The 230686-nt window shown below is 38.3% G+C and carries 206 protein-coding genes, 9 pseudogenes and 2 riboswitches (2 of these 217 only partly in view); of the genes and pseudogenes, 85 read left to right on the top strand and 130 right to left on the bottom strand.

The genetic code is table 11. The features are described from left to right. Nucleotides 1–273, bottom strand: the beginning of a protein-coding gene (gene queE, locus FGD67_RS02180) for a 7-carboxy-7-deazaguanine synthase QueE (protein ID WP_257173493.1). 402 nt of this gene lie to the left of the window's left edge; 273 of the gene's 675 nt are visible here — the first part of the coding sequence; the start codon lies at nt 271–273; its stop codon lies beyond the left edge, outside the window. A gap of 69 nt (nt 274–342) precedes the next feature. On the opposite strand from queE, the gene queC reads away from it, so the two are divergent. Beyond that, on the top strand, nt 343–999 hold the full coding sequence (gene queC / locus FGD67_RS02175; RefSeq protein WP_257173492.1) for a 7-cyano-7-deazaguanine synthase QueC: 657 nt from the start codon (nt 343–345) through the stop codon (nt 997–999). Nucleotides 1000–1083: 84 nt separating this feature from the next. On the opposite strand, the gene lysC is transcribed toward queC, so the two are convergent. Then, complete coding sequence (lysC, locus tag FGD67_RS02170) at nt 1084–2460, bottom strand: lysine-sensitive aspartokinase 3 (protein ID WP_257173491.1); 1377 nt, start codon at nt 2458–2460, stop codon at nt 1084–1086. A 255-nt stretch (nt 2461–2715) separates the two neighbouring features. Beyond that, a riboswitch (Lysine riboswitch) is annotated at nt 2716–2907 on the bottom strand. Between the two features lie 228 nt (nt 2908–3135). Here lysC and FGD67_RS02165 point away from each other — a divergent pair. Further along, nucleotides 3136–3888, top strand: a complete 753-nt coding sequence (locus tag FGD67_RS02165; RefSeq protein ID WP_257173490.1) for an ElyC/SanA/YdcF family protein — start codon at nt 3136–3138, stop codon at nt 3886–3888. Nucleotides 3889–3913: 25 nt separating this feature from the next. Here FGD67_RS02165 and FGD67_RS02160 read toward each other — a convergent pair whose 3' ends face one another. Together FGD67_RS02160 and FGD67_RS02155 are read right to left on the bottom strand one after the other, a co-directional pair. Continuing rightward, entirely contained in the window at nt 3914–4672 is a 759-nt protein-coding gene (locus FGD67_RS02160) for a Nif3-like dinuclear metal center hexameric protein (RefSeq protein WP_257173489.1), read from the bottom strand. A 57-nt stretch (nt 4673–4729) separates the two neighbouring features. Then, the gene (locus FGD67_RS02155; RefSeq protein WP_257173488.1) at nt 4730–5488 is read right to left on the bottom strand and encodes a class I SAM-dependent methyltransferase; all 759 of its coding nucleotides are present in this window, start codon (nt 5486–5488) and stop codon (nt 4730–4732) included. A gap of 60 nt (nt 5489–5548) precedes the next feature. Between FGD67_RS02155 and gloB the strand changes: the two genes are divergently transcribed. Together gloB and FGD67_RS02145 are read left to right on the top strand one after the other, a co-directional pair. After that, nucleotides 5549–6358, top strand: coding sequence for a hydroxyacylglutathione hydrolase (gloB, locus tag FGD67_RS02150; protein WP_257173487.1), 810 nt, complete (start codon nt 5549–5551; stop codon nt 6356–6358). A gap of 78 nt (nt 6359–6436) precedes the next feature. After that, entirely contained in the window at nt 6437–8089 is a 1653-nt protein-coding gene (locus FGD67_RS02145) for a LysM peptidoglycan-binding domain-containing protein (RefSeq protein ID WP_257173486.1), read from the top strand. Between the two features lie 160 nt (nt 8090–8249). Here FGD67_RS02145 and FGD67_RS02140 read toward each other — a convergent pair whose 3' ends face one another. The 4 genes from FGD67_RS02140 to FGD67_RS02125 form a co-directional block, all read right to left on the bottom strand. Beyond that, nucleotides 8250–10430, bottom strand: coding sequence for a TonB-dependent receptor (locus tag FGD67_RS02140; RefSeq protein WP_257173485.1), 2181 nt, complete (start codon nt 10428–10430; stop codon nt 8250–8252). 659 nt (nt 10431–11089) lie between these two features. After that, on the bottom strand, nt 11090–11944 hold the full coding sequence (locus FGD67_RS02135; protein WP_257173484.1) for a hypothetical protein: 855 nt from the start codon (nt 11942–11944) through the stop codon (nt 11090–11092). 134 nt (nt 11945–12078) lie between these two features. After that, nucleotides 12079–12279 (bottom strand): hypothetical protein, encoded by a 201-nt coding sequence (locus FGD67_RS02130; protein ID WP_257173483.1) that lies wholly within the window; start codon nt 12277–12279, stop codon nt 12079–12081. Nucleotides 12280–12518: 239 nt separating this feature from the next. Further along, nucleotides 12519–13970: an LPP20 family lipoprotein gene (locus tag FGD67_RS02125; protein ID WP_257173482.1), complete on the bottom strand. Its 1452-nt coding sequence runs from the start codon at nt 13968–13970 to the stop codon at nt 12519–12521. 567 nt (nt 13971–14537) lie between these two features. Here FGD67_RS02125 and asnB point away from each other — a divergent pair. Both asnB and FGD67_RS02115 read left to right on the top strand, forming a co-directional pair. After that, the gene (gene asnB, locus FGD67_RS02120) at nt 14538–16202 is read left to right on the top strand and encodes an asparagine synthase B (RefSeq protein ID WP_257173481.1); all 1665 of its coding nucleotides are present in this window, start codon (nt 14538–14540) and stop codon (nt 16200–16202) included. A gap of 170 nt (nt 16203–16372) precedes the next feature. Then, nucleotides 16373–17143, top strand: coding sequence for a hypothetical protein (locus FGD67_RS02115; protein ID WP_257173480.1), 771 nt, complete (start codon nt 16373–16375; stop codon nt 17141–17143). Nucleotides 17144–17246: 103 nt separating this feature from the next. On the opposite strand, the gene FGD67_RS02110 is transcribed toward FGD67_RS02115, so the two are convergent. Then, complete coding sequence (locus tag FGD67_RS02110; RefSeq protein ID WP_257173479.1) at nt 17247–18686, bottom strand: NCS2 family permease; 1440 nt, start codon at nt 18684–18686, stop codon at nt 17247–17249. Nucleotides 18687–19020: 334 nt separating this feature from the next. Here FGD67_RS02110 and FGD67_RS02105 point away from each other — a divergent pair, with 334 nt between their 5' ends. Then, entirely contained in the window at nt 19021–20631 is a 1611-nt protein-coding gene (locus FGD67_RS02105; RefSeq protein ID WP_257173478.1) for a SulP family inorganic anion transporter, read from the top strand. A 284-nt stretch (nt 20632–20915) separates the two neighbouring features. On the opposite strand, the gene FGD67_RS02100 is transcribed toward FGD67_RS02105, so the two are convergent. From FGD67_RS02100 to FGD67_RS02010, 19 genes and pseudogenes are all read right to left on the bottom strand, one after another. Further along, nucleotides 20916–22187 carry an O-acetylhomoserine aminocarboxypropyltransferase/cysteine synthase family protein gene (locus FGD67_RS02100; protein WP_257173477.1) on the bottom strand — a complete coding sequence of 424 codons (1272 nt, stop codon included), beginning with the start codon at nt 22185–22187 and terminating at the stop codon, nt 20916–20918. 518 nt (nt 22188–22705) lie between these two features. Further along, nucleotides 22706–23014: pseudogene (locus FGD67_RS02095) on the bottom strand (DUF3465 domain-containing protein). Nucleotides 23015–23182: 168 nt separating this feature from the next. Continuing rightward, on the bottom strand, nt 23183–23782 hold the full coding sequence (locus FGD67_RS02090; RefSeq protein ID WP_257173476.1) for a nucleotidyltransferase family protein: 600 nt from the start codon (nt 23780–23782) through the stop codon (nt 23183–23185). Nucleotides 23783–23956: 174 nt separating this feature from the next. Further along, a complete protein-coding gene (locus FGD67_RS02085) occupies nt 23957–24163 on the bottom strand; it encodes an antitermination protein NusB (protein ID WP_257173475.1) in 207 nt (68 codons plus the stop codon). A 217-nt stretch (nt 24164–24380) separates the two neighbouring features. Beyond that, entirely contained in the window at nt 24381–24689 is a 309-nt protein-coding gene (locus FGD67_RS02080) for a hypothetical protein (RefSeq protein WP_257173474.1), read from the bottom strand. Between the two features lie 48 nt (nt 24690–24737). Further along, the gene (locus FGD67_RS02075; protein WP_257173473.1) at nt 24738–25007 is read right to left on the bottom strand and encodes a hypothetical protein; all 270 of its coding nucleotides are present in this window, start codon (nt 25005–25007) and stop codon (nt 24738–24740) included. Nucleotides 25008–25090: 83 nt separating this feature from the next. Beyond that, on the bottom strand, nt 25091–25717 hold the full coding sequence (locus FGD67_RS02070) for a TetR/AcrR family transcriptional regulator (protein WP_257173472.1): 627 nt from the start codon (nt 25715–25717) through the stop codon (nt 25091–25093). A 133-nt stretch (nt 25718–25850) separates the two neighbouring features. Then, a complete protein-coding gene (locus FGD67_RS02065; RefSeq protein WP_257173471.1) occupies nt 25851–27047 on the bottom strand; it encodes a urate hydroxylase PuuD in 1197 nt (398 codons plus the stop codon). 116 nt (nt 27048–27163) lie between these two features. Then, complete coding sequence (gene guaD, locus FGD67_RS02060; protein WP_257173470.1) at nt 27164–28465, bottom strand: guanine deaminase; 1302 nt, start codon at nt 28463–28465, stop codon at nt 27164–27166. 96 nt (nt 28466–28561) lie between these two features. Then, nucleotides 28562–29068, bottom strand: a complete 507-nt coding sequence (locus FGD67_RS02055) for an ureidoglycolate lyase (RefSeq protein ID WP_257173469.1) — start codon at nt 29066–29068, stop codon at nt 28562–28564. 21 nt (nt 29069–29089) lie between these two features. Next, nucleotides 29090–29431, bottom strand: a complete 342-nt coding sequence (gene uraH, locus FGD67_RS02050; protein ID WP_257173468.1) for a hydroxyisourate hydrolase — start codon at nt 29429–29431, stop codon at nt 29090–29092. Beyond that, nucleotides 29428–29928 (bottom strand): 2-oxo-4-hydroxy-4-carboxy-5-ureidoimidazoline decarboxylase, encoded by a 501-nt coding sequence (gene uraD / locus FGD67_RS02045; RefSeq protein WP_257173467.1) that lies wholly within the window; start codon nt 29926–29928, stop codon nt 29428–29430. Before uraD ends, uraH begins: the two co-directional genes overlap by 4 nt. A gap of 97 nt (nt 29929–30025) precedes the next feature. Further along, nucleotides 30026–31393 (bottom strand): allantoinase AllB, encoded by a 1368-nt coding sequence (gene allB, locus FGD67_RS02040; protein ID WP_257173466.1) that lies wholly within the window; start codon nt 31391–31393, stop codon nt 30026–30028. Nucleotides 31394–31493: 100 nt separating this feature from the next. Continuing rightward, a complete protein-coding gene (xdhC, locus tag FGD67_RS02035) occupies nt 31494–32426 on the bottom strand; it encodes a xanthine dehydrogenase accessory protein XdhC (RefSeq protein WP_257173465.1) in 933 nt (310 codons plus the stop codon). Nucleotides 32427–32435: 9 nt separating this feature from the next. Next, a complete protein-coding gene (xdhB, locus tag FGD67_RS02030; protein WP_257173464.1) occupies nt 32436–34814 on the bottom strand; it encodes a xanthine dehydrogenase molybdopterin binding subunit in 2379 nt (792 codons plus the stop codon). Then, complete coding sequence (gene xdhA / locus FGD67_RS02025; RefSeq protein ID WP_257173463.1) at nt 34807–36264, bottom strand: xanthine dehydrogenase small subunit; 1458 nt, start codon at nt 36262–36264, stop codon at nt 34807–34809. Before xdhA ends, xdhB begins: the two co-directional genes overlap by 8 nt. A gap of 380 nt (nt 36265–36644) precedes the next feature. After that, nucleotides 36645–37481, bottom strand: coding sequence for a bifunctional allantoicase/(S)-ureidoglycine aminohydrolase (locus FGD67_RS02020; RefSeq protein ID WP_257173462.1), 837 nt, complete (start codon nt 37479–37481; stop codon nt 36645–36647). 629 nt (nt 37482–38110) lie between these two features. Then, nucleotides 38111–38947, bottom strand: a complete 837-nt coding sequence (fghA, locus tag FGD67_RS02015; RefSeq protein ID WP_257173461.1) for an S-formylglutathione hydrolase — start codon at nt 38945–38947, stop codon at nt 38111–38113. A gap of 143 nt (nt 38948–39090) precedes the next feature. Then, nucleotides 39091–40221, bottom strand: coding sequence for an S-(hydroxymethyl)glutathione dehydrogenase/class III alcohol dehydrogenase (locus tag FGD67_RS02010; protein WP_306556783.1), 1131 nt, complete (start codon nt 40219–40221; stop codon nt 39091–39093). A 401-nt stretch (nt 40222–40622) separates the two neighbouring features. Between FGD67_RS02010 and FGD67_RS02005 the strand changes: the two genes are divergently transcribed. After that, a complete protein-coding gene (locus FGD67_RS02005) occupies nt 40623–41489 on the top strand; it encodes a LysR family transcriptional regulator (protein WP_257175200.1) in 867 nt (288 codons plus the stop codon). Nucleotides 41490–41617: 128 nt separating this feature from the next. Next, a complete protein-coding gene (locus tag FGD67_RS02000; RefSeq protein ID WP_257173460.1) occupies nt 41618–42013 on the top strand; it encodes a DUF2391 family protein in 396 nt (131 codons plus the stop codon). 320 nt (nt 42014–42333) lie between these two features. On the opposite strand, the gene FGD67_RS01995 is transcribed toward FGD67_RS02000, so the two are convergent. Next, nucleotides 42334–43179: a LysR family transcriptional regulator gene (locus FGD67_RS01995; RefSeq protein ID WP_257173459.1), complete on the bottom strand. Its 846-nt coding sequence runs from the start codon at nt 43177–43179 to the stop codon at nt 42334–42336. A gap of 136 nt (nt 43180–43315) precedes the next feature. On the opposite strand from FGD67_RS01995, the gene rimK reads away from it, so the two are divergent. The 4 genes from rimK to FGD67_RS01975 are packed head-to-tail and all read left to right on the top strand — an operon-like array spanning nt 43316 to nt 46600. Then, nucleotides 43316–44221 carry a 30S ribosomal protein S6--L-glutamate ligase gene (gene rimK / locus FGD67_RS01990; protein WP_257173458.1) on the top strand — a complete coding sequence of 302 codons (906 nt, stop codon included), beginning with the start codon at nt 43316–43318 and terminating at the stop codon, nt 44219–44221. 14 nt (nt 44222–44235) lie between these two features. Further along, entirely contained in the window at nt 44236–45255 is a 1020-nt protein-coding gene (locus tag FGD67_RS01985) for a succinylglutamate desuccinylase/aspartoacylase family protein (protein WP_257173457.1), read from the top strand. 16 nt (nt 45256–45271) lie between these two features. Next, a complete protein-coding gene (locus FGD67_RS01980) occupies nt 45272–45703 on the top strand; it encodes an ATP-dependent zinc protease (RefSeq protein WP_257173456.1) in 432 nt (143 codons plus the stop codon). Nucleotides 45704–45727: 24 nt separating this feature from the next. Continuing rightward, the gene (locus FGD67_RS01975) at nt 45728–46600 is read left to right on the top strand and encodes a mechanosensitive ion channel family protein (RefSeq protein WP_257173455.1); all 873 of its coding nucleotides are present in this window, start codon (nt 45728–45730) and stop codon (nt 46598–46600) included. Nucleotides 46601–47149: 549 nt separating this feature from the next. Here FGD67_RS01975 and FGD67_RS01970 read toward each other — a convergent pair. Next, a complete protein-coding gene (locus FGD67_RS01970) occupies nt 47150–48178 on the bottom strand; it encodes an EAL and HDOD domain-containing protein (protein WP_257173454.1) in 1029 nt (342 codons plus the stop codon). A gap of 188 nt (nt 48179–48366) precedes the next feature. Then, nucleotides 48367–48534 (bottom strand): hypothetical protein, encoded by a 168-nt coding sequence (locus tag FGD67_RS01965; RefSeq protein WP_257173453.1) that lies wholly within the window; start codon nt 48532–48534, stop codon nt 48367–48369. Nucleotides 48535–48651: 117 nt separating this feature from the next. Beyond that, nucleotides 48652–48741: riboswitch (cyclic di-GMP riboswitch) on the bottom strand. 624 nt (nt 48742–49365) lie between these two features. Here FGD67_RS01965 and FGD67_RS01960 point away from each other — a divergent pair. Further along, a complete protein-coding gene (locus FGD67_RS01960) occupies nt 49366–50340 on the top strand; it encodes a transposase (RefSeq protein ID WP_257173452.1) in 975 nt (324 codons plus the stop codon). A 1333-nt stretch (nt 50341–51673) separates the two neighbouring features. Here the strand turns inward: FGD67_RS01960 and FGD67_RS01955 are convergent. Further along, entirely contained in the window at nt 51674–52486 is an 813-nt protein-coding gene (locus FGD67_RS01955; protein WP_257173451.1) for a mechanosensitive ion channel family protein, read from the bottom strand. 90 nt (nt 52487–52576) lie between these two features. After that, nucleotides 52577–53212: a phospholipid-binding protein MlaC gene (locus FGD67_RS01950; RefSeq protein WP_257173450.1), complete on the bottom strand. Its 636-nt coding sequence runs from the start codon at nt 53210–53212 to the stop codon at nt 52577–52579. A 652-nt stretch (nt 53213–53864) separates the two neighbouring features. Here FGD67_RS01950 and FGD67_RS01945 point away from each other — a divergent pair. The 7 genes from FGD67_RS01945 to FGD67_RS01915 all read left to right on the top strand — a co-directional run bounded on the left by FGD67_RS01945 (nt 53865) and on the right by FGD67_RS01915 (nt 62275). Then, complete coding sequence (locus FGD67_RS01945) at nt 53865–55634, top strand: CHASE domain-containing protein (protein WP_257173449.1); 1770 nt, start codon at nt 53865–53867, stop codon at nt 55632–55634. Between the two features lie 32 nt (nt 55635–55666). Further along, nucleotides 55667–56092 carry a response regulator gene (locus FGD67_RS01940; RefSeq protein WP_257173448.1) on the top strand — a complete coding sequence of 142 codons (426 nt, stop codon included), beginning with the start codon at nt 55667–55669 and terminating at the stop codon, nt 56090–56092. A gap of 44 nt (nt 56093–56136) precedes the next feature. Beyond that, nucleotides 56137–57825: a bifunctional diguanylate cyclase/phosphodiesterase gene (locus FGD67_RS01935; RefSeq protein WP_257173447.1), complete on the top strand. Its 1689-nt coding sequence runs from the start codon at nt 56137–56139 to the stop codon at nt 57823–57825. A gap of 195 nt (nt 57826–58020) precedes the next feature. Continuing rightward, nucleotides 58021–58689: a methylamine utilization protein gene (locus FGD67_RS01930; protein ID WP_257173446.1), complete on the top strand. Its 669-nt coding sequence runs from the start codon at nt 58021–58023 to the stop codon at nt 58687–58689. Beyond that, the gene (locus tag FGD67_RS01925; RefSeq protein ID WP_257173445.1) at nt 58679–60997 is read left to right on the top strand and encodes a bifunctional diguanylate cyclase/phosphodiesterase; all 2319 of its coding nucleotides are present in this window, start codon (nt 58679–58681) and stop codon (nt 60995–60997) included. Before FGD67_RS01930 ends, FGD67_RS01925 begins: the two co-directional genes overlap by 11 nt. Beyond that, nucleotides 60990–61817 carry a DUF3034 family protein gene (locus FGD67_RS01920; protein WP_257173444.1) on the top strand — a complete coding sequence of 276 codons (828 nt, stop codon included), beginning with the start codon at nt 60990–60992 and terminating at the stop codon, nt 61815–61817. The genes FGD67_RS01925 and FGD67_RS01920 overlap by 8 nt, the downstream gene beginning before the upstream one ends. Continuing rightward, a complete protein-coding gene (locus tag FGD67_RS01915; RefSeq protein WP_257173443.1) occupies nt 61817–62275 on the top strand; it encodes a group 1 truncated hemoglobin in 459 nt (152 codons plus the stop codon). Before FGD67_RS01920 ends, FGD67_RS01915 begins: the two co-directional genes overlap by 1 nt. Nucleotides 62276–62409: 134 nt before the next feature. Here FGD67_RS01915 and FGD67_RS01910 read toward each other — a convergent pair whose 3' ends face one another. Together FGD67_RS01910 and FGD67_RS01905 are read right to left on the bottom strand one after the other, a co-directional pair. Beyond that, the gene (locus FGD67_RS01910; RefSeq protein ID WP_257173442.1) at nt 62410–63267 is read right to left on the bottom strand and encodes a mechanosensitive ion channel family protein; all 858 of its coding nucleotides are present in this window, start codon (nt 63265–63267) and stop codon (nt 62410–62412) included. Between the two features lie 13 nt (nt 63268–63280). Then, nucleotides 63281–64069, bottom strand: coding sequence for a hypothetical protein (locus tag FGD67_RS01905; protein WP_257173441.1), 789 nt, complete (start codon nt 64067–64069; stop codon nt 63281–63283). Nucleotides 64070–64314: 245 nt separating this feature from the next. On the opposite strand from FGD67_RS01905, the gene FGD67_RS01900 reads away from it, so the two are divergent. Continuing rightward, entirely contained in the window at nt 64315–65154 is an 840-nt protein-coding gene (locus tag FGD67_RS01900; RefSeq protein WP_257173440.1) for a universal stress protein, read from the top strand. Nucleotides 65155–65565: 411 nt separating this feature from the next. Here FGD67_RS01900 and FGD67_RS01895 read toward each other — a convergent pair whose 3' ends face one another. The 4 genes from FGD67_RS01895 to FGD67_RS01880 form a co-directional block, all read right to left on the bottom strand. Then, a complete protein-coding gene (locus tag FGD67_RS01895) occupies nt 65566–66030 on the bottom strand; it encodes a hypothetical protein (RefSeq protein ID WP_257173439.1) in 465 nt (154 codons plus the stop codon). A gap of 223 nt (nt 66031–66253) precedes the next feature. After that, the gene (locus FGD67_RS01890; RefSeq protein ID WP_257173438.1) at nt 66254–69991 is read right to left on the bottom strand and encodes a translocation/assembly module TamB domain-containing protein; all 3738 of its coding nucleotides are present in this window, start codon (nt 69989–69991) and stop codon (nt 66254–66256) included. Further along, on the bottom strand, nt 69988–71712 hold the full coding sequence (locus FGD67_RS01885) for an autotransporter assembly complex family protein (protein ID WP_257173437.1): 1725 nt from the start codon (nt 71710–71712) through the stop codon (nt 69988–69990). The genes FGD67_RS01890 and FGD67_RS01885 overlap by 4 nt, the downstream gene beginning before the upstream one ends. A gap of 242 nt (nt 71713–71954) precedes the next feature. Beyond that, nucleotides 71955–72914 (bottom strand): magnesium transporter CorA family protein, encoded by a 960-nt coding sequence (locus tag FGD67_RS01880; protein WP_257173436.1) that lies wholly within the window; start codon nt 72912–72914, stop codon nt 71955–71957. A 430-nt stretch (nt 72915–73344) separates the two neighbouring features. Between FGD67_RS01880 and FGD67_RS01875 the strand changes: the two genes are divergently transcribed. After that, nucleotides 73345–74697: a magnesium transporter gene (locus tag FGD67_RS01875; RefSeq protein WP_257173435.1), complete on the top strand. Its 1353-nt coding sequence runs from the start codon at nt 73345–73347 to the stop codon at nt 74695–74697. Between the two features lie 62 nt (nt 74698–74759). Next, nucleotides 74760–75806 carry a DUF21 domain-containing protein gene (locus tag FGD67_RS01870; RefSeq protein ID WP_257173434.1) on the top strand — a complete coding sequence of 349 codons (1047 nt, stop codon included), beginning with the start codon at nt 74760–74762 and terminating at the stop codon, nt 75804–75806. Between the two features lie 126 nt (nt 75807–75932). Here FGD67_RS01870 and FGD67_RS01865 read toward each other — a convergent pair whose 3' ends face one another. Continuing rightward, nucleotides 75933–77729 carry an acyl-CoA dehydrogenase C-terminal domain-containing protein gene (locus FGD67_RS01865; RefSeq protein WP_257173433.1) on the bottom strand — a complete coding sequence of 599 codons (1797 nt, stop codon included), beginning with the start codon at nt 77727–77729 and terminating at the stop codon, nt 75933–75935. A 712-nt stretch (nt 77730–78441) separates the two neighbouring features. Between FGD67_RS01865 and FGD67_RS01860 the strand changes: the two genes are divergently transcribed. The 5 genes from FGD67_RS01860 to FGD67_RS01840 all read left to right on the top strand — a co-directional run bounded on the left by FGD67_RS01860 (nt 78442) and on the right by FGD67_RS01840 (nt 81886). Continuing rightward, a complete protein-coding gene (locus tag FGD67_RS01860) occupies nt 78442–78717 on the top strand; it encodes a Plug domain-containing protein (protein WP_257173432.1) in 276 nt (91 codons plus the stop codon). Between the two features lie 238 nt (nt 78718–78955). Further along, the gene (locus FGD67_RS01855) at nt 78956–79564 is read left to right on the top strand and encodes a glutathione S-transferase family protein (RefSeq protein ID WP_257173431.1); all 609 of its coding nucleotides are present in this window, start codon (nt 78956–78958) and stop codon (nt 79562–79564) included. Nucleotides 79565–79671: 107 nt separating this feature from the next. Beyond that, a complete protein-coding gene (locus FGD67_RS01850; protein ID WP_257173430.1) occupies nt 79672–80364 on the top strand; it encodes a crotonase/enoyl-CoA hydratase family protein in 693 nt (230 codons plus the stop codon). A gap of 118 nt (nt 80365–80482) precedes the next feature. Then, nucleotides 80483–81373, top strand: coding sequence for an alpha/beta hydrolase (locus FGD67_RS01845; protein WP_257173429.1), 891 nt, complete (start codon nt 80483–80485; stop codon nt 81371–81373). A gap of 111 nt (nt 81374–81484) precedes the next feature. Further along, the gene (locus tag FGD67_RS01840; protein ID WP_257173428.1) at nt 81485–81886 is read left to right on the top strand and encodes a YkgJ family cysteine cluster protein; all 402 of its coding nucleotides are present in this window, start codon (nt 81485–81487) and stop codon (nt 81884–81886) included. 172 nt (nt 81887–82058) lie between these two features. Here the strand turns inward: FGD67_RS01840 and minE are convergent, their stop codons facing one another. The 10 genes and pseudogenes from minE to FGD67_RS01790 form a co-directional block, all read right to left on the bottom strand. Beyond that, complete coding sequence (gene minE / locus FGD67_RS01835; RefSeq protein ID WP_257173427.1) at nt 82059–82337, bottom strand: cell division topological specificity factor MinE; 279 nt, start codon at nt 82335–82337, stop codon at nt 82059–82061. A gap of 1 nt (nt 82338) precedes the next feature. Continuing rightward, entirely contained in the window at nt 82339–83148 is an 810-nt protein-coding gene (gene minD, locus FGD67_RS01830) for a septum site-determining protein MinD (RefSeq protein ID WP_257173426.1), read from the bottom strand. Nucleotides 83149–83176: 28 nt separating this feature from the next. Next, complete coding sequence (minC, locus tag FGD67_RS01825; RefSeq protein ID WP_257173425.1) at nt 83177–83911, bottom strand: septum site-determining protein MinC; 735 nt, start codon at nt 83909–83911, stop codon at nt 83177–83179. Between the two features lie 331 nt (nt 83912–84242). Beyond that, nucleotides 84243–84524: a cell division protein ZapA gene (locus FGD67_RS01820; protein WP_257173424.1), complete on the bottom strand. Its 282-nt coding sequence runs from the start codon at nt 84522–84524 to the stop codon at nt 84243–84245. Next, complete coding sequence (locus FGD67_RS01815; protein WP_257173423.1) at nt 84524–84754, bottom strand: cell division protein ZapB; 231 nt, start codon at nt 84752–84754, stop codon at nt 84524–84526. Before FGD67_RS01815 ends, FGD67_RS01820 begins: the two co-directional genes overlap by 1 nt. 222 nt (nt 84755–84976) lie before the next feature. Next, the gene (locus FGD67_RS01810) at nt 84977–85399 is read right to left on the bottom strand and encodes a BLUF domain-containing protein (RefSeq protein ID WP_257173422.1); all 423 of its coding nucleotides are present in this window, start codon (nt 85397–85399) and stop codon (nt 84977–84979) included. Nucleotides 85400–85478: 79 nt separating this feature from the next. Next, nucleotides 85479–85796, bottom strand: coding sequence for a hypothetical protein (locus FGD67_RS01805; protein ID WP_257173421.1), 318 nt, complete (start codon nt 85794–85796; stop codon nt 85479–85481). A 615-nt stretch (nt 85797–86411) separates the two neighbouring features. Next, a complete protein-coding gene (locus FGD67_RS01800) occupies nt 86412–87392 on the bottom strand; it encodes a transposase (protein ID WP_257173420.1) in 981 nt (326 codons plus the stop codon). A 666-nt stretch (nt 87393–88058) separates the two neighbouring features. Continuing rightward, complete coding sequence (locus FGD67_RS01795) at nt 88059–89231, bottom strand: VWA domain-containing protein (RefSeq protein WP_257173419.1); 1173 nt, start codon at nt 89229–89231, stop codon at nt 88059–88061. A gap of 7 nt (nt 89232–89238) precedes the next feature. After that, a pseudogene (locus tag FGD67_RS01790) lies at nt 89239–89682 on the bottom strand (AAA family ATPase); the annotation flags it as partial. A 149-nt stretch (nt 89683–89831) separates the two neighbouring features. Here FGD67_RS01790 and gmtY point away from each other — a divergent pair. The 9 genes and pseudogenes from gmtY (at nt 89832) to istB (ending at nt 104069) form a co-directional block, all read left to right on the top strand. After that, nucleotides 89832–91265, top strand: coding sequence for a gamma-mobile-trio recombinase GmtY (gene gmtY / locus FGD67_RS01785; RefSeq protein ID WP_257173418.1), 1434 nt, complete (start codon nt 89832–89834; stop codon nt 91263–91265). After that, on the top strand, nt 91258–95787 hold the full coding sequence (locus tag FGD67_RS01780; protein WP_257173417.1) for a VPA1269 family protein: 4530 nt from the start codon (nt 91258–91260) through the stop codon (nt 95785–95787). Before gmtY ends, FGD67_RS01780 begins: the two co-directional genes overlap by 8 nt. A 2-nt stretch (nt 95788–95789) precedes the next feature. Then, nucleotides 95790–96428 (top strand): gamma-mobile-trio protein GmtX, encoded by a 639-nt coding sequence (gene gmtX, locus FGD67_RS01775; protein ID WP_257173416.1) that lies wholly within the window; start codon nt 95790–95792, stop codon nt 96426–96428. 1 nt (nt 96429) lies between these two features. Beyond that, nucleotides 96430–96855: a VPA1267 family protein gene (locus FGD67_RS01770; RefSeq protein WP_257173415.1), complete on the top strand. Its 426-nt coding sequence runs from the start codon at nt 96430–96432 to the stop codon at nt 96853–96855. After that, entirely contained in the window at nt 96852–99107 is a 2256-nt protein-coding gene (locus FGD67_RS01765) for an ATP-dependent RecD-like DNA helicase (RefSeq protein WP_257173414.1), read from the top strand. Before FGD67_RS01770 ends, FGD67_RS01765 begins: the two co-directional genes overlap by 4 nt. Nucleotides 99108–99122: 15 nt before the next feature. Beyond that, complete coding sequence (locus tag FGD67_RS01760) at nt 99123–99965, top strand: MoxR family ATPase (RefSeq protein ID WP_257173413.1); 843 nt, start codon at nt 99123–99125, stop codon at nt 99963–99965. 3 nt (nt 99966–99968) lie between these two features. After that, nucleotides 99969–101141: a VWA domain-containing protein gene (locus FGD67_RS01755; RefSeq protein ID WP_257173412.1), complete on the top strand. Its 1173-nt coding sequence runs from the start codon at nt 99969–99971 to the stop codon at nt 101139–101141. Between the two features lie 609 nt (nt 101142–101750). Further along, the gene (gene istA / locus FGD67_RS01750) at nt 101751–103301 is read left to right on the top strand and encodes an IS21 family transposase (protein ID WP_257172047.1); all 1551 of its coding nucleotides are present in this window, start codon (nt 101751–101753) and stop codon (nt 103299–103301) included. Nucleotides 103302–103312: 11 nt separating this feature from the next. After that, nucleotides 103313–104069, top strand: a pseudogene (gene istB, locus FGD67_RS01745) (IS21-like element helper ATPase IstB). Between the two features lie 121 nt (nt 104070–104190). On the opposite strand, the gene FGD67_RS01740 reads toward istB, so the two are convergent. The 9 genes from FGD67_RS01740 to FGD67_RS01700 form a co-directional block, all read right to left on the bottom strand. Further along, a complete protein-coding gene (locus FGD67_RS01740; RefSeq protein ID WP_257173411.1) occupies nt 104191–105246 on the bottom strand; it encodes an SAVED domain-containing protein in 1056 nt (351 codons plus the stop codon). Continuing rightward, nucleotides 105236–105733 carry a Mov34/MPN/PAD-1 family protein gene (locus tag FGD67_RS01735; RefSeq protein ID WP_257173410.1) on the bottom strand — a complete coding sequence of 166 codons (498 nt, stop codon included), beginning with the start codon at nt 105731–105733 and terminating at the stop codon, nt 105236–105238. The genes FGD67_RS01740 and FGD67_RS01735 overlap by 11 nt, the downstream gene beginning before the upstream one ends. After that, nucleotides 105726–107393, bottom strand: coding sequence for a ThiF family adenylyltransferase (locus FGD67_RS01730; RefSeq protein WP_257173409.1), 1668 nt, complete (start codon nt 107391–107393; stop codon nt 105726–105728). Before FGD67_RS01730 ends, FGD67_RS01735 begins: the two co-directional genes overlap by 8 nt. A 32-nt stretch (nt 107394–107425) precedes the next feature. Next, nucleotides 107426–108430, bottom strand: a complete 1005-nt coding sequence (locus tag FGD67_RS01725; protein WP_257173408.1) for a nucleotidyltransferase — start codon at nt 108428–108430, stop codon at nt 107426–107428. A 28-nt stretch (nt 108431–108458) separates the two neighbouring features. Continuing rightward, a complete protein-coding gene (locus FGD67_RS01720; protein ID WP_257173407.1) occupies nt 108459–109733 on the bottom strand; it encodes a GIY-YIG nuclease family protein in 1275 nt (424 codons plus the stop codon). Further along, nucleotides 109733–111661, bottom strand: a complete 1929-nt coding sequence (locus FGD67_RS01715; protein WP_257173406.1) for a DEAD/DEAH box helicase — start codon at nt 111659–111661, stop codon at nt 109733–109735. Before FGD67_RS01715 ends, FGD67_RS01720 begins: the two co-directional genes overlap by 1 nt. Beyond that, the gene (locus tag FGD67_RS01710) at nt 111654–114392 is read right to left on the bottom strand and encodes a DNA methyltransferase (protein WP_257173405.1); all 2739 of its coding nucleotides are present in this window, start codon (nt 114390–114392) and stop codon (nt 111654–111656) included. The genes FGD67_RS01715 and FGD67_RS01710 overlap by 8 nt, the downstream gene beginning before the upstream one ends. A gap of 17 nt (nt 114393–114409) precedes the next feature. After that, a complete protein-coding gene (locus tag FGD67_RS01705) occupies nt 114410–115279 on the bottom strand; it encodes a WYL domain-containing protein (RefSeq protein WP_257173404.1) in 870 nt (289 codons plus the stop codon). A gap of 85 nt (nt 115280–115364) precedes the next feature. Then, nucleotides 115365–115592, bottom strand: a complete 228-nt coding sequence (locus FGD67_RS01700) for a helix-turn-helix domain-containing protein (protein ID WP_257173403.1) — start codon at nt 115590–115592, stop codon at nt 115365–115367. Nucleotides 115593–115690: 98 nt separating this feature from the next. Between FGD67_RS01700 and FGD67_RS01695 the strand changes: the two genes are divergently transcribed. The 10 genes and pseudogenes from FGD67_RS01695 (at nt 115691) to FGD67_RS01650 (ending at nt 124928) form a co-directional block, all read left to right on the top strand. Then, nucleotides 115691–116212 carry a hypothetical protein gene (locus tag FGD67_RS01695; RefSeq protein WP_257173402.1) on the top strand — a complete coding sequence of 174 codons (522 nt, stop codon included), beginning with the start codon at nt 115691–115693 and terminating at the stop codon, nt 116210–116212. Next, on the top strand, nt 116209–117642 hold the full coding sequence (locus FGD67_RS01690; RefSeq protein ID WP_257173401.1) for a DEAD/DEAH box helicase: 1434 nt from the start codon (nt 116209–116211) through the stop codon (nt 117640–117642). Before FGD67_RS01695 ends, FGD67_RS01690 begins: the two co-directional genes overlap by 4 nt. 2 nt (nt 117643–117644) lie before the next feature. After that, nucleotides 117645–117926, top strand: a complete 282-nt coding sequence (locus FGD67_RS01685; protein ID WP_257173399.1) for a hypothetical protein — start codon at nt 117645–117647, stop codon at nt 117924–117926. A 41-nt stretch (nt 117927–117967) separates the two neighbouring features. Next, nucleotides 117968–118255 carry a hypothetical protein gene (locus FGD67_RS01680; protein ID WP_257173398.1) on the top strand — a complete coding sequence of 96 codons (288 nt, stop codon included), beginning with the start codon at nt 117968–117970 and terminating at the stop codon, nt 118253–118255. A gap of 4 nt (nt 118256–118259) precedes the next feature. Next, nucleotides 118260–119165: a hypothetical protein gene (locus FGD67_RS01675; RefSeq protein WP_257173397.1), complete on the top strand. Its 906-nt coding sequence runs from the start codon at nt 118260–118262 to the stop codon at nt 119163–119165. Then, nucleotides 119162–119473, top strand: a complete 312-nt coding sequence (locus tag FGD67_RS01670) for a hypothetical protein (protein ID WP_257173396.1) — start codon at nt 119162–119164, stop codon at nt 119471–119473. Before FGD67_RS01675 ends, FGD67_RS01670 begins: the two co-directional genes overlap by 4 nt. A gap of 609 nt (nt 119474–120082) precedes the next feature. Further along, nucleotides 120083–122800 (top strand): XrtA/PEP-CTERM system TPR-repeat protein PrsT, encoded by a 2718-nt coding sequence (prsT, locus tag FGD67_RS01665; protein ID WP_257173395.1) that lies wholly within the window; start codon nt 120083–120085, stop codon nt 122798–122800. Between the two features lie 99 nt (nt 122801–122899). After that, nucleotides 122900–123786: pseudogene (locus tag FGD67_RS01660) on the top strand (IS982 family transposase). 385 nt (nt 123787–124171) lie between these two features. Further along, nucleotides 124172–124600: a hypothetical protein gene (locus FGD67_RS01655; RefSeq protein ID WP_257173394.1), complete on the top strand. Its 429-nt coding sequence runs from the start codon at nt 124172–124174 to the stop codon at nt 124598–124600. Then, nucleotides 124569–124928 (top strand): PEP-CTERM sorting domain-containing protein, encoded by a 360-nt coding sequence (locus FGD67_RS01650; protein WP_306556782.1) that lies wholly within the window; start codon nt 124569–124571, stop codon nt 124926–124928. The genes FGD67_RS01655 and FGD67_RS01650 overlap by 32 nt, the downstream gene beginning before the upstream one ends. Here the strand turns inward: FGD67_RS01650 and FGD67_RS01645 are convergent. From FGD67_RS01645 to FGD67_RS01570, 16 genes and pseudogenes are all read right to left on the bottom strand, one after another. Beyond that, nucleotides 124902–125933 (bottom strand): reverse transcriptase/maturase family protein, encoded by a 1032-nt coding sequence (locus FGD67_RS01645; protein ID WP_257173393.1) that lies wholly within the window; start codon nt 125931–125933, stop codon nt 124902–124904. The two genes, FGD67_RS01650 and FGD67_RS01645, sit on opposite strands and share 27 nt — an antisense overlap. Before the next feature lie 669 nt (nt 125934–126602). After that, nucleotides 126603–127001: pseudogene (locus FGD67_RS01640) on the bottom strand (AAA family ATPase); the annotation flags it as partial. A 55-nt stretch (nt 127002–127056) separates the two neighbouring features. Then, complete coding sequence (locus tag FGD67_RS01635) at nt 127057–127971, bottom strand: molybdopterin-dependent oxidoreductase (protein ID WP_257173392.1); 915 nt, start codon at nt 127969–127971, stop codon at nt 127057–127059. Nucleotides 127972–128208: 237 nt separating this feature from the next. Then, complete coding sequence (locus FGD67_RS01630; RefSeq protein ID WP_257173391.1) at nt 128209–129207, bottom strand: NADP-dependent oxidoreductase; 999 nt, start codon at nt 129205–129207, stop codon at nt 128209–128211. Between the two features lie 69 nt (nt 129208–129276). Then, complete coding sequence (locus FGD67_RS01625; RefSeq protein WP_257173390.1) at nt 129277–130329, bottom strand: patatin-like phospholipase family protein; 1053 nt, start codon at nt 130327–130329, stop codon at nt 129277–129279. Nucleotides 130330–130550: 221 nt separating this feature from the next. Continuing rightward, on the bottom strand, nt 130551–132206 hold the full coding sequence (locus FGD67_RS01620) for an AMP-binding protein (protein WP_257175198.1): 1656 nt from the start codon (nt 132204–132206) through the stop codon (nt 130551–130553). Between the two features lie 136 nt (nt 132207–132342). After that, nucleotides 132343–133524 carry an acetyl-CoA C-acyltransferase gene (locus FGD67_RS01615; RefSeq protein WP_257173389.1) on the bottom strand — a complete coding sequence of 394 codons (1182 nt, stop codon included), beginning with the start codon at nt 133522–133524 and terminating at the stop codon, nt 132343–132345. 113 nt (nt 133525–133637) lie between these two features. Beyond that, nucleotides 133638–134558, bottom strand: coding sequence for an SDR family NAD(P)-dependent oxidoreductase (locus FGD67_RS01610; protein WP_257173388.1), 921 nt, complete (start codon nt 134556–134558; stop codon nt 133638–133640). A gap of 62 nt (nt 134559–134620) precedes the next feature. After that, nucleotides 134621–135082, bottom strand: a complete 462-nt coding sequence (locus FGD67_RS01605) for a MaoC family dehydratase (RefSeq protein WP_257173387.1) — start codon at nt 135080–135082, stop codon at nt 134621–134623. Between the two features lie 284 nt (nt 135083–135366). Then, the gene (locus tag FGD67_RS01600; protein ID WP_257173386.1) at nt 135367–137172 is read right to left on the bottom strand and encodes an acyl-CoA dehydrogenase; all 1806 of its coding nucleotides are present in this window, start codon (nt 137170–137172) and stop codon (nt 135367–135369) included. A gap of 135 nt (nt 137173–137307) precedes the next feature. Continuing rightward, nucleotides 137308–138069 (bottom strand): SDR family NAD(P)-dependent oxidoreductase, encoded by a 762-nt coding sequence (locus FGD67_RS01595; RefSeq protein ID WP_257173385.1) that lies wholly within the window; start codon nt 138067–138069, stop codon nt 137308–137310. Between the two features lie 116 nt (nt 138070–138185). Beyond that, nucleotides 138186–139226: a phosphotransferase family protein gene (locus FGD67_RS01590; protein ID WP_257173384.1), complete on the bottom strand. Its 1041-nt coding sequence runs from the start codon at nt 139224–139226 to the stop codon at nt 138186–138188. A 93-nt stretch (nt 139227–139319) separates the two neighbouring features. After that, on the bottom strand, nt 139320–140531 hold the full coding sequence (locus FGD67_RS01585; RefSeq protein ID WP_257173383.1) for an acyl-CoA dehydrogenase family protein: 1212 nt from the start codon (nt 140529–140531) through the stop codon (nt 139320–139322). Between the two features lie 27 nt (nt 140532–140558). After that, nucleotides 140559–141683 (bottom strand): NADH:flavin oxidoreductase, encoded by a 1125-nt coding sequence (locus tag FGD67_RS01580; protein ID WP_257173382.1) that lies wholly within the window; start codon nt 141681–141683, stop codon nt 140559–140561. A 96-nt stretch (nt 141684–141779) separates the two neighbouring features. Then, complete coding sequence (locus tag FGD67_RS01575) at nt 141780–142550, bottom strand: SDR family oxidoreductase (protein ID WP_257173381.1); 771 nt, start codon at nt 142548–142550, stop codon at nt 141780–141782. A gap of 43 nt (nt 142551–142593) precedes the next feature. After that, on the bottom strand, nt 142594–143328 hold the full coding sequence (locus FGD67_RS01570) for a histidine phosphatase family protein (RefSeq protein WP_257173380.1): 735 nt from the start codon (nt 143326–143328) through the stop codon (nt 142594–142596). A 316-nt stretch (nt 143329–143644) separates the two neighbouring features. On the opposite strand from FGD67_RS01570, the gene FGD67_RS01565 reads away from it, so the two are divergent. After that, the gene (locus FGD67_RS01565; RefSeq protein WP_257173379.1) at nt 143645–144556 is read left to right on the top strand and encodes a LysR family transcriptional regulator; all 912 of its coding nucleotides are present in this window, start codon (nt 143645–143647) and stop codon (nt 144554–144556) included. Between the two features lie 133 nt (nt 144557–144689). Here the strand turns inward: FGD67_RS01565 and FGD67_RS01560 are convergent, their stop codons facing one another. The 5 genes from FGD67_RS01560 to FGD67_RS01540 all read right to left on the bottom strand — a co-directional run bounded on the left by FGD67_RS01560 (nt 144690) and on the right by FGD67_RS01540 (nt 148827). After that, nucleotides 144690–145097: a hypothetical protein gene (locus tag FGD67_RS01560; RefSeq protein ID WP_257173378.1), complete on the bottom strand. Its 408-nt coding sequence runs from the start codon at nt 145095–145097 to the stop codon at nt 144690–144692. A 97-nt stretch (nt 145098–145194) separates the two neighbouring features. Continuing rightward, a complete protein-coding gene (locus FGD67_RS01555; protein ID WP_257173377.1) occupies nt 145195–145563 on the bottom strand; it encodes an MliC family protein in 369 nt (122 codons plus the stop codon). A gap of 379 nt (nt 145564–145942) precedes the next feature. Then, the gene (locus tag FGD67_RS01550; RefSeq protein ID WP_257173376.1) at nt 145943–146365 is read right to left on the bottom strand and encodes a hypothetical protein; all 423 of its coding nucleotides are present in this window, start codon (nt 146363–146365) and stop codon (nt 145943–145945) included. 93 nt (nt 146366–146458) lie between these two features. Next, nucleotides 146459–147334, bottom strand: a complete 876-nt coding sequence (locus FGD67_RS01545; protein WP_257173375.1) for an alpha/beta hydrolase — start codon at nt 147332–147334, stop codon at nt 146459–146461. 278 nt (nt 147335–147612) lie between these two features. Beyond that, a complete protein-coding gene (locus tag FGD67_RS01540; RefSeq protein ID WP_257173374.1) occupies nt 147613–148827 on the bottom strand; it encodes a CaiB/BaiF CoA-transferase family protein in 1215 nt (404 codons plus the stop codon). Nucleotides 148828–149012: 185 nt separating this feature from the next. Here FGD67_RS01540 and FGD67_RS01535 point away from each other — a divergent pair, with 185 nt between their 5' ends. Further along, nucleotides 149013–150470: an NAD-dependent succinate-semialdehyde dehydrogenase gene (locus tag FGD67_RS01535; RefSeq protein ID WP_257173373.1), complete on the top strand. Its 1458-nt coding sequence runs from the start codon at nt 149013–149015 to the stop codon at nt 150468–150470. A 129-nt stretch (nt 150471–150599) separates the two neighbouring features. Here the strand turns inward: FGD67_RS01535 and FGD67_RS01530 are convergent, their stop codons facing one another. Then, the gene (locus FGD67_RS01530) at nt 150600–151838 is read right to left on the bottom strand and encodes a bifunctional alpha/beta hydrolase/OsmC family protein (RefSeq protein WP_257173372.1); all 1239 of its coding nucleotides are present in this window, start codon (nt 151836–151838) and stop codon (nt 150600–150602) included. A 166-nt stretch (nt 151839–152004) separates the two neighbouring features. Here FGD67_RS01530 and FGD67_RS01525 point away from each other — a divergent pair, with 166 nt between their 5' ends. From FGD67_RS01525 to FGD67_RS01510, 4 genes are all read left to right on the top strand, one after another. Then, a complete protein-coding gene (locus FGD67_RS01525; RefSeq protein WP_257173371.1) occupies nt 152005–153225 on the top strand; it encodes a Xaa-Pro peptidase family protein in 1221 nt (406 codons plus the stop codon). Nucleotides 153226–153374: 149 nt separating this feature from the next. After that, nucleotides 153375–153926 (top strand): septation protein A, encoded by a 552-nt coding sequence (locus FGD67_RS01520; protein WP_257173370.1) that lies wholly within the window; start codon nt 153375–153377, stop codon nt 153924–153926. Between the two features lie 45 nt (nt 153927–153971). Then, the gene (locus FGD67_RS01515) at nt 153972–154274 is read left to right on the top strand and encodes a YciI family protein (RefSeq protein WP_257173369.1); all 303 of its coding nucleotides are present in this window, start codon (nt 153972–153974) and stop codon (nt 154272–154274) included. Nucleotides 154275–154291: 17 nt separating this feature from the next. Beyond that, nucleotides 154292–154696, top strand: coding sequence for a lysozyme inhibitor LprI family protein (locus FGD67_RS01510; RefSeq protein ID WP_257173368.1), 405 nt, complete (start codon nt 154292–154294; stop codon nt 154694–154696). A 48-nt stretch (nt 154697–154744) separates the two neighbouring features. On the opposite strand, the gene FGD67_RS01505 is transcribed toward FGD67_RS01510, so the two are convergent. From FGD67_RS01505 to FGD67_RS01475, 7 genes and pseudogenes are all read right to left on the bottom strand, one after another. Beyond that, nucleotides 154745–155539: a DUF1461 domain-containing protein gene (locus FGD67_RS01505; RefSeq protein ID WP_257173367.1), complete on the bottom strand. Its 795-nt coding sequence runs from the start codon at nt 155537–155539 to the stop codon at nt 154745–154747. 4 nt (nt 155540–155543) lie between these two features. Next, on the bottom strand, nt 155544–156263 hold the full coding sequence (locus FGD67_RS01500) for a hypothetical protein (protein ID WP_257173366.1): 720 nt from the start codon (nt 156261–156263) through the stop codon (nt 155544–155546). After that, a complete protein-coding gene (locus FGD67_RS01495; RefSeq protein ID WP_257173365.1) occupies nt 156263–157075 on the bottom strand; it encodes a hypothetical protein in 813 nt (270 codons plus the stop codon). The genes FGD67_RS01500 and FGD67_RS01495 overlap by 1 nt, the downstream gene beginning before the upstream one ends. Before the next feature lie 115 nt (nt 157076–157190). Then, nucleotides 157191–157529 (bottom strand): annotated as a pseudogene (locus FGD67_RS01490) (cupredoxin domain-containing protein); the annotation flags it as partial. Continuing rightward, entirely contained in the window at nt 157529–158968 is a 1440-nt protein-coding gene (locus FGD67_RS01485; protein ID WP_257173364.1) for an ATP-binding protein, read from the bottom strand. The gene FGD67_RS01485 and the pseudogene FGD67_RS01490, both read right to left, overlap by 1 nt. 8 nt (nt 158969–158976) lie before the next feature. Next, entirely contained in the window at nt 158977–159636 is a 660-nt protein-coding gene (locus FGD67_RS01480; protein ID WP_257173363.1) for a response regulator transcription factor, read from the bottom strand. 442 nt (nt 159637–160078) lie between these two features. Next, nucleotides 160079–160795 carry a hypothetical protein gene (locus FGD67_RS01475; RefSeq protein WP_257173362.1) on the bottom strand — a complete coding sequence of 239 codons (717 nt, stop codon included), beginning with the start codon at nt 160793–160795 and terminating at the stop codon, nt 160079–160081. A 407-nt stretch (nt 160796–161202) separates the two neighbouring features. On the opposite strand from FGD67_RS01475, the gene FGD67_RS01470 reads away from it, so the two are divergent. Together FGD67_RS01470 and FGD67_RS01465 are read left to right on the top strand one after the other, a co-directional pair. Then, nucleotides 161203–161670: a hypothetical protein gene (locus FGD67_RS01470; protein ID WP_257173361.1), complete on the top strand. Its 468-nt coding sequence runs from the start codon at nt 161203–161205 to the stop codon at nt 161668–161670. A 142-nt stretch (nt 161671–161812) separates the two neighbouring features. After that, the gene (locus tag FGD67_RS01465; protein WP_373567821.1) at nt 161813–162301 is read left to right on the top strand and encodes a YchJ family protein; all 489 of its coding nucleotides are present in this window, start codon (nt 161813–161815) and stop codon (nt 162299–162301) included. On the opposite strand, the gene FGD67_RS01460 is transcribed toward FGD67_RS01465, so the two are convergent. From FGD67_RS01460 to FGD67_RS01450, 3 genes are all read right to left on the bottom strand, one after another. Then, a complete protein-coding gene (locus tag FGD67_RS01460) occupies nt 162298–162831 on the bottom strand; it encodes a VC2046/SO_2500 family protein (RefSeq protein WP_257173359.1) in 534 nt (177 codons plus the stop codon). The genes FGD67_RS01465 and FGD67_RS01460 overlap by 4 nt on opposite strands. 267 nt (nt 162832–163098) lie before the next feature. Further along, complete coding sequence (locus tag FGD67_RS01455; RefSeq protein WP_257173358.1) at nt 163099–164391, bottom strand: ATP-binding protein; 1293 nt, start codon at nt 164389–164391, stop codon at nt 163099–163101. Between the two features lie 76 nt (nt 164392–164467). Further along, the gene (locus FGD67_RS01450) at nt 164468–165184 is read right to left on the bottom strand and encodes a response regulator (protein ID WP_257173357.1); all 717 of its coding nucleotides are present in this window, start codon (nt 165182–165184) and stop codon (nt 164468–164470) included. Between the two features lie 383 nt (nt 165185–165567). On the opposite strand from FGD67_RS01450, the gene FGD67_RS01445 reads away from it, so the two are divergent. Further along, the gene (locus tag FGD67_RS01445; RefSeq protein WP_257173356.1) at nt 165568–166806 is read left to right on the top strand and encodes an MFS transporter; all 1239 of its coding nucleotides are present in this window, start codon (nt 165568–165570) and stop codon (nt 166804–166806) included. 42 nt (nt 166807–166848) lie between these two features. Here the strand turns inward: FGD67_RS01445 and FGD67_RS01440 are convergent, their stop codons facing one another. Both FGD67_RS01440 and FGD67_RS21770 read right to left on the bottom strand, forming a co-directional pair. Then, on the bottom strand, nt 166849–167256 hold the full coding sequence (locus tag FGD67_RS01440) for a MoxR family ATPase (RefSeq protein ID WP_306556781.1): 408 nt from the start codon (nt 167254–167256) through the stop codon (nt 166849–166851). Nucleotides 167257–167265: 9 nt separating this feature from the next. Continuing rightward, nucleotides 167266–167349, bottom strand: a pseudogene (locus tag FGD67_RS21770) (AAA family ATPase); the annotation flags it as partial. Nucleotides 167350–167505: 156 nt separating this feature from the next. Here FGD67_RS21770 and xthA point away from each other — a divergent pair. Further along, on the top strand, nt 167506–168315 hold the full coding sequence (xthA, locus tag FGD67_RS01435; RefSeq protein ID WP_257173355.1) for an exodeoxyribonuclease III: 810 nt from the start codon (nt 167506–167508) through the stop codon (nt 168313–168315). A 71-nt stretch (nt 168316–168386) separates the two neighbouring features. Further along, complete coding sequence (gene rlmA / locus FGD67_RS01430; protein ID WP_257173354.1) at nt 168387–169211, top strand: 23S rRNA (guanine(745)-N(1))-methyltransferase; 825 nt, start codon at nt 168387–168389, stop codon at nt 169209–169211. Nucleotides 169212–169302: 91 nt separating this feature from the next. Here rlmA and yfbV read toward each other — a convergent pair whose 3' ends face one another. Next, complete coding sequence (yfbV, locus tag FGD67_RS01425) at nt 169303–169734, bottom strand: terminus macrodomain insulation protein YfbV (RefSeq protein WP_257173353.1); 432 nt, start codon at nt 169732–169734, stop codon at nt 169303–169305. A 170-nt stretch (nt 169735–169904) separates the two neighbouring features. On the opposite strand from yfbV, the gene FGD67_RS01420 reads away from it, so the two are divergent. The 7 genes from FGD67_RS01420 to FGD67_RS01390 all read left to right on the top strand — a co-directional run bounded on the left by FGD67_RS01420 (nt 169905) and on the right by FGD67_RS01390 (nt 176539). Next, a complete protein-coding gene (locus FGD67_RS01420) occupies nt 169905–171107 on the top strand; it encodes an acetate kinase (protein ID WP_257173351.1) in 1203 nt (400 codons plus the stop codon). 2 nt (nt 171108–171109) lie between these two features. Then, nucleotides 171110–173221: a phosphate acetyltransferase gene (pta, locus tag FGD67_RS01415; RefSeq protein ID WP_257173350.1), complete on the top strand. Its 2112-nt coding sequence runs from the start codon at nt 171110–171112 to the stop codon at nt 173219–173221. A gap of 457 nt (nt 173222–173678) precedes the next feature. Next, on the top strand, nt 173679–174059 hold the full coding sequence (locus tag FGD67_RS01410) for an ACT domain-containing protein (protein ID WP_257173349.1): 381 nt from the start codon (nt 173679–173681) through the stop codon (nt 174057–174059). Nucleotides 174060–174072: 13 nt separating this feature from the next. Beyond that, nucleotides 174073–174417, top strand: a complete 345-nt coding sequence (locus tag FGD67_RS01405) for an ArsC family reductase (protein WP_257173347.1) — start codon at nt 174073–174075, stop codon at nt 174415–174417. A gap of 14 nt (nt 174418–174431) precedes the next feature. Further along, nucleotides 174432–175580 carry a succinyl-diaminopimelate desuccinylase gene (gene dapE / locus FGD67_RS01400; RefSeq protein WP_257173346.1) on the top strand — a complete coding sequence of 383 codons (1149 nt, stop codon included), beginning with the start codon at nt 174432–174434 and terminating at the stop codon, nt 175578–175580. Nucleotide 175581: 1 nt separating this feature from the next. Next, on the top strand, nt 175582–176259 hold the full coding sequence (locus FGD67_RS01395) for a M15 family metallopeptidase (protein WP_257173345.1): 678 nt from the start codon (nt 175582–175584) through the stop codon (nt 176257–176259). A 49-nt stretch (nt 176260–176308) separates the two neighbouring features. Continuing rightward, complete coding sequence (locus FGD67_RS01390; RefSeq protein WP_257173344.1) at nt 176309–176539, top strand: hypothetical protein; 231 nt, start codon at nt 176309–176311, stop codon at nt 176537–176539. 34 nt (nt 176540–176573) lie between these two features. Here FGD67_RS01390 and bamC read toward each other — a convergent pair whose 3' ends face one another. From bamC to FGD67_RS01365, 5 genes are all read right to left on the bottom strand, one after another. Continuing rightward, nucleotides 176574–177626, bottom strand: a complete 1053-nt coding sequence (gene bamC / locus FGD67_RS01385; protein ID WP_257173343.1) for an outer membrane protein assembly factor BamC — start codon at nt 177624–177626, stop codon at nt 176574–176576. Between the two features lie 414 nt (nt 177627–178040). Then, a complete protein-coding gene (locus FGD67_RS01380) occupies nt 178041–179249 on the bottom strand; it encodes a diguanylate cyclase (protein WP_257173342.1) in 1209 nt (402 codons plus the stop codon). Between the two features lie 157 nt (nt 179250–179406). Beyond that, nucleotides 179407–180573 (bottom strand): methyl-accepting chemotaxis protein, encoded by a 1167-nt coding sequence (locus FGD67_RS01375; protein WP_257173341.1) that lies wholly within the window; start codon nt 180571–180573, stop codon nt 179407–179409. Between the two features lie 50 nt (nt 180574–180623). After that, nucleotides 180624–181352 carry an EAL domain-containing protein gene (locus tag FGD67_RS01370; protein WP_257173340.1) on the bottom strand — a complete coding sequence of 243 codons (729 nt, stop codon included), beginning with the start codon at nt 181350–181352 and terminating at the stop codon, nt 180624–180626. Continuing rightward, nucleotides 181345–181830 (bottom strand): hypothetical protein, encoded by a 486-nt coding sequence (locus FGD67_RS01365; RefSeq protein WP_257173339.1) that lies wholly within the window; start codon nt 181828–181830, stop codon nt 181345–181347. Before FGD67_RS01365 ends, FGD67_RS01370 begins: the two co-directional genes overlap by 8 nt. 239 nt (nt 181831–182069) lie before the next feature. Between FGD67_RS01365 and FGD67_RS01360 the strand changes: the two genes are divergently transcribed. Further along, entirely contained in the window at nt 182070–182597 is a 528-nt protein-coding gene (locus FGD67_RS01360; protein WP_257173338.1) for a glycine cleavage system protein R, read from the top strand. A gap of 191 nt (nt 182598–182788) precedes the next feature. Further along, entirely contained in the window at nt 182789–183253 is a 465-nt protein-coding gene (gene bcp / locus FGD67_RS01355) for a thioredoxin-dependent thiol peroxidase (RefSeq protein ID WP_257173337.1), read from the top strand. A gap of 144 nt (nt 183254–183397) precedes the next feature. Here the strand turns inward: bcp and FGD67_RS01350 are convergent, their stop codons facing one another. The 11 genes from FGD67_RS01350 to FGD67_RS01300 all read right to left on the bottom strand — a co-directional run bounded on the left by FGD67_RS01350 (nt 183398) and on the right by FGD67_RS01300 (nt 192734). Then, entirely contained in the window at nt 183398–185020 is a 1623-nt protein-coding gene (locus tag FGD67_RS01350; RefSeq protein ID WP_306556780.1) for a nitrite reductase, read from the bottom strand. Nucleotides 185021–185072: 52 nt separating this feature from the next. Beyond that, a complete protein-coding gene (cobA, locus tag FGD67_RS01345; RefSeq protein WP_257173336.1) occupies nt 185073–185945 on the bottom strand; it encodes a uroporphyrinogen-III C-methyltransferase in 873 nt (290 codons plus the stop codon). Between the two features lie 111 nt (nt 185946–186056). Then, nucleotides 186057–187253, bottom strand: coding sequence for a heme d1 biosynthesis radical SAM protein NirJ (nirJ, locus tag FGD67_RS01340; RefSeq protein WP_257173335.1), 1197 nt, complete (start codon nt 187251–187253; stop codon nt 186057–186059). Between the two features lie 76 nt (nt 187254–187329). Next, nucleotides 187330–187875, bottom strand: coding sequence for an Lrp/AsnC family transcriptional regulator (locus FGD67_RS01335; RefSeq protein ID WP_257173334.1), 546 nt, complete (start codon nt 187873–187875; stop codon nt 187330–187332). Further along, nucleotides 187850–188335 carry an Lrp/AsnC family transcriptional regulator gene (locus FGD67_RS01330; RefSeq protein WP_257173333.1) on the bottom strand — a complete coding sequence of 162 codons (486 nt, stop codon included), beginning with the start codon at nt 188333–188335 and terminating at the stop codon, nt 187850–187852. The genes FGD67_RS01335 and FGD67_RS01330 overlap by 26 nt, the downstream gene beginning before the upstream one ends. Further along, a complete protein-coding gene (locus FGD67_RS01325) occupies nt 188328–188921 on the bottom strand; it encodes a hypothetical protein (RefSeq protein ID WP_257173332.1) in 594 nt (197 codons plus the stop codon). Before FGD67_RS01325 ends, FGD67_RS01330 begins: the two co-directional genes overlap by 8 nt. A gap of 1 nt (nt 188922) precedes the next feature. Continuing rightward, nucleotides 188923–189405, bottom strand: a complete 483-nt coding sequence (locus tag FGD67_RS01320; protein ID WP_257173331.1) for an Lrp/AsnC family transcriptional regulator — start codon at nt 189403–189405, stop codon at nt 188923–188925. A 2-nt stretch (nt 189406–189407) separates the two neighbouring features. Further along, nucleotides 189408–190652: a cytochrome D1 domain-containing protein gene (locus FGD67_RS01315; protein WP_306556779.1), complete on the bottom strand. Its 1245-nt coding sequence runs from the start codon at nt 190650–190652 to the stop codon at nt 189408–189410. Continuing rightward, nucleotides 190645–190989 (bottom strand): cytochrome c, encoded by a 345-nt coding sequence (locus tag FGD67_RS01310; protein WP_257173330.1) that lies wholly within the window; start codon nt 190987–190989, stop codon nt 190645–190647. The genes FGD67_RS01315 and FGD67_RS01310 overlap by 8 nt, the downstream gene beginning before the upstream one ends. A gap of 444 nt (nt 190990–191433) precedes the next feature. Then, nucleotides 191434–192504 carry an AI-2E family transporter gene (locus FGD67_RS01305; RefSeq protein WP_257173329.1) on the bottom strand — a complete coding sequence of 357 codons (1071 nt, stop codon included), beginning with the start codon at nt 192502–192504 and terminating at the stop codon, nt 191434–191436. Between the two features lie 5 nt (nt 192505–192509). Continuing rightward, nucleotides 192510–192734, bottom strand: coding sequence for a sulfurtransferase TusA family protein (locus FGD67_RS01300; protein ID WP_257173328.1), 225 nt, complete (start codon nt 192732–192734; stop codon nt 192510–192512). Between the two features lie 111 nt (nt 192735–192845). On the opposite strand from FGD67_RS01300, the gene FGD67_RS01295 reads away from it, so the two are divergent. The 5 genes from FGD67_RS01295 to FGD67_RS01275 all read left to right on the top strand — a co-directional run bounded on the left by FGD67_RS01295 (nt 192846) and on the right by FGD67_RS01275 (nt 198032). Further along, nucleotides 192846–193481 carry a hypothetical protein gene (locus tag FGD67_RS01295; protein WP_257173327.1) on the top strand — a complete coding sequence of 212 codons (636 nt, stop codon included), beginning with the start codon at nt 192846–192848 and terminating at the stop codon, nt 193479–193481. A gap of 2 nt (nt 193482–193483) precedes the next feature. Further along, a complete protein-coding gene (locus tag FGD67_RS01290) occupies nt 193484–194941 on the top strand; it encodes a M48 family metalloprotease (protein ID WP_257173326.1) in 1458 nt (485 codons plus the stop codon). Nucleotides 194942–194992: 51 nt separating this feature from the next. Beyond that, entirely contained in the window at nt 194993–195343 is a 351-nt protein-coding gene (gene arsC / locus FGD67_RS01285; protein WP_257173325.1) for an arsenate reductase (glutaredoxin), read from the top strand. A 5-nt stretch (nt 195344–195348) separates the two neighbouring features. Next, entirely contained in the window at nt 195349–195744 is a 396-nt protein-coding gene (locus FGD67_RS01280) for a DUF2069 domain-containing protein (protein WP_257173324.1), read from the top strand. Nucleotides 195745–196082: 338 nt separating this feature from the next. Further along, nucleotides 196083–198032, top strand: a complete 1950-nt coding sequence (locus FGD67_RS01275) for a hypothetical protein (protein ID WP_257173323.1) — start codon at nt 196083–196085, stop codon at nt 198030–198032. A 313-nt stretch (nt 198033–198345) separates the two neighbouring features. Here the strand turns inward: FGD67_RS01275 and FGD67_RS01270 are convergent, their stop codons facing one another. After that, complete coding sequence (locus FGD67_RS01270; RefSeq protein WP_257173322.1) at nt 198346–198693, bottom strand: RNA-binding S4 domain-containing protein; 348 nt, start codon at nt 198691–198693, stop codon at nt 198346–198348. A 697-nt stretch (nt 198694–199390) separates the two neighbouring features. On the opposite strand from FGD67_RS01270, the gene FGD67_RS01265 reads away from it, so the two are divergent. Then, nucleotides 199391–200041 carry a hypothetical protein gene (locus tag FGD67_RS01265; protein ID WP_257173321.1) on the top strand — a complete coding sequence of 217 codons (651 nt, stop codon included), beginning with the start codon at nt 199391–199393 and terminating at the stop codon, nt 200039–200041. A gap of 285 nt (nt 200042–200326) precedes the next feature. On the opposite strand, the gene FGD67_RS01260 is transcribed toward FGD67_RS01265, so the two are convergent. After that, nucleotides 200327–200557, bottom strand: a complete 231-nt coding sequence (locus FGD67_RS01260) for a hypothetical protein (protein ID WP_257173320.1) — start codon at nt 200555–200557, stop codon at nt 200327–200329. Nucleotides 200558–201367: 810 nt separating this feature from the next. On the opposite strand from FGD67_RS01260, the gene FGD67_RS01255 reads away from it, so the two are divergent. Both FGD67_RS01255 and FGD67_RS01250 read left to right on the top strand, forming a co-directional pair. Continuing rightward, the gene (locus FGD67_RS01255; RefSeq protein WP_257173319.1) at nt 201368–201577 is read left to right on the top strand and encodes a transposase; all 210 of its coding nucleotides are present in this window, start codon (nt 201368–201370) and stop codon (nt 201575–201577) included. 79 nt (nt 201578–201656) lie between these two features. Then, nucleotides 201657–203450 (top strand): annotated as a pseudogene (locus tag FGD67_RS01250) (FTR1 family protein); the annotation flags it as partial. Between the two features lie 642 nt (nt 203451–204092). On the opposite strand, the gene FGD67_RS01245 reads toward FGD67_RS01250, so the two are convergent. The 9 genes from FGD67_RS01245 to FGD67_RS01205 all read right to left on the bottom strand — a co-directional run bounded on the left by FGD67_RS01245 (nt 204093) and on the right by FGD67_RS01205 (nt 212150). After that, entirely contained in the window at nt 204093–206135 is a 2043-nt protein-coding gene (locus tag FGD67_RS01245; protein WP_257175195.1) for a MacB family efflux pump subunit, read from the bottom strand. A gap of 3 nt (nt 206136–206138) precedes the next feature. Next, nucleotides 206139–207380, bottom strand: a complete 1242-nt coding sequence (locus FGD67_RS01240; protein ID WP_257173317.1) for an efflux RND transporter periplasmic adaptor subunit — start codon at nt 207378–207380, stop codon at nt 206139–206141. A gap of 65 nt (nt 207381–207445) precedes the next feature. Next, nucleotides 207446–208231 carry a YbhB/YbcL family Raf kinase inhibitor-like protein gene (locus FGD67_RS01235; protein WP_257173316.1) on the bottom strand — a complete coding sequence of 262 codons (786 nt, stop codon included), beginning with the start codon at nt 208229–208231 and terminating at the stop codon, nt 207446–207448. 125 nt (nt 208232–208356) lie between these two features. Continuing rightward, complete coding sequence (locus FGD67_RS01230) at nt 208357–209799, bottom strand: ATP-binding protein (RefSeq protein WP_257173315.1); 1443 nt, start codon at nt 209797–209799, stop codon at nt 208357–208359. A 9-nt stretch (nt 209800–209808) separates the two neighbouring features. Then, nucleotides 209809–210492, bottom strand: a complete 684-nt coding sequence (locus FGD67_RS01225) for a response regulator transcription factor (RefSeq protein WP_257173314.1) — start codon at nt 210490–210492, stop codon at nt 209809–209811. 112 nt (nt 210493–210604) lie between these two features. Then, nucleotides 210605–210865 (bottom strand): hypothetical protein, encoded by a 261-nt coding sequence (locus FGD67_RS01220; RefSeq protein WP_257173313.1) that lies wholly within the window; start codon nt 210863–210865, stop codon nt 210605–210607. Between the two features lie 16 nt (nt 210866–210881). Further along, the gene (locus FGD67_RS01215) at nt 210882–211568 is read right to left on the bottom strand and encodes a hypothetical protein (protein ID WP_257173312.1); all 687 of its coding nucleotides are present in this window, start codon (nt 211566–211568) and stop codon (nt 210882–210884) included. Between the two features lie 247 nt (nt 211569–211815). Beyond that, nucleotides 211816–212007, bottom strand: coding sequence for a hypothetical protein (locus tag FGD67_RS01210; RefSeq protein WP_257173311.1), 192 nt, complete (start codon nt 212005–212007; stop codon nt 211816–211818). Further along, nucleotides 212004–212150 carry a hypothetical protein gene (locus tag FGD67_RS01205; protein ID WP_257173310.1) on the bottom strand — a complete coding sequence of 49 codons (147 nt, stop codon included), beginning with the start codon at nt 212148–212150 and terminating at the stop codon, nt 212004–212006. Before FGD67_RS01205 ends, FGD67_RS01210 begins: the two co-directional genes overlap by 4 nt. Nucleotides 212151–213070: 920 nt before the next feature. On the opposite strand from FGD67_RS01205, the pseudogene FGD67_RS21870 reads away from it, so the two are divergent. After that, nucleotides 213071–213595: pseudogene (locus tag FGD67_RS21870) on the top strand (glycine betaine ABC transporter substrate-binding protein). An 89-nt stretch (nt 213596–213684) separates the two neighbouring features. Beyond that, nucleotides 213685–214353, top strand: a complete 669-nt coding sequence (locus FGD67_RS01190) for a nitroreductase family protein (RefSeq protein ID WP_257173308.1) — start codon at nt 213685–213687, stop codon at nt 214351–214353. A gap of 610 nt (nt 214354–214963) precedes the next feature. On the opposite strand, the gene FGD67_RS01185 is transcribed toward FGD67_RS01190, so the two are convergent. Continuing rightward, nucleotides 214964–215137, bottom strand: coding sequence for a hypothetical protein (locus FGD67_RS01185; protein WP_257173307.1), 174 nt, complete (start codon nt 215135–215137; stop codon nt 214964–214966). Between the two features lie 102 nt (nt 215138–215239). Next, nucleotides 215240–215380 (bottom strand): hypothetical protein, encoded by a 141-nt coding sequence (locus tag FGD67_RS01180; RefSeq protein WP_257173306.1) that lies wholly within the window; start codon nt 215378–215380, stop codon nt 215240–215242. Between the two features lie 327 nt (nt 215381–215707). Between FGD67_RS01180 and FGD67_RS01175 the strand changes: the two genes are divergently transcribed. Then, the gene (locus FGD67_RS01175) at nt 215708–216151 is read left to right on the top strand and encodes a hypothetical protein (RefSeq protein WP_257173305.1); all 444 of its coding nucleotides are present in this window, start codon (nt 215708–215710) and stop codon (nt 216149–216151) included. A 486-nt stretch (nt 216152–216637) separates the two neighbouring features. Here FGD67_RS01175 and FGD67_RS01170 read toward each other — a convergent pair whose 3' ends face one another. The 6 genes from FGD67_RS01170 to FGD67_RS01145 form a co-directional block, all read right to left on the bottom strand. Further along, nucleotides 216638–217852, bottom strand: a complete 1215-nt coding sequence (locus FGD67_RS01170) for a DEAD/DEAH box helicase (RefSeq protein ID WP_257173304.1) — start codon at nt 217850–217852, stop codon at nt 216638–216640. 165 nt (nt 217853–218017) lie between these two features. Then, complete coding sequence (locus FGD67_RS01165) at nt 218018–219067, bottom strand: alcohol dehydrogenase family protein (RefSeq protein WP_257173303.1); 1050 nt, start codon at nt 219065–219067, stop codon at nt 218018–218020. After that, the gene (locus tag FGD67_RS01160) at nt 219060–219584 is read right to left on the bottom strand and encodes a TetR/AcrR family transcriptional regulator (RefSeq protein ID WP_257173302.1); all 525 of its coding nucleotides are present in this window, start codon (nt 219582–219584) and stop codon (nt 219060–219062) included. Before FGD67_RS01160 ends, FGD67_RS01165 begins: the two co-directional genes overlap by 8 nt. A gap of 480 nt (nt 219585–220064) precedes the next feature. Further along, nucleotides 220065–220919 carry a multiheme c-type cytochrome gene (locus FGD67_RS01155; RefSeq protein WP_257173301.1) on the bottom strand — a complete coding sequence of 285 codons (855 nt, stop codon included), beginning with the start codon at nt 220917–220919 and terminating at the stop codon, nt 220065–220067. A gap of 184 nt (nt 220920–221103) precedes the next feature. Next, entirely contained in the window at nt 221104–221814 is a 711-nt protein-coding gene (gene hda, locus FGD67_RS01150; RefSeq protein WP_257173300.1) for a DnaA regulatory inactivator Hda, read from the bottom strand. After that, nucleotides 221811–222905: a DUF2066 domain-containing protein gene (locus FGD67_RS01145; RefSeq protein ID WP_257175194.1), complete on the bottom strand. Its 1095-nt coding sequence runs from the start codon at nt 222903–222905 to the stop codon at nt 221811–221813. The genes hda and FGD67_RS01145 overlap by 4 nt, the downstream gene beginning before the upstream one ends. 163 nt (nt 222906–223068) lie before the next feature. Here FGD67_RS01145 and purM point away from each other — a divergent pair, with 163 nt between their 5' ends. Genes purM through FGD67_RS01130 form a run of 3 tightly spaced genes read left to right on the top strand, consistent with a single transcriptional unit; the run spans nt 223069 to nt 225568 of the window. After that, nucleotides 223069–224115, top strand: coding sequence for a phosphoribosylformylglycinamidine cyclo-ligase (purM, locus tag FGD67_RS01140; RefSeq protein WP_257173299.1), 1047 nt, complete (start codon nt 223069–223071; stop codon nt 224113–224115). A 3-nt stretch (nt 224116–224118) separates the two neighbouring features. Continuing rightward, nucleotides 224119–224766 (top strand): phosphoribosylglycinamide formyltransferase, encoded by a 648-nt coding sequence (gene purN, locus FGD67_RS01135; protein ID WP_257173298.1) that lies wholly within the window; start codon nt 224119–224121, stop codon nt 224764–224766. A 22-nt stretch (nt 224767–224788) separates the two neighbouring features. Beyond that, the gene (locus FGD67_RS01130) at nt 224789–225568 is read left to right on the top strand and encodes a DUF3108 domain-containing protein (protein WP_257173296.1); all 780 of its coding nucleotides are present in this window, start codon (nt 224789–224791) and stop codon (nt 225566–225568) included. A 54-nt stretch (nt 225569–225622) separates the two neighbouring features. On the opposite strand, the gene FGD67_RS01125 is transcribed toward FGD67_RS01130, so the two are convergent. Further along, a complete protein-coding gene (locus tag FGD67_RS01125) occupies nt 225623–226411 on the bottom strand; it encodes a class II glutamine amidotransferase (RefSeq protein ID WP_257173295.1) in 789 nt (262 codons plus the stop codon). Between the two features lie 497 nt (nt 226412–226908). Here FGD67_RS01125 and fadE point away from each other — a divergent pair, with 497 nt between their 5' ends. The 3 genes from fadE to FGD67_RS01110 form a co-directional block, all read left to right on the top strand. Next, the gene (gene fadE, locus FGD67_RS01120; protein ID WP_373567819.1) at nt 226909–229326 is read left to right on the top strand and encodes an acyl-CoA dehydrogenase FadE; all 2418 of its coding nucleotides are present in this window, start codon (nt 226909–226911) and stop codon (nt 229324–229326) included. 493 nt (nt 229327–229819) lie between these two features. After that, entirely contained in the window at nt 229820–230491 is a 672-nt protein-coding gene (locus tag FGD67_RS01115; RefSeq protein ID WP_257173294.1) for a TetR/AcrR family transcriptional regulator, read from the top strand. Between the two features lie 81 nt (nt 230492–230572). Then, nucleotides 230573–230686 carry the start of an aldehyde dehydrogenase family protein gene (locus FGD67_RS01110; RefSeq protein WP_257173293.1) on the top strand. It continues 1254 nt past the right edge of the window, so 114 of the gene's 1368 nt are visible here — the first part of the coding sequence; the start codon lies at nt 230573–230575; its stop codon lies off the right edge, out of view.

Genomic DNA, 230686 nt, shown 5'->3' with positions numbered 1-230686 from the left:
AATATGTTTCGCTTTAAAACCTTGCTGAGCAAAGATTGTGGCAATATCATCAAGTGATAAGTTCGACCATTGCTCGGTTTCTTGCGATTTACTTAATAGTTGCTTACTACTAATTTCTAATTCAGGATGAATATCCCAAGTATGTTTAGTATCGCACCATGAGCAACCGACAGGGCAGCCTTGTAAACGGAGAAAGATTGACGGTTGGCCAGTAAAAGAGCCCTCGCCTTGCAGAGTTTCAAACAGTTCATTTATTTTATAACGTGTGGTCATTACTTTAATGCTTAGATAATTTCGAGTAGAATGCGCAAGTTTTCATTATACCTCAAGAGACCTGTAAATATGAGTAATAAAGTCGTAGTAATTTTTTCCGGTGGCATGGATTCATTCACGGTACTTAACCGCGCATTAAAAGACGGAAAAGAAGTCTATGCTTTAACCTTTGATTATGGCCAAAAGCACGTGAAAGAAATTGCCTGTGCAAGTAAAGTATGCGAACAGTTAGGTGTTGCTCATAAAGTTATTGATATTTCGGCAATTAACCAGTTATTAGCCGGTTCATCTTTAACCGATGATATCGACATTCCTGAGGGGCATTACGAAGCCGAAAGTATGAAATCAACGGTAGTGCCTAATCGTAATATGATTTTATTGTCATTAGCGGTGGGTTATGCCGTGTCGGTAAAAGCGTCACAAGTTTATTATGGCGCTCATTCGGGCGATCATGCTATTTATCCCGATTGTCGACCTGAGTTCGTGATGAAAATGAACGATGTTTGTCAAATTGCCAACTATGAAGCCGTTGAGATTTTCAGCCCATATTTAACCGATACTAAATCTGACATATTAACTGATGGCTTAAAAATGGGCCTGAGTTATGAAAATACTTGGACTTGTTACAATGGTCGAGAAAAGGCCTGTGGAAGATGTGGTGCCTGCCAAGAGCGTTTAGAAGCCTTTGCTGATAACAAAACTACCGATCCTTTAGCTTACGAATAAAGCTAATCACACAATAAAATAACTAGTGAAAAGGCCATCAATATGGCCCTTTTTGCTTTCATTATTTATCTCATAGCCTAGCAGTTATTGCATAAATAGTGTCTCGTGCAAGCGCTCAACAACCTGATTCGCATCAGCCTCTGGTACCAGAAAACACAGGTTATGGTTACTCGCGCCATGACAGATCATACGGATATTAAAGTCATTCACCTTGTCGAAAATACTGCTACCCACACCTTTCGTACCGTGAATTTTATTCCCGATCACCGCAATTAGACTTAAGCCATGTTCGACACTGACTTCACAAAGTTGTTCTAACTCTTCCACAACCGCTTGAGTTAATAAGGCTTGCGTTGAACCGTGTGGATTATCAAAAGTTAGCGCGACACTGATCTCACTAGTGGTAATTAAATCAACACTGAGTTGATGTTTTGCCAAGACAGTAAATACTTTCGCTAAAAAACCACTGGCATGTAGCATTTGTGGACTTTTTACCGTCACTAGCGTCTGCTCACGCCGCAGGGCAATTGAACGATATGTTGGACTAGACTCTACATGACGTTGAATGCGTGTACCACCGGCTTCTGGCTCTTTACTTGAACCAACGAATACCGGAATATCTTGGCGCATAGCAGGAATAAGCGTAGCAGGATGGAGGATTTTAGCGCCAAATGTTGCCATTTCAGCGGCTTCACCAAAGCTTATTTCGTTAATTGAGCGTGCTTGTTCAGTAATACGCGGATCAGTGGTAAAAATACCGACTACATCAGTCCAAATACTTAAGTTGCTGGCTTGCAATGCTTCAGCTAAAAGTGCTGCACTATAATCAGAGCCACCTCGACCTAGCGTGGTGGTGTTGCCCTGTTGATCACTACCAATAAAACCTTGAGTAACGATAATTTGGTCTGCTAATTGTGGTAAAAGCAACGCCTGAGCATTGCTCGCTAGTTGTGTTAAATCAACTTGTGCTTTGCCATAAAGATCATCAGTTTTCATCACTTGACGAACATCAAAATAATGACCATTAACACCAACGGTTTGTAATACTTGTGCAAAGATGCGCGAACTTAATTGTTCGCCAAAACTTAGAATTTGATCACTATTTTGCAAGCTAAAGGCTGTTGCTTGTTTTTCTGCGCAAATTGTTAAAGCCTTTAAAAGTTCGGCAATTTCTAGATCTAAATTTGCTTGGCAAGTTAAATGCTGTGTGATAGCAAACTGAATGTTACCAATAGCGCTAATGATTTCTTCCCGTTCAGTTTCGGCTACATTTTCTTGGCTCAATCGTACTAATTTATTGGTTACACCGGCACTTGCTGAAACAACAACGACACGATTACAGGCATCGTTTTTAATAATATGCGCGCAACGCATCATGGCTTGGTAGTCAGCGACACTGGTGCCACCAAATTTTGCAACGGTTATTTCACCAGTCCTTGCTTTACTAACGACTACTGACATGCAAGTTCTCCATGCGATTGAACATTTGAATAACAGAAATTAGCCAAAAGTATGTGGCTAGATAGATATATCACTAAAGACCGACTAATACGGCTTGTAAGATGAGATGTTAACATAAAAATTCTCCCTAATAGCGAGCTAATACTTGATAGTTGTAAAATAAATCAAATATAAAAAGCTAATAATAAACAGGAAGAGCATGACTGAGTGTAGAGCGAATAAGGTTAAAAAAACCGGAAATTCAGGCGGTACTATTCAGCCAGAAGCTCTCCACCCAAACCTAGAAAAACACTTGTGTTTCTAGCGGTGACAGCCCTAAGGATTCAGCCTTAGTGACCGAATGCGATATGCCCCATATCAACATTCTCGGCAATTGTCCCCCTCAATAACAGTCCAAGGATGGGGTCCTCATGTTACTTACCTGGCAATTGCACCTCTTCTGGTGTGAAAGTTAGTATAATTACTCATAAACATTAGATTTATAATGTTATTATAAAATAGTCGAGTAAAAATTCTAATTTTCAACTCAGCTATTAAACCCTATCTAAATTAAAATATCAACAGACTTTTAGACGTCCAAAGATTAAGTTAATTAGCTGCTGATACCGCCTCACATAATTGCTATGCTTGAACAGAAAACAACTTAAAATCAATTATTGCTTTGGAATGAATAACATGGATTTATTTTTACTGAAAAAGATTATCAGTTTTATGCTGATGCCATTGAGCATTATTTTATTACTTTTATTTATCGCTATAGTTTTTTATCGTCTGAAACCTAAACTCAGTTTTTGGTCATTATTGCTCGCCACCACACTACTATTTTTCAGTAGTTTTCCACCGTTGTCAGACACCTTAATGACACCATTAGAAGATAACTACCCTGCTTTTACTAAAAGCGTAAAGCCGGTTGATTATATTATTATTTTAGGCGGAGCTCATAGCTCTGCAGAAGGTTTACCTGCAACAAGTCAATTAAAGTCTAGTTCGCTTGAAAGATTAGTTGAGGCGGTGCGTATTTATCACTTACACCCTGAGGCACAAATAATAACCTCAGGTTATGCTAGCGATGATGAGAGTTCAAATGCAGAAAAAGTTAAACAAGCTGCCATTATATTAGGTATACCTAAACATAAAATACTGACAGAAAATTTTCCACAAGATACCGAAGAGGAAGCGCAACTTATCGCACCAAGAGTATTAAATAGAAATGTTGTGCTAGTCACTAGTGCCAGTCATTTACCTCGCGCTATGGCGTATTTCAAAAAGTATGGCGTTAACGCAATACCAGCTCCTGCAAGCCCTTCGGTGAAAAACAACGGGCAAGTAGCTTGGCCATATTACCTGCCTCATGTGAAAACACTACAACAAACCACTGGCGCTTGGTATGAAACACTAGGCCGGATCGTGCAATGGTTTAAAAGCTAACCGATATTAAATAACCGATAGCTATCTATGCGGGATTATCAATATCGATAAATTTAGCATCTACTGGCAGATGTTGATTAAAGTAATCTGCCAGTGCTTTTGCCCCGTAACGCTCGGTGGCATGATGACCCGCACAATAAAAATGAATGTCCATTTCGCGGGCAATATGCGTTGTTTGTTCAGACACTTCGCCACTTATAAAGGCATCTATGCCCTGTTCAGCAGCTAATTCAATATAGTTTTGACCACCGCCACTACACCAAGCAACCGTTTTAATTATTTTGTTTGATGGCGGTGCAATGTGCAGACAAGTACGATTAAGCTTGGTGTTAATCCGTTGCTCCAATGCTTGGGCGCTTAGCGCTTGTGAAAACTCTCCGCGCACAGCTACACTGAAGTCGTTACCTGCTTCTAGTGGTTTAACGTTTTCGATAGCAAACAATTTAGCTAATTGTGCGTTGTTACCTAGCGTTGGATGAATATCTAACGGCAAGTGATAGGCAAATAAATTAATATCATGATCTAACAAGGCCTTAATACGCTTATGTTTCATGCCTCGAATGACATAACTTTCATTCTTCCAAAAAAAGCCATGATGTACGACTAACGCATCAGCTTCTTCCACAATCGCTTGTTCAATTAACGCTTGGGTTGCGGTTACACCGGTAATAACTTTGGTTATTTTTTCACGGCCTTGGATCTGTAAGCCATTTGGACAGAAATCTTTGATCTGTTCAGGCTTTAATAAAGTGTTTAAATATTTTTCGAATTCATGAAGATGCATGGCTTAATTTTGACCTTAAATGACACGTTATTATTGAGTAATGCGTAAATATGCTCATTACTTAGTTAATTTGTTTATTTTTCTTGATGAGTTCATCGTTGGTACTTTTACCGGCTCAAAGCGCGGCCTTAGCTGCCATTTCGCTTTAATAGGCGTTAAAGGTAATACCCGCTTTTTCGCAACAATGACATAAACAGAGCCTAAGCTTGGGAAATAACGGTCAGCTAACTTACGCCAATGTTCACTGATAAGCCCAGAGCTGGTTTGTCCGGATAACGATGAGTGTAAGAATCGTCGATCGAGTTGGATTTCAAAGCCCATTAAATGTAGCCAATCTTTCACTCGCATCGGCGAGAAAAACCTTTCATTCCAAGGGCTTTGTTTACGTCGATAAGGCACAAACTTATTTAGCCCAACGAGACTAAAAGGGTTGAAGCCGGTGATCACTAAATAACCATTTGGGATCAATACTCGATTAGCTTCACGCACAACATGATGTGGATCTAATGAAAACTCTAACGCATGTGCCAGTAAACACACATCAACGCTATGCTCTTGTAGTGGTAAGTCATCTATCTCTGCAACAATATCACTGTTTTCATGCTGACTCGTTAACGTTAACTGGTGCTTGATCAGACTTTTCTCACTATCAATACCACCACTTAAGGCGCCAATTTTTAGCATATGATAGCCAAAAAATTTCGGCCACCAAGGCGCTAAGGTTTGATTTATATTAGCAACAATCAATTCACCATTAGGCAAATGTTGCCATGATATAGGATGATAGGGATGCCTAAACGCAAGTGCTGGCTTCATTATATTAAACGTAAGAAAAAATGAGTATAATCATAACTTCAGTATACTCAGGAGCCGCACATGCTGCAAAGTCAAAGCACCACTAATATGAAAGTTTCTATGATAAAGGCCTTTTCAGATAATTATATTTGGGCCATTTCATCAAATTTAGCTAACAGTATGGCCTTAGTGGATCCCGGCGATGCTGATGCTTGCATCGAGTTTATTGAGCAACAACAGCTGCAATTATCGACTATTTTAATCACCCATCATCATGCTGATCACGTTGGCGGCATTAATAAATTAGTCGCTTATTGCCAGAGTAAGCAATGGCCATTAACCATTTATGGCCCTGAAAGTGAAAATATCCCACATTGTGATATTGCGCTCAATGAAAGTCATACCGTGAAATTAGCTGATTTAGACTTTGAATTTGAGGTAATTGATCTTCCAGGGCACACCAGTGGTCATATTGCTTATTTATCACAGGATAATTTATTTTGCGGCGACACTTTGTTTTCTGGCGGTTGTGGTCGACTGTTCGAAGGCACCCCGAACCAAATGCTAAGCTCTTTGGAAAAGCTCAGCGCGCTACCTGAACGTACACACGTTTATTGCGCACATGAATACACTCTAGCCAACTTAAACTTTGCCCTCACCGTCGAGCCTTGTAATAGTGAATTAGTGCATTATTACAACCAAGTGCTGCAAAAACGTGAGCAAGACATTGCCACTATTCCAAGCTCTATTATGCTGGAAAAGAAAATCAATCCATTTTTACGCTGCGATAAAGACAGTTTAATGACCAGCGCCAGTGAATTTAGTGGTGATGAGGTTAATGATAAATTAAAAACCTTTAGCATTATTCGTGCTTGGAAAGATAATTTCTGATGCTTTTTATCGTGCAATTCTTGAATAAGCACACTAAATAAGTGACACTGACGGCAAGTAAATTTAAAAAGACACTGCATGAAGTACCTAACATTATCTATCGCAACCGTTCTACTATTGTCCGGTTGCCAATCAATTTTAAATCAAACTGACTCGAATAACCTTGAAACTAATGCAGAAAATCAAGCACTAGTGGATGTAGCCTCAGCAGCAGAAATCAATCAGGCCTTACTGATGGATGAAGCCATAGATGTTATTCACCCGATTGCTGATGGCAATATTGACCTAGGCAATGATGTTCAAGAAGACTATTTGTCTAATGATGTTTGGCAACGTATTAGAAGTAAACTTGAGTTCAGCATACCTGAAAACCCACGTGTTGCTAGTCAACGAGCCTGGTTTATAAAGCATCCCAGTTATTTAAATCGTGTCGCAAAACGTGCAGAGCCTTTTTTATATTATATAGTAGAAGCATTAGAAGCTAACGATATCCCTGTCGAAATTGCCTTACTGCCTATTGTTGAAAGTGCTTTTGATCCCTTCGCCTACTCGCATGGTCGTGCATCAGGTATGTGGCAGTTTGTACCAGACACAGGCAAACGTTTTGGTATGAAACAGAATTGGTGGTATGACGGACGACGCGATGTTGTTGCCTCAACTCAAGGTGCGATTAAGTATCTAAAGTATTTACATAAATTTTTTGACGGTGATTGGATGCTCGCCCTTGCAGCCTATAATTCTGGTGAAGGCCGTGTACAACGTGCAGTTAGAAGTAACAAAAAGAAAAATCGCCCTACTGACTTTTGGTCTTTAGACTTACCAAAAGAAACCCGTGCCTATGTGCCTAAATTATTAGCCCTAGCCGATATCGTCAAGCGTAGTGATGAATTTAAAATAAAACTGCATAAAATTGATAATAACGCAGTGCTCAGTCAAGTAGATATTGGCTCACAACTGGATTTAGCAAAAGCAGCACAATTAGCACAATTATCATTAACCGAATTGCAACGTCTTAATCCCGGCTTTAATCGTTGGGCGACAGATCCTGACGGGCCACATTACTTACTACTACCAAATCATAAAGTGGCAGCATTTCAACAAGGCTTAGCAAAACTTGCGAAAAAAGACCGTTTAGCTTGGCAACGTTACAAAATAAAAAATGGTGATAGTTTAGGCAAAATAGCACAAAAATTTAATACCGAGATTGCCTTAATAAAACAAGTTAACAATGTTAAAGGTAATCAAATTAGAGCAGGAAAATTTTTATTAATTCCTGTAGCAACAGCTTCTTTAGATAGTTATTTGTTATCACAAGACCAACGTTTAGCAAAAACACAAAATAAAGTACTTGCTGGTGAAAAACGTATTCATATTGTTAAATCCGGCGATACACTGTGGGACATTAGCCGTGCCTATAAGGTTTCAACGCGTAGCATAGCAAAGTGGAATGGTATGGCGCCAAGAGATACCATTAAGCCAGGACAAAAACTGGTTATTTGGCAAAAAGCAAGCGTGAAAAAGTTAGCTTCAAACAGTCAAAGGCCCAGCGAGCAAGCGATAATGCGTAACATTAATTATCGGGTTCGCAAAGGCGACTCTTTTGCCCGTATCGCCGATAAGTTTAATGTTTCCATTACTGATATTGAGCGCTGGAATAGTCTGAATCGTAAGAAGTATTTACAACCGGGACAAATGTTAAAGCTATCGGTAGATGTTACTAATAACATTTAACGCACTAATTATATATTTAATGCTTACCAAATCTTTGTACATTGAGTAATCATTACAAAATTAGAAATGAAAAACGCTAACTTTGTTAGCGTTTTTTTTGTCCTGAATTTGAAATTGCCTACTATTTTGAGGAGTTACCTCATAGCTTTTATTTTCTAGACTAGAACTCCATACGCATACCTAACGTTAAAGAGCGTCCCGCTTGTGGAGCGATATCTTTAATAAAGGAGGTATGATTGATAACTTCATCATCAAGTAAATTAGTTGCTCTTATGAAAAAAGTATAATCGTTGTTTTCTGTCGAAAGTTGATAATTAAAATCGACGTTCACGAGAGTATAACCATCTGTACTGGTTTCAAAATCTGCAATGTCATCTTGTTTCATATATCGAATGATATCGAGATCAATAAACCAATCATTCATTTCATACAGTATGCCTGCGCCAATTCTTAGTGGTGATATTCGCGGTAAGTCGCCTCCATTTGAAAGCTGCCCTTTTACATAATCAGCTTGGCTATGAAAGGTTATCGTCCTTGAAGCAGAATTCGATAATACCCAGTCCAATTCAAATTCCAACCCACTAAAAGTGGCATCCTCTTGAGTGAATTGGAATACTGGCAAGCCGTCTTCTACATTGCCTGTCGATTTTTCATAAATAAATTGATCAAAGCTATTATAAAAAGCGTTCAATGTGAACTTGATATCCCCTTGATGTTTACGTAGAGAAAGGTCAATGTTATTAGCACTTTCTTTTTTAAGATCAATATTTCCCAGCTCAAAAGATTGTGTTGCTAAGTGTGGACCATACGAAAGTAATTCTTCAGCATTAGGTATGCGCTGTGCGCGTGCTAAAGCTAATGAGAGAGAATATGAGGGATGGAATTTCCATAAGCCACCGATTGAAGCACTGAAGGCATTATCTGTTAATGAATTACGTAGATTGTCAGAGTTCAAGGTTTGCTTGTCGCTACGGATCCCAACTTCAACATTTACATTATTGAACGACTTTTCTTCAACTATAAATACACCTAGTGATTCCGTTGTTGATGGTGGTACAAATGCTTCTTCTCCAATCGCTGAAAAATCACGATTATTTACTTGTACCCCTAAAGCGCCCTGCCAGCCATCAAGAGGAATATGCAGCAATTCCAAACGAGCTTCGTCAGCTTTATTGGTAAAAGTTGTACCAATTTCTTCGCCTTCAAGCTCGACATGCTTATAATTATTACGACCATATCTGAACTTGATTTTTTTCACACCAGTAAAAGGTTCGAACAGAGCCCCCTTTATGTCAAATCGATCTTGTTCTACATCTAAGCGCACCAATTCATCAGCATTTTCTTCTGCTGGTAGTCCATAATTATTGTTATATTGCCCAAAAGAAACACCAATAAAGCTTTGATCTTCATTTATCCATGACAACCCTGCTGTTGCACCATCAGCGGAAATATCGCTATTACTTAGCTCATCACCTAAAGCCGAAGGTAAAGTAATATCTTCGGTTTCGCGTTTATAGCCGTCTACATGCCAAGCCCATTGACCAAAACCGCCATCAAGGCGAGCCACTGCTGCTTTTTCCTCTGAGGCAGAAGCATAACGAACTTCAGCTGCCCCCTCTAATCCATTTTCGGGTAATTTTTCTGGGATCCTATTGTCGACAACATTGATCACTCCACCGATGGCTCCACCACCATAAAGTAACGTTACAGGCCCCTTTAATATTTCAATTTGTTCAGCTAAAAGCGGTTCGCTAGATACGGCATGATCAGGGCTGGTAGATGATGCATCCAAAGTACCAAGACCATTTTGCAAAATACTAATCCGGCTTCCACTGATGCCTCGTATCACTGGTCGCCCTGCACCTGAGCCATAAGACGACACTGAAACCCCAGGCTCTTGTGCTAATGTTTCCCCTAAATTAGTACTTCTTTTATTGATTAATTCTTCCCCACTTAAAACAATGACTGGAATAGCCATGTCTAATACGTCTCTGTCACGAACGCTTGCGGTCACTTTTATAGTCTCAATATCTGAACGTTTGACTATAATAAGTGTTGTTTTATCCGAGGCAAAAGAAATATTTTTATGATTAGTGATGTAAGAATCTACTTCAACTTCAGTAGTATAATTAGTTTTATTAACAACATTAAACTGAAAGAATCCACGTTCATCGGTGGTTTTAATAATGTCATCTCCAACAATACGGACTTTTGCATTCGTTACTAGGCTGGCATTTTGAAGGACAATTTGACCTGAAAAAGTATTTACTTGGCCTGATATATTGTTACTGTTTGCTATAAAAGTAGCAAAAAGCATTAAAATAGTGATTATTTTACGCATTTTATGTTTCTCAAATTTTTCTAATTACCGTTAACCACTAAAAATTAAAATGGCATCAACTGACAGACGACTAAATAAAATTATTCTTTCGAATAAAAATAATCAGCTATCGATAAATAAGTACTGCTTTATGGTATTTAGCTGAAACTTTGAGGTGGGCCGCGTAAATAAATAAGGCGATGAGTTATTAACTCATGCAATGAAATGTTGGTAAAGCGGTAGATAAAACTCGCAGTCGTTGAGAAACTGAAGGAATTATCTGGTGCTGTATGTAAATTACTCAGAGAGGAAAGTTTATTACAGACTTTACAAACATGGACTGATTGATGTTCATCGCCATCATACTGATGGCTTAGGTAAGCAAATTGCATAAAAAGAAAACAAATCAATGCAAGCGATAGCACTAAATTTAGGTTCTTTCGAAAGTTAAAAATTTGCTTCATTTAAGTAATAAAATAATAGATATATAAAAAATGCGATATTATCACACCGACAAAAAGTGAGCAATAATCTGATCAGGGTAAAAGTATATAGCATTGCATTTAATAAGTGTTACTGTATGCAATCGTCTTGATTAAACTTCCATAAGACTAGTTAAATGGCCATTAGCTTATACTAATGGCCATACATTACAAAGCCGTGGCGTTCCTATTACTTCATTATAGCTCTGTAACACCTTGAGTTATAATGCTTTTGGTTTGTTTAACAATATCGCTTAATGCTTGTTTATCAAAGGCACTAATTTTAGGGGTATGAATATGACCAACAGGTAAACCAGCATTAAATTTATTTCTGAGCAAGATACTTCTATAGCTGATCTCATTCGACAAATAACCTCCACCAGAGCCACTGACCGAGGTTTGCTTAGTAATATCAGCTAATGCTTGCGCGTTAAAGGCGCCACCCGACAGCGTCGATACGTTGCGGTTATCGTTGACAATATAGTTACCCTCAGCCTTTTGCATTACCATTATAGGTAGGCTAAATTCGACAAATTCTGGCCCAAGTAATGGCATTGACTTTAATTTTGGCACTAACGGATTAGTTTTTGTCGCACCGGTGTGGACATTAAGGTTATCCGGTGCATTAGCGCTGCGTCTTAACGCAGGATAGCGCTCTAAATCAAAATTCTCTCTACCCATGCTAACCGTTAACACCATATCAACCAATTTATCTTGAATATAAGGGGTAAGAAGTTCTTCTATCATGCCTTGAGCAAAGTCGCGAAAGCGTACAGGTACAATTAGTACCTCAATTTCTGCCGTTTGCCCTTCAATGCTCACCACTAAGTCATCCAAAGATAACGCTATCACGCCCGACGGATTACTTTGATCTATATGGCGATCAAGAAAAAATGGGTCAAAATCGGTTAATAATATTTTCTTATTGGCTTTTTTATCGAATTTAATATCCATTTGACCTCGAGACTGTAATTCGAGTGTCCAGAGGAGTTTCTGTTGTTGGCTAGCAAATAATTTGGCAAATGCTGTTGACGAGCGTAATGCTTTACTCATTTGTCAACGCGCCCAATATAACGGCCTGTCGTCATAATCCATTGATTGATTAAAAGATTGTTTTGCATCACGCCATAACCCTGAGGCATGACGGATGGTTAATTGTGTTAACACGGTATAATTATTTGCTTTATTTAGCTGGCTTGAGAATTTTCAACCCTTGTGGTTAATCGCAATGTAACTTTGGGCATTGATTTCTGCGTTTTATCAATACGCGATTCCTCAGCTGTTAATGCCGAAAGCAAAACATCTTGTGCATGAGTAAAGAAACTCAAGCCAAGCGATACAGCGGCCATAAGCATAGTAAGTTTTTTAATTTTAAAGGTCGTTAACATAGCGGACTCTTATCAAGGTAAACGTTGGAGTTATAAAGACATTGTATCTAGTTAGATGGCTGCTAAAAGCAACTGCTCTAAACTATTAATAAATACTTTAATACGCGTATAATGCCATATTAATGTATTCAGTTTTTAAAACTAGCGCTTTATATCGGCGCAACTGGCGTTATATCAATTTACCTAAGTTGCGATAATAAAGCACAACATCCTGATATAACGCGCAGAGAAAGGGTAAATTAACAAAATAAATAATCATTTTGTTCTGCTTGCCCACAAAGTTTTTGTTTATAACTAGCACAAGTGTTGTTTAACTTATTTCGTAATGCAGAGAGAAATCCGCCATTTTGCGTAAACTTATCACTAATAATATCCGGAAGAAGTGCGATGTAAGCAGCTTCAAATACCGATTTCGGCTCTTGAAACATACCTACGTTAACATTACTCAAAGCATTATATAAACTCGTACCTGATTGCTTAGCGAAGAAATTTTGGCATGTGCTGGCACGTTGATTGACGATATTTGTTTTCTTAACTTCAGCTATTTGATCACATTGGTAGGTGTCATAAGCAACAATGGTTTTAGCAAACTTTATTTTTCCCTCTGAGGAGGCGTTAAAAGCGGATAGTCGTTTACTAATAGCTTGCCAGTTAGCAGGATCTAGATTGTTTTTTTGGGTTTTTCCGATCATCATATCGGCAACACATTGAGCTGAAGCTGCTGTAAGTGTAAAAGCATCACTTTGCAAGGCGCCAATATCAATTGTCCCGGAATATAAGGTTTGCGGATTTACGCCATATTCAAGTAATAAATTAACCTTATCTAGGCTGCCAATATAAGCCGCGTGTTGCAAGTAGCGTTGCTCAAAATTAGCACCACTGCTCGGGTGTTGCTTGAAAAAATCGAGTATTTTTTCTAATTTATCTAGTGATAAATAGATTATTCTGTGCTCTAAACGTACGACAAAGTCATCATCGTAAGCATCATTGAAGGTCATTCCACCTTTAACAAACAACGCCATCACCGCGATATCAGCACGCATAATCGCCTTACCAAACTCTTTACCGTTAAATGGTACACCTCGGTTCATTAGCTCTTTACGAGGGTTGAGACTTGTTTCTTGCTTAACATTACCCAGCATCATATTAGTCGTTGCAAGTTTTTCATTCATTGCCGTTAATTGCTTGGCAATGTCTGTATTAATACTTTTTTCAACAACCATTTTAGATTTTTCGTAATCATCTTTGTGTAGACGAACTTTGCTCCAAATAATACAATATTCTAAATCATTCCAAGACTGCTCTATAAAAGCGTTGGCGAGAAAAAGATCGGTTTGACTGTGCATATTGCTGGTAACGGTTTCATTAAGTAAATTTGCTCCTGCTTTACGTGCTAACTCACTATTTTGCAAAAAACTGTATTTTATTTTGGTACTTAACGATGTTGCCAACTCACTTCTTGCATTGATATGACTGGCCTTTCTCGCTTGTATATAGGAGAGGTTTTTAGCTTCAGCAACTCCATAAGCATAATAATATTCCTCTGATTCTGGCACTGGCGTTTGTATCCACGCTGGCGCTATTCCGCTATCCGACAAACTACAGCTTGCTGTTATTGAACTTTTATTACTCTCAGTAGATACACAGCCCAAAGTGATTAATGCTGCAAATAAAATAATTAATTTTTTCATAACTTCCTAATTAGAAATGGTAGACCACACAATAAAACAGCTATCGATATTGGATATTGCGCTATTTAGATAGATAAAATGTTATTGTCAAAACACTAGAATATTGAATTATTTATGGTTTTTATCATTAAAAAAGGTTTATGTCTGCTTTTTAATAATAAATAAATATTTCAATTCTTATCGAATCAAGCGATATAAAAATAATTATCAAGTTATTTTATATTAATAACCTACAGCCTTATTGTAGGTGTAAGGATATATTTAAACTGTCTTATGCTTTGCTGTATCCCCTACCATTTAGCAATGCATAAAACCAAACAATAAAAATTTTTTTCATTTTAAATCAATAACTAATATAACGGTATCAATTTACTTAAAATTTAGAGTAAAAATTCTATTGATTTTTTATCAAATGCTGTCAAAGTGTCTAGACAGCAATTTTGCTGAGCGATACTTTCAAGAAGCCTATTTTCCTGAGATCAGCGCGCATATTTCTCTTGGGTATAACACCTCGGCGTAATAACCACACAATTTGTCATTTTTTAAATATAAAGGGGTAGCACTTCAATGTGTTCGATATTTTGTATATTAGATATTAAAACGGGTGCTGACGCACTACGTCCAAAAGCTTTAGAATATTCACGCTTACTTCGTCATCGTGGTCCAGATTGGTCTGGCATCTACAACAATGAACATGCAATTTTAGTCCATGAACGTCTATCAATCGTCGACACTGAACATGGTGCTCAACCACTATATAGCAGCGATAGAAAACTCGTTTTAGCCGTTAATGGCGAAATATATAATCACAAAATATTGTCGAGCCAACACACACCTGACTATGACTTTCAAACGGCATCAGATTGCGAAATCATTATTCCGATGTATGAAAAATTTGGTCGTGATTTTGTCGATAAACTCCAAGGCATGTTTGCTTTTTGTTTATACAACGAACGCGATAATAGCTACCTAATTGCTCGTGATCACATGGGGATTATTCCGCTATATACCGGTTATGATGATGAAGGTAACTTTTATGTTGCCTCAGAAATGAAAGCCTTAATGCCAATATGCAAAACCGTGGCAGAATTTCCTCCTGGCCATATATTGGATAGTCGAGTTGGCAAGCTTGAAAAGTATTATCAGCGTAACTGGCAAAAATATTCAGCAATTAAAGATAACAACACCAGCAAAGAAAAACTACGTGAAGCATTAGAAGATTCAGTGAAAAGCCATTTAATGACTGACGTGCCTTATGGTGTGTTACTTTCAGGTGGTTTGGACTCTTCATTAATTTCCGCTATCACCCAGAAATTCGCGGCTAGACGTATTGAAGAGAACGATTTGTCTGAAGCGTGGTGGCCAAAAGTGCATTCTTTTGCTTGTGGCTTAGCGGGTTCACCGGATTTAATCGCCGCGCAAACCGTTGCTGATAGCATAGGAACCATACATCACAGTGTCGTATTTACTGAGCAAGAAGGTATTGATGCCTTAAGAGAAGTGATTTATCACTTAGAGACTTATGATGTAACCACCATTCGTGCCTCTACCCCGATGTATTTAATGGCGCGTAAAATTAAAGCCATGGGGATTAAAATGGTGCTTTCTGGTGAAGGTGCGGATGAAATATTCGGCGGATATTTATATTTTCATAAAGCACCAAACTCTCAAGAATTTCATGAAGAGCTACTGCGTAAACTTGAGCGTTTACATAAGTTTGATTGCCTTCGTGCAAACAAATCTATGTCCGCTTGGGGCATTGAAGCACGCGTCCCCTTTTTAGATAAAAACTTTATGGATGTTGCTATGCGCATCAACCCAGAAGATAAAATGTGCGGCAACGGCAAAATGGAAAAAGCCATTTTACGTGAGTCATTTGAAGGTTATTTACCTAAAGAAATATTATGGCGTCAAAAAGAGCAATTTTCTGATGGTGTAGGTTACTCTTGGATTGATGGGTTAAAAAGCTATGTAGAATCACAAGTGAGTGATCAACAACTTGCCAGTGCCAGTTTCAAATTTCCGGTGAATACACCAGATAGTAAAGAAGCTTATTTTTATCGCTGTATTTTTGAAGAGAAGTTCCCATTAGCCACTGCAGCTGATTGTGTTATCGGCGGAAAATCTGTTGCTTGTAGTACGCAGGAAGCATTAGCTTGGGATGAAAGCTTTCAAAACAATGCCGATCCTTCTGGGCGAGCGGTATTAAGTGTTCATAATGAGAGTTACTAGCAGTAGGTAGATAACGTTTGTTAGTAACACAAATAAAAACCGACGAATATGTCGGTTTTTTTGTACATATTTTACTAAATATTATACAGTTACTGGTAACTGTTATTTATACATATTTACTTAGATTAGTTACGGAAATATGTATTCGCCATTGTTAGTAGGACACGCTCTTGTCAAACCGTGAAGAACCTGAAATTCCAACCATTACCATAGATCGAGATCAAGTTAAAACAACTCGAGAATCTTCGATCAAAATACAGAAAAAAGCGGCTCCTCAAGCAGCTGATAATGAAGCGAAGCCGACTTCTTTATTGCGATCACTACTAATACTTATGCCATACCTTGCGTTAGCGGGTACTGGTTGGTATTTTTATCAACAGCAGCAAACGGTCAATCAAGCACTGAGCCACAGTGTTGAAAGAATTCAGCAACTAGAAAACCAGTTGTCTGCTACCGGTGAAGAAATGGGTGAGTCAACCGTAGCGTTAAAAGTGAAACTAGAAGCAGTAAGTGAGAAAACTGAATTATTACTATCAGAAATGGATAAGCTATGGGCTTCAGCATGGCGTAGAAATCAAACTGAAATTAAAGCACTAAATTCACAAAGTCAAAAAATAGTACAGCAACAAACTAAAAACACTGCTGCTGTTAATCAGCAAAGTAACGAAATTAATTTATTGGCAGATAAAGTAACCGCGACAGAGTTTTCAATTAACGCGGTTACTGAACAAATGATTGCGGCAAATAGCTTAAAAGACGATATTAAAAAGCTCTCATCTGCGCTTAACACCTTAGACGCTGATGCCAAAAGTCGCGATAAACAACAAATGTTTACCGCAACTAGCATTAATGAGTTTGATACCAGTTTACGCTTATTGATAGAGCGTATTGAACGTATAGAAGCTAGAATACCTAAGCAACAGGCTTCATCGAGTCCTTAAGTTATATTTAATTCAAGCACTATAATAACCTCGACATTAGCCCATACAAGCTAAACAAGAAGTCACTCTTAGTAGAGTGACTTTTTTATAGCTAAAATAACCATCAGGTTAAAAAGATAAATTTCGCTATAAATAACACCGTCAGAGCCCAGACACCTTTGGATACTTGCTGAGATTTACCCGCGCCAAGCTTAAGTACCGTATAAGTAATAAAACCAAAGGCGATGCCATTAGCAATAGAGAAAGTGAACGCCATCATCACCGTCGTACAAACGGCTGGAGCATATTCCGTTAAATCTTCCCAATCTAAGCCTTTTAAAGAGCTCATCATCAGCATGGCAACATAAATCAGTGCGCCATCAACAGCAAAGCCAGGTAGCATTTGCGCTAACGGCAGAAAAAACATCCCAACAACGAATAGCAAGCCTATAGTAACAGCTGTTAAACCAGTGCGGCCACCAACAGCAACCCCTGCGGCGGACTCAACATATGAAGTTACTGGTGGACAACCAAAGCCGGTGCCAATAACAGAAGCAATAGAGTCTGCTTTCAATGACTTACTTAAGCCTTGAATTTTACCATTTTTATCTTGCAAGTTAGCGCGTTCTGCAACGCCCATTAAGGTGCCTGCGGTATCAAAAATATTCACAAATAAGAAAGTGACAATAACGGGGATCAAAGCGACTTGGAATGCACCGGCAATATCAGCTTGCCATAAAATAGGCGTCAATGCGGAAAAATCTGGTACAGCTAACATGCCATTGTAACTAACAAAGCCAGAAGCAGGTGCAAAAGATTTAGCGGCTTCAGCAACCACAAAAAAGTCAGCCGGTAATAGCCAAGTCATTATAAAAGCAATTAAAGTTGTGATTGCAATACCAATGATAACTGCACCAAAAACTTTCCGATAACTTAAAATAGTGATCAATAAGAAACTCAAAAAGCCCAAGGCTGGCGCTTCTGGGCCAAATGCACCAAAGCCAAAATGGGTTAAATCCGCAATAGCAACAACATTATCAGCATCAGGTATAACAATGCCGGTAAAACGTAAACCAATAAAGCCCAAAAATAACCCCACTCCAGCTGTCATAGCAAGCCTTAGGCTCATGGGTATACTATCAAGCATCCATTCTCTTAGCCGAGTAACGCTCATTAAAACAAAAATAACACCGGACAGAAAAACAGCGCCTAAGGCAATTTCCCAACTATAGCCCATTGCACCGACGACAGAGAAAGTAAAAAATGCATTTAACCCCATACCAGGAGCCAGTCCGACAGGCCAATTAGCATAAAGCCCCATCAGAATAGTAGCGACAGCCGCACCTAAACAAGTCGCCAAAAATAAGCCATCAAACGGCATACCTGTTTTCGACATAATGATAGGATTCAAAAACATAATATAAGACATGGTGACAAAGGTTGTCAGGCCAGCCATAAGCTCGATTTTTATCGTTGTATTATGTGCAGATAATTTAAAGAAACGCTCTAAAAATCCTAAACCCATGATGTTTTCACCTTGATTTTTGCTCGCTTTTTCATCCATTACGGCAGCTCTCTTGTTGTTGATAAATAATATTAATTTATGTTATTTTTGTATTTAACAATTTACTAGTTTAGCACTATAAATGTATAAATATTATCATGCACTTTATTCATTCATTTAATTGCATCTGCTTTATTTTTTGTTCGTTTTTTAAGTTTTTACTTGCTCATATACTTATACTAAACACAGAAAACCTGACAAAAGTGTCAAGTAATTAGTTTTTATTATATAATTACACCTTAGTTCTGTAGCCTGCTATACCGTAGACATGCTAGTAATTTTCTTTTGGCATTTACATAAAAAATGCCCTTAATCAGGTTTCACTTAGGTCGTTATGCTTTCCTTATCACATTTTAATCAACAAACCATTAAGGGCGACATTTTTGGTGCCCTAACATCCACTATTGTTGCTCTGCCTTTTGCTTTAGCTTTCGGTGTAACTTCAGGTGCTGGTGCTAGCGCCGGTATATATTGTGCGATTATAACCGGCTTATTTGCCTCGATATTCGGTGGTACGAATCAACAAATATCAGGTCCTAACACCGGCTTAACTATCGCCATGGTGGCAATATTAACCAGCTTTGTTTCACAAACACCTGAGCATGGCGTAGCACTCGCCTTTACCGTTGTTAGCCTAGCGGGGGTGTTTCAAATGCTGTTTGGTTTTTTTAAGCTAGGTAAATATTTTACGTTAATATCATACCCTGTGATATCGGGCTTTACCTCCGGCATTGGCGTGCTGATCATTTTATCTCAAATTGAGCCATTGTTTGGCGCGACATTGGCCGATTTATCCTTATCGTTTAGCGTAATGAACACAGCAAACACATTCGTTGGGCTAGCCTGTTTACTGGTGCTATTTTTATGGCCACAAAAATATAGCCGAATAGTACCTGCCAGTATTATTGTTGTGCTAGGTGCAACCTTCTTTTATCTATTTTCTGGCGCTGAGATGCCTGTTGTTGGAGCTATTTCGAACGAACTGCCCTCTTTCACGCTTCCAACATGGGATAACAACTTAGCCGGAGAAATAATTCAATCAGCTTTACTTATTGCCACATTAAGTACATTAGATTCCCTGATGACCTCACTTACGGTAGATAGTATTAGCAATGATTTACACGATTCTGATCAAGAGCTTGTTGGTCAAGGTATAGGAAATATCATCGCGGGCTTATTTGGCGCTTTACCGGGTGGTGGTGCAACCATGCGTACTGTGACCAATTTACGGGCCGGGGGCACAACACCTTTATCGGGTATTTTGCATGCCCTTTTTATTCTCGCCATTGTTTTATGGGCAGGCGAATATACTGCCTATATCCCTGTTGCTGTGCTAGCCGCAATACTAACCCATGTAGGACTTAATATTATTGACTGGAATTTTCTTAAACGCGTACATCAAATCCCACTATTTAGTGTCAGCTTAATGCTCACAACAATGGTGATGGCGATTGTGTTTGATTTAATTACCGCTGTATTAGTCGGTACTTTTGTCGCTAATTTAGTCACAATACGACGCCTATCAGAAATTCAATTAGACAATATTAAATGGTTTACCGCCCAAGATGAGCAACATTTATCAAGCATAGAAAGAGACTTACTAACAACGTTGGATGACAAAGTACTGTTACTGAGTATTTCAGGGCCTATCGGATTTGGAGTAGCGCGAGGTTTAAAGCAAAGTGTCTCAAAGGTCGATGAAAACAAAACCCTGTTGATAGATTTAACTGATGCTCGTTTTGTGGGTATTACCAGTACCATCGTCATTGAAGAAATTATCATGAACTATCAAAACCAAGGAAAAAAAGTTCTCTTATCCTGTATTTGTAAACGTGTACGTGATGACTTTAATAAACTTAATTTATTTAACAAAATATCAAGTGAACACGTTTTTGCAACCAGAATTGCAGCGCTAAATTACTTAAAACAAACCTTAGTAAAATAAAATGATAACCAGATAAATTTAATCCGGATTATGCCCAATACGAAGGTCACTAAAAAATATTTAGTGACCTGGTCATGACAAGCAGAGCAGTTGAATAAACCTTAACTAAGTTATTTATGAAAACCTTCATTTTATTAATTTGATAAAACATCGTTAATATCAAAACCTCCCTTCTAACTTATTTAACACGCATAGTTTTCAAACCTGCTAAGGGTATTTTTAGGTAAGCTTTAATTAATCCCCTGTTCTTAAAATAACTGAAGTCAAAATTTACTTGTCATATTTTATGCTTTATCTAGAGCTTGGCTAACATCCGCAATAATATCGTCGATATGTTCGATACCTACCGATATTCTGATCAAATCAGCGCTAACCCCAGCAGAAGCCAATTCTTTAGCATTCAATTGTCGATGTGTGGTCGATGCTGGGTGACAGGCTAATGATTTAGCATCGCCTATATTCACTAAGCGTAAAATCATCTCCAGTGCATCTATAAACTTTGCACAAGCTTCAATGCCACCATCAACACCGAAACTAATAATGCCAGAGGCTTTACCGCTGGTTATTTTTTTACAATTGTTAAAATAAGGACTGTCAGGTAAAGCGGCATAGTTTACCCATTTTACTTTTTCATGTTGTTGCAGATAGGTGGCAAGCTTTTCTGCATTTTCGCAATGGCGGTCCATACGTAAGCCTAGTGTTTCAAGACCTTGTAGAATTTGAAAAGCATTCATTGGCGATAATGCTGCACCGGTATTACGCAAGGGTACAACACGACAGCGGCCTATATAAGCTGCGGCACCTAAAGCTTGTGTATAAATTACATTATGGTATGAAGGGTCTGGTTCATTTAAAACAGCAAAACGTGCTTTATTAGCTATCCAATCAAATTTTCCAGAATCGATAATCACCCCACCAATCGACGTACCATGACCTCCAATATATTTGGTCAACGAATGCACAACAATATCAGCGCCTAATTCAAATGGTCGGCATAAATAAGGCGTTGCAACGGTATTATCAACAATTAACGGTACACCATGTTTATGAGCAATCTCTGCTAAGCGCGCAATATCAACAACATTACCCGCGGGATTACCAATAGACTCACAAAAAACTGCTTTCGTTTTATCATCAATCGCTTGCTCAAAACCTTGATAATCATCATACGAGACCATTCGGGCTTCAACACCTTGCCTTGGTAACGTGTGAGCAAACAAATTATAAGTGCCTCCATATAATTCACTGGTACTCACAATATTATCTCCCACTTCACAGAGGCATTGAATAGCATACGTGATCGCCGCCATACCGGAAGCGACACATAACGCGCCAATGCCCCCTTCCATCGCTGCTAACCGCTTTTCCAATACATCAGTGGTAGGGTTCATAATACGGGTATAAATATTACCTGGGACTTTAAGATCAAATAAATCAGCACCATGCTGAGTATTATCAAAGGTATAGGATGTTGTTTGATAAATTGGCACTGCGGCAGATTTAGTGGTCTCTTCCGACTTGTAACCTTCATGTAAAGCAATTGATTCTAGTTTCATCCGACTTCTCTTCTCAGTAGTAACTTAATGGCAGCCCCCGCAAAAGCGGGTAGCAATCGTTGGCGTAAACAGTTTAAGTTAAAGATAAGCTAATGATGACATTAGAAATAACTCGCTATTTATAACCTAGGGTTAATATATAACTGAAAATTAAATTTTTATAGTGCTTTTTTTTGTTCACTCGTAATTTCGAATGCAAAAAAGATAATAGTGCCTATCAAAAACTGAAAAACAAAAGTTAAAAATGCGATTAAATGTTATCTATCTTTGCACAAATTTCTCTCGTCACAGCTGAAAGAAGCCATGGCTATAAATTAACAGCGATCACTGGCGATTTTGTTTCGACAATAAAACGTTGAGATTATTGTGGTGATGGTTCGGGTATATCGAAGATAAATACTTAGTATTACGAGGTTGAATATAGCGTTGAATAACATGATTTGTTATAAACTGTCGGATAAAATCAACACAAGTGCAGCCAGCTAATATTATTGATAAAACTGGCCATTATGCTTTAACTAGCCTCCAATATGACGACCTTGAGGATCATGGTGAGTCCAATGCACTACACCACCTTTATTATTCCATTCATACTCACCATAAAACTCAATAATATCGCCGGTTGAAATTGAATTAATTTTTGATGCTAAATCAATATGATAAGCGATTAAAATAGTGTTGTTTGAGGCGAGTCTAAGAATGAACTTCTGGTGACGTGAACCTTAATTATCATCTATTAATAGGCGAATAACCCTACCCGAACCTTTAACTTGTACATTGCTTGTGCGACTTTCAATTGCTTGCTTTAGGGATATCGCATTGGCAATGGATGGTCATTGTCATAAAACAGCACCGACGAGCAACATGAAAAATAATTGTTTTTTCATCAGACGAACCTTAGTCCGTTTCGGTTCTCAACAAGACAAATAAGTAGACTAAAAAATGGTTAGTCGACTTATCAAAGGTAAAGTCATGCCATGATTTAAGTTATAAAATCACCAAGACTCAATGGATAACATTGGCCATTTTGCTTGCCAGTCCATCGATTTTTTTTCATAAATCACTCGATTTACCAGGACTTTATTTGGCCTAACCCGTAGCGAAAACATATCTTGAAAGCCATAAGGTGCAATAAATTCTAATCGGCCATTTTTAATTCTCATCGCCATACAAGCACCAATCACTGGCCATGTGGATACCGACTCCTGAACACTAAAGTATTCAGCTTTAGGGATGCCAAAACGCTTTTCATACCATAAGTGTATTCTAGCTATATTCTTGACATCAAATGGAATTTTAGTCGTTGTAAAGGTTTTATTAAGCGCCGTTATGTAGTGGTTTTCAGCTTGCCAAGTTAAATTTTGATCATCCCAATACAAAATATCAATATCTTTTATATAAGTATTTAGCGCAAAGCCATGCATCACATTCCAGACATTTTGAAATATAACACCTGCTCCAAGCCATGCATCAGGTAGCTTACTGATCTCATTTAATATTTGAGGAATATGATCTATTGTCATCACAAACTCTGATAACAATTCAATTTGTTCATTAAGGGATAAGTGTTGCCCCTGTAATAATCGTGTTTGCATACTCAGGTTTACCTACTAATTTAAATCATCATGAGCAGTAAACCTAACAACATATACACTCACTCTTGACCGAATAAGGTAATGATGCACGGCCTTTAACACATTTGCTCTCACGAATGAGCGTTGCTCAGATGAGCTAATGTAATAGCCAAGCATATTCTATAATTTAACGCCTTAAAGGTCATTATGCTCAACAAATTCAGGTTGCTTTGCCAATAAAACTAAAAGCAAAGTCGCTATAGGTCCCATAAACAGAGACAATACAAACCACAGCAAGCCTCTGCGATTTTTACTTTGCGCTAAACCTGCATTAAGTAAAGCCAGCGTTCCGACCCCAACAAAGAATTGTCCGCCTTGAACAATCAACTCACTTCCTGTCATATTTTTTCCTTAATGTCTGCTTTATGTAAATTATTAACTGCTCTATTAAAGCTGTACTATTAAGCAATGAAAGAATAAATCCCCAACATTAATAGCTTAAGGGCTAAGTACGATTGATAGACCAGTATTTTGGTATTAGGTAGATATTAACTTGCCTTTATAATGTGACTAAAATGCGATAAAAAATAGAGAACTCATAAAAATTCAATTACTTACTCTATTTCTTACGCAAAGAAGCATTTAACATCATTGAATTTTGTTCGCTAAAACCAGGTTCTACAAATCTCTCAGGACAAGTACATAACTCTGTTGCCAATGCTGCATTACCTAATGCGGCTAGCACACAAGCTATGGCAAATTGTTCGTCCGGGCATGTTGAAATATTATTCATCGAAGTGTTTAAGGTGTATGAGTCGCCAGACTTAACAAAAATGCTTTTCATACGCCGCGCATCATAACCATATTGCGTTAATATAAGCGCTAGTTCAGCCCATGATTTTTTGCCAAAACCGTAAAAAAAACTCATCATATATCCTAAAATAAAACAGCATAATCAATCGCTAAGCAAAAGCTCTTAAGCACGTGTGCGACGGGAAAGTGCTTTTTTGTATCGATATTCACATAAATACCACATTGACACGCCAAACAGTAACCCTGCTAACAACCAAGTAATAACATGAATGATAGCGGCGGTTAGCGTAAAGCCCGCTGAAAATGGCTTACTGATAAATGCCATAATAATTAGCATAGGTAAGCCATACGACAAAATACCATTGACGAGAAAGAAACGATATTTACCTTTTTCTCGTAGCGCTTTCCAAGCATTAAATTGCTTTGTATTCATCTAAAAATTTCCAACATTGAATATTAATTTAAAGGATTAGTCATAGTTTAATAAAATTTTTACTCAACGCGACTAGATAAAAATTATTGAATACCACAACCTTTGAGAATAATTTTTGTCAGTGAACTCACCACAGCGTCGAAATCATCATCACTCATTGCCTCTTTATCCAATGCAGCGACAACTTGTACGTTAAAGTCAGCATAATGCTGCGTTGAGCTCCAGATTAAAAATAGTAAATGATGAGGGTTAACATCGTCTATCAAACCTTGCTTTATCCAAGTTTCGATAACATTAACTTTACTTTGCAACCAAATTTTAAAATCACTGTGTAGATATTCATTTAATACGGGGGCACCATGAATCAACTCGCTGGCAAATATTCTGGAAGCATCAGGATCGTCTTTAGCATGCATCACTTTTGCCCTAATATAGTCGCTAAGTACTTGTTTAGGTTCTTTATCAGCGGTTAGCGTATCATAATCATCATTCCATACCGCAATGATGCTACTGAGTAATTGCTGATACAAGTCTGTTTTATCTTTAAAATAATAATGAATATTAGCGCGAGCAATATTGGCCCGTTCAGCAATACGTTTAATTGACGCACCTTTGAAGCCATAAGTAACAAACTCTTTCTTTGCCGCATTGAAGATAATTGCTTTATTCTTTTGTCGAATACTCCCTTCAGATACTTTTTCTTTCGCCACAAAAACTCCGATTAAAAGATAAAAATCAAGAAATTAGAATAAAAATTCAAATACCTTTAATTAAATAGATTATTAAATAGCAAAATAGTCATATTTTCAACCATCGACGCTAAGTAAACGACATTTAACTTAACTATTTTTGATCTACTTTCGCTAACCAGCGAGCTAATTGGCCACGCTCTTGTGACGTCATGCCGGTTTTATTCATGAAAGGCATATCTTTAGCGTCAATTACTCGTGCTTTAATGCGTGGAGCCCATTGCTTTATCGTCGCTATATTTGAAAAAACAAGCCCTGTCGGTGCTATGGTGAAAACAGCATCGCTAGGCTTTTCTGAGTGGCAAGAGTTGCAACGTTGTTCAATAATTTGGCTCACCTGTTTATCTGTGACCACTTGCTGTTGCTGTTCTGTCGTTAAGTCAATCGAGCGTGGCGCAATAGCACAGGCCAACACTATGGTGGCTAACACAGAGGCCACTAATATTAACGGTTTTTGTTTACCAAAGTGACGTAAGACAAAGTATTGTCGGACGGCAGCAGTAATTAAAACAATCGCCATTAACACCAACCAATTAGCACTATGATTAAAGGTCATTGGATAATGATTTGAAATCATAATAAACAAAATAGGCAAGGTAGTATAAGTGTTATGCGTTGAGCGTACTTTCGCGTTTAAACCATAGGCAGGATCTGGGGCAGTACCCGCTTCAACAGCTTTAACTAAAGCTCGTTGTGATGGCATAATACCAAAAAAAACATTACCAGCCATTATGGTGCCAATAATCGCGCCCATATGCATGTAAGCGCCACGCGCGCTGAATATTTGCGTTAAACCATAAGATAACGCCGTACCAACTAGCAGTAAAATAATGCCTAAAATAATGCCATGACTTCTCAGTTTAGTGCGCACTAATACTTCATATATACCCACACCAATAACGATTGAACCAATGCCCAATAAAACAGCTTGTAATTGGGTTAAATCAGCAACACGCTTATCAATCAGATAAGTTTCAGCGCCAAGATAAAACATTAACGATAATAATAAAAATCCGGTGATCCACGTTGTATAAGCTTCCCACTTAAACCAGTGTAAAGTGCTAGGTATTTTCGGTGGTGCAAGCTTATATTTTGCCACTTCATAAAAGCCGCCCCCGTGAATCGCCCAAAGATCGCCACCAATCCCCTTTTCGGCTTTTTCTTGTGGTGGCGTTTGTAAATGATTATCTAACCAAACAAAATAGAAAGATGCTCCTATCCATGCAATACCCGTAATAAGGTGAGCAAAGCGAATTACCAAATTTAGCCATTCATTAAGATACGGATCCATAATTTCCCTTAGTATAAAAAATCATTATTTTTATTATGTTTTTTCGTGTTATTGGGTTCAATATTAACTAATCGCACTACCTTTGATTACCCAGTGAGTTTAGAAATGCTGGCTATTCATTTTGCTTCACCAGTGACTCTTTCACCCATAATATGCGTCGCTTTTACATGACGCTCATCACCTAGCATACTTAAAATAAATAATTTTTCTGATAACGTTGTACAGTGCTGCATGCGTCTGGCCATCAAGGGCGTAGCATGATAATCAAGTAAAACAAAATCGGCTTCTGCGCCTCGAACAAAATTACCTATCGTGCCTTCAAGGTCTAACGCACGTGCGCCACCTAATGTTGCTAAATAAAGTGATTGAAATGGGCTGAGTTTTTCTTGGCGTAGTTGTTGTGTTTTATAGCCTTCGTTAATGGTACTTAACATTGAGAATGTTGTACCAGCACCAATGTCGCTACCTAAACCAACATTAACATCGAACTTTTGTGCTTGTTGTAAATTAAATAAGCCACTGCCTAAAAATAAATTAGAGCTTGGGCAAAAAGCAATGGCAGAATTAGTTTCACCTAAACGCTGACATTCTTCATCATGTAAATGCACACCATGAGCAAAAACACTACGGCGACCCAGCAATTTACTCTTATCATAGACATCTAAATAACCAGTGCTGTCAGGAAAAAGCGCTTTTACCCAAGCAATTTCAGCTTTGTTTTCACTTAAATGCGTATGCAAATAGACGCTTGGATGTTCAGCCAGCAATTGCCCTGCTTTATTAAGTTGTTCTGTTGAACAAGTTGGCGCAAATCGCGGCGTAATCGCATATTGTAAACGATCAGTATTATGCCACTTTTCTATTAACGCTTTGCTGTCGTCATAACCTGTTTGCGCAGTATCTGATAAATAGTCAGGGCAGTTTTGATCCATTAACACTTTACCGCAAATCATGCGTAATTTTTTCTGTTGGGCAACGGTAAAAAACGCATCAACTGATGCTTTATGAACCGTACCAAAAACTAAAGCCGTTGTGGTACCTGCTTCGAGTAGTTGACTTAAAAAGAATTCAGCAACATTTTTACCGTGTTCTAGATCAGAGAATTGACGTTCAAATGGGAAAGTATAGTTCTCCAACCATTCTAGTAACTGCTCACCATAAGAGGCGATCATTTCTGTTTGCGGATAATGCACATGGGTATCAATAAAGCCAGGCATCATTAAGCCACTTTTATAGTGGGTAACGTCAATACTTTCATCAAGTGTTGGAAGCAGTTCATTTGCCTCGCCAATGCTTTCAATCAGGCCATCTTTGATGATCATAAGCCCATCTTCGAAATACTGATAACTTTCTTGTAGTGCAACTTTTGCTGGATCGGCTAAAAAATGAAGCAGCTCACCACGATATACTCTTAACATGCTTTTTACCTTATTTACCTATCGACAATACTTTATAATTTGCCAACGATAGTCATTATTTAATTGTCAGTGTTAACTGACCTACATTGATTTGTCTTAACTTGTCGCGATCACTAACGAACCATCCAACGTAACAACATCACAATTATCACCTTCGCCGCCTCGATCAATGACTAAAAAATCACTTTCACCGCCTAGCGCCAAACAAAAGTGATGCCAAGTGCCTTTATGGTAATTCACACCTTGGTTAGATTGAGCAATAAACACTTGCAACTGACTAACATCAAAGTCGCCCTTCGGCGCAACCACCACTAAATAAGGCTTAGCACCCATTGGAATAAATGCTTGGCTCCCCTTAGGATGGCGCTCCATCATTTTAATCGCAATCGGTTGTGGCAGCGGTGTCGAACGAAAGATATTAATTAACGCGCGGCCACCTTGATCATTAACGTCTACCTCAGCTAAATCATGATAACGTTGGGTATAGCCGTCATTAATGGCAATTTTATGATTATCGTCATGCGCTTCTATCACATCGCCAAAAGCACTAAAAGCTTGACTTGTTAATGCTTTTGGGGTGATCGTCTTTATCTTATTATTCATCACTACTTCCAAGTACTAACGTTAACTGCCACGATAAGTCGAATAGCCAAACGCAGTTAATAACAATGGAATATGATAATGCTTGCCACTGCCATCTAATTCAAAAACGATATCAACATAAGGGTAAAAACCTTGTTCATTATTGGCAGCAAAATAAGTCTTAGTGGCAAAGTGCATACGATAAATTCCCGCAGCGAGTACAATATCATCTGCGAGTAAACCGGCAATGCGACCATCGGTATTTGTTATACCTGACGCCAATTTATGCCAACCGTTGCTAGTTTGAGCAAATAAGGTAATTGGCAAGTTTGGTGCAGGTAAACCGCGAGTGGTATCAAGTACATGGGTGGTTATTTGGCTCATAGTAACTTCTCTAATCGTAGGTGAAATATTTTCTGCTGCTCTTGCGCTGCAATAATCAACTCTGTCGCCCTATCATTGGGTAATCGTGCTTGTAATAGCGCTAACATTTGCTCAGCGCTTTTACCGGTTGCACAAACAATAAAAATAAAGCCAAATTTTGCCAAATAATCGGCATTACCTTGTGCTAACGCTGTAATGACTTGTTCTGTCGCATTATTGACCGAGCGTTGTTCACCACTAGCAAGGGCTTTAGTATTGGCATATTTAGCTCTTAACGTATCGACATTACCAATTTGCGGATGGCCTTCAAAGGCTTCTAGGTAGTCGTGCTCAGTCAAGTCTTGCCAAGCTGAGTCTGCTTGTTCAGCTAAGGCTTGTATATCAGCAAAAGGCCGTGCCTTTACCATGGCATCAACCCAAACGCTTGATGTACAACATTGCATAAAGCATTCTTGTGCTTCATTAATAGCTAAACTATTCAACTGTGTTAAATTCATTTTATCTCCAGTAACACTGAGCGTTACTTACTTTAACCGCGACTAAATCGCACGGCTCTATTGACTCGTAGGCAGACAACTTAGTTTGATTTAATACTTAAAATTGACCTTTTAGTAATGGTCGACCTACGGGTGAATCAAGAAATTCATCTTGTTGGTAGACATGATGACCACGTACATAAGTATGCAAAATTTGTCCAGTCACACGGCGACCCGCATAGGGCGTAATATGATGACGATGCTTGATCATATCATTGGTAATGGTGTAGCTTTTATTGGCATCAAAGACCAAAAAGTCAGCATGAAAGCCAACACTTATTTGCCCCTTAATGGTGTTTAAACCCGCAAACTTTGCGGTTTCACTCGACATTAAACGTGCCAAGTCAACTAAACTGAAGCCGCGCTCTTTTGCTTGAGTCCAAATAAGTGGTAAACCAAACTGTAGTGCTGAAATGCCGCCCCAAGCTTTTTCAATATCGCCGGTATCAATGTGCTTTAGTTCCGGCGTACAAGGCGAATGGTCCGACACGATAAAATCTATTCGACCGTCTTTTACTGCCTGCCACAAATGTTCACGATTATTTTCTTCCCTAATGGGCGGACAGCACTTAAAAAGTGTTTTACCATCAGGAATATGCTCTGCAGCAAGGGTTAAATAATGCGGACACGTTTCAGCACTAAAACGTAAGCCTTCGCGCTTAGCATCAGCAATCGTCGCTAGCGCTTCATCAGACGATAAATGGACAATGTGGACCTTACAATCATCACCTTTAGCTTTTGATTCACGCGCCATCTCAACCATCAATGCGATGGCATCGTTTTCCCATTTTTTCGGCCGTGACGCTAAAAAACTGTTATATTTTTCGTTGATCACAGCGTTATTAAAACCACCACAATCAAGCTCAGCATGAATTAAATAGGGTACATCATGCTTGGCTAAGATCGGCATAGCTGCGCGAATATCTTGCGCTGCTACATTAGGAAACTCAGCAATACCAGAATCAATTAAAAAAGACTTAACACCCAATACGCCAGCATTGAGTAAGTCGTCTAAATCTGCAATGTTTTGTGGGATGACTCCGCCCCAAAAACCACAATCTACCCATAATTTATCATCAACAGCAGCAAGTTTTTCTGCGAATGCCGCTTTAGTCGTGGTCACTGGAATACAGTTTAACGGCATGTCTACCAAAGCCGTAATACCCCCAGCGGCTGCGGCTTGTGTCGCGGTATTAAAACCTTCCCATTCAGTACGACCGGGTTCATTGATGTGAACATGTGAATCAACCAGGCCAGGCATAATCACATGCTCGGCGTAATCAATCACCTGACACGACAATTTACTACCATAGGGATGAATCGCATGAATAAGCTGATCTTTGATTTCAACACATGCAGCAACCATTTCACTGTTACCGTTATGATTAACGATGACATTTTTACTTTGCAGGGCAAAATGCGACACCTTGCTACTCCTCTTATTTAATTCCATGTTTACTCATGTTAACTCTAGCCGATATTTCATACCGCTAACCTTTCATGCAACCAAGGCGTTTGCCAAAATCCTAATCAGCAGTAATTAACGGTTTAAGCGCTTGCCAATGAATGCCCTGCTGCGATTTAGCTCTCATCTTAACATCGGGTTTTACTGCCGCATGTTGTTGATTATTTGGCGCAAACGCTAAACTGGCACTTGCTTGTTCTTGCTTAGCAAATTTCGCTTGCTGTGCTTGATAAGTATGAATAATTTCGGCTGAAACCGACACGGCAACCTCAATAGGTAACTTACCGCCAACTTGGCTTAAACCTATTGGACAATTCATTCTCGCTACTTGCTCTGCAGCTATATCTCGATGTTTATAGCGTTGCTGAAAGCGGCGCCATTTTGTCTCAGAAGCAATTAAGCCTAAGTAGTGAAAGTCAGCTCGTTTTAGCACCGCTTGTGTAATATCAAAGTCCATTTGATGATTATGCGTCATGACAATAAAGTAGCTGTTAGCGGGCATGCTCTCGACTTCAAACTCAGGTGAATCACTAATGAGCATTGCAACATTTTCATAACCGCCAATATTGGCTGGAAATTGCTCGGCTCGGCTATCAACCCAAGTTACCTGACAAGGTAGTTGCGCTAATATCGGTATTAAAGCTTTGCCAACATGACCTGCGCCAAATAACATAATATTAACCCCAGTAGCAGCAAAGCATTCAAATAACACGCTAGCATTGCCACCACAGCATTGACCTAATTGGCTGCCTAATTGAAAGTGCTCAATATGTTGAGCATTTTTACCGTCAGTGAGCATATTATTAGCGTGTTTAATCGCTTTGTGTTCAAGATGGCCGCCACCGATAGTGTCAAAAACACCGTCTTTGCTGATCACCATTTTTGTACCACTATTTCTAGGTGTTGAGCCCGCAACACCGACCAGGGTCACTAACACATAGGCTTGACCTTGTTTAGTTAATTTATAGCTAGCACTGCTCCAATTATTGTTCATGATATTCGCCTAAGCTGATGCTTTTTTCTTCGTCGTTTTTTCTTTCATCGCCTCTACAGCCCAAAGCACGCGTTCAGGTGTCGCTGGGGTATCAAGCGCGGGGCTAAATTGGTGCTCTGCCACACTTGCTATGGCGTCTTTAAGCGCTGACCACACTGAAATTCCGAGCATAAGCGGTGGCTCACCAACCGCTTTTGAGTTGTAAATGGTATGCTCGCGATTAGGATCATCAGGCACTAAATCTACTCTAAAATCACTGGGTGTATCACTGATGGCTGGAATTTTATAAGTCGCAGGATTATTTGATAGTAAACGCCCTTGCTCATTCCACATTAATTCTTCAGTGGTTAGCCAACCCATGCCCTGAATAAATGCCCCTTCAATTTGGCCAATATCAATAGCAGGATTAAGTGAGTGACCCACATCATGTAATATATCTGCACGTAATAATTTATACTCACCTGTTAAGGTATCAATTAACACTTCAGATACCGCAGCCCCAGTCGAGTAATAAAAGAACGGTCGACCTTTGCCTGTTGCGCGATCAAAATGAATTTTCGGTGTTTTATAAAAGCCAGTCGAAGATAATGATACTCGCCCCATATAGGCTTGCTGAACAAACTCAGCAAAAGAAAAGCTTTCACCACCAACAACCACTTGGTTATGACTAAATTTTACTGCGCTGTCATCTACCTGATATTTTTCACAAGCAAAAGCAATTAACCGTGCTTTTATGGTTTGCGCAGCCGCTTGTGCCGCTTTACCATTTAAATCGGTGCCCGACGATGCTGCAGTAGGTGAAGTGTTAGGCACTTTATCGGTTCGTGTTGCTGACACGCCAACAGTATCAACATCAACTTGAAATTCTTCTGCGACAATTTGCGCAACTTTAGTATATAAACCTTGGCCCATTTCAGTGCCACCATGATTTAAATGTATGGTGCCGTCTGTATATACGTGCACTAACGCACCCGCTTGATTAAGATGCTGAACGGTAAATGAGATACCAAATTTAACTGGCGTTAACGCCAAGCCTTTTTTCAATAGGGTATTTTCATTATTGAACGTTGTGATCTTTGCTCGACGCGCTTGATAGTCTGAACTTGCTTCTAATGACGAAATTAATTCAGCCATTTTATTATGTTCAACGGTTTGATGATAATGGGTAACGTTACGATCGTCTGTACCGTACAAGTTTATTTTACGGACAGCTAATGGGTCTTTACCCAAATAGCGCGCGATATCATCCATCACCATCTCAATGGTCATCATGCCTTGTGGTCCACCAAAGCCGCGATAAGCTGTATGCGATACGGTATTAAGTTTACAACGGTTACCCGTTACCGTTGCTTGATCTAAAAAGTAAGCGTTATCAGAGTGAAACATCGCTCTATCAACAATGGCATCAGACAAGTCCGGTGAATAACCACAGTTACCATTAACTTCGATATTAATGCCTTTTATTTGGCCGTTGCTGTCAAAACCCACCTGATAATTATTTTCAAAAGGATGACGCTTGCCTGTCATGCACATATCATCTGTGCGGCTGAGTTTACATTTAACCGGTTGTTTAGTTACATTGGACAACAATGCTGCGATACAAGCCCAAGGGGCCGCTTGTGTTTCTTTACCGCCGAAACCGCCGCCCATTCTGCGGGTATCAACAATCACTTTATTAAGCGGAATGTCTAAGACTTCAGCAACAAGTTTTTGCACTTCACTTGGGTGCTGTGACGAAGAAAATATCGTCATACCACCATCTTCTGTCGGCTCAGCCGTTGACACTTGCCCTTCAAGATAAAAGTGCTCTTGGCCACCCACTGATATTTCGCCCGATAATTGATGTTCAGCTTGAGCAATAGCAGTAGCTGAGTCACCACGGCGCATGGTAAATGGCGGACGAACAAAGCTTTGCTTTGCTAACGCATCTTTTACGCTTAATACCGCGTCAAGTTCTTGATATTCTATTTTTGCTAATTTGACTGCTTTTCTCGCCAAATCATAGCTAGTAGCCGCAACAGCAAATATCGGCTGGCCAATATATTCAACTTTACCAAGCGCTAACACCGGGTCGCCAGGAAATACCGGCCCGATATCAGTATGCCCTGGTACATCATCGACGGTGATCACACCAACCACACCTTCTGCTGTTTTAACTGCAGATAAATCTAAATGTTTAATTATGCCGTGGGCAATAGTACTTTGACCAACAGCGGCATGTAATTGCCCGCGTAAACTGGGTCTGTCATCAATATAAAGCGCTTCACCACTGACATGTTTATCAGCACTCTCGTGTTTTTTTGAACGGCCTACACCACCCAAGCCAACAGTGCTTAACGCCTTGTTTATAGTTTGGTTAGAATGATCAGTATCGATAAGGCTACGCATAATTAACTACCCGAGTTTCAATGGTTTTATTTTGCAATTCTAAGTAACATTTTTGCAGTAAGTTTTGTGCCACTTTCATACGATATTTATCACTCGCACGCACATCTGACATCGGTTGAAAATCTTGTGCTAAGGCTGATTGGGCCGCAGCTATGCTATCGCTGCTGAGCTGATTATTTAACAAGGCAGCTTCACACTGTTTTGCTCGTATCGGAATTCCTGCCATACCGCCAAATGCAATGCGTACTTCGGTAATAATATTGTCTTTAATTTCTAAGAAAAATGCCGCTAAAACTGCTGATATATCATCGTCAATGCGCTTTGAAACTTTATACAGCTTAAACATTTGACTCTCCTTCGCTTTCGGAATGTAAATATGTTTAATAAACTCAGCGTCTTTTAACACGGTTTTCTTATAACTAATAAAAAAGTCTTCTAGTGCTATTCTTCGTTCAACATCACCACGTTGTAAGCTAATTTCAGCACCTAAGGCAATCAAGGCCGGTGGCATATCACCAATTGGGGAAGCATTACCAATATTGCCGCCTAAAGTACCATTATTGCGAATTTGTCTAGAGCCGATACGTTCAATCATTTCACCAAGCTCATGATATTCATTATCTAGCATCGAGGTAAATTCACTATAAGGGACGGCGGAGCCAATAATAAATTCGTTATCATTTGCCTCTAAGCGGTGCAACTCAGCAACATCTCCTAAATAAACCAGATCGTCTATGGTCGCTAAGTTTTGTGTTACTGACAGCGCTAAATCGGTGCCACCGGCAACCAATGTTGCATTAGGACTGGCTAATAACTTATCGGCTAATTCAGCAATCGTTTTTGGCGCAAAATAATGATGTTGGCTATTAGAGAGCTGCGCTGATGGTAAGCTTTTAAAGTCAATTAATTGCTGCAAGGTTTGCTGATAATGTAGCGCAAAAGAATCGGCCTCTGCGTGTTCGCTTGAGGTTAATGCCGCATCGATTATCGAGCGATAACCTGTACAGCGACATAAATTTCCGGCTAGTGCTTCAAGCACTTGTGCGCGATCGGGCGTGCTGTTTTGCTTATGTAAGGCAAATGACGACATAACAAAACCTGGTGTGCAAAAACCACATTGCGAGCCATGATTATCAACCATTGCTTGCTGAACATGATGTAATTTAGCGCCTTGCTTTAAGTCCTCTACCGTGATGAGTTGCTTACCGTGCAAACTGCCAACGAAACTAATACAGGCATTGATTGATTTATAATTCAGCGCTTGGTTATCTTTGCTAAGCTCGGCAAGTACCACAGTACAAGCACCACAGTCACCCGAAGCACAACCTTCTTTGGTACCGCTTTTAAAGCGCTCATCACGTAAATACTGCAAAACAGTTAAATTAGGGTCAATGTTTTCTATTACCACAACATCGTTGTTTAATAGAAAACGTACTGCACTTAGGCTCATAATGGTATCCGCTGTTAGATTATCAATTTATTGCATGAACAATGGCCGAATAAGCAAATATATCAGAATAAAAACCTGACACAAGTGTCAAATTATAAATAACACCTTTTTAACATTTACAAAGTATTGCTGGATGGTGCTTTGATAATGCCAAACTAGCCGAAAAAGGAGTTTTACGCTTAGCTAAATTATAATAGACCTTAATGAAGTTGCGAGATTAGTTTTATAAAACTAACCAGTGCTTATTATTGATTTAACCGTGATAATAACGAAAGAAGTTAGATATATCTGGCAGATAGTTGAGATAACGTCAGGTTTACAAAGATAAGGTTAATAGCGTGTGCGCGGCATTGAAAACACTCGCGACACAGGTCAAGTTTTTAGTTTTTTGGACGAATGAATGGCATATGTCGATTGACGTCTTTGTAGAGTAAATATCTAAACGGCCCTGGGCCACCGGCATAGCAAGATTGCGGACAAAAAGCGCGTAACCACATAAAGTCACCTGCTTCTACTTCAACCCATTCACCATTAAGGTGGTATACCGCCTTACCTTCTAGCACATATAAGCCATGTTCCATAACATGCGTTTCATCAAAAGGAATGACGCCACCGGGCTGAAAAGTGACAATATTAACGTGCATGTCATGGCGCATATCTGATTGTTCAGTAAAACGGGTTGTTTGCCAAACGCCATCAGTATTTGGCATGGCAATCGCTTCAACATCATTATCACTGGTCACAAATGGCTCCGGTGCATCGATGCCGTCAACGGCTTGATAAGCCTTGCGGATCCAATGAAATTTTACCTTCTCGTTGCTGTTATTTTTGACTGTCCATTTACAGCCTGCGGGTAGATATGCGTAACCTCCGGTTTGCATCTGATGTTTAACGCCTTCAATGCTAACCTCCATTTCACCTTCAACTACAAACAGTACCGCTTCAGCACTTTCATCAAGTTCAGGTTTATCTGAGCCACCATTGGCGCCAACTTCAACAATATATTGAGAAAAGGTCTCGGAAAAACCACTTAATGGTCGAGCAATGACCCACATGCGCATATTTTCCCAGAAAGGTAGATAGCTGATAACAATATCGGTTAACACGCGTTTCGGGATAATGGCATAAGACTCAGTAAAAATTGCACGATCCGATATTAATTGCGTTTGCGGTGGTAAACCGCCTGTTGGGGCATAGTAAGTATGTTTCGTTGACATGTTTGATAATTCCTTGGTCTGTACTGGAAATTTTTATTGATATATTAACCTGAACTCTGGATAAGCAGCACTTGCTCAATTCTCCCTTTTAACCCATTATCTGCGTTAAAACGTCGATAAATAGCTCGCTATTCATAAACGTTTTGCCTTGGAAATGGCATAAAATGAAGCATTGATGATGTCTATTAGTGATGTTCACCTTGCTATAGCATTTACTTTGCCACCTAAGCTTTTGATTCACTTGAATATCAAGCACTCATTATCCAGAGTTCAGGTTATATTAAAATGATATATACTATTTTCAGCCGGCTAAGGTGAGCATTACGTTCACTCTCGAAAGCTATTTTCTTTTTAGCATATATCAGTTATGACTCGATAAACATACAATGTTTACCTCAATTTAGCATTTATTAGCTGCAAACAACTGAAATCGATAGCTTCAGCACTAGCTGACAATAACGAGCTTTTGGGGTGATAAATAATGAAAAAAACCGCCGAATAACTCGACGGTAACAATAAAGCCAAAGCGCTAAGTTAACGCTTTCTCAGCGCTTAATTAGCTTGCCAAAAAAGTTATTAGCTTGGCTATTGCATAGCTTCTACATGGCTTCTACATGACTATGAGAAAGCTATTTTAAATACTGAGCATGAAAAGCTAAATGCTCAGCTATAAACGATGATATAAAGTAATAGCTGTGATCGTAACCTTGATGAATATTCAATGTTAAAGGATAACCACTAGTTTCTGCTGCTGCCACCAATACCTCTGGTGTTAGTTGCTCGGCAAGGAAATCATCCGCTCCCCCTTGATCAACTTTCGCAGGTACAAACTGGCTCGCTTGACGCATCAGTTCACTGGCATCATGATCACGCCAAGTTGTTTGGTCTTTCCCCAAATAAGCAGTAAAAGCCTTTTTGCCCCAAGGTACATTAATAGGGTTACAAATAGGACTAAATGCCGATACTGAACAGTAACGCTCAGGGTTTAACATTGCGATAGTCAGCGCACCGTGACCGCCCATAGAATGGCCACTAATAGCGCGTTTTTGTGTGACTGGAAATGCCGCTTCAATGATTTCAGGCAACTCATTAACGACATAATCATACATTTGGTAATGACGATTCCAAGGCGCTTGCGTCGCATTGACATAAAAGCCCGCCCCTTTGCCTAAATCATAACCCCCATCATCAGCAACATCATCACCACGAGGGCTAGTATCAGGTGCTACAATCGCGATACCTAATTCAGCTGCCATTTGTTGTGCGCCTGCTTTCTGCATAAAGTTTTCATCGCTGCAAGTCAGTCCAGAAAGCCAATACAACACCGGCACTTTTTCACCATTTGATACTTGTGGTGGCAGATAAATGGCAAAGCGCATAGCACAATTTAATACTTTTGATTGATGACTATATTGCTTATGCCAGCCACCAAAACTTTTATTAACACTTACGTTTTCAATTGTCATAGTAAAACCTTAATAGCTATCCCCTTTTACGCTCGTTGATAAAAGAGCAAACAAAACACGGAACAATATTTATACCCATAAAACGTCAAGAAAACTTAAATAAAAATTTCAGCTTGAAGTATTATGGGTACTTAAAAGTCGTATTACTTGTCAAAGTGAATAACAGTTCGAATGCTTTCACCTTTATGCATTAAATCGAATGACTCATTAATATCTTCAAGTGCCATGGTATGAGTAATAAAGTCACTTAATTTAAATTCACCCGCTAAATAACGCTCCACGTAATCAGGTAATTCAGTACGGCCTTTTACGCCGCCAAAAGCAGAGCCACGCCATACACGACCGGTAACAAGTTGGAAAGGACGAGTTGAAATTTCTTGGCCTGCACCGGCAACACCAATCACCACTGACTCACCCCAACCTTTATGACAACACTCTAACGCAGAGCGCATCAAATTAACGTTACCGACACATTCAAATGAATAGTCAACACCGCCATCGGTAAGCTCAACAATGACATCTTGAATGGGTTTATCGAAATCTTTAGGATTAATACAATCAGTAGCACCCAATTTTCTCGCTAATTCGAATTTACTTTCGTTAATATCAATCGCAATAATACGACTTGCTTTTGCCATCGTAGCGCCAATAACTGCCGATAAACCTATGCCACCTAAGCCAAAAATAGCGACCGTTGCGCCCTCTTCAACTTTCGCGGTATTCATCACCGCCCCCATACCTGTAGTTACACCACAGCCTAACAAACAAACTTCTTCTAATGGCGCTTCTTTATTCACCTTAGCTAATGATATTTCTGGTAACACGGTATATTCAGAAAATGTTGAACAGCCCATATAATGGAAAATCGGTTGGCCGTCTTTATAAAAACGTGTCGTGCCATCAGGCATAAGCCCTTGACCTTGAGTTTCACGAATTTTTTGACAAAGATTGGTTTTACCAGAAAGACAGAATTTACATTCACGACACTCAGGCGTATACAGTGGAATAACATGATCGCCAACAGCTACGCTAGTAACACCTTCACCAATTTGTTCAACAATACCACCACCTTCATGGCCTAAGATAACTGGGAAAATTCCTTCTGGATCTTCTCCCGATAAGGTAAATGCATCGGTATGACAAACTCCAGAGGCGACTACTTTGATTAACACTTCACCTTTACGCGGTAACATCACATCGACCTCTTCGATCGATAATGGTTGTTTTGGTCCCCAAGCAATAGCGGCTTTTGATTTGATAAATTTATCTGACATATTTATTCTCACTTACAATAGGTAAATACATTAATGGTGTAGTCCAGCGACAACGCTGTAATCATTGAGTGCAGTGTAGTCTATTAAATTAATTATGATAATACCCTAATAATGCAATTCACTTTTACTCACTGGTAATAAAAGCATCATATTAAGTACAATAGTTACCAATAAGTGAGAGGTTAAAATTATATACTAACGTTATGACTAGCTATATTGCTTCACTCACAACACTACCTTTATGCTATTAATATAAACTATGAGGATCGTCAATTTACACCAGCTCGGATGTTCGTACATAGCTAAATCGTAGTAAACACCTTAATGCGCTATCAACTTTTATTTCCTAAACAGTGGTAATGTGGTATTTTTCTAAATACTTGTACAACTGGGCAACAATCATGCAATGGGAAGGTATTAGCGAGTTTGTTTATGTCGCTGAAAATGAAAGCTTTACATTAGCTTCAAAAAAAATGGCCATTTCCACAGCACAAGTGAGTCGTCAAATAAGTGCTTTAGAAAAACGTCTTAATATTAAATTATTTTACCGCACCACCCGTAAAGTTTCTTTAACCGAAGAAGGCCGTATTTTTTATCAACATTGTCGTAGCGTGCTTGATGGGCTAGATGCTGCTGAACGCGCCATTACAAATTTACAGTCAAAACCTCAAGGTAAAATTAAATTAACCGCACCGGTGACTTATGGTGAACAACAGATATTGCCGCTGGTGAATAATTTTATGCAGCAATATCGAGATGTTGAAGTATCCGCTTATTTGAGTAATAGAAAAATTGATTTAGTGGAAGACGGTTATGATTTAGCTATTCGTCTTGGTAAGTTAAGCGACTCGTCATTAATGGCAAAACAATTAGGTAAACGTACAAACTATGTTTGCGCCTCAAAACAATATTTAGACACTCACGGCACCCCTCACTCTATATCAGAGCTAAATCAGCACAGTTGTTTATTAGGTACCTTAGATTATTGGCACTTTCAAGAATTAGACCGAGAAAAAAGCATCAGAGTAACAGGTCGCTTACGCTACAACAGTGGTTACAGCCTAACCGATGCGGCACTGAAAGGTTTAGGGATAGTGCAACTGCCTGATTATTATGTTCAACAACATTTAGCCAGTGGCAAGCTCGTTAGTTTACTCGATAATTATCGCGCACCTGACGAAGGCATCTGGGCTATATACCCTCAAAATCGTCATTTATCACCTAGAATAAGATTATTGGTGGATTATTTAGCTGCGCAATTACTTTAAGACACAACCTTTAAGTAACTGTTTTTTTTAATGCCTAATCTCAGCAGAGCACAATACTAAACAATGACTAAACAATGACTAAACAATGACTAAAACATATAAGTCATCATTGACAGAAAAGGGTTGATATGAAGTTTTATTTTAATGGTGAAGACGCAAGCCAAATTGCCATCGGTGCTTTTGCTATGGCTCTGCCGGTTAGTTTTTCTGAAGAGGTCTGGCTTTTAGGTGAAAGCTTACCATTAACTAACTTACTATTAATCACTCTCTTATCACTGTTCTTTTTAGTTTATTTCGCTTACTTCAGCATCTTTCAAGCGAATGTTAAAAACCGCATACCGATGTTTATTTTTCGTATTATCATCGCCTATTTGATCACGTTAATGGTGGTTGCTTTAGTGCTCACTTCTTTAAATCAATTTCCCATTACTACTCTGCCAGATATTGCCATAAAACGTATGATAATAGTGACTATGCCGGCTTCTTTAGGCGCGATAATTGTCGATAGTTTAGATAAGGAATAATCATTATCACCTGTTATAAACATTACCGTACAAATATTGTTTGAAAAAATGACGACGTTATTTTTATTGATTTTTTCTTTGAACATCAAAGCATCTTTATCTTCACCTTTAAGAAGTTGCGCGACCTTTGTATGCTTTCAGCATCAAATAAAACAATACCATGTGATTGTCGTTTATAGCTTTATAAAAATAAACTAAACAACTCATCTCTTTCTGGCTAACTTTTTTGGAGATTAGCTGATTGAATTTACATCATAAGAATTTAACCTTATACCAATTCTACTAAGCTCTGAGTGGGAATAAACTTAAAAGACTTGCTATTACATAGATAAATACGGGAACAAATCGATAGCTTGCTTGATAACGTCAGTTTTCTGACTTTTAGCCAAGTAAACCGCAAATATCTCACGGTGATAAATAGGTGCGCTTTCAACCACAAATAAATTGTTTGCTTCAACATGTTCGAAGGTCATCTGCCGAGGAAGATGCGCACTACCCCCGGCATGTAAAATATAATTTAAGGCAATACGAGGTTGACTCATATAGTGTTTAGCGGGAGGAGCATCTTGAAATTCTCGCATATGTTTTGAGTTCACCGACTCGCCGTAATCCACCATAATATAATTATCTAAGTCTGCCCCTTCTTGATATTCTGGATCGGTTGTCACTAAATGCAAGGGTACCGTTGCCACTTTTTCAGTGACAAGGTCTTCAACAAATGGCGGTTCAAATAAAAACGCAATATCAATCCCCCGACTCAGTACATTCTTTCGCAGCTCTACCGGCGAATATGTATTGGTAAATAAGCTAACACCATCTAAATTACGATGAATTTTTTGTAGCCACCCTTGTAAAACAATATCCCAAATAGACATCATTGAGCCAATGGCTAGTTGTTGGGTATTGTGCTCAGCTATACCCACATCATGCTTGGTTTTTTGCCACATAAAAAGTAGCTCATTAGCATGCTTGATTAAACGATGACCTTCTCTGGTTAACTTTAAATGTTTATGCGTTCGATCAAAAAGCAAAACACCGAGATCATCTTCTAATAACTTAATTCGTGCACTGACCGCAGATTGTGTAATAAAAAGGTTTTCAGATGCTATCCTAAAGTGCAAGGTTTGACTAACTTCTAAAAACGTTGTTAAAAGTTCAAATTTCATTAAATACCCCTGTAATCAATTTTTTTGATTAAACACAGTAAAATTTAGCGTTTTATAATTCTTTGGCTAGACTATACACTTTAGCCATACATTTACATCACTTTTTTTATAAAAGTGAATCAATTAGGTAATTCCTATGAAAGTTGCAATTTTATCAAGAAACAAAAACCTTTATTCAACCAAGCGCTTAAAAGAAGCGGGCGAAGCTATGGGCCATGAAGTCGATGTTATCGATACATTACACTGCTATATGGATATCACCAGTAGTCATTCTACCGTGCGTTATCATGGTAAAGAACTCCCTAGATACGATGCGATTATTCCACGTATCGGTGCTTCTGTAACCTTTTATGGTACGGCAGTAGCACGACAATTTGAAATGATGGGCACCTTTAATATCAACGAATCTGTTGCGATCAGTCGTTCACGCGATAAATTACGTTCATTACAATTACTATCACGTAAAGGTATTGGCTTACCTCGTACAGGTTTTGCTAACAAGCCTGATAACGCAAAAGATTTAATTAAAAATGTTGGTGGTGCGCCCGTTGTTATTAAACTATTAGAAGGCACACAAGGCATCGGTGTGGTACTTGCCGATACCGCTAAAGCTGCCGAAGCAATTATTGAAGCCTTCATGGGCTTAAAAGCTAACATCTTGGTACAAGAATTTGTTAAAGAAGCCGGTGGTGCTGATATTCGTTGTTTAGTGATCGGTGGTAAAGTTGTTGCTGCGATGAAACGTCAAGGTGCAGAAGGTGAATTTCGTTCTAATTTACATCGTGGAGGCTCTGCCGAAGTGGTTAAATTATCGAAAGAAGAGCGTGAAACAGCGATAAAAGCGGCAAAAGCTATGGGCTTAAATATGTGTGGTGTTGATTTACTGCGCTCACAAAATGGTCCTATGGTGATGGAAGTAAATTCATCTCCAGGTTTAGAAGGTATTGAAAAAGCTACGGGTAAAAATGTTGCCGGTATGATTTTTGAATTTTTAGAAAAAAATGCTAAACCACACAATACTAAAACCCGTGGTCGTGGATAATTAAGGTGAAGTCTATGGATGTATTACGTATAGGTGAATTTGATATATTGCCCGGTGAACAACGTAAAATAGAATTACCGGTCGCTAAACTCTATACCGATGCCGATGTTTCGTTGCCTGTGCATATCATTCGAGCGAAAAAACCTGGGCCAACAATTTTTATTAGTGCTGCAGTGCATGGTGATGAGCTTAATGGTATTGAAATTATTCGACGTTTGATTAGCCAGAAAAACTTTAAATTGATCCGGGGAACCTTGATCGCCGTACCTATGGTCAATGTTTATGGTGTGGTAAACCAAAGTCGCTATATGCCAGACCGACGCGATCTTAATCGTTGTTTTCCAGGCTCATCGAAAGGTTCGTTAGCTGGACGTGTAGCACATATTTTTCTCAATGAAATAGTTAAACATTGTGATTATGGTATCGATTTGCATACAGGGGCGATTCATCGCTCAAATTTCCCGCAAATTCGTGCCAATTTATCGGATGAAGAAACTAAAAAATTGGCCCTAGTGTTTGGCGTACCTGTGGTACTTAACTCTAACATTATTGATGGTTCTCTAAGAGAAGCCGCTGTTAAGCATAAAACTAAAGTGCTGCTCTATGAAGCCGGTGAAGCACTGCGTTTTGATGATTTTTCAATTCTTGCCGGCATGCGCGGCATTACTAATGTGCTAAAACATTTAGGTATGGTGCGAAAATCTACGACACGCAAAAAGGTGGTTCCACCTTTCGTTGCCAATAGTAGTCAGTGGTTGCGCGCTAATGCCAGTGGCATAGTAAATCATCGGGTAAAATTGGGTGATCAAATTAAAAAAGGCGATATATTAGCTGATATTGGTAGTCCATACGGTGACATTATCGATGTTGTAACAGCAAGCAGAGCTGGCATATTAATTGGTCAACAGAATATTCCTTTGGTACAAGAAGGCGAAGCTATGTTTCATATTGCCTACTTTGAAGAAGATGATGCAGATATTGTCGTGCAAATAGAAAATGCTCAAGACACACTATTGCCTGATAACAACGTTTAACGAAGGGTAACGTAATATGACAACAAAGCAAAAAGCAATCATTGGTCGCTTAGAATCTATTGCGCTACCTGAGTTAGCCATAGCTGACTTACAGGTGCGTGTAGATACCGGGGCTAAAACTTCCTCACTACATGTTGATAACATTGTGAAATTCACAAAAAATGGCAAGGTCATGGTGAAGTTTAATCTACACCCTGACGTCCATAATGTTGAAAATACCGTCTCTTGTGAAGCGCCTATTCATGACATTAGAAGAGTTAAGTCTTCAAATGGTACATCAGAGCAACGTTACGTTATCGCAACACCTGTACAACTGGGCGATGAACATTGGACCATAGAAATAACCTTAACTGACCGTTCTGATATGAGTTATTTAATGTTATTTGGTCGTGAGGCGATCGGTGATAAATTTCTTGTCGATCCCTCAAAAGTGTTTGTCAGCTCATAACATTTAAATTTACTAGGCTTTAATATGACATTAGAACAGATAATAGAACAAGTAACAGGAACGCTTGCTTTTACCGTTGTTACAGTATCAGAACAGCCGATCACACTTGGCGATATACTGTTTATTCCGCTGCTAATTTGTCTGGGCTTATTGTTAACCAAATGGCTAACAAGGTTTGTTAGTAAACGTTTAACCACGAAGAAAACCGATCCTAATATAATTCATTTAGTGCAACGGGTTTTATATGTTTTATCGATAACCGTACTTATCATCAGCATATTAGACTTTATGAATGTGCCGATTGCCGCCTTTGCTTTCTTATCGGGAGCAATTGCTATCGGCTTTGGTTTTGGTGCACAAAATATTATTAATAACTTTATTAGTGGTTGGATCTTAATGTGGGAGCGCCCTATTCGTATTGGTGACTTTTTAGAAGTTGAAAATACTAAAGGAATAGTAGAAGAAATTAACACCCGTTCTACTCGTATTAAGCGGGTAGATGGTGTTCATTTATTAATACCTAACAGTAAATTACTTGAAAACACAGTGGTTAACTGGACCTTAGTAGATCAATTAGTCAGGTGCTCGGTTAACGTCGGTGTTGCCTATGGCTCACCAGCTAGAAAAGTTGCTGATTTAATTATGCAAGCTACCACGGAACAAGCAGAGACGTTAACAGAGCCTAAGCCTTTAGTTACTTTTGATGATTTTGGTGATAATGCCTTAATGTTTGAAGTTACTTTTTGGATCAGCTCACGTGTCGAAGGCGGTTTAAGGTTAGCTAGAAGTAATGTACGATTTCGTTTGGAAGAACTATTTGAGCAAGAAAACATTGTTGTTGCTTACCCACAACGTGATATACATCTTGATGGTTCATTAACCTTAATAAAGCCATAATATCATCGGCTTATTTACGCTATTATTTAACTAACTATTAAGCAATAACGTGAATAAGCTGATTAAATCTTTAATAGTACAACATTACCTGACACTACCTCTCATCTACCTCAATGACAAATTAGCTGCTTCTAAAAGTAAGTGCCTGACTTCAAAAATCACCAGAAAATAAAGACAATTAAGTACGCTTAGCGAAAGCTAGCAACTCGTTAATCCTAACGAGACTGTAGAATAACTCGTTTATTATGAATTCCCCCATAAAATAGGGTTACTAAATGCATTACCTATATCGAGTTAATTCTCTACAGTGCGATTTAGGAGCACAAAAAAACAGCTGTTTTGGCTGAATTAGTTATTCTACAGCCTCAACGCCAGTTTCAGGCTCATTATAGCGGCCTTTCTAAGCGCTAACTTTGTCACTTCTCCGACATTAGCACTTGAGAATTGTCACTAAAATTTATTGTATGTTTTGCTCTACAGCAGACATTGATATCTCAATGAATAATTCTCTTTGGAAAAACGGAAAACAGGTCTGATATTTCCATCAGCTTATGAACAATCATTATATTTATTCGCCCACACTAAGGCATTTTGGTAATAATCCGTTAGCTCTTCATAGGTCACATTGACCATTTCAGCATTTCGTTTGGTGTTATACCAACTCCCTTTCTCGTAGTAAATAACAGCATTGAGAATATATTTTAACCTAGATGGTTTGTCACTGGTCAATGCAGCATGTACTTCAGGAGCCAATGGTAAATCGTCAAGTAAATTATCAAGCGGTTTGTCAAGCATAGCATCTAAAAGCGAAAATAATCCTACCATAAAGCCTGCCTCTGCATGTTCAGGCATCGCTTTAGCTGCCATTAATTCGCAAAATCTGGCCCGTATAATTGCCAGTCGTGTTAATTCCTTTGGCTTATTTGTTGCTAAAATTCCAGAGGTTAAAAGTAAAATTAATTTTTTAGTTTGTGTATCTCCTAAATAAATTAAAGCATTTTTAATCGACGTTACATTTTGTGTGAGCGGAAAGATGCCAGAATTGATAAACTTAAACAGCTTAAAACACAGCCCTACATCTCGCTCAAAATAACTGGTGATATTGTTAATATTTAGCTCAGTCTTTAAGCATTCTTGCATCAGACCTAACATAATGGCTTGACTGTTATCTATTTCATGATGCCCTGACATTTCAGGTTTGCAAAAATAATAACCTTGAAAATAATGGAAACCTAATTTTTTTGCCTGCAAAAATTCATCTTTAGTTTCAACTTTTTCAGCCAAGATTTTTAAATTCTTTTTTTTCTTCAATTTATTAATGAGAACGGCAAGTTCACTAAGCGGGGTAGCTTGAATATCAAACTTTATCAATTTGACCAGCTTGAAAAATCGAGCCCATTCCGCTTTATAAACAAAATCATCTAAGGCTAGATGGTACCCCTGATGATAGAGCTTTTGACAAGCCTCATAAACCTCATCAGAAGGAGTAACCGTTTCAAGTATTTCTATCATCACTTGCTTTGTGGGTAAAATCTCAGGTAAACCGCTTAAAATTGACTCTTCAGGAAAGTTGATCAACGCGGGTTTTCCGTCAGTGATTAATGCTAACCCATGGTTTAAGTGCGTTCTCATAATTAGTTTCGACGTTGCCCTGTGCGGATCTATTTGTGGGAATATATTTTCCGGGCCGCCACGGTACAATAGCTCGTACGCTACAACGTGTTCCTTGCGGTTAAATATAGCTTGTCGAGCGGTATATATTTTCATTATTTACCTGTACCATCTAATTCTTTAATAACACCGAGCAGTAATAATGGCAAGGCTTGTTCCAGTGTTAAATAAAGTGCTTTTCCGCTGACACTAGGTATATAACTTTGCTTTTTTTGCTTGACTATCCAATTGGCTGAATAAGCTTTTATTTGTTCATCACTCATAATTTACTCTATCATAATAAATAGTTAATTAAGGATGCATGCTGAAACGAAGATAATAATGTAAAACATTATTTAAGGGGGATATTGACGTGTTCATTAATTGCTCAACACCCCAGTGCCGGTAGCTACACTATCATAGGAACTTAAAGCTCCCTTAGACCGCTGGCTTTGCGTCCTAGACTTTCATCTAGTTTGCCTTTTTCAACTGGTGCATTTTGGATAATAACTGACTTTAAAATCAATGTACAGAAAGTAGCTAATTGAAAACACTGATTTTTTTATAATAATTTGCAATGAAATTTTTCCTAATAAAAATTAAGAGAAATTAAGAAAAGAGAATTAAGAAAAGAATTAAGAGAATTAAGAAGACACTAGAATTAAGAAGACACTCACCCAAAGAATTAAGAAGACACTACCCCTAAATAAGAGAATTAAGAAGACACTACCCCTAAATAAGAGAATTAAGAAGAATTAAGAAGACACTCATCCTAAATTGAAGAAATATGGCTTAGAATTAAGAAGACACTCACCCTAAATTGAAGAAATATGGCTTATGCACTATAGAATTAAGAAGACACTCACCCAAAGAATTAAGAAGACACTACCCCTAAATAAGAGAATTAAGAAGAAGAGAATTAAGAAGACACTCATCCTAAATTGAAGAAGAGAATTAAGAAGACACTCATCCTAAATTGAAGAAAAGAATTAAGAAGACACTCATCCTAAATTGAAGAAATATGGCTTAGAATTAAGAAGACACTCACCCTAAATTGAAGAAATATGGCTTATGCACTACGCTCAACTAACCAAGCGACTTATTTCAGGTGAGTTATGGCCACGCCAAGGAAACAACAAATCAGTTTAGCCGATACGCCTTATTATCATTGCGTTGCACGTTGTGTTCGACGGGCTTTTTTATGTGGTGAAGATAAATTATCAGGTCAAAGCTATGAGCACCGTCGCGGCTGGGTAGAAGATAAGCTGCACTTTCTCACACAAGTCTTTGCCATTGATGTTTGCGCCTATGCGGTGATGAGTAATCATTATCATGTAGTGGTTTTTATTGATGAAGAAAAAGCGCAGCAATGGAGCATGGCGGAAGTACTTGAGCGCTGGCATCGTTTATACAAAGGGACGTTACTGACAAAACAATATTGTCATGGTGATACCTTAGCAAAACCGTTACTTGATATCGTTAAAGCGACTGCCGAGGTTTATCGAAAACGCTTGATGAAAATCAGCTGGTTTATGGGCTACATCAATGAAGGTATTGCTAGAAAGGCTAATCAAGAAGATAACTGCACAGGCCGATTCTGGGAAGGACGATTTAAATCTCAAGCATTATTAGATGAAGCAGCACTGGCGGCTTGTATGGCCTATGTAGATTTAAACCCTATTAGAGCAAAGATAGCCAAAACGCCGGAGAACTCCGCTCACACTAGCGTAAAGCTACGCGGTGAACAGGCAAAGAAAAACCAACAACCCAATACCCTGTTACCTTTTATCGGTAATCCAAGAAAAGATATGCCAAAAGGTTTACCCTTTGAACTTGCCGACTATCTGCAATTAATCGAATTGACCGGTCGCTGTATTAGAGCAGATAAACCTGGCTATATCGACGATAACCAACCCCCTATACTGAGTCGCTTAAATATCAGCGCTGAAAACTGGTTAATCATCACCACAGAATTTAGAACACAGTTTCATGGCGCTATTGGTCATGAAGGTGCCCTCAGTGATTATTGCGCGCATCAACAGTTAAAACGACGACAGAATTTGAGTCATTGCAACAAACTCTTTGGCTGAAGTTCCCCTCAACCATTAATAAAACAGCTTAAACTTTTAATCAGACGCTATCTGAGAATAACTAGGGCCAAAGTATCAGTGCTAGAGGCTAAATAGAGTAAAAATCGGTTTTATTGGTCCTTACTGGTATCAAACAGCAATATTGCGCGTGACTCTAGATAAGTTGTTATTAAATAGCTATATCGGCATCAGCGCTAATTTAGAGTGAATTTTTATCCGTTTAATTTTTAATTTCGTTTAATTTTCGTTTAATTTTTGTTTAATTTTGACTGTCCGTTTAATTTCTTTGCAACAAACTCTTTGGCTGAAGTTCCCCTCAACCATTAATAAAACAGCTTAAACTTTTAATCAGACGCTATCTGAGAATAACTAGGGCCAAAGTATCAGTGCTAGAGGCTAAATAGAGTAAAAATCGGTTTTATTGGTCCTTACTGGTATCAAACAGCAATATTGCGCGTGACTCTAGATAAGTTGTTATTAAATAGCGATATCGGCATCAGCGCTAATTTAGAGTGAGTGTCCGTTTAATTCTTAATTTCGCTGGATAGACAAAAATGAGTATAAATTGAACGATACCATTCAAGCCGATCACTCAATACCATTTTGACCAAAAAGTGATCTGCATCGATGGTATTGAGTGATCGCGATGGATAGTATTAAGTGATCGGCTTAGATGGTATTAGGTGATCGCGATGCATGAGAATATGCATTCATGAAGCCACGAGAAAACATGCTATAAATAATCATTATGGGTAAAGTTATAAGAAATACTTTCCAAGACCATTCCATTTTTTAAATCCCCAATGTTCAATATTACGGATGCAACTAACAACTTTATCAGAGGCCACTTTCCTCTTTTCCTACCAGAAAGTTTCCACCTTATTTATTTAACCTATTAATAACAAATCTTTGCAGCTATTACCACTCATTGCCTACAGATAAAGCGCATGATCTGTTCTTTGGACGAAATGAGGAAAGTTTCCTCATTTCGTGACTTGGTAGGAAAATCCACAACTCTATATAAGCAGTCGACTCAGTTTTGTAAAATAAGGCATTAGAAAATACAGGACAAATGTTTTAAGACTAAAGTCAGCGCACAAAGTGATGATTAGTAATTCAAAACTGACAGTAATGGTGACAAAGCTGATGGCTATTTATGGTGATATATTCACGATTAAATTAGGTTTTATATATGTGGTCTTAGTGAGCATGCCGAAGGTTGATTTCAAAAAGTAAAGACAGTCACAAAACCTAACTAGTATGTTGGATTTTCTGATTCGGTGATGCGTTTCTCGTCTTATGAGGATACACATAAGACAATAATTAATAAGACTTATTTCTTTTCAAACCACAATTGCATAAAATCAGCGGTTAGTTTTTGCTCTATCTCAAGTGCTTTTTCAGTCGGGCAAAAAATAGAAAAAATCACTTGTGTATCACCCAATTCAGAAGTTGATACTTGAATATGCGGCTCCGGACCAGAGATACTGATATCTAAGCGGTTTTCTATCAGATGATTATAACGAATGGCAACTTCTTTAAACTCGGCACAATATAAATTGGCTTTTTCATGCAGTATAGCGATAAAAGTAAAAGGATTTACACTATCATCACGAACAATAGTAAAATGATGCATAGCATAACGCTTTAAAAAGTTTAGGTTTTTTATAACCGATGTTATCAGCTGGCTATTAGGCACATAGAGTGTTTTACCGGTATATTGATAGTCGTGCTTATTCACCTCTAAAAGCGTCAATTTTGCCCAGTCGCTTGAGTGTACTTCACCATAATATTTACCGACCTGTATCCAATCACCGATACGAAAAGGTCGACTGGTTAGAATATAAATAAAGCCGATAAAACATTGAATAAATTCTCTTGTTGCTAGTACGATGGCAACAATAAAAGCCGCAATTGAAAATGCAAACTGTTGAATTTCACTCGACCAAATATTAATAATCAAAACAATAACAAGTAAGCTAAATATATTATTTACCAGATTGATCTTTAACCTTTTACTTTGTTTAGATTTTCGTTTTATAACTTTGATTATTAATGCTTTAAAGCAGAAAAAACTAATGATAAACGATGTGGTAAGTAAAAATTTATGTTGAAGAAAAAATTCAACAATTGTTTCAATATTCAAATTAACCTTGTTCCCATAATGCTTGTAGTTATTACTTAATGCATTTTAAACGTGGATTAAAAGCGCTCAAAATACAGTTGTCATCGTTGATTATTCTTCAATAACTCTTTGATTAATATTTTTTAAATGTAATAACGTGCCATCAACACCTAAGCGATTAAAACTGGCATTTATTTCGCCTTGTTTAGTCTGTAATAAACTAATGCCTTCAACTTCGATATCAAAAAAAAGCCAATCATTAGCATTAGATTGCATCAGTTTAACTAGCGCTTTATTACTTTTAGTTTTACCAACAATCGTAATATCTACCATTGCCATTTTCCCGCTTGGCGATAAAGAGCTCTGACCAATATAGAGTTGTTCATTATTATATTTATTTAATAAACTACTATAAGTGTTAATAAGCTGTAAAGATAACTCAGTAACAAATGACTCTCTCAGCGCTTCAGGCACTTTAGTTAGATTTTTATTAAGGACTTTATAAGTAAAGTATCGTGTTTCAACTTCAGGTAATAAGTATTCAGTTAAAACCGCTCTAATGTTAACTTTCGTCAAACGCTGAGTTTGCTTTAAAGTAACTAGCGATGCTTCAATCTGACCAAATACGGCCTTAACTTTGTTTTTAGCAGCATCAGCTGACGCAAAAGCGCTGGTAGAAATTAACAGTACCATGGTAATAACCACGACAAAGGTTAAGTTTGTATAGGTTGCTTGTTTGATTTTCATATTATTGCTCAACTGGTGGTAAATAACGGCGATTATAGTGATTAGTTTTAAGCTAGCAAACGTATTAATTAACTCAGTTTAATCAAATAAATTTATCAATCTCATAACCCTAATAAAAAGATTAATGTTTATATTTTAAACTGCCACTGATTAAAGCTAAAGCCATGCTATGAGTGTAGCTAGTAAAGCACGATTAAGTCATATATTTGTTAAAGCTATTAGGGGTTGTTGATCTAACGATTGTTTAGCTATATATTTTAAAATATGCTTTGTTTATCTTAGCATTAGCAACTTTTCCTGTTAATCATCAATAGTTGAACTATGCTAGTAACGCGGTTCTATAAACTAATAACCCTTTCAATATTGCATTAGTAATCATCGGTTACTGAGTTAGCATCAATCGACTAGCAATAGCTGAATGTTTATATTATCTTAATGATGTAATGAGCTTTATTGTTATATTTTATGAGTAGTTAAATTCATTCCCTGTCTTTTCAAGTGTAATGCATTACACTTTAGGGAGCTTAAGTTAAACTAATAGACTCTGATATCTATTGTAGGTGAATTTAATTTTCTAGCAAAATTGAAGCTTATATTCCCCCCTTTAGTAGCAAGTTCTAAATATATGTAAGGTACTAAGGAATATGACGCTATGGAAATAAGCGATACTCAAGATGAACGGCAGAAGTTGATTTATTCTAGTCATCTGCGTGGCTTTCACTGGTTAATACTAGGTCTTTCAGCAATATTAACCTCTGCTGCATGGTACATTACCACCGAACAAGTTAATGAGAGAGCCGCTGAACGTTTTGAACGAGAGTCATTACAGGTTATAGAGCTGGTAAAAGAGCGTATGCAACTGTATGAACATGCTTTATGGGGCGCTGTTGCCCACCTTGATGCCAATGAAACTGAGCTCACTAATCAACAATGGAGAAATTATAGTAATAGCCTACAAATAGATAGAACTTACCCTGGTATCAATGGTTTAGGTGTGATTTTAAATATCAAACCTGAGCAACGTGATAACTTTATTCAAACACAGCAAAAAAGCCGACCAAACTTTACCATACACCCAATACATGAAGAGCATGAACTGTGGCCTATTACCTATATTGAACCGGCATTATCTAACGAACAAGCAGTAGGATTAGATGTTGCCTTTGAACACAACCGCTACACAGGTATAAAAAAAGCAAGAGATAGCGGTTTAGCACAATTAACGGGGCCAATAACCTTAGTGCAAGATGCCAAACAAACTCCAGGTTTTCTTTTTTATGCACCTTTTTATAATAAAGAGATGGCACATAACTCAGTAAGTACCCGCCAAACTTCGATCAAGGGCGTGGCATACGCACCATTTATTATGTACAAGCTTATTTCTGGAACATTAGCCATTGATAAACGTCACGTTACCTTAGAAATCAACGATAACGGTCAAGTACTGTATAATGACCTTGATAATATTGAGGCTGCTGAAATAGATGCTAAGCCATTATTTACCGATAAAGTAAATGTTCAACTTTATGGTCGAGAATGGCAATTTGTCATTAGCTCTAATTTAACCTTTCGTGCTGACTCTCGTTCAAATCAACCTTATTTTATCCTGGCTAGCGGTATCATCCTTAATCTCTTATTATTAGCATTATTTGTTGTTCTTTCTCGCGCCAGCAAACAAGCATTAGAATATGCCGATAACATTACTCGAGAGCTAAAGATCAACACTCAACGCTTAAAAAAATCAAACCAAGATTTAGAGCAATTTGCCTATGTAGCCTCACATGACTTAAAGTCACCGCTCAACGCCATACAAAAACTAGTTAATTGGATCACTGAAGATTGTCAAAATATCTTACCTGATAGCTCCAAAGAACATTTAAGTTTACTTAAAAATCGTACTATTCGCATGAATAGGTTACTTGATGATTTACTCGATTATGCACGTATTGGTCGCCATGATTATGCTCCTGAAGAGTTAGACTTAAAGGCAACAGTCGAAGAAATTTTCAGTTTATTAGACCATCCAAAAAACTTCAAACTTTCAGTTACTAAGCAGTTATTATTAATCCCAAAAACCCCGTTAGAAATTGTTTTACGTAACCTAATATCAAACGCGATAAAACATCATGATAAAGCAAGTGGCCATATTGAAATACTTTATAAACAAGAACAAGGAATGCATTACATTAGTGTCCAAGACGATGGTCCTGGTATCCCACAAGAGCTATTCGATAAAGCGTTAGAAATGTTCCAAACATTAAGGCCTAGGGATAAAGTTGAAGGTAGTGGCATGGGGCTTTCTTTATCTAAGAAAACAATTGAGCACTACGGTGGCAGTTTAGCGATAGAATCTGATGGTCTAAATGGCACTAAAGTAATCGTTATCTGGCCCATCACAGCTAAAAAAAACACTACAATTTGATTGAAACGACATAACTTACAACGGATTGCTACATGAGCCTATTTACCAGTGAAATAACACTATTATTACTCGAAGATGACGACATTGACGCTATGGCAATAACACGGGCATTTAATAAGATAGATATCGGCAATACTATCATTAGAGCAGCTGATGGCTTAGAGGGATTAGAGTTGTTACGCTCTGGGGCTGTGCCTTCTCCTTATATTATTCTGTTAGATTTGCAAATGCCGCGTTTAAGTGGTTTAGAGTTTTTAGAGGAAATTCGTCAAGATCCACAATTAGATAAAAGTATTGTTTTTGTCTTAACTACCTCTAAATCAGATGAAGATATTACGGCTAGCTACAAAAAAAATATTGCCGGTTATTTTGCTAAAGAAAATGCTGGCGAAGAATTTTTAGATATAGTAAAAATGCTCAAGCACTATCGGAAAATTGTGCATTTTCCTGAAGCGTAAACCAAGAAAGTGCTTTTTTCATGTAATCTCAAGGAGCCTAACTGTTGAATATTTTGATTGTTGATGACGATATTGTCGATAGAGAACATATTAAACGAACGTTAAATAAAACCAGTATTAACTGGAGTTTTACTGAAACAGAATCTGTAGATGAGGGATTAGCAGTCTTTGCAGTAAATAAATTTGATGTGATTCTATTAGATTACCGTATGCCAAAACGCGATGGTATTGAGTTATTACTGGAGTTACGCAATACATCTTTAGAAAAAAATGTCGCGATTATCATGCTAAGTAATTCAGAACAACCTGAATTAGCTTTAGAATGTATCAAGGCTGGTGCACAAGATTTTTTATTAAAATCAGAAGTCAGCTCCTCGAAATTGGAACGGGTTATACTGCAATCACAGGCTCGCTTTGAGCTAGAGCAAAAACTGTATGTGAGCTACCAAAACGCAAAAACACTCGCTGAACACGATTCATTAACGGGCTTGGCTAATCGCTATTCATTTGAAGAAGCATTACGTTTGAGTGTCAGCCAAAAACCTCGCGCTAAGTCTATCTTAGCATTAGCTATATTTGATCTTGATAATTTTAAGTTTATTAATGATAGTCATGGCCATGATGTCGGTGATGAACTATTAAAGCAGGTATCAAATCGAATTGGTCATTGTTTACGTGAAAATGAATTATTTGCGCGCTTAGGAGGCGACGAATTCGCCATTATACTGGCTAACCTCCACACCATAGATAATGCCACAAGAGTCACTAAACGCATCTTAAGTTGCTTAGAGGTACCGTTTTTTATTTCGGAAATAGAAATAAAAATGACCGCAAGCATTGGCATTGCCATTTATCCCAACAACAGTATTGAAGCCAATGAACTGCTTAAGTACGCCGATATCGCCATGTACCGCGCAAAAAAACTTGGCCGGAATCAAATCTGTTTTTTTGAAGAACAAATGCAAGCACAGTTTTTACAACGTTACCAATTAGAAGCTAATTTGATTGGTGCGGCAGAACGAAATGAATTTGTTTTGCACTACCAACCCATCCTTGAAACAGCGACAAGAGAAATATCAGGTTTTGAGGCATTAATACGTTGGAACTTTCAAGGCACACTGCATTTTCCTGATAATTTTATTGGTATTGCTGAATGCTCACATGTCATTATTGACATCGGCCGATGGGTTATAGAAGAAGCTATACGGCAAATTGCAACATGGAATAAAAAGTACAAAAAAAGCTGGTCTATCTCAATTAATTTGTCAGTTATACAACTAACCGATAAAGCCTTGGTGAGTTTCATTGAAAGTACCATAGCAAAGTATGGCTTAGCGCCAGAACTTGTCGAACTTGAATTAACTGAAACGGCCTTACTCGAAAATAGTGAACAAGCCATTAAAGTCATGGAGTCACTAAGCAATATTGGCTGTCACATTGCTTTAGATGATTTTGGTACTGGTTTTTCATCCGTGTCGCATTTACAAAATTTTCCAATTAATACTGTTAAAATCGATAAGTCATTAATGCTAGCGTCTAATAAGCCTAAAACTCGCGCCTTAATACAAGGGCTTTCAGCAATGCTGCACTCTTTAGGTTTAGAGATTGTTGCTGAAGGTATTGAAGACCAAGATAGTTTTAGCTTGTGTCAGCAACTTAATATTCAACGCACACAAGGCTACTATTTTTCTAAACCTGTTGATGTTAACACCGTAGAAAAAAAGTTTATGTAATTGATGTCCTTACATGCCATTGTGTGTTAAAAATTATTAGCGACGGTAGTGGTTGTGTTACTCTTCGCGTTAACATGTCATTGCACGCAATGATATGTTTGTATAATCGCAAATTATAATTACATTGAATATTAGCAAATATGCTTAATGGCCAAACTTGTGATTATCTTAAAGCATAATATTATTTTGGAGTTTATGAAAAGTTATCTTTTAAATGCCTCATACCAATTTTTTGTACTCTTGATGCTTGTTGGACAAGTCAATGCCGATCAATTTATCGTACAAGATCAACATGGCCTACCCATTGAGAATGCCATATTAGAATTTTCAGTTACCTCCCCCATTACAACAAATATAACACCAGCAAATACTTTGATTATGGACCAAATCAATAAGCGTTTTGAACCTGAAGTTTTAGTGATTAAGCAACACGATTTTGTCAGTTTCCCCAATAGCGACAACATTAGGCACCATGTTTATTCTTTCTCAGCAGTTAAACCTTTTGAATTAAAACTATATTCAGGTAAATCTAAAGCGCCGCTACAGTTCAATAATGCAGGCATCTCGGTATTAGGCTGTAATATACATGATTCAATGGTCGGTTATATTTACATTGCAAACTCAACACAGGTGCTGATAACAGACAAGCAAGGTATTGCAACATTAGACCGCACTATTAAATACCAAAGTATTAAACTTTGGCATGCCAATCTATCAGGTTCTGTCGGCCAGACTAAACAAATTAACTATGCTGATTTAGTGACTAATTCGACGGATAAATCCTTATTTATAATTAAATTAGCATTGGACTCTCCAGAGCCAAGAAATACCTTTCAGAGTATATTCAAAAAGCATGGCTCATAAAGTTAGTTTACGCCGACAGGTCACTTTACTGGCTGTATCGCTGGTTATTCTGACGGTGACATGTTTATTAGCAGTGTCTTTATGGAAAACCATTACCTCACACAATCAGCAAATAAATCAAAGAATTATTAGCGCAGAAAATGTCTTAATAGAATATTTAACAGCCAAAGAAGCCTTATTGCTGACGGCATCAAAAGTACTCACAGCAGACTTTGGCTTTAAACAAGCCGTTGCCTCACGTGATAATGGCACCATAGCCAGCGTATTAGAAAATCATGGTTCTCGCATTAATGCCAGCTTAATGCTGTTGAGCGATTTAAACGGTGAAATTATTTCTTCAAACAATGACCGCTTTACCTCGGATCCAGCTTTGGCAAAAAATTTAAATACCATAAAACTTAATTTGAACAAAACTCAGTTAATGCTGATCGATGGTAATCTATATCAGCTTATTGTTCTGCCGGTGAACGCGCCAAGAACGATCGCTTATTCGGTTATTGGCTTTCAAATAGATCTAGCCTTTATTAATGAACTCAAGAGGTTGATGGCCGTTGAAGTTAGTTTTTTCTACAACGATGCCTTGATTATCACCAGCCTACAACATCTTGATGACCTCCATAACAACTATTTCAATAAAATGGATAACTCATGGTTGTTATTTCAAAGAAAACTCTATGAAAACAAAAGAATAACATTTACTAATTCACAAAATCATGACTACATTGCACAGGTCTCAGTTGATTTATCACCCAGTTATATCGAACTGGATAAACTTGTTTCAATCACCCTGCTCATCTCGTTTTTTATTATTGGCTTTACCGCTGTCGCTAGTAGCATAATTGCCAAAAACTTGACAAAACCATTGCAACAATTAACACAATTAAGCAATGACTTTGCTCAAGGAAAATATGAACATGATAAGAATATGTCAAACGGTAGTATGGAAGTGAATCACGTTTATGACAGCTTTATTAAAATGGGACAAAAGATCCAACAACGCGAACGTAAAATAAATTATCAAGCCAAACACGACTCATTAACCAATATTTATAATCGTTCAACATTTATTGACATGCTCTCAAAGCATATTGCCTCGCATGATCACCATAGCCATTGTACCTTATTAGTTTTGGCGATTAATATCCGCAACTTTAAACGTATCAACGACAGCTTAGGCTCTGATATAGGTGATTTGACCCTTAAATCTGTTGCTCAACGTATCAAAGATATTTATCAAGAAGAGATGGTGATGATCGGTCGTTTTTCTGGTGATGAATTTTTCATCGTCATCAACTTAGCTAATGGAGAATGCCAGCAAGATATTATTGAAAATTACTTAATTCACTTAAAAGCTCCCATGCAAGTTAACAAGTTATGGCTAAATTTAAACTTTCGTCTTGGTGCCTGCCTTTTCCCAGAACAAAGTAGCAATGCGAAGGAATTAGTGAGAAGAACCACCATAGCCTTGGAAGCGGCAAGAAATGAAAGTAAAACGATAAGAACTTACCAAGATGGTGAAGATGAGGCCTATTTAGAAAGGTTAAACTTACTGGAAGAGCTAAGAGCCGTAATCGCTCATAATGCTGGTGAGTTATTTATGGTTTATCAACCTAAGCTCAATTTAGACACAGGTAAAATAGAAAAAGTTGAATCATTAATTCGTTGGATAAAGCCTGACGGCCAGTTTATTTCACCTGAACTATTTATTCACTTGGCAGAACAATCAGGGTTAATTATTAAATTAACCCACTGGGTGATCGATACCGTGCTCAAACAACAACAAGCTTGGCGCGAAAATAATATCGAACTTAAAGTGGCTATTAATATTTCAGCGCAAGATATTACCCATATAGATTTTGTCGACTTTATCTTTGATACTCTAGCAAAGTACAATGCCGATCCAAACCTGATCACCTTAGAAATTACTGAGCGTGATATCATGACCAATGAAGATCTCGTCATTAGTCGTTTATGCCAGTTAAAGCAATCTGGTATTCAAATCTCTGTTGATGACTATGGTATTGGTCAATCATCGTTAGGAAAATTAAAACAACTGCCTATCGATGAGCTAAAAATAGATAAAGCTTTTATCCTTGAGCTAGATAAATCTGCGAAAGACCAATACATAGTGCAATCTACCATAGAGCTGAGCCACCAACTGGGTTTTAGCGTTGTTGCTGAAGGCGTTGAAAACAAAGCTTCACTTGATATGCTCAAAGCGATGAAATGTAATCATGTCCAAGGCTACTACATTTCACGTCCAATTAATTCAGCACAATTACTTACATGGTTAAAAACTTATGAATAAAGTTTTCGTCACTTTTGCCTTACTTATGGTTTTTTCAGTTAATTGTTTAGCGCAAGGCAAGATTTTAGCCACACCTGGCGTTTCTCAAATTGAGGGGGCTGGTGGTGGTGGCATTGTTCCTTGGGCACAATTAGCGGGGTATGCAACACAAGAAAGTGTTGCTATCAGTGGCTCATGCGCGCGCGTAACGGTAAAAGATTTCGCGCTAAATACTTGTGGTTTACAGGCAAATTTTTATGACCGTATAGAGTTATCATTTGCCAAACAAAGCTTTCAAGTAAAACCGCTTAAGCTAGACTTAAAGCAAACCATTGTAGGCGCAAAAATTAAGTTATTCGGTGATCTTGTCTACTCGGATTTGCCACAGGTGAGTTTAGGTATTCAAGCAAAAAAGTTAAAAACCAATGATGTCGCGTTTGCCTTAGGGGCAGAAAAAGACTCAGGCAGCGATATTTATATCGCTGCTAGTAAACTTCATCTCGGCTTTATTAACGGCTATAACTGGTTGTGGAATATCACTGCAAGACATACGAAAAGCAATCAAATTGGGCTGCTTGGTTTTGGTGGTGCAGATCAGAAACAAAAAATTCAATTTGAAGCCTCAACCGCTATCTTGTTAAATCGACATTTAGCCGTTGGCGTAGAGTATAGGCAAAAACCAGATAATTTGAATTTAGGTGAAAATCATTGGAAAGATATTTTTGTTGCGTGGTTTCCAAATAAAAATATCAGTCTTACATTAGCTTATGTTGATTTGGGAAGCATTGCAGCCATTAACAATCAAACCGGCTGGTATTTATCAACTATGTGGTATTTATAATGAATATAGTAAAATTTTCTCTGCTGTGTCTGGTTCTAGCTTCATGCATCGCTTGTTCTACTTCGAACACCGCTTTGGGTAATAATACCAATTCAGCGCCGACAGAAAGTCTTTATGTTGAAATGGGACAACAAGCTGCACTGGATAAAATTGTTGATAATTTAATTAATATTATTGGACAAGATGAGATAATATTTAGTCATTTTGCTGATAGTAATGTCTCACACTTTAGAAAAAAGCTAACGCTATTTTTATGCCAAATTTCAGATGGCCCATGCCAATACAACGGTGATAGCATGCAAGATATTCATCGAGGTATGCAAATAAATACCAATCAGTTCAATCATTTTGTTGAGTTATTTATTGCCGCTATGGATGCTTCTGGTATTGCCTACCCAACGCAAAATAAGTTATTAGCACGACTTGCACCCCTGAGAAAAAACATCATCAAAATATAAGCCTACAATCAGCATATTGTCATCGTCCTTACTAAGGCTCCGATCAAGCTATCTCGTCACTGAAGCTACTTAACTAAACTATATAACTAAACTATATAACTAAACTATAAATACTACTTTTAGTAGGATGAACATTATTTATCGCTTTGCTCTGCTTTATTCGGCACTGATGACATTGGAAATGGCGTAGTTGCTGAACCGGCATATAAGCTGACATGAGGGAATGGAATTTCTATACCTTGTTGGTCAAAGGTTTTCTTTATCTCCATATACATTTCATTTTTCATGGCAAGAAAGTTTTCCCGTCTTGACCAGACCGAAAATTGAATATCCACCGACGAGCTGCCAAAGCCCGTTAAAATGAATATCGGGGCTGGCTCTTCTAAGCAAATCAAATTTTTCGTGGCAATAGCCATCAATATACTGCGCACTTGTTCAATATCTTCTTTATAAGCAATCCCTATTTTTAAATCTGCCCGTCGGATCGGATATTTAGTTAAGGTGGTTACTGCACTTTTTATCATGCTTTCATTCGGAATACGGACAAACAAATTATCAAAAGTGCGTAATTTAACTGACAGTAAATCTATAGAAATCACTTCACCGGTAATATCGTTCACTCGAATGACATCGGTGATAGAAAATGGCCGCTCAATCATTAAAAACAAACCACTAATTAAATTTGATGCCGAAGTTTGTGAAGCAAAACCTAATGCAACAGTAAAAATTCCTGCCGCACCAACCAGAATGCTTAAATCGATACCAATATTATCTAATGCTGAAATGGAAACTAAGATTAAAATACCGTAAAAAATAGTTCTTTTTAAAAATAACTGCCCGTGCGCAGTCATTTTATGTTTAACCAGATTAACGATGGCGCTGCTGAGCAAACGAGCGATGATAAAGCCGATAATGAATAACAAAGTCGCTTGGATCAAAGCATATAAATGTGAAGCTTTAAGTAGGTCAATAAACGCAATAAATTCTGTCACAGTCGCTCTCTTTCTATGCAAATAAACTACTAATACTGCGAATGAGCCTGCCATGTTCGGTATTAGTTCTTGGGCTGTTAATTAACACCGCAGCTAACGCTTCAGCTGGGGCATGTTTAGCTAAATTCAATTCAACATTATCGCTATCACGTTCTCTATGTACTGATATTTCTGTCGTCCAAAGTTGATGTTCAGCATCAGCAAATAAGTGCAACAACGTCACAGGGACATTAATACGCTCTATCGTTAAAGGCTTATCATGGTTATTGATGACAGTAATAGGCGTAATGGCACGGTGCGGACGTTTTTCAATATTATTTAATTGAATACGAGCAGCGGTATATTTGGCATAACAGATTTGCCCTACCCGTGTTGAAGGACCAAACCAAGAGTCTGATGGGCGCCAAAAAGGTAAATCAAGTAAACGCTCACCTTTCGGTAATAATTGCGCCGAAAACCAAATAGGCGTACTCACGTATAGCCGCGATTTTTCGCCAGCAAGTAGTGTTAAGGGAGTATCGGGCCGCGCAACGACCGAGCGATCAGCAAGTAACGGTAACACTTGCACTTTATCAGCAGTATACTGCTGTAAATAGCGACCAAACTTTGCCTCATCAAGTGCCGAGTATTGTTCGATATCATCGACAATAATAGCATCATTGTTCTCATTAGGCGTTTCTAAATTCCAGCTATTCCATTCATTTTCTAAACGTTTAAGAATAATAGCGCGCTCACCTATTCGCCAACAACGTTGTTGTTGAAGCTCAAAAGTAAACACTCCCCACCAGGCATTATCAGCCATTTTTTAATCTCTTTTTAAGTTCAACGCAATGTTAGGCAATTAAGTAACAAAATCATTATTAGTCAGCATAAGCTTGAAGGAATTGGCTTGTTTTTCAACTAACAATAGCTTTTTATATTGCTAGATTATGCTATCTTAAAAGCCCTATGTATACAGCCAAATAAAGCAACTTACTGTGCCTTGTCTCTGTAGCTTGTTACTTTAGCTTTACCTGTTTAAAGATTAATCATCCAAGGGGATGTTTCATGACAACCTTACACATAGTTATGTCAGATTTAGAAGTCACTCATGCGACTTTCACCAAAGTAAGCTTGTTACAAAAGCGCCTGTCAGCAAATATTGTCTGGTATTTACATCATCATCAACGTTTCTTTGACCGTTACTATTTTTCTCATGAACTAGCCGATATTTCAAACAGCTTACAAGCAAACCACGCAGATAAAATTGCACAAGTAAAATCTAAAATCAACAAGCACTTTCCTGCAAGTAAGGTAGAAATCTGTCAAGATAAATACTGGTCGAAAAATGTCAATGATAATGCTGAAACTGAAGATCCTAGAGTCATCATCAGATCAACGTCTGGACTAACCTCAGCAGATCATCAATACATTAGCCACAATAAGCACACGCTATTTATCTTAAGTCAGCAGAAGTGGTTAGCTGATGGTAAAGCTATCGGGGCAATCGACCCGTTTCATGAAGATGACAGTGAAAATAAATCGGATGTTCAAGTATTTAATTTTATCCGTCAGTGGTGCTCTGTTAGTGAGAAAAAAGAGCCATTTTTATTGCATGTTATCCACATTCCGCCATTAGCCATTGAATATGAAAAGCAAATTGAAACATTACATAAAGAACAAGTGTATGGTTTTGCTAAAAAAGTAAAATGTCCCAGAGATATGATAAATTTTACCCGTGGTACACCGGAGCATGCTTTATTAACATACGTTGATGATAATAAAATAGATTTGATCGCGCTTGGCTGCAGAGAACACAGCGTGTTTGATAAGTGGCTCAATGGTTCGACAATATCAGCACTGATAACACATCAAAACGCTGATCTTGTTTTGCTTAAGACCCCTTAGCGTGATTAGCGCTTAACTCATCAAGGATGTCTGATAGATAACAGTTTCTTCGCGCCAATTATAATCATAAGAGGAGTAATACCAAATTGATTAAGTTCTTTCGCACTCAGCGAGAATTTAAAGGCTTAGCGGCACAGGTTCATAGTTCCAGACTGAACCTAAGTACCTACATGCAGGCGAGGCATTGATTGAAGATAATGGTTATTCTCGACAACTGCTCCTGCGTTGTTCTAATGACTCACATCCCTGTGAGCACCTTGTCAAAATCAATAACGCAGCAGGTAAACCTTTTAAACTCGAGCTCTGGGAGTTTTCTCAATATCCACTAACATCGAGAAGCGCTCTGAATTGGGAAGAAATTTAATCAAATTGGTATTATGCAGCAGAGCGAAAAAGTGAAGTACAACGTCTCTAAGCTAACTTAAAAAATAAATCACCAAAACCCCATAATAAGGTACCGGTAATAAGCAACGAAACTTCAAGTATACCAAGCTGTAATCGAACCGCTTGTAAAATGCTTTCAGTTTTATCGTCAAAATCATCAGCTATTAATTGTAACTCACTGTCTCTATGCGCTTCTGTTACCCTTAAAAGCCGTAGTTTTCTTTTCGTACGAGCAATATTGATACGGTGTTGAAAATTAAGTCGGCTAATTAACAGTCTCTCTTGTATTATGCCACCCAAGCTTGACCACACACCTAGGACGACAATTAGACAGCCACTACGAGAAAGCCATTCAATACCGGCAAACTCTATAACTGATAAATAAAGGCCTGACACCATTAGCAGTATCGCTAATAACCAATTGAGTAATGGATGACGTTTCGATATAGCTAAAGGCTTTATAAATGCTGGTTTGCTGGACTCATCTGCCATAAATATACTCTGTTACTTGTAGTTTATAATTTGGTTTAACATCAGGTTTAGCCGTTAACCGCTACATTAACAACAATCTAAACAACGAATAATTAACAAATAAATGGCGAAAAATAAAAACTCAATAGCTAAGACCATACACATAACACTAATAAAGATAAAAATTATACTGAAATTTTATGCTAGAGCGCTATAACTTATTCCGAGCTCAGTGACATTACAGTTATTTTTTGTCTTCGCTGTTATCACTTTCTTTATCATCTGTTTTATCACTGTCTTTAGTGTTGTTTTTACTCGGTGAATACTGTTTTTTATAATTGATATTGGCACTTATCTCTTCACCGCTCGTGGCTTCAAATGATATATTAGGTGATAGCTTATATTCAATAACCCAGCCGGCTTGTAGGCTGTTATCAGAATCAATACTTGTACCGTAGCCAACATTTAATCGTTCATTTATTTTTGCCGCTATATCTACACGCGTGCTATTACCATTAGTGCCGTTTTTACTGGTAAACGCTACGTCTTTTAGGCCCAACTGCTCACCTATTTTTTGCACTAACTTATTAGCACTATCAACGCCTAAACTAATTGCGGCACTGGTTAATGCATTGCCCTCTTGCTTAGTCAATGAGTCTAAATTACGGCCAGTGATCAATAAGGATAATATATTTTCATCAGCCATTACCGGCTCAGAGAATAAAGTGAGACGAGGACTGTGTATAGTACCATCAGCAATAATACCGACCTTGATATCATCAACAACACGAACGGCTCGAAATTGAATACTAGGGTTTTCTGGCGCGCCAAGAAACATTAATTGCCCTTGTTCAATGGTCAGGGTTTGTTTATATGCCTGAAATTGACCATTTTTTAATTCTAATCGGCCATTAAGGCTTAATTGTTGACCAGAAATGACACTTGAGGCTAAGCTTCCTTGTATTTCACTTGATAAGCCAAAACCACTGATCTTGACGTTATCTCCTGCGGTAATCGTCAGTGATACATTGTAATCCAATAGTGAATCATTCAGCTTTATATCTTGCCCACCGACGATCACTTGATCTGGGGATACACTCACCGCCGATTTAGGTAAAGAGGCTATCTTTATATCCGCTTGATCAACCAGTACATTGCCATCAACCTTGAGATGTCTATCTTGATAGTTTGCTTGTAAACTTGGCGAAACAATCAGTTTATTATCATTATTATTAACCAACGTCACTTGCTGGCCTTCAATAGTTAAATCTGCTGTTATCGGGGCAGAAAGCTTAGCTTGTCCTGTAATACTGAGTTCACCTTGCGGGTTTTGTAATTTACCTAAAAGTTCAATACGGTCTTGATGGCTGGTTAATTTAATTTTACTGTTACGAATATCTAAGCCATATTCATCAATAGCTAAATGCTCAATGTCTAGCGCGCCGTTACCTTCAAACTGTGGCTGTCGCCATGTGCCAGCTAAGGTAAAGTCTTGTACTAAGCCCATGTCAATTTTATCGATACGCTTTTGCCATTTTTTCAGCCAATCAAATTGCTGTAAATTCAACCATAGCTCACCAGAAATCTTAGCGTTATCCGTTAGCGGCCAAGCACTGGATAATTGTGCTGTTATTTTATCTTTTATCGGTAATAGTATCGTCAAGTCAGTGCTTATTTTATCCTGTTGCCATTGACCCGCAAGTGATACTGATGGAATGGTCAATAAACGTTGAAAACTCTTCTTATTATCTGAGCTCGGTTCAGTCGCGATATCAACAACAGTATCGGTTTGGTGTAGATTGAAAGCTATTTTTTTATCCACGCTATATGAGAGTAGAACTTCCCCCATAGGCATGATAATTTCTGATGTGAATTCAGGTGATTGCACACTAGTGTTAATACTGTCCCATTGTGTTGTTATGACAAAGGTTTGCTCTTGTTGCTCGCTATTAAGCGTAAAGTTTTCACCCTGCACTTGAACATCAGCGGCTTGCCATTTAAAGCGAGGTATCGATAAATTTGCACTGACAGTTTGCAGTTGTTCCGCCTGACCCAATGCACTTAGCTTACCGGTTAATGTACCCGCTATTTGTTGTGGGTATTGCTCAGAAAAGCTTGGCAACCAAGCTCTTATATTTTCTACGGTTGGTAATATTGACCATTGCTCAAAAGTTACATTTACTCCCCATTGGCCATTTTTATTTTCACCATTAACACATAAACTACCATGCCCCGTTAGACATAAATTATTGATCGTCTGCTGTGTTTTGCTAAGTTGCAATTGTTCGGCCATTAACGCTAAAGTTTGTTGTTGTGTTTTCGCGCTAAAAGCTAACTGATTAATCTGCCAGATAGCCGACATTAAATCACTATTAAGCGTGAACGGTTCCTGTCCTGGAGAACGCAATTGACCATCAAAAGTTAAATTGATCGCGGTACTATTACCAATTTTAGCCTTAACTATTGCTTGATGCTTTGTCGGCAGACCGGTAACTTTTAATGATGCTAATGCCACTTCAACATCATTAACATTAAGCGAGTCGGCCATAATATCAGCCTGCCAGCGTTCATTAAAATCTAGCGCCCAGTGTAATTTCTTACCACTAAAATCTGATAAAGCCAATTCCGCTATATTGCCTTTGCTGATAACCAGCCATTGCGCTTGTTGTTTTTTTATCAGCCAATTAACATTAACATCCTTAAACTTAACGCTGTCACTGAGTATTAATTTATCACCATTAATCTGCCCTTTTAATAACAAACTTTCTGTTGTAGGCTCATTTACATCAAACTCACCTTGCACTTCAGCCGTTAGCTCACCTAATTTTATCTCGTTACTGATCAGGGTGAAAACACCTTGATTAATGGCCATATCTAGGTCTGCTAATACTGGCCAAGCTGAGGTGATATGTTCGGTTTTATTAGTCGTAGTAGGTAAACCTTGCGGCAAAGCAGCCGTTATCGCTTGTTCATTTAAAGTACTTTTTAACTGTAATGAACTTTCGATATGAGCTTGCCAATCCAGCACATTCGCAAGCTCAGTGTTAATGTCTAATTGAATATCTTCAAACGCCTGCCACGTTGCTTGCGCTTGTATATTGGAGGTCAATCTCGGCCAATTAAGCGCAAAGGTTGCTTTAGCCTGTTTTAGAAAAACCGACTCTGTGCCTAAATCCACTTGCTGCTTGGCAGCAATTAATAAACCACGTTCTAAAAACAGTCCTCGTTGCAAAAACCAGTCAGTTGTCAATGTCAGTTGATTAGGCGATTGCAGCTGTAACGTTAATTGTGAGCCTTCGTTGATGCTACCTTTGGACTTGGCATGGGCAGAAAGCTTTGCTCCTAACACGTTAAGGTCAAGTAGATGTTGCCAGCGCTTACGCATATCAATATAGCCAGACGCTTTAATATCATGTTCATCAAAGGTCAAGGCTAAGCTAGCGACACTGACTTTGCTACCAACCAAGGCTAATTTTTTGACGCTCAATTCGCTAACATGATGCTGGATGTTAGCCGTAGACGATAACTGGTTATACTGTAGATTAGCGACATTAATTTTTTTAACCTTAACGGCAATAGGCAGTTTGACCGTACCCAGTTCAGGCCAACTATTATCCTTAGGCTGACTTGCTGTATCATCGCTACTCGACACCGTTAACGTATCCAACGCTAGGCTTTGACACGAGATTAAACCATCAATTAAATGCCACCATTGGCAGTTGATTTCCAGCGCTGTTGCTTTTACTTCTTGCTGATCTTGTTGCCAAGATAAATCAGCTAAGTGAATACCCGACTCTATTGTACCACTGACTTTGCCAATAGTTAGCTCTACTGGTTGAAATGGGGTCAGTCGTGCCATTAACCATTGCAAGCCAGATTCAGAGCTATAAAGCCAAGACAACATTAGCAATATGATAGCCATTAACACGGTAACAATTAAACTCGTCTCCTTAAGCAGCATGCTTTTATTCACTCGCGTCATAAATCTGGTCCTATAGTGATATGAACACGCCAATCTTTATTGCCATCAAGGGCTTTTGCAACATCAAAACGAATAGCGCCAACCGGTGTTACCCATCGCAAACCTGTACCGACTGATTTCTGTAATTTCCAATCCCGCCAGTTATTAAAAGCATTACCTTGATCAGTAAATATTGCCCAACGAAAGTCTTCCTTAAATAAGTAGTCGACTTCAATACTCGAGGCTAAGAGGTGCTTACCACCGAGCAAAACACTATCTGCAATCGGTGACAAGCTTTGATGTTTATAACCTCTAACTGAGACATCACCACCGGCAAAAAAACGATAATTGGATGGCATAGAGCGATTAAAATCATCGGTATCCATCCAGGTAGTACCTACACGTGCTCGCAATAATAAGCGCCAATCATCATTGATTGACCAGATACGCTTTATCCGTTGATCCGTTTGTAAAAAGGTAATGTTGGGATCACTCAACTGCTCGCCACTAAAACGAAAGACACTTTGCCAACGCCAGCCTTGCTTAGCCGAAAAAGGATCGGTAACACTGTAATAATTCAGTTGCCATGACGGCACAATATACTCAAGGCTACTACTGACATCAGCGTCGGATTGTAACTGCTCTTGTGCCATAACAATGGACCATTGGCTAGTCCAATGATCATTAATTTTATTAGCTAACATCGACTCAAAAGTGAAAATTTCACTGCGGCCAATTTCTTCATTTTTAATCTGATAACTGATCAGGTTTATCCACTGACTAGAGGCTTTTTCTAACGGTATTTGGTACTGAAAGGTGGCATGGATATCTGCTCGGTCTAATTTTACTTCATTTAAATCTAAGGCAGCTATGTATTGGTGTGCTTTGTCATTTACCCGTCTATTTTTCCAACTAACACCTAATTTACCACCACTGTCGGTGCCATAACCCAACAATGTTTTTAACTCATATTTTTCGGTGTCCGCTATAGAAAGACTAATATCTACAGTTTCAGTAGTATGATCGATGGCTTGTTCAACAACCACTGATTTAAAAAAACCAGAACGATTAAGTGCTTGTTGGCTCGAGATAATATCGCGTTGATTATAATTTTGTCCTGAACGTATGTTTGAGTAACTATTGACTAAATCATGTGATAGCTCGGTACCATCAATATTTACCTTGTTAATTGTGTAGCGAGTACCACAATCAAAAGTCCAAGCAACATTGGCAACAAGTTGTGTAACATCAACGTTAAGTACACTGCGACTGAAGCTAGCATTTAGTAAACCTAATTCTTGTGCTTGGCGCTGTAATGTAGACTTAAACTGGCTGTAATCACCGTGATTGACAACTTTCCCTTGACTAAAAGGATGTTTCGCAACGAGTTGTGATAATTCACTCAATTCATTCTGACAATTGAGGCTAATATCAACCTTATTCCAACGTACTGGTGCTTTTAAATCGATTGTCAATATTTTGGTATTTTTATCACTTTGTAGCTCATCTGATAATGCTAATATCGGCTGATAATAACCCAAGGCTTGTAGTGCACTACGAGTTTTACTCAGAATATAATTATCTGATTGAGGGAAGCCTAGCACTGACAACGGAATGATATTGTCAGTGCTGTTTAAGTTTCTCAAGATATTGGTTTTTAGTGCCGCATCGACACCATTTATCGTGATAGCTGTACCCGCTTTTTCGTCATTTTGAGCTGACTGAACTTTAAAAGCGCTCACGAACATCAAAATAATAATAAATGTGTAGATTTGTCGAATTTGATATCTGTAATTCAGCTGTTTCAATAGTTATCCATGGCTGCTTGGCCGTTTAAATTGCACGGTCTGTCACAATTATGACGACTTTATTAGCAAAAATAATTAAATAAGCTAAGCGCGGTATATTATTGAGCACGAAATCTGACCAATAGGCAGATCACCAACAGCAACGAGAATAAACCTCATCAACTGCTGCAGCTCATTTATAACCAGCGTTTCTTCTTAAATACTACCAGTAATGCAACTGAGATCACCACCATTACAGTTAAAAGAATAAAATAGCCATTCTCAGCTTTAAGTTCAGGAATATATTCAAAGTTCATTCCATAGATACCCGCAAGAAAGGTTAAAGGGACAAACAATGCTGTGATCACTGTTAACACCCGCATGGTGGCATTAAGTTGATGTGAAGTCACTGACATATAACCATTAATTAAATCACCACAAATATCATAATACATTTGTGAAAGACTCAAAAGTCGATCTAAACGCTCGCGTAAATCATTAACGGTATGTATTTCTTTATCTGTGATCAAATCAGTATCATCATCATCAACATAAGCTTTTAACGTATCTCCCATACTGACATGATAGTTGAAAGTACGTCTTATTTTCACCAGTTGTGAGCGGTGTGAGGTAATTTGCTTCATCATGCGATCATTACCACTTAACTGAAATTTGTCTTCAATTTTTTCCAGTTCAGCTTCAAAGGTAAAAAGCTCTTTAAGATAGTAACCACAACTGCAATGAAAAAGTCTTAATGCCATATGAATAGGGCTACGTTTAAGATACTTCTCACTATTTTGATTAAATAGTTCGTTAATGGCCAATGAGCTCTGCGGATGACGAGTTATTAACAAGCGTTTACCAATAAACAAACTGATTTGTAAATGACCAAAGCGTAAGCCATCATCATTCGCCACTATGCCGCGATACAACATAAAGATGTAATCTTTGAATAATTCTATTTTAGGCGGATGGCGTTCTCGCTGAGCATCACTAATAGCCAGAGGATGGCAATTAAAATCCATTAGTAACTTTTTTTCATCCTCCAATTCAACATTATCAAGATCTACCCAAAGCGTTGTTTGCTCATCTTTTTGCCATTGCTCTATTAATTCGCGGCCACCAAATAAAGTTTTTTCCGTTGGTGATATCAACATACATTTTATCATTTTACACTCTCAATATCCCCAGCTTGCTAGGGATGATTTGTGATCTTAGTTTTTGACCCTAATGTCAAAAAAATTAATAACTACTCGCTAAATATTTATCAAGGTTCTACATTACTCATTATTTTCAATTACTCACATTATATCGTTCATCTAATAAACAATAACATGGCCGAATCATTAGCCGCCTTATGGAGGTTAACTCTCGCTGAGTGGGCAATAACTCAATCAACTTGGTATAAAGTTAACTTAATTTCTCTTGATTGTAATACACTTAACTGTAAATACGAATAAAATCGATTAAGCAATAACGTTAAACTATATAACAACAATAACAGCTAAAAAAAAGACAAATGACGACTAAACAATTACTTAAAATAAAATACCAGAGTGTTTTAATAACGCTTTTAAGGATAATTCAATGTTAGAAAATGCCATAGACAAATTATCCTTGGTCATTAACGACATATTAATTGCCGAACACACGCCACAAATTGCTGAAATCATGACCAGCGCTATTGACACCTTGGCACCAGAGCAATTTTCTTTACTTATAGAAGCGCTACCACAAGATAAACGCTTAAGTGTTTGGGCAACTTATCCTGAAGAAATACAAAGAGCCGCTTTTGTTGATATGGGGCAAGCAACCAGAACAAGTTTAATTGAGGCGCTAACTGATGACGAATGTTTCGAGTTGCTAGCACAGCTTGATGTTGATGATGTTATTGAAATTGCGGAAGAAATTCCTAGTCGGCTATTAAAGTATGCCATAAAGCAATTAGATGACTCACAACGAAAGTTGTACCAACAAGCACAGCAATTTAGTGTCGACAGTGTCGGCCATTGGTTAGATTATAATTATGTCCGCATTTCAGAAAAACTGAAAATTATTAGTGCTCAATTACTTTTACATAAAGGACTTGCGCCCTATACCGAAGACTTCTATGCAGTAAATAAGGAAGGTATTTTAACCGGTACTGTTGCCATTAATACCCTGTTACCTAATAACGCAGAAGGCACATTAAAAGAACTTTTTTGCCCGGAAATAGTGCGACTAAACGCTAACGAAGAACTAACGCTCGCGGCAGAAGCCGTCATACTGTCTGGAAAAATGTCACTTCCTGTCGTTGATGACAATGAACGCTTTCTTGGTCGTTTTACAATAGAAACAGCTTACCAAGTTAAACAAGAGTCACAAACAGAACAAATCACGACAGCTGCGGGTTTAAGTAATGACGAGGATTTATTTTCTAGCGTACGAACCAGTGCGAAAAACCGTGGCATTTGGTTAGGCATTAATTTATTAACAGCATTTTTAGCCTCATGGTTTATTGGCTTTTTCGAAGCTACATTGCAACAAGTCGTGGCATTAGCAGTATTAATGCCGGTAGTTGCATCTATGGGGGGTGTTTCTGGCAGTCAAACCTTAACGGTTATTGTCCGCGGCCTCGCCTTAGGTCAAATAACCGATTTAAACCGTAAAGTATTACTGCGAAAAGAACTCAAAGTTGGTGCGCTAAATGGTTTAATTTGGTCACTGGTGATCGGGTTAATCACTTACCTTTGGTTTGATAGCTTAGTACTCAGTTTAGTGATCGCTTTGGCCATATTATTAAATTTATTGACCGCCGCCGCATCTGGCGTCATGATCCCGGCATTATTAAATCGATTGAATATTGACCCTGCCTTATCAGGTGCGGTTATTTTAACCACGGTAACCGATATTGTTGGTTTCGTTGTATTTTTAGGATTAGGCAGCTTATTGCTGCTTTAAGAAAGTAATACCTATCCAGCGAAAGTAGCCACTGGATTGGTAACAATAACAGGAATTAAGTAATGCCCGTAGAAACAATCACTTGGATTGCCATTGCATTTTGTATTTCGCAATCTGCCATTTTTTCTGGTTTAAATTTAGCCTTTTTCTCACTCAGCCGACTACAACTAGAAGTTGAAGCCAATAAAGGTAATAAAGCGGCTAAAAAAGTCCTCGCGCTAAGAAATGACTCTAATTTTTTATTAGCCACTATTTTATGGGGTAACGTCGGCATAAATGTATTACTGACTATGTTGTCGGATTCAGTGCTCGCTGGTGTTGGCGCTTTTCTTTTCTCCACTATCGTAATTACTGTCGTGGGTGAGATCACCCCACAAGCCTATTTTTCTCGTAATGCATTAAAAATGGGCAGTATGCTTTCACCTATTATTCGTTTTTACCAGTTTTTGCTTTATCCCGTCACTAAGCCAAGTGCATTAATACTTGATGCTTGGTTAGGTAAAGAAGGTATTACCTATTTAGGTGAGAGTGAATTAGGCAATATTATTAAAGAACATATTCGCGCCGAAGAAGCCGACTTGAATCATGTTGAAGGTATTGGGGCACTGAATTTTTTCGCCTTAGATGAAATTAAAGTAACAGAAGAAGGTGAAATTATTGATCCTAATTCTATTATCGCCTTACCAACAAAACTAGATTTACCCATTTTACCCGATAGTTATTCTGGTGCTGATGATCCATTCCTCACCATGCTGAACCACTCAGGCTATAGTTGGGTGGTATTAACCAATCTTGAAGGTGAACCTTTGCTGGTGATTGATGCTGATGGTTTTTTACGCAGTGCCTTATTTCAATCGGAGAATTTTGACCCATACAATTACTGTCATCGCCCGGTAGTGATCACAGATGAAAACACCTCATTAAATGAAGCCATTTTAAAAATGAAAGTAAATACCTCTGTTGATCAAAACTTTGATGGCGTTATAGAACACGATGTTCTACTGATATGGGGTGACACTAAGCGTATTATCACCGGTGCAGATATTTTTGGCCGCTTACTTAAAGGTATGCTGCCACCGATGGAAAGTAACGCTAAAACTAGCATTTAAAGATATTTTATCTAAATATTTCAGTGCTTTATTAGCATTACAAATAAAGCCCGTTACTTGCGTAACGGACTTTTTTTAACTGCTTATTTATGCGATTTTAGCGTTCAGCCAATGTCCGAGGTTAGCTTAAAAAACAAAGTCTTCACTGTCTAATGCCATCATCGAATCGACACCATTACTAATGCAAGCTGCATGACCTTTTGCTCGCGGTAACATACGTTGAATGAAAAACTGTGCTGTTTTAATTTTCGCTTGATAGAAGGCTTTATCTTCTGTGCCTTGTGCTAGCTTAGTTTGGGCAACTTTCGCCATTTTTGCCCAGAAATACGCTAAGGTGACATAACCAGAGAACATTAAGTAATCCACCGATGCACCACCGATTTCATCTGGGTTTTTCATCGCTTTGGCGCCGATAGAGGCCGTAAGTTCATGCCACTCTTTCGCGTAAGCCATAATAGGTTGAATAAACTCTGCCATTTCGGCATTGTCCATATTCTCTTGGCAAAACACCCTCACGTCTTTAGCAAAAGGCTTTAATACTTCACCTTGAGTACCAATAATTTTACGCGCAAGTAAGTCTAATGCCTGAATACCGGTAGTGCCTTCATATAAACAACTAATTTTGGTATCACGCATTAATTGTTCCATGCCCCACTCTTTGATAAAACCATGACCACCGAAAATTTGTACGCCATGACTGGTACATTCAAAACCTAGCTCAGAAAGAAAGGCTTTTGCGATGGGTGTTAGAAGCGCTAACTTAGTTTCAGCATCAGCTTTAACCGATTCATCTTTTTCAGCATGACCAATATCAACCAGCTGTGCTAAATATGAAACAAGCGCACGGCCACCTTCAGCTATAGATTTTTGCGTTAACAACATTCTACGTACATCAGGGTGGACAATAATGGCATCTGCTGGGCCATCAGGGTTTTTTACACCACTAATTGAACGCATTTGTAAGCGATCTTTAGCATAGGCTAGTGCCCCTTGAAATGAGGCTTCAGCCGCAGCAACACCTTCACTTGCTACCCCAATACGAGCAGCGTTCATAAAGGTAAACATACATTTAAGGCCACGGTTAGGTTCACCAATTAAATGACCTTTCGCGCTATCAAAATTGATCACACAAGTCGCATTACCATTGATACCCATTTTATGTTCAATAGAGCCACAGCTTACGCCATTTCTATCTGCGATAGTGCCATCATCATTAACATTAAACTTCGGTACAATAAATAACGAAATACCTTTATTACCTTCTGGCGCACCAGGAATACGGGCAATAACAATATGCACAATATTGTCAGACAAATCGTGCTCACCAGCCGAAATGAAGATTTTCGTACCGGTTAATGAGTAACTGCCATCCTCATTCAATTCTGCTTTAGTGCGCAACATGCCTAAATCAGTACCACAATGCGGCTCTGTTAAACACATAGTGCCAGTCCAATTACCTTCAACAAGCTTTGGCATAAACTGTTGTTTTTGTGTTGCTGTACCATGCGCTTCAATAGTAGCTAATGCACCATGGCTTAAACCGGGATACATAGCAAAACTATGGTTTGCACTTGAGAATAGCTCAGCAATACTGATATTAAGTGAGTGTGGTAAACCTTGGCCACCAAACTCTTCTGATTGAGATAATGTTGGCCAACCACCTTCAACATATTGTTGATACGCTTCTTTAAAGCCATCTGGTGTAGTCACAACGCCATCGGTCCATGTACAACCTTGTTGATCACCGATTTGATTTAACGGAGCGACAACTTGTTCAGTTAATTTTGCGGCTTCACCGATAATGGCATCAACCATATCTGTACTTGCATCTTCATAACCTAAATGTTGATAGTGACTTTCACAATCAAGCAACTCTTGCATAACAAACTTAACATCACGAATGGGTGCTTTATATTCAAGCATGTGGTTCTCCAAATAATTATTTCTGGCTAATATGGTCAATTGACTATTTGGATGATTTCTTCACACAAATAACATCGTCTAATACTGCATGCTAAATCACTCACAAGTATTATCCAAATGAATAATACTTATGACCATATATTCAGTTTAATTATAAACAACTATTTTAGTTCTCAAAACTATTTTTTAAATAATCAGTAAATAATCATTTTTATTCATTTAATCAAGCGATTAATGCCCCTATTAGCGGCTAAAGTGATTTATGTCACAGTATTATTCATTTTAAGAATAGTACCCCATCAAAACAATCGATTGGTTTAATTTAATCATTAGACTTAGCATGAATTGGTAATTAAATGTTCAGTTAAGTACCAGAAGGTTATGAATAAGTAAGGCTTAGTGAATTTACTGCTCCATGCCCTATTGGTAATAAAGCCGCTTTAATTACGCAACATTACATACTTACAGGTTAGCAATAAGAACGCTTAAGCGTTATACATATTCTATAAAAAAACAATATGTTAAATAACAGAGTAACTATCAGTTAGTATTGGGGAAAGAAATGAATAATACAGCAAAAACTTTTAAGCACTCACTGCTAGCGTTTGCCATGATCGGTGCACAGCAACAGCAAGTGCTCAAGAAGCAGAGTTATAGGTAGTATAAAGCAGACAAAGATATAGAAAGAATTTTTGTTATCGCATCTAAACGCTTGAAAGGCTTACAAGAGTCACCCGTTACCGTTACCGTGGTAAATAGTAAAGCGATAGAACAAACTAAAGTTATGGACATGAATGATCTGCAAACACTTGTGCCAACTTTACGAGTAACACCATTACAACGCTCAGTAAATACTAATTTCGCCATTCGTGCTTTTGGTAACGGTACTAATAATACCGGTATTGAACCATCCGTTGGGGTGTTTGTTGATAGCGTATATCGTTCACGCGCAGCTGCTCAAATTGGTGATTTACCGCGGGTTTATTAGTCAAAATATTACATCTTAAGCTGCATTTAGCAGCCAATAACGTTAATGACATTGCTTTAACTGCTGAACAAACAAAGGAGTAATACGCAATCGAGTAGCGATAGAAGCAATAAAGACAATGAATGGATTGTAGAAAATAGCATGCATTACAATCCATTCATGTGATACTAAAGGCTACAATGCTCGAAACAGCTCAATCAAAGCACTCGATTGATATAATCACAGGAAATATTATTTTATGATCACCGTTCACCATTTAAATAAATCTCGTTCCAAGCGCGTTATCTGGTTGCTTGAAGAACTTGATATGCCTTACACATTAGTAAAACATCAGCGTGACCCAAACACTAACTTAGCGCCTGAAAGTTTAAGAGCAATTCATCCTCTAGCGAAAGCACCAATCATTGTAGACGATAATGTAACCCTGTGTGAATCTGGCGCTATTATGGAATATATTCTCAATCAAAGTCCTCATGAGCAATTAAGGCCAACACAAAATACCCAAGAATATTATCAATATTTAGAGTGGTTACACTTTGCAGAAGGTTCACTAGCCTTACCTGTTATTTCTACTTTATTGATGGGCATGGAAAAGCGTTCAGGTGCATCACCTCTCGATCATTACATCGCAAAAGAAATAGCTTTAGACTTTACTTATATTGATAACACGTTAAGTAAGCAAACTTATTTCGCCGGTGACAATTTTACCGCTGCTGATATTATGATGACCATTATTTTAGAAATCGCCGGTACTTTGCAGCTAATCGACAATAAAGCGCACATTAAACGTTATCTTGAAACGGTTCAGCAAAGACCTGCCTATCAATTAGCCACCAGCCAAGGATAAAAACATTTTATATGATACCAAGCACAGCAAATGCGTGATCTGTTTGGTATTATGGTTGAATCCCTGTATAAACAACAATAAATATTGAATGACTCAAAGGTAAGAAAATGGAAATGATCAACGTAGCAATTGAAAATAACGTGCATGTAATTACGCTAAATAACGGCAAAGTCAACGCCATATCGCCGCAAGTTATCAGCGAAATACATACTGCTTTAGATCACGCTGAACAAGAAAAAGCGATTGTAATTTTAACCGGCCAAGCGGGAATATTCTCTGGCGGATTCGATTTAAAAACCATGAAATCAAGCCCAGAAGCCGCTATAGGTTTAGTAACGCTTGGCTCACAACTTGCGCGTAGAATGTTAGCTTTTCCAACCCCCATTATTGGTGTTTGTACTGGTCATGCTATCGCTAAAGGTGCATTTTTAATGCTCAGTTGTGATTACCGCATTGGTTGTGCAGGTAACTTTAAAATCGGCTTAAATGAAGTTGCTATTGGTATGACAATGCATAATGCCGGTATTGAAATCGCCCGTAACCGCCTACCTATTAATTACTTAACACGTGCAGTGATCAACGCTGAACTTTTCTCTCCAGAAGCGGCTACTGTTGCAGGTTTTCTTGATGTAGTGGTTGAAGAAGAGCAATTAATGGCTACAGCACAAGCGGTTGCCAAACAAATGCAAACGCTAAATATGACCGCACATCACGGTACAAAATTAAAAGAGCGAGCTGAAATATTAGCCTCGTTAGATGCCGCTATTGAAATCGATAAGAAAAGTATCATCGCTTTATAGCTGTGTTTTATTGTCGCTGCCATACATGGGCCAACGGCAATTACTATACGAGTGTAGAGTAAAATATCAATAATGACTTTGCTCTGCACTCGCTTTTTCTCACCTTGAAGGTCTCATAATGATCAAAAAAATAATAATATCAATCATTGTGCTCACCACCCTTGCCTATGTTGGCAGTGCGTGGTTTTTTTCCTCTAAAATATTACACTTAGGACTCACCGAGTGCAGTGTTGAACACTTTGTATTTTGCGGCGATCCAAGTACACAAGACATTCCCTTTGAAGACGTCAGCTTTAAAACCATTGACGATTTCACTATTCCCGCCTGGTTTATGCCTGTTGAAAATGCTAAGCAGGCAATACTATTAGTGCACGGCAGAACAGCCAATCGTCACGAGGGCATGCGCTATGCAAAAAGCCTTATTGATGCCGGTTACAGCGTTTTAGCCATCGATTTACGTCATCCTCGCCAAGATCCTAATATTTTGTCGACTATGGGCTATCACGAACAGAAAGATGTTATTGCCGCACTCGACTATTTAACATCCGTAAAAGGTTTCGACTCGATTGGTGTTATAGGATTTTCAATGGGCGCTGCAACTAGCATAATCGTTATGGCTAAAGACCCTCGGATAAAAGTTGGTGTTTTTAGTGGTGGTTATGCAAACTCGATGGACGTACTCGCTGAACAAGCCGCCATTATTTATGGCCTACCTCGATATCCATTAATGCCATTGGTGGAGTTATTGTTTCAATGGCGCGGTGATTTAAATACCGACGAAACTCATCCAGAAAACTATATTGCTGACATATCGCCGCGACCTATTTATATTATGCACGGTACTGCTGATACGACAGTTGATTTTCACCATGGCGAGCGTTTATTTGCTGCAGCAAAGCAACCAAAACAGTTTTGGCAAGCGCAAGGCGGCGCCCATACCCGACTTTGGCAATTAGACAAAGAAAAAGCAGAAACCAGCGTGGTCGCCTTCTTTAAGCAATACCTTTGATAAAATAACCATAGCTTTGACAGATAGGCTTGAGATTGCTTATGTCTCTGGCTTGCTATTAGCCCCAAGCGTATGTGAGTATAGCGATACTTTCATCAAAATAGGCAAACCATGAAAGATTGTAATCAATGTGGAAAATGCTGCATAAAATATGGTGATGGTGATCTTTCTGCTACGCAAGAAGAAATTGATCTTTGGGAAATATTTAATCCTGATATTTTCGAATACGTTAAACACAATGAAATTTGGTTCGATCCTAAATCGGGTATTAGACTCAAGCGTTGTCCTTTTCTCGGCATAGCAGCGAAAACAAGCCCTAATGAAGCAGATAAATATACCTGTAGTATTTATTTAGATCGACCTGAAGATTGTCGCCATTATCCTAGCTTGATCAGTGAAATGGTGCGAGATGGATGCGAAATGATTGAAATAACTGACCTACAGCAGCCTAAAAAAGCGCAAGTTCGGCTTGATTTTTTAATGCAAGATAGCCGCCCGCCTAGCTTTTCATAATAATACCAATTCCATTATATAGAATAACTATATTCACAAAATAATCGTTGTTCTCAAAACGCAGCTAAGTACTGAGTGCGAACAAACTCAATAGGCTTGATATAATAAAATTAATTCGGTTTAATGAATAAAAAATAGCGCCTAAAACGACGCTATTTTTCATCAATAACGTTTAATCGGTTGTTGGTTCATCATGTAATTCAATATTAAGCTCTAATACGTTCAAATCGCCATCTTTATTATCAAGGTTGATGGAAAAGCTTTCATCGGAAACATGAATATATTTACGGAGTACCACTAAAATATCTTCGGTAAGTTGTGGTAAATAATCTGGCTGTTTATTTCTACTGTTACGCTCATGAGCCACAATAATTTGTAGGCGCTCTTTTGCCTTAGAGGCCGTAGTTACTTGCTTTTCTTTTTTCCGTAAAAAATAATCCAATAGTGCCATGTTATCCTCCAAACATACGACTGAAAATGCCTTTTTTCTCGGCAGTTAAAAATCTAAATTCAACAGTTTCACCTAACAGGCGATCAACAACATCTTGATACGCTTTGCCGGCATCACTTTCAGTATCTAAAATGACTGGCTCTCCGGCATTAGATGCCTTAAGCACCGCTTGTGACTCTGGGATCACACCTAACAGAGGAATCGAAAGAATATCTTTAACATCTTCAACACTAAGCATTTCGCCTTCTTCCACACGTTTAGGCGAATAGCGTGTTAATAATAAATGCTCTTTTATTGGCTCTAAGCCCTGTTCAGCTCTGCGTGAACGGCTTGCCAACATACCTAAAATGCGATCTGAATCTCGAACTGACGATACCTCTGGGTTAGTCGTCACTATAGCTTCATCCGCATAATACAATGCCATCATGGCACCGGCTTCAATACCGGCAGGAGAGTCGCAAATGATATAATCATAAGTTTTACCAAGCTCTTCTAATACCTTGCCGACATTTTCTTTATTTAATGCATCTTTATCACGTGTTTGTGACGCAGGTAAAATAGACAAACTGCTCACGCGCTTGTCTTTAATTAACGCTTGATTTAACGTTGCTTCACCATTAATAACATTAACAAAATCATAAACAACACGGCGTTCACAACCCATAATTAAGTCAAGATTTCGTAAACCTATATCAAAATCAATTAAGACCACTTTATGGCCTTTTAATGCTAAACCAAGACCGATGGCAGCACTTGATGTGGTTTTACCAACACCACCCTTGCCAGATGTAACAACTATTATCCGTGCCATAGACCGAATATCCTTTATAAGTTAAGTATTAAATAAGTTTTGACGATGTTAATTCGCTATCTGTCAAATGTATATATGCCGGTGAACCCCAATCTTTTTCCATTGATTCACTAAGCCAATAATTACCGTTAATAGACACTAATTCCGCCTCAAGGCTTTGGCAATATATTTGTGCCTTATGATGCCCTTTTGCGCCGGCTATTGCACGCCCGCGTAAGGAACCATAAACATGAATATTACCATCGGCAATCACTTCGGCACCCGCTGACACTGAACCAATAATCACTAAGTTTTGTTCTTTAGCATATACTTGTTGACCCGAGCGTATTTGGCCACGGTGTATTTTATCGGTGTATAGTTGCATCGGCGCTGCAGCAACTACGGCGTCAATCTTTTCTACTAACGGCTCTTCGACTGTCGATTGTGCTACTGTAACAGTTTTTTCAATAACTTTTGCTTTGGCGGTATTAACAAATGAAAAACCAAGCTCACGTACCAAGTTGCGCTGCTCTTTTGTAATTGAGCCGGTAAAGCCAACAAAGGTAAAATTAAATTCTGTAATTAGTGTTTTTATCGCTTGATAGTCTATATCAGTAGCGAGCTTCTCAATATTAACAACAACGGGCACGAGGGAGAAAAAATCGGGGGCTTGAGCTACTTTTTTTGCTAAATCAGCGCGTATATCGGCTAAAACTGAGGTTTTCAAATGTAAAACAGATAGGGTGAAACTTGTACCTTTAAATTCAATACTGGCATCAGCCATAATAAAGTTTTTCCTAAATAAAACAATTTAATATCAGTATTACCACTCTACCAATAGTGGTGGCAATACTGAAAATGAAAATATTTAACCTGAGTTCGAGATAAGAATTGTTTTATAAAAATTAATTACAATTCAAAACAATGAGTTAAATTTCTAGTTTGATAGTTTTCTTAGTTCAAGCTTAACTCACGCGTCGATAACGAGTCTCGGCTTTAGCATCCTGCCTCGCACTACCGTCTCCAGCCATGGAGGCATATTGCAAGTGAGTTAAGCGTAGAAATTAGGAAAAACAGTCGCTAGAGAAACATTGATGATTCCGAATTCAAGTTATTTATAAAGCGCTTTTTAACGTTGAAATCAACGTATTTTGCTTATGCTGATAACGCTCTATCTTATTGTTTGCCATTAACAATGAATAACTTAAATTAATTGACGCTACGAGTAAAGCACGTTCGCTACTAACAACACCGGTATTTTTTTTAATCTCGTCACACATGGCAGCGAGTTTGTTAGCTGCTTGCTTTAAATCCTCTACATCTTCACTTGAACAAGTAAACTGATGTTGTTTACCCATAATTTGAATGTTGATGCTTTTAGAGTCTTCAGCAAACATTAATTTACCTCATCTACACTTTGTAATTTACCTAGCAGGTTAGTTAAAGTTTCATTGGTTTGGCTACGCTTTTCTTCACCTTCAAGGATTTCAAGTTGCAGCATTTCATTTTCATCAGCAAGCGTAGACTTTTCTTGTTCTAGCTCGACTACTTTACTTTTTAGTTGATTGTTTTTTTCAATAATGTCTTCGATCAGTTGTTCGAGTTGTGGGAGAGTATTTTCTAACATAAGGCGCTCTGGTTAACTGTAAATTTAAGGCGGCAAATTTAATCTAAAGTGAGGAAGAATGCTACTGTTAACCACTAATATCCGCTTAAATTATGTAACAAATAGCTACCTTAGCTAAAATCAGACAAATATGCTCAATAAACATACACTAATTAATTATATTAACCAAAAAACCTGAGCGCTTAACTCCGTACTGATGACGAGTTATTTATTCTGGATCGCTTAAAAAGTGTCCCGTAAATCAATAAATGTTTTCTTGCCTCTATTTGGGCTATTTTTAATCATGTGTATAGGCGATATATTTTTATCATAGCCCTCATAACCTGCGGTGATATCCTTAATCATCTTTTCGTCGAGTAATTTAAATGCCATTGACCAGTCGGTGAATGACCTATGTTCAATTTCTCCCTGATAAAACACATCTAAACTTGTATGGCGATCATCTTCAAAAATAGTTTGATATAAAGCATCAACCTTGCTCTTATCTCCTTCTAGAATCTGCATGACTTCTCGGTCATAATAAATCAACATGCCGGTTATACCGAGCTTTTGGTTTTTCATGCGAGATTTTTCCAGTAAATCAATTAACTCTGCCTCTGTTAAGCCTGCAGGTACAACGCTGGTATAGAGTAATTCGAACATCATGAGTAACTTCCTTTTATTGTTATTGCTCTAACGCTATCAATAACACTTATTGCAACTAATTATATTATTTTAATCACTGTCATAATAATTGATTTTTAGGTTGGTATTTTTCAATCCAATCCATTGCTAATGCTTTTGCTACTTTTTGATTTTCAGTGATAAACCAACGATACGACACCACATTATCAGCAGAAGTTTTCCCGACTAGCGCTGCTAAAGTAAGCTGAAAATCATTGCCAATAGCACATCCCACGTATAATACGTCACTTGTCTCATTCAATAACACGAAAACACCTTGTCCTAAAGGAGCTTGCTCTAGCTTTTCGGGAAAATCAAAAGCGTAGGTAGATTGCCTAGACACGCGGTCGTCTTTTTTATCTTTATGACTAAATCTCATGGTAACTTCTCCAAAAAATAGTCAGAGATTAACATATAGCACCTTGCAAGCAAGAAACAAAAATTATCTAAAAATTATCTAATTATCTTAATTATCTTAATTATCTTAATTATCTAATTATAATTATCTAGCCACCCATAATAACTCTACTCAATATCCATTGTATTGCTTGTTGCCCTTCAGCTTAAATTGATGACTTATTTATCAAGTATATTGCGGGTTTGCTCGTTATTGTATATTACTAATGAGCAAAATATTGAGTTTTGCTCATATGTTAAGCAAGCTTAGCCCTACGACACAGCGTAAGCTCAGTTTTTGACTGTTATTTCAGATCGGTTATGCACTATTTAAATAAGCTTGCGCATTGGTCATACCGTGCGTACGCTTCAAGCCAATTATCAATTATCTAGCCACCCATAATAACTCTACTCAATATCCATTGTATTGCTTGTTGCCCTTCAGCTTAAATTGATGACTTATTTATCAAGTATATTGCGGGTTTGCTCGTTATTGTATATTACTAATGAGCAAAATATTGAGTTTTGCTCATATGTTAAGCAAGCTTAGCCCTACGACACAGCGTAAGCTCAGTTTTTGACTGTTATTTCAGATCGGTTATGCACTATTTAAATAAGCTTGCGCATTGGTCATACCGTGCGTACGCTTCAAGCCTACATGTTCACTAAATTCACATAAGTGCTCTGCTGTACCTACCGCGCCGGTAAAAATACCTTCAAAGTTAGTGGTCAACTTTAACCAACCTTTATCACTGATCTGTAGTCTTACCAGTATCTTAGTTACCTTAGGATTAATAGCGCCACGCTTATCATCTCTGAGTATGCGGCCGGTTTCATCCACAAGGGTGAAGTAATCTTGTAAGTTGAATCGAATACCTGTGGTTTTACTTTTTTGTTCATTTCCGCTAAAAGACAGTAACACGGCTGGTTGTCTGCCTTTTATTGCTGCTTTAATACGTAATTGGATACTGGTGAAGTCGGACTGCTCCGGTGTCGATGCAATACCCGCACGGACGGGGTTTAAGTCAACATAAGCCATGCACGACAGCAGTGCGCCTTCATCCAATAAGGCTTGTGATTTAAAGCGTCCCTCCCAAAAATGTCCTGTACATTTATCTTCTCGGTTGGCTTGACGGGCGATAGGCTCATTTAACGAGCGCATAAACCAGCTGATATCGATTAACCGTTGTTTATAGATGTTCACGGTTTCTTCAACTATTGCCAGTTGAAACTTATCGAGAGGATGTTTACTTGTGTATTGCTGAGTCAGCAATGTGCCTTTAAATAAACGATGCCAACGTGTTAATACGTCCTCAGTCGTCCAATCCTTAGCTTGTTCACTATCTACATGTAATACCAGATGTAAATGATTATGCATGACAGCATAAGCACAAATATCAATGGAAAACACTTGTGCTAATTGGAATATACGCTGTTCAATCCATTTACGCCGATGTTCAAAACTAACACCTGATTCTTTATCTACACCACATAAAAATGCCTTTCGTACCGTGCGGCTACAAATATGATAATAAGGCGTATCGAGTAAACTAATTTGTTGTGAACGGGGCTTAGGCATGACAATCACCGAACTTAGTAAGGGTAAATTAAGTGTAGTTTATTAGATGAAATGTAGACGTTCTATTATGGGTGGCCTGTTAACTTTTTTGTAGACGTTCTATTATGGGTGACCTGTTAACTTTATTACAATCACCGAACTTAGTAAGGGTAAATTAAGTGTAGTTTATTAGATGAAATGTAGACGTTCTATTATGGGTGGCCTGTTAACTTTTGCCTGATAACTTTTGTTATGGGTGGCCTGATAACTTGATACCGAACTTAGTAAGGGTAAATTAAGTGTAGTTTATTAGATGAAATGTAGACGTTCTATTATGGGTGGCCTGATAACTTATAGCCTGATAACTTATATTATGGGTGGCCTGATAACTTTTTGATGGGTGGCCTGATAACTTGCCATAACTTATATTATGGGTGGCCTGATAACTTTTAGCCTGATAACTTTGGGTGGCCTGATAACTTTTTATAACTTTCCTGATAACTAATAACTTAACTAATAGCTATCATCTGTACGTAAATATTCCATCGTTACTCTCTCTATTTTTATTATTGTCTATGCTTATCACTCACTGAGTGGCTGCCGCAACTTATAGCTAAGATTGCCATTAGAATAATAGCTAAAGCGTAGTGCATACTTTTTAGCTATTGCTCACCAGTAATGGGGTAACTAACTGATTTCTTTTATCGCACGTCCGATACCATCAACCGTTAACGGAAACATTCTGTCGTTAACTATCTGCTGTATAACAGATATCGAGTGATGATAAGGCCAGTGCGTTTCCGGCTGCGGGTTTAACCACGCCACTTTATTGAAATGTGATAAAAGGCGGTTCATGTAGTCTATGCCGGGCTTTTCATTCCAGTGTTCAACACTGCCGCCACGTGCCATAATTTCGTATGGCCCCATGGTGGCATCACCAACAAAGATCACTTTATAATCACTACCAAAAGTTCTAATAACTTCTTCAAGATCAACTGTTTCTCGATAGCGACGCTGATTATCTTGCCAAACTTTATCGTACAAACAGTTATGAAAGTAGAAAAACTTTAAGTGTTTAAATTCGCTGTGCGCTGCGGAAAACAATTCTTCACAGGTGTGAATATACTCATCCATCGAGCCACCGATATCAAAAAACATCAGTACTTTTACCGCGTTATGGCGCTCAGGCTCCATATGAACATCAAGCAAGCCACCGTTTTGTGCGGTAGAGCGAATAGTGGTATTAATATCAAGTCTTTCACTAGCGCCAGTACGGGCAAATTTACGCAGTTTTTTTAACGCTAATTTGATATTTCGCGTGCCCAGTTCACGGTCTTGATCAAAGTTTTTAAACTCTCGTTTGTCCCAAACCTTCACCGCACTATTATTACGGTTTTTGTCTTGACCAACGCGAATGCCTTCCGGATTATAACCATAAGCACCAAATGGCGAAGTGCCTCCAGTGCCTACCCATTTACTACCACCTGCATGACGTTTTTTTTGTTCTTCAAGCCGTTCTTTTAAAGTTTTCATTAAGGCTTCAAGACCACCTAAGGCTTTAAGCTGTGCTTTTTCTTCTGGCGATAAATTTTTCTCAAACTCTTTTCTTAGCCAATCTTCTGGCAGAATTTGATCAAAAATATCTATACTTTCAATGCCTTTAAAATATTCAGCGAAGGCATTGTCGTACTTGTCATAATGAATTTCATCTTTAACCATGACAATTTTGGCCAGATTATAAAATTCTTCTACATTGGCAAATACCACGCCTTTTTTTAATAGCGCGATAAGATCGAGTAGTTCACGCAAGCTACAAGGAACTTTGTGTTTTTTTAGCGTGAGAAAAAAGTCGATAAACACTGTTATATCACCCGTTTCGTCTGCTCATAAAGGCTAATTTTTCCAGCAAAGAGACATCTTGCTCATTTTTCAGTAAGGCGCCAAATAAAGGAATTATGTCTGATTTTTTATTCAATAAGACATCTTGTGCAAGATCATCCGAAATCAGCAATTTTAACCAATCAATTAACTCGGAAGTTGACGGTTTTTTCTTGATGCCATTGACTTCTCTTAAGTCAAAAAATACCTCTAAGGTTTGCTTTAATAAGTCTTGCTTAACGTTAGGGTGGTGAACATCTATAATTTTTGCCATTTCATCTTTGGTTGGAAACTTAATGTAATGGAAAAAACAACGTCTTAAAAAAGCATCGGGTAATTCTTTTTCATTGTTCGAGGTAATGATAATAATAGGTCGTTGTTTAGCTTTAATGACTTGTTGTGTTTCATAAACATAAAACTCCATCTTATCAAGGTATTAGGGGGTACTTAGGTGTACCAAAACAACCTAATTGTTTGTATTAATCGAACTGAAACCTTTCTTTCTGTAAACTTTTGCCCTTTATTTATTACGTATTAGGGTGTAACATGTACCAATAATACCAATTCATTAAAATCAACCAAATGAACAATAATTATCTTTTCTCCACCACAGCGAAGGTGAGTATAAAAGTTGACAACCTTAATCGTAAACTTGTCTTTAAAGCTATTTTTGTAGAAAACGGTCTACTACATAGTCACCTTGAGTATTTAAAAAATAAAACGCTAACAGCAGGCATAAGCGAGTCATGGCGAACACAATCGATTCAGGCTATCAGGCTTCTATTGGATTACGCCACTGTAAATAAAGATTCGTTTGCTAATCCCAAAGAGATGTTTGTTGCGTTCAGCAATCGGGTTTACGAGGGAACAATTGATGAAAAAGGCAATGACCCTACGGCCTTGCGTTGGAAGCCGCAAAGTAATGCGTATGGCAATAAAATAATTTACCATATCACTCAATTTTCTGATTGGCTGTATGATTCCACTGATGGTGAAAGTGAGTTGTTGAACCCAAAGAGACCAGCAACAAAATCTGAACGAATTCTAAATCTTGCGGCTTACAACCATCGTATAAACAAATCGTTCCTCGGTCACACTTACTCAAGGGAGCACAAAGAGCAAAGCATCAAAGAAGCCCGTAACATCGGAAACCGTAAGACTCACTCAACTCCTGATTTCGATCCATCCAAAGCATTTCGAGAAGATAAAATCTGGGGGTTGCTATCGAATGGGTTTGCTAAAAAAGGCGTGCCTGTCTCACACCCTCCTCATGAAAGATTCAATCTAGCTAACGTACTAATAACTATGCTGCTTCATTTCGGTGGTCTTCGAACATCTGAGGTGTTTCACATATATGTAGACGATATTATCCCCAATGAAGGGCTAGAGCAGATCCGCATTTATCACCCAAGAGAAGGGCTTGCACCCGAATGGTATAGAAATAAAACAAAACAACCAAATGCAAACAGGCAAACATTTTTGCGAGAGCGCTACGGGCTTGAGCCAAGATGGAAGCACCCAAACAGCACATATAATGCTGGATGGAAAAACTCTACGATAAATCCTGAAGGCAAGTATTTTAATGTATTTATGTTTGGCTCCAACGGAGTTAAAGAGCTATTTTTTGAATTGTTCTTAGCTTATATACAAACAAGAACTGCCCCTCTGTCTGGTAGAGAGCATCCCTTCCTATTCACCAATAAAAATGGCGACCCGCTAAGTATGGATTCATACCAAGATGCTCATAAGGTAGCGATTGAAAAAATAGGTATGACAGCTCTACTTGAATACGGTGGTACGCCACACTGCCATCGACATGCCTATGGCACTAGGCTTAAAGACGCAGGCATTGATCCATATATGATCAAAACATGTATGCACCACGCAAGCCTTGAAAGCCAAGAAACCTACAAGCACGATAATCCAAAAGAAATTTCACATGCTCTTTCAAAAGCATCAACTTTACTAGAGAAACAAAATAGTGAACTATTAATCAAAGGATATGAAGATGTCTAAGAAATCTCACCAATATGAAACTCTTCAAGAAGCGTCAGATGCCGCCATTGCGCTTAACGTTACAGGGAAGAGAATGTACAAAAAACGCTACAAAGAAGACTCAAAGCTACCTTCAGATCCGGATGTAAAATATAAAGACCTAGGGTGGGAAGGCTGGGATGCTTTTTTAGGTAAAGAAAAAAAGAATCTTTATGAAACCCATCAAGAGGCGTCAGATGCCGCCATTGCACTAAATATTATTGGTAAAAATGAGTACAAAGAACGCTACAAAGAAGACCCTAAATTAACTTCAACTCCCGAATCAAAATATAAGGATCTAGGCTGGGAAGGCTTTGCTGTTTTTTTAGGTAAAGAAAAAAAGGATTTTTATGAAACCCTTCAAGAGGCGTCAGATGCCGCCATTGCGCTTAATATTAGTAACAGTGGTGAGTACGAAAGGCGCTACAAAGAAGACCCTAAATTACCTTCAAACCCTGATAAGAAATATTCTGACCAAGGCTGGGAAGGCTTTGATGTTTTTTTAGGTAAAGAAAAAAAGGATCATTATGTAACCCATCAAGAAGCGTCAGATTCCGCCATTGCACTTAATATTAGTAGTGGAACCGAGTACCGAAGACGTTACAAAGAAGACCCTAAATTACCTTCAAACCCTCATAGAACATATGAAAATCTAGGCTGGGATAATTGGAATCTTTTTCTAGGTAAGGAAATAAAGGAGTATTATGAAACCCTTCAAGAAGCGTCAGATGCCGCCATTACACTTTACATTAGAGGGCAAGCCGAGTACCAAAAACGCTACAAAGAAGACCCTAAATTACCTTCATCTCCGGATGAAAAATATAAGGTTCTAGGTTGGGAAGGCTTTGATGTTTTTTTAGGTAAAGAAAAAAAGAGTCTTTATGAAACCCTCTCTGAAGCGTCAGATGCCACCATTGCGCTTAATATTAGTAGTCCTTCCGAGTACAAAAGACGTTACAAAGAAGACCCTAAATTACCTGCAACTCCCGATAAAAAATATGCCGCCCTAGGTTGGGAAAGCTTCGATACGTTTTTAGGTAAGGAAAAAACTAATTTTTATGAAACCCTTCAAGAGGCGTCAGATGCCGCCCTTGCGCTTAATATTAGTAGTGGAATCGAGTACGGAAGACGTTACAAAGAAGACCCTAAATTACCTGCATATCCCGATACCAAATATAAAGATCAAGGTTGGGAAGGCTGGAGAGCTTTTTTAGGTAAAGAAAAAAAGGAGCATTATGAAACCCTTCAAGAAGCGTCAGATGCTGCCCTTGCGCTTAATATTAGTAGTGGAATCGAGTACGGAAGACGTTACAAAGAAGACCCTAAATTACCTGCATATCCCGATACCAAATATAAAGATCAAGGTTGGGAAGGCTGGAGAGCTTTTTTAGGTAAAGAAAAAAAGGAGCATTATGAAACCCTTCAAGAAGCGTCAGATGCTGCCCTTGCGCTTAATATTAGTAGTGGAATCGAGTACGGAAGACGTTACAAAGAAGACCCTAAATTACCTTCAGTTCCCGAAGTGAAATATGCAGAGCTAGGTTGGATAAATTGGGATTTATTTTTAAGTAAAAATGCTTCCTACATAGAAACCGTACGATATATTGATTCTGCTGATGTGAAAGTCCGTACTATTTCAGACTACGTTGGACTTATAAAAAAGGATCGTAGATTCCCAAACCAACCATCAAAAAAACATTGGCCTGAATATTATGACTGGGCTAGCTTTGTAGGTATAGAATATAAAGACCCATTAGATGCTATAGCGTTAATCAAAGACCAATCTGTTTTTGATAAAAAAAGCTATGAATCGGCAAGGAAGCTGTATCGTGCACTACCTGAGAGCCCAGAAAACACATACGGCTTTTATTCATTTGAAGAGTTTCTTGCGTTTAACAAAGATAAGCTTTGGCACGTTGACCAAGTGCGTAACTTTTGTCATGAAAATAAAATCACTACTAACAATCAATACCGAAAAGCTACTACAACCACCCCTTACCTTGCCATCAACAAAGAACAAATCGTCGGATTTTCTTCATTTTCAAATATCACTTATTCTACCGACTTCGATATGCTTGACAACGAAGATTTGGCAGAGTGGCACGATATGGCAAACAAGTGGGTTAGTTCGTTAAAAAGAATAGGTAACAAAATACAAACCTTAAGAAATTACTTTTTGTTTAATATCAACAACATGCCATCTTCTCCCGCAAAATACTGTGACATTAACTATGATAGCAAACCAGACATTAATGCTTGGTTAAATGCACTGTCAGCGTCTAGTAAGACTATGGCCGCAGTCAATGCTGTGAATGAGTTCTTTGATTTTGTGCTTACAGAATGTTGCGCTCATACCTGCGAAGAAACGGGAGAGGTCACCTATTTAGAGGGCTATTCAAATCCAATTAAACAGAAAGATATTCAGGTTGAATTAGATGGAAATCCACGGTTGAGTGAGTCGAGGAAGCCAGCGCTCCCCTTTCGCTACATCGACCGCGCCAGAAAATACATTGTGCCTGCTGACTCTAAAGTAACCAATATTAGAGAATTGTTTGATTCAATTGATACTAAAACTGAAATGTATTCCTATTTCTCTGAGTGGTTTCATGTGGATGAAAGTGTTATTGATAAAAATGATCCTAATTGTGTTTGGAGGTATTCTAAGGGACAATTCCAAATGTGGTCTCCAGTACGTTTAATTGCTTTATATACCCAGCTTTTTATGCCGTTTCGCGGTAGTCAAACATGTTGGTTAGACAGTGGAGAGGCTGACTCACACATACTAACAACAAAAGACGGCAAACATCAATGGGAAGAAAATTTACTATTAGATGAACATCGAGTACCTGAAAAAAATTGGCAAGGTTTTCTAAAGCCAACTGAATCACTAACACTTATTGATAAAAACAATACAATCGGCGTAAGTTGTCATGTAAACACAAACAAAACAGCTAAGAACGCATATATTGGCTACGATGTGCCTTGGGTAGATGAAAGGATTGTTCCTTGGATAATAATGCTCAGAGATTGGCAGACAAAATACAACCCGTTAGTAAAACCAACTAAATGGACTAACGAATATAAAAGTAGCGGAAAAGCTTCAGAGTACCAATTAAAGAAGTATGGTTATAATTCACGGTCTTGTTTTTTGTTTAGAGACCCAACTAAAGGGGGGATTCGCCCTTTAACCCAAGCCAAACTTAGTGCAGCTTTTTGCGGTCTTTTATATTTAATTCAAGATGAAGAACTGCCCTTAGCTTATTTGAGTAAAGGATTAAAATCGAATAGATTAACCTCCTTCAAAGCACATTTCACCCTGCACTCCATGCGCGTATCACTGATTACTGCTTTTGTTCGGGATGCACAGATATCACCTGAAATAGTTCAAAAACTTGTAGGTCACTCTTCGTTGGTTATGACTATTTATTACACGAAAGTTTCAGCAGTCGATATCCAAGAACAATTGCAAAACGCTGATAACCGAATCATTAAAAACCAAGTTAAGCGTGTTGAACAGCTTATTAAACAAAAAAAAATGGAACAAGCGAAGTCTGAACTTATTGGCTCCGACGGAGAGTTGGTTAAGAATAATTGGGAGATACCTGCCGCAGCATTTAGCTTTATGGATTATGGGATTTGCCCTAATGGTCGAACGTTATGTAATAGCGGTGGGAAACCACTAGATAAGGATAGGAATTTATACGCACCAGCCTCGCCTGGATACCTTGGGACTAGTAATTGCATTCAATGTCGTCACTTTGTTACAGGCCCAGCATTTTTAGGTGGATTGCAGATGATTGCAAATGAAATATCACTGGAATGCAAGGCGGGATCGATTCAGGTTGAATCGTTAAGAAATGAAATTGAGATAATGGAAGATGAAGAATATCAAGCAATAAAGAAAGGAAAACCCTTTTTAAAGCAATATGAGCTATCACTTGCTGAATCACACTATGAGCAAGAGGTTACAAGGTTTGATGCGCTTACATGCGACCTAGTTAGCATTATCAGACTTTCAATGAATTCTGTTCAACTTCTAAACAGAAAAATAAATGGTGATGATGAAAATAGTAGCCTAAGCCTTGTTGCTACTAATCAAGGTGAGGTTGAATTCCAATTATCTGAAACATCAGACTTTATACAATTGGATATGGTCTGCCATTCAGCTTCATATTATCAATCTTCACATCCAAAAAACGCAAACATTGCTCGAACTCAATTTCTAGACCTGTTTGCACGAAAAAACGGCTTATCTCCAGGTATGTTTATGCTTGATGAACGTCAGCAATTAGAAGTCGGTAATGAACTAACAAAGTTTATCTTTGCCCGAACAGGTAGCTGGGATAAAGTTAGTACGTTGATGGATAAAGATGAAAAAATAACTCTGAAAGAATTAGGCTTTGATGATGATGAAACTCAACAAGGATTAACACTTCTGCTTGAAGGTAAATCTCTAAAAAATAATATTCTTTCGAATGAAGAATCAAAACTTAAAGTGGTGTGAAAATGACTGACGTAATTGAAGAGATATACCAAGGCTTAATTGAAGGATCGTCAGATTCAGTTAAGGCTAAGCTAAAAATATTAAAGAAAGCCTGCGAAAGCCAAGTAACAGGTAAGTCAACTGATTTCAGTTTTGGGGTAATCGGGAAAATATCGAAAGAAATGGGTGGTCCCGCAGAATCGACTATCAAAAATAAAAGTAAGTTAAGCCCTCTGTATCAAAGCCTCGTAATGGTTTACAGAGCTCGCTACTCCAAACCTGTACCAAAGAAAGCAAGAAATTCAGAGCCTCTTCGTCTTGCTAATTGCATTGAAGACACCGTTACACGACTTATGGTTCTTGATTTGATTTCTACAAACAGAAAGTTACAAAATGAACTAAATCTGCAAAAAAGCAAAGGATTGATTGAATTAGATCATCGCAAAAATACACCTCAAGAAGATTTTGTAGCGCTTGAAAACAAGCTTACTTCAGGAGAAGTCAACGCTCTTACTAGTTTCATATCAGAGAACAAGTTAAAGGATTTGGGCTGGAAACTAGGAGAACATGGGCGAATAGTAGACGTTAAAGGTAAACCTGTAACTAAGCCTTTTTTCATTGACGCTATCAATAAGCTTTCATTCATACCCGAGGAGGATTAGCATGTCCTCAGTATCTGGAGATAATAGCGTTAAGTTGTTTGAGACATGGAGAGATTCTATGTCCGATCAGGATTATGTTGATATCATTTTTAGGGGTAAATTAAATCGAAAAAACATTGCTGAACAATGTGGCTTTGCCAAGTCTGTACTAGGCTCCAACCAAACAATTAAAGATGATTTAAAAAAGCTTGAGGATGGACTCAGAGAGCGATTGGTATTGCCAGCCTTAACAACAAAAGGCGAAAAAGAAGAACGAGCACCTAAAACACTGCAAAGAGAGTCGTTAAAGGCTGCTAGAGAGCAATCTCGCGTACCTGACCTTGAACAGCGCATTGTTGAGTTAGAGGCTGAAAATAAGGTTCTCAGAGCCAACAAAGGCCGTTTAAGTGAATTTGCTGAAGTTTACGAGGAACTATCAAAACTATGAGCCAGCGAACAGCTTACAAAGCAGATATCACCGTTCGTATAACTAAAGTCTTTACAAGCTTTAAGCAAAACGATTCAACAATGGCCTTTAGCGCAGTTTCTGTTGATAATGTACATCACACCATACTCAATAAGATTAATTACTACACAATAAAACTATCAGACACTATATTCCCTGAGCCATCTGAAGGTGAAATATGGTCAATCACCGGAGAAGCAAGCTATGAAGAAGCAGCTAGCTTTGATGGTAATTACTTTATTAAAAAGCATCATATTAATGCTGATGCGATCACCGCTAAACTAATTTTATCTAACAACCCTGTAGGGTTTAAATCATTTATTGCTGATACGCCTCACTTCAAAGGTGTTGGTGTTTCAACTGCTGAACGCCTATGGAAAGCCTTTGGTGAAGGTGTTTATAAAGTTCTAGAAGATAAAGACTTAGCTAAACTATTAACGGTAAATCACCTTGGTAAAGAGTCAGCAATCAGTCTTATAACTGGCTATGAAAAATTCTCTTTCTTGAAACACTCAAAGTTCTTTACTGAGCATGGAATTCCATCACAAATTCAAAAGCGAATTTATAAGTTTAAAGGGGGTAATAATAGAACATTAGAGTTTGATGATATTGAAGTAGATGCTGATCCTACAAAATTAATTAAAGAGAACCCCTACTCGCTCAGCTTGTTTGGTATGACATTTCAAGCCAATGACAAGCTTGCTAAAACACATTTTAACGTAAATGATAATGATGATAGGCGCTTAGTTGCGGCGGTTACTCAATGCCTCAGAAAGCATGCAACCAAGGGACATACTGTCGCGAGCAATAAGGACATAAGAAAACGCTTAAAAGAATTACTACATTGTGATGAACTCGTCAATCAAGCACTGAACGGAGCTTATGATAAAAACGCATTTATCATCTACCCTGACAGTGGAAAGTATCAATTCACTCCTACTTTCATAATGGAGAATGTTGTCGCTAAGCGCTTCTTAAATTTACATGCTCAAGGTGAAAAATACGAAGAAGCTGAAAATACGGCTTGTGTTAACGCTTTTTCAGCAAACCCCTTTGAATTAGAGTATCAACAGAAAGAGTCTGTAATGACATCTGTGAGCTATGCTATTTCTTGTATCACAGGAGGGGCTGGAACCGGCAAGACAACGGTACTAAATACGGTTTTAAATTCCTATCAGGAACTTGGATATAATATTAAAGCTGTCGCATTGAGTGGTCGAGCAGCCATGAGAATGCGCCAAAGCATTAAGCGTCCGTGCTCTACTATCGCCAAATTTTTAAGAGAAGAACCTCTTGACGATTTAGGTGACAACAAATTTTTACTTGTAATCGATGAAAGCTCAATGGTTGATTTATCAACCATATTTAAAATCATCATACATATAGATCCATCTATAAGACTCCTGTTTGTTGGAGATCCAAATCAACTCCCGCCAATTGGTGCTGGAAACATCTTAGCCGACATTGTTGGATCTGGTGTTATACGAAACACCCACTTGGATATTGTTAAACGTCAAGGAGCAAGTTCGGGGATCCCAGAGTATTCAAAATTGATTAATGAAGGGCAGATACCTAGTTCGCTAACAACAGGGGCAATCACATTCCACGATGTTGAATTTGATCACGTTGCTGATGCGTGTGTAGAGCTATACAAGCAATCACCATCCCAAAGTCGCGTAGTAGCCCCTACCAACGCTTTAGTAGACAAGATTAATACACAATGCCAACGAGAGTTGAATCCTGATGGTAAACGTCTTGTATTTGATATAGATGGGCAACATTTCCAAGATGATTTATATCAAAACGACCCTGTATTATTCACACAAAATAATTACGATGCGGGTGTACAGAATGGTTCTCTTGGTAAATTGATTAACGTTGAACAGACCGATGGACATCTGGGTATGGTAAAAATGGCTGATTTTGAAGATGAGAATCAAGAATTCATTCCCTTGACACAAGCTCTGCTTCTTTCGTTAAAAGCAGGCTACGCTATCACATTACATAAGGCGCAAGGCTCGCAATTCCCGCGTGTTATTGTTGCGCTCTCTAGAGGTAGTAACTTAGATCGCGCATGGTTATATACTGCCATAACAAGGGCTGAAACTGAAATTCATATCGTCGGGCCAAAGGAAAAACTGTTTAGCGCTATAAAAAACCAAAGCAATGCAAGCCAGCGGAAAACATACTTGCAAGAACTTTTGAAAGCCAATAGCATAACCCCAAAGAATTAATAACAGAGGTAATGAATGTCATTTAACGGCACAGAAAACTATATAACAAGTCATGGGCTTAAGCTTGCAGTTAATGCAGCTATTACCCTCGAAAAACCTTTATTGATTAAAGGCGAGCCTGGTACAGGAAAAACCATGTTAGCAGAAGAAATTGCAGATAACTTAGGCTTGGAGTTAATACAGTGGAATATCAAATCAACGACCAAAGCACAGCAAGGCTTGTACGATTATGATGCTGTATCAAGACTGCGAGACTCTCAGCTTGGTGAAGATAAAGTTCATGACATTGCTAATTATATTGTAAAAGGGAAACTTTGGCATGCATTTGAAAGTGACAAGCGCTGCGTTTTATTGATCGATGAAATAGATAAGGCCGATATAGAATTTCCGAATGATTTGCTTCAGGAATTAGATCGTATGGAGTTTTACGTATATGAAACAAGTCAATTAATAACGGCTAAAAATAGACCAATCATTATTATCACAAGCAACAATGAAAAAGAGCTTCCTGACGCTTTTCTCAGAAGGTGCTTCTTTCACTATATACAATTTCCAGATGCTGACGAAATGGGGAAAATTGTTGATGTGCATTTTCCAAATATTAAAAAGTCATTACTCGATCAAGCGCTTGGATCTTTTTTTAACTTGAGAGATATCCCAGGATTGAAAAAGAAACCTTCTACATCGGAGCTGCTCGATTGGATCAAGTTGCTTTTGGCTGACGATATTTCACCTGAAACTATACAGAACAAAGACAGAGAGAAGTCTATCCCACCATTACATGGGGCATTATTGAAAAACGAACAAGACGTACACTTGTTTGAAAAGTTAGCCTTTATCAATCGCTCTGGTCGATAACTTATGTTAATTGGTTTTTTTAGTAAAGTTCGAGAATATAAAGTCCCATGCACTATGCGTGAATTACTTGATTTAATTCGTGCATTAGAGCAGCAGGTAGTATTCGCCAAAATTGATGACTTTTACGTTATTAGCCGAGCTATTTTAGTTAAAGACGAGAGCTATTTTGACAAGTTTGACCGTGCTTTTGCCGACTATTTTAAAGGCGTAGAATCATTAGAACTTGATTTAGATGGTATCCCTGAGGATTGGTTGAGAAAGCAACTTGAAAAGTCGTTAACTGAAGAAGATAAAGCACAGTTAGAGGCTGTGGGTGGCTTTGACAAGTTAATGGAAACATTGGCTGAGCGTTTAAAAGAGCAAGAGAAACGTCATCAAGGGGGCAATAAGTGGATTGGTACAGGTGGCACATCTCCTTTTGGTGCTTATGGCTACAACCCAGAAGGCATAAGAATAGGCCAAGACAATTCTCGTCATCGTAAAGCAGCTAAAGTATGGGATAAGCGTCAATATCGAAATTTGGATAATCAAGTTGAAATTGGTACGCGAAATATTAAAGTTGCGCTTCGTAAGCTTAGACAGTTTGCTCGTACCGGTGCTAGTGAAGAATTGGATTTAGACGATACGATTGCCGCAACCGCGAATAATGCAGGTTATCTAGACATCAAAATGAAACCCGAGCGCCATAATGCGATTAAAGTATTAATGTTTTTCGATGTTGGTGGTTCGATGGATGATCATATCAAAATTTGCGAGCAGATTTTCTCTGCCGTGCATGCTGAATTTAAACATCTTGAATTTTTCTATTTTCATAATTGTGTTTATGAAACTGTTTGGAAAGATAATACTCGCAGGCAAAGTGAAAAAATAGAGTTATTGCAAGTGCTGCATACTTACAGTCGAGATTATAAAGTGATTTTTGTTGGTGATGCCACCATGGGGCCATACGAAATAACTTACCCCGGCGGCAGTGTTGAACACTGGAATGAAGAGCCTGGTAGTGTTTGGATGCAAAGAATAACAGATCATTTTGATAATGTTATTTGGCTAAACCCTCAAGGGCAACCGCAATGGCCATACTATGCTTCAATTAATATTATGTCGCAACTTGTTGAAAATAAAATGTATCCCCTAACGTTAAGTGGTTTAACTGATGGTATAAAAGCCTTATTGTGATGACTTAAACTGTAGTAGCTCTGCTGGCCCTCTGCATATACGTTCTGACCTAATCGTACTGTCGATAAGGTCAGTAATGTAATGGCAGATTACTATTAAGCAATTCATCTCTGTTTACTTGATGAGTTAAAACAACTAATCTCGATTCTAAGAGTTTGACGTGTGTTTTGTTAAATTTTCATTTTTATTCGTTAGCAGATCTCTTCATTCCAAAAACCTTTGCCAAAGTGCTGATATACTCGACTTGAAACCTGCTCAGCCTCACCAATATAAACAGTATCACTCCCGGTTTGTGGCTTTCTTCCCTGTCGCTAAGCTCTTTAACCTTGCTTCTTGGAGCAGTTAAAGCTTGCCCTGTACATCCAATTATTTCAGCATGACGTATGCCAGTTGCATATTCTCTCCAGCTTTGATCACCCAATGGCATTAACTTTGATCGCTTATTCTCATTAAGCTTTGATCACTAAAATCACTTGTAAATGATCACTTTTGTGCTCTTAATGATTTTGCCGATCAAAGCTTAATACCACTCGTCACTGAGTTCATGTTTTATCAATTTTTGTAGGTATGTTAAACCGTTATCTAAATCGTTTGGTGAGGATAACAATAATGGCAACAAAACCTATATCTATGAGTAAATTACATTCTATTTTACGGCTGAAGTACTCAGCAAAGTTATCTCATCGAGAGATCGCAAGAAGCTTAAATATTTCGCCTGGCACCGTCGCAAATTATGTTAAAAAGGCGAATGAATTAGGCTTTAATCAATGGCCAATTCCAGAGGAGCAGCAACAAAATTCGTTTCTCAATACCAAACTAAGGCGCTTCTCAACACGTAAGAAAAGATACCCAACGCCTGATTGGTTAAGTATCAATAAGGATTTAAAACAACATAAACTCTTAACATTGCAGCTCGTGTTTGATGAGTTACTTGAAAAAGTGGGCGAGCCTTATTACAGCTACAGTCACTTCTGCCGTGCTTATAAGCAGTGGTTAGGTACGCAGCGGCTATCCATGCGTCAGCAGCATAAAGGCGGTGAAAAACTGTTTGTCGATTATTGTGGTCCCACAATTGCCATCACTTGCCCTACGACACAGGAAAAACGTACCGCTCAGGTATTTGTTGCTGTACTAGGCGCATCAAATTATACCTATGCTGAGGCAACCTATAGTCAACAACTTGAAGATTGGGTGATGAGTCATGCCCGTTGCTTTGAGTTTTTAGGTGGTGTTCCTGACGTTGTTATTCCCGACAACCTCAGAAGTGCGGTGAGTAAAACTTGTCGCTACGAGCCTGACCTAAACCCGACATACCACCAGCTAGCAGAGTACTTTAATGTCGCTGTCATACCCGCTAGACCTTATAAACCCAAAGATAAATCCAAAGCTGAGGTCGGTGTACAAATTGTAGAGCGTTGGATCATGGCGCGTTTGCGTCACCAAACCTTTTATAGTTTAGCGCAATTAAATCATGAAATAGCAAAGTTACTTGACGTGATGAACAATAAGGTGATGAAGCAATACCAACAATCACGCAAGCAGCTATTTGATTTAGTCGATAAAAATGCATTAAAACCATTGCCTGAGAACCCTTATCAATACACACAAATCAAAACGGTGCGTGTACACATTGATTATCATGTTGACATAGAAAAACACTACTACAGCGTGCCACATCAATGGGTTAAGAAACAATTGCGTGCACACATCACCAATCAACTCGTACAGCTTTATCATCACGATACCTTGATTGCGCAACATCCAAGGTCGAACCGTTTAGGCGGACATACAACACAGGCACATCATATGCCAAAGGCGCATCAAAAACAGCATGAGCAGTCACCAATAAACTTACGCTCATGGGCATTGAGTATCGGTGATTATACCCATCAGGTTGTTGAATTACTGCTTAATAGAAAACGCCATCCTGAGCAAGCTTACCGCAGCTGTTTAGGCGTGTTGAGTTTAGCTAAAACCTACTCAAAACCACGCCTCGAACAAGCATGTTATCGGGCAATCAGTATGAATACGACCACGCTTAGATCAATTAAACAGATATTAAAAAAAGGGTTAGATCAGCAACCCTTACCCACACAGCAAACAGAGCCAGAAAAATCAGTCAAACATAGCAACATACGTGGCACAGATTACTACCATTAAGGAATACCAACATGATAGACACCATTAATCAGCAACTTCAACTGCTCAAGTTATCGGGTATAAAGCAAGCACTCAAGCAACAGCTTGAACAGCCAAACCTATATCAAGAGCAAAGCTTTATAGAGCGCATCAGTTTATTGCTCACACATGAAATTGATACACGTGATGAAAGAAAAATCGATCGACTTGTACGACAAGCTAAATTCAGGTTACCGGGTCAATTAAACCAACTCATTTACTCGCCGAAGCGCAACCTAGATAAAACGCAAATACGTAGTCTCAGCCAAAGTACCTGGCTGAGTTTACATCAGAATATATTAATCACGGGCGCAACAGGTTGTGGCAAAACATACCTAGCGTGTGCCTTAGGCCATGAACATTGCCTACAAGGTAAAAGCGTTTTTTATATTCGGCTAAAAGAATTACTTGAAAGTCTATTCCTAGCACAGGCCGATGGCAGTTATCGAAAGTTACTGAGTAAACTCATTAAAGTCGACTTACTTATTTTTAGATGATTGGGGGCTTGAGCCACTCAGTGCTCAACAGAGAAGTGACTTACTTGAATTAATTGATGCGAGGTATGGTTATAAATCACACATCATTATTAGTCAGTTACCACAGGAAAACTGGCATGAAATGATCGGAGAATCAACGCACGCTGATGCTATTTTAGACAGGCTTATTCATGGTGCAATCAAGGTGAATTTAAAAGGAGAATCGATACGAAAACAGTTAAATAAATTGACTGATGATGATCAGTTAAGTTAGTTTAAGAATGGCTCTACAAAATGATAAATCAAGTGATCAAAGCTGATGAGAATCGGTGATCAAAGTCATGAGAATACGCACCAGTAACAGAGCCACCAGCTAGGTTTTTATTTGACGGCCTTTAATCATAAATTTTCACCCCTTTTCCAGACAGTTCTAAAGCCCATTCATAATGTCCTTTGTTACCATTGAAGTTATGAATTACCCACGTTTTATGTATCCCTTCTTGAAACTTCCGGCCTATTTCAATTGCTAACGAAGACTGCACAGATAGAAACAGATGTATTCTCCTAACTTTGGGGTCTCTAGATAATGCATCGATTGTTGCCAACAATGAACTAGATAATCTTTGCAGATTTTCTTGATTGAGTACTAAATTACGTTCAACTAGAGTCGTTGAACTTAAGATAGCCGTATTGTTTTGAAATTCAATAGAAAGTTGTTCTTGCAGTATAGGGGTTGATAAACCAACGGCTAGACCCACATTTCCATTTTCATCTGCTTTAGGAAGTGGTTCAGTGTTACTCAATTGGATGTTGACATCTTCGTTATCTAAAATACGCCAGTTTGTGGAGCCGTGCATTTTATCGAAATAAGTAATATTGCTAACGTTCCTTAGAAATACACCGTAAGCCACTAAGAATGGAATTCTAGCTAAACCACCTATATAGAGTTTTTCACATTGGTGGTGAAGTACAAATCTTTTGAACAGGTCAACGCACACTTCAGCATTATAGCGTTCAACTTGTTTTTCAATATTATCATCTTGAATACTTAGCTCTATAGGCTCTCTAGCAAGCCTTTGCTCAGACTTGCTTAATATTTCCGAGGGGAAATGAGTAGGCATACTAGGTAGTCCAGAGATTATGACTCTTGCAACTTTTCGAGCTTGGTTTAGTTCTGCTCTAATATCCAAGAGTATGAGTCCACTTCCCAATAAAAATCCCATAACGCCTAATGTTGATGTTAAAAATGATACGCCACCGTTTGTTATTTCTATACTCCCTAAATAGTAGCTTGGAGGTAGAATTAAGTTTATTGCAACCCCAAGTGCCGGACTAGCTATAGCTGCGATAATAATCCTTGTACCTGCAATTGTTTTTGGTAATGAGTTTTTTTTCAAATCGCGATAGACGCTAATCAACCACTTAATTTTGCTCCACCAATTAGTTTCCAATTTTATATTCTCCAATTAATGATATTTGGGTTCGTAAAGTAGGTTTTGTGCCCATCCACATCCGAATATGCGTTTGTCCTACAATTGCAAAAAACAACTTATTGCTTTCGTATTTTGATTGAATAAGTGCGTTCTGCCAGTCTTGTTTATCAACCAAAGAATAGTTTGGAGTAGGCTCAGGGTGACTATGCCAAAGCCCTACATAAGTTGAATGTTTATTACTTTTTTGCCATATATCATTCACCAACTTATTGTGTTCAGTAGATCGATAAAATTCACAGCGCCCCTGCTTATCTGATTTTTGAGGCGGGGTAAGTTGATCTATAAGTAATACACCCGCTGAATTAAGGTGCTTACCAATTAATACACCGCCAGATTCAGGTGATTGCTTAGGTAATTGCCGAAAATCACATAATTTTGCCAATAGTTCTTTTGATACTCTAATCAAGCCGTATCCTTTTACATCCATTTGCCATTCTTCAGTCATTGCAAACCCTACAATCATGATGCTGTTTTAAAGGCAATTGCTCTTTCAATGGCATAGTGGCGTATCTATCAGTTGTTTTTAGATTTGTTGAGTTATTACCCTTCCAGCTGATTGCTAGCTCAGTTGTAAAAGACTGCAATATTTCGATTGTCTGAGTTGCGGCCAACTCAGCGGTTCTGCTTGAATCTAAAAAAGAAAATGGAGTAAACACACCAGCACAACCGGTAAGATTTTTAGAAATAGACTGCCCTACACAAACAAGCGATAATTCACTTTCAGCTTTCAACTGGTTGCCATCAGTATGAAGGCATTGATAGCAGCTAACCTGCAGGTTTAAAGCAATGGAATGGCCACCTAAACCAGCCGCTTCATTCCAACAAAAAACAACATTATTGAAGTTTCTGTCTTTTAACACTTGGTTAATTTGTAAGTTTACTGACGGTGCGCCCACAGCAACCACAATAACGTCGCAATTCACTAAATCCTTGTCATTGATGACTTCAGCAAAATTGAGAGGTTTGGTGTTAACTTTTATGTATGGTAAATCATTCTGTAATTGACGGGCTAATGAGTTAACCTTACTCCGTGTATAAACGCGACCTGTCTTTTTATCAGCTTCAAAATTTAATTCACGGCCTCCCAAATGATGTCGGTATATATTGTCGGCACTTAATATATCGGGGTCGACTAATACCAATTCCCCTACACCAGCTTTAGCTAACATGTTTGCCACTTGGCCCCCTACAGATCCACAGCCAACAACAGCAACTTTTTTATTACTCAATAAAATGTCACCGCCTCCACGTTCTACGAGATACTCTTTTGAGTTCCGCGTAATTGAAAACATTTCAATCTGCCAGTCGTTTGAATGTTCGACAATAGGGTGAGGTAAATGATGGTTAGCGCTAAACCTCAATAAAAACTGTGTTCTTTCACCATTAGTTCTCGGCATAGATAGTAATACGTAAAAGATATTAAATGAGCGGCATTTCTGAACGAGTTTATTTAATATTTTTTTGTTTTGTTCACTTACATAATCAAGCAAAGTTGAAAAATACTGAGAGCTAAAATTTTTGCCTCCTACTGGAGGTAATACCGCGCTATCTAGAGGTAAATGCAATATTTTAGTAGCGCGATACTGCCCTAACTGTTTTACGTTACTAAATTGATACGGCAAAGCCTTATTACGACTAAACATCACAACGGGTATAGAATTTTTGGGGCCTTTTTTCTTTTCTCTTTCAATAACTCTCAGGTAAACCATTTCAGCTTTATCTTTAGCATGGTAAAAACTAGCAACACTATCATTAGGTTGGTAATAACCTTCTAACTCATCTAGTAATTCGTCTTGGTATATTTTGAGGCTTATCCTGTTTAAGAGTTTAACTATATCTTCAATATATTGACAAATAATGTCATGTGCTCTCGTATAATCAGCAAAAACAGTATCGCTTTCTTCAATGCAAATAGTGCCAAATTGATTGATATGCGCCAGTGTTCCAATAAGATCTTGATTAAGCAACTTAGACTTGGGTAGGCAGTAAGGAAAGCTCTCGGGGAAATATATAGCAACTTCCCACTTACGTTTTTTTCCGACTAAAACAAAATTAAAATGCCGTTCTTTTTCTTCCTGAAAAGATTCAACATAGGATGATTTCAATTCTGAAATCATCCTTGAAAGTTCAACTTGGTTCAAGCGCTTGTACCCGTGGGGACATATGGTGCAGTATGAGTTTGTTTACTGTCTTCGACTAAAGGGAAGTCATTACCAAAGACTTTGCGTAGAATTTTGCTACATTCATGCTCAGATGATTCATCTCTAGCAGCTTCTATAGCTTCAAGTAAATTTACAACTTGATTATAAAAGGTATCTTGCTGATTTTCTGTCATTTTATAATAAACATTTTTGTATGGCTGAACAGGCAACTCTATGTCGATAATCGATTTTTGTGAGCTACTATCGAGGTCCCAAGTCTGATTGAAACTGTTTTTAATACTTTGAACTACAGCAATCAGAACATCTAAATCACTACCTTCTTGGTATCTGAAAGCTTTTCGTGCTTGAATGGTCAAACCAATGGAAGGTGGTGCATTATTGCCATTGTCGCTGAAAGCTTTGGCTTTCCATTTTTTCAAGAAACGTGCAATACGGCGAAACTGTTTTTTGTGTTCAGCTTCGGTCGCAACATCACTAACCCATTGTTTTAATCCTTTGGGATCTGCAATCCACCACTTTCGGTTTACTATTGAGTGCTCTTTGCCCCAGGCAATGTGATGATTTTCGCTATTTTTAGAATAAATTGCCAAATCCACATGGTAGCCTCTCGTATAATTAACAGTAATACATGGTTTGTTGAACTCAACGGTTCGGTTGTGGTTTTTATTAAGCTTATCGAACACCAATTTTTTTAGTTTGTTTGAATCATATTCATCGTTTGTTATATCAAAAATAATCCCAACGTCTATGTCATAGTCACCACTGGCAGGCTTAACACCTGTGTTCATAGCATATGAGCCAAGATCAATTTTTGAAAACGTCAATGACTTATTTGTATCAGGAATTTTTTCGTCCGTTAACGAATTGCGCAGCTCATTGATAAGAAGATCGCGTTTGTCTTTAAGAATTGCATTTTCTTCATAGGTACCCATTTTTATAATGTCGTTAAACGACATAAATTGTGCTTGTAACTTGGCCATGTTTAATCCTTTTTACTGGTTATTATTATTATCTCAACTCAATTTTCTGTGATGTTGAGTTATATCGGTAATTAACAATCTGCCCATTAACAATAAGCTCAATAGCAGTATTTATTTGTTCGATTGGTACACTGAACCATTCTCTCGGTTTGCACATGCTGCCCTGTAAATCAGCTATCTCTACTTCGATACACACGTTTTTAAAAACGGTATGAATTAAGTTCTCAAACTTTTGGGTATTCATGTTGTAGCACTCGTATTCAGCAACAACATTTACGGGGGCCATTAAGTATGTTGGTTCATTTACGGCATTGGCAATACGTTTTGCAACGGGTGTTGTTGCGTAACCAATTTTAAATAAATTTGAAATTGAATTAATGCGAGGGTCTTGGCTTTGACTTGATAAAATATAAATAAATCCTGCCGACTCATCATCTTCACCAACATTTTTAATGTCAGAAAAGTGCTCGCCTTTTGGTGAAACCATTTTGCCATCAGCATATAGTGACTTAGCAATAGAGCGATAAAGCATATTTGATTCAGTACCGTTCTCAAATATACACCGAGTTCTTCCATCCTTTCTGAAACGCTTTCCATCAACAGTTTTTGCTTCACTGGTGATATCTATGTGTTCGAGGTACATCAGTACCCCACTTAACACATAATATTCACCAGCTTGAAGTTTTTCGCCTTTATCATCAAACTCAATGATTTTACGCTGGCCGCTGTTAAGCTCTTGCTGAACAACCGGGAAAAGGTCTTTATATTTAGCAAAATCTTTACATGACTTACGCCTTGCAACCAAATCGCTTTCAGCACGTTTATCTGCTTTAACATGTTTTATATTAAAAATGCTATCGTCAGAATCACCCAGTAAACCAAAATCATCATCAGCGAATATATCTTCCACTGAGTTAATTTCTTTTACCACTGGCTTTGGTTCAGGTTTAGGTTCTGGTTTATATTCTGCCGCAGGCTCTGCTACTTCATGCGTTAAAGGCAATAAATTAAATTCATCAAAATCAACCAGCGCATGACACTGGGTATCATTACCTCTAATAGAATCTAAACGTTTAAATAACATTAGCTCACTAATGTTTGCCATATTATTTTCAGGTAAACGGCCATTGGCTTTATAGAAATCATTTACTTCTTGAAACTTAGCAACTAAGTGCTCATCTGCCGTTGGCGCTTTAGATTTAACTTTAACGGTTGTAAGCCCTAATTCGTCATCATCATTAATGAAGCTTAACCAGTCGTCCATCTCCATCGACTTTAACTTTTGCCATTCTTCATTTTTCATTACGCTTGCATCCTTTTGCGCTTTTCTTGTTTAATGTAAATTAAACACTCAGCCAAACGCTTTTCAGTAAAGTCAGACGTGTTTAAATCAGGTTCACGGCCATTTTCATGAACAAACAGCTTAACTTTAGGCCATAGCAATTTAGCTTCATCAAAGTCCATTTGAATACGGGTGGTTTGAATCGATTCTTGAATAAGCTTAAGTACGTCAGTTGTTACTGATTTTGACAATATCTCAAAGGCTTTTTGGAACGGATTAATTTGATCGATTAGATCAATACTCAATTCATCAATGTTGATAAATTTATCAGCTAAGCGAACAAACTTTTTACCGCCTTGTTCACTCACTTCTGCTGTACTTACTGCTGAATCAACGACTACTTGTTGGCGAACTTCTTCAACTTCAGCTTCAGTTAAATCAGGATATTTACGTTGGATTATTTTAGGGATAAGTATTTTATTAACGACTTCTGGGTCAACTTTACCTGCTGAAGCAGCAATTACTTTATCATCTTGCAAAATAGCCGCTTTTAAATCAGCTAAGTCAGATTCAATAATGTCTTTAGTACGCTTAGTGCTTGGCTCTTTAAACCCACCAATTTTCATTGTACCCGGTGGTGCTGGCTCAAAGTCATCATCTTTTTTGGCTTTAAACTTAAAGTTTGGTGCCAATACTTGCTCCATAAGTAATGAACAAGTGATCGCTTTAAGCATGTTATTCACGGCAATAGTTACTTGGTCATTTTCAGCATCAGGCTGGGCTATGAGGTTAGTGAATTGCGCATGTGTTTTATTTGAACTATCACGAGTACAGCGACCAATAATCTGAATGATTTCAGTTAACGAGCTTCTATAACCCACGGTTAATGCATGCTCACAGTATTCCCAGTCAAAGCCCTCTTTGGCCATGCCTAATGCGATGATGATATCAATATCATCTACATGTTTAATCTTTCGTAAGTAATTTTGAATCACATCACGATCATTCTCTTCAACTAGGTCAGCTACTTTTATTACCGTACCGTCATTTCGGGTAACAGGAATAACGCCAGTTTCAGGATCACGTTTACCTGCTTCACCAAGCACTTCCAGAATGGCATCTACTTCATCGTATTTTTCTTTGGTTGATTCACCAGAATTAACGTTAGGAATATGAATGATGGTTTTCTTACCATAGTTTTCTTCTGAATTAAGTACTTCATGAATAACTTCAGTGTACTTACCTTGGTAGAAGTGATAACCAATGCCAAGCGATTTTAAGTAGTTATAACCATTAAGTTGTTCGTAATAGTTAAATGATACTTTGTCGAACTGAGCCTCCAGTTCAGGTGTTAATACAGGAACACTATCACCACGAAAATACGAACCTGTCATAGCAACAATATGAGCACTACTGTTAGCCATAATCGAGCGTAAAACATCACCTAATACGTTTTCACCATCAGCAGACACATGATGAAATTCATCAATAGCTATCAAGCAATCATTGAAATCGGTATCTTCTACTTCTTGAAAGGCAAAACGTAACGTTGCATGTGTACAAATAAGTACTTTATCGTTACCTGCCATAAAACGCTTAAACGCTTTAGTTCTACTAGCTTCACCACCAGGAGTACAAAGGTTATTATCTTCTTCAACTTCCCAATCACAGAAAAAACCGTATTTGCTAAGCTCAGTGGTACTAAATGAACCTCCTATAGAGCGTTCTGGCACAGCTACAATCGCTTTTTTAACGCCTTGGTTATGTAGTTTATCTAACGCCAAAAACATTAATGCTCTTGATTTACCTGATGCTGGAGGAGCTTTTAATAAAAGGTACTGGCTGTTTCTTCCTTCGTAAGCACGAGACTGCATAGCCCGCATGCCCATGTCATTAGTATTTGAACTAGCACCACTTTGGGCATATTTGAATTCCATTAAATTACGCATTTTGACCTCCTGTCATTTCTGAATATAAGTCAAATAAATGATCTAACCGATGAGAATCATCTTTGAATGGTTCATTTTGATAACATTGTTCTACAGCTTTATCTAAATTTTTATGGGCTTGTAATAAATCTTTAGGCATTTTAAGTGGGTCATATAACTCTGCAATTGTTTTTCCTACATAACTTTCTTGTAAAGAAAAAATATCTAACAATAATTCAACTAACCTAGTCTTAGTTGCCTCAGTAATTTTTGGAAACGGGAAGGTGTTATAGCAAAGTACCGAAGAATATCTGTAATCAGTTTTCAATCTCCCTGCAACAGTTCGTACCCAAGTCATGTGCATCCTTGATGAAATAACAGCTATAACATCCAATGACGGATCATAAAGGGCGTTATTAGGTGCAACAATAACTGTATCAACGTTCAATATACCCAAAGGTATATAATCTCGCCTTTCTGATGTCACCGTTGGTATAATCACCGAGTGACTTTTTGCTACATGTTGTTCACGAAATTTATGTGCTGTTAATGCCATTTTGTTAGCCGATTTATCTGTACTATCAGCCCTAAACTTTCTTACTGCCTCAACTCTTTTTACTATTTCTGGTATTTGCAAAGCTTCTTCTAGAAATTCATCTTCAATCCAGATACACCACCTTTCTGAGCCTCTTATGAATTCGAGAGCACCTATCAGTTTTTTGATAAACTTCTTTATTTTAGGAGTGCTTGCAATAAGGGTATCCTTTTCATCTTTGCTTAATATAAAATTGCCATCATCTTTGGGCATATTACCAAGCGACATTTTGGGGAAATTTGAAATTGGACTACTTAACTTATTAACTACTATATTTTCGCCTGAACTTAAATACGGGTTGATGTTCGAAACCTTTCTTTTTACGTATCCTTCGTAAAGGTATTTGGGTTTTTCTTGTTGATTTTGTAATCCCAAAATAATACAAATAACTCCTGCATTATCTTTCGCACTATTTTTCCACTTAAAAGACTTGTGAGCGAATGATATTTCAATGTTTTGATTCAACATTTCAGGCCAAAGTAAACCTACATGCTCTCCTTGACATATTGAGTTAGTTGATACAAATGAAGCTTTTCCTCTTATTCCTCTGATATATTTGGCAGCTAAAAACCACCAGCATGATATATAATCTAACTTTTTATAATTTTTAATTCCCTGAAAAACATATTCTATATCTAACTTATGCTCTGCATTTTGCATTTTAAAGCCTAAATACGGTGGATTACCGATAATAAATATTTCAGGGTTATTGATTTTAGTGCACACTTCATCCCAGTTTAACCTAGTTGCATTTCCACAAATAATATGGCCTCCATTTTGAAGCGGCAACGTAGGTTCACACTCACCAAACTCAGCTTTGAATTCAACATTCATTTGATGTTCAGCAAGCCATAATGAAAGAATGGCGACCTCGTGAGCAAAATCATCTAGCTCAATCCCGTAAAATTGAGAAAGCTTGATTCGTGAAAAAGATGAATCTAGTCCTACATCACCAAAAAGATCATCTTGATTGTCGTTTTGATCTAATTCTTGTAAGCGCTTGATAATTTCCATTTCAAGCTTGCGTAACTCTTTAAAGGCAATGATCAGAAAGTTGCCAGATCCACAGGCTGGGTCAAACAATTTAATTTCCGCAATACGTTCATGAAGTTTACGTAAACGACTTGGTTTCAACTTAGCATCAATGTTGTCTTCAATATTTTCAAATTCAGCATAAAGCTCATCTAAAAATAATGGTTCAATAACCTTCATGATGTTAGTCACTGACGTATAGTGCATACCCATACCACCACGCTGGTCAGGGTGGACAACAGCTTGGATCATCGAACCAAAAATATCAGGGTTAATATCAGACCAATCTAGTTCACTGCCACATTCGATGAGCATTTTTCGTGATTTAGTCGCAAACCTTGGTGAGGCTATTGTGCTCGCAAATAAGCCACCATTGACAAATTCAAAGTTAGCTAAGTAATCAGGTAAGTCACCACGGTTTTCTTTACTGGTATTTAAAACTTCAAATAAACGATTTAAGTAACTATTAACATCAGAGCCATCAACCTTGGTATGTGATTCAAGCTCACCGCTAAATTGGTTTTGTTTGAATATGCCCGTATCTTCGGCAAAGAAGCAGAAGAGCAAACGGGTTAAGAATACATTTAAGTTATGAAGTGCAGTGGTATCGTCTTTGTTCTCTTCGCTAAAGTTATCGGCTTTAATTAAGTCGAACAACTTAGCCATTTTTTCTGCGGCTTTAACATCAGCAGGGTTTTCACCTTGGTAAACTGCTTTTTCCATTCCCGCCCAAGGTAAGAAGAAGTCAAAATGTTTACCCAGCTCATTAAACTCAATATCTAAGGTATCATGGGTACGAGTATCTATGGCAACAAACTGATTAAAGTCGGTAGCTATAACAAAGCGAATTTTATCGCGAGTAACTGATGGTTCTTTTTTCATGTTATCAATATCTAATAACACACAATCATTTTGGCTTTGCTTAAAGTAAATGTGTCGCTTGGCTCTTACTTCACCTTCTACCTTAGCTAAGTTACGTTCACCTGATTTAATACGGCCAATGGTTGTTTTACGATGTCCGTAAGCCGCCATTAGTTGGTATATAAACTCATCCTTGTTAACTTGGCTATTATTAATGTCTACAGCTAATTTTTTAACGATTTCTTCTATTTGGGTAATGTTCATTTAATAATCCATCATTTTTATAATACTTTATAGCCCGGTGCTATTGCTAAATTTTCAGCACCGTATAGTGTTTGTAAATTCTGTAAATAAAGTTGATATTCTGGGCCTGAAAGTGAGCCACTTTCAGAGCAATCTACGTTCCAACGTCTTAATAAATAACCTGCCATCGCTGCTCGTACATTGACTTCTAACATGCCGTTTTCCATTCCAAAATCAAGCTTAATAGCTGTTGGGTGCTCAACGTTGTTTGGATGAGGAATAATTTGTAATGGCACCATTCGCATCCATTGGTGATCTTCTAATTTATCTTCTTGATGGGATGGTGTCTGTGCAATAATTGTAACTTTAGTAATACGCGTTAAAACAAAGTCTCGGAACGACTTAGATTTTCGGTCATACGCTCTTAAATGCCAACGTAAGCCATTATCTACGATTGAGTGAGGCACTAACTCTCTTGCACCAGAACCACTGCTTAAAGAGGTGTATATTACGTTGATAGGCTTATTATTAATTATTGCTTGGGATAACTTAGCGATAATATCAATGCAGGGAACGTTTAAGGGGATTGGTGATTCAATAGGGAATGAAGTATCGCCAATACCATCAAATCCATCACTGATGTTATTAGCTAGCTTGATGAGCGTACGACGAGCATCATGCTTAAGAATAGGTTTGAACTGACTTGTGATAAAATATTTTTTTTCTACATTGTCATACGCCATATTTTCAGGCGCATTTTCTTTATAGATTTTTAAATCTCTGGTTGCTGCCGCAAGACCTAATTCAAAATGACTGACTATTTCACTACGGGTTACCATCCCAGTAAAATAGAGCTTAAAATCGATATAAGCTAAGCGCTGCTTTTGTGCAAAACTGAATTGGTCCATTGTAAATTTATCATTAATAATAATCAGATACATACAATATGTATCATTTTGATTCGTACTACAAGTGATTTAGAACAACACTTTGTTATTGGTAATTCTGCTCTTCAATAAATAGCTCATTAATTGAAACTTTAAGAACTTGGGAAAATAACTTCACTTCTATGTCTGTCACTCTTCTAACATTGGATTCTATTTTAGCCAATGTGCTACGAGTGATCTTCCATTGAGATAGCTGGCATTTAGCGACAAGAATCTCTTGTGTCCATGCTTTGTCTTCTCTAATACGTTTAATATTTGTTCCAATAATATTCATAACATCACTTGCTCCGCTATCGGAGCTTGATTGTCACAAATAAAAAGCCTAGAATTGCTCCGCCAACGGAGCAGGAAGAAATTAAGTTAGGAGTTATCTTGAAAATAGACGTTTTTGTGGCGCAAATTATTAAAGCGACAAACTTTGATAATTTCACAACCAGTGATGTTCGTTCATCCTACATTACCTTAAAAAATGACCCTTCCTTAGATCCTACAGTGGTAAGAAGGAAGCTTTATGCTGAGCTGCTCAAACTGGTAAATAAAGGTTGGTTAATTAAGAAAAATACGAATAAAAAAGGTTCGACACGTTTTAGTAAAACTGGGTTATTTGATCCTAAGTACCTTGATGATCTACAAGCCACTAAACCTAAAACAAAGGTGTTTAAAGAAGAGAAACAGAAAAACCTGATTACTAAATTAAACCACTATAGAGCGGAGTTATTATTAAATATTGGTGAGTCTGAAGCTTACAAAGAGCTGTATTCGGAATTTCCCGAATTAGTTGACGAAATACAACCACAATTTAATAAAGCTAGAGACAATAATACTAGAATACTAGGGAAGATAAGAGCTATTGAAGGCTTACTTGAGCAAGATAAACCTGTAGAGAATATATGAAATTAAGACAATGGCAAGCTGAGTGTATTGATTTAGCTTCAACAAAATACAGAAGTGGCTTTAGCCATTTTTTAGCTTTAGCTACACCTGGTGCAGGTAAAACGTTAATGGCTTCCGAATTAGCTAATCAGCTATTAACAAAGGACATGGTTGATTTAGTTATTTGTTTTTCACCCTCATCCATTGTTTCTCAAGACTTTAGTGAAAGCTTGAAGTTAAAAACCCAAGAGCGCTTTGATGGCTTGATCGGCTCTAAAGGAAGATCGTTAACTTATCAAAGTCTTCAATTCCTTAATGATGACTTTTGGCGTTTATTTACACGATATCGTGTGTTTGTGATATTTGATGAAATCCACCATTGTGCTGGATCTACTATTGATAATGCGAATTCATGGGGCGAACAAATAATACTGAACATTCAAGATAAAGCTAAATATACATTGGCGTTGACAGGAACACCTTGGCGCTCAGATACTGCTCCTATCGTTCTTTCCAACTATATGCACCCTAGCAACAAAATATCATGTGATTACGTTTATGGGCTTGCTGAAGCTATTCAAGATGATGTTTGTCGTATACCGCAGATAATCGCAGTTGATAACAATAATATTTCTGTTGTTGATGACGATGAGACTAAAACGTTTACTAGCTTTAAATGCTTATTATCGCAATCAATCATTCCTTATCAGGAAATTATTGAAAATGAAAAGGTTATTAAATATGTAATTTCTTCTGCACAGAAAAAGTTGAGCGCAATTAGGATTAAAAACTCTGATGCCGCCGGGTTAATTGTTGCATCATCTGTTGAGCATGCAAGACAGATTTCAGCATTAATGAAAGCCAGTTTTAACGAAAATGCCGTTGTTGTTACTTACAGAGAAAATGAGCCAACCAGTATTATTCAACAATTTAGGCACGAACAAACTAAATGGATCATTTCCGTAGGCATGATCAGCGAGGGAACTAATATCCCCCGATTGCAGGTTTGTTGTCACCTCACCAATATAAAAACAGAAATGCACTTTAGGCAGATTTTAGGCCGAATACTTAGAATGACTGACTCAATAAATCAAGAGGCTATTATGTATATGCCTGCTGAGCCTAAGCTGTTGGAATATGCTTACCGAGTTAAGCAAGATGTGCCTTTTGAAGCTGATGTGGTTAAGTTTGAAAAGATGAAGGCTTGTGTTGAAGATGCTGTGGGTGGTGAGACTTCAGACACTGTTATATTCGACAAGGAACCAAATGTTAGCTCTAAAGAAAAATTAAAACTTAGTGGATTTGATACTGTTATTGGTCATCATTCCTTTGATGGAGCTAGTGCTACAGTCGAGGAACACTTTTTGGCAAGTTCTTATGAAAAAGTCGTTAATATTTTTGGTCGATTTCAACAAGAAGCTATCGCGTTAGGGCTAAGTGAATTGAGGTAGTTATGCTAACTGTAAAAAAATTTAAGGGACGATTAGAGCGGTCTAACCGATCGGATTGGCTGCATGTCGCAATTGATGCTAACAATGCAAAACAATTTTATATTGTTGGAAATGGTGGGATGGGGAACACAATTAGCGCACCTATTGAAAGCTACTTACCTGAAATCAAGGAATGGGTAATTAGACAGATTAACTCTGGTGAATTAATTAAAGATGAAAAGAAAAGTCTTCTGCTCGATAGAAATATTTTGATTCATTATATATCGCTAGCACAGAGCAACTAGATAATAACGTTAAGGAGTTAGTTAGTTAGTTAGTTAGTTAAATGAAAACATCGATTACAGGCATCATTAAACACGTTGAATTGATTGAAGTGAATGAGCTTAACCTCCAATTTATTTATGGTACTGTTGAGAGTGACCGCCTCGGCCGTTGGCAGCCTGGCAATTGGATGGTTAGCAGCCCTATAGAGCGAATAGATGCTGAAAATCTCTTGGTTCATACCTTAAACAGCCTTTATAAAGTTGATGTATTGCCATCTTCAATTTCACTTACCGCAGAGCAATTTCTACTCGTTAGGCAAGGCATATCTCCTTCTTTCATATTAAGGTAAGCACATGAAGAATTTCAAAGAGGTTAAACGACAAGAAGTTATTAAATTAACTTGTGACGGCTGTGGTCTAGAAGCCTGTGTTGATGAGGGGTATGAATTTAGCGAGTTTATTACCATTGACCACCAGTGTGGTTATGGTGCAATGCATGGTGATGGGAAGCTAATATCAGTAGACTTATGCCAACAATGTTTTGCGGATATGTGTGGTGACACTCTCAGGATAACGGACAAAAGTAATTCCATTATTGAAGACAATGAAAGTCTGGACACGAGCACGCTTGAATATAGTAATATTTTTGATGTAATTTGCCAGTCAAAGACTAAGGCACGTCAACTAAAGGAGAGAGGTGACTTAAGGTTGGCTGTAAGAGATATATTATCGAAAAATAAAGTTGCCAATAATAATGAGTTAACAGTTGCGTTGAAACGCGTAGAACAACTTTGGGATGCTCAATACCAATCAGCCGAAGGTAATGAGCTTCATCAACTTGTCGATTTGATTTATGCTTATGAGAAAAAAGATTGGGACAGTTATTTTGAAGAAGCGCCTTTAGCAGATGATGATTTTATGCCAGGCAGGTTAAATTTTAAATCAAAGTTCACTTGTGACGAAGATCATACTGCGAGTGGTATGTTATCCAACATATCCGTCAATACAAACATTGATGATGAGACTTCAAGGGATTCAGCTTTGGCAGAGAGTCACCTTGATGATGCCAAGCAACAACTGTTAGAAAGTATGGTCAATGTAATAGCTAAGTACCCCGAATTACGACTGGGTCAGTTATTAGTAAATGCCATCAATCTTCAGCAGCCATGCCCTGAACTTTTTCATATTGAAGATGATGTCTTAGCTGAAAAAAATCAAGCTGTTCTCAAGAACCATAAAGAGTTAGTAACTACGTTATGAAAAAAATACTTAGGAAGCACAAAGCTTTTTACACCCGCATTTACCGCCTTGCTAAGGCTTGTGATATGAGTTTTGATTTTGCTCTTCAAATGATAAAGCTAAGAGCAGATGACAAACAATTAATGCGAAAGAAGAGATCTCATGGCAGTTTTTTGAATTGGGATACAGCTTCAATGGATACGTTAGGTTTAATGGTTTGTGAATGTTCAAAAAAAGACGGTGAAACTATCAAAATACGTGTATTTATGACTAAAGAAGAATTGCCTATCGAGCAACAGTTTTTATGGGAAGAAAGTACCATGCATTGAATTGAATAAGTAACGATACTGACAGCAACTAAATGATATATCAAGGAAGCATAAGCCAAACAATTACAAGAGATTGTCTGTCAGACAAATACTTTAAATAAAACTTGAAAAGTCGCCATATTACTCATTACATGGTGACTATTATAAAATAGAGACACATATAAGTTTATTATAGTTCAAGAAGAATAAAGACCATTTATTTAACCCCAACATGCGCTAAGCGGAAGCTTCGAGTGGCTAAATTGGTACTTCGGCTCCTAGCCAAGAGCTGACATTAGCTTTTGTAAAATCATAAAAATATTAGAGAGAAATTTTAACCAGAAATCGCTATATGTTTGAGGCGCTGTAACTGAAGTTGTCAAAACGCCCTTTTTTCTGAGATGTTCAGTTTTTACTTATGAGATGAATGTAGATTCCCTTAATATGAACGTCAACTTTGGATCTTAAGGTGGATGTAGGGCTAAAAAATGGAATATTCAAACACGCTACTGTAATTTAAAATAACGTTTATTCCGCTCAGTTTTACTTAAGTACTTACACGTTAAGTTGCAATTGCGTCATTTGCTCAGTAGTCTTCTTTAAATTGATAACAATTACATATGACTACCCATGAAAAATTCATGCATTGCACTATTCCTTTTTGTACTTTTTGGTTGTAGTGAACAAGGCGCTAACGATTACTTAGCATCAGCCAAAACAAAACTTGCCCAACAAGACTATGACTCAGCAATTATAGAGCTTAAAAATGCCATAAAAACTGAGCCCTCGCTTGCAGAAGCTCGATTTTTATTGGGGAAGCTTTATTTACAAACCCATCAATACGAAAATGCTGAGAAAGAGTTTGAGCGCGCTATGGCATTTAATTACCCTGCAAGCGAAGTTGTTCCGTTACTATCACAAACGTATCAAAAAACAGGCGCTGACGATACCTTGCTTAAATTGTCACTTAAAAAATCAGGATTAAAAGCAGATGACTTAGTCCAGGTACGCTTTTACAAACTACAAGCCATGGTGCGTTTAGAGCAAATTGAAAAAGCGAAGGGGATGATTAATAAAATCAAAGTGATGAAAACACAATCTCCGTTTAAGCAGTTATCACTTGTTTATGCAATTTTGATTGGCAATGGACTGTTTGATAAGGGATTAGTTGATGAAAAATCGAGAGATAAAAACCTTGGAGCCGCCAACATACAACTCGATGGAGTATTGGCGAAATATCCCACCCAATCAGACGCATTGACGCTCAAAGCAAATTTACAAATTCAAGCAAAAGATATTCAAGGTGCGATTGATACTTACCGCCTTTATGTAGAAAACTATCCTGAAGATAAACAAAAGTCATTTTTATTCGCTAGATTACTCACTGACAGCAATCAAACAGCCGAAGCCGAGCCAATTATTGATAGCCTTTTAAAAATCAACAGTGAAAACCCACTGCTTAATCAACTCAAAGCCATTGCGCGATTTAATGACAAAGATAACGTGAATGCATTATTACATGCAGAGCGAACGTTATTAAAATCTTCAACTGAAACGCCTGCACGCTTAATTGCCGGTATTAGTGCCTACCTATTAAAAGACTTAGAAAAAGCGAACCAACACTTATCATTTGTTGCCAGTGAGTTACCTGCTTCACACCAAGCCTTGCGTATATTGGCTGATACGCAATTACGATTAGGATTGCTATTAGAAGCGAACGACACGGTAACCAAGTTTGATGAAATATCAGAGCAAGATGCTAGCCTACTTTCAGGGGTTGGCCGGGCACTGTTACGCAAAGGTGAGCTAAATAAAGCGAAAGCCGTTTTAAATAAGCAACCTAAAGCGCTTATTACACCTGATGCGTTAGCAAATGTTGGCCTATTAAAGCTTTCCCTTAATGACTTGTCAGGCATTATCGACTTAGAAAAAGCACTCGGTAACCTTAAAGAAAACCTTGATGAAGGCCTTGAAGAAGGTAAGCAAAACTTATCTCCTGAGCAACTTCAGCAAGCCCTTGCACAAGCGTATTTTTCAACTGAACAATTTAGCAAGGTAATGATGATAGCCAAGAAATGGCAACAAACTGAAGATTTGAAACTACAAGGCTTTATCATGGAAGCCAAGGTATTAACTAAACAAAACAAACCAGATAAAGCCAAAGCGCTCTACCAAAAAGTGTTAATACAAGAGCCTAATAATCCAGCGGTAGCACTCGCTATTATTAATTTATCACCAACAAATACAAAAGTTGAAACACAAACGGTCTTTGATGAGGTGGCAATTTTACTTAAAACACACCCTGCGCACTTACCTATTATTCTCAAGCACTACTTATTAAGTAAGGTACTTGGACATGATGAAATAGCAACAACACACCTTGAGCAGCTTTTGCAGCAAACACCTACTAATCAAGGCTACAAAATCACTTTGGGAAAACTACTCTTAATAGAAGGGAAGACCACGCAAGCCATTAGTCAGTTTGAAAGCGCAAAAAGTGACACATCAGCACCATTTTGGTCACAACTGGCATTCGCCTACATTAATACCAAACAATACAACAAAGCCACAGCTTTATACCAAGCATGGGTTGAACAACAACCCAACAATCCTGAAGCAATAACAGGCATGATAAAAGTACACATGACTAAGGGCGAGCAAGATAAAGCCTTAGCACTTACCGAGTATCATTTAAATGAGTTAGGGGGTAAGCACATTGAAATACAATTGTTACGCTTACAGTTACTACTGAGTAAAGGCGCCTTTGAGCAAGTAGAAAATGAGCTCGACGCATTGCCAGAAAACATTCAAGCGCTACCTTATAGTCAAGGTGTTAGAGGGCAAGTACAACTGAAAAAACGTGAGTTCCCCCAAGCGATGAAAAACCTAAAAACGGCTTACCACGCTACATCATCACCTACCAATACTAATTTAATGGTGAACGTGATTTATCAAACCCAAGGAGAGCAAGCTTCTTTATCGTTTTTGAACAAACATATAACTCAACACCCTAATGATGAAAAAAGCACGTTGAAATACGCATTACTTCAAACTTCAAAAAACAACGATGAGGCGCTCACTTATTACCTTAAAACCATTGAGCTAAACGCAAATAATATCATTGCGTTAAATAATGTCGCTAGCCTTTACATGAAAAAACAAAACTTTCAACAAGCGCTGCAATTTGCACAACAAGCGTTTTCAATAAAACCTAACGAAATTCAAATACTAGACACCTTGGGCAGCATTGAATTAAAGCTAAGCAAAAATGAATCTGCATTACAGCACTTAACCCGTGCAATCAATTTATCTAATAACGACATTATTGATAGTGTATTTGTTAATTAACCTCAGCTCGGGATAAGAATTAATTAAATTGAACTAAGTGCCCGTTCCACGATCCGATCTTTCGACCAAGAAAAAACAGAAAGATAATAAGGAACGGGCATGAATAAACTAGTTGAAATATTCTGTGATGTCGATGATTTTTGTCGCGTATTTATCCCACAATGGGAGAAACAATTAATTGCTGATGGAAGTATCAAGCGAAATCGTCCATGCCGTATGGCTATGAGTGAGATAATCACTATATTAATTGCTTTTCATACATCAAATCATCGCGACTTTAAAAATTATTATAAAGGTTATATTGCTAAGTTTTATCGTTCACATTTCCCTAGCTTATTGAGCTACACTCGATTTTTAGAAGTGATGCCTAAAGCGGTCGTTCCACTTTCTAGCTACTTTTCAATACTTAAAGGTGAGTCTACAGGTATTGAGTTTATTGACTCTACAAGCATAAAAGTATGCCATAACTTAAGAATTCCTAGACATAAAACATTTGACGGTATAGCCGAACGGGGCAAAGGAACAATGGGTTGGTTTTATGGGTTCAAACTACATTTAGTCACTAACTTTAGAGGTGAAATAGTTGAGGCTAAATTAACTACTGGCAATGTTCACGACACAAAAGCCCGTATTAGCCTTAGCTAAAAACTTAAAAGGGAAGTTATATGCAGATAAAGGCTATATAAGCAAAAAAATTAACAGTTGGTTTGAAGGAAAAAGGAGTTGATTTGATAACAACCGTGCGCCGTAATATGAAAGCCAAAGCTATGTCGTTATGGGATAGAGCAATGTTATCTAGACGGTTTATTATTGAAACGATAAATGATCAATTGAAGAATATATCTCAAATAGAGCATTCGCGTCATCGTAGCCCTAATAGTTTTATGTTGAATTTACTGGCAGGTTTAGTGGCTTATTGCCTTAAAGAAAATAAGCCAACCCTTAATATTAGTGACGTAGAGAAGAATGCTATGGTTAGGGCTTAACCCGATCTGAGGTTAATTACATTGAAGCTTTACTCGTTAATAACCAGCTTAAATTGGCACAAAAGAAAATAGCACAACAGCCACTTCATGATGAACAAGCTATCTTGCATTTAAATATCCTTAAAAAGGAATATTTATCAGAGTGATTTTTAAAGTGGCGTTGAGCGCTTTATCCTTAATTGTCATTGCATAAGTGTTAGGTATTTTTACACTTCACCTAACCCTGAACTTTAGAGGTTACGTAACCCTATGATTATCAGTCTTATTGTTTTCTTGGTGCGAATTTTGCTTAAATAAAAAAATAACAAAGTAATTAAACTATTGAATAATGTTGTAGACACCTTACTTATACACGGAACGGCAAAAACACAAAACGGAGCAAACCATGAAATTATTGAAAACCATACCGCTGCTTATAGCTGCGTTATCACCTTTTGCGTCTAACGCATTAGACTACACCAGTACTTTTGCTGATAATGGCTTGATTACTACAGAGACTCGTACAGATACCGCAACAGGTGCAGTTTCTGTGTGGGAATGGTTAGATGTAACCGTAACTAACGGTTTGTCTTACAGTAACGTGGTTACTGATTTAGTCGACGGGATTTTAGGCAATACATCCGCGCATACAGGCGCATCAGCTGGAGCAATAAGCGACATATGTGCTTTGTCAGCTGCACAGGCCACAAGTTGGCAGACAGTTACAATTGAGAAAATTTCAGAGATGTTTTCAGCTTTCTACGGCGAGGATTTGTACCCGCTCACATATCAATTTGGACATCATGCAGCGGATAAAGTTTCACCATTTATTTAGTTGTACGGAGACACAAACGCAGATGGCGCGCGCTGGCCACGGGTACACAAACGACGACTCATATGGTTACTGTTACGGATTTGCTGCATCTCGCCACACCTGCGAACAAATCTCAGCGTATTCATTGCTAAGTTCATATGATGGTTTTTATACGGAAGTTAGTCTGGATGTTCATTTTACCCAGCCTTTCGGTGACCATTATGACCGGGGGACATGGTTAAAACGCAAAGCGGTCAGCTATGATGAAGTACCAGAACCTACTACACTAGCGATTTTTGCATTAGGCCTTATGGGTTTAGCATCACGTCGATTTAAGAAACAATCTTAAATAAGTTTCTTTATTGAAATTGATCATCGATGAAGGTATGCCTGAATAAACCCATGTAACCCAATGTTGTCGATAATCATCAATAAGCATTTGCCAGTTTGGTAGATGCTTTTTTTGCTCATAAAGCTGCGTTAATCGACGTATGTGATTTCGTAATGTTCGTTTTGAAACTGTTATTTTTTCTTGTCCAAACTGATAACCTAAAAAATCAAAGCCATTTTTGATTCTACCGATGGTCGTTTTATCAGGATGTTGTTTTAACTTTAGTTTTTCAAAATGTTGGTTAACGGTTTTTATAGCTTGACGTAACTTCCATCTTGTTGGTGATAAAACAATAATGTCATCCATATAACGTCGATAAAATACGGACTTACTTTCCATTTCTTTATCTAATTCATAAAGGTAGAAGCTTGAGATTAAAGGGCTTAATGGACAACCCGATGAAATACCTTGTTTTATATCCCTAAACAGCCCTCCTGATTCAACACTGCGTTTGAGATATTGTGCCAATAAGTTCATTACCGTTTTATCTTTGATGTACTTTGATAATTTATCTAATAATACTTCATGGCTTATTGACTCGTAATACGATTTCACATCGGTTCGAAATACAAACGTATTGTTGTTTACCAAGCCTTCTAAATCATCTTTTAAATTACGCTGTATCTCTGTAACAGTATGCTTGCTACCACCATGTCCTTTTAAGTGTGTACACAGCTTAGAGGATGGTAAATGATACTGTAATACCAGTGACAACTGTTTTAACACCAAACTATCTATTGATGTCCATAAGTGAATAACTTCACCTGATGATTTAGTTATTTTTTGTAATGGTTGAAAATTGAAGGTATTTGATATTAATTCATCAATAAGTTGTGATTTGATTTTATTCCAATGAAAACGTACATCCCATACATCACTGTTATCGGGAAAGTGTTTTCGTTGTTTACATAACCAACTAAACGATTCATCGATTAAGTATTCAGATAATAATTCAGTTATCACTTAATGTTCATGCCACTGTAAACTTATTCGACTCATACATATGTATTAACCATGATTTACATTACAAATACTACCATAGGATTAAGTATCCTTTGCTAATCATGATAAATAAAGGCTTCTGGCTAATATCGGTAAACTATTAGCACTACTTGAGTATAATTATTCGTTTCATCCATCAAAATTATTCCAATCGAGTGTCAGCAATGGTGCTTTGTTGACTGTCATTATGAAGGTAGCTCAATGCTTAATGAACACTAAAAATAGCTCAAAAAACTATTGATGCTAACGTCCGTAATCGTATCTAAGTGAACATAAACGAGCCTAATTTTGAGGACTAATTTAGGTCAGCTCTTGAACGAAAATTACTAAAGCTTGTTGCACTTATAACGAGGAGCTAAGCTATTTCTGCCGAGAGCAACAGCTCGAATGTATGATGATTTATTGTAAAGTATGATTCTTTTTTGTTGAGTATGACACTTCATTGTCACTGCACAAATGTGTTGAGTTTATAGAGCATATTAGCTTGGTGGCTTTTCTTTATATTATTAAGGGAAGTTAATATTTGGTATTATAAAATGGTACGAATACCAAAAACATAGAAGCCCGTAGACCATAGTACAAAAGAATTTGGTCAGTCAGTCAGTTAAATTGGTATTAATACACCCCCTATTTTTGGCGTTCTTGAAGCAAGTCATTTGGGAATTCTATATCGGCTTTGTCAATTTCATCAATCAATAAAATGGGGCGTTGCTCTTCTTCAAAAGCCTGCCATAGTTTGCCTTTAACAATATAATTTGAAATATCATGAACACGTTCATCGCCTAATTGACTATCACGTAATCGAGATACTGCATCGTATTCGTATAAGCCTTGCTGTGCTTTGGTGGTTGATTTGATATGCCATTGATACAATTTACAATTAAGCGATTTAGCGAGCTCTTCAGCCAACTGAGTTTTACCTGTACCCGGCTCACCTTTGATCAACAATGGTTTTTCTAATGCTATCGCGGCATTTACCGCCATTGTAAGGTCATTAGATGCAATATAATTATCTGTACTTTTAAACATGGATTACCCTATTAAATTTGTTACGTTTTATTTATTACGCTTTACTTGTCTTCCACTATGACTTGCTTGGCCCAGGGAAGAATATATTCGTGGTTTGCTGATAAGTTTTATATTCTGGTCGTTTCTGCACAGAATAAAACTCAGACGGTACCGCTCCGGTATAAGTCACTAAGGTGGTGTACACCATTCTTGAAGCCAGTAAAATACCGATACCTAACAATGCCCAAATGATCAGTAAGTTGACCTTATTACTTGCAAAAACACAATGGATAACAGCAAACAGTAACAAAGCATCTTTTTCTGGTCGAATAAATAAATGTTGGTCGGCAACTTTCGCTGTTTTAGTACAACGTGGGTCAACCACGACAATTTTACCACCACGCTTTTGAATGGCTTTCATGCGGCCAATGACGTTCGGAGCAGTCATCATACTGCCATTTGAGACCACTGGATTGCCACCGATAATTAACATAAAGTCAGTACGGTCAATATCAGGCACAGGAATAAGCATACCAGCACCTAACATGAAGTTAGCGGCAACATAATGTGGCATTTGATCAGCCGAAGCCGAGCTATAACGATTGATGGTACCAATAGATTTCATAAAAGGTTTTAAGAACAAGCCATTGCCAAGACTGTGGGCATTAGGGTTGCCTAAATATATCGCTAAGGCGTTTTTACCATGAGCCTGTTGAATCGCTTTAAATTTTTCTGTTATCTCGGTATAAGCTTCATCCCATGATATATCATCCCAACCTGTGTCTGTGCGTCTTATCGGGGTTTTCAAACGATCTTTATCATTATGAAAATCTGCTAAAGCGGTTGCTTTCGGGCAGTTATACCCTTTACTAAAAGGGTCTTTTTGATCGCCTTTAATCGACAATATTTCTTGGTCTTGATACTTAATTTCCAAGCCACACATGGCTTCACAAATATTACAGTTTCGATAATGTGTTTTAACGTCAGTCATGTTTAAACCTATGCTGATAATACGCTATCGACACTTACGTAAGTCAACAGCGTTGAAAGATGAGTTTATAAACTAAGCTAATTTACTGGTATTAAAGCCTTATCTACTATCAACAAAAAGTTATCAATAAAGAGGCTATAACATAAAATACCGTATTGCGAATGCAGCTAACACTGCCGTTATTATTATATTAACTATTTATATTTCTCATTAGCTTAAGTTATCGGGTGAAAACCATTATAGCTTCACAATCAACTTGCCTTTATTCTGGCCAGTAAAAAATAAGTTCAAACCTGTCATGGCAGATTCAAGACCATTAAGCACATGAGCACGATGTTTAATTTGTCCTTTCATCACGTAAGGCGTTAATTTCGCTAACAAAGCAGGTACTTCGCTAAAATGATCTGGCATAGTAAAACCTTGTATAGTTAAACGCTTTTTAATGATAGGGATCCAGTTTGGCGCAAGATCTGGCTCTGCTTTTGAATAATCAGCAATCAGTCCACATACCGCTATACGGCCATGAGCATTCATACGAGCAAAAACATGGTGCTGTATGGGGCCACCGGTATTTTCAAAGTAAATATCAATGCCGTTTGGCGTTAATTCTGCTAACTTCTTTGCTAAGTCATCAGCTTTATAATTAACCGCACCATCAAAACCTAATTCGTTGACGATCCAATCCGCTTTTTCATCGCTTCCCACCACGCCTATTACGGTTAAGCCATCAGCTTTAGCTAATTGACCAACAATTGAACCCACAGAGCCTGCTGCGCCTGAAACCACGATAGTTTCACCTTTTTGTGGCTTACCAATACTGTAAAGCCCTTGCGTTGCCGTTAAACCCGGTAAAGCAAAAACCGATAAAATAGCTTCATCGGGTAACGGTGCAGTAACTTTATTTAAGCCAACACCACTACTTAAGTGATACTCCGTCCACCCCATCATACCCATCACGCGTTCGCCGACTTTAAAATCAGGGTGCTTACTTTCCACTACTTCTCCAATACCTGAACTACGCATAACATCACCCAACTCAACCGGTGGAATATAGCTTTCTGTATCTGGGCTCATCCAACCGAACATTGCTGGGTCAAGGGACATATGATTTTGCTTCACTAAAAACTGACCTTCACCGACACTAGGCATGTTTCTGGTGACAACTTCAAATAAATCAGGGCCAACGGGACCAGCACCTGGACGAGCGATTAAGTTTATTGCAGTGTAAGTACTCATGTTTTTTCTCTTTTTAGTTGCTGTTATTAATTTTTATTATTAGTTTTTTTAATTTATCAATAAAGCGCATTAGGCAACTAACTGACTAATCGGCTTTATTTGCTTAATATCTTGTGTTTGATGGAAGCTTTTAAAAGCAGCTGCCAGCTTTTCACTTTCTAAAAATACTTGTTGCCAATATTGCAAACGCTGCTCAGGTTCTAACGTCACAAAGTCCTTGCGATCAGGAATTTTTCCGTATGGAAGTGCATCAATAAAAGCTTGTGATGGGCAGACTAATACCGTTTTATCGTAATGTTCAGCACGGACATTTCTTGACAACTTTTTGTCAAACCAACCTGCTTTTAACGTTGAACTAAAATGCGGATAAAGGGTTAAGCCATCAAGCGCTAAGTCGAAATGATAATCAATAATACCGCCGTCTCGATACATGCCCGGCCCACAGTCGGCAATATCTTGTATGCCCTGCATCACCATAGGAATAGCACCCGAGGCAAGTAAAGCATCTTTAATATTATTTTCGCTAAAGGCTAAACGCGTGGTCGAAATATTATCGGGGTCATGCAGCTGTAATTGGCTCTCTTGATGCTGAAAAACATAACGCTCGTACTGACTTTTAATCAATGAACGTTTTGCACCATTGCGCAATAAGCTTGATAACAACCCTAAGCCCAATAACACTTTATTTTCTGAGGCAACTAAGCCTCGACATTTGGCGACAACAAAGTGTGCTTTGAAAATTTTATTATTAATAATTTCTTCAGCGCCAGACTCGCCAAATAATATATCTAATAATTCTCGTGCTTTATCGGTAATTTCAGCGGCGTTAGCCTTACTTGAATAAACCGTTTCACTGTAGTTTTTGGCTAATCGTTCAATGGCTGCCACAGGATCTTGTTGGGCAAAACAAGCCATTCTAAAAGCGCCTGCGCTCGAGCCAATTAAGTTTAATGGTTGCTGTTGATGCTGAAAAAAATCACCAAAAAAATATTTATCTAATCCGTATAAAACAAACCATTTAGGCCCTCCACTAGCGCCTAGAAAGTTATTAAAAATATCAGGGCTAAAGCCCTTTTCTTTAATCGTTTTTAAAGCCGTTTCACCAGCATAAATTTCTAACATATATACCTATAACACCCAGCGGTGCCAATTTCAGAATGCCTGAGCCAATGGTACTCAACACGCATTTTTATTATTGCTGTAGCCTTCAAACAGGTGTAACGATGAACCTGCTTTACACAGCTGTCCCTTCATTTTGAAGTGGCGTGGATATAAATCAACATCAGCTTTACGACAGATTAATCACAGCTATTCATCATAGCCATGATTAATCTAATGCTTTATTAACGCAGTTCTTTGCGCAGTACTTTACCGACATTGGTTTTTGGTAACTCATCTAAAAACACCACAACTTTCGGGCGTTTGTAGTTAGTCAGTAACTCAGTACAGTGCTCAATAACATCGCGCTCGGTTAAACTAAGGTCTTTACGTACCACAAATACTTTCACCATTTCACCGGTAGCATCACTTGGCGCTGCAACAGCTGCGGCCTCTAGTATACCTGGATGGGTAACCAGTACTTCTTCAATTTCATTAGGGAAAACATTAAAACCCGAAACGATAATCATGTCTTTTTTACGATCCACAATAGTAAAAAAGCCATTTTCATCCATAGTGGCTATATCACCGGTGGCTAACCAACCGTCTTTTAGCACTTCATCGGTTGCATCTTGACGATTATGATAACCCTTCATGACCTGCGGACCTTTAACCCACATTTCACCCGGTTTACCAATCTCAACTTCTTCACCGTCATCACCAATTAAACGCACATCAGTCGAAGGTGCTGGTATACCAATAGTGCCATTGTAACTTTCTTGATCGTAAGGACTCATGGTTACCAAAGGTGAACATTCCGTTAAACCATAACCTTCTAGCAAACGCGTAGCCGTCACTTTTTCCCAAAGCTCAGCGACTGGACGCTGTACAGCCATACCGCCGGCAAAACCTAATTTTAAAGTGCTAAAATCAAGTTTTTCGAAACCTGGCGTATGTAATAAACCATTAAATAAGGTGTTAACGCCTGTAATAGCGGTAAAAGGATATTTATCTAATTCTTTAACGAAGCCAACCATGTCTCTTGGGTTAGTAATTAGCAGGTTGGTGCCGCCAAAAGGAATAAAACACAGGCAGTTAGAGGTTAAAGCGAAAATGTGGTACAGCGGTAAGGCCGTTACCATCATTTCTTTACCTATTTCGTAGACATTTTTAGTCGAAGCATTCGATTGTTCAACATTAGCAATCAAATTACGGTGCGTTAACATCGCCCCTTTTGAAGGACCCGTTGTACCACCCGTGTATTGTAAGAACGCTAAATCATCGCCTTTTACCGCAACCGGCATATAACTAAGTTTTGCACCTTTAGCCATAGCTTTATTAAATTTAACCGCACCCGGTAAGTTATATGCTGGTACTTGTTTCTTAACGTACTTTAGGACGCAATTGACAACCGCGCCTTTAATTGCACTTAAACGGTCACCAACACCGGTGAGGATAACTTGATTTATATCCGTTTTATCAATCACGGTTTCAAGCACATGAGCAAAGTTTTCAAGGATCAGGATAGATTTTGCACCTGAATCTTTTAATTGATGTTGTAATTCTCGAGGAGTATAAAGTGGATTAACATTAACAACCGTTAAACCAGCAATCAACGCACCAAATAATGCAATAGGATATTGCAAAAGATTAGGGATCATAATGGCAAATTTATCACCTTTTACTAAACCCAAATCGTGCTGTAAATATGCAGCGAAATCGCTCGCTTGCTGACCAAGTTCTTGATAAGTAATACTACTATCCATATTAATGAATGCGACATTATTCTTGTATAACTTGGTATATTTTAAAAACAAATCCGCTATAGAGTTATATTTGTCTGGATTTATTTCAAATTCAACGCCTGCTGGATAACTTTTCTCAAGCCAAACTTTTTCCATGGTATTATCTCCCCAATCACTAATATTTAGTGTATCTAGTGCCATTGTTATTATTGTTAATGTTGTTCTTACGGCTATTTATAACCTTGTTCATATCAATCAATGACACTCTACTGTACATGTTACTGCTTGATTACTAAAGCACTTCAAATAATCCTGCAGCACCTTGACCACCGCCAATACACATGCTGATCACCACATATTTAACACCACGACGCTTACCTTCGATAAGTGCATGCATAACCATACGCGTACCGCTCATGCCGTAAGGATGACCAATTGAAATGGCGCCACCATCTACATTTAAACGATCTTCTGGAATACCTAATTTTTCGGCACAATATAAAACTTGTACGGCAAAGGCTTCGTTAATTTCCCATAAACCAATATCGTCCATGGTTAAGTTATTACGCTCGAGTAATTTTGGAATCGCGTAAATAGGACCTATGCCCATTTCATCAGGTTCACAACCAGCCACAACCATGCCACGATACGCGCCTAATGGTTTAAGTCCACGTTCTTCGGCTAATGCTCGTTCCATCACCACAACGGCTGCTGCACCATCAGACAACTGAGAAGCATTGCCGCCAGTAATCGTGCCGTTATCTTTTACGGCTTTTAATCCTGACAAGCCTTCAATATTAGTCGATGGACGGTTGCCTTCATCTTTAATTAACGTGACTTCTTCTTTACTGATATCGCCGGTAGCTTTATCCATCACTAACTTTGTTGCCGTCACCGGTACAATTTCATCGTCAAATTTGTTTGCTGCTTGTGCCGCCGCTGTACGTTGCTGTGATTTAAGCGCGTATGCATCTTGCTCTGCCCGTGAAATTTCATAGCGATTAGCGACAATTTCAGCAGTATCTAACATCGGCATATAAATAGCTGGTCGATAAGCTTTAACACTTGGGTCAACCGCGCGATGCATATTCATTTTGTCGTTTTGCACTAAGCTAATTGAGTCACAACCACCCGCAATAACAACATTAGCGCCATCACAAACAATATGATTAGCTGCTGTCGCTATTGACATTAAACCTGATGAACATTGGCGGTCGATGGTCATGCCCGCAACAGATACCGGTAGCTCGGCAGCCATAGCCACTTGACGGCCAAAGTTCATACCTTGGTTGCCTTGAGTTAATGCCGCGCCGAAAATACAATCATCAATTTCATTAACATCGATACCGGCACGCTCTACTGCAGCTTTTACAGCAACGGCCGCTAATGTTGGGGCTGATAAATCATTAAATGCGCCTCGATATGCTTTACCTATTGGCGTACGTGCTACGGATACTATGACTGCTTCTCTCATGATAATTCCTGTTTGTAATATTTAAAATTCTAATTTTTTATGAGCTAAGTTATAAAATATTTAATCATCATCCTATAACTGTGTTGGCAAATAATGTTACAAAAGCTAGCCGCTTACTGTTGCTGTGACTTCATAAATGCCATCGCTTTTAACACAAACTTTTCACCTTGTTTAGCCCCTGATGCTAAAGATGCTTGCGCACTTTCATTGGTAAGCTCAGACCATTGCTCACGAACTGTTTCAGGACTTTGCTGATGCTGTGGAATAAAGCAACCTTGTGTTTCAACAATATTGGCACTTGAATAACCACCCGCACCCGCACATAAGATAAAACGATTAGGGGCATCGTCATCACACAGCGTTAACATACCTGCGGTAACCGCTTCAGGTGCAAAGGCCTGTACAATTTCTGGCGGCATTAAATCCTCGGTCATGCGTGTACCCGCTGTTGGCGCTAAGGCATTTACACGAATATTATTTTTTGCACCTTCGAGTACTAACGTATTCATCAGTCCTAACACCGCCATTTTTGCTGCGCCGTAGTTTGATTGACCAAAATTACCGTACATGCCACTCGATGATGTCGTCATAACAATACGGCCATAGTTTTGCTCTCGCATAATTTCCCACACGGCTTTAGTACAGTTGACGGTACCCATAACATGCACATCCATGACCAGTTTAAAGTCATCTAAAGTCATTTTGGAAAAAGATTTATCACGTAAAATACCGGCATTATTGATAAGAATATCGACACGGCCCCATTTTTCCATGGTCTGATTAACCATGTCTTGCACTTCATCAAAGTTAGCTACATTAGCGCCATGGCTGATTGCTTCGCCGCCATGCTCTTCAATTAAACGCACGACTTCTTGCGAGGCTTCTGATGAAGCGCCACTACCATCGCGAGCACCGCCTAAATCATTTACGACAACTTTAGCCCCTCTTCTCGCCAACTCTAAAGCGTGCGAACGCCCTAAACCGTTACCTGCTCCTGTTACAATAGCTACTTTACCTTGGAAATTAATGGTCATACTTTTTCCTTAAAAATTTTTATAAAACTCAATATTTACAATCGCACAAGCAACCAATAAGGCTACTTAACCATTTGCACTGAAATCCACTCTGCAACAAGTGCAGGGGTATCACAGCCTTCAATTTCAATGGTCACTTCGGTTGATAAGCGATACTGTCCGGGCTTTTTCTCTTCAATAGCAAGCGTTTTTGCATGAGCACGCACTCGGCTATTAACCGTAACGGGTTGTAAAAAACGCACTTTATCAAAGCCGGCATTCAATCCCATGTAGAATCCGTCGATAATGACACTGAACTCTTCAGCAAAATGCGACAACATTGATAACGACAAGAAACCGTGCGCAATCGTAGCGCCAAACGGCGTAGCTTTCGCTTTTTCTTCATCAACATGAATAAATTGATGATCAAGGGTACAGTCAGCGAATTGGTTAATTTGCGTTTGGGTAATTTGATGCCACTGAGTTGGCGCTGCTTGATTGCCAATAAATTTAGCAATGTCATCTCTATTGATTACTGTCGGCATTCTTTTTCCTTTGGTACGTTAACGTTACCAGCTATGAATGAATTTTAAGCGATAACTCATGCTAATCCCGACAGTAAAATTAAACAAATGAATAGTTTTCATACCTCGGTATTTATTGTACGAATAGTTTGAAAGGAGAATGTTATGACGGTGACTGGTAGAGCCTATTGATATATAACAAAAAAAGCATTATCGGTAAGGCGACAATGCTCTTTAAAGTGGCAATTGAGTTAAATGGCTTATTGCTTATTGCTTATTAGCAATAACAATTATGTACCGTTAGATTAAAACCACTCGGTCTGCATATCAAAACTGGTACTGTCGGTACTGTTCAGCGTTTTTTCCCAAACCGTGATCTGTGGTAACTCGATACGATAAAAGTATTGCAAGGCTTGCAACTTTCCCTGATAAAAATATTTATCGTCTTGATGAGGCTGCTCAGCTAATGCCTGCGTCGCAACAATACCTTGTTTTAACCATAACCAAGCAATAATAACGTGGCCAAACATCGACAAATAATTAACCGAATTGGCCAGTGCAAGGTCAATGTTTTTCGTCGACATATCCGTTAATACTGTTTTAGTTGTATGCTTTAGCATACTAACCGCGCTGAGTAATTCATCAGAAAACTCATTTAAGCTATCAAGTTGTTGCGCCAATATGATGGTTTTATTAATTTCATTTAAGGTCGCTAAGTACCCTTCCATGTTATGCATGGGTACTTTACGGGTGATTAAATCTAATGATTGAATACCGGTAGTTCCCTCATGAATAGCATTGAGTCGGTTATCACGATAAAACATCTCAACCGGATGTTCATTAATATATCCATGCCCGCCCATCACTTGAATAGCATAAGAGTTAGCTTTTGGACCATACTCAGAAGGCCAAGTTTTGATGATCGGTGTTAAAAAATCTAATAACGTATGAGCGTATGCTCGTTGCTCTGGCGTTGCTGCGGTTTTTTCATCGTCACTGAGCTGTGTACCATAAAGCACTAATGCCATTGCACCTTCAGCATAAGCTTTTTGCGCCAATAACATTCGACGAACATCGGCATGTTCAATAATGTTAACCATAGGTGATAGTGGATCTTTACAAGAAGGTAGTCGGCCTTGAGGACGGTTTTTAGCGTAATCAAGTGAATACTGGAAACCGGCTGTTGCCAAAACTGCACCGCTTGTGCCCACCATAATGCGTGCTTCATTCATCATATGAAACATGTATTTTAGACCGTGATTTTCTTCACCAACTAAATAACCAACCGAACCATTTTTTTCACCAAAACTTAATGCGGTTGAGGTTTGCGCTCGCCCGCCCATTTTGTGAAATAAACCGGCAAGGGCAACTTCATTATCTTCGCCAATCGAACCGTCATCATTTAATAAAAACTTAGGTACGACAAATAACGAGATACCTTTTACACCTTTTGGTGCACCTTGGATACGAGCAAGCACTAAATGAACAATATTTTCACTCAGATCATGATCGCCACCCGAAATAAAAATTTTACTGCCAGATAAGCGATAATTACCATCGCTGCCTTTTACGGCTTTAGTCGACAAATCACCTAAACCAGAGCCACTGCCAGGTTCAGTCATCGCCATTGTGCCCATAAAGCGACCATCTAACATAGGTTTAACCCAAGTATCGATAAGGTCTTTACTGCCATGTGCTAACAACAAATTAGCATTGGCGGTAGTTAACATGTTGTAACCCATTCCAACACCACCGGCAATGGTCAGATAAGTCGCTGCAGCACTCGCAACGATTGGCGGTAATTGCATTCCCCCTAAGTCATAATCGGCCATTGCAGAACTAATGCCTGAAGCATTCACCGCTTCAATAGCTGGTTTAAGTTCAGGAATTAAATGCACTTTTTTACCATCGAAAGTCGGTTGATGGGTATCTAATTTCTGACGAATAGGCAAAAAGTGCTTTTCTGCAATCGCTTTTGCCGTGTTAATAACTTCATTAAATGTTTGGCGATCATGGTCTTGATAGCGTGGTCGTTTTATCAATTGCTCGCTATCAAATAGTTCATAAAGCATAAATTCCAAATCACGCTCATTTATCATTGCTACAGCCATACGATTCTCTTTTTTCATTTAACAGTTAAAATTTATAACTTGGGTTAGCTAGGGCATGTTGATCTTGTCGTTTACAGCGCGGTTACACTTGAAAAAGCAAGCTTGACAGCTTGCTTTTTCAAGGTACGTTACAGACTATGCAGCAGACACGCCACCGTCAATGGCAATACACTGACCCGTCATATAAGTATTGGCAGGTGATAACATCATCAGCATCATAGCAACAATTTCTTTTGGCTCAGCTAAGCGGTTCATTGGAGCACTACGCCCCATTTTGCTTTGCTTTTCTTCATCAGCGAAGTTAGTCACCATCGGCGTTAAGGTAAAAAATGGACAAATGGCATTAATGCGAATGTTATTACGACCATACTCAACTGCTCCGGTTTTGGTTAAACCAATCACCGCATGCTTAGCCATCGAGTAAGCGCTACCACGTGGTGCGCCACCTAGTCCAGCCATAGAGCTGACATTGAGAATAGCCCCCTCACCTTGCGTTAACATTTGCTGTATTTGATGACGCATACCAAATTGTACACCTTTAACATTAATGGCAAATTGCATGTCCATAATGCTTTCATCAATATCATGTAATGGCATAAATTCATGCGCAATACCGGCATTGTTAACACCAATATCAACACGGCCGAAGGCTTCAAGAGCTTTATCGACCATGGCTTTGCATTGTTCATTTTTAGAAACATCACACTTCATTGCAAATACTTCGGCGCCAGTAGCGGCAATACCATCAGCCACTTTATGAACACCTACTTCGTTAATATCGCTGATCACTAATTTAGCGCCACGTTTGGCCAATTCTTCAGCGAGTAACTGACCAAAGCCTTGAGCTGCGCCGGTGATCACAGCGACTTTACCGGTAAAATCTAACAATGGATCCATGATGTATTTCCTTTAAATAAAAGTGTCTATTATTGTTTTAATACTTTTTATGCGTTGATTAATTTTCTTTGCTTAATTTTTACTGGCCTAATCCGTACTGGCCTAGTGTTGACTGATTAAGCTTGATGCTCTTGAGTAATAATTTCTAGCGCCATTAACGCGAGCGGCTCAACAAAAGCACCAACTTTATCAGCGTTAGCATTTGATGCATTACCCTGTGATGCTCTTTTTGCAACACCTTGCACAATGGCGGCCAAACGGAAAAAACTAAAACTCAGATAAAATGACCAATGATCTATATGGTCAATGTTCATACGTTGGCAATATTGCGCAACATATTCAGCTTCGGTTGGAATACCTAAACTGTTACGGTCAATACCTTTTAAGCCATCAATACTACCCAAGCCTTGTGGCATACGCAGCCCCATACATTGGTAAGCTAAATCAGCAAACGGGTGCCCCAACGTTGATAATTCCCAATCTAAAATGGCGATAATTTCCGGCTTATCTTTGGCAAACATAATATTGTCTAATCGGTAGTCGCCGTGAACTAAACACACCCGACCATCATCTTCAGGCAAATTGGCTTCTAACCACTGACCTAATTTATCCATGGCTGGAATAACCTGTAGCTCAGACGCTTTATACTGAGCTAGCCAACGTTCTAGTTGACGGGCAAAATAATTACCCTTCTTGCCGTAACTGCTTAAACCCACCGCTTCAATGTCAACATTATGTAAGGCAACAAGCGCCTTATTCATTGCTTCATACATTTCAGTTCTTTGCGTGTTATGAGCAATTTCGCTCAGTGAAGCATGCCAATAAATACTGCCGTCACAAAACTCCATTAAATAGAACATTGAACCAATAACGGTGATGTCTTCACACAAGTGATAAACCTGTGCAACAGGCACGTCTGTGTTTTTCAGCGCCTTTAATACCCGGTATTCACGGTCAACGGCATGTGCTGATTTCAATAATTTTCCCGGCGGTTGTCGGCGTAACACATAGGTGCCTGATTGTGCTGAAACTTTATAAGTAGGGTTGGATTGTCCGCCACTAAATTTTTCTAAACTCATTGGCCCTTGAAAGTCATCAAGGTGTTGTTCGAGATAAACCGTTAATGCTTTAATATCAATAGATGAGGCATTTGACATTTTTCGCTACTCTTAATAACAATGGAATTAACGGCAAGCTAGTCTACTTGCCGCGATGTAGTCTCTATAAAGTGATAACCATAAGGTCATAACTTACTCGGCTTTTTGTTTGACCAGATCTCGACCTAATTGCATCATATGTACTTGGTCAGGACCATCAGCAAGGCGTAAGGTTCTTTGCCCTGCGTAAGCATGGGCCAAAAAGGTATCTTGGCTTACACCAACAGCACCATGGCACTGGATAGCACGGTCTAAAACATCAAGTGACATGTTGGGCGCAACAATTTTTATCATCGCAATTAAATCTCTTGCTGCTTTATTACCTTCGGTATCCATTTTTTGGGCCGCTTTTAAGGTCATTAACCGTGCTTGTTCAATTTGACAGGCTGAAATGGCAATGTCTTCACGAACCGATTGCTGTTTGATCATAGGACGACCAAAAACAATACGTTCATTAACCCGTTTACACATTAAATCAAGTGCACGTTGGGCAACACCAATTGAACGCATACAGTGATGAATACGTCCAGGCCCTAATCGACCTTGGGCAATTTCAAAGCCTTTACCTTCACCAAGAATTATATTTTCAACTGGTACACGGACATTTTCAAAAGTGACTTCAGCATGACCTTCTGGTGCATCGTTATAACCAAACACTTGCATTGGGCGTACCATAGTAACCCCAGGTGTATTCATTGGCACTAAGACTTGAGATTGTTGAATATAACGATTGCTGTTTCCTGGGTCTGTTTTGCCCATCACAATCATCACTTCACATTGCTTACGACAGGCACCACTAATATAAAACTTACGACCGTTAATAACATATTCATCGCCATCACGCTCTATACGCAACTCAATATTCGTTGCATCACTTGAAGCAACTTCTGGCTCTGTCATGGCAAAAGCAGAGCGGATTTTTCCTTCAAGCAATGGCTCTAACCATTGTTTTTTCTGTGCGTCATTACCGTACTTAGCTAAGACTTCCATATTACCTGTATCTGGCGCCGCGCAGTTAAACACTTCCGGTCCCCACATAACTTTACCCATAATTTCGGCTAATGGCGCGTATTCAAGATTGGTCAAGCCAGCACTGTATTTTCCGTAAGCAACAGGGAGAAATAAATTCCACAAACCCGCAGCTTTTGCTTTCGCTTTTAACACTTCTAATAACGGCGGTGTTGACCATTGGTCTTTAGCAACCAGATCATGCATTTCTTGTTCTACAGGAAACACATGTGTATCCATAAAATCAGAAACTTGCTTAATAAGTTCTTGAACTTTATCGCTATATTCGAAATTCATAGGGTATTCCTTATTTGATCAGACTGATTAACTTAATGACATTAATGATTTTTTAGTAAAAGGGTTAATTTCTTCAATAGCATTAACCGCAATTTTATTAACCCAATCAGGGTCAACTAACAAAGCGCGGCCAATGGCAACTAAGTCGAACTCGTTATTGCCTAAACGCTCAAGCAGTTCGTCGATACCGGTTGGGTTCGATGTTCCTGATAAATCTTTATTTCCTTCGCCAATAAAATCAGCATCAAGGCCAACATTACCGACAGTAATAACGGGTTTATTGGTCAATTTTTTCGTCCAACCCGCGAGGTTCAACGCTGAGCCTTCAAATTCACTTACCCAAAATCGACGTGTACTAGCATGAAATACATCAACACCGGCATCGCTTAGCAAACTTAAGAAACGCTCTAATTCTTCAGGCGTTTGACAAAGCTTGGCGCTGTAATCTTGTTGCTTCCACTGAGAGAATCTGAAAATAATTGTAAAATCTTCACCAACCGCAGCACGGATCGCTTGCACGATTTCAACACCAAAACGGGTGCGGTTTTCTAACGATCCACCATATTTATCATCGCGTTGGTTTGTACCTTGCCAGAAGAACTGATCGACTAAATAACCATGAGCGCCATGCACTTCAATGGCATCAAAGCCAATGTTTTTAGCATCAAGTGCTGCTTGGGCAAACGAAGCAACCACTTCATCAATGTCAGTCTGCGTCATGGCAACACCGTTTTCAGCGCCGGGCTTAAATAAACCAGAAGGACTATATGCTGGTACATCTTTATCCGGACCAACACCTAGTTTTCTCACTGAGCCTACGTGCCATAATTGCGGGGCAATTTTGCCACCTGCAGCATGTACTTCGTCAACAACATGCTTCCAGCCTGCCAATGCATCATCACCATAAATAGCCGGAACATTTTCATAGCCGTTAGCGGCTTTATGGGAAATAAAAGTTCCTTCGGTGATAATAAGACCCACATTGCCTTCAGCACGACGACGATAGTAAGCCGCTACATCTGTTGTTGGGACATTATTTGGAGAAAATGCTCGTGTCATTGGCGCCATCACGGTTTTATTTTTTAAGGTGAGAGATTTAACTGAAAACTGCTTAAATAATGCTGCTGTGTTGGTGCTATTCGTTGTACTCATAGATGTATTCTCAATAAATTTTGATGTGTTAAACTTTTGTTATTAATCACTTAAGCGATAAAGAAATTCGCCAATAACGCTTAAGAGTATAAGGAGTTAACCAATAAGGTAACCGCCGTCAACGTTAATGGCAGTACCGGTTGTGTAGCTTGAAGCATCGGATGCTAAGTACAATACTGTACCGGCCATTTCTTCAGGTTTAGCAACACGCTTCATGGGTACATGTGCCATCGCTTGTTCTAAAATTTTAGGGTTATTGACTAAAGTAGAAGCAAACTTAGTATCTGTTGCTCCAGGTAATAATGCGTTAACGCGAATATTGAACTGTGCGCACTCTTTGGCAAAAGCTTTTGTCATCGAAATAACAGCGGCTTTAGTGATCGAATATATACCTTGGAAATCACCAGGAATAACACCATTAACTGATGCAACATTAACAATAGCACCGCCATTACTGGCTTTCATTAATTTAGCGCCTAAGGTCGACATAAAAAAATAACCACGAATATTAACATCAACAGTTTTTTCAAAAGCACTTAAATCGGTATCTAAAATATGACCGAAATATGGATTGGCAGCAGCATTATTCACTAAGATATCAAGTTTGCCATGTTGCTCACTGATCGCAGAGAAAATAGCTTCAATTTGTGTCATTTCGCCGATATGGCAGGCAATAGCTTGAGCACTACCACCCGCTTTAAGTATGTCATCAACAACCGCTTGGCAACCTTCAACTTTTCGGCTTGAAACAATAACGTGCGCGCCGTGTTGAGCAAGTAGCTTAGCGATACCTTCGCCTATGCCACGACTAGCACCAGTAACTAATGCGACTTTTCCTGATAAATCAAATAAATTGCCATTATTCATTTTATTTCCTACTTAAGTTTTAGTTAATTTATTTAACAAGCGATTACCTAAACGTTACCCAGTCATCGCCAGCTTGCTCCAAATGACTATAATTATTTAAATAGTCAACGCTCAACAAATTCTCTGAGAATAACAGTTTGGTGACACTGGTATTTCTAGCTTGTTGATTAATTTCTAATGCTTGTTGATCATTTAATTTTAAAATATGCTGAACGATCACCGATATTGTGCCGCCAGAAGTAAAAACTAGAATATCTTTAGATTTTTTAGCTTCGCTACCGTCTGCTTTAAATTGACGTTTATTGGCCAACTCTTGTGCAATAATATCTTGCAGTGCACGTATGCAACGAGCTTTAAATTGCAACCAGCTTTCTTTATATTCTTCATCTTTATCGCCTGATATCCAGCGATTCAGTGCTTGAGAAAATTCTTTTTGAAAGGTCTTATTCGGATTTTTCAGTTGTTTTATTTCATCACTCATTTTGGCAAGGTTCTGCCATTGTGCGTGGTAATTCTTTAAAATATCGACATGATCAAATTCGTTAAAACCTGAATGTATAATTGTTGGTGTTGCAGCACCTTGATAGCCTTCATTAAAACTAGACAATGTTTGGCTGTGACGAAGTAAGTCACCACAATAAAACTTACACGGTGTCGCTCTTGAACGCCAGTATTGACCTAATAGCACTGCCTGTTGCCATCCTTTATCAGACAACTGGTCATAGTCAGCACTACCAAATGAAGCTTGCCCATGTCTGATTAAATAAATTGCCGCCATGTTAGCACTCAACCTTAATATCAGTTTCTAGACTTAACATAGCGACTAATACAGCCACATTAGTGTTGTTGCTTAACTGAGTTTTACTGAGATTTTTTCGGTTATAAACAACCACGTTAACTCCTATACTTTTATGTCAATAATTAGCATTTTAAAATAGTACAGCGCTATATCGAATGTACTTGACTATGCTAAGCCGAGCATCTAAATTAAACAAATGAATAGTTCTAATACCCTACTATTGATATATTAAATAGTGCAAATGGTGTGATCGGACGGTTATTTGTCGTTATATCGAGTCAGCAATGGAGTGAAGATGAAAATTGATTTAAATTTATTTATAGTTTTCGATGCAATATATTGTGAAGGTAATATCACCAAAGCGGCTTCGGTACTTAATTTATCACAACCAGCCGTCAGTCACTCATTAGGTAAGCTGCGTACCTATTTCGATGATGCTTTGTTTATTAGACAAGGCAACGAAATGAGACCAACACCCGTAGCAAAAAATGTTATTGATGATGTCAGAGAAGCATTGCATCAATTACAGGTGTGCCTAGTACAATCTCGTCAATTTGAACCATTAACGTCACGGAAAAACTTCTCGCTCTCGTTACACGGTTCATTAGAGCCTTATTATTTACCGATACTGCAAGAAAGTTTATCGCTAGAGTCTCCGGCCATTAATCTACGCAGTAATAGACGTGTTAGACGCAGTGAGCTAGAAAACAAATTGGCCAGTGGAGATATAGATTTAGCAATTGATGCTTTGATCCCCGTCAGTAATAATATTTTGCATACCCAATTGGAGCTAGATCAACTGGTAGTGGTAGCGCGTAAAAACCACCCTGCACTTAACGGTAAACTCGACTTAGAAACATACCTTCGACTTGAACATATATTGGTTTCATCTCGTTCAACAGGCCCTGGCTTAGAAGATTTTGAACTTTCTCGTATTGGCCTACATCGTAAAATATCCTTACGCTGTCAACATGCTTTATCAGCCTGTCGCGTCCTGATAAGTAATGATATGTTGCTGACATTACCCAAAACCGCAGCAGAAATGTACGCGGATATGCTTGATATTGCCATTTACAAAATGCCCGTTGAATTACCGGATATCGATGTACATTTATACTGGCATGTTAATGTTGATAAAGAGCCGGCAAATAAGTGGCTGAGAAATAAAATGATTATGGCGGCATCAAATACAAAAAATCATCCTTGATAACAAAAAATTAGATAATTTCTGTGGAAGAAGTTTTATATTTCATTATATTGATTCGTCATTTTTATCGGGGGTAAAACTTTATTATTCTAGTGTTGTATTGGTATTACTTTTTTGCGTTTGGTGACATTTATTACTGATTTTCGTTGACCACAACATCAACTTTAACTTCATAGTGCTCTGCGTTAACATTAAATCTGTTACCAAAATACAGTATTGCCTCACCTTGCTTGTGGGCAATTAAATGACACACCATGCCACCAAATAGCACGCCGGGTTCACGAAATGGCACGATACTTCTCGCGGCTTTACAGTCTATGCTAGCAATATTTGTTGATGATGAGATCACCCAAGGGTAATAACCCCAGTACCCTGGAAAACCATTACCAACGGCTAACAGTTCAAGTGTTTGTCCTGTATTAACATTCAATACTTGCCCATCAGTTGTCTTTTCAAGTTCAGTTAGGTAACTGTATCTAGCACCAGCACAGCCCTGAAAAAGATAAGTCACTAAGATAATACCGAGTAAGTTAGTTTTCATTTTTTCACCTTATTAAGAGATAAAACATGGTTAAATTATTGGCTTAAATCAACATACGCGCAAAAATTAAATTTTACCAAAGTTTGCTTTCAAGCCATCATATTGAGTACTCAGTACAAGATTCGATAACTTGACCTGAAGTCCCGTCAGCAAGGTGACGAAACAGTGTCCCCTTGGCACCAGCACCACTGCCCTTCGTCCACCATTCGATGTCATTCGTAATATAGCGTGAACCGCTAGCAGAAACCGCTGCGCTCATTTTATAATGACTGCCTTGGTATTGCAGAAAAATAGCCTCTATTGATTGATAATTAACCACAATTTTTTCACCGCTTTGGCATTGATAATTATGCTCTGCATTGCTTAGTGCTGCTGATGTTTTACTTTTAGCTTGTACTTGTAATGGTTTTACGCAAGCAGATAAATGTAAAGTTAATAAAAACATTAATAAAACTATTATTTTCATATGAATATTTTTTCATTGTCAGCAAGTGGCTATTGAACTAACGATTTACCAAGCTAATAGCTTTGTAGTTAAATAGACAAACTTATAGTTTGTTAGGTTTCGATTCGTAGGTTTCGCTTATTATCTTTACGTTTTGAAGTAATAACGGCTACTGAACTATTCATCATGACTTCCTCTACTTTATTTTGTTTTATTAATTATGCTGTTAGGGGCCAATAACAAGCCAAACCACAACAAAACAATATCTCACCACTCACCACATAAATGCTGACCTCAGCCCCCATTTAGCTAAACGGTTATCGACATCATATAAAATTTCGTGACAACATCTGACAGCTGATCATTTTGTCTTCTCACCATTTAATACGATATTAATAAGTTAGCTTATGTTGGCCCATTGCTGCTTCAAACCAACAAAATGAACAATCGCAAATATTAAGCAAATTATTGAGCTCCACAGCCAAAATTCTGCCGAACGCCCCATAGGGGCATTAATAAAAAAGAAACCGATAATGCCACGTATTAGATAAATCAGTGTGATTAAGCTTAATACTGAGCGCATAAAGGGTAAACGAAAAAAAACACCCGCCGCAGAAAATGCATACAGTGACCAAATAGCAAGCACAACAACAATACTAATCGTGATCAACGTAGGCTGAATACTTCCTCGCTCTGCTAGTACTGCCATGTGTTCACCAGCACCAAAAAAACGATACCAAGGCGCACCAAAATATATACAGCCTAAATGTAATATCGCAGCAATAGCACTCAAAGTGCCAGCAATAATTAAAAAAATGTTCATGTACTGATAAACCTTATAATGTGCCTAACACGCTTATTGGCGCTAACGTATTAAACATTACTAACTAGCTAAAGAATTGCCAGACAGCACTCTTTAACGTTTAAATAACCAATATAAACCTTGAATTGCTGTTGTTGGAAAAGCCGTTTCATGGTTTGCCTCTTGTACAATTAATAATTTGACTTCGGTATGAGGGAACAGCGCTTGTGATATTTTTAATTTGAGTTCATTAGCGCCTTTGACCATGTCATGATTTGGAGAATCAAGATCCTTGGTTTCATTAGCCCCAACACCAATAAAAACTTTATGTTTGTTAAGGTTAAGCGTTGTTTTAATTTTAAGAATATCATTATCTTTAAACCATACCGATGGACTACCTAAAACATAGTTATTAAACATAGTTGGTTTAGTAAATAGTATATAAGCCCCGAATAACCCGCCAAGCGAATTACCCACAAAAGTTCTCGATTTACTTACTCTGTAGTTATTTTCGAGATATGAAAAAACTGATTGTTCAATAAACTCGCTATGCGCTTTGGCTTCTCCGATAGGGTATTTCCAGCTTACATCTTTACTATGCGTAAAGTCACGTACACGACTAGTGTGACCCCCTGAGCCTTTTGAATAGGATATTGCCACGATAATAGCTTCTTGCATTTTACCGGTATTCATCGGAAATCGAGTAGCGCCTGAGATCAGCTGAAAACTATATAGCGCATCGGTTAAATAAATAACCGGATATAACTTTTCAGAATTATGTTGGTACGAACGAGGCAATTTGATAAAAATTGGATAAACTCTAGCTGAATGTGGATCTTTAATGTCTACGACATTACTTCGCGGTATTTCAAAGGTATTGACCTTGTTTGAGTGGCGGCTTGGTGAATTCATGTTTTGTGAATGAGTACTCTGTGCATTCGCCCCTTGCACAGCGTCAATAAAGAGACAGATAAAAACAATTAACTTCATTCAAACTCCACTGTTCCATATAAAACTAAAATCAATTAACGTTAGGGGTAACGCTAGGTTATTTGCTTGTAACACTTTAAGGTGCACTTTCATAGCGACCAGCGACGACTAATTCAAGAGATACTTTTCAGGCATATTATTGCCTTTAAAATAAATACAGCACACTAGTTTCTCTGCTTTTAAAATACCGAAGAGCTTGAATAAAAACAAATAATTACGTAGATGATGACTCGAAATCCACATCGTTTGCTGCATTTACATTAGGCACATACGCGTCATCAACTGACAATTTCATTTTTTAATAGCTTGGCTATTTCCTCTTTATCATAATGCAAAAATTGCTTTAAAACTTGCTCACTGTGCTGACCAATATTCGGTGCAGCATGTTTATATTGCAAAGGGGTTTTGGAAAGATTAATGGGTGATGCTATGGTGTTTATCAGTAAGCCTTCTTCGTCAGGTATTTGCCTAACCATATTTCGATGTTGGATCTGAGGGTGATTAAATACTTGCTCTAACGTATTCACTGGGCCACAAGGCACCGCTATCGCTTCTAGGGTGGCAACCCAATAATCAGTACTGTGCTTAGCAATAATACTAGCTAATATAGGAATAAGTGCAGCACGATTTTCGACTCTTTGTTGGTTCGTTACAAATAATGTATTACTTGCTAATTCATGACATTGTGCAGCTTGACAGAACTTTTTAAATTGAGGGTCATTACCTATGGCTAATATTAAACTGCCATCTTGAGTTGCAAAGGTTTGGTATGGCACGATATTAGGATGGCCATTGCCTAAACGTTCAGGCACTTTTCCTGTCGCTAAGTAATTCATCCCCTGATTCGCCAAGCTGGCAACTTGCACATCAAGTAAAGCAATATCAATATGTTGACCTGTACCGGTATGGGCTTTCGCGAGCAATGCCGCAAGAATGGCGTTAGCACTATAAAGGCCGGTCATGACATCAACTACGGCAACGCCCACTTTCATTGGCTCGCCATCAACAGCACCAGTTAAACTCATTAATCCGCCCTCACCTTGGATCATCGCGTCATAGCCTGCTTTATGTGCGTATGGTCCTTGCTGACCAAAACCTGTAATTGAACAATAAATCAATTCAGGGTTAAGTAATTTAACCTGCTGATAGCTCAAACCATATTTTTCAAGACCGCCCACTTTATAGTTTTCTATCAGTACATCTGCTTTAGCGATCATATCTTTGATCACTTGTTGCCCTTCTGGTTGAGTAATATCTATTGCTATCGATTGTTTGTTACGGTTTGCACAATGATAATATGCCGCTTGGGCAGGTTGTTGATTTTTAGCGGCCTTGATAAAAGGAGGTCCCCAATGTCGGGTATCATCACCGGTTTTAGGTCGTTCAACCTTGATCACCTCAGCGCCCATATCCGCTAACATTTGTGATGCCCAAGGTCCTGCCAAAATTCGACTTAAGTCAATTACTTTAATACCCTTTAGCGCTTCAGACATTTCAAAACCTTCAATTTTATCGGATGTGCATAAAAACTGTTATGCAACTTGCTTAATTATGATAATTTATCGTTAACAGATAAAACAGCGTTAACAGTGATATTAATTTAGTAACGCTTAAATAACCTGTTACTTTGTTGGCATTTTTCCGATAATTTTTACCTCATTAAGTTAAGGAGAATATTTTGCAAAAAATTAAACAATCCACATTACTTAAAACCAGCTCATACATTAACGGTCATTGGCACGCATCTGATGCCACATTTGAGGTTGAAAATCCCGCAACGAATGAAGTAATAGCGCAAGTATCGGATGCGGGTGTTGATGAGGCAACATTGGCTATACAGGCAGCGAAAAAAGCCTTCAAAGCTTGGTCAGCCATGCCGGCACATGAACGAGCTAAGTTATTACGTAGTTGGTTTAATTTGATGATGGAACACCAAGACGACCTAGCCCGTATACTCACCCTTGAACAAGGTAAACCCTTAGCCGAAGCCAAAGGTGAAATAGCCTACGGTGCAGGCTTTATTGAATGGTTTGCCGAAGAAGGCAAGCGTGTATACGGCGATACCATCCCGAGTTTATCAGCAAAACAAAAAATCGTTGTTATCAAGCAAGCAGTGGGTGTTGTTGCCGCGATCACACCGTGGAACTTCCCTAATGCAATGATTGCCCGCAAAGCTTCGGCAGCGCTTGCTGCTGGTTGCACCTTTGTTGTTCGCCCTGCGGCACAAACCCCCTTATCAGCACTAGCAATGGCTGAATTAGCTGAGCAAGCGGGTATTCCTGCTGGCGTATTTAACGTCATTGTTGGGCAAGATGCTCGAGGCATTGGTGAAGTGTTTACCACGCATACTGATGTGGCCAAGTTTACTTTTACTGGCTCAACAGTGGTCGGGAAAAGCCTGATAAAACAATGCGCATCAACCGTTAAAAAGGTCTCAATGGAGCTTGGCGGTAATGCGCCCTTTATTGTCTTTAATGATGCCGATATTGCCGAAGCTGTCAAAGGCGCGATCAACTCGAAGTACAGAAATGCAGGTCAAACTTGTGTCTGTACAAACCGTATTTTTGTTCAAAAAGAGGTACTAGCCAGTTTTACTGAAAAATTCACTGATGCGGTTAATAACTTACATGTTGGCAACGGTATTGATGACAACATAGAAATTGGCCCGATGATCTCGGTTGAAGCCGTTGATAATGTCGCCAAATTAGTCGAGGAATCAATACAACAAGGCGCGATATTAAATACCGGTGGTAAACGCCATCAAGCCGGCAGTCACTTTTTTCAACCAACCATTTTGACCCAAGTAACACCAGATATGCCCGTGGCATACAATGAGGTATTTGGCCCTGTTTCACCCATTATTGCTTTTGATAATGAAAGTGATGTTATTGCCATGGCGAACGATACAGAATACGGTTTAGCCGCTTACTTTTATGCTCGTGATATTGGTCGTGTTTGGCGTGTTGCTGAAGCATTAGACTATGGCATGGTGGGTATTAATGAAGGCTTAATTTCCAATGTTGCAGCGCCATTTGGTGGTGTAAAGCAATCAGGTAGCGGCCGTGAAGGCTCTAAATATGGCTTAGATGATTATTTAGAGCTTAAATACCTCTGTATAGGGGGGATTAATGATTAACGGCTGCGTCACGTCGCAATCAACGTTGGGCCGGTGACAACAAGTTGTAGTGTTTGAATAAAGTTTGTACCTAAAAGCTGATCGTTATCAACAAGTTTAGGTACAAATTTCATTTGCAATAGTGATCGCTTATTCAGCGCGCAATTGACTAATTACCTCAACCTTACTATGCAGTGTTTTATGCACGGGACATTTATCGGCAATTTCTAAAAATCGAGCTTGTTGTTCCGTATCAAGCTCGCCAACAAAACTAATCTCTCGCACTATCGCTTCAATACCTTGAGTTTTATTCTCACATTGTTGGCAATCTTGTTGATAATTACGATCATGCCTTAGCTCAACTTTAATATGTTTAATCGCTAAACCTTTACGCACCGCGTACATGCGTAAGGTCATTGCCGTGCAAGCACCTAGGCCTGCCAGTATGTGCTCGTAGGGATCTGGCCCCATATTATTGCCGCCAACACTTTCTGGCTCATCAGCCAGCCAATAGTGACTATTGGTACTGATATGTTGGGTAAATTTATGATTTTTTTCTTCAACAATAACGTGGCCTTTACTGACCTGACTGTTAATATGATTACCCTTAACATCATTGTTTCTAAGTTCACTAGTGTCATGACTAATGTAACGCCCCGCCCAAGCAGCAATCACATCTGCAGCATATTCAGCATCACGTTTATTGGTTAACAGATGGTCGGCATCATCTAAACTAACAAAACTTTTCGGGTGCAATGCTGTTTGATATATTTTTTCAGCTTCACTAATGTTGACAGTCGTATCTATGGGTGAGTGCATAACCAGTAACGCTTTTCGTAATTGACTAATATGACTGGTGTCATAACGCTTAATATCATCCAAGAATTGTTTTTCTATGGTAAAAACACGGCCCGCTAAATTGACCTCTGCTTTACCATACTGTTCAATATCATCAAGTTGCAAAGCAAAATTATGCGCGACATGCGCTGCATCTGATGGCGCACCAATAGTAACCACCGCTGCGGCTTCTGTAACATGTTGAGCAACACCCAATACAGCGGCGCCACCTAAACTATGACCAATTAACAGGCGCGGCGCTTGATATTGTGCTCGAAGAAAGTCTGCGGCGGCAATTAGGTCTTGTATATTAGAGGAAAAATTACTGTTGGCAAAATCACCATCACTGTTACCTAAACCGGTAAAATCAAACCTTAATACCGCAATACCTTTGCTAACTAAAGCACGGCTAATACGTGAGGCGGCAGCAATATCTTTACCACAGGTAAAACAATGAGCAAATAAGGCATAAAACTTAACCTCAGATTCTGGGCTTTCCAGCAAACCACTGAGTTTATGCTTACCACTTATAAATTGTACTTTTTTACGCATAGATGCTCCTGTTGTTATTCGATTATCATCATAGGGCCATTAAAGTTGACCGCTGCGGCTTAAAATAAATTTCTTATCTGTTAATTCTCGCCAATTTAATACGATACATCTCATCAGTTATTGTATAAAATATACCTAAATTAAGTAAATTTTATAAGGCATAAATATGACCATTGGTGTTGGCGGCTCTTCCGCAAAAGTTGAACTAGAAAAATTGGTCAATATGACGAGCACAGTTCAAGCAATAACAGCAGCTGAATTAAACCAGCGTATAGCTAAAGCACAAGCTATTATGGTTGAAAATGATATTGCAGCTACTTATGTTAATGCTGGTACAAATTTATATTACTTCACAGGTACTCGATGGTACGCCAGCGAACGTATGGTTGGCGCCATTATTCCTCAACAAGGTGAGATTAAATATATCACGCCTTTCTTTGAAGTGAATACCTTAAGCCAATATATGACGGTTAAAGGCGAAATAAAAGGCTGGCAAGAGCATGAGAGCCCTTATATTTTATTTCAAAAAACCTTAGCAGAATTAGGTGTTAATAGCGGTCGAGTAGCCATAGATGAATCAACGGCGTTCTTTATTGCCAACGGCATCAAAAAAGCAGCGCCTGAATTAACACTTATTGATGCAAAATGTGTAACAGCTGGCTGTCGAGCAGAAAAGTCAGATACTGAAATAGCCTTATTACAACAAGCAAAAAATATGACACTTGAGGTTCATAAAGCCGCCGCACGTATTTTACGCGTTGGTATTTCTACCCAAGAAGTGACCGATTTTATCGATCAAGCACATCGTAAGCTAGGTGCTACTGCCGGGTCGTACTTTTGTATTGTATTGTTTGGTGAAGACTCCTCTTACCCTCATGGGGTAAAATCACCTAAAACGCTGGAAAAAAATGACATGGTATTAATTGATACCGGCTGCCAGGTTGAAGGTTACAATTCAGATATTACTCGTACTTATGTTTTTGGTGAGCCAACTCAGCGCCAACGTGAAATGTGGCTAGTCGAAAAGTTAGCACAAAAAGCTGCTTTCGATGCAGCTCACATTGGTGTACCGTGTGGCGATGTTGATGTCGCTGCAAGAGATTATATCGCCAGTCATAATATGGGCCCAGACTATGAAACTCCGGGTTGCCCACACAGAACAGGTCATGGCATTGGTTTAGATATTCACGAATGGCCTTACCTAATACGCAGTGATAGAACACCATTAACTAAAGGTATGTGTTTTTCAAACGAGCCAATGTTAGTGCTACCCCATGAATTTGGTGTGCGTTTAGAAGATCACTTTTACATGACCGATAGCGGCGCAAAATGGTTTACTGAGCCGTCTTATTCAATAGACGACCCTTTTGGTTACCAACAAGCTTAAAGGCCTAACGGCAGTGTTTTTTCAAACTTATTTTTAGTTTGGAAAAACACTAATATTTACCGACTATTCTATTTTAGATCGTTAAATAGTTTGGCGTATGGCTTAGCTTTGGATAGAATTGGCGCATTGTAATTTTTGATACCGAGCTTATGCACGCATTTTTAGAATATATTCCACTAGTTATTTTTTTCGTTTTCTATAAATTTGCTGATATTTATTGGGCCACAGGCTCATTAATTGTCGCATCTGCCATTCAAATCGGCTATTTCTTAATAAAAAAACAGCCAATACCGAAAAGAAATTTAGTTTTCTTTGGTTTAATTGCCATTTTTGGCGGCCTGACTATTTATATGCATGACGATACCTTCTTAAAATGGAAGGTTACTATTATCCAAGCTATTTTTGCTATCGCGCTTATTGTCAGCCAGAAAGTCTTCAATAAAAATATTATCAAAGAATTTTTAGGCGAGGCATTAACTTTGCCTGAAAGTATTTGGAATAAATTAAACCTTGCTTGGGCAATATTTTTCGCGACCTGTGGTCTACTCAATTGGTATGTGGCTTTCAACTTTAGTTTGGAAACTTGGGTTAATTTTAAAGTATTTGGTTTAACCGCATTAACCTTTGTTTTTGCTATCGGCTCAGTGTTGTCTTTATATAAATATATGCCGGATGAGCAAGCAGAAGAAAAAAAAGAATAGCGATTATTGATCGCTGTTAATTAAACAATAATTTTGGATGGAAAAATGTTTTATATTATCTATAGTGAAGATGTTGAAAATAGTTTAGCCTTGCGTTTGTCGGTACGTGAAGAGCATTTAGAGCGATTACGGACATTACAAGCACAAGGAAAGCTTCTTGTAGCTGGTCCTTGTCCTGCAATTGACAGTGAAAACCCTGGTGATGCTGGCTTTACTGGCTCGCTGATTATTGCCGAATTTGACAGTTTAGTTGCTGCTCAACAATGGGCAGATCAAGACCCCTACATAGCCGCGGGTGTTTATAAAAACGTTACCGTTAAACCGTACAAAAAAGTACTTCCAGCATAAGTATTAAATTTTTATTCATGAATCATAAAGCACTTAATAACTATATATTGCTCAGCAGTTTACTATTGTCTAGTAATGCTATGGCGAAAGATACCATAGCAAGCTGTGAAGAAAAAATGACTGCCACTGACGATATTTCAAGGTGCTTCGATAGCGTCAAAGAAAAAAAAGATCGTGAACTACAAACGTGGGTAAACAATCAAAGCTTTATATTAGAAGAGTTAGCGGCTAATAACGGCCGTCATGCTTCACTTAATATGTTTAAACGCTCACAACGTAACTTTATCAGTTATCGAGAAAATAACTGTCGTTGGCAGTATTTAGTGCTTGCGCCAGATCCCCGTGCAGCTGCCGCCTTTAAAAAATGTTATATCACCTTAACGCAATACCGTATTGAAGAGCTTGCCAGTCTTAATAAGTAGTTTAAGGCTGAATAAGCGGTAGTTAATTGATATTCTCTGCCGTGATAATTAAGCCAACTTAGCTTTGTTTTTGCGCTGATAACGGCTAATAACGGCGTCAATACTGACGGCAATGACCAACGCAACGAGCAACAGCTGTAGTGCGATAGCGGCAAAAATATCTGGCGCTTTCATCAGCGTTGCCATTAACGATTCTTTATAATAGAAGAACCATTGATGATCGAGTGGAAATACAACTGTATGCAAATAATAAAAAATTTGCGTAAAACCTAAGCTTGCAAGTAACACCACCACGGATAGCATCAATGCTAGCACAGTGATAACTTTCTGCTTAGATGTTGGCATCTCTCTGAAGGACGCTATTCTTAACTGCTGAACTGGCGAGCCAGCATGGTTCTTAACTTGCCAACAATAAAATATAGCCAAACTGAGGAGAAAAAATAAATTTCCCCACCAATAATGGCTGATGTTATCAAGCAAATTAGCAACATCTTGCAGATGCTGAACTTCACTGATAGTCAGGAGTTTTCGTGAGTTCAACTGTTTATTTACGTAAGTAATTTCCGCTAAGCCGACACCGTGTTGGTGAATAGCATCAACAATGTCAGCAAATTTTTTTTCGTGTAACTCAATATCATTAATCGGAAAATCACCTTTTCCTTGGGTATTTCTTGGCACACTTTTATCAATAATTTGATGAATATCTAATGTTTGGTACCAGAAGCTATAAAAGAAGTTATTCACTTTACTCACTTGCCAACTAATACCTAACGAAAAAGTCAGTACTGACAGCGCAAACAAACCCCAAAATAGTTGTCGAACTATTTGCTTTTTAAACATCATATGCTTAAAACTCATATTCAATGGCAACACGCAAAATATGATCTTTACTGTCACCGTTTAGCCCGGTAATAAAGCCCGCCTCCCATTTCAATTGTTTTTGTCCCTCAAATCTTTGTATGCCCATAAAGGCAGGTCCGATGCCGGTGTAATCCTCACCAATATAAACTTCAATAGCCGGCTGAACTTGCGGTAACCAACGATAGCGATATTGCAAGCGAAACTCGCGTTCAAATTCACTTTGAATATCACTACCCATTTCATAAATTAAGAAGGCATTTAGCGCTAAGCTATTACGACCAAATTCTTTTTCAAATAATATCCCGGTAGTGACTTCCCAAATATCACGTTTATGCTCTTTTTCAACTTCAAGTAACATACCCCAATCTGCCCAATACTCTCCTTGCTCGGTTAGCATCCAGCGTGTTTCAACTTCATAAGCTGACAAGCCAAAATCACCACTGCGGTCTCGTTCACCAACGACATAAACTTCAACCATAATATACTCAGTTAACGACTGTCCGTAAGCTAGCCGCTGCGCTAAGCTATTACCAGCATCATTTTGATGCGACAACATGCGCCATTCAAATTCACGTTCGTTAGGCAACACATAAGGATGATAAACCTTATCAACGACAACGCCATCAGCGACAACGACATGACTGATAACGATGACAAGGCTGAAGGAAATAATCCGAAGCAGACTTATTAACATTTGACAGCGCATTACGCAGCCTCCTTAGATAGAGTTATGGTGGGACTTGGTTTACTAAAAATAGCGCGAGAAAGCATCAAGCTAAATGCTATTAAAATGGCTGATAAATAAAGCGAAAATTGCAGCATTGTTGGCGTGGCATCATAGCCGACGAAAACGGTTAACAATTGCCCTAATTCTGAATTTTCGATAATTAAATGATTCGAGTCCCATAAGAAACGTTCACTCGATAACACATCAATTTGTATCAGTAAATTAGTCGCTTTCATTAATAAGCCTGCACTAAAAAATATCAGCAATATTTGACAGATAATTCGACAATAGCGCTCAATAAAGGTCATCAAAAAGTACAATAACACGGCAATACTCGCGCAAATGCCAACACCCAGAATAACACCAGCAACGAGCACATTAGAGGCGTTATTTTGATACCAAAAACCGGTAATATAAATTAAAAAATTTGCACTATTAAGTGTCATTACTATCACCATTAAGCTGCTAGCACAAAGGAGAATAACGAAATGTCTTCGCATACTTAAGTGCCCTTGCACTACGGGTAACTGAGTCAGTAATAATAATGTGATAAAATAACAAACAATATAAAAACAAGCATAAAGCCATTCTCGACCAGTACTATCAAAGGTATGCGAAATATCATCAATGGCGGTTAATAAGAACAAGCTTAGTATCACGCTCGAACATGCAGCCAAAAAATACCACAGTTGCTTTATACCTTGTTGTTGCAGCAAGGAAATTAAAATAGTGCTGATCACAAATACCGGTAAAGCATCTCGTAGAAACAAAATAATAGTATTAATCAGCACGATAAAGCTCCTTAACCAGCACCCGATGTGTAACGCGTTTCTGAGCAGTATTTAAGGCTAAAATATTCACATCACTAGCTGCACGTGTTTTAATATTAGAGCTTAGCTTGTTAGGTTTAACTATAATGGCGCCTTGAGCACTATTAGGATTAAATTCACCAAAAAATTCATAGCGTCCAGGCAATAACGGACCAATAAAAATAACCGCTTTTTTATGCGGAAAAATAACTTTTTCTCTATTAAGATCAAAACTGTCAAATTCTTCAGGTGTCTGATCTTGATTATGAATAATCAATTTCACTTTGGTATTGGCAGGGATTTCTATTTCTGCCGGGTAAAATAGATGATTTTTAAGGATCAGTTGAAATTCTGCTCGCTTGGCTAAGCTCGGTAATGACAACAGCATACAAGCGACAATCACGCTCTGTACGAATTTAGCTCGCACGTTAACCATTAAACATGCCCTACTGACTGAGGTACTTTGCTGTTATGAGCGTAGTCATTGTTTTGAGTTTTTATTTCAATTTTACCCTCACGCATATTTTCTTTATGACTAAATACCACTTCAACACATAATCCTGCTAAGGCCTCAGATACACTCAGGCTAATACTTGCTTGGTGCAATTGTACAATATGCTTAACAATCGACAAGCCTAAACCACAGCCAATAATTTTTGAATTATGACTATCACCACCAATACGATAAAAACGGTCAAATACTCGCTGATATTCTGTTGGGGCAATACCCGGTCCTGAGTCCTCAATCCGCAGAATTACGCTATGACGGCTACCTTGCTGACAAGAAACTAATATTTTGCCATGGTCTGGAGTATATTTAGCGGCATTAGCAATCAAATTTTTCAATAAAATACTTATGGCGAAGCGATTACCAAAAATAATGCTAGCTTCACTTCTAAGTTCAATATCATGGCCACGACTAGCAATATAAGGATAGAGTTCGCTAATGCACTCTTGTGATAGTGTTTGTAAATTAAGTCGCTCACTTTCAGCTAAAACCTGTTCGGGGTTAGTTCGATTCAAGGTTAGAATTTGGTCAACCACATGCGCCATACGTTCTACACTGTGCTCTAATTGCTCAAAGGGTAAGGCTTGTAACGTTGTTGAGTTGCTGTCATTAGCAATAAGCATCGCATCGAGATAGCTTTGCTGTAGATTATGCAGATTGATTTTTAACACACTGAGCGGCGTTCTCAGCTCGTGTGCAGCATCTGAAGCAAACTGTTTTTCTCGTTCAAATGCTAATGAAAGTCGTAAAAACAATTCATTTAATGTCGCAATAACGGGCGTAAGTTCATTACTGGACTTTATCGATAACTGACTAAGATCATTTGCCTTTTTGTTTTTTAATGCTCGCGTTAGTAATGTTAATGGTTTCAAGCCTTGGCGAACTGCCAATGAAATAATAAGCGCTAGCAGCGGCATCACCAATATAATCGGCGTAACGGCAGATAAAATAATACTTTCAGCTAAGTCAAAGCGTTGTTTTAACGGCTGCGCAATAATAACCCAATAATCTGCTGTTGATTTATCACTAACTTTTTCGCTATAAGTTCGCCAACGTTTACCTAAAAAGTTGACTTTTTTAAAGCCATTACTGAGCTCATTAATCAGCGTCTTCGGCGCATTTTCACTATGACTGACAACCTGATTATCCACAATAACTTGATAAGCAAAGTTACTGGTTATTTTATGCTTAATAATGCCTTTAGGTAGCTCAATAGCGCTAATAACTTGTGCTAACGAAACGAGTTCGTCGTCGAATAAGCTCTCTGCTTTATTCATGCTAGCTTTATAGCCCTCAATCGCAGAAACAAAGATCACTAAGGTAATAATGGATAGCAACATCAACACCAAGTAACGGCGAATAGACATATTCAGCTTTACGCCTTATTGATGGTGTAACCAACACCACGCACCGTTTGGATAAATTTTTCAGGTAATTTTTTCCGTAAATTATGAATATGTACTTCAACAGCATTACTCATAACTTCTTCACCCCATTCATACAGGCGTGATTCTATTTGCTCTCTAGATTGAATACGTCCGGCGTTCTCCATTAACGCTTTTAACACCATATACTCTTTTTTCGAACAATTAAGCATTTGCTCTGCAATAAAAACCTTATGGGCTGCACTGTCCAGTTTGACTGTTGATATAGCGATAATAGCACTATCTGCAGTGCCTAATCGGCGTTCTATAACGCGCAACCGTGCAAGCAGTTCATTAATATCGAACGGTTTAACTAAGTAATCATCTGCGCCAAAATCAAGCCCTTGTACACGCTGCTCGATAGTATCTCGTGCGGTAAGAATAATCACCGGTGTTGCTTGCTTTTTAGCTCGGAGCTTTTTCAGCACTAATAAACCATCCATATCAGGCAAACCTAGATCTAAAATTGCCATATCATGCTCATTAACAGCTAATGCTGTTACAGCATCATTTCCTGATGCTACATGGTCAACAACGAAACCTTCATGACGTAATGACTGCTGCAGTGCTTGTGCTAATGGCAAATCATCTTCAACGAGTAAAATTCTCATATTGTTACTTCAAAACCTCGGTAACTATTTAACTTACGTAATTTACTTAATTTGCTTGTCTTAGCTGGCTTTCCTGTATCGCTAAACAATAGATAAAACACCTAACGCTGACATAACCTTTGACAAAGCTAAGCTTTATGAACGTTACTTTGTCATATTTACTCCCACGACAAAGCAAATCAGTAAAGCTAGCGGCATTAAAGATATTATAACCTCAAATCAGAATAATAGATGCAAAATCAAGCTCTATAAAGCCTTAATTTTCAGGGGTCTATTTATTAAACGCCCAGCTAATATTTTAAAGCAATGTCATTAGTTATCTGCAAACTAAGCAAAATAATCGCGGTTAGTTCAAGAAAAATAACAAATATTAGCAATCATGCTAACAACCAAAATGCTGATATTTACTTAGATAACTTATCTAGCGTCTAGCGCTAAAAATCTAGCGTTTGCTGCTCTCCTTAGCTATTATTTTCTCGACCTGTACTAACAATAACTCGATATCAACTTGGCGATACTTATCTTCAATTAAGCAAGCTGCTCGCAGCGGCACTTGTTTAGCAATTAATAAATGTTTTTTAGCATGATGGTAACGCCGCTCATTAAAAAGATATTGAGCATAGAAAAAATTATTAAGTTTATTATCGGGTGAACTTACTAGCGCTTGTTTCAACAAAGCTTCGGCAATATCATCGTCACCAAAAGCTATAGGCCAAATTGGGGCTTTATGGTATAGCATACCTAAATTGCTATACGCTGCTCCTGTCAGCGCATTGGAATTTAACTCAATGGCGTGTTCAAAATCTTTTTTAGCCGCTTTTATATATGATAAAGCAGATAAACTACTACTTACCTGTGCAAAAGTCGATTTGATGATACCACTCCAGGCCCAAGCATCAGCTTGCATTGGGTAGTTAAATGTCAGCATTTCTACTTGACCAATAAGCTCAACAAAAGCATTTTCTTGGCTCTCGCCATTTAACTCAAAGTTAGTATGTGCCCAGTGCTCACTTAGTTGTTGCAGCTGTACCTCGATATTCATTGCTTTGACTGATTGGCAAAAAATAAAACTGGTTAAAATCACTAAGCAACCGACACTGGCTAGGAGCTTTTTAATGCTTTTAGCCTTAAGCGTTAAATGCTGCGGTAAATTTTTCATCGCTATCTCTATCATGGAAATTTCAAATTTATAGCGCTAATTAGCCGGCGCTAATGCCGAAATATTCGTGTTCAACAAATATTTAACTATTACATAGCTCTGTGGATGATAGACCATTATCAACGGTTAGAGTACTCATCAAGATAACCGTTAATTCTTAACATTTACTTAAGTCAGCTAAGTGGAGTAACACTTTCTTTAACGTCTAAAAAATATCAACTGACGCGCGCCTCAAACAACAGCTCGTTATGAATTAGCAAATAAAGTTATCTATTAGCTGTCTATAAATTAAAGACTTTATTAAGCCCTCTCAATTTAGCTGCAGAGATAAAAATAATGAAATAATGCTTGAAATAGTAACAAAACCGATATACTGTACATTTATACAGTATATCGAGGTAGATACAATGATTAACATCAATAAACTAAATTTAAAATTAGATAACAATAACTTAGCTATGAGTTCTAGGCTTAAAAAACCTAGCCAAAGGGCTGTATTTAGTGCTTGGTGTAATATTATTGAAGTAAATAATGCCTATGATTTATCTGCACATTATCAAGATATTTGTCAAAATCATCACAATGAACATAAGTGGATTTTAATGATAAACCCTGAAAATGACTCATTAGAACAACTATCCACTATGGGTAAAATTAACCCTGAAAGGATCTTAAAAGTGAACGCTAGCAAGGTTAATGTTAGTTTAGAGCAGATTAAAAATACTTTGCTCAAAGGGACTTGTTCAGCAATGATTTTATCCAACGCACATTATAATCAAGCGCAACTAAAGGAAATATCTCATTGCGCTGCTTTAGGAGAAACTCACTGTATTTTGTTGCAAACAACAACTGAACAAATAAGTCAATTACACTAAAGCGGCTTTGTTTAAACACTGTCATTATTTAGGTAAAATGATTACATAGCTAGAACGCTAAACAAGCTCGCGTCAAGCAAACTCTTCAATGGCTAACTGCATTTATGATAAACTAGGTTATTGTTTTTAATTGGTAACCTGAATGTTATGTCCATGCGGCTCCGAGCGAGCCTATTCTCTTTGTTGCCAAGCGATTATCTTGGCAAAAAAATCAGCCTCATCTCCTGAACAACTCATGCGGTCTCGCTATAGTGCCTACGCAACCGAGCAATTTGAGTATATTTTCCTGACTTATGCGAGTGCTAGCCAAGTTGAACAGTCTATTGAAGATATTGCTCAGTGGTCTAAACAAACTCACTGGTTAAAACTCATTATTCATCAAGTCAGTGATTATCAGAAAGACTTAGCGAGCCATAATAGTGCCCAAGTAGAGTTTTCAGCCTTTTATCGACATCAAGGTCAAATTTGGCAAATGCGAGAAAAGTCTCACTTTATTATTGAGCAGGGCCTATGGCGCTATCTTGATGGTGCAGTATCTGACAATCAAGTGGTACAAAAACCTAAACGTAATGACCATTGCTTTTGTGGTAGCGAAAAAAAATTCAAACACTGTTGTGCTAAAAGCCTTTAAGCATAAACTTCCATAAGTGGTGATTTAACAATGGTTGTTTGTACAGCAGTAAGCCAAGCATTAACATTAAATTCAGCTCGCTGCTGTGTTTGCGTTGAAGATTTTTGTTGATGTTTTTGTTGACAATATAAACTAGTGTTATCCATAACTTGCTGATTTATATACTTTACATCATCACGAAATGCCAATGGTTTTGGTTTCAGTGTATTAGCTAAACGTAGTTGATCTAATTGCTGGTTTTCAACCAAACTTGCTTGGTTAAATTCTTCCAACGCTTCAATATTTTTTAATGCTAACGGCGCTTCATCAGGTAATTGGAAATGTTTTCTTAGTTGTTCTGATGTGGTGGTTTTTTCTGCTGATGTGGTTACCGGTAATTTGAACTGACTGTGTGCTCGAACATCGTCAGTTAACATGGCGAGCATTAACGAAAAATCAGAACGACGTTCATGATGAACACTCTCATTAAGCTGTTCGCCTAACTGAAGTTCATGAACTAATATGTCATTTGATAACACGTTTGATTTCAAAATAATCTACTGTTTTACTACCGATAATATTAATATCGGCAGGACGATAAATTACTTTAGTGTTAATCGCAGTTATACCAATTTTACTAAGTTTCTAATGAATACAGAATATTGCCTAAGGTAAGTTACCCATTCACATTAGCCTCTGCTATAGGCTAATTTTTAAGACTGTAAGGCGAAACAAGGATTCTGTGGACATTCTCGGCTTTGATTAGCAGATTTTTCAAGCGTACAGCGCTATAAACCAAAAACTCAACACACCTAAGATTAAACAGTCACATGCTTCATTGGCCAACTAAGAATAAAGCTTGCTCCACCCTGTTCACTATCGATCACTGAAGCACTACCACCGTGCCATTCCATAATTCGACAAACAATAGCTAAACCTAAGCCAAAGCCCCCTGTTTCTCTATTACGTGAAGTATCACCGCGTGAAAAAGCATCAAAGATAGTGCGTTTGAAATCATCACTGACACCACCACCATTATCAGTGACACGTATCTGGCAATGATCTTGATGTTGCATAATAGTGATATCAATTTCACCATTGCCATATTTTATTGCATTAGAAATATAATTATTCAGGGCGCGACTAATAAAGTGTCGATCGGCTTCTACTTTTATATTGCCCAGAAGATTATTGACGGTAAATTTTTGCTCAAATTGTTGATAATTACAGACCTGTTTTTCAACAATTTCAACCAGCGATTCTGCAAAGAAATTCAGCGTTGGTTTTTCATTATCAAAACTAGCATAAATTAGCATCTCACTAATTAATTGCTCTAACTCACAAATATCTTTGCTAATTGCTGTGCGATATTTTTCCTGCTTAGCTTTATCATCTGTACACGCCAACATCTGTAAAGCAAACTTGGAGCGTGCTAATGGCGTGCGCAGTTCATGCGCTACCGCTGTTGACAATTCTTTGTGGGCATCAATTAAGCGCTTAATGCGACTAGCCATGGTATTAAAGGCTGTCACCATTGGCTCTGTCATTGTCGATCTTGCTTGTGGTGCGACAACATCAAAGCTATCTTGACCAAATTCAATAGCAGTTTTTCGCAATTGATCTAAATCACGAGAAAGCGGTCGTAACCAAAAGAATAATAAACAAGCTAAAGTAGCCAGTAAAATAACACGAATTAACGCTTCCATGCGGGGTCTAGTTGGCATTTTTGCCGGCCCTAACACTATCACCATTGCCGTATGGTTAATCAGGTGATGAATTTCTACCGCATCATTATCATAATAGATATGAGTATTATTTTCGCTAATGACATCACGCTTTTGATGACTGCTCTCTACCATTTGTTGTTCAGAAATCAACTTTAATGGTAATCGCCATTGTTCTGCAGCACCGGCAACAATTTCTTGCCATTCATCTCGAGGGTGTTTCTCTACATAATTAGACAGTGCTAACAACATAGTTTTATAACCCGTATAAGATTCTATATCTTGTTCGAGATAAGAACTCCAAACTTCATCAAGCATCCAAGAAAAGATAATAAAAATAGAGATGATCAGAAAGTATAAGCTGAAAAATGAGCGACCGAGTTTCATTAAAGTGCCTAAAAAGAAGAAATAAAGGCCGATGAGTTGCTATAACAACCCATCAGTTTATACATAGTAATTGTGATTAACTCCATGCATCTGGTACAAATAAATAACCTTGCCCCCAAATAGTTTTGATACGAAATGGCGTTTCGTTACTATCATGTAATTTTTTTCGTAAACGTGAGATACGTACATCAACACTGCGATCCATACCATCATATTCACGACCAACAACTGACTTGTAAATATAATCACGATTTTGTACTTCACCTGAGCGACTTGCTAATAACCACAATAAATCAAATTCTTGACTCGTAAGGTCAATATTTTCACCATGTAACTTAACTTGTCTTGAGCCGCGGCTAATATGTAAATTACCGCAATTTATCTCAGCATTTTCCTTACCGTCTGCAGGTAATTGACCACGACGTAATAAGGCATTAACACGAGCGAGAAGTACTCTCGGTTCTACCGGCTTAATGACATAATCATCAGCACCAATTTCTAAGCCTAAGACCTGATCAAAATCAGTGCCTTTCGCGGTTAACATTAAAATTGGTCCTTTAAAGTCAGGGCGCAGATCTTTACAAACAGCAAAACCATCTTTACCGGGTAACATGATGTCTAAAATGATCAAGTCTGGAACAAATTTATCAACTCGCTTTTCAACTGTATCACCTCTAAACTCTTGCTTAACGTGATAGCCTTCACTTTCTAAAAACTCAGTGACGAGATCTGACAACTGGCGGTCATCTTCAACGAGTAATATCTTTTTTACTGACGAATTATTATCTGACATTAATTTCTCCTACTTTATTATGCTGTTTTAACACAATTTTATGGTCGTATGCTTAACACAGTTCAACGCTTACTTTAGCCAATAAATAACGACCACTGAAAGTATGAATGACTCTAATGACATTAGCTTAAAATGTTTATTATTAATTAACAACGCTATGTACAAGGTGTTACTGCAATAGTACAACTTATTACCCAGCGATTACACTTAATTACACTAGTACTAACGACTTGAGTTTTATTACCTTTTTCTTAAAACGGCTAATAATAGCTTAATTCAAACTCACTATATAAACATAAAACTTTACTTAAAAATAAGCTAGATTTACTATATCGATTATAAACAAAACTTAACTATAAACTGTTATGAATCACGCTGCCAAATTGAAAAACTCACCAAGCGACAAGCAAAATGCAGATGAAATAAAAGCAAAAAAGTCTTTATTTTCCGTTATGCTGGTGGTGCTATTTAGTAGTGCCGGCATTGCTTTGCCTTACCCAATATTAGCGCCGCTGTTTCTTAATGAAATAAGTCCGTTGACCACATTTGCTGATTTACCCAGTAAAATCCTCTTAGGCATCATATTAGCAATATACCCATTAGGTGTGATTTTTGGCAGTTCAGTTTTAGGTGCAGCGTCGGGTATATACGGTCGAAAAAAAACCCTGATCATCACCTTACTATTAACGGTTATCAGTTATGTACTATCAGCACTTGCGGTTATTGCTGAAAGCTTCTTATTATTAGTGCTGGCGCGATTTATTACCGGTATTTTTTCTGGCAATATCAGTATCGCCAAAGCTGTCGCGGTTGATTTATCGCCGACATTAGATAAAACCTATACATTCAACTTGGTTAATGCCACGAGTTATTTAGGCTGGTTACTCGGCCCGCTAGCAGGGGGATTATTAGCGATATATGGCTTAGATATGGTGTTCTACTTCGCTGCCGTCGTACTGGTTATTGCATTATTCAGTGTTGCCAGTGTTTTACCTGCAGATGAGTTAAAAACCAAAGACATCACAATTAAGTTTAAACAACTTTTTAGTAAGCAAAATTCATTTGCCTTATTGGCCAATAAGCAAATTAGGCGCATATTTTTAATTTATTTGCTCGCGACACTCGGTCTCAATGCTTACTATGAATTTTATCCGGTTTGGTTGGTTGAACAATTCGATTTTTCAAGTCCCGACATTGGCTATATAACCGTAGTCTTAACCTTATTTATGACCATCACCAGTGTCTTTTTCGTCAAGCAGTTGAAATATCTATTAGGGTTAAAGTTTGGAGCGATGGTTGGAATGGTATTAATGGCGCTACTGTTTTGTTTACATCCGCTATTATCAGCCACCAGCGTTTGGCCGGTTTATGCCATGACAGGTGTCGCTATCGCCATTTTCAATGGCCTATTACCTGTGTATATTTCCGAGCAATACCACAACATAGAACAAGGCCAACTAATGGGATTAATTACCACCATTTTTAGTTTAGCTAATGTACTTATTGCCCTTATCGGTAGTGTATTAGCGTTATTTGGTGCTCATTGGGCCATTATTTTTGGTGCTATTTTACTGATTATTGCCGCCGTTGATTTTAATTATAGTCAAGCAGATATTCGCTAAGTTTAACGGTAAATATTGCTAAAAATTTAGCCTGATTGCCACTTAGGCTCTAGCCAGACATTGCCTTAATACCGCAGGGGCAACAAATTGTATGTCATCTAGATGGATGGCATAACGCCCTGACATTAATGCGCGCGCTTTGGCGCATAATATTAAAGCTTGTCTTGCTCTGGGACCTGCGCCCCAACGCACATGCTCGATAACACTCTGACAGTTATGGGCACGCGCGCTATCTGTTTGCTTGTTACTCTCTGGACGTGTCGCTCGCGCTAAGCTTGCGGCATAGCCCAGCAACTCATCTGAAACCGTAACACTGCGCACTAAGTCTTGTAGCGCGATAGTATCTTCAGCACTGAGAATGACATTAAATTCGCTGTGATTATTATCCGTTGTACGCTTAATAATTTCTATCTCTTCTTGCTCACTAGGGTAACCGACACGAATAAACATTAAAAAATGATCCAGTTGAGCTTCTGGTAACGGATACGTACCCGCTTGCTCTACCGAGTTTTGAGTAGCTAAAACAAAAAAAGGTTTTGGCAGTTTATAACAAAGACTAAAAAAAATACGACTATGCTTTGTTAATAATACATAACAAAGTATGTATTAATAAATGAAGCCGCTATAAATGTGAATTCTCTTTCGCGCTTATTTACAACTTCTGGTAGCATTAGCGCAAAATAATTACTGAGTTAACATATGAAAATCATCTCTTTTAATATTAATGGCCTACGTGCTCGCTTGCATCAACTACAAGCAATCATAGATAAACATCAACCGGATATTATTGGTCTACAAGAAATCAAGGTCCATAACGACGCTTTTCCGTTGGCTGATGTTGAAGCGATGGGCTATCAAGTTTATTTTCATGGTCAAAAAGCTCATTATGGCGTTGCCATGCTTTGTAAAAAACCTGCCGACGTGGTCATTAAAGGTTTTCCTTCTGATGATGAAGAAGCCCAAAAACGTATGATTATGGTACAAACAACCGACGAAAATGGCGAAAAAGTTACGGTATTAAATGGCTATTTTCCACAAGGCGATAATATTGCTCACGAAACTAAGTACCCATACAAACGTCAATTTTATAAAGATCTAATGCAATACCTAAATGAAAATCACACACCAGAAGACAATATTGTGGTGATCGGTGATATTAATATTTCACCAACAGATTTAGATATTGGCATTGGTGAGCCAAACCGTAAGCGTTGGTTAAAAACCGGTAAATGTAGTTTCCAACCTGAAGAGCGTGAATGGTTAGCTACCTTAATGAATTGGGGCTTTAAAGATACCTTTAGAGAACTACACCCTAGCCGAGCAGAAAGATATTCATGGTTTGACTATCGCTCTCGTGGCTTTGATGATAATCGAGGCTTACGTATTGATGTGGTATTAGCAACAGAAAAATTTGCCGGTCGTTGCCTTGAATCCGATATAGATTATGAACTCAGAGGCATCGAAAAGCCGTCTGATCACGCCCCGATTTGGTCAACATTTAGTCAATAATATGCCTATTCAAGCGCACATAAAAAGGGCTTATGCCCTTTTCACTTTAACTCAATAAAATTACTGATATTATGACTGCTTTGCATTACACCTGCCCTCTTTGTAATTTACCACTCGTTGGTCAAGAAAAGCTTTATCGTTGTGAAAACAACCATAGCTTTGATCGTGCGAAAGAGAACTACTTAAACTTATTACCTGTACAATTTAAACATTCAAAAAATCCTGGTGATAACAAAGCAATGGTCAATGCAAGGCGTGAATTTTTACAGCAAGGCTATTATCAACCCTTAGTTGATCGATTAGTGGCTTTATATCACGAAAAAATCGTACTTGAAGTAAATAAAACCGCACCGATCCTTGATGCGGGTTGTGGTGAGGGTTTTTATACCCATCAACATAAAACTTCAGAAAATACTGTTTATGGTGTCGATATTGCAAAAGAAGCAATCAAAAAAGCAGGCAAGAAATACCCACAATGTCACTTTAGCGTTGCAACATTATCCAAATTACCGTTTGCAGATAACTTGTTTTCATGGCTCGTCTCTGTTTATGCGCCAATTTTAGAGCAAGAGTTTACCCGAGTATTATCAAACGGTGGATTTTTGTTGACCGTAACACCGGCAAAGCAACATTTAATGCAATTAAAGCAGCATATTTATAACGAAGCTAAAGAACATGACGAAGAAAAACTACCGGTTGAGCATTTAACACTAGTGCATCAAGAAAGCATCTCTTATCCAATGCATTTAAAAACCGGTCAAGACACGCTCAATTTACTGTCGATGACCCCCTTCGCGTTTAAAGCCGGAGAGCAAGTCAAAAAAACCTTACTCAGCATGGAAGATTTTACTTGTCAGGCTGATTTTCTTATTCGTCTTTATCAAAAGGCGCCGTAAGAGAAAGTCACGCACTTTTAGAACATAATTGCTTAGAAACCCCAAGCATTGTCAGAAATAGTGCCGGCCTGAATCAGTTTATCGGGCCGGTTTATTGAGAGCTGTAACGGTTATTAAAGGTTAAGTTTAATAACTGCGCTAGATCGAGGTAACGTGGACGTTGGGTTGATAACTTAATATCACCACCACTTTGATTAACACGGGCAACACTTTCTTTGTACCAACTTGCCAATGTTGGAGGTAAAAATTTATCGGCTTTAATGCCCATAAAGATCAACGCTTGTAGTGGAAAGCTTAATAAAAACAAGCTGTATAATAATGCTTGCGGCAACACAAGCATTGAGCCGAAGTAGAGCTGCATAATCAGACAGAACAACGCTAACCCTGGAATAACTTTACATACCAAGCGACTAAATTTAACCACGCGATATTCAGCAAAATATTCATTGAGTTCTGCGCGTTCTGGCCATAAGTTCATGTACTTTCGGCCAAGCGATATAATTTCTAATACTGATAGCTTCATAGAGCACACACTACAACAAGGTTTCATTAAAAGATAGTACAAAGTTGTAGCCTTTAGTACGGTAAAAACTCGTTTAATAACATTTTATTGTATAACATCAACATTTTTCATAATTTATGGCACTATAATAAACCTCATTAAAATATTGTAGAAATGGCGCTTGGTTAATTATGAATAATAATTTTATTTTAGTTTTAAATTGCGGTAGTTCATCGTTAAAATTTTCCCTAATCAACCCAAAAAATGGCGCAACATTATTATCGGGATTAGCAGAGCGATTATTATCTGAACAAGCTATCATCAAAATTAAATACAACGGCGAAAAAGAGCAACATCTTATTCCCGTTCCCTTTGATCATCAAAGTGCCGTATTGTGCTTAGTTGAACACCTCAAACAATTGCACTTAATCGATTGCATCACTGCCATTGGTCACCGTGTGGTTCATGGCGGAGAAAATTATTGCCAACCGACGCTAATTAATGATGATGTCAAAACAGCAATCGAGAAATTGGCACGCTTAGCTCCTTTACATAACCCGGCTAATTTAACTGGTATCATTGCCGCTGAAGCTGCATTTCCAACATTAAAACAAGTGGCTATATTCGATACCGCTTTTCATCAAACGATGCCAGAAAAAGCTTATATTTATGGCATTCCTTATGCTTTATATAAGCAACATGGCATCCGACGCTATGGTTTTCATGGCACCAGCCATTATTTTGTTGCTCAACAAGCCGCCAACATTCTCAACAAACCCTTAGCGCAGTGCAGCTTTATTAGTGCCCATTTGGGCAATGGTTGCAGCATAGCGGCAATCAAAGATGGTAAAAGTGTTGATACCAGTTTAGGCATGACACCTTTAGAAGGCGTTATGATGGGAACACGTAGCGGCGACATCGACCCCGGTATTATTTTTCATTTGATTAATCAATTGAATTACAGTGTGCAAGATGTTGATAATATGCTAAATAAACAAAGTGGCTTACTTGGTGTGTCAGGCATAAGTAACGATTGTCGTACTATAGAAACCGCTTACATTGAAGATCACAACGTACAAGCAGCATTGGCACTTGAGGTGTTTTGCTATCGTATTGCCAAAGCTATCGCCTCATTCACAGCCAGTTTAACTGTACTTGATGGTATTATTTTCACCGGCGGTATTGGCGAAAACTCTGATATTATCCGAGAAAAAATTCTCGCTCAATTGAGTCTATTAAACTTTACAGTCGATGACGAGGCCAACTTAGCCATGCGCTTTGGCAAATCAGGACTTATCAGCAGTGAAGGCTCTCGTTCAGCATGGGTCATCGCCACCAATGAAGAATGGGTTATTGCTGAACAAACTTTTCAATTACTTAATCAGGAGTCTTAATCATGGCACATCGTATTATGTTAATACCTGCCGGTTTTGGTGTTGGGCTCAGTAGTGTAACTTTAGGCTTAATTCATGCCTGCCAACAACAAGGTATTAATGTTGGCCACTTTAAACCGATATCACAACCATCACGTAACGCTAGAGCAAAAAACAACAGTCAGTTAGTTGACATTGAAGCATCAGGCTCCATTGCCCTTTCTTATGTTGAACAGCAAATGGGCGATGGACGTAACGACATTGTATTAGAACAAATTGTAGAAAAATTTAATGCTATAGACAAAGCGCATGATGTGGTGATTATTGAAGGTTTGATCCCAACAACACGTCAGCCCTATGCCGGAAGAGTTAACCGCGATGTTGCTCGAGCACTTTCTGCTGAAATAGTGTTAGTTGCCGCACAAGACAATGACTCAGTAGAAGAATTTGAAGATCGCATAGAAATGAGTGCTGAAACATTTGGTGGTATTAAAAACTCGAAATTAATCGGCTGTATCATCAATAAAATCAACTCGCCTGATAAAGACGAATTTGGTTTATTGCCCCGTGAGCATGAATTTAACCAGCACTTAGATCTTGCACCATTAATTAACTTGTCGATATTTAAAAATCGTCACTTTGAATTATTAGGTACCGTACCGTGGGAAATGGATCTGATCGCGCCAAGAGTGCTCGACGTTGCCAGCTACCTCAACGCCGACATTATTAATAGTGGCGATATGGCGCACCGTCGTATTCGCAGTATCAGTTTTTGTGCCCGTAGTGTCGATAATTTAATGAGCCACTTACAACCCAGTCGTTTAATTGTCACGCCAGGCGATCGGACCGATATCATTATTGCTACCTGCCTGTCGGCACTCAATGGTACAAAAGTTTCAGCACTGGTACTGACCAATGGCTATGTGCCTAATAAAGAAATTCTTAGCCTATGCCAACAAGCACTTGATGCCGGCTTACCGGTGCTTTCAGTACCTTGGGATACTTGGCAAACCTCACGATATTTAATGAATTTCAACCCTGATATTCCTGAAGATGATTTACAACGACAAGAAAAAGTAAAAGAGTTTGTTGCCGATAATCTTGCTGAGGATTGGTTAACACAACTCAGTAACAAGGCCACTATTAGCGATAAAATGTCGCCACCTGCCTTTAGACACAAACTCACCGAACTAGCTCGTCACGCCAATAAGCTTATCGTATTGCCAGAAGGTACAGATATACGTACCATTAAAGCTGCTGCTATTTGTGTTGAGCGTAATATTGCTCGCTGTCAATTAATCGGTGATAGGGAAACCATTTTACGTATTGCGGAGCAGCAAGGGATTAATCTACCAACAGGTTTATTAATTACCGATCCTGAAAATATTCGTGATAATTATATCGCGCCCATGGTTGAGCTACGTAAGGCCAAAGGCTTGACCGAAGTAGTTGCCAAACAAGAATTACAAGATAATGTCGTACTAGCGACCATGATGTTACAACTTGGTCAAGTTGACGGCTTAGTATCTGGTGCAGTGAGTACCACAGCCAATACTATTCGACCGGCATTACAATTAATTAAAACCGCCGAAGGTAGCTCACTGGTTTCATCGATTTTCTTTATGTTGCTCCCCGACCAAGTACTTATCTATGGCGATTGTGCTATCAACCCAGAGCCGAACGCTGAGCAATTGGCCGATATCGCCATTCAATCAGCTGATTCAGCAATACAATTCGGTATTAAACCGAAAGTGGCCATGATCAGCTATAGCACAGGTACATCAGGTTTTGGTGCTGATGTTGAAAAAGTGGCTGCCGCTACAAAAATTGCTCAAGAAAAACGTCCAGATCTCATTATTGACGGACCTCTGCAATATGATGCCGCTATTATGGAAAATGTTGCTCGCAAAAAAGCCCCAAATAGTCCGGTTGCTGGCCAAGCTAATGTCTTTATTTTTCCAGATCTTAACACCGGTAATACCACTTATAAAGCCGTACAACGTTCAGCAGATTTAGTCAGTATTGGCCCAATGTTACAAGGAATGAGAAAACCGGTTAACGATTTATCCCGTGGCGCTTTAGTTGATGATATTGTTTACACCATTGCATTGACTGCAATTCAAGCACAATTGTAGTCTTATAACGAAAAAAATGCTTGCAGCTAAGATCTATAGTAGAAATAACTAGATCTTTAGCTGCTTTATTCATTAGTACAAGATTTTGCTAACTTATCTTAAATCTTAACTTAACAAGATTACCTGATATTTTTTAACCAACTAATTAAATTCATATAAAACATAAGATTGAGTAGTTAAACAATAGTTGCACACAATGATATCCACAGCTTATGTGGATATCATTTAAAGCTAATATTATAATTAGTGGCTTAAATTGGCTTTATATAGCTCAATAGAACTACAAATACACTCACTTCATAGCAATAACTCCCCTAATAGCGACTAAACACAGGTTAACCAGTGTTGTTTATAAAAATAATTCATTACAAAAATCAAACCATCAATACTATAGCCTCTAGAGTTCCCTGCTATTAACCGCTATAGTATTAACAAACTACCTAAACAAAATTGATTTATGAGTCATTTAACTTTACGTCGCTTATCTGAAACATTTGCTATTCATAGTTTACGCCGTGAAAGCTCAATTCCCGATGTTGTTTTTAATGCGCCAATATTTTTCTTGGCAAAAACTTATGATGAGATCTCAATCGTCATTCCAGAGCATATTGAAATTGACAGTGAAGAAGTTGAGCTTGGTTGGCAGGCATTTGAAGTTGTCAGGCCATTGGATTTTAGTTTAACCGGCATCATGTCAAATATATCAACGGTTTTGGCGAATGAAAAAATTAGTATTTTTGCCATTTCAACCTTCGATACTGACTACATTCTCGTAAAATCAGATAAATTTGAAGCGGCTAAAGCTGCCCTTATAAAACAAAACTATCAAGTGATCTAATTCAGGAAATATCATGACAATACTTTATGGCATAAAAAATTGCGATAGCGTAAAAAAAGCCAAAAAATGGTTAGAACAAGCAAATATCCCTTATCAATTTCACGACTTTCGTAGCGATGGCTTCAGTGCAGAACTATTACAAGAGTTGCTGACCTTTACCGACCTAAGCGCACTGTTAAATAAGCGCAGCACGACATTTAGAAACTTATCAGATGAAATTAAAAGCAACCTGACTGACGAGGTTATAACTGAAATTATTCTCGCGCAACCGACGTTAATAAAACGCCCTTTACTAAAACATAACCAAGCACTTTTAGTTGGTTTTAAAGATAGCCAATATCAACAAGCATTTATTTAGAGGTTAGTGACATTATGCAAAAGCACAGCAACAGCACAGTTTCATTAGCACAAGCGCTTATTGAGCGCCCATCAGTCACCCCTGAAGATTTTGGCTGTCAGCAGTTAATGGCTGAAAGATTAGCTAAATTGGGCTTTAATAATGAGAGTATGCTGTTTGAAGACACCACTAATTTATGGTCAAGAAAAGGCGCATCAGGACCGGTTTTCTGCTTTGCTGGTCATACGGATGTTGTACCCGCTGGCAATTTAGAGCTTTGGCATACTCCACCTTTTGAGCCCGTTATTATCGATAATATGCTTTATGGTCGTGGGGCTGCAGATATGAAAGGCAGTTTAGCAGCGATGATCGTTGCCACTGAACGTTTCATTACTGACCACCCCGATCACCAAGGCTCTATTGCATTTTTAATCACCAGCGATGAAGAAGGCCCTTTTATTAATGGCACCACACGGGTTATTGATACCCTTGAAGCGCGAAATGAAAAAATTACTTATTGTATTGTTGGTGAACCATCAAGTAGCAAGCAATTAGGTGATGTGGTTAAAAATGGTCGCCGTGGTTCAATATCTGCTGAGCTACACATTCACGGTAAACAAGGTCATGTTGCTTACCCTGAGCACGTGATCAACCCCATTCATCTGGCTATGCCTGTCTTAGCTGAATTAAGCCAAATGCATTGGGATAATGGTAATGAGTATTTTCCTCCGACCAGTTTTCAACTGTCAAATATTCAATCGGGTACCGGTGCTACCAATGTTGTACCAGGCCATTTAACAGCCTTATTTAACTTACGTTATAGTACTGAATTAACTGCAGAGATGATTGTTGATAAAGTAGAAGCTTTATTAACTCAACATCAATTAGACTTTGAAATAAACTGGGTATTTAACGGCCAACCTTTTATTACTGAGCCAAGCACACTGGTTGACTCGGTTGTACAGGCGATTGAAACCTGTTGTCAGATCAGTCCTGAACTTTCTACTAGTGGCGGCACCTCGGACGGACGCTTTATTGCCCCAACCGGGGCCCAAGTTATTGAGCTTGGCCCATGTAATGCCACTATTCATCAAGTGAACGAGTCTGTTTCAGTGCCTGATCTTATAAAACTTACCGATGTTTACTATCACACTTTGGTTAATGTGCTAGCCAATCATGGGTAATATGAGCGAGCTCGAGTTAATGTTAACCGGACAAACTGCACAGCATATACATTGGCTAAGTGCAAATATTGGTATTCATCATGAGATGGTAGCTGGCTTTAGTAAACTGCAAGCTGAGGCAAAACTTGCTGGCATAGAATTAACGATTGCCAGTGGTTTTCGTAGCTTTGAACGTCAATTAGCCATTTGGCAAAATAAGTTTTCAGGTCAAACACCAATAAAAGATGCCAGTAACCAAACGGTTGCTCTTGAACAACTGAGTATCGATGAAAAGATACACGCTATTATGCTATTCTCTGCGCTGCCTGGCGCTAGTCGTCATCATTGGGGTTGTGACATTGACGTTTATGCAAAAAATTTACTACCAACAGGGCAATCTTTAGCATTAGAGCCTTGGGAATACCAAGCATCGGGGCATTTTTATCCGTTAACTCTTTGGTTAGCTAAACATGCGCAACGCTTTGGTTTCTTTTTACCTTATGATAAATTTCGCGGTGGTGTAGCTCAAGAGCCTTGGCACCTTTCATATTTGCCCTTATCTCAACACTATCAGCAGGCATATAGCCAAGCTCTATTGGCAAAAACGTTAGCCAATTGCGATATTCAAGGTAAAACACAATTAATGGCAATATTACCTGAACTCTATCAGCGTTATATTGTTAATATAGCCAACACCTAATCACTTGGTGAGAAATACATATGAAGACCATTTATCGGAGCGATAATATATGACCAGCATACTAACTGAAAGCTGGGTTGCCCCAACTATCGTGATCATTGCTTTAGTTATTTTGATTGGCAACTTAAGTACCTTTCAAAAAAGTGCTAAAACCCCTTTACGTAAGAAGGGTCTGAATGATTTAAAAGAAACCTTGCCACGAACACAAAAGTCTGCACATAAAATGCCAAGCTTTTCTACCCCCTCTGATACTAACCATAAAGCAAAAAACTCCGATTAACGGAGTTTTTTATTAACAGCAAACTTAACGAGCTTTAGAAAGCGTCTTTAAATGATAAACCGGATTCCATGACATTAAATGTTTTCTCTAATGCTTGAGCAGATAGTGCTGTGCCTTGCTCATCATATAATGTAACGGTAGATTTTTCAGCCTTGCCTTCTAACTTAAACTGGTACTTACCATTAGGTAGATCTACAACGGGTAAAGTATCTCCCCAAATTCGGTCCCAAAGGCTAAATTCAGGTTGGAGATAATCAACATAATAAATTTTAGTGGTTTCATTCAGATCTGTGATTATAAAACCATGATCTTCAAAGAATAGTGGCAAATTAGACCATAATAAATCAACAGCTATCTCAATAACATATGCCGCTTCACCGACACTATTTTCACCTAAACTAACGAACTTCTGATTGGCACGCATTAAACGATTTTCTTGCTGTTTTAACCGATATTGATAATCAACTTGTCCTATCACTTCATTAAGCATGTTCATTTCAGCACGCTGTTGATCAATAATATCTATGCGCTTGCTACCACCTGCTTTATCCGTTTTAAGGTAATCAATAAGCTCAACAGTTAACGCAACACTTCGACCATGAGGCTTGCTTTCAAAGCTATAGCGATAGCGAATACTCTCAGAGCTTGCTATTGACTTAAAGAGCCAAGAGCCGTCTTCGGTTTCATTGTTGAACCAATCAGATTCAAACACTAAACCGCTATCATCAACTTGCTTTAATTCAACATCAGCTGTCGCTAACTGATCTTTTAATGCCTGTAGCACAAAAGCTTGTAAATCACTGTCATCAAGTACTTGGTCAAACCAAACGGTTGAGGCTGCTGAGTTGCCCTCTGTTCGAGTAGATGCGGCAATCGGTAGCACAAGTGACGGTGCACGTACATCAACATCAACGCCAACAGGGCCCTGATGATTTATTTTATTACTGACAAAATAGGTGTCAAAATTGGTCGGTTTATCTAATCCCGCAGGTACTTTTAACGCTTTTGCTTCTTTTTTGTGCGCGTATTCAAAATCGCCTACCGTCTTGTTTATTATTTGCAGTACCGCAGCTAGCAACAGCGACACTCAATAATGAAAAATAAAATATCTTGCGATTCATTAACACTCCCGAGGATAAAAATCTGAATCTTTCTAAATTTAATTTTGCTTGTTGATTATTTATAATTAACATTTTAGTTATGATGACAGCACCAAGAAATGTGTGTCTAACGTTCAAGCAATACATCAATAACGTCGTTTTGATTACTGAATCTGAGCTAAGTTCCCTCAGAATCATCTCTTTTATTTAAAACACGTAAATTATTGTCAATAGCGCCAAATACAGCCGCGCACCATGGTACTTGCCTGAAAATGCAAACACAAGATACTGCAGCATATTTATCATAAAAATAACAAAATAAAAGCAGATTAAAGCCAGTCGTTAAATTCAAATCAAAAGGCTAGCTTACTTTGGTAAACTATTATCTCAGCATGCTGTTGTTATGTTACAACGCTAAAGTTTGACGATGAATCGACCATAACCACTTTATTTCTCCCTTTCGCTTTAGCATCATATAAAGCGTCATCAGCTGCCGCTAAATAACAACTAAGATCTGGGCTTTCTTCTTCAATGATGACAAGACCAATACTGACCGTAATAGAGAAACTTTCCCCGGCCTTTGACTCCATAGTGAGGCCGGCCATAAATGCACTGACGCGCTTAGCGGTATTCTCGGCATCAATACGGTCAACATCAAGACATAATACGACAAATTCCTCGCCACCGACCCTTGAGACAATATCTTCTGCTCGGGTGTTTTCCGTCAAACAATTAGCAAAGGCGATTAACGTCTCATCACCTGTCGCATGACCATAGGTGTCATTGATAGCTTTAAAATGATCTAGATCAAATGCCATCAGCATACTAATATTTTTACCTTGCCTTCTGCGTTTGAACGCTTGTTCTGACAGTAATTGAAAACCACGGCGATTAAGTAGCCCGGTCAATGGGTCGCTCTGAGCAAGCGCATTTAATTTATACTGCAGTCGCTCAGCAGAAATCAGCACTAAACCGAACATGGAGATAACTTGAATGAAAGCAATCATAACAAAAGTAGTAATACTATAAGCACTTGAACTTACAACAAGTGGCGGCAAACTATTTGGCACAGTGATCGTTTTAAGAATAGATAACACCGCTAGTAGTGCAAAAGCATAACCAACGGACACGGATGTGATTAATCGTGGTGAACGATAACTGATAAACTCTTTAGCAATGGCCAGCTGATAAAATGCACAGGTTGTAAAGATCATAGTATAATTTAGACGAAATAAAGCGCCATCTTCAATCCACTGCAAGGCGACAGCCGCTCTACTAGAAATAGCAACAAGAATAACAATCAAAGCAGGTAAAAAAACGAAGAATGGCGATAGCCTATCTCTATTAAAAAAGTACCTAGAAGCGCTTAACCACATGACATGGGTCAACATAATAAAACCGATGACAAGTAATAAAAAACGCGGTTCTGCAGAGCTAATATTGAGTAAGACAAACAAAAAGCACAAAGCTATGGAAAGATGCGCTCCAGCCCAAAGTCCCATACCTGGAATACGTAAAATAGAAAAACGCATATAAATATACGCTAAAAAGCCTAAGACATTCAGTGTTAAAAAAATAAACACTAAAGTTTTAATATCAAGTACTTCCATACGAGAGAGTGATTATCCAATCATGATAATAAATAAACTAAGAGATTAACCGCGAAGGCCATAAAATTCAACAACTACTGTTGATGTATATATTTAAATTGGCTTAAAAAATAATCCGCACGGTATTTAGCAAAGCTACAGTTAGAGGAAATAAAATTTAACGCGTTTTAAACATTGCCAATTGATTAACGATTTTTTCTGTCACTTCACTCAGGTAGTGTCCCTGCTGCTGTAGTTCAGAGCAGTCATTTGAATTTGAACTAGAAAGCGCTTTCAGCTGCTCAATTTCTTTGGCTACGTTACTGACCAGCTGATTAATATATTGAATATCAACACTATCATCTTTATTCTCCTGACCAATCAGCGCTAAAATCCCAGTGATATTTTCACAGGCAAGCTCAAGTTCTGTTTGACTCGCTGTTGTGTGCTTGGATAAAGAGGTGATCGCTAGCGATTGTAATTTCATCTGCTGCTCAGCATCAAGTACAGCGTCAGATATACCTAATATAATCTGGTTGATTTCATCCAAACTCTCCTGCGTAGACTTGGCCAAATTCCTCACTTCATCAGCAACAACAGCAAATCCTCGACCATGTTCACCTGCTCGAGCCGCTTCAATCGCAGCATTTAACGCTAATAAGTTGGTTTGGTCGGCAAGGTTGTCAATAACAGAGACCACATTGACAATAGACTTGGTTTGCTCAGATAAGGTTTGAAACTTATTTTGCAGCCTATCATTATTTTCTATATATGAGCCTAAATCTTTAACCATTACGCCCATGGTACTATTGGAACGAAGTAAGCCTTGTTGTGTGACTTCCACTTGTGAACGAGTTTCTTCCGCTTTAGCTTGTAAAGTAATCGATGTTTTATCTAATTTTTCAACTTGAATCGTCAAAAACCCAACTCGACTGTCTTGCTCTTTAATTCTAATCGCAATGTTTTGGGTTTTAGCTTTTAATCGTTCGGAAATTTCATCAGAATTACTTGCCTGCTGCTGAATATCGACTAAAGCGCCTTGAACATTCTGTCTAAAGCCATTAATAACATTTAATACCTTGCTTATTTCACTATTATATTGACTATTAATTTCACAAGGTACAGAAAGGTCTTTCTTTTCAAAATTTTTCATATAATTAGTGACACTTTTTAATGAGTCAACGCCCCAAAACTTCTCATCAATATCATGAATAATTAACAGTACAACGACAATAAGTTGCGTGATTTGTGAAAATAGCGCTTGGGTAAAAAGTGTCGCATTGACAAATAATGCTATTGCACCCAACCAGTGAATAAATCTCATTCTAAAAAATAATGAACGCATTGGTGATCTCGTTATTAATGTGTGAAAAGTAAAAGTGTTTGCTATAATTTTTACATCATTGCATAAGGTTTTGAGTACAGAAAACCTTGAATTATGTTTACCCCTGCCCAGCGAATATAATCTGATTGCGCTTTAGTTTCGACTCCCTCAGCAACAATCAAGCTACCTTTTGAAGAACATAATTCAATGATGCCTTTATATAAACTTGTGGCCCATAAATCTTCAGGTACATTTTTAATCAATTGTAAGTCTAATTTGATAAAGTCAAAATTAACTTGGCTTAAACGAATTAAATTTGAATGTCCTGAGCCAAAGTCATCAATGGCGATTTTAAAGCCTTCGCGCTGTAAGTTTTTGATACGTTCAATGACGATATTATCGTTAATGGCAATAGTATCCTCACAAATTTCAAGCACTAATTTTTGCTTATCCATCTGACTTATATGCTTTAATGTTGTTTCCCACAGATGAGTAAACATTGCATCATCGGTTAAAAGCTTGCCTGAAATGTTAATCCATATGCTGTTTTTTATGGCCGACTTGAGCTTTTGGTTAATAAATAAATCGTCTAATTGCTGACAGGTCATTGCCAATAATAAATCAGCATTTTTATTTAAATACTCAAATAAGACTTGTGTAGTTATTTTTGTTTTTGTGCCTTTGATTGAACCACGCGTTAGTAATTCTTGACCGTAGATAGCGTCTAAAGAAGCAACAACTAAATCTTGTACGTACCATGCTAATTTTGCCTGCTGGCCATGATATTGAAACTCAAACATAAGCATGCTCAACATGTTCAAGTTGAGCATAAAAAATATCTTCCTCAGCGAGGCGAGTCGTCATTTCATTTAAAAACTGTTTGATATGATCCGTATGCTTTGCTCTAAGCACCGTATTATGAGGGAAAAGCATCAATGCACTGATGATCTCATTAATTTTAAAGCAAGCTTGATGGAGCATGCTGTAACTTTGATCAAGCCGCTGCTTTTGATGCTGACTTTCATATTTATGCTTAAGCGCAGGATTTAAAAATGTTTGCTCTAACTGCAGATGAACTTTTACCGCTTGAATTAAACGTTTTATTTTAGCATCAAGTTGAAGTACGCAATATAGCGATTGAGACAACATTAAGGTGATATTTTTAATTTCTTGATTTATCTGTATATGCTGTTTTATCAGCACTTTAGACCAATCTTTTGCAAATTGTTCACTTGGGCCTAACGCCTGCCAGTTATTATCATTACTTGTAAAATTCATTCAGTGACTCATAAAAAACACATAAGATACATTTTAAAAGCATCTTATGTGTTTTAAGGCAAACTAGCAACCAATAAGTGCATATTAAATGTATCTTCTTGTGATTTTATTGCTTACCCATAAACTGGTGAGCCCAGAGGTTAATTATTGTACATTGTGCGGCGCTTTCAGCTCCTCGTTAGCTTTAGTACCCTGACATGCGTTACAATAGCGTTTTTTCATAACAGCTAGGTTTATTGATGAGTGAGTATTTGGTATTAACGGCAATGGGTCCCGATCGCACCGGCAGTGTCAGCGATTTAACTAAGTTAGCTAGTGAATGTGGTTGTAATATTATTGACAGCAGAATGGCGATATTTGGCTTAGAATTTACCTTGATCATGCTGCTTACTGGTACTAATAAAGCAATTTATCAATTAGAGAGTAAACTACCCGCGGTTGCTCATGAGCTTGAACTTATTACCATGATGAAAAGAACCTCAGGTTATCGGGAGCAAGATTTCGTACATCATTATCAAGTTGATTACGCCGGTATCGATCAACCCGGTGTTTTAAAAGCCGTTACCGCTTTCTTTGCCACCCGTAATATTGATGTCTCGTCATTAAAATCTGAAATTAATCAGAAAAATAATCACATGAGTGCTTCATTATTAATTGCACTGATGGAAGAAACCAGTATCGAACAACTTGAAAGTGATTTTGTCCAATTGTGTGAACAATTTGATGTGCAAGGTTGTATCAAGAAAATTCAATCAAACTTATTTTAAAGAGAATGTAACGTTACAATTTAACACCAGCCAATCTTACTGATGGTAAATTCAGATAAAGCTATTCTATGAAGTGTTTACGCTAGACAGTATGGTTTAACATCTCTAACATTATAACGCATTCAAAAAATACTAAGCAGAGCAGCCATAAGCCTCACTGTATTCATAATCATAATCATAAGGAAAATAAAATGGCAATCGACGTTGGCCAAGTAGCACCTGACTTTACACTCTTAGATCAAGACAGTAACCCTGTTACTTTATCTGAACTAAAAGGGAAAAAGGCACTACTTTATTTTTACCCTAGAGCAAGCACACCAGGCTGCACTATACAGGCTAAAGGTCTACGTGACTCTAAGGTAGAGCTTGATGCACTTAATGTTGTCGTGCTTGGTATTAGTCCTGATACACCAAAAAAACTAACAAACTTCATTAATAAGCAAGAGCTTAATTTTACTTTACTCGCTGATGAAGACCACGCTGTTTGTGAAAAGTACCATGTATGGCAATTGAAAAAATTCATGGGTAAGGAAAATATGGGGGTTGTTCGCACAAGCTTCCTGATTGATGAAAATGGTAACATTGAACATGTATTCAATAAGTTCAAAACTAAAGATCATCACCAAGTCGTATTAGATTTTTTAAAGACGCTTTAATGTTAATTTTATAAGTAATACCAAGTCTAATAAGTTTGTTCCCACTCAAAGCTTAGTAAAATTGGTCTAAATCCCAAAACTAAAAAAGCTTAACACTTGAGTGTTAAGCTTTTATTATCGTTCACTTATCTAATTTAATGTAAATTAGTGACTAGTACCCTTCTCATAATTAATTTTATTAAAAACATTATATTTTCCTGATGGTTTCTTCATCGGTAAACGTTTAATTTCTTCCAGTGTATTGGCATCATAAACAATTAAAGCGCCATCATTATCCCAAATACTTAATAAAACGTATTTACCATCTTTGGTAAACTCAACATGGGCAGCAGTTTTCCCCGGCACAGGCGTTAAGGTTTTTACAATCTCTAACGTACTTTTATTAATGACATGTACTTTATCTTTATTTGGTCCAAAAAACACATCAACCCAAGCGTAAGGCGAGTTACTATGACTGCGCATAAAAAATCCCGGTCCTTGAGTTTCAATTTCTTTAATCACCTGCCAGTTGTCCATATCAATAACAGAAACTCGGCCTTCTTTGATATTGGGTGATGCAAAAACAGTTTTACCTTGATAATCCCAAGTTATACCAGAGCCTAGATGTGGCATACCCGCCATAGCAATAGTTGCTACTTTTTTCTTAGCATCAAGATTGATCACTTGGCCGTTATGGCTATCTCGGGATGCGCCAATTAAATTAATATATTGTGGATCAAAAAAGAAGTCATCTAGATAGTCTGCGGTTCTAATACGTCTAATAGGAAAGTTATCAGAAACTTGCCAATTCTCCACTTTGCCCTCACCGCCGTCTTTGCGATAATCGTGTGCCCAACCTTTATAAACTTCAACCCCACCTTTATCACTGTAAGGAATTTCCCATACTTCTTTGACGTCTTTTAACGCGACGATAAAGCTATGACGTGGAGGTGCGTTATATACCGCACTAACACGTGAACTTACCCCTTCACTATCAATAGCGTCGATACTTTTAATCGGCGATAAATCTTGAGTATCAAGAATAACGACATTATGTGGTAAGTAATTACCGACAATAGCGTATTTGCCGTCCGAAGAAATCGCTAAATTGCGGGTATTAATACCTGCGCGCACTTCTGAGACTATTTTCATATTATAAATATCGTATTTACTTATCCAACCATCACGAGAGGCAAAATATACATAACGGCCATCAGGAGAATATTTTGGTCCTCCGTGCAAAGCAAAGCGGGTTTTAAAACGTGTTATCGGTTCAAAAGTATCGCCATTTAACAAGGTTGCCGAGTGATCACCAAGTTCGACAACAATAAATAAATTCATTAAATCAGCATCAAACAGCGGTTTGTCACCTAATTTATTCTGATCAAAATGCTGTACATTGCTTGCTTGAATATCCGCCATTGTCCACTGTGGCTGTGTTGTCGGCTTCGTATAAATATAATCAACTAACAATTGAGTTTGCTGAACGTTTAATTGTTGAGCAAACGCTGGCATTTGTGTCGCTACACGCCCCTGTTGGATCACTTCAATAGCTTTATTTTTACGTAATCTTGATAAGTTTTCTGGGAACAGTGCCGGGCCCATACTGCCCATTCTGTCAACACCATGGCAACTTTGACAATGCTCTTGATAAAGCGCTTCAGCGCCTTTTTCTTGTTTATTTGTCTCTTGTGTATGACCAGACACAGCAACAAGCAATAAGGATGAGCAAAATAAAGCTTTCACCAGACCTGAGCATTGCTTTAATAGCTTAAATTTATTTTCCATAATGACTTCACACGTTATAAATGAATAAGTAAATGCGTTAAATTGCTAAAATTTAACCGGCTTTTACTACTAGCGGTATTTTAACCTGGTAGTCTTTTGCATCTAAAAAACCCGGTTTTGCCAGTGCGGTATCTGTCAGTTGGTTAACCACATCACCAATCACGATCAGTGTCGGCGGGGTAATATTGTGCTGTTTAACTAAGTCAGCTAACGTTGAGAGATTACCTCGAAAAATTTGTTGATCAGGCTGCGTACCTTTACGAATAAGCGCTGCAGGTGTGTTAGCATCACGGCCATGGTTTATTAGTTGCTCAGTGATACTGGGTAAGGTATTAATGCCCATATAAAATACAACGGTTTGTGTGCTACAGCTTAAGCTCTGCCAAGGTAAGTTTAGTTGACCATCGTTTTGCATATGGCCGGTAATAAAAGTACAGCCTTGTGCAACGCCACGATGTGTTAACGGAATACCCGCGTAAGTGGTACAGCCAGATGCGGCAGTAATACCTGGACAAACATGACAACTGATACCATTCTCTAACAAAAATTCAGCTTCTTCACCACCACGGCCAAATATAAAGGGATCGCCGCCTTTTAAACGCAAGACCTTTCGACCTTGTTGTGCATACTGCACGAGCATTTCATTAATTTTACCTTGTGGCACACAATGTTTTGCTTGCTCTTTACCAACATAAAAACGCTCACAATCTTGCGGTAAAAGCGCCATAATTTCATCGCTAACTAAGCGATCATAAATAGCAACATCGGCCTGCTCAATAAAACGCAGTGCTCGAATAGTTAACAACTCTGCATCTCCTGGCCCTGAGCCAACCAGTGCCACTTCACCGGGTTGTAAAGTCGACTTTCTATTTATGTTATTCAAAACATTTTTACTCAATGAATTTTCTGTAGATAACTGTGTCATGGTATACATTACCTTATCGATCTTTATTCGATTATAGAATAAAAATCGCTAACCTTATAAAATTATATTTTAATATCTTAGTGTTAATTAACCTAAGTTCTGCTAAATGCTCTAAACCGCTAAAAATGGAATATCGTCACATTGCTGATGTTTGCTTTCGACACCTATTTCAGCATCCGTTAAATAACAACCTGGGTCTTCAGCCCAAACATCACCACTTTGTGCAAATGCTCGTGTACGAGTATTACCACCACAAATCGCCAGATATTGACATACACTACAACGTCCTTTCACTGGACGTGGTTGTTGCCGAAACCCCAGCATTAATGGGTCTTTAGTGTTTTTCCAAACCTCAGAAAACTTTTCAGTTTTAACATTACCAATCGGATGTCCCCACCAATAAGTATCAGGATGGATGGTGCCAGTATTATCGATATTAGCAACATTAACACCACTAGCGTTGCCACCCCAGTTAACTAAACGTTGTTTTAAATTGGCTATTCTTTCTGGGTATTGATCAGCAAATTTACTTTCAACCCATTGCAATAAAAAAGCCCCATCGGCATCATTATTACCGGTGACAAAATCAGTTTCGATGCCTTGGTTAATATGGGACCAAGCGCGTTCATAAAGCATTATCATAGCGTCTTTAGTCATCTTAAACATGGCATCATTTTCAGCACTGCGTTTACCGCGGCCTGAATAGTTTAAATGTGACAAATAAAATTTATCGACTTTTTTCTCTTCCATTAAATCGAGTACTTTTGGTAAATCGGCAAAATTATCGCGTGTTAAACATAACCGCATACCAATTTTAATACCGGCTTCTTTACATAAATCAATCGCTTTCATTGATTCTTGAAAACAGCCTTCTTGACGACGAAAGTCATCATGAAAATCTTCTAAACCATCAATACTAATACCAACATATTGATAATCAGCCGCTTTTATTTGCTCAATATTATCTTCATTAATTAGTGTACCATTGGTTGATAAGGCAACATAAAAACCTTTGGCTTTAGCATAAGCAGTTATTTCATAAATATCTGGACGTAATAATGGCTCGCCGCCCGAAAATATCAACACCGGCACATGCGCTACTTTCAAATCATCAATCGTTGCTTTGACTTGTTCAGTAGAGAGTTCATCATTGAAATCCATATCAAGCGACGTTGAGTAGCAATGCTTACAACGTAAATTGCAACGTCGGATCAGGTTCCAAATAACCACAGGACCAGGCATTTTTTGGGCCTTGTTAGCCGGTAAATCATCATAAAATGTTTTTAATAGTTGGGAAATTCTAAACATTTGTGTTGATCCTTCTAAATATAAAATCGTCTAAGTTATTCAATCGAACTCAACAATTATTAAGCTTTTATTGTTGCTAGCGCTTTAAACGCAAGCCCGTTTTCTTCAGTATCTCTGTACTAGTCAACATATCATTAGTCTGAAACTTTACCCCATGATCTGAATCATCATTTCTGACCTGTAAAACATTAATCAGTAAATCTTTGATTTGGGTTCGGTATTGCTGGACTTCTGCCACTGTTTTTCCATGTACCATGGCAAATAAGTTGTAGTTCCACTGTGGTAAATGTCGTGGACGTAAGTAGCAGTGACTGACAAAAGGCAAGCGCCCTACCGCTTGACCAAACTCGCTAACATCTTCATCTTTCACATCCCAAACGGTCATACCATTGTATCGGTAACCTAATTTGTAATGATTTGGCACCGCCGCTATACGACGAATAATACCGCGCTCTTTTAAATCAGTAGTCATGGCTAAGACTTCTGCCACTGATATTTGTAATTGTTCTGCAACATGTTGATATGGTTGAGAAACAATAGGTAACCCTGACTGAGTCAATAGCACAAACTGACGCTCTAAAGCCGATAACGGTATGTTAGGCTGGGAGGTATAATTGGACATAAAATTCTTCTAATTTTGGCGTATTAAGTACCGATAGTGAGGTTTTCTCTTCAATGTCACTAATCACTTGATTAACTTCTGTTTCAGATTCTGCACCAACCACAAACCACATATTAAAGTCATGCGTTCTTCGATAGTTGTGCGCAACTTGCTCAAAGCTGTTCACTTGTTCAGTCACTTCTTCAAACCTGTCTTCTGGTACAGCTAACGCCGCTAATGTAAACGCGCCGCCTAAGCAAACCGCGTCAAACATTGGACCAAACCGAGTCAAAACCTTGTTTGCCATTAAATGATTTAAGCGTTCAAGCACTTCATCTTCACTGCAATCTAACTGTTCAGCAATCTCTAAAAATGGTCGTTCTACAATAGGGAAACCACGCTGCAATAGGTTGATGAGTCGCTTATCGAATAAACTCAGTTCAGCTAACTCAGTCTGCGCATGGCGAGATAACTTATCCATTTGCATCTCCTTTTTTTCCATAGCGAGCACCTTGTTGCTTATAGGCTTTAAAACTAAATAAAATATCCTTTGCTACATCTTCTAGGCCAAACTGCTGAGTCATGGCGGTAATTTGTGCAATAACAATCGCTCGGTCTGTACCATGGATCATACAAAATAAATTATAAGGCCAATCGGGTAGCCTACGAGGGCGCCGATAGCATAAAGACACTTCAGGGCAACTCGATAATAAGGCCGCAACCTCATTAACTTTATCATCAGCAATATTCCACACCACCATAGCATTGGCTTTAAATCCTAGCTTGCGGTGTTTAACCACTAAGCCAAAACGTTTAACTAAACCATCTTCTTGCCAGTAAGATATTTGGGCTAAGACTTGTGCTTGCGTGGCCGAAATTTGCTTGGCAATAGCAAGGTAAGGTTGCGCGACATGTGGTAAACCACACTCTAATATCGCTCGTAATGCTTGCTGTTGCTCTGGTGATAAGGGTTCAGTATTAAACGCTTTAGCGACTGCGTTATATTGAGTGTTCCCCACTACATTATGGACTCTCTCACCTTGTTCTTTACTCAATAATTGACTCATATTAATGGCTACTTAGTTGCGATTTAGCAAAGTCGATATTAAATGCTAAATCAATGTGATACGACGTTTCCATCGGTAAAATTAACACTTGATAACCGGTAAGATGTTCTATATTTGCTATAACGTCTGTCAGCGCTTGATCATCATGAGCGGTGACAACAAACCACAAATTATAGTGATGCTCTCGGCCATAGTTATGATTGACTTGCTCGAATTGATTGATAATTTCAGCAATGTCATCTAGGTCACATTCAGGTACAGCTAAAGCAGCTAGTGTACTTGAACCCGCTTGCTTATGGTTGAATACTGCACCAATTCTCGACAGCATGCCTGCCTTATCAAGTGTTAAGATTGCTGATATCACTTCATCCTCAGAGCTATTAAGTTCATCAGCAATAGCTCTGTAAGGTTGCGAACAAAGCGGAAAACCTTTCTGATATCGGTTAATAATATCTTGCTCTAATTGGCTAAGTAGCATTGCCATAATTACAACCCTATTTGATGTGCACGATTAGTAAAGAAGATACCGCTTGGGCTTTTTACTGATAATTTGTCGATTAGTGTTTGTGTTGCTGTGTCATAAACGTGCACTTCATTACTGTCTCGCACTGAAATCCAAACATTTTCGCCTCGAGGAGTAAACTCCATATGCAGCACAGCAGGCCCAGGGGTTAAGGTTTTCACTAAATCAAAAGTCTCAGTGTTAAACACTTGAATAGTGTTGTTATCTGGAAAAGCAAAGTTTACCCAAATTTGGCGATTGTCCGGTTGTGACATTACAAATATTGGCTGACTATGTGCTGGTATTTCAGCAACTTGTAACCATGTTTTTGTATCTACTACCAAAACACTGTGCTTACCTACTGCAGGTAAAAAAGCATAGTCACCAGCCATTGCCCAACCTTCAAGGTGCGGCATTTTATACACCGGTAGTTTTTCATCACCTTTACCATAGCCAGGTAAAATACGACGAACACCTTGTTCTGTATGCCACAAGTCAAGTAATGCCAAGCCATCTTCACCAAATAAGCCAGCAATATAATAGCGACCATCAGGGCTGATCAAAGCGTCATAAGGATATAAACCAATAGCTTCAAATTTAGTTAATTTCATTTCATCTTGCGAAAAATCAGCAATCCAAATTTCATGGCTGTCAAATAAACTAAAGACAAATTTTTGGCCGGGGGCATCGACTAAACCGACAACTTTAGAGCGTACTGGACTACCATCATCATTTTTAGGCTTATTAACGAGCACACTACTGTCAATGGTTGCAACCAGCTCTAGTGTTTCACTATTAAAAACCTTAACGCCACCTGGGGTATAATTTGATACGGCAATAAGCTTGCCGTCTTGGCTAATAGCGCCACCAATACTATTACCAGATTGAATAATACGCTTCGCTATTTTATCTTTTAACATGTCAATTTTAGTTAAGCCGCCATCACGGGCAAAAACGTAGGCAAAGCGCTGATCGCGAGAGTAAACAATAGAAGCATGAGATAAGTCACCTAAACCATCTATTTCACTTAACATGGTATTGCTACTGTGATTAACAATCTGTACTTGCGATGTTGCCCTTTCAATTACAACCCCTAGATCTCCAGTAGCTCTTAATGGTGTTGTGACAGATGGCTGGATTTCATTTTGTTGATTTGTTACTGATTGCGTACATGCACTAGTAAGTAAAAACAAAAACATTACCCCTAGCACCTTATTTATATTAGTCATGGTTTTCTATACCTTGTTGTAATTGTTGACTGATCCACAAAGCTTCTTGCTCGGTTAAAAGAGATTTCCATGGCGGCATTGCCGTCCCAGGTCGACCAAATAGAATAGTATGTTGTATTACGTCTAGCGGTAGTTTATTCATCGTATTGGGTAGGAGTGTAGGACCTAACCCTCCTTTTAGGCTCATACCATGACAAGATCCACAATCTTGTTTTACCATATGGATAAGTTGTTTTTGCCTTGTTATCGTCAATTCAGCGGCCATCACACTAAAGTGACTACTGAGTAATATACTCGTAGTTACTAATGCCGTTAAACCTCGTATAAACGCTGTCATTGTTTGCCCTTATCAGCACATAAATTTCTGGGTAATATTGGCATAGACATAATATTTTGCTTTGATTTAAATCACACAATAGCCATATTGAAACGTTCATGATCAACGAATAATAAAATCGTAAGTGCTTATTAAATCAGGGGCAGACAGCCAGTAAGTCGACGGTATATCGCAAAGCAATAGTCAACAAAAGTGGGCATTTAGATTAACGTCGCTATAGGAATTTAAAAAGAATAGTGAGTATGATTAATAAAATAAAAAGAGAGAGGTATTATACTAAGTCTATTAAGTTTGTCCCCACTCAGCGCTTACCAGCGTTTTGAGAACAACGATCATTTTGTGAATATAGTTATGCTGTATAAAGGCAAGTATGAATAGTTAATTTGAGCAGAGCTTAAATTTAGCAACAGATCAAAGCATTTGTTTTGATCTGTTAATATTAAACTAATCAGCTTTGATCTCATGCTGCGTCGTTGTTGACCACGCATTGAGTACCGCTTTAACCAGTGTTGCTAATGGAATAGCAAAAAATACGCCCCAAAAGCCCCACAAACCACCAAATAATATTACTGCAATGATAATGGTAACCGGATGAAGGTTTACCGCTTCAGAAAAAAGCAAAGGCACAAGTAAATTACCATCTAAAGCTTGAATAATGCCATAAGCAATCATGACATAGCCAAATTCAGCACTGGTGCCAAACTGAAATAAAGCCACAAGTAGTACCGGCAAGGTTACGATTGTCGCACCCACATAAGGCACAAGTACTGATAAACCGACTAATACCCCAAGTAATACCGGATAGTTAAGCCCTAGCGCTATAAATGAAATGGTCGATGCAGCGCCGATAATAATAATTTCAATCAACTTACCACGAATATAATTCATAATTTGTTGATTCATTTCATTACCCACCTGTTTTGCCATACGACGATCATTTGGCAAAAACTGTCGTAAACTATTAAATAACACACTTTTATCTTTAAGAAAGAAAAAAACCATCAAAGGCACTAAAATAAGATAAATCAACAGCGCAACAACATTAGAAATTGAGTTAAGCGACGCTTTCAAAGCTACTTGTCCCCATTCAATTAACTTATCATTGACTAAAGTAATCACATTACCAATTTGCTCAGCACTAACCAAATCAGGATACTGTTCGGGTAAGGCTAATAGATAAGTGTGTCCTTGCCCAACCATTTGCGGTACTTCTTGTAATAAGTTACTACTTTGTTGCCAAATAACCGGCATTAACCCTAAAACCCCTATTAGTGACAATCCCACAAAGGCAGTCACCACAATGATCACCGCTAAGGCGCGGGATAATCCTAGCTGCGAGAGTTTATTGACCGGTAAATCTAATAAAAATGCAATCGCCACCGCAACAAATACCGGCATTAATAAATTACTAAAAAAGTAAACAAACAAAAAAGTACAAATTAAAATAACCAACAAGGTTACCGCACTCGGATCTGAAAAATTTCTTTTGTACCAATCGCTAAATAGTGAAACCATAATATTTATTTTTCCATTCTTATTATTAATTCAACAATATGCTCATCAACGTTACGTTGTTCAAAATAAAACCCTTGTTTGATTAACAATTTAGGAATATCTTTTTTAGAACCATTATCGCAAATGCGTATCAAACAACCATCAAAAGAGGTTAATTTTCTTAGTATCAAGCGTAAATTAACCAGTGGAACTGGACATTTATCTTGTGTAGCATCGTATTCGTATATCATAAATAAAAATATGGCCAGTGCTTTAGTTTGATTATCTAATTTGCGACAATTGATTACAATGACATTGATGCATTCTTTTGATGTATTTTTTAAATAATGTAAAGAGGTTAAATGAGCGAGCTTCCTGAAAATCCGAATCTTAAAGAAATCACCGCCTACAAAAAAAAGATAAACTGGGGGGATATACCCACTATTTATCAATTAACGATGAGTTCAATTAGTGATATAGATGGTATTTTAAGTCATGGCTTTGATAGTGCCTTTAAACAATTACTTGATCATAATAATTGGAATCTCAGTTTATTAGGCGAGAGAAAAGATCGAGCGGGCAACAGAGTTGTGATAAGTAAACCGAAAATAATCCTTTATCATAGTATGACTGAACAGCACTATGAATTACATTGTTATCCAATTATCGACAATGAACGTATACTACAAGCACAGCTTAATAATCCTGACTGTCCCTTTATAAAATGGACACCTGAAACGATGCAAATGTTGTTTAGATTGAACTCATTAATTCCTTTTATTGCCTATACTTTTCAACAAGGTGATAAGGCTGATTACGCTCTACTACGCTACGCTAATCAACGTGTTGAAGAGTTAATTACCTTACTTAGGGAATCATTTGATATTATTGACATCAAAGGCTATTCAATTGCCGAGTTTTGTAAAGAAATTTATCGTAAACATGCACGGTCTCAATCAACAGATAGCTTTGAACAGCCTGATAACATGGAAAATTAAATTTGTTTAAATTAAAGCCGCTTATCATCTCACTTGCCTTAGCGACATCGTTAACTAGCAATGTATTTGCCGCGAATACAGACAGTAATAAAAATAAACTTCCTGAAATAGGTTCAGCGGGCTTTAGCGTGCTGTCCATCGAAAAAGAACGCCAAATTGGTGGCGAAATGATGCGCCAAATTCGTGCCTCGCAACCCATACTCAATGATCCCGTTTTAACCGAGTATATCAATGATTTGGGCAATCGCATGGTGCGCAATGCCAAAGACGTCAATTATAGTTTTGAATTCTTTGTGATACGCAATGAAGAATTAAATGCTTTTGCCTTTTTTGGCGGCCATATTGCTATTCACAGTGGCTTGATCACAACAGCAAGCACTGAAAGTGAACTTGCCTCGGTTGTTGCTCACGAAATTTCACATGTAACCCAGCGCCATTTAGCCAGAAGGTTAGAATCACAAGACAAATCACAACCGATAGCAATGGCAAGCATGATTTCGAGTATTTTGCTGACCTTAATTAATCCAAGTATGGGTATAGCAGCACTGAGTACCACGATGGCGGCATCACAACAGGCTGGTATAAATTACACGCGAGGCAATGAAAAAGAAGCCGACCGTGTTGGCATATCTCTACTGGCAAACAGTGGCTTTAACCCACAGGGCGCCCCTGATTTTTTCTCGACAATGGCAGAAAAATATCGTTATAAATCAAAACCGCCAGCCATGCTATTAACTCACCCATTACCAGAATCAAGAATTTCTGACGCGAGAATAAGAGCACAGAATTATTCACCACGTCCATTAGCACCGAGTTTACAGTTTGAATTAGCTAAAGCACGTATTACTGCGCGCTATGAAGGTAATGCCAAAGATCATGTGATTAACTTTCAACAAATGTTAGATAAAAAGCATTACGCCATTGAGGCGGCAGCAAAATACGGCCTTGCCCTAGCACATTATGAAAATAAAGATTACCAAATAGCGGTCAATCAACTTGAAGCACTATTGAATGACGACAGCAGAAATCTATTTTATGTTGATGCGCTCACCGATGCTTATATTGCAGTAAAAGCTTATGACAAAGCCATAACAATGCTTACTGAGCTAAAGCTGTTAATGCCAAATAATCAAGTGGTAACCTTAAACTTAGCTAATGCTTTGACAGAAGCTAAGCAATATGAGAAAGCCGAAGTACTACTGCAGGACTTTTTAGTCGTAAGCCCTGGCAATTTTATTGCCAACGACTTACTTACTCAAATATATAGAAGACAAGATAAAATGGCATTAATGCACGCCACTAAAGCTGAGGTTTATGCCTTACTTGGTGCTTATCCTAAGGCTGTAGATGAACTGCAAACAGGCTATAACTTTGTTGAAGATAATCCGTTATTGAAAAAAAGAATGAAAGGTCGCATCTTGCAGTTACAAGAACAGCAAGAAAAACTGAAGCGCCTATAAAAAATCAGTTAAAATAACACCAAGCCATTTATATTTATTTAAGAGAAAAACATGTTAACTATTTATCACAACCCTCGCTGCTCAAAAAGCCGACAAACCTTAGCACTTATCGAAGAAAAGAATCAGCCAGTCACTATTGTTGAATATTTAAAAACGCCGCTAAATACAGCCGAAATATCGCAGTTAATGACCTTACTTAATGTTTCTCCACGTGACATGATGCGAACAAAAGAGGCTGAATTTAAAGAGCAAAATTTAGCTAATGCTGATGATGCAACGTTAATCGCTGCTATGGCTACAACACCTAAATTAATTGAACGCCCAATAGTAACGGATAATACCCGTGCGATTATTGGCCGCCCTCCTGAAAATGTTCTTTCACTTATACAAGTAAACGATTAATTAAAATGACCAATAAACCTCGTTTCTCAACGGCCACACTGAAAAAAATTACTCTATTGGGTTATTTTTCACTACTTTTTTATATGCCATTTTGGTTGATTTTTGCCAGTGATGATAGCGCACTATCGGTGCCGTTAATTTTTGCCATGTTTATCTTACCTTTACTCTTTCCATTAAAGGGCTTAGTGCAAGGCAACCCTTATACTTATGCTTGGTCAAACTTTATAGTAATGATTTATTTTCTGCATAGCTTAACCACATTATGGGTATCAGCAGATGAAAAGTTGTGGGCATTAGGAGAGTTTGTCTTAGCTAGCATTATGTTTATCGCGGGCAGCTACTATGCAAAATATCGTGGCCAAGAGTTAGGCTTAAGTATTCGTAAAAAGAAAGCAGAGTAGTTTAAATTACTTTATAACAAGCTAAATATCCTAATTCGCATTAGCACTAAGCACAGCTATATCAGCTAACTTAGTGCTAACTTCTCACCTTAATAGCAATAATCATTTAATTCAATCCTGAAATCCTTGATAGTTAAGATTTGGTATAAGTTATACACTTGATTTAACATGGCTTGTTTGTAATATTATTAAATATCACCATATAATTTGAGAGCAATGTCAGCAGCTTTGAATAAGTCAAAGACGATTTTCTAGCTAATTGCAGCCACAAACTGGTATGAATTTAATTAGACTTTATCGGGTCTGTTAATTAATAACGCATATAAATAGAGGCGTAAATGGATATTTTACTTAAGCAAAAATGGCTTTCAAACATAATGCTATTAGCCGCGCTAGCCATACAAGGTTGTGGTGGCTCTGATGGTTCAAGTAAGAAAAGCGTTAATGATTTTACCCCCATTGTCACTCAAACAGGTATTATTACCTTTGATGATGCGAATAAAATTGCGCAACCTGTTGAGCTCTTTATTTATTTTCCTGACGATACCTTAACTAATATCAACTGGCAGCAAACCGCTGGTAGCGATGTAACTTTTCATGCAAGCAACTCAAAAGCGATTGCCTTTACGCCTAACGTCGCTGGCGCATATAGCTTTGAAGTGACTTTTAACCGTAATGGCACTAATGAGATGTTAACCCATACGGTTATCATCTCTGATGAAAACAATCAGATTTCTGCTAGGTTAGGTCATGCGGTACTAGAAGGAAGTGATGTCTCTTTAAGCGCTTACATAGAAGCTACAGGAATAACGAGCAGTAGTATTCAATGGCAGCAAAATTCAGGGCCAAGCGTAACCTTTAGTGAATCAACAGCCGGCAAAAGCGCAGTATTTTTCAAAGCACCAAATGTCAGCGCAGATAGCTTATTAACTTTCACGGTCAGTGCTTCAGATGGCGCAACCCGCTACCAAGATAGCGTAACGATATTAATTGAAGATGCCGCCAACATTAGCAGTAATGATAACATTGCTTATGATACGCGTTTAGCAACTGTATTCCCTTTTAATACCAACTCCCCTTATGCTGATGTCTTAGTCAATTGCGTTTATAGTAATACCATTGATTTAAGAGAAACTTGTCGTTTCAATGAATTGCCGCTAATAGCACATGACACCACAACACCTAATGTTGAAGATATCATGGATCGCGTAGTCGTATCTCATCAGTGGATGGGACAAAGATTCAAAGAGTTTTTGCAAAATAGCGATCAGCATGGCGATTTTAAAAACTTACTGCGTGCCACAACAGCCATTGTTATTTCATATGACGTTCGCCCTTCCTATTACTGGGCCGTAACCGGTGCAATACACCTTGATCCTAATGATTTATGGTTAACACCTGATGAAAGAGACACCATTAATCAAACACCAGACTTTCGGGCATCATTTGGTGACGAATTAAACTTTGTTATGCCATGGCGTTATGTAAAAAATAATAGTTATGCAAATTTCTCCTACCCTATTTCGTCACGAGTAACACGCGATGCCAGTGACGGTATCTATGAACTTGCCGCTTTGATGTATCATGAATTAGCGCACGCAAATGATTATTTTCCACAAAGTGAATGGGCTAGCATCAACCAAAACCAGCGCATATTAGACAATGTTAACCAGCGGCTAAAAGACACAGGTATCGTTTCAGATAGACTAAGCACGGCAATGCCATTAAATGGAGCTGAAATGTACCGCTTAGCGCAAGTACGTTATCTAGGTGAAACCGCAACTGACAGCGAAAAAAATTATAGCCCAAGCGATGTTTCAGGATTTTTTAGCCCTGAGCATGCACCACACTTTTACAACTACTCAAGTAAGCGAGAAGATTATGCCATGCTGTTCGATGAGGTAATGATGAAAGCACGTTACAATGTCGACAGAGATATTGCCGTCACTAATCAACCTAGCAATGCGGGTGAAGAATATATCGTAACTTGGGGACAACGTGGTCGTATAGGTGAGGCTAATATCAAGCCTAGAGCTGAATATGTTACTCTGCGAATATTGCCTGAGTTCAATAACGCTAGCGAAGTTATAAATAATTTGGCGGCACCTATCGCAATGCAACAAGGAAAAACGTGGGCAGAAAACTTAGCGATTAGTCCGGTAGTTGAGCAAACTAAAAATATAGTTCAGGAAGTTGTAAGTTTATCTCAAGGTAAAAAACATCGGATCAATAGCGATGGTAAGATATTTTATGAAAAGCCTATACCCCAAAACAAAAACAAAAGTTAACGCTAAATAAGTATTGTCAAAAGTGATGGTGATTTTATTTAATCATCATCACTTTTGTCGTTTTCAAGAATTTTTATTATCGAGAGCTGTCATATCAACTGGCTACGCTAACCCTTAGGGACTAAAACTTGGGCCTTGTACTTTGAACTTATAACGTTAAATCAAAGCTGACAACAGTAAAGTCGCGTAATGCGATTTTCGCACCAGCGTGATTTTACGCTGTAAAGCTAAAGTACTCTATTGCACATAAGCTTGTCTTACTTTACTGAACTATTCAGCGCTTGAAAAGCTCTGCAAATATGATCTTTTAGCGTTACAACGATGGCTTAGTAATCGTTTCTGATGCAATAACACGCGCTTTACTTTTAGCTCTTTTTTTCTTCTTTGAATTTTTACTCGCTAAAACTACAGTACTAATAAACTCTGCTGATTCTTTGGTGGGATTATAAGCGAGCTTAATAATTTTACCGTTATATTCGATAATATCGCCGTGGCGAATTTTTTTGCGTTTTTGAACGACAACTTCATTATTTACTAAAACATGACCTTCACTGATCATGGTTTTAGCTTCGCCGCCACCGCCGACCATATTGGCAATTTTGAGTAACTTACAAAGTTCTATAGGTTCAACACAAATGTCGAAAGTTGAGTGTTCAGACATGAAATACGCCTAATAATTTTAAATAATAATATTGTTAAATTCTAACATATATGGAATAAAACATACATTAGGGATTCTTTATAATACTGGGCTAGCATAGATAGTAACTAAGTGCTGCTGGAATACTTTCAGATGATAATGAGAAAATGTACCGAAATTGAAAAAATAATAGCGCAAGTGGCTTAGCCAGCCCCTATTTACTCGTTTAGCATTTTCTAAAGCGCGACTAAACTTTAAAGTTCACTGATTAAATTTTTAAGTACTGACATGTATAACCTTGTTATAACACTGAGTGATGCAAGGCCAACGGCAGTATTATAAGTTTACAAGAGTCATAGCAACCAAGCCTGATTAAATAGCATAATGTCTGGCCCCTACCCGCCTTTCACATAATTGCATTGGCATAACCTTGCTGACTTTAGTCTTAAAGCATTTGCCCTGTATTTTCTAATGCCTTATTTTACAAAACAGAGGCGACTGCTTATATAGAATTGTGGCTTTTCCTCCCAAGTCACGAAATGAGGAAACCTTCCTCATTTCGTCCAAAACCCAAGTCATGTACTTTATCTGTAAGCAAGAAGTAGTAATAGCTGCAAAGATTTGTTATTAATAGGTTAAATAAATAAAGAGGAAACTTTCTGGTAGGAAAAAAGGAAAGTGTCCTCTGATAAAGTTGTTATAGCGCAAGGAGTATTCGTTGGAATTAGTCACAGTAAAAACTGCTAGTGTCGCAGTAAGGCCATTGTTTAATGCTCTGAGTGAAGCACACCAAGTATATGGCGCTTATAGAATAGGTGTTTTCCTTTCCACTATAGATACTGAAATAGAAACAATGTCAGTTGAAAGCCAACGCGAATTTAATGATTTTGTCGGTTGTAGTAAAACTAAAAAAGTTCTAGCTGATTATGCTTCTGCAATTAGTAACACTTCAAGTGAAATTTTACTTCGCGCATTGGCTTTGTTATTCATTGATGTAAATTTTTTTGAATTTTCCGAACAACAAAAAATTAGATTTGTTTCTTGTACTAATGGCATAGATGATTTGAAAGTAGAGCTGTTTATAAAATTAGCTTCTTTGCCCAAAATTGACATCGAAACTGTTTATCCTATATATGTTATAAACCATGTGAATTTTTCAGAATTAAATTTAAAGGTGGAGTTAGATGAGCTTTTTTCATATACAGAGTATTTTTTGAAGCAAGGTTTGATTTTGAAAGATCCTAGATCTGAATTTGGTGCTAATTTTCATTCACCCAAAAGTAGTGATTGGTCTATTTGTTTTGCTATTAGCCCAACATTACAACGTTTTGCTGCATTATTATCTAAAGCAAAATACCTTCACGGGTAAGCGCTATAACAAGTCATTTCAAAGGACTAAAAACAGCTGGCCGTGCTCGTGCCTCGCTATTTTGGCCAACAATTTTAAGCCTCTGAATGAGGCGTTGGTATCTAGGAGAGTATGGTGTTAGTTACAAGTTTGATCATCTCATTTATTAGTCTACTCGTAGCTGGTGCTGCTTTATACTTTTCGCATCTTCGCAAAGCAAAAATAGATGCTATTTTAGGTCCTGATTTTGATGTCTATCATCATGATTATGAAACAGGAACGTCTACTGGTTTTGTTATACCAATTTCATTTGTTAATGATAGCCTCCCAATTTGCTCGCGCATATGTTGGAAAGTCATCGATGCTCATCCCATCAACTCCCGCACTGCCTTTGTTCGCTTTTACACGCTTGTAGGCTGAGTCGAGATTTGTTGGAGATAGAACTTGTTCAAATAAGTTCTCATGTAAGGTTGGTGTTATTATGTCATGCCCGATAGCGGCAAAGCCTGGCGGCAATAAAGACCTATCAAAATGCATAAATGTTCCTCCTATAGTTAATGTTCAGGCCTTCACCATGTCCCAACCATTACGATGGGCATTGGGCTACTATGCCGTCTGCTGACTTCTTAATCACGTAGTTGGTTACCCAGATACGCGCTATCGATTTCATCTATTCGCTCTTTTGGGTTGATGACACTGAGAAGCCAAGACATTTGTATACCAGAGTCTTACTGGTGACAGGTCGATTGCTTGTTAAGCAGATCTCCCCAGATAAGGACATGTACTTTCTTTGCACTGCTGCATCATTTACGGTGGCCATAAGATCACATGGTTTCGTCGTCTTGTGCCAACTCACCTCTAGCCTACGCCTCATATGATGTTCTTGTTCATCAGCTCGCCTGCTTTGTAAATAGACAAGGCTAGCGGCTTCCTTCAAACCATTCCTCACGGAAAAGCCCTTGCCATTCACTAGTAGTTAGCGTTTAATAACAATAAGTTAAATAAACGGTGATCTTCCTACAGAGGACTTTCACCTCATTAGTTCATGCCCATGCTGGGCGTACACAAGTTACAGCATTGGAAAACCAACTCGCTCGCGCTCGTCGTTTTCCACTGTGTAAGGCGTTGAGGCTGTAGAATTTCTCCAATAAGGAAGATTTTCACGTTTCTTTTATTATTTTTAAATTGTATGTTTTTTAACCTTGTACGATATTCTTGTCTGTGATCTAATAGATATTATCCGGCGAAAGTGAATTCACATGGCTAACTATAAACCTGATTTATCCTGTCAAAGTAAGTTCACCCCCATTGATTTTTAACAGCAAATAATCCCCGGCACCTTTGAATATGCGCTTACGCATATTGTTGATAATCACCTTAATTTATCGAGCTTTAAACAATGGTATTAACGATAAAGGCGGCACAGCCGCCTATTCACCGTCTGTGATGCTAAAAATAATCCTCTTTGGTTATTCTCGTGGTTTTATCAACAGTCGTCTCATTGCCAATGCCTGTGAAACTAACATTAATTACGTAATGTTACTTATTAGGCCGTGAATGGTGATTACATTGCTAAGCAGATAGTTTACAATTAATAATAGTTATCATTACGAAATACTTTTAAAGGCTGTTTAGAATGAATAAGAGATCTGCCCACTTTGGGTATCCGAATACTTTTTCCAATAAAGTTCAGCAAAAGTTACTGAATTTAGTCACTGTTATTGTACTGTCGCTTGCTTTGTTTTCACAAGCGAGTGCTGCGCAAAGTGATCAAACATCTCAGTTACGTCAGTTGGCGCAATTGGCAGAGTATATTGGCGTTGACTATGCTTCGGCGGTAGAAGAAGGTCAGGTCGTTAATGAAGATGAATATCATGAAATGCTTGAATTCTCAGCCATTATTGCTAAAAGAATTTCTACGCAATTTGAGCACGAAAATAAAGCAGCAATTTATCAACAGTCATTAGCGTTACAACAAGCAATTAAAGACAAGTCGACAGTCAGTCATATTCGTCAATTAAGTGCTGATATGCGTGGCCAGTTCCTCGCTATTTTACCTGATTCACTGCTTCCTGAGCAGCTGTTATCAGCTCAAAGCACACAGCAATTATTCCAAGAAAATTGTTCTAGTTGTCATGGTCCGTCAGGGCAAGGTGATGGCATTTTAGCAAAAGGCCTATCGCCAGAGCCAACAAACTTCACTGATAGAGAGCGAGCAATGAATCGCTCATTGCTCGGCTTGTTCGATGCTATTTCTAATGGCTTAGACGATACAGCTATGCCAGCTTTTACTCAGCTTAAAGAGCAAGAACGTTGGTCGTTAGCTTTTTATGCCGGTAGCCTTGCCTTTAATGCAGACGACAGTGCTGAAAAACCCAAAGATCTTGCTTTGCAAAACTGGATTAACTTTAATCCATCTCAGCTAATTAATAGTGATAAAAATATTAATGCTGATTTTATTGATGCTTACAGAGCAACGCCTAAGCTATTATTTAGTGAAAAACAAAGCCCAATAAACACCACAAAAAGTCAGTTAAATGCGGCCTTAGATGCTTATCATAAAAAAGACTATGAAAAAGCGAATACCTTAGCGGTAAGCGCTTATCTTGATGGTTTTGAATTAATAGAAAATAGCTTAGACGCTAGAGATGCAGATTTACGCAAGGCTATTGAAGAAAACCTGATTAATCTAAGAAAAGTTATTAGCACTGGTGGTGAAGAAGCGCGTTTAATTGCCTTGTCAGCAGACGTGTTTAGTCAGCTCAACGAAGCCGAGCAATTGTTAACCGGGTCGGCTTTATCAAGTAGTGCATTATTTAGTGCAAGTTTAGTTATTTTATTGCGAGAAGGACTTGAAGCATTATTAGTGGTTATTGCACTAATGACGGTGTTAATTAAAACAAATCGCAAAGATGCGCTTAAATATGTCCATGCAGGTTGGGTGTTAGCGTTAATTGCCGGCATAGCGACTTGGGCAGTAGCACAATCAATTATTGATATTAGCGGTGCGAGTCGAGAAGTGATGGAAGGTGTTGCGGCTTTACTTGCGGCAGTTATGTTGTTGTATGTCGGTATATGGATGCACAGCAAAACCAATGCTCAGCAATGGCAAGCATATATTCAAAAACACATTAACACGCAATTGCGCGCGGGCACTTTATGGGGATTAACCTTACTGTCGTTTATCGCTGTCTATCGTGAAGTATTTGAAACCGTGCTGTTTTATCAATCATTATTAACTCAAGCGATACCAAGCCAATACTCTGTCGCAGTGTCAGGTTTTGCCGCAGGCATTGTGATTTTAGCGGTTGTTGCTTGGGCTATTTTAAAATACTCAATAAAGCTGCCTATTGCTCGTTTCTTCTCTATGACAACCTATTTATTGCTCGCTTTAGCGTTTATTTTAATGGGCAAGGCGATATCAGCGTTACAAGAAGCGGCTGTGATCGGCATTTCAGCATTGCCAGTTCGCATTGACCTGCCATGGATTGGTGTCGGTTCAACGTGGCAAGGTGTGCTTGCACAAACGGCTATTGTATTGTTTTTTGTGTTCTATCGCATGAAAACCAAAGAGCAACCGTTAACAGCTAAGTAAATCTTGTTGTATTAACGCATACCTGCTCGACTCTATGATGCAATGTCATGGAGTCGAGCGGGTATATCTTCATTAATACGAGCCATACCTTTAAATTTCCAAAAATACATAACCTAACTGTATTTAGTGATGCCTGAGTAAAAGGCACGTTAATTAATGAATATTTTTCGCCTTGTTATACCAATTCGACTAAGTTTCTTCCCAGTCAGTGAAATTTAAAAGCTTTAGAGGCATTGATTGACGAGAATGGTTATTCTCGACAACTGCTCCTGCGTTGTTCTAATGACTCACATCCCTGTGAGAACCTTATCGAAATTAATAACGCGGCCCGTAAGGCTTTTAAAATCAACCTTCGAGAACAAACTTAATAGACTTGCTATTACCTCAAAAATTAGCTAATAGCAGAGACTAAAATGAAAGATCAACAGCCCCTAAAAAAAACATTTCCATAACACTTACCTACTGTCACACTCCCCCCTAATCTCTTGATAGAGCCTCAATAGGGTTCAGTTTTGCCGCATTACGGGCTGGAAGATAACCAAATAGAATGCCAATGAGTGTCGAGCAAACAAAAGCGGCAATGATAGATACACTAGAATATATCATTTGAAACTCACTACCTGTATAGATGAAGAGCACCCCGACCAAATAAGCTAGCCCTATACCTAGTGCGCCACCACAGAAGCAGACCAATACGGCTTCAATCAAAAATTGACGTAAAATATCCATCTGCCTGGCGCCAACGGCTATGCGTATACCTATTTCCTTGGTGCGCTCAGTTACTGAAACCAACATGATATTCATGACGCCAATCCCACCAACTAACAACGAAATGAACGCAATAGCAGAAATGAGTAACGTCATGGTTTCAGATGTTTTTTCTATACTTTTTCGTATGGTGTCAGTGTTGATAGTAAAAAAATCCACCGTGTCATGCCGCATGGTCAATAACTTAATAATTCCTTGTTCTGCCATCTCACTTGATACATTTGCGTCAACCCTTACGGTGATGTCATTGACATAATCTTGCCTGAATATTCGTCCGGATACGGTGGTATAAGGTAACCAAACATTCAATTCATCACTATTGCCTGACATACTTTCAATTGGCTTGGTCACACCAATAACGCGTACCGGCAGTCGACCTAGAAAAATAACATTACCGAGTGCATTACCGCCTGAAAAAAGTGCTTGTTCGGTGTTCACGTCAATGACCGCAACTTGTTCTAGTGCATCGATGCTGTCTTCGCCAAAGTATTGTCCTTTTGCTAAGTCATAACCCCGTACACGGAAATACTCAGTGCCAACACCTTGAACAGAGCCGGTAACGGTTTCACTTGAATAACGAATAGCGACATTCGCTCTAACTGTTGGCGTAGCGCTATCGACAAATGATAATGTTTTAAGCGCCTTGGCATCCTCAGCCGTGAGTGAATGCACGCGACCAGAGCGACGGTCTCCACGACCTGTTCCTGGTTTTATCTCTATGGTATTGGTCCCCATTGAGGCAATGTTATCCATAATTGTTTGCTGCGATCCCGCGCCTAATGCGACTACTGACACCACTGAAGCAATACCAATGATGATCCCCAGCATGGTAAGAAATGTACGCAAACGGTTATTGGACATGGCAATAATAGCCATTTTCAAGGCTTCAAAATAACGCGACCAGTTAATACGCTCGCGAACTTTGTTCTTAGCTTTTTTATTAGGTTTTTTCTTAGCTTTGTTATTAGCACTTTCAGGTGCTTTACCTGCAACTATTTTGCCTTCAACTACTTTGCCTTCATTGACGACTCTATAAGTTTCTTGTTCAATGTTGCTAGGGTTATTGCCATTAGCTTTATCGCTAATAATTTCTCCATCTTTTATCTCAATAACGCGATCAGCAAACTCTGCGATATTAGGATCGTGTGTTACCAAAATAATGGTATGACCATCGCCATGTAGCTCCTGAAGCAACTTCATCATCTCATCGCCACTGGTGCTATCTAATGCTCCAGTTGGCTCATCGGCAAGAATAACGTCGCCACCATTAACTAAAGCTCTGGCGACACTCACGCGTTGCTGCTGACCACCACTCAGTTGGTTTGGTTTATGATCTAAACGATCGCCCAAGCCAAGGCGGGTAAGCAGTTGCTTCGCTTTTGCTTGTCGAGAGTGTTTATCTTCATTGGCATACAATGCTGGCACTTCGACATTGCCCAGTGCACTTAAATCACTTAAGAGATGATAACGTTGAAAAATAAAACCAAAGTATTCACGTCGTAATGCAGCAAGTTCATCTTCCCCCATAGTGGAGGTATCTTGTCCATTGATAAAATAACTGCCTTTGTTTGGTTTATCCAGACAGCCAAGAATGTTCATTAGTGTCGACTTTCCTGAGCCAGATGCGCCGATAATAGCGATCATTTCTCCGCGATTAATCTGCAAGTTAATATTTTTTAAAACCGTAAGTTCATTATCCCCCGCAGTAAAACTACGGCTCACATCGACAAGTTTTATCAGTGTATCAGTCATCATTTATAACCCTCGGCCTGAACCCGGACCACCTTGACCACGCATGCTGCCACCTGCAAGCCCAGCCATTGGGCTGCCTATAGCATTAGAGGAAGCAGTACTGTTAAGACCTGAAGATTGACTAATCACTATCTCATCACCTTCGTTCAGCCCTGATAATATCTGTGCGTATATTTTATTATTAATGCCAACGTCGACATTTCGATATTCAGCTTGGTCGCCATTTTTCACTAGCACCTGATAAGAAGCCTTTAGGCCAGATCTTTTAACTAACACTTGTGATGGTACCAGTAAGGCGTTTTCTGCTTTTTCAAGAATAATAGAAACTTGTGTTGTCATGCCAAAGCGCAATAACTTATCTGGGTTTTCAACATCAAACAGCGCATTGTAATAAATCGCTTCATCGTCACCAATTTTCAACGAGCTATCGTCACCGCTAAGTAATGTTGGGCCTGGCTCAATGGCGCGTAAAACACCGTAATATTTCTTACCTGTAGCACCCAAAATAGTGAAATAAACTTTTTGCCCTGCACTAACGTTTATAATATCGGCCTCTGAAACCTGTGCCTTAATGGTCATGACATCAAGTTGTGCCAGTTCAATAATACTCGGCGTACCTTGATTGTTATTGACCGTTTGCCCCTCTTCCACCGAAACATAGATGACTGTGCCATCGATAGGCGACTCAATAAGGGTGTAACCTAAATTAACCTGAGCATTATCGACACTGATAATAGATTTCTCTTTCTCAGCATTTAATTGATCTAGCTCTGCTCGATAAACTGCCAGTACAGATTCAGCAGTGTCATAGTCCGCTTGTGAACTCGCGCTAGTCGCCAGCATCTTTTTGCTTCGCGTAAACTCAGCTGTCGCCACTTTTATTTGAGCTTGCTTTGCCCGTAACTGAGCATCAATGCTCTTGAGTAAAGCTTCGGCTTCTTTTAAAGCATTTTTTTGGGTCAAATTATCGATTTGAGCAATAAAATCACCTTGCTTAATTTCATCGCCCAACTGAACACCAATTTTTTCAATCAGCCCTGAAATTTGAGCACCGACACTAACCAATTTAGACGGATATAACACACCGTTTGTGAGTACCACACTCTCAATATTACCTCGCGTAACACTATCGGTGATAAATACCGTTTGTACCTGCTGTGACAAGCTGTATTTGTAGCCTGCACCTGCGATGATAACGGCGATAAAAAGGACTAATAGCAAGGTCTTTTTAATGTTTTTTTTCATGTCATTCTCTCAATTTCTGTACAGATATATTTTATAACGGTGCTTAACTAGAGCTTCAAAGCAGCTTACCTTTGAGAAGCACTAGCGTGAGCGTCTTCATCGGTTGTACTTTTAGCTTGCTCACACAATGGTAATGTTGATGGTGGATGCCTTTTTTCTTCTTGCTGATTATCTTGTTGACTACCTTGTTCCAAGCGAGGTTTTGCTCGCGATTGGCAACTGCGCTCAAAACTAACGGTTAAAGCGTCAGAAGCTAAGACAACACCATGCATACTTGCTCGTAAAGTTTCTGCTGATACATGTTTTGAGTCAGGTAGCACTAACATTTTTGAAAGTGCATACAGATGAAATGTGTAGTTTTTTAAGCCTGGACCTTTTGAACAAGGTGGCGCATATTCATTATTATCATTGACTACATTGCTACCAAACGTACCGACTGGCTGCTCGTTTTCTTTGTTAGAACTAACATCCACGTTAGCACCCGATGCAATACCAGAGACACTCGCTGGAATATTGTAAACACTCCAATACCAACGTAACCCTTCTGGTTTTTTGGTTTTAGCTTCTTTGTGCCGTAAAGGAGGTGGATTTTTATTAGGTCTATGATCTATGGGCATATGATCCATAATCAGCACCAAAGACTTCGCATCATCAGGCACACCTTGCCAATTCAATGGCGGCGAAATACCGTCACCTTCACAGGTAAACTGAACGGGTAGTACTTGATTATCTAAAAACGCAGGGCTGAAAAGTTTAAGGGCTGTATCGGCTTTAGCTGCCGTTGACATTAGTAGTATCAAGCTTGCTATCGATACAATAGGAATAAGGGAAGCAATATTTTTGATTTTCATGACCAATCTCTTTAGCAATTAAGGCAACCATTTATGAGTTACCCTAATTCTAACGATTAGCCATTGGCTATGGATGACAATATTGTCATTTAACTTGTCATTTCTAACTTATTATTTCTAACTTATTATTTAGTTATCGGCAACGACAGTCGCAGAGTAAATAGCTCTTTATCGCTCGCTTCAATAATGAGCTCGCCATCATGTGCTCGGGCAATTTCTCGCGCTAGACTTAGCCCAAGGCCGCTGCCCGACAGTCCTTGCATGTGCTCAGGCTCGCCACGATAAAAACGTTCGAATAATTTAACTCTCACGGCATCTGACATAGGCAGACAAAAGTTACTGATAAGCACGTCTATTTGACCGCCGTTTTGTTTAGCTTGAATAGTGACTCCTTTCTCATGCAGGCTGTAGCGCATCACGTTAACCAGCACATTATTTAGCAGCTGTCTTAGTAATACCGCATCACCTTGGATGATTAAGGCTTGTTCAATCGCACAATGTAGTACCAACTCATCCGACAACAGTTCCATATCGGCAGTTAACTCATCTAATAAGTCGGTTATATTTATCGCTTCGAGAAGTAGCGCCATCGAGCCAGCATCCGCCTGCGACAACAGTAGCAATTTTCGTGTAATAGCCGACAGATGCCCCACTTCATCAAGAATGGCATTGAAGTCTAATTGCTCGGTATTTTCATTGATAACGGCTTGTTCAAGCTTGCCTCTTAGCACCGTCAATGGCGTTTTAAGTTCATGAGCCGCATCAGCGGTAAAGCGAGAAATTTGTTGAAAACTATCTTCAAGTCGCTCTAACATCGTATTGTATGCAGCAATTAATATTTTAAACTCTTGATCTGCTTTATGCTCGGGCAAGCGGTGGCTAAGGTCTTTTTTTGTCACCATATTCATTGATTTTTGTAAGCGGTTTATCGGTCGTATGGTATTACTCGTAATAAACCATGCACCAAGAATACAAAGTAATAAAGAAAAAGGGATCACAACGATAAGTGCCTCTCGTAAGGTACTTTTTAGTTGGTTAGTAGTTGCGGAAACGTCAACAGCAATAAAGCTTTGTGCTTCCCCAGTGTGATAAAAACTTGCTCGCCATTGGCTTTTATTATGTTCAAAGAAAACAAGATGACAAAGCACCGTTGCCCCATTTCTATCCGCTGAGGTAAATTGCTCTTCACTCTCACTGTTTAACGTACTTATTACTGCTTGAACGTCTACACCATCAGATTGCGTCAATACACCAGACTCATTCGATTCAACGAATAACATCAGTTGACTAGCAGAGTTAATACGCAACTTCTGCGTTAAATCATTAATAAGCCAGTCATCAGCATTATCTGTGTTACTTGCCATGGGAAAGGTGCTCAACGGACTATTTCCACGACGTTCTTTACGCAAATAAAAGTCCATTATGCGCTTTTCTTCCATACAAAGACGGGCATCAAGTTGCTCAAGCTCCACTTTCATAATACGTGACCAACTTAAGCTAACAATAACCGCGAGCACAGCACTTACCGTTAAGATAGATATAGAAAAAATACGCGTACGAAACTTCATTTTATCACCTTAACGTGGGCTTAAACGGTAACCTGTACCACGCACTGACTCAATGGCACCAACCATTTTTCCTGCACTTTCCAGTGAGGTAAGTTTACGGCGAATACGTTTAATGCAGACATCGACAACATTGGTGCAGGGATCAAAATCATAGCCCCAAACATGCTCCAATAATTGTCCGCGTGTTAAGACTTTATTTGGCGAGCGCATTAAATATTCCAACAGGCTAAATTCACGACTAGTGAGTTCGATAGATTGTCCCTGACAATTAATACTGCGGTTAATGCAATCAAGCTGCAACGAACCTACTTCTATTACATGTTGTTGCGTGCCGGCATGTCGTCTAAGTAATGCCTGGATACGAGCATTAAGCTCTTCTACATAGAAAGGTTTTGCTAAGTAATCGTCAGCGCCCATTTCTAAGCCCTGAACACGATCACCAAGTTCATTACGAGCAGTCAGAAGAATAACAGGCGTATCGATACCCATTTGACGAATAGAGCGAAGAATATCTAAGCCATCGCGACCCGGAAGCATAATATCGAGAATGATAATATCGAAAGTGTTTTTACTCGCAATCTCATAGCCCTGGTTACCATCAACACAATGGGTAATCGTGTAGTTTTTTGTTCGCATGCCTTCACAGATAAAGTCAGCAATTTTTTGTTCGTCTTCAACAAGTAATATCTTCATTGAATTGTATCCTTAAACAACTCATCAAAGTATCTCACCTGAGGCATCGCTATCGCAACAAGTATGACAACATTGTCATTTAACACCAAGTCTATTAAGCATGATTTAAAGCTTACTTGAGGTTGAATACTGAAATTGTTGATGGTGCATCAGGTTTGGTATTAACCATTGTTGGGACACCGAATGCGGCATCAAAGTTAGTTACATATGCTTGATCACCTCGAACAATAACGTCTCCAGATCCATAAAGTGCTTTAGACGTTCGATCCCATTGAATACCATCAGGTGCAATCATTCCTTTAGCAAATAATGTTGTTAGATTCAAATAGCGTGTAAATATACTTATATTAAGCCTACCCGCTTGAACAGTCATTAAACATACATATTTATCAAGCATTCGTAGTATTGTTCTTCTCACCTAACAACATACTGCCATCATCTAAAAATCTTAAAATAATATGTTTACCTTGGCGGTTATCGTCAAATAAGTAGCTGTATTTATCAGCTATTCTTTCTCTATCTGCTTGAGTTTTTGCAATCGACATTTCATCACGGAAAGCTTGACCTTCCATAATGCCAGCATAATGACTTGCTAAAGCGGCGGTGGTTCGTAGTGCATTTTCAACTTTTGGATTTTCTGCAAAAGCCTGTTTTAGCTCTGCTGCATAAGCATAATCTGTTGGTAAAACTAATTTTCCTTCTGTATCAAACTCAATCGTCGCGGGTGGTGATGGTATGTCATATTTTGCTAATAATGCGTTAAACTCTTTTTGCGAATATTTAGATAAAGTATCAATATTATGAGCAGTAGGAAGTAATAACGGTATATCATTCAAATTGACCGAGCCAGATTGTAGTCCTGGTGTAAGGTATTCATCAAGGTTAATTTCTTGTTGGTCACCTTGTGTTGTATTCATGTTAAATACAGCATGCTCGTTTGATTTTTCTACTTCTTCAACCGCATACTTTTCTTGATAAGCAGCAAATATATCATAAAAATTACTATTGCTGTTCAATGGTTCGGATTGTTGTACACCTTGTGAATGTGATTGAAAAACTGTATTTTTTATTTCCATGTTACCCTCGCTACTAAGCGTAATAATTTACATAATTTGAGGTAAACCCAACCAACTTGTCATAACTTTCAGGTGAACTAAGTCCTTTAGTGCCCCAACTCATAGACATTTTATATAACTCAGATTGTTCATCCTGCATTGGTACAATACTTATTAAAATATCTTTATCGCTCTGCCCATTAGCTCATCCTTGTGAAATTATTTCATTTAAGTTAATCATGCCCATTGATGGCATTCTTCCAATGAGTCAGTTGACTCGTTGTTCTAACTCTTCAGAAGTAGCATTTTCAATAAACGTCATAGCATTTTTTCGAGTATCCATATTGTTGATGCCTTGAGACGTTTTATAGGCAGGAGCTTCGATAGACTCTGTTTTACTATTATTGGTAGATGTCTGTTGCACAGCATAACTTTGTGAGCTAACTGAATTTATCATCATATTTTCCTTAATATTTCACATTTAGTTACTGTATCTGTAGTAATTTCATGTTGAGTGGTGATGTTGGCGTTAGTTATATTAGAGGCAATAGTATTATCCATTTGATAGATACGATTAACTTGGTTACTAGCATTTATTTGCATAATATTCTCTGATGTAAATTAAGAGCCAACGAATAGTTCCTTAAAAAAAGCAAAGAATATGCCATAGAATTTACCTTAGATTTTAGACATAAATAGCTCATCAACACTTCTTTTTTTAAGAGAAGTAGGCAAATTATTGCCGATAAAAGTACAAGAGTGGCAATAATAGGACTATTTAATAGAAGCTTATTTGTTAGCGATTAAATTGCGCTAAAGGAGGATGTAGATATTTGTAAAATAATCATTTCAAATAAGAGCAAATAACTGACCGCAATGCCGGAACAGCAGTCTTTAACTAAATAAGCATTAAGGTCTATATAGCGAACAAAGTAAGCTTCTTTATTGGAGATTTGCTTCCCTCTTCAAAGGTTGTCTGAATAGCAGAACTTGTAGAATTCCCACATACACATTTAGTACAAGCAATATCAATGACCCTAGATTGCCCTTTTGTAGGCTTAAGCAAGTGTTTAGCGAGGCTATTGGTTCATTATTCATCTACACTCCCCCACCTCACAGTACAGCAAAAAACCATTAAAATAGGATGCTAATCTATTGTTTTATAAAAAGTCCTCGTACAATTATGACCACAACAGATAAGCTGAAGCCCTATATTTATCAGTGCTATTAATGAAAATGGCTACTAAATCACTTGAGTAGCTACAGTTTAACTTATGCCAAGTCTATTAAGTTTGTTCCCACTCAGAGCTTAGTAAAATTGGCATTAATAGCCCGACTTATTATAGGTGTTTTTTATCGCTAACTTTTATTATCTATTATTATTTGATAAAGATTCAATTATTACACTGTTTATAACACACCAATACTCACCTACTATACCTTCAAGCAATAAGGCTGCTCATAAATGAACATAAGATTTGGACGGCCTTACTTTCAGTTTAGATAAACACAGTGAGTAGCAAATGATGAAACCGTTAAAAAGCATTTTAGTCATAGCAACACTTTCACTAGTAGCAAGCGCTTTTACAAGTGTTAATGCCGCAGAAGTGTGGCCACTTGAAAGCGTAACAACTTTTACTCAGTACCGCGGTGCTGGTATTACTCATTTTTCTATCAACATGATGAAAGAGTACGGGTTAAGCCAAGCAGGTTATGAATTTTTCACTGGCACAGAAGGTGATTGCTTTAGTGCTTTTGAAAATGCTATTGCGACCAACACATGGTGCGTAGTAACACTTTGAAAGCCTCAATTTTTACACCATAAACATAAGATACGTGAACTTGCAGACCCTAAAGGTTTACGCGGTAGTGTTGATACAGCGGTATTATTGTTACGTGAAGATAAACAAGCACTTTTTAGTCAAGCGCAATTAGAAACGCTCGGTAAGCTACACTTTTCAAACGATATTACTGCCGCGCTTGATTATAAAGTTTGTACAGAGCGACAGATATTAGATGCAGTAACTCGCCAATGGCTCAACAAATAAGTAATTAATTAGTTATACGGGCTTTGTTTTTAATAAAACGGCTCAACATAGTAAGCATCGGCCAAACAGGTCACCTAACGGAGAAACCCATGATCCAATCAAACACGACTCATCCAATTATTAGTGATTTAGAAAAACGTTATACTACTAAACGCTATACCACCAAGCGTATTCCACAAGATGATCTAGACGTAGTTTTTCAAGCTATGCGTCTTTCTCCTTCATCAATTAACTCGCAACCTTGGAAGTTTATTGTTATTGAGTCTGATGAAGCTAAAGAGCGTATGCATAATACCTTTGCTAATAAATTTCAATTTAATCAGCCACATATTAAAACAGCGTCGCACGTTATTTTATTTGCTTACAACCCTGAATATACTCGCGATGATTACGCACAGGTCATCGATGCCGACATTAAAAATGGTCGTACCCAAGCAGAGAACCGTGAGCAAGCGTTTGGCGCTTTTGCTTTTGTTGATATGAATACAGATGAGCAAGGCAACAATGCAACCTGGACTAAAGCGCAGACCTACATTGCTTTAGGTAACACCATGCATGCAGCCGCGCGTTTAGGTATTGATTCTACCCCTATGGAAGGCGTAGATGCTGAGCTTATTGGTGAAATTTTTGAAAAAGAATTAAACGGTTACATATGTGACGTAGCATTAGTGCTTGGCTATCACGATGACTCTGAAGATTATAACGCTAAGCTACCTAAGTCTCGTTTAGCTAAAGAGCAAATAATCCAAGTTTTATAAGCTTGTTAAAAAGCTTTAAACGCTAACCAGCCTAAGCGTTAGCGCTCACATTAGCTTAATAACCCCAGTTCGGGTTAAGCTACTTTACCCAACAATGCTATTTAAACGCTTATCAGCGTTATTTTTACAAACCAATCGCTCGCTATTGGTTTGTAAAAATTCCTTGCTAAGCGCCTAAATTCCATCATTGCGTTTTTTTAACCTTTTACTTAAAAAATATCGTGAACAATTTAGCCAATAACACTATGAATCAATAGGTTATAAAGTCCATTAACCCGAACTGAGGTTAAGTATATAATTTCATGGGATATGCCAAAGGTATTTAGTAGTGTAGATGTGTAATATAACGAATAATCGGTAAAAAACGGGCTAATGATTGAAACATTATCCTGATTTAATCACTAATCAATTATTAAATTAATCGCCTAAAAAAACATGGTTAAGGGTGTTTAATAAAGTCGTTATTTAGCTTGCTTGTATTTAAGTAATTACTAGCAATAGTGCATAGCACCCTATTATATTACTGCCTCAGCTAAAGGTTTAAATCTAAATATATAATAGGAGCTTTGTTTTCTGCCTTGCCATTATTGAGTTGTGCAGACAGCGGTAACTACGCTGCCCCCGTGTACATGTAGCCCTCAGGACCAATACTTACGCCGTCAGACCATATCATCTCTTTATCATAAGTATAATCGCGGTACTGGCCTGTTTTAGCATCTATAACACCTACCGTACGTTCACCAACAATGGTTAAGCAAAGGTTATTGTCTGCATCTATGCTCAAACCACCGTTTACCGGTTTTTGTGCATATTGTTCTACTCGCTCGCCTATTTACTTATCGGTTAATTACTCATTGGCAATATCGGCCACTTTAATACGGTAAACCTATTTTTTATTAAGCAGAGGAAAGTAAAGCCACTGCTGTGCGTTATCAAGCACAATACCATCGGCACCATCAAGTTGCTTTTGCTCAAAAGCATTTGCACCTAAAAGAGATCTTGCTAACAGTAACGTGTTAATTTTCATCATTTCACCTAAATAATAAATTGATTATCTAATGAAAGCCCAACTTAGCAACTGAGTTTCATCATACTACCAATACTATCAATTACCCCACGTTGCACACCTAGGCTGCGGCTTATCTAACGTATGGAGGCTCATCCCAAGTTACGAAATAAGGAAACTTTCCGCATTTTGTCCAAAATACAATCATGCCTTTATCTGTGAGCAATAAGTGGTAATAGCTGCAAATATTTGTTATTAATATGTAAAATAAATAAAGTAGAAATGTTTTTTCTGTAAAAGAGAAAAAGCTTCCTCTAATAAAATTGTTATAAATACAGGGATGGTTCGATGAAAACTCTCAGCATAATATTACTATTTATTACTTTTCAATCCACTGCAATGGCTGAAAAAGGCGTTGTTGTTAATATACTTCCAGATAAATTAACTTTGTCAATTGACTGCGAAGCTCAGGTAAAACTACAACGATTAAAAACAGAGCCAGAAAAATTTTCAGTAGGCTATTCTTGCAAAAACTCGACAAATGGAAGTTACTATATGGATTTTCGTTTAAATGATATGGATATAGTCGCCGATTTTAATGATGGTTCAGCTAAAGTAGATGTGAGTAAAACCAAGTTTAAATCATATACACTTTATGAATTATTTATTGAAAGAAAGGACGGAGAAAAATTTAAATTTGTTTCCTATTGTACAAAAGATATTTGTCTCGACTTAGTGGGTAACTATGAAAAGGCAGTTAAAGACTCTATCACGTCTCAGTTAAGAGGTTAGTATTTATAACCATGTACAAGCATGAATTTTGCGTCTCTTAGTGGGCTGCTAGCCGTCGAGGTTATATATGTATCAATCAGGTAAAGTTTCGATTGCTGAATGTAGTCAATGTGGTGAGGAAGCCACAGTTATAAAACATGAAACTAAAGAGCAGTTTCTCAGATATGGTAAAATTCAAGTTATAAAATACGACTTACAAGGCGCCCTAAATAACGGATAAAAATGCGTTATCACTTCATTCATTGCCTGTGACTTCGCTTATTTAACATCAATAAATAGCACCATATGCTGTGGTTACTCATTAATGCATTAGCACTGACATCAGTCGAAAAACATCACTTAACACATAGTGTTTGTTTGCAGTACAAGCACGCAAATGTCCATAACTTTAGCCGGTATGCGTACCTTTACCATCAAGAAAGGCACGCCTAACGCAACGTAATATTTATAAACTAAAAACCTTTCGTTGGCTAGTGATGCCGGTTCTTATTTTCTCTTTGCTCTGGCTTTATTGGTTTTTTTAGCCGGCTTCTTTTTCTTGATTTGTATCGGCGCTTTTGAAAACTCTTTATGAAAAGGCTGCTCTGTAACCACAGGAATAACTTGCCCTATGCTATTTTCAATAGTAGTTAATTGCCTGACATCATTTTCTACAGCAAATGAAATAGCCATGCCGTTTTTACCAGCACGAGCAGTACGGCCGATACGGTGTATGTAGTTTCTGGGATCTTCAGGAAGGTTATAGTTAATGACTAAGGTAATATTATCAACATCAATTCCACGCGCAGCTACATCGGTTGCAACTAGTACTCTTAACTTAGCATCTTTGAAATTTTGTAACGCTTCTTCTCTAACGGCTTGAGTTTTACCACTGTGAAGACTAGCGGCAGTTATTGAGGCTTTTTCTAATGCTTTAACAATGATGTCAGCGCCATATTTTGTTTTACAAAAGATGAGCACTTTTTCATAGTCAGAGTTTCCTAGAATATTAAATAGCAAAGGCACTTTATTCGATTTATCAAGCTGATATACACTTTGATTAACCAAGTCGATAGTTACCGTTTCTGCCGTAATTTGAACTTTTTTCGGACTTGTTAATATCGCTTGTGCAAGTATTTCTATTTCAGCGGGCATAGTCGCTGAAAATAAGAGTGTTTGTCGCTTCTTTGGCAGTTTAGATATGATGCTTTGAACATCGTTAAAGAAGCCCATATCAAGCATGGTATCAGCTTCATCTAATACAAAGACTTCTAATGCCTCAAAATTTATATCGTCCGTTGCAATTAAATCTAATAATCTGCCAGGAGTAGCCACTAAAATATCAAGTCCAAGTGCTATTGCGTCAACTTGAGCTTGTCTGCCGACACCACCATAAACCACTTTAGTTTTAAGCCCTAAGCCATCAGAGTAATCATTAATGTTTTGCATTATTTGCGAGGCAAGCTCACGTGTGGGCGTTAGTATCAGCGAACGTGTACTCTTAGCGTTGATATCAATTTTATTACGCCCGAAATTATTGATAATGGGTAATGAAAAAGCTGCAGTTTTTCCGGTGCCTGTTTGCGCGATACCAAGCAGGTCATTGCCATTAATAAGCACTGGGATACATTCTTGTTGGATCGGTGTCGGCTGTGTATAGCCTTTAAGACTAACGCGGTCAATAATTGACGCTAAAAGTGAAAATGCTTTAAATTCTGACATGTTGTCTCGGTAGTCTTTAATCAATAGGCCGCTATTCTAACAGAGTGCTTAAACATATTTAAGACATATTCAAGGTGACTGTTTCTGACCAATACCGACAAAATACTTCACAATAATGTAGTTCACTCATTAAGTATTCTGTTCCCTTGATTTTTGGTTTGAACTTTATTTCACCGTTAGTACAATTTTACCTACATGTTGTTTTTTCTGGAAAACTGCTTGTGCTTTATAGATACCTTCTAAAGGCAAGGTTAGTGCAACAATGGGGATAATTTTTTGTTGTTCAATACAGTTAATTAAATTTTGAAAAACTTCCGGCTCAAGCACAGTACAACCATAAAAGCTTAAATCTTTTAAATACAAAGTTCTCACATCCAATTCAACCAAAGCGCCACCGATGGCACCTGATACCGCGTATCGACCTTGAATTTTTAATACGTCTAACAACAGAGGCCATTGCTTACCCGCAACAAGGTCAATCACTACGTCAACACTATTGCTGCCAAGTGCTGTAACTAAGTTTTCGTCTCTAAAAACAACTTCATCAGCACCTAAATCTATAAGTTGATGTTTTTTTTCTGGGCTAGTCACGGCAATAACATATGCTCCCCTTGCTTTGGCTAGCTGGATAGCTGCAGAGCCAACGCCACCTGACGCACCCGTGATTAATACTTTGTCTTTACTGGTTACTTTAGTCCGAGTCAGCATATTTTCTGCTGTAGAATAGGAACATGGGAAAGTAGCAAGCTCAATATCAGACAGTTCACTTTTTATAGGATAGGCATGAACAGATGAAACGGTGCTGAACTCTGCGAAGCCACCATCACACTCTGAGCCAAAATACCAAGGCGTTTCAAGCTCCTGACCGTTAGCTTCACGTAAACAGGGTTCAACCAATACCCGCTCACCGATACGTTTATTATCAACGCCATTACCAACGGCAACGATAACACCACAAACATCAGCTCCCTGAATACGGGGGAAAATCAAAGCATTACCCGACCAACTCGCGTCTTTACCATTGTTATCACTTTTTGAATACCAAGCTATTCTCGTGTTGATATCAGTATTGTTAACCCCCGCTGCTGCAACACGTATCAGCACTTCGTTATGTTTTGGTCTTGGCACGGTAATATCATCACGATACTGAAGCACTTCAGAGCCACCATGGCCTGTAAGTTGAACGCCTTTCATCGTTTCGGGAATTTTAAACATAACTTTGTGAACTCCATAATTGTTTGATAATTTTTTGTGCCGAGATTACCGATGCTTTTCCCATAGTGGGCCAGACACTGGATACACTTTCATGAAGCAAAAAAAGCTCGGTAGACAGATCGTCTCTTTGACACAGTTCTGCTAATAGATCATGAACTTCATCTTTATGGCGCTGAACAGCTTGTTTTATAGCCATATCTTCAGGGAAAGCAGTAATGGCGTTGAGCGACAAACACCCATTAGGTGCAAATTCAACCATCCATTGTTCAAGTTTTTCAAAAATATGTAGCACACTTTCAATACCTGTTGAATGTGATTCACTTAACAAAAATGTCATATACCTTTTATGGCGGTATTCCAAAGCGGAGATAATCATCGCTTCCTTGGATGGATAATGTTTGTAAAGTGTTCTTAAGCTTACGTTACAGGCAGTCTTTAATTGCGCGACACTCGGTTGCGCAAATCCAAGTTTGCTAAAAGCACTTTCTAAGTCTGCTGCAATTTTTTCTTTCAGCATGTTATCAACTCAAGGTAGAGTATTCATTCTACCTCCATAGTAAAATAAACGTTCTACCCTGTCAAAAAATAGTTCTGATTACGGCGAATACAATGGAAATGAAATTAATAACTTTTTATGCAACATTCTTAACAATTCATAACAATGATAAGTAATTGTATTTTCATTTTTCAGTGGCTGATAAGTGCTGATGTTAACGTTCGCTCATATGAAAATAAAAAAATATCGTTATAAACATTTCCAATGCCGCTTTTTGGCCATCGTGAAAAAGAAGTTTCTAATAATAAAAACCTTGGATGAAATTTAAGGTTTAGAGATGATAAATCACAGACAGGTTTGAGCTTATAATTTCTGCCGGTCAAATTTAGTTATGTGTATTAGTTATGCTTTGATATCTAACAACGTCAATTCAAGTTTGCTTTACTAACACTAACCTCAGACTGAACAACTTAAATTCATGCTTTATTTTAGCCGCTCACATCAGTGTTTTAATAGCTCAAGCAAACTTTTATCTTTTGCCAATAAACCTTTAACGCCAGCGGCTAATCGGTGCGTACCATGGCAAGTAGCACAAGCGGCTACCGCTAATGAACCAAGATCTTTTGCTTGCTGTTTAGCCTGACCGGTTTTCAAATTTTGCTCAAGACTGAGCATAGTTTGCTGCATCTGTTCACTTGGGTAGGCTTGCTTATCTTGTTTATGACAAGTACTACAGACTTTCCCAAGCTTATTCATGCCCTTTTTAAGCTCGATCAAAGAAGATAGCGCTAGATCTAACTGGCCGTCTTCTGAGGCAATTTTGATCTGATTAACCTGCTTGCTCAATACTCGCATATGCTTGTCAAACGGCAGTGATGGCGCAACGTCTATTGCAGAAAAGTCTGCGCTTCGGTAGGTCAGTGCGGTGATCGCTTGATAATCAACATGACAGGCATCACAATTTTTTTGCAAACTTTCTACTGCCGCTAATACCGCAGGATAATCATGACTTGCTGCCCTGCTTTGTATATTTTCAATCGTTACTGAATCGAGTTTTTTATTCCAATTAGGCACCATTTCACCAATGGCTTGATAATGTTCATTTAACTTTAAACCCCACTCTACAAGGCGTTCATTATCTTTTTGTTCGGCATAAAACGCTACAGCCTGCATTTCACGCCTAAGTTTAAACATGTTATGTAACCAAACATGACGCTTATTTTCTGGTTTATACCATTGGGCTAGCGCTTTTGGCGGCAATTTAACAACCGTTGCTTTATCCGTGTGCTTATAGACAACACCTGCCACCAGTAAAATAAGTATGGCTTGTAAAACAATAAAGTGAATCCATTTCATAATAAATGTTACTCCGGAGCAAGCTATAGCTATGTCGATAGAAAATTATATTTGAGCGATATGATAGTACATTGAGTAAATAACGATTTGATCACGCACAAGAAGTGGTAACTTTGCTAGTAATAGCTGATAGCGGTATTAATCTGGCGATGCAAAGTTACTTTTAGAATAGTTGCTAAGTTTTTTAAAACAAAATATCTTTTATAAACGGAATAGTAATACGACGTTGCTCTCTAATTGAAGCCTGATCAAGCTGCTCTAATGCGGCTAATAAGCTAGTCATATCACGAGATAAACGATTAATAAGAAAGCTTGCCACATCATCGCTGATATATAAGCCACGTTGTTGAGCACGATACTGTAGGGCAAATGACTTTTCTTTATCAGTTAACGGTTTTAATTGTTCAGTTAAGCCCCAACCTAGTCGTGATACTAAATCGGGTAAGCTAATATTTAACTGCCCTACGCTTTGATCACCGGTAATAATCAAACATTTATTTTGCTCAACCATACGGTTATATAAATCAAAAACGCCCTGTTGCCATTTTTTGTTACCGGCAATCAACTGAATATCGTCAAGACAAACTAAATCAATGTTTTCTAGGCCATCAAGCACGTCAACAGACAACTGTGTTAACTCAGAAAATGATAAACATAACGATGTTATGCCTAACTTGTCGGCATAAACACAGCTCGCATGAAGCAAATGGCTCTTACCAACTCCAGTTAAACCAAATAAATACAAACTGTGCATTTGCTTATTTGCATCACAAATACGGTCTAAAAAATGGGTAACTTGCTGCACAACCATTTGGTTACTTTCACTTTGAAAACTGGCAAAAGTTTCATCATCAGGTAGCTGTACAGATAGGGTTAATTGCGAAATTTTCGTCACTTTTTACCCCAATAAAATACCGGTACTTGGTCTATACCTTCACGTTCAGCTAAAGGATCAATATAATGGTTTAACTGTGCACTCAACTTTAATGAAGCGAACAGCGCTTGCTGTGAACCAATCAGTGATAATTTAAAACGACGATTGGTGCCTTTTACACTGACCAATTGTACTGATTGTACGGCAGAAAGTTCACTGAGAAATTCCGATACCGCGATTAACTCAACTAACGAAGAAATGTTAGCTACATCAATTTCAAATTCATTATTATTGCTTGTCGATAAAGCATATTGTTGATAAATAATATCGGTAATATCAGATAAAGCAGTAATCAATAGCTCATTGACGTCGTCACCTAAGTATTGCTCACTAAATACTTGTGCATGTTCACTCTGAGCATCAGTCATTAAACTCCAATCAACAGCTAAATTATGCTTTTGACACAATGGGCATTCAACCGTGGCATCTTCAGCGGTAAGTAAGCTTGAGTTTGACACTCTGATGACCACAACGGCTTCAGCCATATAGCGTGCTGAAGCTTGTGCTACCGGCTGTGAAAAGCGTCCCCATAAATCCGATATCGTCAAGGCCGTTAGATCGGTTAGGTCCATTATTGGCATGACTAACGGTAAACCACGTAATTGAGAAAAGTCATTAATGGTATTCGGTAATAATGATTCTGAAGTTGAAGAAATTATTCTCCGTTCAAAACCATCTTCTTCAATCAACCAGACCATAACTTGGGGTCTTAATCTTCCCCAAATGGCTAAGTCACTTTCTTTAAATAAACGATTGATCTTGGCTTCGTCAAAAGAGACATTCAATAATGTTGTATTCTCATGACGAATATATTGATATTGAGTGACATATTTATTGTAGTTTTTTATCGCCTGAGTAATAACAGGATGTTCGATTTCTTTGCCACCAATCTTAACCAAAACTGCGCGCAAGGCATTTTTAAGCGCTTTATTGCGATCACCTACCGATTGTGAGGCAACAGCAACTTTCGCGCTGTACAAATTTTCGACCTCAATCGCGCTAACCTTCAGCGGTAGTACAAAAAATAACAATATCAGACAATTTCTGAACATAGAGTATATTAACAAGTGTTTCATAATAAAGATCTTATCATAATGTTGCTAATTTTTATTACATATAAAAATAATTTATTTTAAAGATTTTCAGCGCGCCTTTGCGCTGGTAGAATATGCGCCTTTATCGTACAAGCAAACTAACTACTAATTGAGGTTTCCCGTGAGCGAAGAAAAACAGTCTTTAAGTTATAAAGATGCTGGCGTTGATATAGATGCAGGTAATGCCCTAGTTGAAAATATTAAAGGTGCGGTAAAACGTACTACACGCCCAGAAGTTATGGGAGGGCTAGGTGGTTTTGGCTCTATCTGTCAACTTCCTACTGGTTACAAAGAACCAGTACTGGTTGCGGGAACCGACGGTGTCGGTACTAAATTGCGTTTAGCCATCGATTTACAAAAACACGATACCGTTGGTATCGATTTAGTTGCTATGTGCGTAAATGACTTAATTGTACAAGGTGCTGAGCCTTTATTTTTCCTCGATTACTACGCAACAGATAAACTCGATGTTGACGTTGCTTCAGCTGTTGTTTCAGGTATTGCTGATGGTTGTGTGCTATCAGGTTGTGCTTTAGTGGGTGGCGAAACCGCTGAAATGCCAGGTATGTATCACAAAGGTGATTACGATATCGCTGGTTTTTGTGTTGGTGTTGCTGAAAAATCTCGAGTTATCGACGGAACGAAAGTTGCTGCCGGTGACCAACTTATTGCGTTAGCGTCTTCAGGTGCTCATTCAAACGGCTTCTCTTTAATTCGTAAAGTATTAGAAGTTAACAATACCGATACTAACGAATTACTCAATGGTAAATCTATCGGTGACCATTTAATCGAACCAACTAAAATTTATGTTAAGTCGGTATTAGAGCTGCTTAAGCAAGTTGATGTTCATGCCTTATCTCACATTACCGGTGGTGGCTTCTGGGAAAACATTCCTCGCGTATTACCAGAAAGTGCTCAAGCAATTGTTGATGGTAATAGCTGGCAGTGGCCAGAAATATTTAACTGGCTACAAGAAAAAGGCAACATTACAACACATGAAATGTACCGCACCTTTAACTGTGGTGTTGGTATGATCATCGTTGTGCCTGCCGATGCTGTAGCGCAAAGCATTGAAATTTTAACCACTCACGGTGAAAATGCTTGGCATATTGGTGAAATTGCCGATCTACAAGCTGGCCAAGAACAAGTTATTATCAACAAAGGTTAATCATTGATGCGAAGCCGAATTGTAGTACTCATTTCTGGCGGCGGCACAAACTTACAGGCAATTATTGACGCCTGTAAACAAGAAAACTATGGTGGCGATGTCGTCGCCGTAGTTTCTAATAAAGCTGACGTTTATGGATTAACCCGAGCACAAGACGCAGATATTGCCACCGCTGTGCTCTCACATAAAGATTTCGATAGTCGTGAAGATTACGATAGTGCGCTCATTACTGAGATTAATCACTATCAGCCTGATCTTATTGTACTGGCTGGATTCATGCGTATATTAACGCCAAAATTTGTCCAAACTTATCAAGGTCGCTTAATCAATATACATCCTTCTCTTCTACCTAAATATCAAGGTTTACATACCCATCAGCGAGCAATTGACGCTGGTGATACTGAGCATGGTGTTAGTGTTCATTTTGTTACTGAGGAACTTGACGGCGGTCCTGTGGTCCTACAAGCTAAAGTGCCTGTATTCCCTGAAGACACTGCTGACGACCTTGCACAACGCGTACACCAACAAGAGCATAGAATTTATCCACTGGTGGTAAATTGGTGTTGTAGCAAACGTGTCACCATGGCAGGAGAAAATGCATTATTTGATGGTGTGATTTTACCGGCTTCAGGATATGCTAGCGAAGAATAACTTTATTTTTAGAGAATTTATTATGTTGAAATCATTACCTTATACCGCTTTGTTATTAGCTAGCTTAACATTGTTCAGTCCCTTGTCTTTTGCCCAGACGACAGATAAAGCAAGCAAGGTAATGATTCCTCCATTTAATGCTAAATATACTATTTTACATAAATCTAAAGCGGTTGGTGACGCAACACGAAAGCTAAGCTATTTAGACAATGGCTTAGCGCAATATAGCTACCACACAAATATTGAATGGTTAATATTTTCAGATATTCGTGATGAAACCTCAATTGTTAAACTTGAGGGTAATAAAGTTACACCAACCAGCTATGAATACAAACGCGAAGGCACTGGCTCTGATAAGTTTTATAAATGGAGTTATGACACAGCTAACAATACCGCTACGGATGAAAAGAAACAGAAAACTAAAAGCATCGACTTTCCTGATAATATTCAAGACTCACTGAGCTACCATCTACAGCATCGTCTAAATATGATCAGCGAACCAGAGCAAAAACAATTTGTTTATCCTGTTATCAAATCATCAGGCTCGATAAAAAATTACGTTTATCAATATGATGGTGAAGAAGAAATCATGCTACCTTACGGTTTGGTAAAAACCATCAGGCTTAAACGTGAAGTTATTGAAAAAAAACGTGTGACTTACGCATGGTTTGCGCCAGAATTAGATTACCTATTGGTTAAACTTCATCAAATTAAAGGCGGTGTTGAGCAATTTGAAGCACAATTAAACTCTGTAACAGCGATAAAATCGACAGCAGTAGTAGTAAACAAAAAAGCTTTATAGTGCTTATTTTCACATTCATTATGCTGAAATCAACTTTAACTGATGAATAAAATTTCACGACTTTTTTGTATATTGGCAAATTAGCTGCCCTTTACTAAATAATAAACCGTCACCTGCTTGCATTTTTTGCCATGTTTCATCATCTGTTAATGGTTGTGTGGCAATAACAGTAACTATGTCATTTTCAGTGGTTTCCTGATCAAAATTAATCACCATCTCTGCATCAATTAAACTGGCTTTACCAAATGGTGCCCGTCGCGTCAGCCAATGTAAATTATTAGCACAGTAAACCAATAAAAAATCACCATCGGTTAGCAGTAAATTAAACACACCCAGTTTATTGATTTGCTGACATAGCCCAATGACATAGTGAAATAAATCTTCTGGTGTAGGTACATCCTTACCAAAATGTTGCAGTAGTTGATCGAGTATCCAGCAAAAAGCATGCTCACTATCGGTTTCCCCAATCGGCATATGGTATGTTATTGCTAGCTTAGTTTTAAAATCAGCGAGTTGGCCATTGTGCGCATAGGTCCAATTTTTCCCCCACATAGGGCGAATAAAAGGATGGGTGTTAACTAACGAGACTTCTCCGGAGTTTGCTTGGCGGATATGACAGACTACAGTTTCACTTTTAATCGGATAATCAGTCACCAGCTGAGCAATAGGCGAATGAGCACTCGGTAGCGGGTCTTTAAAGCTACGGCAACCTTTACCCTCATAAAACGTAATACCCCAACCATCTTTATGTGGCCCGGTATTACCACCGCGCTGCATTAAACCGCTAAAGCTAAAACAGATATCTGTTGGTACATTGGCACTCATCGCCATTAATTCACACATAAAAATAAAACCATATTAAACAAAAAACCAAAGACAAAAAACCAAAGACAAAAAACTAAAGACAAAAAACAATTTTTGCGATATAAATCAAACATTAACAACCATAGTGCTGACTTTTAATAGCAGCTCAGATAATGCTACTGACTTTACTCGTAAACAGACTCTCCATTGGTATGGTTAGTATTAACTAAACTCGCGAAAATTTACAGACACTTTTTCAACAAACCTGCCATGATGATATTAGCCTATTAGCAGTCAAATTTACCTATTCATAGTACTTTGTTATGGTCATCAATTCACATAGTTTCTATACTGAATAATTACAGCCGTTAAATGAACGAACAAACATCCCCAAACAGAAACAAATTTCGTTACCATAAGAAGCTATACTGACAATAAATAATTTGAAATTATTGACAAGACAAATTAAGCTTCAATAATTATCTGGTCTGACCTCCAGTAATTTTAACTTTACATATCAACATTAAGGAAAATATGTGGACTATTTAACTTGGATACTTATTGCTATCGCATTATGTGGGTTTATGGCGTATTCGCGCGCATCACTCTCAACATTTACCATAGCATTTACCTTACTTATGATCGTGGGAACTTTTTTCAACATCATATCTTTCTTCAGTTGGCTTATTTTTGCTATTATTGCCATACCATTAAATATTGCCGATATTCGAAAACAATACATATCTAACCCTTTGCTTACCATGTTCAGAGGCATAATGCCTGAAATGTCAAAAACCGAACAAGAAGCGATTGACGCAGGTACAACATGGTTTGAAGCCGAGCTATTTCGTGGCACACCCGATTGGAAAAAACTCCATAACTACCCTAAACCAAGACTAAGTGCTGAAGAACAAGCCTTTTTAGATGGGCCGGTAGAAGAAGTTTGTCGCATGACTGATGACTGGCAAACCACGCATGAACTCGCTGATTTATCACCAGAAGTATGGCAATATCTAAAAGATAATAAGTTTTTTGCCATGATAATTAAAAAACAATATGGCGGTCTTGAATTTTGTGCCTACGCTCAATCTTGCGTGCTACAAAAACTTTCTAGTGTCAGTACCGTTTTGTCATCTACTGTCGGTGTACCTAACTCACTCGGCCCAGGCGAGTTGTTACAACATTACGGTACCAAAGAACAACAAGATTATTACTTACCCCGTCTTGTGAAAGGTGATGAGATCCCTTGTTTTGCCTTAACAAGTCCAGAGGCTGGTTCAGATGCTGGTGCAATTCCCGATTACGGTGTCGTTTGTCATGGTGAATTTAACGGTGAAGAAGTATTGGGTATGCGCTTAACCTGGAATAAGCGTTATATTACTTTAGCACCGGTGGCTACTGTCTTAGGCTTAGCCTTTAAGTTGCAAGACCCTGACCATTTACTTGGTGAGGAAGAAGACTTAGGTATCACATGTGCATTAATACCAACAGATATTGACGGTGTTATTACTGGTCGTCGCCATTTTCCATTAAACGTACCTTTCCAAAATGGCCCGACTCAAGGTGATGATGTTTTTGTACCTTTAAGTTTTATTATTGGTGGCCCTGAAATGGCCGGACAAGGCTGGCGTATGCTAGTTGAATGTTTATCGGTTGGCCGTGCAATTACCCTACCTTCAAACAGCACCGGCGGCATAAAATCGCTAGCGCTAGCCACTGGTGCTTATAGCCGTATTCGTCGCCAATTTAAAATCTCTATTGGGAAGATGGAAGGTGTTGAAGAAGCATTAGCAAGAATAGGTGGCAATGCCTATTTGATGGATGCCGTTACCACCATGTCAACCGGTGCAATTGATATGGGCGAAAAGCCCAGTGTTATTTCTGCTATCGCTAAATACCATCTCACTGAAAAAATGCGTTCATGCGTTGCAGATGCTATGGACATACATGGTGGTAAAGGTATTTGTATGGGCCCAGGTAACTATCTTGCTCGCGCTTATCAAGGTGCCCCTGTTGCGATTACGGTTGAAGGTGCAAATATACTCACGCGCAGCATGATTATTTATGGCCAAGGTGCTATACGTTGTCACCCTTATGTACTTGCTGAATTATCTGCAGCAAATAACCAAGATCAACAACGAGCACTAAATGATTTTGACCATGCCTTATTTGGCCATATTGGTTTTGCTATTAGTAACATTTGCCGTAGTGTTTGGTTTTCTTTTACCGGCAGTTATGCGCTAGGTGCACCTTACAACGACAAAACCAGACGTTATTATCAATTAATGACTCGCTTTAGCTCTAACCTAGCCATGCTTTCAGACATTGCTATGTTGACCTTAGGTGGAGATTTGAAGCGTAAAGAGCGTATTTCAGCACGACTTGGTGATATTTTAAGTTATTTATATTTAGCATCAGCAACGCTTAAACGTTACAACGACGAAGGTCGCCAAAGTGCTGACTTGCCATTGGTGCAATGGGCTGTAGAAGATAGCTTATACAATATCCAGCAAGCGATCAGTGAACTCATTAACAATTTCCCTAATAGAATTGTTGCCGGTGTATTAAAGCTTATTATATTGCCTTTAGGCTGTTGGTTGAAAAAACCATCAGACGAAACTGATCATAAAGTGGCGGCACTATTACAATATCATAATGAAACCCGTTCACGTTTAGGACAGGGGCAATATTTAACACGTGAGCCTGAAAATGTCTTAGGACAATTAGAGCAAACGCTTGAAGATATCATTGCTTGTGAGCCAATTTTTGATAAAATTTGTCGAGAGTTGGGCCAACGTCTGCCTTTCTATCAACTGGATCTTGTTGCTAAAAAAGGCTTAGAAGCCAATATTATTAGTGAAGAAGAAGCTGCGCTACTGACAGCAACAGAAATTGCTCGTAAAGCCGTCATTGATGTTGATGATTTTGAATCAGATTACCTAAAAGCAGGCTAACCCGACAACTGCCCTCACTAGTTATAAAGCTCATTACGGTGAATTACTGTAATGGGCTTTTTTGCATTTAAGAAAGTAATGCCGACAAATAGATATTTCTAGCTAAAGCCGTAGGCTAATTATACCAATTTTACTAAGTTTCTCTCCACTCAATGAAATTTAAAAGGCTTAGCGGCACAGGTTCACAGTTCCAGACTGAACCTCAGTACCTACATCCATGCAGGCAAGGCATTGATTGAAGATAATGGTTATTCTCGACAACTGCTCCTGCGTTGTTCTAATGACTCACATCCCTGTGAGCACCTTATCGAAATCAATAACGCGGCCTGTAAGGCTTTAAAATCACCCTTCGGGAGTTGGGTATTGCTGATGTTGAAGGAAATTTTTCAGCATTGTTTCTAAATTGTGACTAAGCAGCTATATTTACCCTACCGTCATGAATATCTACTTATGAATAATAGATAGCGTAACCATTTACGAGTAAGAAAAATCAATGTCAGCTAATAGTGAGCAAGCTCCCGTTAAACGACGTAGTAAGGGTGAAAAAACAAAAAAATTGATCTTAGCGTCAGCAATTGACATGCTGGCTAAATTAGGTATCAAAGGTACTACCCATCGAGCTATTGCCGCTCATGCTAATATTCAACTATCTCTGACAACCTACTACTTCAAAGATATTCAACACTTGATACAAGAAGCTTTCGAATTAAATTCACAGAATGCAACGGCAGATATACCACAATTATGGCGACCTATTTTAGCGCTGTTAGCACAACACAATAAAGTCGAATTACGACGAGTTAAAGTGCGTCTTGAATTACAACAACAACTTACGAATTTATTGTTAGAGCTAATCAACTTAAATATCAAGAATCATCGTGATCAGCTTATCGTAGAGCAACAGTTGTTAAATGAAATTCAGTTTTCACCAGCATTGCGCTTACTCGCTGAGCAGCACAATGCAGCTCAACTCAAACCCTGTATGCAAGTATGTCAATATTTCAACAAAGACCTTGTTAAAGTCAATGCACAAATATTACTCACATTGCTCAAACAAGCACAATATCATCAATTACTCGCTAACCAATCCATATTGCAGCTCGGTGATATTCGTACTTTATTACAGCAAACCTTAGCGATTGTACTTGCCATAAAACCACAATAGCAAATCCACTAAAGCTTTGTACTCCTAGAGTAAATCAGTTAAATTAAATCATTCGACCATAGAATTTAATCAGGAATACTTGTGGATTTTAGCGAACAACTGGCGCAGCATCAGCAATTTTTTGCCTCAAACAAAACCCGTGATTTAAACTGGCGTAAGCAACAGCTACAACAAATTAAGCGCTTAGTGACAGAG

The organism is Colwellia sp. M166 (genome assembly GCF_024585285.1).
Lineage (GTDB): Bacteria > Pseudomonadota > Gammaproteobacteria > Enterobacterales > Alteromonadaceae > Cognaticolwellia.
The sequence above is the reverse complement of the archived record's forward strand: the minus strand, read 5'-3'. Positions and strand labels throughout refer to the sequence as shown.

Excerpts from the sequence above, each read along its gene's own strand:
- queC (WP_257173492.1), top strand. The coding sequence starts at position 343 with ATGAGTAATAAAGTCGTAGTAATTTTTTCCGGTGGCATGGATTCATTC.
- lysC (WP_257173491.1), bottom strand. The coding sequence starts at position 2,460 with ATGTCAGTAGTCGTTAGTAAAGCAAGGACTGGTGAAATAACCGTTGCA.
- FGD67_RS02165 (WP_257173490.1), top strand. The coding sequence starts at position 3,136 with ATGGATTTATTTTTACTGAAAAAGATTATCAGTTTTATGCTGATGCCA.
- FGD67_RS02160 (WP_257173489.1), bottom strand. The coding sequence starts at position 4,672 with ATGCATCTTCATGAATTCGAAAAATATTTAAACACTTTATTAAAGCCT.
- FGD67_RS02155 (WP_257173488.1), bottom strand. The coding sequence starts at position 5,488 with ATGAAGCCAGCACTTGCGTTTAGGCATCCCTATCATCCTATATCATGG.
- gloB (WP_257173487.1), top strand. The coding sequence starts at position 5,549 with ATGCTGCAAAGTCAAAGCACCACTAATATGAAAGTTTCTATGATAAAG.
- FGD67_RS02145 (WP_257173486.1), top strand. The coding sequence starts at position 6,437 with ATGAAGTACCTAACATTATCTATCGCAACCGTTCTACTATTGTCCGGT.
- FGD67_RS02140 (WP_257173485.1), bottom strand. The coding sequence starts at position 10,430 with ATGCGTAAAATAATCACTATTTTAATGCTTTTTGCTACTTTTATAGCA.
- FGD67_RS02135 (WP_257173484.1), bottom strand. The coding sequence starts at position 11,944 with ATGAGTAAAGCATTACGCTCGTCAACAGCATTTGCCAAATTATTTGCT.
- FGD67_RS02130 (WP_257173483.1), bottom strand. The coding sequence starts at position 12,279 with ATGTTAACGACCTTTAAAATTAAAAAACTTACTATGCTTATGGCCGCT.
- FGD67_RS02125 (WP_257173482.1), bottom strand. The coding sequence starts at position 13,970 with ATGAAAAAATTAATTATTTTATTTGCAGCATTAATCACTTTGGGCTGT.
- asnB (WP_257173481.1), top strand. The coding sequence starts at position 14,538 with ATGTGTTCGATATTTTGTATATTAGATATTAAAACGGGTGCTGACGCA.
- FGD67_RS02110 (WP_257173479.1), bottom strand. The coding sequence starts at position 18,686 with ATGGATGAAAAAGCGAGCAAAAATCAAGGTGAAAACATCATGGGTTTA.
- FGD67_RS02105 (WP_257173478.1), top strand. The coding sequence starts at position 19,021 with ATGCTTTCCTTATCACATTTTAATCAACAAACCATTAAGGGCGACATT.
- FGD67_RS02100 (WP_257173477.1), bottom strand. The coding sequence starts at position 22,187 with ATGAAACTAGAATCAATTGCTTTACATGAAGGTTACAAGTCGGAAGAG.
- FGD67_RS02090 (WP_257173476.1), bottom strand. The coding sequence starts at position 23,782 with ATGCAAACACGATTATTACAGGGGCAACACTTATCCCTTAATGAACAA.
- FGD67_RS02085 (WP_257173475.1), bottom strand. The coding sequence starts at position 24,163 with ATGACAGGAAGTGAGTTGATTGTTCAAGGCGGACAATTCTTTGTTGGG.
- FGD67_RS02080 (WP_257173474.1), bottom strand. The coding sequence starts at position 24,689 with ATGAGTTTTTTTTACGGTTTTGGCAAAAAATCATGGGCTGAACTAGCG.
- FGD67_RS02075 (WP_257173473.1), bottom strand. The coding sequence starts at position 25,007 with ATGAATACAAAGCAATTTAATGCTTGGAAAGCGCTACGAGAAAAAGGT.
- FGD67_RS02065 (WP_257173471.1), bottom strand. The coding sequence starts at position 27,047 with ATGGATCCGTATCTTAATGAATGGCTAAATTTGGTAATTCGCTTTGCT.
- guaD (WP_257173470.1), bottom strand. The coding sequence starts at position 28,465 with ATGTTAAGAGTATATCGTGGTGAGCTGCTTCATTTTTTAGCCGATCCA.
- FGD67_RS02055 (WP_257173469.1), bottom strand. The coding sequence starts at position 29,068 with ATGAATAATAAGATAAAGACGATCACCCCAAAAGCATTAACAAGTCAA.
- uraH (WP_257173468.1), bottom strand. The coding sequence starts at position 29,431 with ATGAGCCAAATAACCACCCATGTACTTGATACCACTCGCGGTTTACCT.
- uraD (WP_257173467.1), bottom strand. The coding sequence starts at position 29,928 with ATGAATTTAACACAGTTGAATAGTTTAGCTATTAATGAAGCACAAGAA.
- xdhC (WP_257173465.1), bottom strand. The coding sequence starts at position 32,426 with ATGAACAATAATTGGAGCAGTGCTAGCTATAAATTAACTAAACAAGGT.
- xdhB (WP_257173464.1), bottom strand. The coding sequence starts at position 34,814 with ATGCGTAGCCTTATCGATACTGATCATTCTAACCAAACTATAAACAAG.
- xdhA (WP_257173463.1), bottom strand. The coding sequence starts at position 36,264 with ATGAGCCTAAGTGCAGTACGTTTTCTATTAAACAACGATGTTGTGGTA.
- FGD67_RS02020 (WP_257173462.1), bottom strand. The coding sequence starts at position 37,481 with ATGTCAACGAAACATACTTACTATGCCCCAACAGGCGGTTTACCACCG.
- fghA (WP_257173461.1), bottom strand. The coding sequence starts at position 38,947 with ATGACAATTGAAAACGTAAGTGTTAATAAAAGTTTTGGTGGCTGGCAT.
- FGD67_RS02010 (WP_306556783.1), bottom strand. The coding sequence starts at position 40,221 with ATGTCAGATAAATTTATCAAATCAAAAGCCGCTATTGCTTGGGGACCA.
- FGD67_RS02005 (WP_257175200.1), top strand. The coding sequence starts at position 40,623 with ATGCAATGGGAAGGTATTAGCGAGTTTGTTTATGTCGCTGAAAATGAA.
- FGD67_RS02000 (WP_257173460.1), top strand. The coding sequence starts at position 41,618 with ATGAAGTTTTATTTTAATGGTGAAGACGCAAGCCAAATTGCCATCGGT.
- FGD67_RS01995 (WP_257173459.1), bottom strand. The coding sequence starts at position 43,179 with ATGAAATTTGAACTTTTAACAACGTTTTTAGAAGTTAGTCAAACCTTG.
- rimK (WP_257173458.1), top strand. The coding sequence starts at position 43,316 with ATGAAAGTTGCAATTTTATCAAGAAACAAAAACCTTTATTCAACCAAG.
- FGD67_RS01985 (WP_257173457.1), top strand. The coding sequence starts at position 44,236 with ATGGATGTATTACGTATAGGTGAATTTGATATATTGCCCGGTGAACAA.
- FGD67_RS01980 (WP_257173456.1), top strand. The coding sequence starts at position 45,272 with ATGACAACAAAGCAAAAAGCAATCATTGGTCGCTTAGAATCTATTGCG.
- FGD67_RS01975 (WP_257173455.1), top strand. The coding sequence starts at position 45,728 with ATGACATTAGAACAGATAATAGAACAAGTAACAGGAACGCTTGCTTTT.
- FGD67_RS01965 (WP_257173453.1), bottom strand. The coding sequence starts at position 48,534 with ATGAGTGATGAACAAATAAAAGCTTATTCAGCCAATTGGATAGTCAAG.
- FGD67_RS01960 (WP_257173452.1), top strand. The coding sequence starts at position 49,366 with ATGGCCACGCCAAGGAAACAACAAATCAGTTTAGCCGATACGCCTTAT.
- FGD67_RS01950 (WP_257173450.1), bottom strand. The coding sequence starts at position 53,212 with ATGAAAATCAAACAAGCAACCTATACAAACTTAACCTTTGTCGTGGTT.
- FGD67_RS01945 (WP_257173449.1), top strand. The coding sequence starts at position 53,865 with ATGGAAATAAGCGATACTCAAGATGAACGGCAGAAGTTGATTTATTCT.
- FGD67_RS01940 (WP_257173448.1), top strand. The coding sequence starts at position 55,667 with ATGAGCCTATTTACCAGTGAAATAACACTATTATTACTCGAAGATGAC.
- FGD67_RS01930 (WP_257173446.1), top strand. The coding sequence starts at position 58,021 with ATGAAAAGTTATCTTTTAAATGCCTCATACCAATTTTTTGTACTCTTG.
- FGD67_RS01925 (WP_257173445.1), top strand. The coding sequence starts at position 58,679 with ATGGCTCATAAAGTTAGTTTACGCCGACAGGTCACTTTACTGGCTGTA.
- FGD67_RS01920 (WP_257173444.1), top strand. The coding sequence starts at position 60,990 with ATGAATAAAGTTTTCGTCACTTTTGCCTTACTTATGGTTTTTTCAGTT.
- FGD67_RS01915 (WP_257173443.1), top strand. The coding sequence starts at position 61,817 with ATGAATATAGTAAAATTTTCTCTGCTGTGTCTGGTTCTAGCTTCATGC.
- FGD67_RS01905 (WP_257173441.1), bottom strand. The coding sequence starts at position 64,069 with ATGGCTGATAATGCCTGGTGGGGAGTGTTTACTTTTGAGCTTCAACAA.
- FGD67_RS01900 (WP_257173440.1), top strand. The coding sequence starts at position 64,315 with ATGACAACCTTACACATAGTTATGTCAGATTTAGAAGTCACTCATGCG.
- FGD67_RS01895 (WP_257173439.1), bottom strand. The coding sequence starts at position 66,030 with ATGGCAGATGAGTCCAGCAAACCAGCATTTATAAAGCCTTTAGCTATA.
- FGD67_RS01890 (WP_257173438.1), bottom strand. The coding sequence starts at position 69,991 with ATGACGCGAGTGAATAAAAGCATGCTGCTTAAGGAGACGAGTTTAATT.
- FGD67_RS01880 (WP_257173436.1), bottom strand. The coding sequence starts at position 72,914 with ATGTTGATATCACCAACGGAAAAAACTTTATTTGGTGGCCGCGAATTA.
- FGD67_RS01875 (WP_257173435.1), top strand. The coding sequence starts at position 73,345 with ATGTTAGAAAATGCCATAGACAAATTATCCTTGGTCATTAACGACATA.
- FGD67_RS01870 (WP_257173434.1), top strand. The coding sequence starts at position 74,760 with ATGCCCGTAGAAACAATCACTTGGATTGCCATTGCATTTTGTATTTCG.
- FGD67_RS01865 (WP_257173433.1), bottom strand. The coding sequence starts at position 77,729 with ATGCTTGAATATAAAGCACCCATTCGTGATGTTAAGTTTGTTATGCAA.
- FGD67_RS01855 (WP_257173431.1), top strand. The coding sequence starts at position 78,956 with ATGATCACCGTTCACCATTTAAATAAATCTCGTTCCAAGCGCGTTATC.
- FGD67_RS01850 (WP_257173430.1), top strand. The coding sequence starts at position 79,672 with ATGGAAATGATCAACGTAGCAATTGAAAATAACGTGCATGTAATTACG.
- FGD67_RS01845 (WP_257173429.1), top strand. The coding sequence starts at position 80,483 with ATGATCAAAAAAATAATAATATCAATCATTGTGCTCACCACCCTTGCC.
- FGD67_RS01840 (WP_257173428.1), top strand. The coding sequence starts at position 81,485 with ATGAAAGATTGTAATCAATGTGGAAAATGCTGCATAAAATATGGTGAT.
- minE (WP_257173427.1), bottom strand. The coding sequence starts at position 82,337 with ATGGCACTATTGGATTATTTTTTACGGAAAAAAGAAAAGCAAGTAACT.
- minD (WP_257173426.1), bottom strand. The coding sequence starts at position 83,148 with ATGGCACGGATAATAGTTGTTACATCTGGCAAGGGTGGTGTTGGTAAA.
- minC (WP_257173425.1), bottom strand. The coding sequence starts at position 83,911 with ATGGCTGATGCCAGTATTGAATTTAAAGGTACAAGTTTCACCCTATCT.
- FGD67_RS01820 (WP_257173424.1), bottom strand. The coding sequence starts at position 84,524 with ATGTTTGCTGAAGACTCTAAAAGCATCAACATTCAAATTATGGGTAAA.
- FGD67_RS01815 (WP_257173423.1), bottom strand. The coding sequence starts at position 84,754 with ATGTTAGAAAATACTCTCCCACAACTCGAACAACTGATCGAAGACATT.
- FGD67_RS01810 (WP_257173422.1), bottom strand. The coding sequence starts at position 85,399 with ATGATGTTCGAATTACTCTATACCAGCGTTGTACCTGCAGGCTTAACA.
- FGD67_RS01805 (WP_257173421.1), bottom strand. The coding sequence starts at position 85,796 with ATGAGATTTAGTCATAAAGATAAAAAAGACGACCGCGTGTCTAGGCAA.
- FGD67_RS01800 (WP_257173420.1), bottom strand. The coding sequence starts at position 87,392 with ATGCCTAAGCCCCGTTCACAACAAATTAGTTTACTCGATACGCCTTAT.
- gmtY (WP_257173418.1), top strand. The coding sequence starts at position 89,832 with ATGAACAATAATTATCTTTTCTCCACCACAGCGAAGGTGAGTATAAAA.
- FGD67_RS01780 (WP_257173417.1), top strand. The coding sequence starts at position 91,258 with ATGTCTAAGAAATCTCACCAATATGAAACTCTTCAAGAAGCGTCAGAT.
- gmtX (WP_257173416.1), top strand. The coding sequence starts at position 95,790 with ATGACTGACGTAATTGAAGAGATATACCAAGGCTTAATTGAAGGATCG.
- FGD67_RS01770 (WP_257173415.1), top strand. The coding sequence starts at position 96,430 with ATGTCCTCAGTATCTGGAGATAATAGCGTTAAGTTGTTTGAGACATGG.
- FGD67_RS01765 (WP_257173414.1), top strand. The coding sequence starts at position 96,852 with ATGAGCCAGCGAACAGCTTACAAAGCAGATATCACCGTTCGTATAACT.
- FGD67_RS01760 (WP_257173413.1), top strand. The coding sequence starts at position 99,123 with ATGTCATTTAACGGCACAGAAAACTATATAACAAGTCATGGGCTTAAG.
- FGD67_RS01755 (WP_257173412.1), top strand. The coding sequence starts at position 99,969 with ATGTTAATTGGTTTTTTTAGTAAAGTTCGAGAATATAAAGTCCCATGC.
- istA (WP_257172047.1), top strand. The coding sequence starts at position 101,751 with ATGGCAACAAAACCTATATCTATGAGTAAATTACATTCTATTTTACGG.
- FGD67_RS01735 (WP_257173410.1), bottom strand. The coding sequence starts at position 105,733 with ATGACTGAAGAATGGCAAATGGATGTAAAAGGATACGGCTTGATTAGA.
- FGD67_RS01725 (WP_257173408.1), bottom strand. The coding sequence starts at position 108,430 with ATGGCCAAGTTACAAGCACAATTTATGTCGTTTAACGACATTATAAAA.
- FGD67_RS01720 (WP_257173407.1), bottom strand. The coding sequence starts at position 109,733 with ATGAAAAATGAAGAATGGCAAAAGTTAAAGTCGATGGAGATGGACGAC.
- FGD67_RS01715 (WP_257173406.1), bottom strand. The coding sequence starts at position 111,661 with ATGCGTAATTTAATGGAATTCAAATATGCCCAAAGTGGTGCTAGTTCA.
- FGD67_RS01710 (WP_257173405.1), bottom strand. The coding sequence starts at position 114,392 with ATGAACATTACCCAAATAGAAGAAATCGTTAAAAAATTAGCTGTAGAC.
- FGD67_RS01705 (WP_257173404.1), bottom strand. The coding sequence starts at position 115,279 with ATGGACCAATTCAGTTTTGCACAAAAGCAGCGCTTAGCTTATATCGAT.
- FGD67_RS01700 (WP_257173403.1), bottom strand. The coding sequence starts at position 115,592 with ATGAATATTATTGGAACAAATATTAAACGTATTAGAGAAGACAAAGCA.
- FGD67_RS01690 (WP_257173401.1), top strand. The coding sequence starts at position 116,209 with ATGAAATTAAGACAATGGCAAGCTGAGTGTATTGATTTAGCTTCAACA.
- FGD67_RS01685 (WP_257173399.1), top strand. The coding sequence starts at position 117,645 with ATGCTAACTGTAAAAAAATTTAAGGGACGATTAGAGCGGTCTAACCGA.
- FGD67_RS01680 (WP_257173398.1), top strand. The coding sequence starts at position 117,968 with ATGAAAACATCGATTACAGGCATCATTAAACACGTTGAATTGATTGAA.
- FGD67_RS01675 (WP_257173397.1), top strand. The coding sequence starts at position 118,260 with ATGAAGAATTTCAAAGAGGTTAAACGACAAGAAGTTATTAAATTAACT.
- FGD67_RS01670 (WP_257173396.1), top strand. The coding sequence starts at position 119,162 with ATGAAAAAAATACTTAGGAAGCACAAAGCTTTTTACACCCGCATTTAC.
- prsT (WP_257173395.1), top strand. The coding sequence starts at position 120,083 with ATGAAAAATTCATGCATTGCACTATTCCTTTTTGTACTTTTTGGTTGT.
- FGD67_RS01655 (WP_257173394.1), top strand. The coding sequence starts at position 124,172 with ATGAAATTATTGAAAACCATACCGCTGCTTATAGCTGCGTTATCACCT.
- FGD67_RS01650 (WP_306556782.1), top strand. The coding sequence starts at position 124,569 with ATGCAGCGGATAAAGTTTCACCATTTATTTAGTTGTACGGAGACACAA.
- FGD67_RS01635 (WP_257173392.1), bottom strand. The coding sequence starts at position 127,971 with ATGACTGACGTTAAAACACATTATCGAAACTGTAATATTTGTGAAGCC.
- FGD67_RS01630 (WP_257173391.1), bottom strand. The coding sequence starts at position 129,207 with ATGAGTACTTACACTGCAATAAACTTAATCGCTCGTCCAGGTGCTGGT.
- FGD67_RS01625 (WP_257173390.1), bottom strand. The coding sequence starts at position 130,329 with ATGTTAGAAATTTATGCTGGTGAAACGGCTTTAAAAACGATTAAAGAA.
- FGD67_RS01620 (WP_257175198.1), bottom strand. The coding sequence starts at position 132,206 with ATGGAAAAAGTTTGGCTTGAGAAAAGTTATCCAGCAGGCGTTGAATTT.
- FGD67_RS01615 (WP_257173389.1), bottom strand. The coding sequence starts at position 133,524 with ATGAGAGAAGCAGTCATAGTATCCGTAGCACGTACGCCAATAGGTAAA.
- FGD67_RS01610 (WP_257173388.1), bottom strand. The coding sequence starts at position 134,558 with ATGACCATTAATTTCCAAGGTAAAGTAGCTATTGTAACAGGAGCAGGT.
- FGD67_RS01605 (WP_257173387.1), bottom strand. The coding sequence starts at position 135,082 with ATGCCGACAGTAATCAATAGAGATGACATTGCTAAATTTATTGGCAAT.
- FGD67_RS01600 (WP_257173386.1), bottom strand. The coding sequence starts at position 137,172 with ATGGCTGTAGCAATGATAAATGAGCGTGATTTGGAATTTATGCTTTAT.
- FGD67_RS01595 (WP_257173385.1), bottom strand. The coding sequence starts at position 138,069 with ATGGATCCATTGTTAGATTTTACCGGTAAAGTCGCTGTGATCACCGGC.
- FGD67_RS01590 (WP_257173384.1), bottom strand. The coding sequence starts at position 139,226 with ATGTCAAATGCCTCATCTATTGATATTAAAGCATTAACGGTTTATCTC.
- FGD67_RS01585 (WP_257173383.1), bottom strand. The coding sequence starts at position 140,531 with ATGAATTTCGAATATAGCGATAAAGTTCAAGAACTTATTAAGCAAGTT.
- FGD67_RS01580 (WP_257173382.1), bottom strand. The coding sequence starts at position 141,683 with ATGAGTACAACGAATAGCACCAACACAGCAGCATTATTTAAGCAGTTT.
- FGD67_RS01575 (WP_257173381.1), bottom strand. The coding sequence starts at position 142,550 with ATGAATAATGGCAATTTATTTGATTTATCAGGAAAAGTCGCATTAGTT.
- FGD67_RS01570 (WP_257173380.1), bottom strand. The coding sequence starts at position 143,328 with ATGGCGGCAATTTATTTAATCAGACATGGGCAAGCTTCATTTGGTAGT.
- FGD67_RS01565 (WP_257173379.1), top strand. The coding sequence starts at position 143,645 with ATGAAAATTGATTTAAATTTATTTATAGTTTTCGATGCAATATATTGT.
- FGD67_RS01560 (WP_257173378.1), bottom strand. The coding sequence starts at position 145,097 with ATGAAAACTAACTTACTCGGTATTATCTTAGTGACTTATCTTTTTCAG.
- FGD67_RS01555 (WP_257173377.1), bottom strand. The coding sequence starts at position 145,563 with ATGAAAATAATAGTTTTATTAATGTTTTTATTAACTTTACATTTATCT.
- FGD67_RS01550 (WP_257173376.1), bottom strand. The coding sequence starts at position 146,365 with ATGAACATTTTTTTAATTATTGCTGGCACTTTGAGTGCTATTGCTGCG.
- FGD67_RS01545 (WP_257173375.1), bottom strand. The coding sequence starts at position 147,334 with ATGAAGTTAATTGTTTTTATCTGTCTCTTTATTGACGCTGTGCAAGGG.
- FGD67_RS01540 (WP_257173374.1), bottom strand. The coding sequence starts at position 148,827 with ATGTCTGAAGCGCTAAAGGGTATTAAAGTAATTGACTTAAGTCGAATT.
- FGD67_RS01530 (WP_257173372.1), bottom strand. The coding sequence starts at position 151,838 with ATGCGTAAAAAAGTACAATTTATAAGTGGTAAGCATAAACTCAGTGGT.
- FGD67_RS01525 (WP_257173371.1), top strand. The coding sequence starts at position 152,005 with ATGACCATTGGTGTTGGCGGCTCTTCCGCAAAAGTTGAACTAGAAAAA.
- FGD67_RS01520 (WP_257173370.1), top strand. The coding sequence starts at position 153,375 with ATGCACGCATTTTTAGAATATATTCCACTAGTTATTTTTTTCGTTTTC.
- FGD67_RS01515 (WP_257173369.1), top strand. The coding sequence starts at position 153,972 with ATGTTTTATATTATCTATAGTGAAGATGTTGAAAATAGTTTAGCCTTG.
- FGD67_RS01510 (WP_257173368.1), top strand. The coding sequence starts at position 154,292 with ATGAATCATAAAGCACTTAATAACTATATATTGCTCAGCAGTTTACTA.
- FGD67_RS01505 (WP_257173367.1), bottom strand. The coding sequence starts at position 155,539 with ATGATGTTTAAAAAGCAAATAGTTCGACAACTATTTTGGGGTTTGTTT.
- FGD67_RS01500 (WP_257173366.1), bottom strand. The coding sequence starts at position 156,263 with ATGCGCTGTCAAATGTTAATAAGTCTGCTTCGGATTATTTCCTTCAGC.
- FGD67_RS01485 (WP_257173364.1), bottom strand. The coding sequence starts at position 158,968 with ATGTCTATTCGCCGTTACTTGGTGTTGATGTTGCTATCCATTATTACC.
- FGD67_RS01480 (WP_257173363.1), bottom strand. The coding sequence starts at position 159,636 with ATGAGAATTTTACTCGTTGAAGATGATTTGCCATTAGCACAAGCACTG.
- FGD67_RS01475 (WP_257173362.1), bottom strand. The coding sequence starts at position 160,795 with ATGAAAAATTTACCGCAGCATTTAACGCTTAAGGCTAAAAGCATTAAA.
- FGD67_RS01470 (WP_257173361.1), top strand. The coding sequence starts at position 161,203 with ATGATTAACATCAATAAACTAAATTTAAAATTAGATAACAATAACTTA.
- FGD67_RS01465 (WP_373567821.1), top strand. The coding sequence starts at position 161,813 with ATGTTATGTCCATGCGGCTCCGAGCGAGCCTATTCTCTTTGTTGCCAA.
- FGD67_RS01455 (WP_257173358.1), bottom strand. The coding sequence starts at position 164,391 with ATGAAACTCGGTCGCTCATTTTTCAGCTTATACTTTCTGATCATCTCT.
- FGD67_RS01450 (WP_257173357.1), bottom strand. The coding sequence starts at position 165,184 with ATGTCAGATAATAATTCGTCAGTAAAAAAGATATTACTCGTTGAAGAT.
- FGD67_RS01440 (WP_306556781.1), bottom strand. The coding sequence starts at position 167,256 with ATGTTTATTCGTGTCGGTTACCCTAGTGAGCAAGAAGAGATAGAAATT.
- xthA (WP_257173355.1), top strand. The coding sequence starts at position 167,506 with ATGAAAATCATCTCTTTTAATATTAATGGCCTACGTGCTCGCTTGCAT.
- rlmA (WP_257173354.1), top strand. The coding sequence starts at position 168,387 with ATGACTGCTTTGCATTACACCTGCCCTCTTTGTAATTTACCACTCGTT.
- yfbV (WP_257173353.1), bottom strand. The coding sequence starts at position 169,734 with ATGAAGCTATCAGTATTAGAAATTATATCGCTTGGCCGAAAGTACATG.
- FGD67_RS01420 (WP_257173351.1), top strand. The coding sequence starts at position 169,905 with ATGAATAATAATTTTATTTTAGTTTTAAATTGCGGTAGTTCATCGTTA.
- pta (WP_257173350.1), top strand. The coding sequence starts at position 171,110 with ATGGCACATCGTATTATGTTAATACCTGCCGGTTTTGGTGTTGGGCTC.
- FGD67_RS01410 (WP_257173349.1), top strand. The coding sequence starts at position 173,679 with ATGAGTCATTTAACTTTACGTCGCTTATCTGAAACATTTGCTATTCAT.
- FGD67_RS01405 (WP_257173347.1), top strand. The coding sequence starts at position 174,073 with ATGACAATACTTTATGGCATAAAAAATTGCGATAGCGTAAAAAAAGCC.
- dapE (WP_257173346.1), top strand. The coding sequence starts at position 174,432 with ATGCAAAAGCACAGCAACAGCACAGTTTCATTAGCACAAGCGCTTATT.
- FGD67_RS01395 (WP_257173345.1), top strand. The coding sequence starts at position 175,582 with ATGAGCGAGCTCGAGTTAATGTTAACCGGACAAACTGCACAGCATATA.
- FGD67_RS01390 (WP_257173344.1), top strand. The coding sequence starts at position 176,309 with ATGACCAGCATACTAACTGAAAGCTGGGTTGCCCCAACTATCGTGATC.
- FGD67_RS01380 (WP_257173342.1), bottom strand. The coding sequence starts at position 179,249 with ATGGAAGTACTTGATATTAAAACTTTAGTGTTTATTTTTTTAACACTG.
- FGD67_RS01375 (WP_257173341.1), bottom strand. The coding sequence starts at position 180,573 with ATGCGTTCATTATTTTTTAGAATGAGATTTATTCACTGGTTGGGTGCA.
- FGD67_RS01370 (WP_257173340.1), bottom strand. The coding sequence starts at position 181,352 with ATGTTTGAGTTTCAATATCATGGCCAGCAGGCAAAATTAGCATGGTAC.
- FGD67_RS01365 (WP_257173339.1), bottom strand. The coding sequence starts at position 181,830 with ATGAATTTTACAAGTAATGATAATAACTGGCAGGCGTTAGGCCCAAGT.
- FGD67_RS01360 (WP_257173338.1), top strand. The coding sequence starts at position 182,070 with ATGAGTGAGTATTTGGTATTAACGGCAATGGGTCCCGATCGCACCGGC.
- bcp (WP_257173337.1), top strand. The coding sequence starts at position 182,789 with ATGGCAATCGACGTTGGCCAAGTAGCACCTGACTTTACACTCTTAGAT.
- FGD67_RS01350 (WP_306556780.1), bottom strand. The coding sequence starts at position 185,020 with ATGGAAAATAAATTTAAGCTATTAAAGCAATGCTCAGGTCTGGTGAAA.
- cobA (WP_257173336.1), bottom strand. The coding sequence starts at position 185,945 with ATGACACAGTTATCTACAGAAAATTCATTGAGTAAAAATGTTTTGAAT.
- nirJ (WP_257173335.1), bottom strand. The coding sequence starts at position 187,253 with ATGTTTAGAATTTCCCAACTATTAAAAACATTTTATGATGATTTACCG.
- FGD67_RS01335 (WP_257173334.1), bottom strand. The coding sequence starts at position 187,875 with ATGTCCAATTATACCTCCCAGCCTAACATACCGTTATCGGCTTTAGAG.
- FGD67_RS01330 (WP_257173333.1), bottom strand. The coding sequence starts at position 188,335 with ATGGATAAGTTATCTCGCCATGCGCAGACTGAGTTAGCTGAACTGAGT.
- FGD67_RS01325 (WP_257173332.1), bottom strand. The coding sequence starts at position 188,921 with ATGAGTCAATTATTGAGTAAAGAACAAGGTGAGAGAGTCCATAATGTA.
- FGD67_RS01320 (WP_257173331.1), bottom strand. The coding sequence starts at position 189,405 with ATGGCAATGCTACTTAGCCAATTAGAGCAAGATATTATTAACCGATAT.
- FGD67_RS01315 (WP_306556779.1), bottom strand. The coding sequence starts at position 190,652 with ATGACTAATATAAATAAGGTGCTAGGGGTAATGTTTTTGTTTTTACTT.
- FGD67_RS01310 (WP_257173330.1), bottom strand. The coding sequence starts at position 190,989 with ATGACAGCGTTTATACGAGGTTTAACGGCATTAGTAACTACGAGTATA.
- FGD67_RS01305 (WP_257173329.1), bottom strand. The coding sequence starts at position 192,504 with ATGGTTTCACTATTTAGCGATTGGTACAAAAGAAATTTTTCAGATCCG.
- FGD67_RS01300 (WP_257173328.1), bottom strand. The coding sequence starts at position 192,734 with ATGATATACGAATACGATGCTACACAAGATAAATGTCCAGTTCCACTG.
- FGD67_RS01295 (WP_257173327.1), top strand. The coding sequence starts at position 192,846 with ATGAGCGAGCTTCCTGAAAATCCGAATCTTAAAGAAATCACCGCCTAC.
- arsC (WP_257173325.1), top strand. The coding sequence starts at position 194,993 with ATGTTAACTATTTATCACAACCCTCGCTGCTCAAAAAGCCGACAAACC.
- FGD67_RS01280 (WP_257173324.1), top strand. The coding sequence starts at position 195,349 with ATGACCAATAAACCTCGTTTCTCAACGGCCACACTGAAAAAAATTACT.
- FGD67_RS01275 (WP_257173323.1), top strand. The coding sequence starts at position 196,083 with ATGGATATTTTACTTAAGCAAAAATGGCTTTCAAACATAATGCTATTA.
- FGD67_RS01270 (WP_257173322.1), bottom strand. The coding sequence starts at position 198,693 with ATGTCTGAACACTCAACTTTCGACATTTGTGTTGAACCTATAGAACTT.
- FGD67_RS01260 (WP_257173320.1), bottom strand. The coding sequence starts at position 200,557 with ATGCATTTTGATAGGTCTTTATTGCCGCCAGGCTTTGCCGCTATCGGG.
- FGD67_RS01255 (WP_257173319.1), top strand. The coding sequence starts at position 201,368 with ATGCGCTTACGCATATTGTTGATAATCACCTTAATTTATCGAGCTTTA.
- FGD67_RS01245 (WP_257175195.1), bottom strand. The coding sequence starts at position 206,135 with ATGACTGATACACTGATAAAACTTGTCGATGTGAGCCGTAGTTTTACT.
- FGD67_RS01240 (WP_257173317.1), bottom strand. The coding sequence starts at position 207,380 with ATGAAAAAAAACATTAAAAAGACCTTGCTATTAGTCCTTTTTATCGCC.
- FGD67_RS01235 (WP_257173316.1), bottom strand. The coding sequence starts at position 208,231 with ATGAAAATCAAAAATATTGCTTCCCTTATTCCTATTGTATCGATAGCA.
- FGD67_RS01230 (WP_257173315.1), bottom strand. The coding sequence starts at position 209,799 with ATGAAGTTTCGTACGCGTATTTTTTCTATATCTATCTTAACGGTAAGT.
- FGD67_RS01225 (WP_257173314.1), bottom strand. The coding sequence starts at position 210,492 with ATGAAGATATTACTTGTTGAAGACGAACAAAAAATTGCTGACTTTATC.
- FGD67_RS01220 (WP_257173313.1), bottom strand. The coding sequence starts at position 210,865 with ATGACTGTTCAAGCGGGTAGGCTTAATATAAGTATATTTACACGCTAT.
- FGD67_RS01215 (WP_257173312.1), bottom strand. The coding sequence starts at position 211,568 with ATGGAAATAAAAAATACAGTTTTTCAATCACATTCACAAGGTGTACAA.
- FGD67_RS01210 (WP_257173311.1), bottom strand. The coding sequence starts at position 212,007 with ATGATGATAAATTCAGTTAGCTCACAAAGTTATGCTGTGCAACAGACA.
- FGD67_RS01205 (WP_257173310.1), bottom strand. The coding sequence starts at position 212,150 with ATGCAAATAAATGCTAGTAACCAAGTTAATCGTATCTATCAAATGGAT.
- FGD67_RS01190 (WP_257173308.1), top strand. The coding sequence starts at position 213,685 with ATGATCCAATCAAACACGACTCATCCAATTATTAGTGATTTAGAAAAA.
- FGD67_RS01180 (WP_257173306.1), bottom strand. The coding sequence starts at position 215,380 with ATGAAAATTAACACGTTACTGTTAGCAAGATCTCTTTTAGGTGCAAAT.
- FGD67_RS01175 (WP_257173305.1), top strand. The coding sequence starts at position 215,708 with ATGAAAACTCTCAGCATAATATTACTATTTATTACTTTTCAATCCACT.
- FGD67_RS01170 (WP_257173304.1), bottom strand. The coding sequence starts at position 217,852 with ATGTCAGAATTTAAAGCATTTTCACTTTTAGCGTCAATTATTGACCGC.
- FGD67_RS01165 (WP_257173303.1), bottom strand. The coding sequence starts at position 219,067 with ATGTTTAAAATTCCCGAAACGATGAAAGGCGTTCAACTTACAGGCCAT.
- FGD67_RS01160 (WP_257173302.1), bottom strand. The coding sequence starts at position 219,584 with ATGCTGAAAGAAAAAATTGCAGCAGACTTAGAAAGTGCTTTTAGCAAA.
- FGD67_RS01155 (WP_257173301.1), bottom strand. The coding sequence starts at position 220,919 with ATGAAATGGATTCACTTTATTGTTTTACAAGCCATACTTATTTTACTG.
- FGD67_RS01145 (WP_257175194.1), bottom strand. The coding sequence starts at position 222,905 with ATGTTCAGAAATTGTCTGATATTGTTATTTTTTGTACTACCGCTGAAG.
- FGD67_RS01130 (WP_257173296.1), top strand. The coding sequence starts at position 224,789 with ATGTTGAAATCATTACCTTATACCGCTTTGTTATTAGCTAGCTTAACA.
- FGD67_RS01125 (WP_257173295.1), bottom strand. The coding sequence starts at position 226,411 with ATGTGTGAATTAATGGCGATGAGTGCCAATGTACCAACAGATATCTGT.
- FGD67_RS01115 (WP_257173294.1), top strand. The coding sequence starts at position 229,820 with ATGTCAGCTAATAGTGAGCAAGCTCCCGTTAAACGACGTAGTAAGGGT.